The organism is Paenibacillus alvei DSM 29, from assembly GCF_000293805.1.
GTDB classification, from domain to species: domain Bacteria; phylum Bacillota; class Bacilli; order Paenibacillales; family Paenibacillaceae; genus Paenibacillus_B; species Paenibacillus_B alvei.
Map to the genome: position 1 here is coordinate 1 of NZ_AMBZ01000008.1, position 230,686 is coordinate 230,686.

Here is a 230,686-nt window from a genome sequence, read left to right on the forward strand (position 1 = left end):
TTAGGTGTTAAGGTAATCGCTAGGCGCTCCACTTGCTGTTCGCTCGCTTGCGGTGTATACACGGGTTTAATCTCCGCGACTTGTTCATACCCTGCTAATACGTCTGACCAGTAAGACATCCCTTTTTCTTGATCCTGTTTTTCCAGCCATACGATATAATCTTCGTAGGAGGCCCGATCCTGCTTGTCCTTGATTACCTGCTTCTTTAGATCAGCTGGCAAAGCCCCTTGTTGCAGCGCTTGATAGAGTCGATTGAACTCCCCGTATACCGCCGATAGACACCAACCATCCATAATAATGTGATGGAAATTCCAGATCAATTGATAACAGTCTTTTGACAGGACGACGTGGTGTACACGCAATAACGAGTCTTGTGCAAGGTCAAAGCCTCGCTGGATTTGATCGTGTGCGATTGCTTCCACCATTTCTGCCTGCACTGTTGCTTTTACTCCCGTGAGGTCCGTTCTTTCGTATTCCACTTCCCTCTCTCGGATCACGACTTGTTTGGGCCTCGATATATCTTTATGAATAATCGCCGTACGCAGCACTTCGTGCCGTATCGCAAGAAGTTTGAGTGCCTGCTTCACCATGTACTCATCGGCATAGCCTTGCCCTATAAAAATATTCTGATTTCGATAGGCTGTCGATTCAGGTTCGGCGATGCTATGATATAGCATCCCTTTTTGCAGGGAAGTGAGTCCGTATATTCGCTCGACCTGAGATGCACCACCGACTGCTTGTTGAATGACCGATAAATCCGTTCGGGTTAAATGCGCTGCCGGGTAGTCAGACGGTGTCTGAACCGTTTCTTTTATCGCGATACAGTGGTCTTTTATATCAAGCAACGCTGCCAAGTATCGTTCACTAAAGGATTGCATCCTCTTACGGGATAGATAGGAGCAGTTGTACCCGATCGTCAGCTGCAGCTTTCCATCCATGATGCCCCCGTTGACGATCATCTTGCGAAAGACGGTATTTTCAGCGGCTGATCCCTTGCCCGAACTAAAGAAGTGTAGTTTTTTACCCTTCGCTTCAGCGTCCATTTGCCCCATGTAGTTAAACATGACTTCAAGCGGCCGGACTGGCAATTCATCCTGTAATAGACCGTATCCAAGGCCTCGGTTCGGGATTTGACGCAGCGTCTCTTTGGTTGTAATGATACTTTCTGCTATATCCTCATGACACGGAACCACGACTGGATATATACTTGTAAACCATCCGACCGTCCGGTCAATATCGATCCGCTTATGAATCGGTTCCCTTCCGTGTCCTTCCATGCCTATCGTTACATCTCTTGCCCCTGTTAGTTGCTTCACAGCCATTCCCAGGGCGCTAATAAGCAAGTCATTGATCTCGGTATGATAGGCCCGACCTGCCTGGTGGATCAGCTGCTCGGTTTCTTTTTCATTTAAATGTATCGTGCAACTGTCATAACCGCTTTCTCCTGTCTGTTCGTCCATTCCAAGTTCCCCGGACTCCATCTGCGTGGCTACTTGTTCCCAGTACGCCCGTTCTTTCTGCAAGAGGTGGCTGTCCTTATATTTTGCTAACGCCTCCGCCCATGCCTTATATGACGCTGTCTTTGCCGGGAATCGGATCTTGGTTCCTTCTTTTACTTGCTGGATAGCTGTTCCGATATCTTCTTGCAGGATACGCCACGATACGCCGTCCACCACAAGATGATGGATCCCTACAAACAGCAGGTTCCCTTCACCCGTCCGGAACATCGCTGCCTTCACCAACGGCCCTTCTTCTAAGTTGATACTGCTGTGCAGTTCCGTACATGCCGCTTCCATGAGTGCTGCTGCTTGTTCTTCGCTAAAGTCATACACCTTTAGCTCATACGCTTTGCCGGCACTCCCCTTTACAATCTCTAGCTGACCTTCCCGGTAGACGGATCTCAGGATGTCATGATGCGCTATAAGAGCATCCAGCACTTCCCGAAGCTGCTTCTCATCTTCCAGATCAATCTCCATCAGCATGTCCTGATTGAAGTGGTGTGGCTTAGGAAGATTCCAGGACGCAAACTCTCTGACGATCGGCGTCAGCGGTACGAGGCCACTTACTTCAGCTTGCTCATACTGTTCCTCTAGGGCAGACTTTTGTGCCGCATAGCTAATCGCCTCAACGGTATACTTTTGCATAATATCTTTGATCGCGATTTGATATCCTGCACTTCTTAGCTTCGACACGATCCGTATCGCTTTGATTGAGTCCCCGCCCAGCTCAAAGAAGCTGTCCTGCGTGCCGACTCGCTCTACGCCCAGTACTTCACTAAAGATATGACATAGTTGCGCTTCAAGTTCGTTTTTCGGAGCCGTGTATTCCTTCTCGCTTACTGCCACGATCTCCGGCAGCGCCCGTTTATCCAGCTTGCCGTTTCGCGTCACCGGCAGTTGATCAATCTGCATCATATATGCGGGCACCATATAGGCCGGCAGCACTTCCTCCAAGTCCCGTCTCACCGCTTGCAGTTGGACTTGATCTTTCGATATGAGGTAGGCAAACAGCGCTTTCTCTCCGTCATGGGTTTCCCGCACGATGACCGCCGCATCTTGGATTCCTTCCAGTTGCCGCAGCGCATTTTCCACTTCTCCCGGCTCGATCCGGAACCCCCTGATCTTCACTTGGTCATCAATACGGCCCAAATAGGCTATGTTCCCGTCCGGCAACCATTTGGCTAAGTCTCCCGACCGGTACAGTTTTCCTTCCCCGTATGGATTCTCAATAAACTTCTCTGCGGTTAGTGCCGGAAGGTTCAAGTACCCTTTTGCCACACCGCTGCCTGCAATACATAACTCCCCAGGTACACCTATCCCGCATAGCTTCATGCCATCCATAATATAGATTTGCGTATTGCTCGTTGGTTTCCCAATCGGTACAGGATTGGGAATTTCACTCTCTCCATCGTATTCCCATCCCGTTGCCAATACTGTGCTTTCCGTCGGGCCATAGGCATTGATATATCGTGTACCGCTTCCTGCCTTTTCGATCATCTCCGCGTTTGCTGCCGATCCCCCAGTCGTCAGTACCCGCAGTCCGCTTATATCCGTCTGCAGATAGTATTGCGGCGGCAGCAACGTCAACGTGATTCCGTTTTTCTTGATAAAAGCGTTAAAGCTGCTCACATCCGATAGAACCGCTTGGGACACAAGGGTCAGCTTTGCACCCAGCAAAAGCGACAGTGTCATCTCCCATACGGAGGCGTCAAATATATAGTTGGCAAACTGAAGCACGTTATCTTGCTGCGTCACTTCATACTTCTCCTGCAGGTAACTCCGCATCGCAACTACGCCGCTGTGCGCTAACATTACCCCTTTAGGCTGCCCCGTCGTTCCGGAGGTATAGATAATATAAGCCAAATCATCGGGACGATTGACTTGCTCCGGATTGTCGCTTTGCCCTTCCCAGAGCTTATCGTCCGCCAGATTAATCGTCGGCAGATCCGTTTCAATCGTAGCTTTATACACAAGCACTGCCTTTGGTTTGCAGTCATTTAGGATAAACTGCATACGCTCTGCTGGGAGGGTAGGATCGACTGGCACATACGCGCCACCTGCCTTGATGATGCCATACATCCCGGCAATCATCTCCACACTTCGCTCTGCTACGATTACCACGCGGTCATCCGGTTTAATGTGCAGTCTGCGAAGCGCCCATGCCACTTGGTTGATTTTTTGGTTTAATGCATCATACGTCACATCGTTATCTTCATATACAACGGCGATGGCATCCGGGGTGTGAGCAACCTGCTCTTCCCATAATGCTGGAATCGTTTTATCCTTTGCATACGGTAAGCTCGTATCATTAAATGCACCTAGTATCTGTTCTTTCTCTTCCTCTGTTATGGTCTCAAGTTCAGACAACTTCATTTCTGGGGTGTTGACGAAAGAGAGTAAGACAACTTGTAAGCGCAATAACATTGCTTCTATTTCCTTTGATCCATAGCGATTTGACGCATACTGCATCTGAAAACGCAAATACCCGTGTTCATAATTTGCGATTAAGACTAAATCATAATTCGTTTGCTCCCGATAAGTTTCTATATTTAACCCAAGTCCCTCACTGTGCTGTGTCAATAAAGTCTCATCAAGCTCATAATTTTCAAAGGCATATAAATACTTGATCAACTCTGATTTTTGCTTCGTTAAACTCATAATCTGCTGTAAGGGACAATAAGAATAAGCTGTACTTTTCGTTCCTTGTAGCTGCGTGCTGTGCAAAACTTCTAAAACTATATCATCTTCTTTATACCTGATTCTTGCGGGAATCGTCACGATAAATGGACCCACAATCTTTTCAATTCCTCTAATTGGAACATGCCTGCCTGAAATTACCTTGCCATAAACAACATCTTTGGCACCTGTATACAATTGCAGTACAATTCCCCAGGCTGTTTCCACAATCGTATTCATCGTAATATGATGGGTGGCAGCGAGATTTTGCAAACTTGCCGTCTGTTCTTTAGATAATTTCATTTCACTCAAAGAAACGGTTTCCACCGCTAATGGCGTTTGCTCCGTTGACTTTATGTCCGCTGCTCCATCATAGTCAGATAATAATTCTTCCCAATACGCAATGCCTTCATTAGCATTTTGCTGCTCCAGCCACTTTACATAATCTCCATATTTTTCGATTCTCTTCTTGTCAGTTTCCACTATCGACATGATAGATTGCAAGCTCTTTCCATGTTCAAGCATGTCATAATACGTTTTGAAATCACTGAACAAAATAGATAAGCTCCAACCATCAATAATGATGTGATGAAAAGTCCATAACATCTTATATTGGTTTGCTCCAAAATGAACGAGCTTGACTCTTAATAAAGAATCGCGTTGTAGATCAAACCCGCGCTCCACATCAAGTTGCGCAATCATATCCATTTTATTGTTTCGTTCATATGCCGCAATATCCGATAAATCTATCCGTTCATATTCTATTGCCCGGTTCTTGAGTATAATTTGTCTCGGCACAGTCAATTTCTCAAATACGATGGAAGTTCTTAAAACGTCATGCTTCATCGTTACAAGTTGTATTGCCTCTTTTACCTTTTGTTCATTAATCAGACCGTTCAGTTCAAAACGATGCTGAACGACATAAGCGGTAGAATCACCATTCATCAGCTTATGAAACAGCATTCCTTCTTGTACTGGGGTAAGAGAATAAATATTCTCAATTTTAGAACCTAAAACCATTTTCGAGCTCATGTCTGCTCCTCCACCTTATAGTAGATTTATTCTAGATCGAATAGCTCATTTATCACTTGGAGATCGTCCACAACCAAATCAGTGGCATCCGTATCCGAGATCGTGATGGCAACCTCCTCCTGTGATGCACAAAATTGAATCGTAGCCATTAAACAATCATGGAATGTTTCAATAAATAGTTGTATCTTCTCAGCAGACAACTTGCTCTTGTCATAGACAATACTGAAATGCAACTGTTCTTTTAGCAAGCTTCCGTTAATATTGACTTTACGGTATACAATATTTTCATCCGCTGATCCCTTACCCGAACTAAAAAAGTGTAGTTTTCTCCCCTTCGCCTCAGCGTCCATTTGCCCCATGTAGTTAAACATGACTTCAAGCGGCCGGACCGGCAATTCATCCTGTAATAGACCATATCCAAGGCCTCGGTTCGGGATTTGACGCAGCATCTCTTTGGTTGTAATGATACTTTCTGCTATATCCTCATGACACGGGACCACCACCGGATATATACTTGTAAACCATCCGACCGTCCGGTCGATATCGATCCGCTTATGAATCGGTTCTCTTCCGTGTCCTTCCATACCTATCGTTACATCTCTTGCCCCTGTCAGTTTCTTCACGGTCATTCCCAGGGCGCTAATAAGCAAGTCATTGATCTCGGTATTATATGCCCGACTTGCCTGGTGGATAAGCTGTGCGGTTTCTTCCTTATTTAAATGTATCGTGCAACTGCCATAACCGCTTTCTCCTGTCTGTTCGTCCATCCAGAGTTCGCCTGCCGACATCTGCGCTGCTACTTGTTCCCAGTACGCCCGTTCTTTCTGCAAGAGGTGGCTGTCCTTATATTCTGCCAACGCCTCCGCCCATGCCTTATATGACGCTGTCTTTGCCGGGAATCGGATCTTGGTTCCTTCTTTTACTTGCTGGATAGCTGTTCCGATATCTTCTTGCAGAATACGCCACGATACGCCGTCCACCACAAGATGATGGATCCCTACAAACAGCAGGTTCCCTTCACCCGTCCGGAACATCGCTGCCTTCACCAGCGGCCCTTCTTCTAAGTTGATACTGCTGTGCAGTTCCGTACATGCTGCTTCCATGAGTGCTGCTGCTGCTGGTTCTTCGCTAAAGTCATACACCTTTAGCTCATACGCTTTGCCGGCACTCCCCTTTATAATCTCTAGCTGACCTTCCCGGTAGATAGACCGCAACATATCATGATGCGCTATAAGGGCATCCAGCACTTCCCGAAGCTGCTTCTCATCTTCCAGATCAATCTCCATCAGCATGTCCTGATTGAAGTGGTGTGGCTTAGGAAGATTCCAAGACGCAAACTCGCTGACGATCGGCGTCAGCGGTACGAGGCCACTTACTTCATCTTGCTCGTACTGTTCCTCTAGGGAGGACTTTTGTGCCGCATAGCTAATCGCCTCAACGGTATACTTTTGCATAATATCTTTGATCGCGATTTGATATCCTGCACTTCTTAGCTTCGACACGATCCGTATCGCTTTGATCGAGTCCCCGCCCAGCTCAAAGAAGCTGTCCTGCGTGCCGACTCGCTCTACGCCCAGTACTTCACTAAAGATATGACATAGTTGCGCTTCAAGTTCGTTTTTCGGAGCCGTGTATTCCTTCTCGCTTACTGCCACGATCTCCGGCAGCGCCCGTTTATCCAGCTTGCCGTTGCGCGTTACCGGCAGTTGATCAATCTGCATCATATATGCGGGCACCATATAAGCCGGCAGCACTTCCGCCAAGTCCTGTCTCACCGCTTGCAGCTGAACTTGATCTTTCGATATGAGGTAGGCAAACAGCGCTTTCTCTCCGTCATGGGTTTCCCGCACGATGACCGCCGCATCTTGGATTCCTTCCAACTGCCGCAGCGCATTTTCCACTTCTCCCAGCTCGATCCGGAACCCCCTGATCTTCACTTGGTCATCAATACGGCCTAAATAGGCTATGTTCCCGTCCGGCAACCATTTGGCTAAGTCCCCCGACCGGTACATCCGCTCCCCTGGTACAAAAGGGTTCGCTACGAATTTTTTATTCGTTAGTTCCGGCTTGTTGAGGTAGCCTCTTGCGACGCCAACGCCTGCCACGCACAATTCCCCGGGCACACCAATCCCGCATAGCTTGTCCCCATCTAGCATATAGATCTTCAGTGTAGGGAGCGCCTTTCCGACGTCGTTTACATCTAGCTCAATATCTTCTGCTGTGATCGCTTTATACGTGACATGGACAGTCGTCTCTGTTATCCCGTACATATTCACGATGTTCATCTCCGGATACTTCGCATGCCATGCCTTTAATTTCCCTACCTGCAGCGCCTCTCCGGCAAAGATTAGATGTTTGACGCACAGTCTCTCCCCTGCTTCTGCTAGCTCAACTTGCATCAGATTATAAAAAGAGGATGGCACTTGGTTTAGTACCGTCACCCTTTTTTCACGTAGTATATCTAAAAAGGCGTAGCTGTCCTTTTTGGCGTCGTTAGGTATGACGACAAGGTGACCTCCGTATAATAACGCTCCATACATTTCCCATACCGATACGTCAAAGTTGTAGGCTGCAAACAGGCTCCATACATCCTCTTCATGGAAATCAAACGGCATGTCATCGTTTTTCATCAACCGGACGACACATTCATGTTCGATTATCGTTCCCTTTGGTTCACCGGTCGTGCCTGACGTATATATGATATATAGAGCATCTTGCGGTGCGATGGATACATCCGGATTGGCTTCCAGCTCTGTTCTGTTTGGTACATCCGATATACCTGGTATATTCGCATACAGATGCTCTATCGCATATATTCCTCCTTGCTGAAATGAAACTGTATGTTCTTTTCCTTGATTGACAAGAAGCAAGCTTGCACCACTATCCGACAGCGTATACTGGATACGGTCTTGCGGCGCCTCTGGATCGATTGGCACATAGACATATCCGGCCTTCACTACTCCGAGTATCCCGATGACCATATCGATATTGCGTTCTAACAGCAACGCTACCATCGTTTCGCCTTTGCCTGTTTCGTTCTCGGCTTTAGTAGCAAGCAGCCGATTGGCAACGATGTTCGCCTTCGCATTCAATTCCGCATACGTCAGTTGCTCCGTCCCGCAAGATACCGCTATCCGATCCGGTGTTTTCTTCACCTGCGCCTCAAATAAGCTTTTGATCGATTCCTCGTGCGGATATTGGGTTGGCTTCGTTTGAAACGCACCTAGTATCTGCTCTTTTTCTTCCTCTGTTATCGTCTCGAGTTCAGATACCTTCATTTCTGGGTTTGCTGCACATGACAATAATACACTTTGTATCTTTGACATAATATTGACAACGTCTTCTGCTGCCAGCTTTCTAGGATCATACAATACATCGACATGTAGCTGACTGGTATCAAGATACGCTTTAAACGTAGTCGTATAATTGGTTTGCTCCCGTCCACCCTCTACGGTAAACTGAAAAGCTGAAGTCTCACTTTGTCGCACTTCATCCCATGTATCATCGTTATCGAATGTAAACAAAACTTTAACTAAATCGGTGTTCTGTTTGGTCAGTCGTTGTACTTTGGCAAAAGAACAATGTCCATGCTGATCACTTAGTATCGCTTGTTCTTGCGTTTTTCTCCAAATATCGCATATGTGCATTCCATCATCACAACAAATACGAATTGGAATGGTGTTAACAAATATTCCGGCAATATGCTCTATCCCTCTTACATCAGCATTTCTTCCGGAGACCACCTTGCCAAAGACAACATCCTTTATGCCGCACAATTCCTGTAATACGATACCTAAAGCCGTCTCTATCATCGTATTCAGCGTAATATTGTACGTTGCAGCCGTATTAAGAAGTTGTCTTGTTACATCAACAGGAAGTTTATGATTAATTCGCTTCATCTCGCTAGATGTTTCTTCAGGTTGACGGAGCGGCTTAATGTCAGCAGACTCTTCATAGTCTAGTAGGAGCTCTCTCCAGTATAGCAAGCTCCTTTCTTCATCTTGTTTTTCCAACCAGTTAACGAAATCCTTGAAATGTAAGCTCTTTTCCTTCTCTTCCTCTAACCCTTGCTCAAGCTCCACAACAGACAAGCCTTGTTGTAGCTTTTCGCATATTTGTATAAAGTCATTAAATATAACGTTGTCTGACCATCCATCCGAGATGATGTGGTGAGAACTCCAAATTAATTTCCCTTCTGTTCTACTTAACATGATATTGGTAACCCGTAACAATGCTTCTTGCTGTAGATCAAAACCCCGCTTCAGGTCAGAATCAATCCATGTAGAAATATGAGAAGCTTGTTCTGCACGATCCTTGTCCGACCAGTCCACAACTGCATATTCGATTTCACGACTTCGCAAAAGAAGTTGTCTAGATTTAGCGCCATGGTCATATACAATTGCAGTTCGCAGTACATCATGTCGTTTCGTTAGCAGTTTCAGCGCTACCTCAAACGTTTGTTCACTTTGATTACCGTTATAGTGATACACCATTTGTGTAACATAGCTGGTTGATTGCCGATTCAGTAAATAATGGTATAAGATTCCTTCCTGCATCGGAGTTAGCGTATAAATATCATCAATATCCTCTTTATCAGCAATGAACTCCTGAATCAGTCCTAATTCATCACTCGTCAAGTCATCACAGGAATAATCAGAAGCCGTCTTCACCGGTTTGTCTTGTACACAGCAATATCTAATAATATCGCTAAGTTTTTCCTTATATAATGCTGCAAAACGCTCTACGGTGTTCCTATTATATTTACTGCGGTCATAGCGGATTATAAAATGTAGCATATTCTGTACAATATACCCGTTCATATCAATTGCGCCTTCGGTACCATTCGAATTCGCTATACTCTTGTTGTTCGTAAACAGGGTAACATTCGACTCTGTATCCAACTGCCCTAAATAATTGAAGTAAATATCGGACTCAATCGCCAAATAATCACCTTGTAATAAGCCAAATCCCAACCCACGTAAAGGTACTTTCCTTAACATTTCTTTTGTATCAATAATACTCTTCCGTAAATCATCATGACACGAAACACGAATTGGGAACTTTACCGTAAACCATCCTATAGTACGATCGATATCCACTTTCTTGTGTATCGCTTCTCTTCCATGTCCTTCCAGACAAACCGACACTTTTGATTGTTTCGTCAGCGCATGAGTTGCAACACCGATTGCACTTATAAGCAAATCATTGATTTCGGTACCAAACGCTTTTCCCGCTTGCCTTATAAGCTGTTCTGTCTCATCCTTACGGAACGTTATTGTCACGTCCTCATACCCATGATCATGCGGATCGTCGTCTATAAGCAGTTTCTCTTCCTGCATGGCTGCGATGATTGTATTCCAATAATTCGCTTGGGTAGTAATCTCGTTTGTGCTTTTATATTCTTCTAATGATTCCGCCCAGTCTTTAAAAGCAAGTGTTTTTGATGGTAACTTTATTTCCTTTCCGTCTTGAAGCTGCTGGAGAGCAGTCTCTAAGTCTTCAAGCAAAATTTGCCATGATACTGCGTCAATGACAAGATGATGAATACACAAGAAAAGATAATTGGCAGACTGGGTTTTAAAGAGTGCCGCCTTCATCAAAGGGCCTTTGTTAATATCCATGCTTTGATGAATTCCAGTGGAAGCGCTTTCAAACCACGCCGAACCGTTAAGATCCGCATGAACCTCAAACACTTGTAACTCATAAAGTTTACTATCCGTACTACTTAAAATTGTCAGACTACCATCCCGGTAAATTGCCCGTAATATATCATGGTGAACAGCAACAGCTTGCAATGCTTCATGAATGTGCGTTTCGTTATCCGTTCTAACCGTCAAAAGAGCATCTTGATTATGATAGTTAGGATTAGAGTAATTTCTTGCACAAAAATCATGTATGATCGGTGTATTCATGACCTGACCCGTAACTTCACCCTGATCGTACTGGATCTCTGATTCCCTGCCTACTTTGTATGCAATCTTTTCAACTGTGTATTGACTTAAAATATCCGGCACCGAAATAAGATAACCCGCGCTTCTCATCTTCGATACAATCCGGATAGCTTTTATGGAGTCTCCGCCAAGTTCGAAGAAACTATCTTTTATACTAATACGTTCAACACCGAGTACCTCTCGGAAAATATTCACAAGCACCGATTCAGTTTGATCTCTCGGAGCAACATACTTATTGCCCCTCCCCTTGCGATCTGGCTCAGGCAGGCTGCGGCGATCTAGTTTCCCATTGCTCGTAATAGGAAACTGCACCAGTGGAACGATGTATGCTGGGATCATATAATCAGGTAAAACCTGACGAATATCTTCTCTAATTGCTTCAGTATCCAATGTCACTTGATCATTTGGCACCACATAAGCGCATAAATAATCATCCCCTGCCGCATCTTCTCTAACCATCACAACAGCATTCAGCACATCAGGTTGTTTTCGCAGGACATGCTCAATCTCGCCCAGTTCGATGCGGTATCCTCTAACCTTTACTTGATCATCGATGCGGCCAATATATTCAATATTACCGTCTGGTAACCAGCGGGCAAGGTCTCCCGTGCAATACATCCGCTCACCTTGCAAATATGGGTTGTCAACGAATTTCTCTGCGGTAAGATCACTCCGATTAAGATATCCCCTGGCAACACCAGGTCCGCTGATACAAAGCTCACCTGCCACACCGATTGGAAGCGGAGATCCGTAAGAATCTAATATAAATACTTGTACATTGGCAATTGGTTTTCCAATCGTAACTTTGTCATGTAAATGAATTTCAATCCCTGTTGCGTCTACCGTTGCTTCCGTCGGACCATACAGATTGAACAAACGAATATCCCATTTTTCAAGCAAAGCAGTGGCCAAATCATCCGTTAATGGCTCTCCGCCGACAACGATTACTTCCAAACCATGTAATGGATGAACATCCCGAACTTCATCCATAAGCATCTTCATCCGCGTCGGTGTACCCTTCATGATGTTCACGTTATATTGCTCAATCAATTGCAAGAGTAACTTTGGATCGTGTTGTGCTTCCTCATCAGCAATTACAATCTGCATTCCTTTGAGCAAGGCAAATAGTGACTCATAGACTGTGCCGTCGAACGCAATATTCGATACACATAACATTGTCTTCGTCGAATCCAAGTTTTGTAACTGATCTAGACCTGCAATCAAGTTACTAATCGAGCGATGTTCCACCATTACCCCTTTTGGTTTGCCTGTAGAGCCTGAAGTATAGATGATGTAAGCGATATCGGTTGCGTCTACAATCGTATGCAGATTATGACTAGATTCATCACACCATTCTTGATCCACATGAATGCGTCTTACATTGGAAGGTAGCTCGATCGTGTCATCGTATTGCCTCTGAGTCAATACTGCCGATAACCCGCTATCTTCCACCATATACTGAATCCGCTCCAAAGGATATGTCGGATCTATTGGCACATAAGCCGCGCCGACCTTTAACGTTGCGAGTATTCCAACCATCATTTCCATACTGCGACCAAGTAAAATACCGACAAAATCTCCGCGGCGCGTACCATGAAGTAGCAGTATTCTCGCAAGCTGATTTGCCCTCATATTTAACTGTGCGTATGTCAGAGCTTGATCTCGAAAGCGTAGAGCCGTTTTCTCCGGCATAGCCTGTACAATCTGCTCAAATTGTTCATGAATTGGTGTCGTCACATCATAAACACAGGACGTAGCGTTAAATGAGGTTAAAATGTGCTCCCTTTCTGCTTGCGTCATCATTGGCAGTTGACATATTTCAAGCTTAGGGGATTGCGTAACTGCTGCCAACAACGTTTCATAATGTTTCACCATTCGGCGTACGCTTTCTTCTTGGTATAGGCTTGTTGCATAGCGTACTTCAATGCGGTAGCCACTTGCCATTGGCGTCACTTCTAATGTTAAATCAAATTTAGCCGAACTGTGCTGTAAACTATATTCATCATGAACATTCATACTGTTAATGCCATAAAAATCGAAATCTGCTTCTTCATTATTCTGAAACACAAACAACACATCAAAAAGCGGATTTCGGGACATATCCCGATGCAAGCCCATAATATCAACCAGATCTTCGAGCGGATATGCTTGATGCTCTATCCCTTTTAGACATACTTCTTTCATCTCCGACAGGAAATCTACGAAATTCTTCTTTCCCGATGGTCTTCCACGTAATGCAATCGTATTCACGAACATACCGATTATTGGCTCTGTATCATAATGTAAACGTCCATTAACAGGGCAACCTACGATGATATCATCCTGACGGCTATATTTACTCAACAAAATCATCCATGTGCTCAGTAGTATCATATACTCGGTTGCACCCGATGTCCGGCACAATGCTGTTACAGCTTCCCGTAACTCTACATGATTCACGACTGATTTCCCTGTATTCTGTTGTACTTGCGGACGTGTAAAGTCTGTTGGTAAATCCAGTACTGGTATTTCACCTTGCAACGAGTTCAACCAATACGTCTCATGTTCCGTCATGTCTTGAGTCTGCAACCATTCGCTATAATCTTTATATTGAATCGGCATTGTCTCAAGGGGTTCGCCATTATATAGCTTGGACAAATCCTGCATTAGAATATTAATCGATGTCCCATCAGAAATGATATGGTGCATATCGAAGGCTAGGAGATAACCACCTTCTTTTTGATTAATTACTTTAACACGTATTAATGGCGCTTGAGACAAATCAAATGCATGCACAAACCCTGTATTATCATCTTCTTCAGTAATCTGAAGCGTAAACGGCACATGGTCATGAATACGCTGTATTGCTTCTCCGTTCTCCATATGAAAGCTTGTTCGTAAGCTTTCATGCCGTTGTATGAGTTGCTTCAGTGCTAGCTGAAGTCGTTCACGATCAAGGTCTGCATCCATTCGACGCAATAACGTCATATTATAAGCCGTACTATGCTGATCCATCTCTTGAATCGCATAAAGACGCTTTTGAGCTGAAGACATCCGATATGTTTCTTTCTGCATAGCATGTGGTATGGGTTCAAACACAGCCTTTGTATATAACGTATTCTGCGAAGTATCTCCTGCACTGATTCGTTCAAGGTGCTGACTGAGCGCTTTAATATGCGGATTCTCAAACAGTGTTGTTATCGGTAAACGTATTCCAATCATCGCTTCAATCTGATTGATAACGCGTACAGCATGTAAGGAGTGACCACCTAACGCAAAGAAATCATCATAAATACCAACACGGTCAACAGAAAGTACATCACCGAATATATTGCAAAGTATGACTTCCAATTCAGTCGCCGCAGCCGTGTATTGCTGCTCATGCACGATCTGTATTTCAGAAAGCGCTCGCTTATCTACCTTTCCGTTTCGTGTCATAGGAACTTTCTCAATCTGTATCATATGCTGCGGCACCATATAGGCAGGAAGTGTCTCCCCAAGGGAATTCCGCACTTTATGCATCTGAATCTCAGTGCTAGATACCAGGTATGCGTACAGTTCCTTTTCACTTCTATCTTGTTCGCGGGCGATGACGATCGCATCTTGGATACCTTCTAATCTTCGAAGAGCATGCTCTACCTCGCCCACTTCAATCCTGTACCCTCGAATTTTCACTTGGTCATCAATGCGTCCAATATACGCAATATTCCCATCCGGCAACCACATCGCAATATCTCCGGTACGGTACAGCCGCTCATCAGGAATAAGCGGATTCTCAATAAACTTTTCCACAGTAAGTTTTGGTTGGTTCATATATCCTTTCGCTACGCCGTCGCCGCCTACAACAAGTTCCCCTGGAACACCAATTCCACATAGCTGCATTTTTCTATCCAAAATATACGCTGTACTATTGCTGATTGGCTTCCCGATAGGGATATTGAAGTAATCCGTCTCTATTGCATACGTAACAGAAAAGGTCGTATTTTCTGTTGGACCATAACCATTAATCACTCTAAGTTTCGGATGCTTTTCCCTTACTGCTTTGATATGTTTCGCCGATAACCTCTCTCCTCCAACCAATAAATACTGTAATGGTTGAAAAACTTCGCATCTAGTGTCTACCATATAATTGAAAAGCTGCGCAGTCATCCACATCATCGTAATCTGGTGTTCGTGTATCAACATTCCCAACATGTTCCCGTCTGTTATGCTCTGCGTATCGGCTAACACCAATTTCCCGCCATTGAGAAGTGCGCCCCATATTTCAAATGTCGACGCATCGAAGGAGAGTGCACCAGTTAACAAAATGTGCGCCCCATTTAAATCAACATAGTTCGTTTGCTTCACAAGCCGTACGACATTTTGATGTGTAACACAAACACCTTTCGGATATCCTGTCGTACCGGATGTATACATGACATATGCAATATCATCTGCCGATATTAAGGCACGCTCTGTCATAGCTGCATAACTTCCATTTAGATCTATGACGGCGCAGTGCTCTTGAAGGACATTAATCATATCCCCTTTTACATCACCGCACAGTACGATATTCAAACCGCAATCTTCCAAAATAAAGCGCAGGCGGTTATCCGGTTCATCCGTATTAATTGGTACATAGCCACACCCTGCTTTGAGTATCCCCAGGAGCCCTACTATCATGTGCACGCTTTTCTCACATACGATACCAATTAATTGACCTGATGATACCCCCCTTTTTCGCAATTCGGTGGCAATACCTTGCGCGGCCTTGTCTAATTGTTGATAGCTTAATTGTTCCTTATCGCATACCACACAAATTTGATCGGGTGTAAGTTGAACCTGTTCTTCAAATAAGTCTGGAATAGATTTATGTTTCGGATATGTGCTTGCCGTATTGTTGAATTCACCTAGTATTCGTACCTTATCTTCCTTGCGAATTAATTCAACATCGAAAATCTTCTTCTCAGGATACTCAGCAAATGCACATAATACATTGTTTAACATGCTGAGCATCATCTCTACTTCTTCTAAAGCATGCTTGTTTGGATTATAAAGAACTGTAAATCGTAATGCCTCGTCCTCTACAGCAGCCAATAGATTAAGCGGATAATTTGTTTCATCTCTCGAAGAAACAAGCGCTAATTGCAAACCATCTGTATGTTCACTTTGCTGTTCTTGTGCCAAATGATTCTCAAAAACAAAAAGCGATGAAATCAAATCTGATTTTTGGGCGGTTTGTTCTTGAATTTTAACCAGTGAACAGTGAGCGTGCATCGTACTTTCAATACCTTGATCTTGTAATTCCTGCAAAAGTGCTACAATCGTTGTATTCTCGTCTGCGCTTACCCTTACTGGTATCGTATTAATAAAAAGACCTACTATGCTTTCAATCCCTCTTACTTCGGCATGCCTTCCCGAAATTACTTTGCCGAACACGATATCATTTGTAAAGTTAATCTGTTGTAATACGATTCCCCAAGCTGCTTCAGTGATTGTATTTATTGTTATCTGATGCGCTTGTGCTAAAAGTAACAAACTGCTTGTCAATTCAACATCCAGCTTCTTTTTCACTTGAGCCAAGTTGGAGCTGGAATATGGTGGCTCGAAATACGGACGGTATTTGTATGTTAAGTCATAATCACGAAGTCGTTCGAACCAATACGTAAGCGCAAGCTCCTCATCCTGATTCTGAAACCACTGAATATAATCACCATACGTCGCAATCTGGCACTTCTCTTGTTCAATAACTTGTTCTACATCGTGTATACTATAACCATCTTGAAGCAAGTTATAGTAATTTTTTAAATCGTTACATAATAATTCAGTACACCATCCATCTGCAATAATATGATGAAAGCTCCAAATCAATTGCGTGCAATTAGTGGATAGTTTAATAATTTTTATGCGAAATAGCGCATTAAGCTGCAGATCAAATCCCTGCTTGACATCCATCTCTATCAGTTCATTTAGTCTAGCTAGTTGCTCTTTCTCATCGTATGCTGTTAAATCAATTTCCTCCCAATCAAGTGAGCGATGTGACAAAATGATCTGTTTCGGATGTTTTAACCCTTCATACACCATCGCCGTTCTCAACACATCATGCTTTTTAAGCAAACATTGAAACGCACTGCGCATGAAATTAGTATTTATAGGTTGATTAACTTGATAAACAAACTGGGTTAAATACTCAGAACCACTACTTTTCAGGTCATGATACAAAATACCTTCCTGTAGCGGCAATAAATCAAATATATCCTGTATTTCATTTTTCTCTGGATAAAGTCGATGCAGGACACTCAAATCTTCATCCGTAATCGAAATTGCAGAATAGTCAGACGGAGTCCGAATCGATTCTTCTTGCTGCATACAATGTGCAATCATAGACTGAGTACACGCTTTATATATCTCAGCGAATCTTTGTATCGTATTGCTTGAAAAAAGACCTCTATTGTAACGGAAAGTAAATGTTAATCTTCTTTCACTTATCAAACCGTTTATAAACAATTCCGACAACATTTTATTCTCATCCGCTAAGCCTTTACCTGAACTAAAAAAGTGTAATTTCTTCCCCTTTGCCTCAGCGTCCATTTGTCCCATATAGTTAAACAAAACGTCAAGCGTACGAACCGACAATTCTTCCTGCAATAGCCCATACCCAAGACCTCGGTTCGGGATTTTTCGCAATATCTCTTTGGTTGTAATGATACTTTTTGCTATCTCATCATGGCACGATACCACCACCGGATACACACTTGTAAACCATCCGACCGTACGATCGATATCGATCTGCTTATGAATCGGTTCCCTTCCGTGACCTTCCATACCTATCGTTACATCTCTAGCCCCTGTCAATTTCTTCACAGTCATCCCCAAGGCGCTGATAAGCAAGTCACTGATTTCGGTATTATATGCCCGACCTGCCTGATGAATAAGCTGTGTGGTTTCTTCTTCATTTAAATGTATCGTGTAGTTGCCATACCCGCTTTCTCCCGTCTGTTCGTCCATGCCAAGTTTCCCGGACTCCATCTGCGTTGCTACTTGTTCCCAGTACGCCCGTTCTTTTTGCAATAGAGGGCTGCCCTTATATTCTGCCAGTGCTTCTGCCCATGCCTTATACGACGCCGTCTTTGCCGGGAATCGGATTTGCGCCCCTTCTTTTACTTGCTGGATGGCTGTTCCAATATCTTCTTGCAGGATACGCCACGATACGCCGTCCACCACAATATGATGGATCCCTAGAAACAATAGATTCCCTTCACCCGTCCGGAACATCGCTGCCTTCACCAGCGGCCCTTCTTCTAAGTTGATACTGCTGTGCAGTTCCGTACATGCCGCTTCCATGAGTTCTGCTGCTGCTTGTTCTTCGCTAAAGTCATACACCTTTAGATCATACGCTTTGCTGTCACTCACCTTTACAATCTCTAGCTGACCTTCCCGGTAGACGGATCTCAGGATATCATGATGCGCTATAAGGGCATCAAGCACTTCCCGAAGCTTTTTCTCATCGTCTAGATCAATCTCCATCAGCATGTCCTGATTAAAGTGGTGTGGCATAGGAAGATTCCAGGACGCAAACTCTCTGACGATCGGTGTCAGCGGTACGAGGCCACTTACTTCATCTTGCTCGTACTGAACCTCTAAGACAGACTTTTGTGCCGCATAACTGATCGCCTCAACGGTATACTTTTGCAAAATATCTTTGATCGCGATTTGATATCCTGCACTTCTCAGCTTTGAAACGATCCGTATCGCTTTGATCGAGTCTCCGCCCAGCTCAAAGAAGCTGTCCTGTGTGCCGACCCGCTCCACGCCCAGTACCTCACTAAGGATACTGCACAGTTGCGCTTCAAGTTCGTTTTTCGGAGCGGTGTATTCCCTTTCGCTTACCGCTACGATCTCCGGTAGTGCCCGTTTATCCAGCTTACCGTTGCGCGTCACCGGCAGTTGATCAATCTGCATCATATACGCTGGCATCATATAAGCCGGTAGTATTTCCTCTAAGTCCTGCCTCACTGCTTGCAACTGAACTCGATCTTTCGAAACTAGGTAGGCAGATAGCGCTTTCTCTCCGTCATGGGTTTCCCGTACGATGACCGCCGCATCTTGGATCCCTTCTAACTGCCGCAGCGCATTTTCCACTTCTCCCGGCTCGATCCGGAACCCCCTGATCTTCACTTGATCGTCAATACGACCCAAATAAGCAATATTCCCATCCGGTAGCCATTTAGCTAAGTCCCCCGTCCGGTACATCCGCTCCCCTGGTACAAAGGGGTTCGCTACAAATTTTTTACTGGTCAGTTCCGGCTTGTTGAGGTAGCCCCTTGCAACGCCGACGCCTGCCACGCACAACTCCCCAGGCACACCAATCCCGCATAATTTGTCCCCGTCTAGTATATATACATGATTATTTGCAATCGGTTTACCAATCGGGATGTTGCTTGGCACGTCGCTTATCCCATCATATTCCCAATACGTAGCCTGTACCGTACATTCCGTAGGACCATAACCGTTACAATATCGGGTGTCACTATTCCGTGTTTGTTCAATAACCGACTCATTTGTTGCGGCTCCAGCCGTTATTAACCATCTAACTCCTGTAAACGCCGTCTGAAGATAGTATTGTGGCGGCAGTGCAGCTATCGTAATCCTGCTTTCTTGCATAAAAGAATTAAAACGTGTTACATCCGCTATAATGGATTTTGACACCAAAGTTAGCGTCGCCCCTAACAATAGGGATAACGTCATCTCCCATACAGAACCGTCAAAGACATAGTTGGCAAATTGAAGCACATTATCTTGACTTGTAACGTTATATTGCTTCAGAAGATGATGCCGTAAGGACACAACACCGCAATGCTCTAACATTACGCCCTTCGGTTGCCCCGTAGTCCCGGATGTATAGATTATATAAGCCAAATCATTAGGGTGATTGATTTGCTCGGGATTATCGCTCATCCCTTCCCAGAGCTTATCATCAGCAAGATTAATCGTTGGCAGATCCGTTTCAATCGCAGCTTTATACACAAGCACTGCCTTTGGTTTACAGTCAGCTAGGATGAACTGGATTCGCTCTGCTGGAAACGTAGGATCGACCGGCACATATGCAGCGCCTGCCTTGATGATGCCATACATCCCGGCAATCATCTCCACACTTCGCTCTGCTACAATAACTACCCGGTCATCAGGTTCGATGTGCAATCTGCGAAGCGCCCATGCCACTTGGTTGATTTTTTGTTTAATGCGTCATACGTCACATGGTTGTCTTCATATACGAGGGCGATTGCATCCGGTGTGTTTGCAACCTGCTCTTCCCATAATGCTGGAATCGTTTTATCCTTTGCATACGGTAAGCCTGTATCATTAAATGAACCGAGTATCTGTGCTTGTTCTTCCTCTGTTATTGTTTCAAGCTCAGATAACTTCCCTTCAGGGTTTGCTGCGATAACTTGTACCACATGTTCTAGCCGTACAACAATTTGCGCTATTTCCTCACGTGCATACACGTTCGGATTGTATATTATTTCACATACTATCTTCCCTTCATATTCGAATGCGCATAACATCAAGTTGTACTTGGTTTGGTCCAAGCCGTACTCCATTTCGTACATAAAATCTGTTAGCTTGTTCTCATCCACATAATCGTTTTCAAACATATAGAGCACTTGGATTAAGTTCTGCTTCTGCTCCGTTTGCGCTTGAATCTCAGCGAGCGAACAATAGGCATATTGCTCACTTTCAGTCCCTTGCTGCTGCATTTCTTTGATCAGATCCAATATACTCATGTCTTCTTTACTCGCTACACGCACCGGTATCGTATTAAGAAACAGACCGCCGATGCCTTCTGTTCCGCGCACATCGGCTTGACGCCTGGACATTACTTTCCCGAACACCACATCTTTCAGACCGCTATATGCTTGTAAAACAACTCCCCAGGCCGTTTCCATTACATGACTCACCGTCAATTGATGGGCAGCTATCAGTTCCCCCAACTGCAATGCATCTTCAGGAGATAATGTAAACGCCAAGCGCTCTACTTGCTGATCACTCTCTTGAGGTGTATATATCGATTTAATCTCGGCAACTTCTTCATATCCTGCTAATACATCTGACCAATAAGACAGCCCTTTTTGTTGATCTTGTTTTTCTAGCCATATCATATCTTCTTCATGTTTCTTGTTGTTTGGAACGAATTTTCTCATAATGGCTCTATATCCTTTCAACTATTTATTCTTCTGCTTTGCAGCTTGCATACCGCCGATGATCAGCATAATAATCCCAATGATTGCCAAAATAATCCGAACTACTAATGGACTCAATGAAAACAAAGTTTCACCTTGCAAGTGCAATCCGAACAACCTTTCATTCAGCCCCGCAATCGCCATTAATGGCTTAAGAAACACACTCAGCACTAATAATCCTATACCCCAAATAATATTACTGTTCATTGATTCAAACCCTCTTTTCCAATTAAGGTAAATAAAGATTAGTTCACAATAAAACGATCTATCATTGCCTTTCTAGAATTTCATCCGATATTGTCAATGTTTGCTTGATAATATCTACAACAGGTTCATAATTCTCTGTAATAAAAAAGTGTCCACCATCTACCGTATGAAAAGTCGCTGCCCCACCTGCATAATAGCTCCACTCGGACATGTCATACCTGCTAGCACTGTGGTCATTGCGGCCATTAATGATTGTAATATCACAAGCGATCTTATCTGTTTTCTCTTGGTGACAATATGTTTCTGATATCTTAAAATCAGCGCGCAATATCGGTAAGAATAAATCAAGCAACTCTTGATTTTCAATTATTTCATGCGTATTGCCCCCATAATTCATAACCGCATGCAAAAATTGCTCGTCTGGCAATCGATGAATTGAAGTTCGGCTATGCTTATTTTGCGGTGCATTACGTCCGCTAAAAAAATATGCTGCGGCTTATGAACACCGTTCTCGATTAATTTGTAATACGTTTCAAACGCAAGTAGTGAACCTAAACTATGTCCATATATCGCATAATCATCGTTCGAAGCAACATTGCTTGCTATCGTAGCAGTGATATCTTTAACAATGGTATCTATGTCGTCCAGAAGTGGCTCAAAGATTCTCTTGCCGCGACCCGGCAATTCCACAGGGAATAATTGTATATCACTAGGTAACGATTTGCTCCATTTGCGATATACTTCGGCGGATCCCCCTGAGAAAGGAATGCAAAATAGTTTAATCCCATTGCCCATATCAATAACCCCTTCCTTTAATTCGACAACCTGAAATGATACAATCATGTATCATTTCAGGCTGTCGAAAAACCCCCTGTTTTTCTGAAACACCGAAAACAGAGCCAAATGCAGTCCAATAACTTGGCTCTTAGAGCCGTTTAAATCGATTTTTTCTAAAAAAGATGAGACCCACCATATAAAAATAAACCTGTCGAGAAAGTCCATCGGACTTTCTCGACAGGTTGTAATGATACAATCATGTATCATTTATTTGTCACTTTTAATTACTTTTATCGCTTCATCGAAAGAGGATACATTGCCTTGTTCCACATTGTCTAACATTGACATAATATCGTCATCTGACAATTCATAATTCGGTACAATAAACGCCTTGTCATCGGATTGATCTTTGCCGATACCGCGCTTCTTATCAATGAGCCCCGCTAATTCTTCTACGGAAGAGTGCGTAAAGATATCCGTAATATCAATCGTTCTAGGATATACCGCATTTATTTCCTTTAAAAGCTCCATCGCATGAATGGAATCCCCTCCGAGAGAATTAAAACTCTCATAGATATCAATCTCCCTTAGATCTAACACGATAGCATAGCGGAACGCCACTTCATTCTCTGTAGTCGTATAATTATCATTTTTACCAATAATGTGTACATCCTCTGGTGTAATCGTCTGTTTTGCTACTTGTTTTTTCTTTGTATTGTGACGACTGATATGACGATCAAAGTTTTTCTTCAACCATGCCGACAGTTTAAATGGAAGATTATTCTCCCCTATTTGTTGCAGAACATCATAATTGATTTGCCCTGGTATAACATTACTCAAATCGTACTTTATGATCTCATTTAACGCCTGAATAGCTGCTTCTGTCTCCAGTGAACGGAATAAGGTAACGGCATCTGCAACCTGATAATCGACTGCCATACCCACTTCACTCCATCCTGGCCAATTCACAGTTAGCGCAGGTATACCTTTTTTCCGAAGGTACGTCGCATATGCATCAAGGAATGCGTTCGCTGCGGTATAATCACTTTGCCCCGGTCCTCCTAATAAAGACGTCATCGAAGAAAACAGGATAAAGAAATCAAGCGTCTCTCCTTTCGTCAGAGCGTCCAATACTACCGTACCATCAATTTTTGGTCTTATGACATCACGAAATGTATTCATATTTTTGTTAAACAGGAATCCATCTCCTGCCATACCAGCGCAGTGGATAATGCCATTAATAGGGCCATATGCGGCTTTTAGCTCTGATAGAATGCTTTCCATTCGGACCATATCACTAACGTCCGCATAGCGAAGCAAAATGGTACATCCTAGGTTTTCAAGATATAAGATCGATTCAATAAGGGTTTTAAGTTTACGATCCCCATCCGACAGTAAGGTTTGCCACGTTGACCGATCAGGCAATGCTTTACGAGCTAGAAGGCAGATTGTTTGTGCTCCCTTATTCCCTAAATCTATTGCCATTTGCAACCCTAATCCACCGGTACCTCCTGTAATGAAATAGAAGCCTGTCTGCTTAATCTCCAACCTCTTTATCGATTCTTGTTTCTGTTCGATCACAGTAAGTGCCTCCGTGAATCGTTGATTGTTTCGATATGCGACGCGGAAGGTTGGATTGTCCGTCATCACCTCATCTAGTACAGTCTCCATATCTGTTGCCTCATCTATGTCGATACAACGATAGCGAAGATTAGGATATTCTGCCGCAGTCGACTTGGTTACTGCCAGAAAGGCTGCGTGTGCAGGCTTGACACAAGCTTCTTCTCCTGTTACTTCATGTGCATAGTCAGTCAACAACACAAAGTCAACAGAATCACGGATCGTTCTAAGTAACGCTCTGGTCAAATAAACCACACTATAGAGACCTTGATGTAATTCTTCTCCATATCGCTCCGCCGAAACATCCGTTCGTGTAAAGTCAACGGTACTAAAGTGATATACGGAACAAAGATTCACACTAATCGCAGCAAGTAGTTTGTCATAATCTTCCTCATCTTCACCAACAGTAAAATGGGTTTCATCAATTTGGCTAAATTCTTTGCCAATTGAGACAAAAAACAACCGACTATCTTGAGGCTGGGGCTGGATTCGTTCTGCAAGTGCACGAGCATAATATTCACCATGGTCACAAAAAACTAATATACTACCTTGCACATTTTGAGTTTTTTGTATCGTTGCCGACTGCAGCATCCAGTTCATACCATAAAAGACATCCCTATTAAACTCATTCATTTTGCTAATTTGCCTCAGCGTGACTTCTTCCGCCTCTGCGATTAGATTTCCAGACATATCCACGAGTGAAGCGCGGAACGTAAACACTTCCGTGTTAGTATCCTTCGTCAAAGCAATCTTACTGTAAAAATGATTCGGAACCCGGCGATAAAATTTTAAGTTTTTATACGATAAAGGCAATAATTTAAGCCCACCCGAATAAATTCGGATAACAGGTACATTAATTGCATCGTCAACTAATGCCGGATGGAAAGAAAAATGGTCTAAATCAGACAAATACTTGTCTGAAATTTGTAACTCGGTTATAACTTCATCCCGATCACCATTTGCTTTAGTGAAGAAGTTTAATATGGAATTCCAACGCTCACCAAAATAATTATCACTACCCCAATTACTGTAAAATACTTCTTTTTCTTCCGACGTTTGTTTAACATTAAGCTTTGTAAAAGCGGGATCTGATTCTATTTCTGAAAATGATAACTGTTTAGGCGGCGTATCATCATGCATACAAACCGTTCCTTTGCAATGTTCTATCCACACGTCCCCAGTCGATTCCTCTTGCCTAGATACAAACGAAAATTCTGCATTAACGTCATTGTGAGTAATAACAATATGGATATCCCTATCCCCTTCATAAGCTAGCAACGGGGCCATAAAAACGAGATCCTGAATCACAATATTTGCATTGTTAAAACAATGCTGGCATGCTTCTTTAATCATTTCAAGAAATGCCGTTCCGACCAGCAGACCGGTGCCCATAAGCTTATGGTCGGTAATAACCCATTCTTTTGCTAGTTCGGGATTAATGAGATACACACTTTGCTTCATTGAATCAACAATACAATGATGAACAAGCGGATGTAATATCTTAGTATCCGGTTTCCTACGGATTGATTGCATCACTGTAGCCGGTTCAGCCCAATAATGCGTTCTATCAAATGGATATGTTGGTAAAGAAACGCGCTTATATGCGCCATCTTGATACAAATGCTTCCAATCAACTGTGGCTCCTTTTACATAAAGTTCACAAAGCTTGGAGAGTTGTGATACATTTTCACACACATCTCCCCCTGTTAAAACAAGGTTTTGCGCTTCTTGTGTGATGCGATTTAGCTCGCTAATTAAAATTTCGCCTTCATTTATACTTTGACGCTTATCCGATACAACCTGATTTTTTCCATAGTAAATGCCATGATTAACCATATTTTTTAAATCATTTTTGTTTAGAATAGCAAGCTTTTCTCTTAAGTCTTTGAGGGTATTGAATACAATAGCGATTCGATACGTATAATGCCCGCGGCCCGTGTTCGCCGTATAGCATAGGTTACCGATCGGTATATTTTGTTCATTCTCAAGAAATTGTTCATAGTTATGAATTAAGCTTTTTAAAGCGGTTTCCGTTTTTGCCGATAGAGAAAGTACATTATTCGAAGTCGGAGCTGGTAACAAATCCGGCTCCTTATATTCTTCTACGATAAGGTGGCAATTGGTTCCACTAAAACCAAATGCACTTATTCCTGCTCGTAGCGGCATTTCCCCGCTATCCCAATTCATGCATTTGTCGACTACATATAAAGGTGAATTAATAAAATTAATGTATGGATTCGTCTCCTCAAAATGAAGACTCGGTGGTAACATCCGATGTTTCATAGATAAAAGAACTTTTAATAGATTTGCTGGGCCGGCAGCACCGACCGAATGCCCAATGTTTGTTTTCACAGAACCAATTCCACAAAATTGCTTTTTATCCGTAAATCTTGAAAAAGCATTAGATAAGCCAGTAACTTCAATCGGGTCACCGAGCAACGTTCCAGTACCATGTGTCTCGACGTAACTGATAGATTCAGGTGAAACGTTAGCTCTTTTCCACGCATCAATGATGACTTCTTCCTGAGCAAGTGGATTCGGAGCAGTGATACCGTTTGAAGCCCCATCATTGTTTACTGAGCTCCCCTTTATCACACCGTAAATGTGATCGCCATCTTTTATCGCATTCTTTAGTGGCTTCAATAAAAATACAACTACACCTTCAGAAAACACCGTACCACTACACTTCTTATCAAAGGTGCGGACGCGATAATCCGTGGATTGGACGGAGTCCATAATATTCATATCCTCATCCGATGTTTGCTTGTTATCAATATCTTGCATATTTTGACCAGCGATGCCGAGGTTAATCCCACCCGCGAGTGCCATATCACACTCCTGATTGCGAAGCGCACTACACGCTTCATGTATCGCAACAAGCCCTGAAGAGCAGGCAGTATCAAGGACGAAGGCTGGCCCTTTTAAGTTAAACGTATAGCTAATACGGCTTGCTAAAATACCACTCCAAAATCCACTTAGTTTCATCTGATCATCTTCGGTCAGGTATTTATAGTGGATAGAGTTTGTTTGATCTTTTCCGACAAATACACCCATTTTCGAATTAGTTATCGCCGGAATGCTATAACCGGCATCTTCGATTGCTGTCACTGCAGCTTCCATGAATACCCTTTGCTCAGGTTCGATATAGCGCGCTTCCCGTGGAGGAATCCCGAAAAAGGCGGCATCAAATTTATCCCAATCCGTAATATAACCACCTTGAAACTGTTCAAGCTTGTCATAATTTTCTGGCGAAGGTGTATAGCCGATATACTCGCTAAAATCAATATTCTTTAAGATCATCTCGTCATAAACAAGTTTATCTTCAGGTTTCGGTACAAAGCACAACCTACCATTCACTAAATTATCCCAGTACTCCCCTGAATTTTTTGACATAGGCAACCTATTTGCAACACCAATCACCGCTATTTCATTTAATTCGTCTTTTTCATTTTGTTGAAGCTCCGCTAACAAATTTACTGCTTCTGTTTGGGAAATATGCTTCATGCTGAGTTGTTCTAAAATAAATTTCTTTACAGTGTTCATACCTAAATCCCTCCTTATTAATTGCGCTTATCCAGCAACGCTAGTACCTGCTCCATATTCATATCACCTGCAACAAATTGGTCTAACATATCCTCTATGTTATTACCACTTTCTTCCTTAATCGTTATCTTGTCGCTCTTCATTGTCTTTTTCTCTATATATTGCGCGATTTCTACTACTGTCGAATACACAAACATATCCGTAATCACGATGATACCGGGGTAGAACTTATCCAGTTCTTTTTGGAGATATGCAGCAAGCAATGAATTGCCACCCGATTCAAAAAATTTAGCATGGATATCTACTTGATCTGTACCGAGAGTTTGCGACCAAGCGTAGATTACATTTCTTTCAATGTCAGTAATATCGCTCATACTCTTCCCAATCACAACAATCTCTTTATCCTCGGGGGTAGTTCCCTTACTCCGATGACTCTGATCGTTACCTTTATAATTACTACTATTCGCAAACACACTGATGATGGGTTTGTCGTGTTCCATTTGTAATGCTTTAGAATCAATATCTCCGATCAGCACCTGAGGCAGCTTTGTTTTTAGAGCATGCCAGAACGCGGTGGCTCCTTCTTCATCATTAAGGAATCGCACATACACCCCTTCTTCGCGTATACCACTCGTTACCGCCATCCCTGATTCACGCCACCCTGTCCAGTTAATGGTCAAACTAGGCAACCCTAATGCACGGCGGTAATATGAAAAACTATCCAGAAACGCATTCGCAGCGACATAATCGCTTTGTCCTGCTGCACCAAATATGGAGGCATAAGAAGAACACATCACAAAAAAGCTTAACGGATCCTCGCGGGTCAGTTCATGCAATATCCAGGTTCCGGCAATTTTCGGTCTTAAGACTGATTCATACGTTTGCCATGTCTTATTCATAATGAACCCATCTCCAGCAATACCCGCAGCATGTATCACCCCGCAGATCGCTCCATGTGTATCTCGTAATTGCTGTAAGGTATCATCCATTTGTACATAGTTAGCAATATCGACCTGCATAATATCCAATGAATACCCTTGAGCCCAAAGGCTTTGCACCTGCTCCAGTTTCTTGCGCAGAATTGGATCAGTAGTATCCGATAGATGCGAAAACGTATCTCTTGAATAAGTTCTGTTAAGTAATACGACATGAATAGTAGGGTTAAGGCTGAATAAGTGCTGGGCAATGGCTAACCCCATGCCACCTAACCCACCTGTGATGATATAAACCCCGTTATCGATTAACGTCATTTGTTCATCATCAAGGGTTGTTCCTTGTGTGACATTGTGAAGTTGTTGCATATATTTAATATTTCTTCGATAGGACACAGCATGCAACGATTCATTGCTGAGCATGTCTTCGATCAGAACGTCTGCTGACGTATCGTTATCAATATCTATTACGCGTGTCTTAATGTTCGCATACTCTCTGCCAATCGAATTGACCATACCACTCAATCCGTAGCTCAACGGTTGAATCCATTCTTCCTCACCGGTTACTTTCGTTGCATTTGAGGTGAATATAACCAAGTTTATTGAATGACGAACATCTTGGTTAAGTAATTCCTTTACCAAATTAAATGTGCTTTTGAAGAGCAATTCCATCTCTGTTATAAGCTGTGAGACTGTTTGTATCTCTTCATGCATAAGCGAAGCAATATGAACAATATACTTAATCTTCTCCTTCGCCAATGAAGATAGAATGGTATCAAAATCACATGCCTCTCCTAACTCTACTGCTATCATCCGCTCTCCAAAGTACTGTCGCATCTGCAACATCAAAAACGAATTGAGTTGCTCACGACGATACATGATGAGAATGCAATCGTCTTCCTTCACAACACTCACCGCTTTATCAAAGGGGTCAGGACAAGCAATCCAGTGTGTCGTTCTATACTGATGTTGGGATGACTTCATAAAGTTCTCCTCATCATGGATTTTTTAATAACATAATTGTTCAGTTCCCCAATGATACGACCATCCTCGTCCAGTAGCGTGACGTCAAAAGCCGCAAACTCCTCCGTTACACGATCTTGCTCTTTTAGCTTAATATAGCTATACATTCTAGGCGGAAGAGGTTGATAGAAGCGCGCTTGTTCACAGGAGAACGGCAAAAAGACATCGTTAATAATCAAATTGCCAGAATTAATCGCCGGATCAAGTAAAGACGGAAACAGTATATATTGATCCAATTCTGTTAGTAAGGCTTTATCAACTGAGAAATAAAGTAAAAGTTCTGTATCATTTTTATAAAGTGCCGCTAAATTGTTCCACTTATTCCCCTTAATTTCTACAATTGTTTTAGGTACCAATGATGTATGCTTATCCAGTACCTCACAACGAGCCATAATCGAAGGGATATCGATTGACATATTTTTAGGGGCTGCATGTTTTCTTGCGCGCGCAGACACTTCTAAATGATGGATCCATTCACTTTCCTGATCGTTTTTACTAAAGCAATTCACCGTAATGACATCACGATCCTCCCTTATGACGGTATGAATCGTACGAGTTTCATGCCTGCCACAAGCAAATGGAACACAATATAATAGATTCTCAATATCAAATTGAGCATGTTTTAAATACCGAGTACTTACGAATACGGCCATTTCAAAAAAACAGTGCCTGGTAAAACATGAACACCATTTATCATATGACATTTTAATTCCCAACATTGTTCAACATTCATCTTTGTCATATATACTTGCATACGATGGGTATCTAACACACATGTATGAACTAATGGATGAAGATTCTCTTTGCGAGATTCAAATAATTGTTTTTCTTGTCTAGACGGTAACGAAACCCAATATCTTTTGTGATCGAACGGATAAGTAGGGATGCTCAACTTACGTCGTTCTTCTCTGCCATATAATTGTTTCCAGTCAATAGTCGCGCCTTGGACATATAGTGCAATTAATGCATTTAATAAGTCCTTATATTGCCCTTCGTCCGACTCATGGATAATTTGTTGCGTAATTTCAGCAGCTTTTTGCGAAAGTAATTGCACCGTATTACGGTGAATATATCCATCCGTAACATTGGAATCCGTTATTTTATGTTCGCCATAGACATAACTGTTATCGCTAAGATTTTGTGTAAAATTAATCGCTAAAAGATCATCCGGAGAATGAAGAATCATCGCAAAACGACATTCAAAATGAACTCTGCCGACATTGGCGGTATAGCATAAATCATCAAGATTGCAGTTTGGCATTTGCGTTACATATTGCTTATACAGCTCAATGTAACGGCGAACGGTCTGTTCATCTTTGGCTGAAATCGTAATTATCCGAGATTGTTTTGGACTATGTACTGCACTGTCTACTTGGGGGGCTTCTTCTAAGATGAGATGGCAGTTTGTTCCGCTCATGCCGAAGGAACTAACACCACATCGTCTCGGATAATGCGTCGGCTCCCAATTACATAACTTATCATTCACATAAACAGGTGATGATGAAAAATTAATCTTTTGGTTAGGTGCTGTGAAGTGAAGCGTTGGAGGTAATTGCTTATGCTTCAGCATTAAAACTGCTTTAAGTAGCCCTACCGCTCCTGCTGCACTATCAAGGTGACCCACGTTACTTTTTACAGATCCGATTGCACAAAATTGTTTCTTGTCCGTCACTCGGCTGAACGCACGTTCTATACCGTTAATTTCCACAGGGTCGCCAAGTTTTGTTGCTGTACCATGCGCTTCAATATAAGATATCGTCTCAGGGTTGATTCGAGCGTCTTTCCATGCCCCTCTTATGACAGATTCTTGAGCCTCAGCATTTGGTGCAGTAATGCCAACCGAAGCTCCATCCTGGTTGACACTTCCCCCTTTAATAACCGCATAAATATTATCGCGGTCGCGGACTGCATCGCGTAACGACTTCAGGATAAAACATATAACACCTTCTCCTGTGCCTGTACCGTCTGCATCATAGTTAAACGTCTTCGTTCTCGAAGAAGAAGACTCAATTCCCATCTTGTTCTCAATCACTTGTGGTGCGGGTGCTATTCTGAAGCGAACAGAACCCGCAATCGCCATTGTAATGCTACCATTTTTAATGTGCTCACAAGCCGTATGCACAGCTACCAAAGAGGATGAGCAAGTCGTATCAATATTAATTGCCGGTCCTTTTAGATTTAATATGTAGCTAATTCTACTTGCGATAATGGCATCCACATTTCCAGAAACTGAAATCCCGTACGTATGCGCATCACTCTCTTTCAGCAATGAACGGTAGGAATCAGGCGGACTTGTATAGCCTACAAACACACCTGTCGGACTTCCTTTTAAACAACCGCCACCATAGCCGGCATCCTCAAGCGCTGTCCAAGCCGACTCCAAAAACATACGTTGCGCTGGATCCATGAATTCAGCTTCCCGAGGTGAGATATTAAATACACTTGGATCGAATAAATCGATTCGATCCATATAAGCAGATTGTCCTAAATCTTCAGGTATTTCCTTCTGGTGCATGTACTGATATGATCGAACCGCATCCTCATACCGTTGTTGCGGAAAATCAGTAATCAAATCCATTCCATTACGGATATAATCCCAAAACTCTTTAACATTGTTGGCTTTTCCAACCTGTGCATGTAAACCAATGATCGCTATATCCTGGACAGAAGGTTCATGACAATCGGAATCGGATGGCGAATACGGTATTTGCTTAATCATATTCAAATCCACTGGATAGCCCCCTTCTATGTAATTGCATTGTAATCAAAATGCTCGAACAAGGATTCTGTATTGGAATCTCTGAATAACTCTTTTAATCTGGCGATCTGTTCTTCCCGGCTTGTTTGTTTCGTTTTGAACATCATTAGCAGCATCGTAATAGCTTGTTGCATCTCCTCTTCAGTAGCAGCTCTTCCTTCCTTCTCAATCTCGCTCTGAAGTGCACTTAACTTGTTATAAGGTTCAATAACTCCTCGTTGGTATTGTTCACTATCCCAATTGTTATTACGGGTAGCCGCAAAAATACCTAAACTTCTGGACAAAAACGGAATAGCACTATCCTGAATGTGTTTTTCAAGTTTTTCGATATCCTCAATATGGTCATAGGCAAATACAGGCGTGTCACCGAAAATGTTATTCATCAATTTTTTAAGTACATGTCCCGGCCCTACTTCCACGCCATACTTGATCAAATATTTTTTCGCATAGAGCATGCAGTCTACCCAGCGAACAGGTGTGTAAATTTGCGCTGTAAGATTAGGAATAATATCCTCACTGCCAAGGTAAGGCTTAGCTGTTACGTTAGAAAGCACAGGTATCGTAAAATCATTAAACCGGTATTTTTAAGTTCTTCTTCAAAGAGCGTGGCGACAGGTTGCATAATACTACAATGAAATGGAGCGCTTACATTAAGATAAACAGATTTTATCCCCTCTTCATTCAGTACATTTACAACCTGATCAACAGATGTACGATGTCCAGAAATAACGGTTTGCGTGCGTGAATTATAATTTGAGATACTTACCACTTCGTTTGATTGAGTAACCGAATGACAAATATGCTCAAGTTTCTCCACATCACGCATCAACACAGACACCATGCAACCTGCTTCCGGTGCAATCGCTTCTTGCATCAGCTCTCCCCGTTTACGCACAATTTTGACAGCATCAGCAAAATCAATGGCACCTGCGCAAGTGAGTGCAGTAATCTCACCTAAACTATGTCCAGCCATTAAGTCGGGTTTAATCATGTGCCTATCCATCAGTACACGAAACATGGCTACACTTGTTGTTAAAATCGCAGGCTGGGCATTATGTGTTAATGTTAAATTCGCTTGATCACCTTCAAAACACAACTTCTTTAGATCAAGTGACAATGCATCACTTGCTTCCGCAAATACATCTGAAGCGATTTTAGAATTCTCACATAGTGTTTTCCCCATCCCAACATACTGTGAACCTTGTCCTGGAAAATAGAATGCTTTTCTCATCATCATAATTGATTAGACCGTTCATGAACGCCCTAATCTACCCTCCTATCCAACATTTAGATTGTGTAAAACAGTAACCTGGAACATCAATCAATCTGGGTTGTTCGTCATGAAACAACCTATTAAAATCAATGGTATAACCGTTCACATAGTACTCAGCTATTTCACGCATATCATACCTAGCAAGAGAAGATAGCATGCCTTGCTCTACATCACGATTTTCTGCAACGCTCTTTCTGCTTTTCTTTTCATAGTAAATATCACGGCTTGATCTGTTATCGACGATCCATTGACTTAACGTATCATAGAGGTCATCAAATGTACGGTAAACAACCGCTAGGCGATACGGACTATAATGCTGGCGACGTGCTAGAATCGTATAGGAAAAATTAAGCACGTTAGCCGACTCCATATCCCTATATTGCTTTACAAATTCCGTAAATTTGCTGATTGTCTGTTGCAGAGAAACAAGCGTGTGCCCCGAAATGCAAAATAAATAGTGGTCTTTAATCCATGGCTGGAAATTCTGTTCATCAGGAATATACTCTTCAAATAGGGTAAGTGCATTCCCCCCGCCATATCCACAAGAAAACGATGCAGCGATACGTTTTTTTCCTTCCTCAACTTCCCAGTCTTTTAATTTGTCGTTTATATAAAATGGCGAATTAATAAGATCCAAATAGGAGGAAGGAGTATCAAATTTATAGATAGGCGGTATCTGCTTATTCTTTAAGGCAAGCAAGCAACACACAGCATTACTCAAGCCTAGCATTGCTTCCGAATAGCCTAAATTCACACTCGATAGGCCAAGTGCACAATATTGTTTTTTCTGTGTTTGAAAGCCATTAACCAATCCTTTAACTTCTATCGCTTGTTCAATTCTTTCACAATACCCTTCACCGTCAACATACGTAATATCTTCCGGTCGTAGATTCGCATCGATAAGCGCTCCCTGTACGACTTGGGTGATCATTTCCGAACTTGTTTGCAGAAAGTCAACGGTCGCCCCACCACTGTTATTTGTATGTATCCCCCGGATAATCCCATGTATCCGGTCTTGATCCGCCACAGCCTTATCAAGCGGCTTTAAAAACAAGGCGATTGCTCCTTCTCCTACATAGTTACCTCCAGGCTCATCATCATAGCCTTTACTCGCAATATCTGGCGCATGATGAAAAACTTCATTCAATACTGTTCTTTTATCAAGCAAATGCGAAATATTGATTCCCCCGACAAGTGCTGACGTAATTTTACCCGTTTCAAGCAAATTACAAGCCTCATAAAGCGCTATTGCACCACTAACACAGCTATTCTCAATCACCGTTGAAGGCCCTCGTAAATCAAATTGATTTGAAAGGCGTGTTGCAAGAAAGCTTGTCCAATTCAACATATACGATTTCATGTTAATATTATCGATATACTTAAGATAATTAGTTATTTGGTTAGCAGTAAAATTAGCGGCGATATACACACCTGTAATCTCATTTCTGCGGTCTGTGCTAAGATACCCCGCATCTTCAAGTGCCCGGTAAGCAGCTTGAAGCATGATTCTATGGCTAGGTTCCATTAATGATGCATCTTCATGCGACATTCCAAATAATTCATAATCAAACTGATCGATATCTGATAAGATGGCGCCATAATGATAATTACGCTCATCTGCATCTAATCCACCCAATAATTGCGAGGCACGTGTTATTCTATCCTTTGGACAAGCCTGTATTAACGTGCGCTTGTTCGATATTACATCCCATATGTCATTATAATTATCCGACAAAGGAGATTTCCAACTCATCCCAACTATAGCAACCGGTGTCTTTTGCGAATTCAGTCCCTTTAATAATTGACCCGCTTCTGCTTTATCTATTCTTCCGTCTTTGAACATGGAGATAACGAGATCCATTGCAATCGTCTTTTTAGTTGTTATCATATTGTTCGCTCCTTCCTTAAGACATACCACTAACCGATATGCCCTTTGTTACTAACATGGTCTTATTCAAATCAATGAACATATCAACATCTTCAATGAGAGTTTCTTCCTGAAGATCGGATAGTCTTAGGTTTATCTCATTTGCATCAGTCTTTTTACCATGCATAATTTGCATAAAATAGCGGCTTGCATCTGCCATATCTGAGTCGGAAGGTTGTTCATTGGAAGACGAGTACTTATCATAGATGTCTTTCAACTGATTGAATGGCGTAACGACATTTTGAAGATAATCCATATCGTCAAAATTATGGTTTGGTACACTAACTGCAACTCCTAACATCCTTGACAACAAATACGTCCTATTAAATAACTTTCTTTTCTTAAACAGTTCTGTCGAATAATAAGGGTCGCCTTCATAATCCATGGTAAGAACACGTGCTGCAGGCTCAACATCTAATACCTGAGGACGTAACATGTTGGAAGGACCTATTTCAATGTAACGATAGATACCTTGGTCCGTCATATATCGAATCGTATCTTTCCATCGGGTCTGGGTATAAGGTTGCAACATTAACCTTACAACATCTTCACTGTCTGTATATACTTTTCCATCCACAGCGGTGACAACGTTTTCAACATGCCTTTTTAATGGAAGTTTTGCAATAAGTTCCTGTAACCGAAACGATAGTTCTTCCTTATTTGATGCATCGTTTTGGGACAGCGTAATTTGACTATGTTCTACAATAAAATGAAGTGCATCTGAAAAATCAACTGCCCCTGAACAAACTAATGCCGACAGTTCTCCTATATTGTGACCTGCATAATACTTCGCCTTACTATTAAATACGTCTTGAAATACAGTAAAAAACGCAATGCTCGTTGTCAAAATAGCTGCCGGTACAAATGTTTTATCATTGAATTCCTTACTATCACCGTACATAATTCGTTCCCGCAGATGATAACCTAGACACTCGTCAGCAATATCATAAACCCTTTTTGCTGATGCATAGCTGTCATACATGGATTTTCCCATTTTTAAATATTGTGATCCTATGCCTGGCAGTAAGATTGCTATGTTGTGCATAAACGCTCCCTCCTTGGATGCAAAGACAGGTCGCAATTCAATGGATTACGACCTGTTTTGCATACCATTTCCTTTTTGATCTACCACAATTGTTTCTATGTTCATATCACGTCCTTACCTTTTCACTCCTTACGAAAACGGAAACAAATATAAGTAGAGTTGCGAAGCTAAGCATATATATCAGTTGCTGTGAAGAAGCTGCAATACCTTTCCCGGCTATAACATCTCTACCTGCTTGCAAAAACCATGTTGTCGGGAAAAAATCTCCGATCTGCTGCGCAAATTTAGGCATGATCTCCCGCGGCCAAAAACACCCCCCAGCATTAACATAGGAAAGTAAAGTAAAGTCGAGAGCGAACCAGCCATTAGGCGGGTGTTCGCGAATCTACTGATTGCTACACCTAGTGCGACACAAACAAGGGAAAAAGCCAAGCACACGAGCAACACTTCTTGTTTCTGCTCGGAGGTCTGCCCAAATGGAAAATCTACTATGCTAGATATAATGCTCAGTAACAATACGGATTGAATAGCAGCGATCACAAAACATGCCAGCATGTTTTGTATGAGATAACTAAATCTTGATACGGGCGTAACTGCAATACGATCATACACACCTGATAATTTATCTTGCAAGATTAAACTGGTGGAAAATGTCATAAGAAATATCATACCAGAAGCAATAAATCCTAATGATTTTACCGCATTGCTGACGTCTCGTTCTGAACCTGCATACTTAAGCGTACTTTCATATGTAACGTTAAACGCACTCTTCTTGTAGTCGTCCATGCCTTGGTAAAAAATCTTCTCATCACCTCCAGACGCTCTTGCAATTTGTTTTGCAGAGGATACATAGCTTGACACATACACTTTTACAGGACCAAAGATGTCAGTACCTGCTAAATCATAGATTAATACAGAGACGTCGTCACCATTCAACAAGCTTTCGGTAAAGCCCTGCTGAAAAAGCAACCCACCATCTAGTTCTGAATTAATAACCATGCTTTTGACATCATCATTGCTCGTCAGATTGATAATCTTGTACTGCCCCTTTAATTGTTCTATAAAATCTTGAGTAAACAAGGTATTGTCTTCATCTATTATCCCAACCTTATATTGAACTTCCTGAGATGTCGCCACAATCAAAAAAACAGTCAATAAAATCGGTATAACAAAAATAAACAACAAACTCCAACCCTTCTGAAAAACACGTCTAATACAATTAAGAAATATTGTCATTCTACCGTCCTCCTCGAAGCAGCCAGACTTACAAGCACAATTCCGACACAAATTAATATCATAAATCCAATATGAATAAGTGCCTGCTCCACTTGATTCCCATAAACGACATTGAAAAGAGCAGTCTTAGCGTAATAGCTTGGTGATAGATAGGCAACTGATCCAAAGTCCACGATTACAAAACCGCCAACGATGAAAGTCCCCCCCAGCGTTATAAAATTGGATAATGATTGTGCTTTTTGAATGTCACGTGTAATAATAACCAGCATCAACCCGAGTAGTGTAACGAGTATGGATAATATAAACAAAGTAAGAAGTACAACTATAATATGGTTTCCCCAATCCACACCATATACGTACTTTGTAAACAAGAGTAAGATGACCCCTTGGAAAAATGTCACCAATGACAACCCAAGTGCTTTGCCAAGATATTGTTCATACGGTTTCACAGCAGACAAGCGAATTCGATTACCTAAAGTGCCCAAATAGTCTTCAGACGCCATAACAATACCGTATTCTTGCCCGTATAATAATAGCATCAGTATCATCGCTATGCTGTAATACCCCATCGCAGTCGTCGCTTGCAAACTTGAACTTGTTAAGGATTGTTCTTTGACATTCTCTTCATTATTCTTCTGTCGCTCGGAACCCATCGCATCGACTTCTGTTTGCCCTGTTATGTTGTAAATAACGCTAGACGTATTCATCAAATTGGTTAGACTACTTACAATGTTCTTAACAACCAGCGTAGGTACACCGTAATCTGTTGATAAGTAGACATTGACGACATGGGGGAGAACTCTATCGTCAGAGAAATTATCAGGAATAAAAATAATGGCATCTGCTTCATCCTTATTAATAAGAGCTTTGCCATCATCTAATGACGTAACCGCCTTTAGTTCCGCAAGCTCAGTAACATCATTTGAATGTAAAACAGCATCAAAAATAGCGCCATACCTGCCTGAATCAAGGTTTGCATAAGCTATTGTTACCTTCCCCAATGACTTTTGTATATCATATGTACTGCCGAATACCGAACCCAAAATGAGGATAATGATAGCATAAGTAAGCAAATTTATTAAAATTGCTTTTGGATTCATGATCATCCGTTTAACCGCATAGAACATCTGGAACAAAATATTCATTGCATATCCTCTTTTCCGATTTAATCACGCAACTTTTTGCCTGTTAATTGGAGGAAAACAGTTTCCAAATTCGGTTTTTCTACTGCCATATATTTTATATTAAAGTGTTGCTTGATTAATTGTTCCAATATAAGAGGAATACAACTGTCATCTTTGTCTAGTTTAATTTCTAATATCTCTTCGTGAACACTAAAGGACAAAACTCCATCAATGGACTCGATTACTTTGACAGATTCCGCTGTATTAGCAGTAAACTCCAATCTTAGGCACTGTTCGTGGATATGGTCTGCGATTAATTCGTCAATTGTCCCAAGTGCAATTAACCGACCAAAATCCATGATAGCAACGCGATCACAGATTGCTTCGATTTCTTCCATATAGTGAGTCGTATAAATGACCGTCGTGCCTTCTTTGTTCATTATACGGATAGATTCTAAAATATGATTGCGTGATTGCGGATCAACCCCAACCGTCGGTTCGTCCATAAATAGAACACGCGGTTTATGCACAATCGCACAAGCAATATTGAGCCTTCGCTTCATGCCGCCTGAAAAGGTGCTCACTTTCGATTTCCTTCTGTCCCACAGACCCGTAAACTCCAGTGCCTTCTTAACCATTTGTGCTAACTCATTTCCTCGCAGACCATACAATCTGCCCCAATAAGTGACATTATCTATCGCATTTAACGTTTCAAATACAGCAATTTCCTGAGGAACGTAACCAATTTTACGTTTAATTTCTGTTGCATGTGTTGAAAAGTCTTTGCCGAATATCTTCACTGAGCCACTGTTAAAACGTAAAAGTCCTAATATCGCATTCATCAACGTAGACTTCCCAGCCCCATTAGGTCCTAGCAACCCAAATATCTCACCTTCACGTATACTCAGATTAACCCCTTTCAACGCATCGAGATTATTGTATTTTTTGACCACGTCTGAAACTTCGATTATCATACGCACATCCTCCATAATACAGGTCGTCATGTTCTACCCCCACATTAATAGTAAATGCCTAGAAGATTCGAATAAATTCAATCAATAATGATCTACTTGATCAAGCTCCACATTGTGTAACTCAATCTATAAAAAAAATAGCGACCTAAATATCCATAGGTCGCTTACTCTTATTTATTTGTGCCTTACTCATGTGTAATTTTCGACATTTTTCAAAAAAACATAGCTTCGCCCTCTCGTCCAGCCATATTTTTCACCGCACTACAAGCTACTTGTTATGTCTCCTTATGACCAATAACGTGCCGTAACATCGGTTATTGCCAGTCAGGTATTGTTTCATCTTCATCAATATCATTGATAGTGTTAATTTGTTATAAAAAAAACGACATATATCACGTTCAAATGATACTCCTGTTCATAAACTTTGTCAATAGTTGTCAGATGCTTTGTCATTAGATGTCAAAACTTTTGTCAATTGGTGTCAGAATATGGTTTGAAACTGTAAATATAGTCTGTTACAGTTCTTTTAGTGACTGAGTCATACTCACTTACTTTATGCAAAGGGTATTTCCGGACGTTACCATATTCTCCAGTCCTGACGGAGCAGCCTTCGAGATTGCCCAAACGATTGGCGGAATGTTGTTCTCTCCGTTCTTTCTTGGCATCGTCATTGCCAGTTGTTTAGTCGGCGGTGTCTCCGCCCAAATGGGCATATCACGCTTGCTATTTGCAATGGAGTGACCGGATGCTGCCAAACAAGGCTTTCGGTTATCTGCATCCGACAACGGGTATCGCTGCTATTCTAATTTACGCTCATAGAGTTTAGAACGCAACATTGTCATAGCTTGTGTATTCGCTCAATTTTTTTTACAAACTTTCTCAACATATTTAGCAAAAATGCGTAGGTATCGAAAAGATAATCAATCCGCAAAAAATGTTGCCCTCAAAATTATATAAGTTGAACAATGATTTACTAATTGTCCTGATTCCATCCAAATGTAAAGTCGGTCAATGATTTTGATAGGATCAAGCATAATGTTGTTCATAAAAACTTTCACATTTTTGCAGATGTCATCTACGGTGTGCAGAACACGTTATTAATGACATCGGATTTCAGCCACTTCCAAAGCCCTTCTGCAATATTGAGTTGCGAGCTGTACGGAGGAAAAAATATAAAGTTTAAGCGAGGATACTCATCCAAAAAAGGGCGAATCGGTTTGGCGTGTAATGGATACGGGCATTATCTAAAACTATCACGATTTTACCAGTCGGGTAGGCCTCCAGAACTTGCTTGAGGATTTTTAAAAACGTTGCAGCAGTGTATTCTTCATCTTCGCACCAAATGATCTTGCCAGTCACATGATCTACCGAGGCAAGTAATTTCACGCCACGATGCTTACCTGTTATTTGAATGATGCGCTGCTGCCCTTTGGCAAACAAAGTCCGCTATAAAGCTTGATAATCACGAATCATGCTCTCATCCTCAAACAGTAAGTGATCTATTTCGCCATTATCGAAATTTTTTAACCCTGGAAAAGTTCCTTCGACAAATTCTTTTTGTTTTTCTTCATCAGCAGCTTCTAAGGTATAAGTTGGTTTCGTATAGCTCATGTCCAACCGGTGCATAAGCTTAGATACACCACGATTCACATAAGAAGACCCGAACTCACGGAGGACATACGATGCATTGATCCCCAAAGTCCAGTTGAACTTTGCTGTATAGCCTACTTCATGCGGCACATGATCGATAATGGTCTGTTTGAGCTGGATTTGATGAATCGAATTGTGTTTCATGCTTTCCCCTTCAAAGCAACGCTTAGCACGAAAAAAAGCGTGCCGCTCAGTTATGAGTGACACGCTTTGCCGTTAACGATAACCTAACATCGGTAACCTATATTATTGAATTTGGAGCTTGTAGTGAACATCCTCATTGGCTAACTTGTACACATATAAATGATACCGGCCAGGCTCTGCCTCGACTTGACCCTTCATCCAATTTCCATCGATATCGACAGGATACAGAACCTGCTCATTATCGCCCTCGCGGTACAATACCCAATTAACGTGTTCGCCCTGTTGCTTTTCCAATCCAATGTTCAACGAGGTTGGCTTGTCCAAGTCAATCATGAACACATCCTGCTGGTCGTCTCCTTCAAGCGTTCCATTTACCATCCGGCCTAATGGCACCGGTCCGTTAGCCATGTCAGGCGCATCATTCGGTTCAGACTCCTCAAATAAAGACACCTCTGATTCCGGCTGTTGCTGCGCTTCCGACTTAACAGACAGACGATACGACTGATCTCCATCTGTTGCCGCATATACGTGCAAATAATAGGTTCCCGGCTCGGAAACGGATATAGAGCCAGCTAAGCTGTTCCCTTCCCTTTTAGTCGGATAGGCCTTATAATTGTCCGGGTCAGACTCATGGAATAGCACCCAAGCTACTCCCTGTTCCTGCGCCGATTCCAATTCGATTGTCCATTCCCCTGCCTGTTTCGCGTCAAAACGATAAATATCCACCACATCATTTTTACTCAATTTACCGGAAATCGTTTTTCCTGTATCGTCGAGGCGTACAGCTTTTTTCCATGTATCGTTTGGCTCAGAATCCGCTGTATCTTGTTGATCGCCGTCTTTATCCCCATTGTTGCCTTCGTTGCCGTTTCCGGGATTGGTACCGCCATCCGGCAATTCTACATCCCCGCCGTCTGCACCTTCGGGAAGCTTGCCATCGAACACAACATCATATACAAAATTGCCTTCATCATTAACACGATAATTAGTAAAGTATGCCGTAAGCGTCTTGTATCCGTTCCATGGTTTGTCTGACAAAGCTTGCAGGAAGCCATCCGTCAACTTGTTCATCGTCTGCCAGTCTTGTTCTACTCCTGCAGAAGCACCGCCGACATAAGTGCCGCGCAGTTCGTACGACTTGAACAAGTGGGAATTACTTTTCTTAACGCTTCTGTTGCTCAGCCCAGCCAAGTTCGTGATCTCATCGTAGATTTCAAGTTCCGGCTTTGGCTCTACTGCTTGCAAATAGTCATCAGACACAAGCGGTACCGATAATTTGTTATAGCGTGCAACCTTCTCTTCAATGGAGCGTTGATACGATTCGTTCAAGCGAGCATCACTGCTTATGGATGCGAGTTGCTGCTCATAAGCATCCCCATCATTGTTCCGGATCGCACGATGAATCCGATCCATTGCCGTGAAATCATGATGATATAAATAATCGTAAAGTGCAAAAGAATAATTATAAAACTGCCCGGATCCATATTTCGAATTTACGGTATCCGATACAGTGAAGCGCTGCCCTGGCTCATCCCTAACCAAATAGCCGACAACCGACTTGCGGGGCTGAATACCCTCCATTCGCGTGGCGCCAGCGAAGAATTCAGCTCCCCCTTCATCGAACCATTGCATGCGTCCGCCTTGATACAAAGGCCCTTGGCCAAACATGCCAGGTATCTCAAAGCGTGCTTGCAAATAATGCGTGAACTCGTGCCGGAACAACTCCTCCAAACTATAAATGCTTTGAGCTTCCGTGCGATCATATGTAGCGAAGGTACCGTCCCCTTCGATGTAAATGCCGCCGTTGTCCGTAGGATATCCGTACAAAAACCGGTTCATGTTATATTCATATGGACTGTTATAAATAACGATCGTAAGCACATCGTCCGGATTTCCTACCTCTAACGGCTTATCATTGCCGATGACCCGGTGGAATTGGGCCTTTACTTCCTTCGCCGCCCAATATAGGCGTTGAAGCTGCTCTTGGGTCAATTGGCCCCCCGCCCGAATCACAAACTGGCCGTCATCGAACTCAACTCGCTGCGGCAAATAATGTTCCTTCCCGCGCTGCTTCAGTTCGTCTATATCAACCCGGTTGCCGTAAGCATCCTTCTCATCGTAATTATGTGCAATCTGATCGGCTGCTTCGAAATAGAGCTCCCCAAGCTTCGGCTTCGTCTGCATCACGTTCGTCAGTACCCGGTTCGCTTTCTGTGGGTCGCTATGATAATGCCCAAGCGCGCCAGAATAGGAAATCGCATTGAGGGTCAGCCATTCCTTATCCTCTGCTGTGGAACCTTCGCTCCCCAGACGGAATAATTGCTCCAAATATCCGTCGATGTTGCCCTTGAATTCGGCCTTCTGATCCGGCTCAGTCATGCGATACATCAGAACATACCAAACACCTGGATTACGTCGTAGAGGGCCGTTCCTGATAAGGAATCACCACCCAATTGCTCTTGTCGATCATTAAAGTCTGACAAAAGCCCGGTCAACCGGTTGACGATATACGCATCGACCGTGACGTCAGAAATCAGATTGCCCGTTGCCGAAATAACTGAACGCTGAACTTCATTTCCCCAAGTAAAGGACGGATTATCAACAATCGCCTTCATAGCAGGCAGCATTTTCTCACGGAAATCCAGCTCATTAAGGCGACTCAGCTCCTTATTGTAGTACCCCAGGTACACACCGGAACGCAGTACCTCTATCAGCGTTGGAATGCCTTGCGTATCCTCGGTCGTAAATCGTCTTGCGCTCTCCTCCAGCCGATCAATGAGCGCTTGCATGCGATTTTCGTCCGAATAAAAACGACGTGTGTTCTCATTAAATTTGAATAGTTCAGGAATATTTTTCCAATCAATACTTACCAGCAAATCTGTAAGCTCCTCATACGACATCGCACTCAAGTCAGCCATGCTGTATTTGGACTGCCCTCTTATGCTCTTCAAAGCTTGAGCAGGAGGCTCCGGGATCCCTGAAGCTTCAGACTGTTCTGTCATCGGCAGCCTTCCTTCGATACCAAGCGGCAAATCAGATACAGAAGGATCTTGCTTTGCGATTACATTGTGAATTCCAAACTGAGCGGCATCTTCACGAACCTGTAGTCCTCGCTCCTCAGCCGCTGCGAAGCCCGCTGTACTCCCCGTCGCGACAGTGGCCGCCAATAGAATTGAAGTCCACTTCATCCATGCTCGTTGTTTCATCTGCTCTTTCATCTGTTGTTTCTTCTGTTTTTTCGTTAGTTGTTTCGTCTGTTGCTTCATCTGCAGTCTATCCCCCATGTGTATTTGTTTACGTTCACGATTGATGAACGATACACCTAATATCGGTTTCATACAGAGCTGCAGTCATGCATCTAAAATCCTATTTTTATTACTGCATAGCACTTTCGAATCACTCACATGTTCCCGAATTTAGGAAAATGAACATCATGTTTCATCCCTCAGAAACCTACACAAGGGCGTTTCGACTCATTTCACTATGATTGTCGAATTTTGCAAATGAAGAGGAAACCACTCTAAAAAAAGATCATACAAAATCAGTTTTCTTTTCATTTAACTAGAAGAATATCCATTGAATATATCATAAATTCCGTGGAAATGAGTTGGATTTTATCTTTTTTGGAAAAAATAATAGGCAGCTCTCCGCTGCCCTATATTACTATATTAAGTTTTTCCGATAGATTCGTTTATAACCACCTTCCAGTAGCAGCGCTGATTCTACAAACTCCCAACCTTGTCTCTCGTAAAATCCAATATAATTCGTATTCAAATATAAACTGTCATATCCGAGCCGCTTTGCCTCTTGTACAACAATGCTAGATTTAGATGCACGGAAAAACTTCTTGCCCTCAACTACCTGTTCGAGCTCGTACAGCTTCTGTTTCGATTCAAACACCTTATCCCTGCAATACATAAATACTTTGTTATCCACTGATTCAAAATAGTACACATCGCTGAGCTTGATTTGGTGAATCATATCCCAGCCCATGAGCATCTTATTTTTTACTTTTATCCGACCTATCAGACTCATGATTTCATCATTGACTTCATGACATCATATAATAATCTCTTCTTCCTAACCTAAAGGCAGATTGAATCGTTCCATGCTTCCCCCTTCAAAGCAAACGCTTGATAAACGAAAAAAGCGTGCCGCTCAATTAAGAGTGACACGCTTTGCCGTTAACGACAGCCGTATATGGAACCGACTGACAGCATTTGAAATTATATTATTGAATTTCGAGCTTGTAACGAACATCCTCATCGGCAAATTTATACACATACAAATGATACCGTCCAGGCTCCGCCTTCACTTCACCCTTCATCCAATTTCCGTCCATATCAACAGGATACAGAACCTGCTCATTATCGCCTTCACGGTACAATACCCAATTTACGTGTTCGCCCTGCTGCTTTTCCAATCCAATGTTCAACGAGGTTGGCTGGTCCAAGTCAATCATGAACACATCCTGCTGGTCGTCTCCTTCAAGCGTTCCATTTACCATCCGGCCTAATGGCACCGGTCCGTTAGCCATATCAGGCGCATCATTCGGTTCAGACTCCTCAAATAAAGACACCTCTGATTCCGGCTGTTGCTGCGCTTCCGACTTAACAGACAGACGATACGACTGATCTCCATCTGTTGCCGCATATACGTGCAAATAATAGGTTCCCGGCTCGGAAACGGATATAGAGCCAGCTAAGCTGTTCCCTTCCCTTTTAGTCGGATAGGCCTTATAATTGTCCGGGTCAGACTCATGGAATAGCACCCAAGCTACTCCCTGTTCCTGCGCCGATTCCAATTCGATCGTCCATTCCCCTGCCTGTTTCGCGTCAAAACGATAAATATCCAGCGCATCTTTATTACTCAATTTACCGGAAATCGTTTTTCCTGTATCGTCGAGGCGCACAGCTTTTTTCCATGTGTCGTTTGGCTCACGATCCGCTGTATCTTGTTGATCGCCGCCTTTATCCCCACTGTTGCCTTCGTTGCCGTTTCCGGGATTGGTGCCGCCGTCCGGCAAACCTACATCCCCGCCGTCTGCACCTTCTGGAAGCTTACCATTGAACACAACATCATAAACGAAATTGCCTTCATCATTAACACGATAATTAGTAAAGTATGCCGTAAGCGTTTTGTATCCGTTCCATGGTTTGTCTGACAAAGCTTGCAGGAAGCCATCCGTCAACTTGTTCATCGTCTGCCAGTCTTGTTCTACTCCTGCAGAAGCCCCCCCGACATAAGTGCCGCGCAGCTCGTACGATTTGAACAAGCCAGAATTACTTTTCTTAACGCTTCTGTTGCTCAGCCCAGCCAAGTTCGTGATCTCATCGTAGATTTCAAGTTCCGGCTTCGGCTCTACTGCTTGCATATAGTCGTCAGACACAAGCGGTACCGATAATTCGTCATAGCGTGCAACCTTCTCTTCAATGGAGCGTTGATACGATTCGTTCAAGCGCGCATCATCGCTTATGGATGTGAGCTGCTTCTCATAAGCATCCCCATCATTGTTCCGGATCGCACGATGAATCCGATCCATAGCCGTGAAATCATGATGATATAAATAATCGTATAGTGCAAAAGAATAATTATAAAATTGCCATGATCCATATTTCGAGTTTACGGTATCCGAAACAGTGTAGCGCTGCCCCGGCTCGTCAGCAACCAAATAGCCGACAACCGACTTGCGGGGCTGAATACCCTCCATTCGCGTGGCGCCAGCGAAGAATTCAGCTCCCCCTTCATCGAACCATTGCATGCGTCCGCCTTGATACAACGGCCCTTGGCCAAACATGCCAGGTATCTCATAGCGTGCTTGCAAGTAATGGGTGAACTCGTGCCGGAACAACTCCTCTAAACTATAAATGCTCTGTTCTTCCGTGCGATCATACGTAAAGAAAGTACCGTCCCCTTCGATGTAAATGCCGCCGTTGTCCGTATCATATCCGTACAAAAACCGGTTCATTTTATATTCATCTGGACTGTTATAAATAACGATCGTAAGCACATCGTCCGGATTTCCCACCTCTAGCGGCTTATCATTGCCGATGACACGGTGGAACTGAGCCTTCACTTCTTTCGCCGCCCAATATAGGCGTTGAAGCTGCTCTTGAGTCAATTGGCCGCCGGCCCGGAACACAAACTGACCGTCATCGAATTCAACTCGCTGCGGCAAATAATGATCCTTCCCGCGTTGCTTCAATTCGTCTATATCAACCCGGTTGCATAAGCGTCCTTCTCATCGTAATTCCGTGCAATCTGATCGGCTGCTACGAAATAGAGCTCCCCAAGCTTCGGCTGCGTCTGCATCACGTTCGTCAGTACCCGGTTCGCTTTCTGTGGGTCGCTATGATAATGCCCAAGTGCGCCGGAATAGTAAATCGCATTGCTGGTCAGCCATTTCTTATCCTCTGCTGTGGAACCTTCGCTCCCCAGACGGAATAATTGCTCCAAATATCCGTCGATGTTGCCTTTAAATTCGGCCTTCTGATCCGGCTCAATCATGCGATACATCAGAACATACCCAACACCCTGGATTACGTCGTAGAAGGCCTTTCCAGACAAGAAATTACCACCCAATTGCTCTTGGCGATCAGTAAAGTCTGACAAAAGCCCAGTCAACCGGTTGACGATATACGTATCGACCGTGACGTTAGAAATCAGTCTGCCCGTTGCCGAAATAACTGAATGCTGAACTTCATTTCCCCAAGTAAAGGATGGATTATCAACAATCGCCTTTATAGCAGGCAGCATTTTCTCACGGAAATCCAGCTCATTAAGGCGACTTAGCTCCTTATTGTAATACCCCAGATACACACCGGAACGCAGTACCTCTACTAGCGTTGGAATGCCTTGCATATCCTTGGTCGTAAATTGTCTTCCGCTCTCCTCCAGCCGATCAATGATCGCTTGCATGCGATTTTCGTCCGAATAAAAACGCCGAGTATCCTCATTCAATTTGAACAGCTCGGGAATCTTTTCCCAATCGATGCTTACCAGCAGATCAGTAAGCGCCTCATACGACATTGCATTCAAATCGGCCATGCTGTATGTGGACTGTTTGCTTATGCTCTTCAAAGCCTGGGCAGGAGGCTCCGGGATCCCTGGATCTTCAGACTGTTCTGCCATCGGCAGCCTTCCTTCGATATCAAGCGGCAAATCAGATACAGAAGGATCTTGACTTGCGATTACATTGTGAATGCCAGATTGAGCTGCATCTTCGCGAACCTGCAATCCTCGCTCCTGAGCTGCTGCGAAGCTCGCTGTACTCCCCGTCGCGACAGTGGCCGCCAACAAAATCGAAGTCCACTTCATCCATGCTCGTTGTTTCATCTGCTGTTTCATCTGTTGTTTCTTTTGTTTTTTCGTCAGTTGTTTCGTCTGTTGCTTCATCTGCAGTCTATCCCCCATGTGTATTTGTTTACGTTCACGATAGATGAACGATAAACTTAATATCGGCATCACACAGCGCTACAGTCATGCATCGATATTCCTGATTCTCTTTGAGCATAGCACTTTCGGCTCATGGAAATCTTCCCGGAATTAGGACGAAGACCATACAAAATCGTATCTCGAAAACCTTTACAAGGGCGTTTTCACCCATTTCACCATGAATGTCGAATTTTGCAAAAAAAGAGGCAGCCACTTTAAAAAAAGAGCCTACAAAATTACTTCCTTTTCATCTAACTAGTGAAAATACCCTTTGAATAAATCATGAATTCCGGGAATTTGAGAGGAATTTTATATTTTTTGGCAAAAATAAAGAGCAGAGATTTCCTCTGCTCTGTCAATTACTGAGTTAAGTCTTTCCGATAGATTCGTTTATAACCACCGTCCAGCAACGGCGCCAATTCTTCAAACACCCACCCTTGTTTTTCATAAAACCCAATGAAATCCGTGATCAAAAATAAGTTATCAAAACCCTGCCGCTTTGCTTCTTTTATGGCATGGTTTTGCAGTTCTGCCCCAACGCCCTGCCCTCTTGCTGCCTCCGTGACATATAAGCTTGCCATCCATGGGTATAAATCCTGACGGCATTTTAAATCATTCATCCATAGCGATACCGTTCCTACCGGCTGCCCGCACAGCAAGGCCACGAATGTCATCGGCACACGGTCAACATATACATGATGTTCCACTGCGTATTTAATCGCTTCGTATGGCTTTTCACTCGCCCATTGCTTCCACAGCCATTGGCTGACTTGCTCCAGTAAATCCATTCTTTCACTTAAATTGATAATGTGCAGCAAAATAAACTCTCCTTCACCTTTGAATGTTAGTTTCATTTGTCATATGTGATCAGTATTGCTGTTATTGGTTCATGGATGTTTTCGTTATCGTAACAAATCTACGGAATGGCGAACAACCCATATGTAACAAAAAATAAAGCAAATGAAGACGAAGCAGAAAACCATATAAAAAACAATATGCTATGCTCTGTAACAATTAGCGTTGAAAGGGTGACCATAAGCCAATGATCTACTAATCCGATTCCGTATAAGAGAACATCGTAATCGTACATTTGCGACTTTTCTGGAGGATTAGTGCGGCTTTTTGATTCGTATGGAATTCCCGTTCCAAATGATTTGCGACAGTGGATTATTCATCGTATGACTCTTCTATGTGAGACATTGAGAAATGGTGCAGCCGCTGGAAATCCTGCTTTTCAAAAGATGGTTGATGAAGGACACGTAGCACACTATGAGAGTGAAATTCGGTTTGTAACCATTCATTTCGAAGATTGGAATTAGAAGCAAATTGACTCATTTAGCCTCAGTGACAATGACACACTTAGAGGAAGGAAAAAATCCCCCGCATCCAAACAACGGATGCGGGATTTTGCTGTTATCTGAAATGGGGGCTTTATCTTCCTAGGTAGTGCCCATTATGTTCTTCACTTTTAAATGAGATTCTATGAAATGTGTGTGTAGGCTGATTATACATAATGTATGTCCATATTACGAATAATGAGGGTGTGCGAACATTGCAAAACATGAAAATTTTATAAGTGAAGGAGTATTCAGATGCAATCTCGGTCAGAATCGGATGTAAAAGGAATTGATGTATCACACTGGGAAGGAAAGATTGATTGGGAAAAGGTGAAGTTGGAAGGATTTCAATTTGCCTACGTCAAAGCATCGGAAAGTACATCAACGAAGGATCCCAATTTTTCTAGGAATGTTAAAGGCGCAAAGGAAGCAGGGTTATTGGTTGGAGCGTATCATTTTGCTAGACCAGATAAAAACAAGGCATCCGACGAAGCCGAGCATTTTGTATCGTTTTTAACTCAATATCCAACTGATTTGTTGCCAGTTTTAGATTTAGAGGAGCCCGAAGATCCTAAAAAGATTAGTGTCACGGCACTAGTTCAATGGGTACAATCATTCATCAATGTCGTAAAAGGGAAAACTGGGCGAGACGTAATGCTATATACAGGTAGTTGGTTCATCGATCTTTTTCAACAGTTTAATAACGCATTATCTGACCTCCCTCTATGGATTGCAAATTACAGGACAACTTCGAGTCCGCCCGACAATGGTGGATGGACAAGATGGACGATATGGCAATATAGCGAAAAAGGAAAAGTTAGCGGAATTGATGGTGATGTTGATCTGAACGTTGCAGGTTCATTAGACGAACTTAAAGGATAAAATATTTTTCTTGGGCAACAAATCACTAAGTTGATAAATGCCTGTGTTCGTTTTCGCTTGAAAAATAGTCACTATTCAAATAGATTGACCCGTGTAGCATTTTTCAATACCGTTAATAGTTATAATCGGAATGTCAATTGGGCATTCAATCAAAGGAAGCAAACTTGGCTCGGCCAAGGATTTGTTTCTTTTTGTTTTTGCAATCACACACTGGCAATGATACATTTTGATGAAGGAGAAAAATCCCGCATCCGAACAATGGACGCGGGATTTTTGACTCATTTCATTTTCCAACTGGTGACTTTTACGACCGCTTCGTCAGCGTTTTTGAGGTCTGCTTTCCCCATATCCCACAGCTGTCTCCATTGCTTTACACGGTTCTTGCCGTTAGGAGGTTGATTATATTGTCTAGTATCTACAATTTTTGTTCTCTCTTCATAAAATTTCTTCATAAATGTCTTCTCGTCGCTACTTTTGCCAGAACGGGACAAAAGGCCCTCAAGTGTTCCAGAATCTCCAGTAGCCCCCTGATTTAAGGCTGTATCGACAAAGGAACCGATCGTTAGAGCAGAATTGAAACCGCGTTTACGCGCTTGCTCCACGCTGTATTTTATGTAAACCTTATAAAAGGTTTGCCAGATTGCCTCTCTCCACGCGTCATTGTTTTGCAATTTTTTGATTTTGCCGCAGAACACTTTTTCGCTGTCTTTAATTTCCAATATTCTCCCCTTCATCGACCCGTTAACACCAATTCGGGACAGGTCGCCTTCGACTGAAGGATTTGAAGCTCCGCTGGCAGCGTCGAATTCCTTGAACAGAGTTGGGCCGTCCGGATAATTGTCGTTGCTCCCTCCTGTAGTGGCTCCAAATATGCCAATGGTATACCCGCGCTTGTCTTTAATATTCTCACAGTACCCATAGAACTCGGTCCAGTTGAGCGAGTCCTGCTCGGGCTTGTTAATGAGCTTCATAATATTGTTCCACTGCTCGCCATCAAGCCCTGTACTGGCACGAAGGAACTTCAGCGTCTTCGGTGAAAAATTGTCATCGTGAGAACTTGCAGCAGAAGCCTTCGATGACAGCAGAGCACTTACTCCGGACAAGGTAACAAGTAAAGAAAATGAGAGCAGGACGATCATTAATTTTGTTCTGTTCATAATTGGCCTTTCGTTGAACATACCAGTAGCACCTCCAAAAATAATGGTTCAAAGCGAAACTCCAAGCGAAACTTCAAACGAACTTCATCTCCTTTCCTACGATAACGAAAAATGATGTGTTGCTTGATTAGTTGTTGCTCTTCGGCATGCCACCCTGAATATTATGATGCTGCATGAAAAAGAATTCTTTACTTATTTGTGAAATATGGAAAAAGACGGGAGATAAAAATCCCCCGCCTTCTTCCTTTAAATGTACTCTTCATTACACTTTCCTACTGGAATATAGTTCTTACAATAGCTCCGTTTCACTTGCAAACACACTGAACCATTAATTCGCTTCCGCCTGTGGAACGACGGCTTGATACAGTGCGGTGTCAAGCTCCGCTGCATATTGATTGCACTGTTCTTCCGTCCAGCCGAACGCAGAAGCCATATAGGCGATGACCGGCTGCTTCCAATCTCGTACCCACTGTATGTTAAAGAAGAGTGCACCCGTGCGGCGAATGAAGAAGTCCACCGGCTTTAATGTCATTTCTTCTTCCATGGCATATACGAGGGGGACAAGCACTTCTAGCGGAAGGCCGCTTTGTTCCGTCTTGCTTCGATAACGATCTGCCAGGTCGAAGATCCTATCCACGTTAGAGCCGTACATACGCGCCCAGCGCTTGGCTAGTGCCCCATCAAGCCCATTTCGTACGCCTTCATTCATTTTGCTTTCCACGAAGCTCGGGAAATCGGCGGAACCGCCTACATGCCCGCCTGATATGGGCATCTGCTTCGTCTTTGCAGCTGTATACGTCATTCCTTCTTCTTGGCTGAGCAGCTTCATGACCAAATCAACGATCATTTCAGCCATTTTTCGATATCCAGTCAGCTTGCCGCCTGCAATCGTAATCAATCCTGATGGAGATTGCCAAATCTCATCTCTGCGGGAAATCTCGGATGCATTTTTCCCTTCTTCATAGATGAGCGGCCTTACCCCCGCCCAGCTCGATTCAACATCGTCTGCGGTAAGCTGAAGCGAAGGGAACATATATTGAATCGCCTTCATGATATAGTCCCGGTCTGCCTTCGTCATAACGGGATGAACCGGGTCTGCCTTATAGAACGTATCCGTTGTGCCTACGTACGTTTTTCCGTCGCGCGGAATTGCGAATACCATTCGGCCGTCCGGCGTATCGAAGTATATCGCTTGCTTGAGCGGAAACTTCGACTGATCGATGACGAGATGCACCCCTTTGGACAGCTGAAGATGCTTGCCTGTCTTAGAATGATCCTTATTGCGAAGCTCATCAACCCAAGGGCCTGCCGCATTGATGATCTTCTTGGCACGGAATTCGAACGCTTCCCCATCCAATTGATCAACCACCCGAACACCTACAATTTTTCCATTTTCATATAAAAATGAATCCACCTTCATATAGTTCAGAGCCATGGCTCCATTCCGAACGGCTTCCTTCATGACTTCAATCGTCAACCGCGCGTCGTCAGTCCGATATTCTACATAATAACCGCCACCCAAGAGCCCTTCCTGCTTCAACAGCGGCTCGCGGCTAAGCGTCTCTTGTTCAGATAGCATGCGGCGTCGCTCGCTGCGCTTAACACCAGCCAGAAAATCGTAAACACGCAACCCGATACCGGTGCTGAATTTGCCAAACGTTCCGCCGCGATGAAGCGGCAGCAGCATCCACTCTGGCGTGGTGACATGCGGTCCGTTTTCATATACAATGGCACGCTCCTTGCCGACTTCAGCTACCGTCTTCACATCAAATTGCTTCAAGTAGCGGAGACCGCCATGCACCAGCTTCGTCGAACGGCTAGACGTCCCTGCGGCGAAGTCCTGCATCTCGAATAATGCAGTTCTTAATCCTCTCGTTGTCGCATCCAACGCAATCCCTGCGCCGGTGATCCCTCCTCCAATAACGATCACGTCAAGCGGCTTCTGTCCCATTGCTTGTACGATAGATTTGCGCTTCATAGCGGAAAAGACAGTTGTCATATGATAACCTCCCTCGTCGTAAAGACGGCATGAAAGTAAGTAATCGCCTATTGCTCACATCGAAAACAAAAAACCGCAATAACACTTAAGTCATAGACTAAGTGCAATTGCGGTTCTCAATTCTCCAACCGAATTTAAATATTAACTTATTTAAAATTGTAGCATATTCGTGCGCTTATTTAAATACTTTTGTTGCCTCAATGGCTTTGCCCCATCCGGAATACAAGGCATTGCGGCGTTCTTCCGGCATGGACGGTGCAAAGGTACGATCAATGCTCCATTGCGCCGCTATCTCGTCCCGGTCGCTCCAGTATCCCACAGCCAAACCAGCAAGGTATGCCGCGCCAAGTGCCGTTGTTTCAAATACTTGCGGGCATTCCACCGGTACGCCCAGCATGTCGCTCTGGAACTGCATCAGGAAATTGTTTTGAATTGCTCCTCCATCCACACGCAGCTTGGTCAGCTTGATGGACGAGTCGGCCTCCATCGCAGTCAATACGTCCTTCGTTTGATAAGCCAGCGATTCCAATGTCGCGCGAATGAAGTGTTCTTTCGAAGTGCCGCGCGTCAGGCCGAAGATCGCGCCTTTCACCTCGCTGTCCCAGTACGGCGTACCTAATCCGACGAAGGCTGGAACAACGTACACGCCGTCTGTTGACTCCACCTTGCTTGCATACAACTCACTATCCTTGGATTCCTTAATCATGCGCAAGCCGTCGCGAAGCCATTGAACAGCGGAGCCTGCAACGAATACGCTTCCTTCCAGCGCATACTCCACTTTGCCGTCAATGCCCCAAGCGATCGTCGTTAGAAGCCCATGAGAGGACTTCACTGCCTGCTCGCCAGTATTCATCAACATGAAGCAGCCTGTTCCGTACGTATTTTTGGCCATCCCCTGCTGGAAGCATGCTTGCCCGAATAGCGCCGCCTGTTGATCTCCCGCAGCGCCCGCAATCGGAATTTCCTCACCAAAGAAATGGAAGTCTACCGTTTTACCGTATACTTCGGAAGAAGAACGCACCTCTGGAAGCATCTGCTTCGGAATCGTCAGCAGCTCCAACAATTCATCATCCCACTTCAGCTCATGTATATTGTACATAAGGGTACGGGAAGCGTTGCTATAATCGGTTACATGCACATTACCGCCCGTGAGCTTCCAGATAAGCCATGTATCGATCGTCCCGAACAATAGATCGCCCCGCTCTGCCTTTTCACGCGCACCAGGAACATTATCGAGAATCCATTTGACCTTGGTTCCTGAGAAATAGGAATCGATGAGAAGCCCCGTCTTGGAACGGAACAATTCCCCATAGCCTGCCTCCTGCAATTCATCGCAGATGTACTTCGTTTGTCTTGATTGCCATACGATCGCATTATATACCGGACGGCCGGATTCCTTATCCCACACGACGGTCGTCTCGCGCTGGTTCGTAATACCGATGCCTGCAATTTGTTTCGGCTTCACGCCCGATTCAATGAGGCATGTCGCGATGACAGCCAATATCGTACCCCATATTTCTTGTGCGTTGTGCTCTACCCAACCCGGCTCAGGGAAAATTTGCGTAAATTCCTTTTGGGCAACATGGACAATATGTCCTTCTTTATTGAACAAGATGGCTCTGGAGCTCGTTGTGCCTTGGTCAAGAGATAAGATGTACTTTTCCATATCAAATTCCCCCGTATACAATAGTGAATTCCTATCCGTTGAATCATCAATATTCATTCCATCGTGCTCCATTTAAGAGGATTGAGTGAACATGCACAGCACGGAAAATTGTTGACTATAACCTAAAGGAAGAACTTACCGAACAGCATTTTTCTAGACAAGAACAACGAAAATACAAGGATAGCAAGTGCGGTACCCGCTACTGCCCATATTACTGTATCTGACTGGCCTAAAAATACGTTTTTATAAAACAGTCCACCGAGCGAACCTCCAAGCACCGGTCCAACGACGGGTATCCAGGCATATTTCCAATTGGAACCGCCCTTTCCTGCGATCGGCAGCAGCATGTGCGCGATTCGCGGCCCCAGGTCGCGTGCCGGGTTGATGGCATATCCTGTTGTTCCTCCCAACGACAACCCTATGCTGACAATAAGAAATCCAACTATCAGTGGATTCAAACCATCCGTGAACTTGTTGGCGCCAATCGCCAAAATACCAAGAACCAAAATGAATGTACCGATCATTTCACTAATTAAGTTGGAGAATGGATGATACACAGCTGGACTTGTCGCAAACACACCCAGCTTCGCACCCTGATCCTCCGTCAGTTTCCAGTGCGGCAAATAATGCAGAAATACAAGAACAGCTCCCACAATAGCGCCAAGCATCTGTGCCGCTATGTACGACGGTACATCAGCCCAAGGGAAATTTCCAATAAAAGCGAGCCCCAATGTAAGTGCCGGGTTGAGATGCGCTCCGCTTATCGAACCTACGGAATACGCCGCAACCGCGACGGCCAAGCCCCATCCCATCGAAATGACGATCCAGCCCGAGTTTGCGGCATACGATTTCTTTAGCGATACCCCTGCACATACTCCCCCGCCGAGTGCAATCAGTATCATGGTTCCAATAAATTCTCCCCAAAACGCCGACATAATGACCCCTCCTGTTGTTCATTTCTGTTCAGAAAACGCAAAAAAGATCTACGCTCAAGCACACGTCATATCCTCTGCAAGCAGAGATGACAACGCGTTTGAAAGTAGATCTCCAAGTCTCCGTAACAGTATTAACTTGATTCAAATTTTATTTAAATTTGTAAGCGTTGTCAATTATTTTTTTAATTTCTTGTCCATAATTTTGTATTGGAGGTCGTAACTGCCTCTGCACCAGCTTGCAAAGCGAGCTCCACATCTTCATGCGTCGTGATGAAGCCACCAGCCAAAATCGGAAGGCTCGTCCTATCTTTAACTTTGCGAATGACGCTCGGCATGCCGCCAGGCAATACTTCAATGACATCGGGCTGCGTCGTTTGCAGCAGCTTACAGCTTTTCTCCAGCGCACTATTGTCGATAAGGAAGATACGCTGTACAGCCACAACACCTTTTTGCTTCGCTTTTTGAATGACGCTGGATTTTGTCGACATTATCCCATACGGCCGATATTCCTGGCATAGATACTCTGTCGCGTGCGCATCACTTTGAAGTCCTTGGATTAGGTCGATATGCAAAAATAATTTCTTGTTGGCCTGATGTACCATGCTGCAGGCATGCTTAAGCTGAGCGATATGGACATCGAGCAGAACCAAATATTCGTACGGTGACGCTATGGCTCTCTCTAAGTCTTTCATTTGCCTCGATGCAGGTAATATTCGTTGTTCATAAAAATTCATTACACAAACCCCTTTGGTTGAATCGATCTCATGTTATTCCTATGCTGCATTTATTCTAGTCATACCTTCCCAATAGTAAGTATGATTCTTATCATATGCAAGTATTTTCTTGTTCGGGACGGTCACGCATCCACATGAAGGCAAACAAGAAAAGGAAAGGAACCTCTGAATAAGATCAGAGATTCCTTGACAGGTTATATTGCCGACCTCCCGCAGGATAGGTATTAAGCCTGTCCTTGGAGACTCGCGTAATAAGCGCCATGCTGAAGCAAGCTTCGATGCGTTCCTCGCTCCGCAACGACTCCCTCTTTCATGACAAAAATAATATCCGCGTTCTCTACAGTAGACAAGCGGTGGGCGACCATGATGGTCGTGCGGCCCTGCATGAGCTGCTGAAGTGCCTTTTGAACCCAATGCTCCGATTCGGTATCGAGCGCCGACGTCGCTTCGTCCAGCAGCAGGATAGGCGCATTTTTCAGCAAGGCCCGTGCAATCGCAATGCGCTGACGCTGTCCGCCTGATAAGGATGCTCCCCGCTCCCCTACTGTTGTTTGATATTGATCAGGGAGCTCTTGAATAAAATGATGGGCATACGCTGCTTGCGCTGCAGCTACAACTTCCTCGTGAGACGCCTGTGGGTTACCATAACGAATATTGTCTTCGATCGTCCCACTGAACAAAAATGCTTCTTGTGGCACATAGGCAATTAAGCGGCGAACTTCCTCCAGCGTATACTGCCCGAATGATTTGCCTTGAATGCGAACTTCCCCACTGTCAATCGGATAAAAACCGAGCAGCAGCTTAATCAGTGTACTTTTTCCGCTCCCGCTAGCACCAACGATGGCTGCCGCTTGTCCCGGGTACACCTGCAAGGACACCTTGCATATGGCCGGTTCCCCGGAAGCATATGAGAATTCGACATCCCTTAGATCAACCACAGGCTCTGTAATGCCAATTTCACCAATCTTCTCATTCATGTCTGTTATACTAGTCAAGCCTCGTTCAGCAGTTGCAGCTCCATCGGTAGTACTGTTGTGAGCTTCTGCCAGATCAGTCTTGCCGATGCCTGTCTCGGCTGCGCAATTGATCCGTTCCGGCTCCTCCTCTTCTTTCAGCAGCTCTTGAACCCGTTTGGCTCCTGCCAATGAATTTTGGATAAGCGACATGGTAGAACCGACGTTCATGAAGGAGTGAGTCAAATGAATTTGCAGCACAGCCAATGCAGCTACCGCTCCCATCGTAATGTATCCGTAGGAATACAGCAGGCTCCCTATAACAATGATTCCGCAAAACGTAATATAACTGACGAAGTGATTGATCGCCGCGAGCATTCCCTTTTTATGAGCAATCCGGGTTGAAAGATCCGTTACTTCCTCATTGAGACCTTCATACTGCTCATAAATCGGACGAATGCGAAACAGCTTCACCTGTTGGATTCCTCCAAGGAAATCGGAAAACTTTTCTGTCAACTTAGCAGTAATGCTTAAATGACGATCATACAAATTCCGAACCGTATTTACGAATCGCGAACTGATATAGAAGGATAAGAGCAGCACAAGCAAGGAAACGCAGGCAAACTGCCAATGCACGACGAACATCATGATAATTGAGCCCAGACTGATCATGATCTCGAGAAGCATGGCGAACAGAATGCCGCAATATGTGACTTCCAAGGTCGATACATCATTATTCATTCTGGACAGCAGCTCACCGTTGTGGGTTCGTTCCAGCAAAGACACTCGCAGCTTGCACAGCTTCCGGTACAACTGCTCGCGAATATTCGCTAGCGTGAGCTCTACACTGCGATGGAACAAGTAAGTGAACGGCGGAGATATCAAGTTCAATAACAGAATGGAGCCGCCTAAAATGTACAATCCTTGATACATAAGGGAAATGTCTTTTGACTCCGCATAATTCACTAAACTTTGCACCACTAAGCTGAAGGATAGAATAAACAAGGTGTTCACGGCACCGCTCGCAATCATGCCGACATAATAATGCAGCTTGCGCTTTTTATTCATGAAATTCATCATGCCAATTGTTTCTTTCCCGTATGTAATCATGTCAGACAGCTTCACGTGCAGGCCACCTCCTCACGTCCGGAAGGCTCATCATCAAATTGCCGATGATATAAGCTCGCGTAAGCACCACCCGCAGCCAATAATTCATCATGCGTTCCCGCTTCGGCTATGCTTCCGCCCTCCATTACCCATATTTCATCTGCATGTTGAATGGTGGACAACCGATGCGCAATGACGATTGTCGTTCGGTTTTGCATAAGCGTGTCCAATGCTTGTTGAACTAATAGCTCAGATTCCGTGTCCAAAGCGGATGTCGGTTCGTCGAGCAGCAGTATGGGCGAATTCTTCAAAATCGCACGCGCGATCGTAATTCGCTGCCGTTGGCCTCCCGACAGCAAGCCGCCTCGCTCACCGACCTCTGTCTGGTACCCGTCTGGCAATTCCATAATAAAAGAATGCGCGTAGGCAGCCTTTGCCGCTTCTACAATCTCATCCATCGAAGCATTCGGCCTGCCGTACCCGATATTGTCGGCGATCGTGCCGCTGAATAAGTAGGAATCCTGCGTAACGACAGACAGTTTGGAGCGCAAATCTTCCGGGTTCCAATTGGAAATTGATCGGCCCAAAACATGGATTGCGCCTCCATCAGGCAGCAAAGAGTAAAATCCGCATAAGAGCTTGATTACAGTGCTCTTTCCCCCGCCGCTAGCACCGACAAGCGCCACGGTTTTCCCCTGCTCAACTGTGAAGCTTAAGTTATGAAGCAGTAGCGGAGAATTCGGCGTATAGGCAAAGCTGACCTTTTCAAACACAATCGGACTCATATCCGTGTCGTTGTTGACACAGTCATCACTCACAAAGCCGTTTTGCTCTCCTTGCGGTTCGACAGGCTGGTCGGCCACATCATAAATCCGCTTCAAGGCTCCGCCCATCTCGAACGTATGTGTCACCAGCGTTGGGATGTTCTGCAACGGTTCAAGACAGAGATTGAGCAGGTAAAGAAATGTGATCAGTTCTCCAGTACTGAACAAGCCTTGCGAAATCAAGTAGCTGCCATATGAGACCGCAAAGACGACCGGACTCATCATAAGCGTAAACAAGATGGGCGTAATGATGGCTTCCCGTTTGCTGACAGCCAGCTTTTTGATCAGTGTAAGCTGCAGCAGTGATTGATAGGAGCGGAACAATAATCCTTGCAGCAAGTAGCTTTTGACGAGCACCATCCCGTTTAGCGTATCCTGCACGATAGCATTCATTTGCCCTGTGCTTGCCTGAGCTTCTTCTGTCAGCTGCTGCAGTTGCTTGCCGATCCATTGGGATACGAATAAGGATACAGGTACAAGCAGTACGCTGAGCAGCACAAGCTCCCACCGGATCCAGAGCAGATAGGCAAAGCAGCCGATAAACAGCAGCGGATGGTAGAACCATTGCGGCAGATCTCGTATCATGAACTGGTTAATCAGTTGCATATCGTTCGTTAAGCGCGACACCATGTCGCCCGAGTGTTGCTTGTCCAGGTAATGGATCGGCAGCTTGCCAATGTGACGCATCATATAATTGCGCACATCTCGCATTGCGCGGGCGCTCCCTTTTTCAATCCCATATACCATCATGAACTTTGCGGGAACTCCCACTGCAATAACGATAAGCACCATATATACCGTGTTGACTACTAACCGCCCATCCCTGTGTTCTGCCTTAGCGGTCAACTGTTGAATCAAGCTCCCCGTCCATATTTCGATCACCGCCGCCGCAATGGCGCATAGCATTCCTGCGATCATCCAGCCCTTGTGGGACTTTGCAAATTGTACTAGCCACCGTACCGACTTCCATAGGGTAAACACCTTTTTTCTTTTCGCTGAACCACGATACTGTCTCCCCTTTATGTCCCATAGTTGTGGCATGCCGCTCACAAACTGCCATCTTCCCAGCATTTACATAATTCATTTATGAATTGCATTCGCCGCAAAGTTGAGCAGTCTGTGAACACCAAACAGTCTGTACTAACGTCCAACGGAACCAGCCTGTATGCATGCCTTCCTTCATTGGGTGCCAGAAGTCATTTCTCCTAATGGGCAACCAGCGTTTGTTCGACAATATGTCGAATGATCGATTGAATCACGTTAGCATTCATCTCTAGAAACGGCGGCTGGAGCACCTCTTCGTGAATGCCGCGGAGGTTATATTCCACATAGCTGCCGCGGGTTGCCCCTGTCCACGTCGCAAGCTGTTCCCCGTCTGCCCGATTCGCATCGGACGGTTCTGCCATTAGAGCATGGATGTTAGCCCCGATCATGTCGGAATTGACGAGATCGGTTGCGTACGACCAATACGCTCGCATCTTATTTTTAACTTGATCGCGCAGCAGCGGATGATGCACCAGCATTTCCTTAAGCTCCTGCACCCCCTCGATCATCTGATCGATGTCGCTGTCGAATTCATCTACTTCATGCGCCTTCAGCTTCCGCAAGGAATCAAGCATGATCACGTCTGATACCGGATACCCTCTGCGTTCCATTGCCTTCGCAACCTCGAATGTCAAATTACCGCCCAGAGAATAGCCGAGCAGCACGTATGGATGCTGCGATTGTACAGCAATGATTGCATCCACATATCGATCCAGCATGTCTTCTGTACTGTTGGCATCATCAATAAAGTCGATGCCATGCAGGATACAGTGATGATCCAACTGCTTGGCCAATTCCAAATAACTAAGCCCGTAGCCGAGACCTGGAGGGAAGCAGAAGATATGGATTGAGCCGGTTTCGTTCAACTTCATGAAATGGTTGCCCGACTTCACCGCAAGTTCGGATTTCAGCATCTCGTAAGCCATCGCCTCGATTGTCGGTTGCCGGAATACGCTGTGAATCGGAATTTCAATCTGAGTCGCGGTATAGACACGTTCCACCAGTTGCATCAGGCTTAAGGAATGACCGCCGAGCTCAAAGAAATTATCCTTTACGCCAATCTGTCCGAGTCCCAGCACCTCCTGCCAAATTTGAGCGAGCTGCACCTCCAGCGGCGTACGCGGAGCCACGAATTCTGAAGCAGCCTGCACGTGCAATTCAGGTGTTGGAAGCGCCTTGCGGTTAACTTTTCCGTTCGATGACAGCGGGAGCTTGTCGAGCTGTACGAAGTAAGAAGGAATCATATATCCCGGAAGCTGCTGCGCAAGTGCACTTCGCAGTTCTCCGGCTGTAATCGGCCGAACTGCGACATAGTAAGCGCACAGCCGCTTCTGCCCGACTTCTTCCTCCTTGACGATGACTACAGCCTCTTGGATGGCCTCAAGCTCCAATAAGTGAGCCTCGACTTCGCCAAGCTCAATTCGATAACCGCGAATCTTCACCTGATCATCTATTCGTCCTACATATTCAATGCTTCCATCGGGAAGCCATCTAGCCAAATCCCCTGTCCGGTACATGCGATCACCCGGAACGAATGGGTTATTCACAAATTTGGCTGCCGTCAAATCCGGGCGGTTCAAATATCCCACTGCGACGCCATCACCCGCTACGCATAACTCTCCAGCTACACCGATCGGCTGCAAAGCATTGTCTTGGCTCAAAATGTAGACCGCCGTATTGCCAATCGGCCGGCCAATCGGTATGGTGACGGCATCATCTGCCACTTCATTTACATCGTAGCAAGTCGCAAACACAGTGCTCTCCGTCGGACCATATACATTTTTGATCTTGCCTGGCCCTAAATGCTTGAGCGCCTTACGCACGTGGCTAATGGATGCACGCTCCCCGCCGAACAGGATCGCACGCATATGACGCAGGCTATCCGCCTTCATGTCGACGAGCAAATTGAAATAGGAGGTGGTAATGAACATGATCGAGATTTGTTCGCGTTCGATGGCGTCTGCCAATCGTCCTGCATCGAGCACTACTTCGCGTGAAATCAGGACAAGCTTCGCTCCATTCAGGAGCGCGCCAAATATGTCAAAGGTCGAACCGTCAAATGCATAGCTGGATAATTGCAGCACCGTGTCCCGTTGATCGATCTCGATATAATTCGTATCCCGAACAACTCTGACAATGTTGCGGTGGGTCGTTAAATTCCCCTTCGGCATGCCAGTCGTTCCTGATGTATAAATGACATAGGCAAGATCGGATGCTCCATTGTTCTGCTCCAGATTCGTGCCATCGGCATGATAGGAAGTCTCATCATCAACAACGACAACCGTGCACTCTGAAGGTATATGTTTCGATTGCAAGTGCTGATGAACGACCAGAAGAGATGCTTTCGAGTCTTCGATCATATAGCGGATGCGCTCCTCCGGATAGTCCGGATCAATCGGCACGTAAGCACCGCCTGCCTTCAGGATCGCCATAATGGCAATGATCATCTCTGGCGAACGATCCGTCATCACACCAACAAAGCGTCCGGCTTTTATCCCCTTGCCTCGCAGGGTTCTCGCCAAGCGATTCGCGCGCTCATTCAGTTCACGGTATGTAAGCTGTGCTTCCCCAAACTGAATGGCAATCGCATTCGGCCATTTTTCTGCTTGCTCTTCGAACAAGTGCTGAATTGTTTTCTCGCGTGGATAGTTCGTTGTTGTATCATTAAATGCCAGCCGCACCTTTTCTTCTTCCAGTTGGCTCATCATGTTCAAGGATGAAAGCTTCGCGTTCGGCTCAGCGATAATCGCATTGATCAATTGAACGAAGTGCTCTCCCATCCGTTCGACTGTTTCCTGCGTATACAAAGAGGTCGCATAACTTAGACCGCATTGAATTCCCTCTTCGTTTTCCTCAGCATGGAAGGTCAAGTCGAATTTCGCGACAGCATGGCTGTGCGGATACGGACTCATCTGGAGGCTTTCGATATGGATATCGCCCTGCTGAGCGTGCTCCAAGCTGAATATCGTATCAAATACCGGATTTCGGCTCATATCCCGCGACGTTTGTACCTTTTCTACCAGCGATTCGAACGGATATTCCTGATTTTCGAATGCGGCAAGCGTCGTATCCTTCACCTCTGCCAACAGATCCGAAAATGACTTTTCACCGGTCGGATAATTGCGAATAGCAAGCGTATTGACGAACATACCGATAAGTGGCTCCAGATCTGTATGATTGCGTCCGGCAATCGGCGTACCAACAATGATGTCTTCCTGAGACGTGTATTTATGCAGAAGCACCGTATAAGCAGAGAGCAGCACCATATATAAGGTTGCTCCATGATTTGCCGCTACCCGTTGCAACTGCTCGGTTTGCTCGTTGCTCAACGCGAACAAGGCTACGCCGCCTTCGAACTGCTGAACCGCTGGTCTCACGTAATCGGTTGGCATTTCCAGCGTCGGAATTTCCCCAGCCAATTGCTTCATCCAATAGGACTCCTGATGTGCGAGCCTGTCTGCATATTCAGCGGATTGCTGCCATGCCGCATAATCCTTGTATTGAATGCGCAGCGTCGGCAATTGCTCACCCATGTACAGCTGGACAAATTCATTTACCAGATTGCCCATCGTTACGCCATCGGAAATAATATGATGCATATCGAACATCAGGATATGGCGATCATGTCCGGTTTCAATCAATCCGACCCGCAGCAGCGGCGCTTCATTAAGCAGGAAAGGTCGAACGAACTGACTGATCATTACCTCAGCCTCGTCTTCTTCCGCACGGTGATATTCGATTGCGAAGTCCACTTGCTGATGAATGCACTGTACGGGTTCACCGCGAACCGTTACGAAGCTTGTTCGCAGTGATTCATGCCGATCAATCAGCTTACAGAAGGCGGATTCGAACCGTTCTCGATCCAACGCACCTTCAAGCATCAGGATTCCAGGCATATTATAGCTAAGCTCAGCCCCGGCCAATTGGCTTATAATGAACAACCGCTTCTGTGCAAAGGACAATGGATAATATTCTCTCGTCTCAGCGACAGGGATCTCCATATATTGTTCTTTCTTCGTTTCCGTTATGGCCTTAGCCATCTCCTCGATCGTCGGATGACGGAATACACCCCGCAGCGGGAAGTTGACGTTCAGCTCCTTGTACAGTCTGCTTACGAGCGTTGTCGCTCGCAGCGAATGACCGCCAAGCTCGAAGAAGTTGTCCTTCACGCCTACGCTTGTCAACCCCAATACGTCCTGCCAAATGCAAGCAAGCTTCGTCTCTGTTTCTGTGCGCGGCGCAACGTATTCGGTGCCAGTTTCGATGCCGCCCTCAGGTTTCGGCAGTGCTCGCCGGTCGATCTTCCCGTTCGGTGTCAGCGGCAGCCGCTCTAGCTGTATAAAATAGGACGGGATCATATAACCCGGCAACTCCTGCGACATTGCCGCTCGCAGCTCGCCCGCCGTGAACGGACGCTCCGCCGTGAAATACGCGCACAACTGCTTCTGGCCTGCGTGATCCTCCAGTGCCATTACTGTCGCCTCTTGTACCGCCGGCACATGCAGCAGCTGCGATTCCACCTCACCAAGCTCGATGCGGAAGCCCCGGATTTTCACTTGATGGTCGCTTCGGCCTACATACTCGATGCTGCCGTCCGGCAGCCAGCGTGCCACGTCTCCTGTCTTATACAACCGCTCACCCGGTACGAACGGGTTATCAAGGAACTTCTCCTCTGTCAAATCCGCTCTTCCCCAATATCCGCGACCAACACATGCGCCTGATACGTACAGTTCGCCCTTCACACCTATCGGCTGCAGCTCGAAGCTGTCGTTCACAATGTAGATGCTTGAATTCGCGATCGGCTTGCCGATTGGCGGCAGACCGGCCTCGATGGCATCCGGCGTCATGGTATGGGTCGTCACGACGTGAGTCTCCGAAGGTCCGTAATGGTTGTGCAGGCAAATGCCGAGACGCTTCAGGCAGGCTTGCACCTGCGGCGTGACGACAAGCTGCTCGCCCGCTGTAATGATATGGCGAACACAGCGCGGGAACGCTTCGGCCCACTCCGGCTCAGCGAAGATGAATTTCAGGAACGCCACCGGAATAAAGAGTACGTCAATTTCATTCTTTTCGATTTCTTGGAACAAGCGTACCGGATCCTTGCGCATTTCATTGTCAACCATATACAGACTTCCGCCGAACAGCAGCGCAGAGAACATTTCCTGATAGCATACGTCGAAGCTGCCTGACGCATATTGCAAAATCCGCGAAGGCATCGGAATATTCGTGCCCTTTTGCTGATAATGCAGCAGATTGACCATGTTGCGATGCTCCAGCATAACCCCTTTCGGATTGCCGGTCGTTCCCGACGTGTAGATGATATAGAGCAGATCAGACGGTTTATTGCCGTTCGGGACATTTTCACCGCTGCCTGCATACAGCGATTCATCGCGTACATCCAACTGACGAATCTCGTCCGGAATGATGCCCGGAAGCGCCGATTGGGCCAGCACCAGCTTGGCGCCGCTGTCCGCCAACATATAGCGAATGCGCGTCTCTGGATATTCCGGATCGATTGGCACAAACGTGCCGGATGCCTTGAGCACTGCTAGCACGGCGACAACCGTCTCCAGCGTACGTTCGACGATGATGCCGACAGGCTGCTCAGCAGTTACGCCATGCTCCCTCAGCTTCCAAGCAAGCTGGTTCGCCTTCCGGTTCAGTTCCGTGTAGGTCAACTGCTTGCTGCCGCAGACAACAGCTATGGAATCCGGTGTCTGCTCCGCCTGTTCCGCGAATAGCTCGTGAATGGTTTTATCGTTCGGAACCACCATTGTTGAATGATTGAATTCATTTTTCAACTGATTCTTCTCTTCGTTTGTTACCATTTTCAGCGACGAAATAGTAGTTTGCGGTTCGCAGCTCATGCTCTCCACAACTTGCAGGAAGTGGCGGCACAGCCTTGCGATTGTTGTCTGGCTATATAAAGCAGTTGCATATTCCATGGTGCAATATAGTCCATCGCCGTCTTCCGTTACGGTCAGGTTCAAGTCGAACTTGGCCATGCCATATTCAGTGCCAAATGGCTTCACATACAGACCGTCGAGATCAAATTCCCGATGCTCTGTATTTTCTAGAGCAAACATGGTATCGAATACCGGATGGCGGCTCAGGTCTCTTGATATTTGCACGTTCTCCACAAGTTCCTCAAACGGATAGTCCTGATGCTCGAACGCTCCCAGCGTCGTTTCCTTGACTTCCTCTAAATACTCCAGCACGGACTTGGTTCCTGCAGGATAATTGCGGATTGCAAGCGTATTGACGAACATGCCGATAAGTGGCTGTACGTCGTCATGCGTACGTCCTGCAATCGGTGTCCCTACAATGATGTCATCCTGTCCCGAATACTTATGGAGCACGATCGTATAGGCTGCCAGCAGCACCATGTATAAGGTGGTTCTCGTTTCTGCAGCTAATTCTCTCAGAGCGCGACTCTTCTCTGAATCGATAGAGAATTCGAACAATGCACCTTCATGACTTTGGACAGCAGGCCGCACATAGTCGGTTGGCAATTCAAGCACCGGCATCTGTCCTCCCATCTGCTGCAACCAATACGCTTCCTGGCGCTTGAGCTGTGCGATTTGCGCTTCGGAACGCTGCCACGCGGAAAAATCCTTGTATTGAATGCGAAGCGGTTCAAGCTCGCTGCCGCTGTAAAGACGAGTAAATTCCTCAATCATTATGCCAATCGATGTACCGTCCGAAATGATATGGTGCATATCGAACAGCAGGATGTGGCGCTCTGGTGTCAATTCTATCAATCCGGCCCTGAACAGCGGCGGCTTCGATAAATCAAAAGCGCGAATGAACTGCCGGACTTTCTCTTCAGCTTCCGCCCCTTCTGCGGCCGTCATCTCTTCCACTGCGAAGTCAACCTTAGCGTAAATTCGCTGAACAGGCTCGCCGTTCACCATGTCAAAGCCTGTACGAAGTGTCTCGTGCCGAGCGATGAGCTTCTCGAATGCATGATGCAATCGCTTGCGGTCGAGCTTGCCTTCCAACAGCGAGGGGCCCCCGGCATATTATAACTCTGCTCCGCTCCTTCCAGCTGATGCAAAATAAACAAACGCTTCTGCACGGAAGATACTGGATAAACATCCCTCTCCTCGATTGTCGGGATAGGTTCATAGGTGCGTCCTTCCGCATCATCCATAAGAGCTGCCATCGCTTCGAGAGTAGGATAGCGGAACACGTCGCGAAGGGATAGATTGATTTGCTCTTCCTTGTGCAGCTTGCTTACCAGCGTTGTCGCCCGCAGCGAATGTCCGCCAAGCTCGAAGAAATTATCTTTTGCGCCAATCTGAGCTAAGCCGAGCACTTCCTGCCAGACGCGGGCAAGCCGGATTTCCTGTTCCGTTCTTGGCGCCACATATTCCGTCTCCGACTGAATATGCTCCTCCGGCTCAGGCAGTGCACGGCGATCCACCTTGCCGTTCGTTGTCAGAGGCATCTTGTCAAGCTGGATAAAGTAAGCAGGAATCATGTACCCTGGCAGTTCCTTTGCCAGCATTGCCCGCAGCTCGCCAGCAGGAAGCACGCGATCCGCTACGTAATATGCGCATAGCTGCTTCTCCCCGTCTTCACGGCCTCGCACGACAATCATTGTTTTCTGAATCGCTTCCGCTTTAAGTATCTGCGCTTCCACTTCCCCAATTTCAATGCGATGGCCTCTGATTTTGACCTGATCATCGACCCGTCCTACATATTCAATCGTTCCATCAGGTAGCCATCTTGCCAAATCTCCGGTACGATACATGCGCTCTCCCGGTACGAACGGGTTATCGATGAACTTCTGTGCAGTCAGCTCCGGACGGTTCAGGTACCCGCGAACCAGTCCTTCTCCTCCAACGCACAGCTCGCCGGCAACGCCAATCGGCTGCAGATCATTCCGTTCATTCACGATATAGATGGCGGTGTTGCTGATCGTACGCCCGATCGGAACACTGACCGCGTGCTCCGGAACCTCGGTCACATCGTGCCATGTCGCGTAAATTGTGCTCTCGGACGGACCGTACATATTCTTCAGCCTTCCGGGGCCCGTATGTTCGAGCGCTTTGCGCACGTGTGCGACAGAAGCGCGCTCGCCTCCGAACAAAATTGCGCGAATATTACGCAGGCAGGATGCGTTCACATCCACAAGAACATTAAAATAAGCGGTTGTAATGAGCATGACTGACACTTGCTCGGATTCGATCAGCTCCGCCAGTTTCTGCGTATCAAGCAATGTATGCTGCGGCACAAGAACGAGATGGGCTCCATTGGTCAACGCCCCGAATATATCGAACGCGGAGCCGTCGAAGGAATAACTTGACAATTGCAGCACTCGATCCTGCTCAGTGACCTCAATATAGTTGGTCTGCTTTACGATGCGTACGATATTGCGATGCGTCGTCAGGTTTCCTTTCGGCTTGCCGGTTGTTCCAGAGGTATAGATAACACAGGCAAGATCCGTAGCTCCATTGACCGGAACCAGGTTCGTACCATCGGAATGATAAGATTGTTCCTCATCAAGGTAAAGAACACTCGCACTCGTATTCGGCACACGATTCTGCAATTGCTGCTGCACCAAAATGACGCGCGCTTCCGAATCCTCCAGCATATAACGGATTCGTTCCTCCGGATATTCCGGATCAATAGCGACATATCCTCCCCCTGCTTTTAGGACAGCAAGCATTCCGACGATCATGTCTATTGATCTCACTGCCATAAGCCCGACAAGTTCGTCAGTCTGCACACCTTCTGCTTGCAGTGTTCTCGCAAGGCGATTGGCGCGTTCATTCAACTCTCGGTATGTCAATCTTGTGTCATCATAAGAGACTGCAATGGCATCTGGCTGCTTCTCCGCCTGCTCCTCAATAAGCTGATGTAGTGTCGCCTGTCGAGGAAAATCGGTCCATACATCGTTGAACTCGTGCAGCAAACGATGCTTTTCTTCTTCAGACAACAACTTGGCATCACCGATAGGCTGATCAGGTTGAAACAGTAGAAAATGAAGCAATCGGAAAAAATGTTCAAACAATGCAGTGATATAAGAAGCATCATAGCGGCATTCGTCATATAGCACCTCCAGTTGGAGGCCAGCGTCCTTCACATCGAACCGGAATATAACGTCAGAGCTGATGCTTTGCTCGATGGAAGCGATATGTATAGCTGAATAAGAAACTACTGTATTCATAATCGGAAGTCCGTTCGAATCTTGCTCCAGGTTCAAATTGTGCACCATTTTTCGAAACGGAATATCTCGGTGCTCCAACGCTCCTCCGATCGCTGTCTTGATTGTTCCCAATATGGAACGGAAATTGCTGCCGAGCATGACATTTGCCTTGATAACAAGAACGTCATGAACGGAAGGATCGTCTTCAGATGAATCGATCGTAGGCATGCCTAGAAGTATATTTTCGCGGTTTGTATATTTATGAAGCAAGCAAGATACGCCTGCTAGTGCAATCATATAAAGGGCGATATCCGAGCCATTCGCTAGAGAACGCATTCTGTCCGACAGTTCTGCTGGGAGCAGACGTGCGATGGAAGCTTTGACGGCTTTCCTATATACGCTCGCTTCTCTTCCCGAGGTGCTGCAATATGGCAAAATGCTCATGCTGTCATCTGAATCAAACATCCCATTCCAATAGGCTTCTTCCTTTTCAAATACCGACTTCATTTGTGAACCTCCCTGCCTTAACGGATGTATGGAATAGGGGAGCACGTATTATGATCAGCACGCACTCCCGCATTATGCAGTTCAAAGCCCAACATCTTACCAGTCGAAAAGCAAATTGTCGTGACGAAAAATTTGGCCAGCGACTCGTGCAGCGTTTCGGCACCCAATTGCCGAAACGCTTAGCACAAGCACTGCTATTGTCCATAGATACGGTAAGGCGCTGCCGCCTTACCGTTATACCTATTGCGAACACGCCTAGAACGCGAACTCGATCGAATCGATCTTGCTCTTCTCCTTCGTGCTCTGTCCACTGATTGAAATATCCTGAATTCGAATATGAGGCTTGTCGCATACTTGCGACAGCACGGACAGGTAATCCCGCATCATTCTGTGGATACCCGCTGCTTTGAACAGCTTGGAGGCATACAGGAATCCGCCCTTAATCGCATCATTTTCTTCGGACATGGACAGGGTCAGGTCAAATTTCGCGCTCACCGAATCATCTGCCGTATATGGAGATATCGTTATATCGCCAATTCCGATTCCCCGCTCTTCCGTATTCTGCAGGACGAACACCGTATCAAAGAGTGGATTACGGCTCGGTTCCCATTGCAGATGCAGACGATCTACCAATTCCTCGAACGGATAATCCTGATGCTCAAACGCTCCTAATGTCGTCTCCTTCACCTCAGCAAGGAAGGATTGGAACGTTTTATTGCCTAACGGACGATTACGAATGGCAAGTGTATTGACGAACATTCCGATAAGCGGCTCCAAATCGGCATGACTGCGTCCAGCAACCGGAGTTCCGACAATAATATCGTCCTGTCCACTGTATTTCGCCAATAGTATCTGATAGGCGGACAACAAAACCATATATAGCGTGCACTCATGATTCGAAGCAAGCTGGTTCAACTGACGGGTCACGACCGGATTGATTTCAAATTCGATTTGCTCGCCTTCAAAGCTGCGAACCGTCGGCCTGTCGTAATCCATTGGCAATTCTGCATCCGGCAACGTTCCACCTAGCATGCTTAGCCAGTAGTCTTCCTGCCGCTTGAACCGTTCGAGATTCGCTTCTGACTGCTGCCATACTGCATAATCCTTATATTGAATACGTAACGGCGGCCGTTCCTCATTCGCGTACAACCGAGTGAATTCATCAACCAAATTGCTCATCGAAACGCCATCCGAAATGATATGGTGCATATCAAACACCAGTATGCGACGCTCATGGCTTACTTCGAACAATCCGACCCGCAATAATGGCGGTTTTTCCAAGTCAAACGGACGAATGAATTGTCCGATTAAGTCAGGAATTTCATCCTCAGAGGCCTGTCTGTGCTCGATGGAAAATTCCGTATTACGGTGAATCCGCTGCATCGGCTCGCCATCCACCATTTCAAAGCCTGTACGGAGTGTCTCGTGCCGAGCGATGAGCTTCAGGAAGGCCGTCTGGAATTGTTCCTGATTCAGCTCTCCTTCAAGCAGCAGCATGCCTGGCATATTGTAGCTAAGCTCGCTTCCTTCCATTTGGCTCATAATATAAAGCCGCAGCTGGGCCGAAGATAACGGATAGTATTCTTGCTCCTCGGCGTTCGGAATCGCTACATATAGTTCCGTATCCATATGCGAGATCGCCTTGGCCATCTCCTCGATCGTCGGATGACGGAATACCCCCCGCAGCGGGAAGTTGACGTTCAGCTCCTTATACAGTCTGCTTACGAGCGTTGTCGCTCGCAGCGAATGACCGCCAAGCTCGAAGAAGTTGTCCTTCACGCCTACGCTTGTCAACCCCAATACGTCCTGCCAAATGCAAGCAAGCTTCGTCTCTGTCTCTGTGCGCGGCGCAACGTATTCGGTGCCAGTTTCGATGCCGCCCTCAGGCTTCGGCAGTGCTCGCCGGTCGATCTTTCCGTTCGGTGTCAGCGGCAGCCGATCTAGCTGTATAAAATAGGACGGGATCATATAACCCGGCAACTCCTGCGACATTGCCGCTCGCAGCTCGCCCGCCGTGAACGGACGCTCCGCCGTGAAATACGCGCACAACTGCTTCTGGCCTGCGTGATCCTCCAGTGCCATTACTGTCGCCTCTTGTACCGCCGGCACATGCAGCAGCTGCGATTCCACCTCACCAAGCTCGATGCGGAAGCCCCGGATTTTCACTTGATGGTCGCTTCGGCCTACATACTCGATGCTGCCGTCCGGCAGCCAGCGTGCCACGTCTCCTGTCTTATACAACCGCTCACCCGGTACGAACGGGTTATCAAGGAACTTCTCCTCTGTCAAATCCGCTCTTCCCCAATATCCGCGACCAACACATGCGCCTGATACGTACAGTTCGCCCTTCACACCTATCGGCTGCAGCTCGAAGCTGTCGTTCACAATGTAGATGCTTGAATTCGCGATCGGCTTGCCGATTGGCGGCAGACCGGCCCCGATGGCATCCGGCGTCATGGTATGGGTCGTCACGACGTGAGTCTCCGAAGGTCCGTAATGGTTGTGCAGGCAAATGCCGAGACGCTTCAGGCAGGCTTGCACCTGCGGCGTGACGACAAGCTGCTCGCCCGCTGTAATGATATGGCGAACACAGCGCGGGAACGCTTCGGCCCACTCCGGCTCAGCGAAGATGAATTTCAGGAACGCCACCGGAATAAAGAGTACGTCAATTTCATTCTTTTCGATTTCTTGGAACAAGCGTACCGGATCCTTGCGCATTTCATTGTCAACCATATACAGACTTCCGCCGAACAGCAGCGCAGAGAACATTTCCTGATAGCATACGTCGAAGCTGCCTGACGCATATTGCAAAATCCGCGAAGGCATCGGAATATTCGTGCCCTTTTGCTGATAATGCAGCAGATTGACAATGTTGCGATGCTCCAGCATAACCCCTTTCGGATTGCCGGTCGTTCCCGACGTGTAGATGATATAGAGCAGATCGGACGGTTTATTGCCGTTCGGGACATTTTCACCGCTGCCTGCATACAGCGATTCATCGCGTACATCCAACTGACGAATCTCGTCCGGAATGATGCCCGGAAGCGCCGATTGGGCCAGCACCAGCTTGGCGCCGCTGTCCGCCAACATATAGCGAATACGCGTCTCTGGATATTCCGGATCGATTGGCACGAACGTGCCGGATGCCTTGAGCACTGCTAGTACGGCGACAACCGTCTCCAGCGTACGTTCGACGATGATGCCGACAGGCTGCTCAGCAGTTACGCCATGCTCCCTCAGCTTCCAGGCAAGCTGGTTCGCCTTCCGGTTCAGTTCCCCGTAGGTCAACTGCTTGCTGCCGCAGACAACAGCTATGGAATCCGGCGTCTGCTCCGCCTGTTCCGCGAACAGCTCGTGAATAGTTTTGTCGTTCGGAACCACCATTGCAGTGTTGTTAAATCCATTTTGCAACTGGCTCTCTTCCTCAACGGTTACCATCTTCAATTCAGACAGGCTTGCTTGAGGATTATTCAACACAGCAGTAACCAATTGCTCGAAATGACTTGCCATTCGCTCAATCGTGCTCGGCTTGAACAAATCTGTCGCGAATTCAATGCTGCATACGATTTCAGTACCATCCTCTTCGGCTTGGAAGGTCAAATCGAATTTGGATACGGTATGCTCATTTTGGGCCTGCTGGAGTCGCACTCCGTCAATGCTCATTTCACCTTGTTCCGCATTTTGCAAAATAAACATCGTATCGAATACCGGATTACGGCTCATGTCGCGCATCACTTGCACTCGCTCGACGATTTCCTCAAACGGATAGTTCTGATTCTCGAATGCACCCAGCGTCGTTTCTTTTATTTCGCCCAAATAAGTCAGGAATGGCTTGCTCGCAGCCGGATAACTGCGTATTGCCAGCGTGTTGACGAACATGCCGATCAGTGGCTGTAAGTCTCCATGGTTGCGTCCTGCAATTGGCGTTCCGACAATAATGTCTTCCTGTGCGGAATACTTGTGCAGCATTGTCATGTACAGGGCCAAAAGCACCATATACATTGTCGTTCCGCTGTCCTTCGCAATTTGCCGCAAGCCAGCGCTCTTCACTGGATCAAGGGCAAACTGCAGCAAACTACCGCGGAAGCTTTGCGTAGTTGGACGAACAAAATCCGTCGGCAATTCCAACACCGGAAGCTCTCCGCCCAATACTTTCTGCCAATAAGCCTCCTGTTGTGTCAATGCTGCTTGCTGGGCCTCCGATTGCTGCCACACCGCATAATCCTTATATTGAATCCGTAGAGGCGGAAGCTCCTCTCCGTCGTACAAGCGAACAAACTCATTGATAAGAATGCCCATCGACGTTCCGTCTGAAATGATATGGTGCATGTCGAACATAAGCGTAAAGCGTTCCGCTGACAATTCGATTACCCCGATGCGCAGCAGCGGCGGCTTTTCCAATTGGAAGGCACGCACAAATTGCTGCATATATTTCGGCGCATCTTCCTCGTTAGCGTGAATATGCTCAATTGCGAAATCTGCTTCTGGGTGAATGCGCTGCACAGGCTGACCGTTCACAATTTCAAAGCCAGTCCGCAACGTCTCATGGCGTGCAATCAGCTTCTTAAAAGCAGATTCCAATCGCCCAATATCTAAAGTCCCTTCAAGCAGCAACATGTTCGGCATATTGTAGCTCAGTTCGGCTCCTTCGAGCTGATGTAGAATATACAGGCGCTTTTGAGCAGATGACACTGGATAATGCATGCTTGAAGCTGCTTCCGGTATGTGAACATGACGGCTTCCCTCTGCACTGCTGAGCCGGTTCGCCATCTCTTCGAGTGTAGGATATTGGAACACGTCTTTTAGCGGTAGTTCGATGTTAAGTTCCTGATGCAGTCGGTTCACCAGTATCGTCGCCTTCAGAGAATGTCCTCCTACTTCGAAGAAATGATCCGTGACACTGACGCTGCCTAAGCCAAGCACATCCTGCCAGATGCCTGCAAGCTGTACTTCGAGCGGCGTCCGTGGCGCAATGCGTACACCGTCGTTCCGATTATCCTCCGGAGCTGGCAGTGCCTTGCGATCTACCTTGCCGTTCTGCGTAAGCGGAAGCTGATCCATCTGGATGAAATGCGATGGAAGCATATAGCTCGGCAGAACTTGCCCCATAGCATTTCTGATCCCATTGGCTTCTAATGAGCGCTTTGCTACATAGTAGGCGCACAGCTGCTTCTCGCCAGCATCGGTATCGCGTGCAACAACGATTCCTTCCTGAACATCATCCAGCTTCAGCAATTGCGCCTCGATTTCGCCAAGCTCAATTCGATACCCGCGAATTTTCACCTGTTGGTCGATACGTCCTACATATTCAATGGATCCGTCAGGCAGCCATTTCGCCAAGTCTCCGGTCCGATACATCCGTTCTCCCGGAACGAATGGGGAATCAACGAATTTTTCTGCTGTTAACTCAGGCCGGTTCAAGTAACCTCTTGCCAGTCCGTCACCCGCAACGCATAACTCCCCTGCAACGCCTACCGGCTGCAGCTTATTGATCGCATCAACGATATATATCGACGTATTGCTGATCGGTTGTCCAATCGGAATGGTGACGGCGGTTTCTGCAACTTCGTTCACATTATGGCAGGTGGCAAACACCGTGCTCTCCGTTGGCCCGTATACATGTTTAAGCTTGCCTGGCCCGACTTCTCTAAGCGCTTTGCGCACATGGCTGACGGATACCCGCTCGCCCCCGAACAAAATGGCCCGGACATTGCGCAGACATGCAGCTTGAACATCAACCAGCACGTTGAAGTACGCCGTCGTAATGAACATGACAGAAATGCTCTCTTTTACGATCATCTCAGCCAACTGTCGAACTTCCAGTAGTGTCTCTTGTGGAACGAGAACGAGCTTGGCTCCATTCAACAGAGCTCCGTATATATCGAATGTCGATCCATCAAAGGCGTAGCTCGACAATTGGAGCACGTTATCACGATCCGTTATTCCGATATACGCAGCGCCCCTCACTACACGCACAATATTTCGATGCGTCGTCAGATTTCCCTTCGGCTTGCCTGTCGTACCGGACGTATAGATTACGTACGCCAAATCCTCTGCGCTGCCGTCCAATTCAAGATTTGAACCGTCGTTATCGTAGAATCGCTCATCGTCCACAGCTATAATTGCATTCAGATCAAGATCTGGTAGTTTCGCTGTCAAGCGCTGCTGTGTCAACATAATGCGTGCCCCGGAATCCTTGAGCATGTACCGAATCCGATCTTCCGGGTATTCCGGATCAATCGGCACATATCCGCCCCCTGCCTTCAAGATCGCCAGTATGCCTACGATCATATCCAGCGAGCGCTCGACCATGAATCCTACCAGCTTATCCGTTCCAACTCCTTGAGCACGCAGCGTACGTGCCAAACGGTTCGCCTGCTCATTCAGTTCGTGATATGTCAACTGAGCCGTGCCAAAGGATACAGCAATTGAATCTGGGATTCGCTTCGCCTGCTGCTCAAATAAATGGTGCAGTGTCATATCTCTCGGATATTCCGCAATCGTGTCGTTAAAGCTATGAATCATTTCTAATTTTTCGGCTTCTGTCGCCAGTTCCAGCTCCTCTATTGCAACTCGAGGATTGGCGGAAACTTGCTCAAGCACATGCATCAGGTGACCCATCAATCGCTCCATATCGGCTCGCTTGAATCGGTTGGCGTTGTAATCAAATCGAATGGAAAGCTGCTCTCCCGGAACGACAATCAAGTTGAAATCGTAATTGGTTTGCTCCTCTACCGCTACATCCGTGATCGATGGCAATCCTTGTTCGTCGACGCCCGCCTGCTCCAGCCGCTCGTCCATCGGGTAGTTCTCGAACACCATGATTTGTCTGATCGCATTTTGCTTTAACGCGGTGCGGGACTGGATTTCGTATAGCGGATAGTAATCGTATTTCCCTGATTCCAGCGCTTGCTCTTGCAGTTGCTCCATCACTTCGGCAAAGCTGATGCTTGCCTCACAATTGACGCGGATCGGAATCGTATTGATAAACAGGCCAATCATCGTTTCGATGCCTGGAACTTCCGCCGGTCTGCCGGACACCACACTGCCAAAGACGACATCATTTGTGCCGTTGTACTTTTGCAAAATGACGCCCCACACTGCTTGCAGCAAGGTGTTGAGCGTAACCTGATGCTGTCTCGCGGCTCGGTTGATCGAAGCGCTAAGATGAGCATCCAATTCACGGCTCAATTTCTCAGCCTTGTACAATTCGCTGTCTCCTGCAGATGATTCCTGTGGGATTACCGTAACTTGATCGTAATCAGCCAAATATGCGGACCAGTATGACCCCGCCGCTTCTTGATCCTGATTTTCCAGCCATTCAATGTACTGGCTGTACGCGGGCACTGCCGTCGAATCTGGTGACTGCTGATTCAATAAGGCCGAATACGTATCGAACAGCTCTTGCATCAATTGCGGCAAGCACCAGCCGTCCATCAGAATATGGTGTGAGCTCCACAGTACCCGGTATGTCAATTCGCCCGTCTGAATGACGGACACGCGCATAAGCTCATCGTGCGCTAGATCGAATCCTCGCAGTTGATCATTGCCTGCTGTCTCCTTGATATAGGCTTGTTGTTCCTCTTTATGAAGATTGCGCACGTCAATGAATGAGTATCCAATCGATTTATGCCGGAACACAACTTGTACCGGTTCCCCTTGCGGCCCGCTGATGAAGTTCGTACGCAGCACGGCATGCCGTTTGGCCAATTCGTTCAGGCTGCGGGAGAAGAGTTCTCCATCAAGCTTGCCTTCGAGGGTAAACAGCGTTTGTTCATGATACGCTCCTGTCTGACCGTTCATAGCGCTGTGGAACCACATTCCCTTTTGCATCGGTGTTAGTGCATATACATTTTCAATCTCGCCGATATGCTGCATCTGAGTCACAAGCTGATCGAGCCAATCTACGCTCAGCCCCTTGAATAGAACATCGCTTGGCGTCAATTGCGGCCGTTGCTGCGCTGTACAATGAGAGATAATTTCCTTAAGAGACGCTTTAAGCCGTTCTCCCAATTCCTCCATCGTCTCTTTGCGGAATTCCTTGGCGCTGTAGCTCAAATCGAGTGTTAACAGTCCGTCGGCAATCACGCCGTTAATATCCAGTGAATACTTGCGCTCCTGCTCATCGCTGATGTCTGAGCCGCTTGCATACGTAGATACGCTTAGCTCGTTATTGCTTAAATCCTGATCAAACTGCCCCAGGTAGTTGAAGCGAATTTGCGGTGTAGGCGCCTGAGACCAGGCTTGCTTGCCTGAATCGGTCAAATATCGGGATAAGCCGTAACCGATGCCTTTGTTCGGAATGAGGCGCAAATCCTCTTTTACTTTTTTGATTTGGGAAGCAAGGCTGCTGCCCGGCTCGATTGCCAGCTCAAACGGATACTCAGTCGTAAACCAGCCGACAGTACGCGTAATGTCAAGGTCTTTCAAAATGGATTCACGGCCATGGCCTTCCATCGTTATTAGCACGCGTTCCATACCGCGCCACTGCATGAGAGATCTGCCCAGCGCTGTTAGTAAAATATCATTCATATCGGTGTTATAGGCTCGATGAACGTGCTTCAGAAGCTGCTCCGTATCATTCTGATCCCACTCGACCACAACAGATTCACTATCCCGCTGCAAGGAAGCTTCGACTTCGAAATCTGCAGGAAGGGCTGTCGATTTCGTTTGTGCAATACGATTCCAGTATGCATGCTCCTGCTCCATTGCCTCGCTGTTCGCATGATGAGCAAGCTGTTCTGCCCATGTACGGAAGCTGTCTGTTTTCATAGGCAGACGAATCGGTTCATTCTTCATTGCCTGTTCGTAGCCAGTCGCCAAATCCTCGAGCAATATTCTCCAGGATACGCCATCGATGGCCGCATGGTGGATAACGAGAAGCAAATGATCCCCGTCCTTGACTCGGAACAATCCAGCCTTAACCAAAGGACCCGCTTGCAGGTCGATGCCGCTCTGAATTTCGCCTGCTCTCGCTTCGATAGCTGCGCCTACATCGTCTACATTTGAATGATCCGTTAAATCAAACACTTCCATTCCGTAGAGTTCGCCTTCCGCAACAGCCCGATTCCAAAGTGAATATGACTCCTGCTCTGTCGGACGGAAAACGATGCGGAGTGCATCGTGATGCTGGATTAGCATGTGTAACGCCTTGCGTAGAGCTTCTGCGTCAAAGCCTTCCTTGCGATACAGCATAATCGACTGGTTGAAATGATGCGGATTCGCGAACTGCTGATGCTGGAACCAGTGAAGGATCGGCGTCATCGGCAACTCTCCGCATACTTCTCCTTGATCCGCTACTCGATTGATCGGCTGCATGTAAGGCAGAACCTGCGCGATAGTCGGATATTTGAACAGATCGCGAATTTCCAGCTTAAAGCCTGCTTGCTGCATCCTTGCCGCTACTTGAATAGACTTAATAGAATCTCCGCCTAGCTCGAAGAAGTGATCCGTTATGCCAACGCGGTCGATCCCTAGTACGGATTGCCACACAGAGGCCATCATTTGTTCGACTTCCGTACGCGGCGCAACATACTCGGCGCCAACCTGAAGGCTTCTCTCTGGAGCCGGCAGTGCTTTGCGATCCAGCTTGCCATTCGGCGCTAGCGGCATCTGCTCGAGCTGTACGAAGTAGGATGGAATCATATAGCTCGGCAGCTCTGCGGCAAGCGCTGCTCTCAAGTCGCTCACTGCTGGCTCACCGTCTGCTACATAGTAAGCGCACAGCGATTTCTGGCCGCTCTCGTCTTCCCGCGCTACGACGACCGTCTCTCTAATCGCATCGATATTTAGAAGCGCCGTTTCCAGTTCGCCCAGCTCAATCCGGTATCCGCGGATCTTCACTTGATGGTCGATCCGTCCCAAATATTCAATATTGCCGTCTGGCAGCCATCGTGCCAGGTCGCCCGTTCTATACATCCGTTCGCCCACAGAAGATACGGTGACGAATTTCTCTGCTGTCAGCTCCGGACGGTTCCAGTATCCTCGTGCTAATCCAACACCTGCAATGCACAGTTCGCCCGCCACGCCGATCGGCTGCACCTGATTATGCCCGTTCACGATATAAATGCGCGTATTGTCAATCGGCTTGCCGATCGGCACGCTTACGTAGGCTTGACCAGGCTCGCAGTCGAAGTACGTAACATCTACCGTCGCTTCTGTCGGTCCGTATAGGTTGATCAGACGTGCATCACTTGCTGGCGCGATGTAGCGATAGAACCGTTCTACCTGTGACACAAGCAGCGCCTCACCGCTCGTGAATACCTGCCGCAGCGGCGACATGCCGCGCTTGCGCTCTGCTTCAGGCAGCTGCTCCACATGCTCGAGGAAGGCGTGCAGCATAGACGGCACGAAGTGCATTGTCGTGATGCCGTGACGCTCGATCGCTTCGACGATCGCTGCCGGATTCTTCTCTCCGCCAACTGGAAGCATGAGCACCTTCGAGCCGACGAAAGCCCACCAGAACAGCTCCCAGACGGATACGTCAAACGTAATCGCCGTCTTCTGCATAATGGTGTCTTCTGCGCCAATCGGATACTGCTTCTGCATCCACAGCAAGCGATTGATGACCGATGTATGCTCGACCATAACCCCTTTTGGACGGCCAGTCGTGCCTGACGTGTAGATAATATAGGCCATATCGGTCGGCTTATTGACCGCTTCTAGATTGGAAGCATCCTCATCGTACGCTCCAGCATCGTCCAGATCGATGACGCGTCCCGCAAAGTCTATTCCTTCTCCTGCACTGCCCTGCACGAGCAGCACTTGAGCCTCGGAATCCTCCAGCATGTACCGGATGCGATCTTCCGGATAATCCGGCGCAATCGGCACATAGGCGCCGCCGGCCTTCAGAATCCCCATAATCCCGACCATCAGCTCCAACGAACGTTCCGCCATAATGCCGACGATCTGATCCGGTACGACACCGGCCGCCCGCAATGTTCTCGCCAGTCGGTTCGAGCGTTCATTCAATTCCCGATACGTTAAGCACTCGTCCCCGAACAGCACGGCCGCCGCATCTGGCATCCGCTGCGTCTGCTCCTCGAACATCCGATGAATCGTCTGTTCGCAAGGATATTCGGCTGCCGTATCGTTGAATGCCGTCATCAGCTCCGCTTTCTCTGCTTCAGTTGCCAGTCGCAGCTCGCTTATGGCAATACTCGGATCAGCCGTTACCTGCTCAAGTACATGAATCAGATGATGCCGCACACGCTCCATGTCTGCCCGTTCATACATGCCGGCATTATATTCGAGGCGAATCATCATATCATCGCCAGGCATAACAACGAAATTGAAATCATAGTTCGTTTGCTCTGCCACTTGCACGTCTGTAATGTTCAATTGCCCTTGTTCGTCTCCAGCCTGCTCCATTTGCTCTTCCATCGGGTAATTTTCGAACACTAAAATATGGTTGAGCAAATCCTGCTTATGCGCGCTTACCGCCTGGATCTCATAAAGCGGATAATAATCGAATCGGCTTGACTCCAGCGCCTGCTCCTGAATTTGTCTCATCACATCGGAAAATCTGTTGTGTTCCTCGCACGCAACGCGAATCGGAATCGTATTGATAAACAGTCCGATCATTGATTCGATTCCCGGAATTTCCGCCGGTCTGCCTGATACGACGCCCCCGAACACGGCATCGCCGGTGCCATTGTACTTTTGCAGCATAATGCCCCATAACGTTTGCATTAGCGTGTTCAGTGTGACTTGATGCTGCTTCGCTACCCGATTCATCTTCGCCGTTAAGGCATCGCCTAAACTAAATACAAGATTTTCAGCTGTATAAACGTCGCTGCGTCCGCTTGATTTCTTTTGCGGCAGAACGGTTTGCTGCTCGTAACCTGCCAAATAATCGAGCCAATATGCGGATGCTGCTTTGTAATCCTGCTTGTACAGCCATTCGATATATAGACTGTACGGTGCAGTCTCTGCCCGGGTGCTTGCTCGTCCTTGCACAGAATCCGAATACGTATCGAACCATTCCTGTGTCAGCTGCGGCAAGCACCAGCCGTCCATCAGAATATGATGAGAGCTCCAAATGACGTGACTGCTGTTCGCGCTCGTTCGCAGCACCGTCACTCTCATGAGCGCATCGCGCTCCAAATCAAAACCGCGCTCCTTATCGACAATCGCCTTTGCTTCAACTTGATCCTGCTTCTCATGCTCAGGCCAATCGGTCAGATCTTCATAGCCGAATTCGATTTTTTTATTCCGATATACGATCTGCAATAATTCGCCGTCCCAGCCGCTGAAGAAGTTGGTGCGCAGTACTGCATGGCGTGTGGCAAGCACTTCAAGACTATTCGCGAATAACTGTACGTCAAGCTCTCCCTGTATCGTAAAGCGAGTCTGCTCGAAATACGCACCCGCCTTGCCATCCATGGCGCTATGGAACCACATTCCCTTCTGCATCGGAGTTAGCGTGTAAATGTTCTCGATTTCCCCGATATCCTTCGTCTGCTCCGCGATGCGATTCATATCCTCAATGCCGAGACCTTTCACCAATACGTCGCTTGGCGTCAGCTCAGGCTTATCTTTCGCGATGCAGTGCGCGATAATTGCCTGCAGTCCTTCCCGAAGCAAGCAAGCCAGCCGTTCGATCGTGTCGCGGTGATATTGCTTGCTGCTATAGCTAATTTCCAAGGCAAGAGATCCATCCGAGATCATGCCGTTAATATCCAGTGTACTCGTGCGTGTGTGGCGCGCGCTTAGCTCCGCTCCACCCGAGTACGGCGATACTTCCATTTCATTATTTTGCAAGTCCTGATCGAATTGCCCCAAATAGTTGAAGCTGATTTCCGGACGCAATGCTGTTTTTGAACGAACCTCAGAACCATTGCTGGAATCCGCTAAATAACGATAAATTCCGTACCCGATGCCTTTGTTCGGAATGCGTCGCAGGTTTTCCTTCATTTGCTTGATTCGGTAGGATAAGCTTTTGTCCGGATCACTTTCAAGCAGGAATGGATATTCGCTTGTGAACCATCCTACCGTGCGCGATATATCAACTGTCGGCACAATATTCTCCCTACCATGTCCTTCAAGCGTAACCAACACGCGATCATGTCCGCTCCATACTTGTACGGCAATGCCGAGAGCTGCCAGCAGAATGTCGTTCATTTCCGTATTATAAGCCCGGTGAACATGCTTCAAGAGCTGATCCGTTTCCTCGCGGTTCCATTCTACGACGACGGATGCACTATCTTGTTGCAAGGATATCTCCGCATCGAAATCCTTCGGCAAGGCAGCGATCGCGGTTACATCCGCTTCAATCCGCTCCCAGACGGCTTTTTCTTCTTCCATTGCTGCGCTATTGGCATATGCGGCAAGCTGGCTTGCCCATGTGCGGTAGCTGTCCGTTTTGGATGGCAGACGGACTGGCTCGCCCTTCAAGGACTGCTCATACCCGGAAGCGATATCCTCCAGCAATATGCGCCAGGATACTCCGTCAACGACGCCATGGTGCATGACGATCAGGAGATGGTCTCCTTCGTCGGTTTGGAACAATCCTGCTCTCACCAATGGCCCATTATGCAGGTCAAAGCCGCTCTGAATCTCATTGGCCTTGGTTTCAATAACTTGGCGAACCTCATCTTCACCACGATCTGAAGCATTTCCTCTCAGATCCAACACGTCCAGATGGAACAATTCTCCTTCTTCAATTGCCCGGTTCCAGGCCATGTACTCCCCTTGTTCGTTGCGGCGGAATACGATGCGAAGTGCATCATGATGCACCGTTACCGCTTGCAGCGTGCTGCGAATGGCAGCTTCATCGAAGCCTTGCTTTTTGAATAGCATGACTGACTGATTATAATGATGCGGGTCTTCGAATTGCTGTTCGAAAAACCAGCTGAGAATCGGAGTAAGCGGCACTTCGCCCGATACTTCTGCTTGATCCGCAATTTTGCTTGCCTGCTGCAAATGGGAACCAAGCTGAGCAATCGTCGGGTACTTGAACAAATCGCGAATTTCCAGCTTGTAGCCTGCTTGTAGCAAACGGGACGCGACTTGAATAGACTTGATTGAATCGCCACCAAGCTCAAAGAAATGATCCAAAATGCCGACTCGTTCAACGCCAAGCACGGTTTGCCAGACAATGGCGAGTGCTTGCTCCGCTTCCGTCCGCGGCGCAACGTATTCTACGCCTGTATGCGCACCGCCTTCCGGAGCCGGGAGCGCCTTGCGGTCGACTTTGCCGTTCGGCGTAAGCGGCAATCGTTCCAATTGAACGAAAAATGACGGAATCATATAAGCCGGCAATTCGTCCGCCAAAGCGTTTCTCATTTCGCTTACTGTCAATTCACGATCTGCTGTGAAATAGGCGCATAGTGCTTTCGTGCCGTTTTGATCCTCACGCGCTACGACGACGCTTTCTCTCACGGACTCCACCTTCAGGAGCTTGGATTCGACTTCGCCGATTTCGATGCGATACCCGCGAATTTTCACTTGGTGGTCGATGCGGCCTAAATATTCGATGTTTCCATCCGGCATCCAACGAGCCAGATCTCCGGTACGATACAGCCGCTGTTCTGGATAAAATGGATCGACGACGAATTTCTCTTCTGTTAAATCTGGCCGATTCCAATATCCGCGGCCCACGCATGGCCCGCCAATATATAATTCGCCGATGACCCCAACCGGAAGTAAATTCCGCTGGCTATCCATCATATACATCGTAACGCCTGGCATCGGTTTACCGATCGGCAAAGCTCTCGGGATGTCCCGAGTTGTCGGTTCGTAATAACTGGAATCGATGCATGTCTCTGTTACCCCATAGCTGTTAATTATGCGGAACTGAGAGCCGAAACGATCAAGCAGTTTCTGGAACTCTTCCGGCGGGCAATAGTCCGCCCCTACGACTGCGAGTTTCAAGCTGCTGATGTCCAGCTTGTTATCATACACGTATTCCATGAGCGGAATAACGATAGACGGCGTGCAATCGAACATTTGAATGCGATGTTCTCGAATCAGTTCGTATATTTCAGCCGGGTTCGCGCGTGCGTCCTCAGGGCAGAGGATCAGCTCGCCGCCGTGCAGCAGTGCCCGAATCAAATCACCTGAAAATACGTCGAACGAGAAGCTTGCCCATTGCATCCAGCGGATGCCTTCTGTGCCTTCTTCCCGCAGATGATATTCTTGTTCCCAAGCTCTTGACAGAACTTCCAGCTGCCTGTGCTCAATCATGACGCCTTTCGGTTGGCCTGTCGTGCCCGACGTATAAATGACGTAAGCCAAATGCGATGGTTCATTTACCATTTCCAGATTGGAAGCATCCTCGGCATAGGATGACTCCTCGTCCAGCATCACCCAAGTGCCCCCGAACGCAGAACGCGACTGCAAATGGCTTTGCGAAACGAGCACGCTCGAGTTCGAATTCTCCAGCATGTAGGCAATGCGCTCTTCCGGATATTTCGGATCAATCGGCACATAAGCGCCTCCGGCTTTCAAAATCGCCATAATCCCCACGATCATGTCCACAGAACGATCAGCCAAAATACCTACAAGCTGTTCAGGCCGAACACCGTGCTTGCGCAATGTTCGTGCCAAACGATTCGCTTTCTCATTCAACTCACGGTACGATAATTGTTCATTCTCGTCCGTTACCGCAATTCGATTTGGAGTAAGCTCCACCTGTGCTTCAAAGAGCTGGTGGACTGTATGTTCTTGCGAAATCGTTGTCGTATCGCTATTGAACACGAATCGAATCTGTTCTTGTTCTTCCTGTGTCAGCATGCCAAGCTCGGCAATTTGCAGCTCTGGTGATTGCGCGATCGAATGAAGCAGTTGTCTAAAATGGTTAGCCATTCTTACGATCGTATCTCGCGTATATAGAGCCGAAGCGTATTCGATGCTGCAAGCCAGCCCGTCCGTTCCTTCCGCTACGTCCAAGCTGAGATCGAATTTTGAGACCTGATGCTCGAAAGCGTACGGCTTTAATTGAAGACCAGGAAGCTCGAAATCTTTGTTATCCATATTTTGCAGCGAGAACATCGTATCGAATAACGGGTTGCGACTCATGTCTCTTGTCACACGAAGCTTCTCTACGAGCTCTTCGAACGGATATTCTTGATTCTCAAATGCAGATAGCGCCTGCTCCTTCACTTGATTCAAGTACGCACGGAACGGCATTTCCCCAGCAGGGTGATTGCGAATTGCTAATGTATTCACGAACATGCCGATCAGCGGCTGCAAATCATCATGTGTTCTGCCCGCATTTGTCGTGCCGACAACAATATCTTCTTGGCCTGTATACTTGTGCAGCAGCACTGTATAAGCCGCAAAAAGCACCATGTATAACGTCGTTCCACTATTCGCGGCAAGACGATGCAGACCTTCGCTAATGTTCGTGTCGACCTCAAATTCATACGTTTCACCTTCATAGCTCTGGACGGCTGGACGCGCATAATCCGTTGGCAGCTCCAATACCGGCAGCTCGCCGGCAAATGTGTGCAGCCAATAAGCTTCCTGCTGCTTCATTCGTGCCTGCTGTGCTTCCGAATGCTGCCAAGCCGCATAGTCTTTATATTGAATCCGAAGCGGAGGAAGCTCCTCCCCGCCATAGAGACGAACGAATTCTTCCACTACGATTCCCATAGACGCGCCGTCGGAGATAATATGGTGCATGTCATAGAGTAGGATATGGCGTTCCGGTTCCAGTTCAATTAGGCCGACCCGCAGCAGCGGCGGTGTTTTCAAATCAAACGCACGTATGAACTCGCGGGATTTCTGCGCTGCTTCCGCGTCTCCGTTTGCCTGCATATATTCCACCGCAAAGCTGACATCCTGATGCACCTTTTGCACCGTTTCGCCGTCAACCAACTCGAATCCCGTGCGCAGCGTCTCATGGCGAGCAATCAGTTTTTGGAAGGCCTCTTCAAATCGTCCCCGATCAAGCTGCCCCTCCAGCAGCATTGCTCCCGGCATATTGTAGCTTTGCTCTGCTCCTTCCAGCTGCTGTAGAACGAACAGCCGCTTTTGCGCCGAGGACACCTTGTAATGCTCGCTTTCGCGAACGATCTCAATTGCACTAAATTCCTGCTGCTCCATTCCTTCTATTAGAAGAGCCAATTCCTCGATCGTCGGATTGCGGAACAGCTCCCGCAGTGGAACATTCACGTTCAGCTCTTTGTGGAGCTTGCTAACCAACGCAGCCGCACGAAGAGAATGCCCCCCAAGTGCAAAGAAATTATCCTTAATGCCAACTTTCTCGACAGTGAGCGACTCCTGCCAGATTAGTACAAGCTGTTCTTCCAGCGGTGTGCGGGGAGCAACGTATTCCGTGCCGATGGCGATATTGGCTTGTGGATCAGGCAGTGCCTTGCGATCCAGCTTGCCGCTCGGCGTAAGCGGAAACTGATCCATTTGCACAAAATGAGAAGGGATCATATAATCCGGCAACTCGGCAGATAGTGACTCCCTTAGTTCATTTACAGTAAGCTCACGTTCCGCCACCATATATGCACACAGCATCTGCTGTCCGTTCCCATCCTGCCGGGCTATCGCAAGTGCTTCTCTTACGCCTTCTATTTTCAACAAGCTCGACTCAATTTCGCCCAGCTCGATTCGGAAGCCGCGGATTTTGACCTGATGGTCGATTCGCCCCAAGTACTCGATCGTTCCGTCAGGCAGCCATCTGGCGGAATCCCCAGTACGATATATGCGTTCGCCTGGTGCATACGGATGGGACGTAAACTTCTCGTCAGTAAGCGCGGGACGATTCAAGTAGCCTCTCGCCAGCCCCACGCCTGCAATGCATAATTCTCCGGGAACTTGCATCGGCTGCAGCTCGCCGGAAGGATTCAAAATCAGCACGCGTGCATTCGAGATCGGCGTTCCAATCGTAATCGCCTGCCCTTTCTCCAAGCCGCTTGCGCATGTCGTTACAACGCTATTCTCTGTCGGGCCATATTCATTGAACAGTTCCACATGGGGCAGCAGTTCTTTGCTTCTAGCAACCAATGCGCTGCTGACAGCCTCGCCGGCCAGTGTCACTTTCCGCAGCGTGGACGCTGATTCAGAATCCGCCACGTTGAGCAATGCTCCGTACAAATTCGGAACACAGATGAAATGCGTTATGTTCGATTGACGGATTGCAGCATGTAAAGCCAACGGATCCTTTGCTTCTTCTTCCTTCAACAGATATAAGCCGGCACCAGACAAAAGGGAACTGAAGGCACTCATAACAAAACCGTCGAAGGAAAAAGAGAATAGTTGAAGAACGCGATCAGAAGAGTTTAACTCGTATGTTCGAATTCTCCACTGCAGCGCATTTGTTACGCTTCGATGTTCAATCATGACACCTTTTGGATTGCCTGTCGTTCCGGACGTATAGATGACATAAGCCAAATTGCTCGAATTGGAGACAGAAGCGAAATCAAGATCGTCCTCCTGATAGTTGTTAGCATCGTTGATATCAATAACCGTACCGTCATAATTGATGCGGTCGCGAAGATGGCCTTGGAGGATAAGCGTTTGAGCTCCCGAATCTTCGAGCATGTAACGAATACGTTCCAACGGATATTCGGGATCTATCGGCACATAGGCTCCACCCGCCTTCATAATGGCCAGTAAGCCTACGATCATCTCAAGCGACCGCTCCGCCATCATGCCGACAAGCTGATCCGGCTGAACGCCGGACTCCTTCAATGTGCGGGCAAGCCTGTTCGCGCGGGCATTCAGTTCGCTGTAGGTTACATGCTGCTGCCCATACACAACAGCAACTGCATCCGGAGTGCGGTGAACTTGTTCTTCAAAAAGCTCATGGATGGTTCCGTCGCGAGGATCATCCGTCGCTGTCTGATTAAAATCTTCCAGCAGCCGGGAAGTCTCAATATCTGAAAGCAGGCGAATGTCGCTCAATTTCGTAGTTGGCTCAAATACCAAAATGCTCAGCATTCGCTGCAAATGGTCAATAATTTGGGCAATAAATTCCGAAGAAAATGCGTGTTCATTGTAAACGACGTTTAATAAAAGACGATCATCTTCGAATTCAAACTGAAATAATATGTCGGCAACGACCATTTGAATAAAATTAACAGTATGTATGTTTTTAAGAGCCACCATCGTATTGACGACAGGCAAGCCGTTCTTTTCCTGCACGTTCATCTGCTCAGTCATGAGCCGAAATGGGATATTTTGATGGCGAATCGCATCGGTAAATGATTTTTTCAGAGAAGCGAGTAAGGATTTGAATGTAAGCTCTTCATGGATGTCTTCCTTTAAAATCACGACTTGGTTAATCGGGAGTCTCTTTTCACCGGCTTTGCGTACGATAGGCATACCAATAACAACGCGCTGTTCGTTCGTATATTTGTACAGCAGGCACTGAATCGTGCCCAGCAGGATCATAAAAGCTGCTTGATGAGCCCCTTTGGAAAGTTGGATAATCCGTTCCGAAATGTCGGAAGGTAATGTAACGGAAGTAGAATAATACGGTGTCGCTTCGCTGCTTGGGGTGTTCGTGTAAGGCAAGGTCGTAGGAGTATCTTCAGCATCGAGTTTCAATCTCCAAAAATCTATTTCTTTTTCAAATGCCATTCTGATCATCTCCCTCTCAAGTCAAGTAAATCCTTGAAGCGGACGGCAATCGTCCATCCGGGTGCATGTGTGAATGCTGCACGCACCCGGTATGAACGAGGCCATACCTTCTGCAATCACTGTTCAGACGGAACAGCAGCTTAGAGCGAAATTAAAAGGCAAAATCGATTTCTTCCTCCAACACTTCGTCTTCTTCCCCGCTGCCGCTCAATTGAATATCGCCCAATCTAATGTCAGGTCGATCACAAAGTTGAGACAGAATATCCAAGAAATCCTCCACAAAGTTCGCAATCATATTCGAAGAGAACAGCTTTGTGCAGTATTCGAATTGCCCGCTCAGCTTTCCGTCTTCGATCTCCATTTCCAAGGTTAAGTCGAATTTTGCTACGGTATGCGATGGAATTAATGGCTCAAAGGACATTTCTCCCACATTGACCGTGCGGGCAGTTGCATTTTGCAGCACGAACATGGTATCGAATACCGGATTTCGACCAGGAACCCAAGCTGACTGCAGTTGGTCCACAAGCTTGTCGAACGGGTAATCCTGATGTTCGAAGGCATTCAGCGTCGACTCCTTCACTTCCTCCAAATAATGAAGGAAGCTCTTATCCGCATGCGGATAATTGCGAATTGCCAGCGAGTTGACGAACATTCCGATCAATTGCTCCGTATCTGCATGCGTTCTGCCTGCGATTGGAGTACCGACGACAAGATCGTCTTGACCTGAATATTTATGAAGCAATGTCGTGTAAGCTGCCAGCAGCACCATATAAATGGTTGCTCCAGTTTGGGCTGCGAGGTGCTGCAGCTTTTCATTCAACTGCCCGTCAATCGCGAAATGCAGATTGTCTCCGTCATAGCTGCGGCGATCGGTTCTGGCGAATTCGGTTGGGAGCTCCAACAACGGAAGCTCGTTGCCCAATGAGTTCAGCCAGAATTGCTCATGCTCTTTCATTCGCTCGCTTTGCGCTTCTGACTGCTGCCACAGCACATAATCCTTGTACTGTATCTCCAGTGGAGGAAGCTCCTCCCCGTCATACAAACGGGCAAGCTCGTCAATCAATATGTTCGTTGAAATCCCATCTGAAATAATATGGTGCATATCGAACAGTAAGAGATGCTGCTCCTCATGCTCCAGTTGGACGAGTCCGACTCTAAGCAGCGGCGGCTGCTCCAAATCGAATTCTCGGACGAATTGCGCAGCGATGTCTTCAGCATCCTTCTCTGTGGCATACGAATACTCAAGTTCAATTTCGACTTGCTGACGAATCCGCTGTACCGGTTCTCCATCCACCATTTCAAAGCTGGAACGCAGTGTATCATGACGGGCAATCAACTTCTGAAGCGCCGCTTCCAAGCGGGAGCGATCGATATGCCCTTGAACCAGCATAGCCCCTGGCATGTTGTAGCTCTGCTGCGCCCCTTCAGCCTGATGTAAAATGTAGATCCGCTTTTGAGCCGAGGAGAGCGGATAATGTCCAGCTACCGGTGCTATCGGAATCGCACGGTATTCCTGCTTCTCCAATTTGGCGATCGCCTGCGCCATCGTTTCAACCGTCGAATTGCGGAAAATGTCCCTCAGCGGAAGAGCAACGTGCAGTTCCTTGCTCAGCTTGCCGGCAAGCGCGGTTGCCCGCAGGGAGTGTCCGCCCAATTCGAAGAAGTCGTCCTTCACACCGATATGATCTAGACCAAGCACTTCCTGCCAAATACGCACAAGCTTCACTTCTAACGGCGTTCGCGGTGCTGCGCGCTCAACGTCGGTACGGATCATATCTTTCGGAGCCGGGAGTGCTTTACGATCCAGCTTGCCATTCGGCGCCAGCGGCATCTGCTCGAGCTGTACGAAGTAGGATGGAATCATATAGCTCGGCAGCTCTGCGGCAAGCGCTGCTCTCAAGTCGCTCACTGCTGGCTCACCGTCTGCTACATAGTAAGCGCACAGTGATTTCTGGCCGCTCTCGTCTTCCCGCGCTACAACGACCGTCTCTCTAATCGCATCGATATTTAGAAGCGCCGTTTCCAGTTCGCCCAGCTCAATCCGGTATCCGCGGATCTTCACTTGATGGTCGATCCGTCCCAAATATTCAATATTGCCGTCTGGCAGCCATCGTGCCAGGTCGCCCGTTCTATACATCCGTTCGCCCACAGAAGATACTGTGACGAATTTCTCTGCTGTCAGCTCCGGACGGTTCCAGTATCCTCGTGCTAATCCAACACCTGCAATGCACAGTTCGCCCGCCACGCCGATCGGCTGCACCTGATTATGCCCGTTCACGATATAAATGCGCGTATTGTCAATCGGCTTGCCGATCGGCACGCTTACGTAGGCTTGCCCAGGCTCGCAGTCGAAGTACGTAACATCCACTGTCGCTTCTGTCGGTCCGTACAGGTTGATCAGACGTGCATCACTTGCTGGCGCGATGTAGCGATAGAACCGTTCTACCTGTGACACAAGCAGCGCCTCACCGCTCGTGAATACCTGCCGCAGCGGCGACAAGCCGCACTTGCGCTCTGCTTCAGGCAGCTGCTCCACATGTTCGAGGAAGGCGTGCAGCATAGACGGCACGAAGTGCATTGTCGTGATGCCGTGACGCTCGATCGCTTCGACGATCGCTGCCGGATTCTTCTCTCCGCCAACTGGAAGCATGAGCACCTTCGAGCCGACGAAAGCCCACCAGAACAGCTCCCAGACGGATACGTCGAACGTAATCGCCGTCTTCTGCATAATGGTGTCTTCTGCGCCAATCGGATACTGCTTCTGCATCCACAGCAAGCGATTGATGACCGATGTATGCTCGACCATAACCCCTTTTGGACGGCCAGTCGTGCCTGACGTGTAGATAATATAGGCCATATCGGTCGGCTTATTGACCGCTTCTAGATTGGAAGCATCGTCGTCGTACGCTCCAGCATCGTCCAGATCGATGACGTGTCCCGCAAAGTCTATTCCTTCTCCCGCACTGCCCTGCACGAGCAGCACTTGAGCCTCTGAATCTTCCAGCATGTACCGGATGCGATCTTCCGGATAATCCGGCGCAATCGGCACATAGGCGCCGCCGGCCTTCAGAATACCCATGATTCCGACCATCAGCTCCAACGAACGTTCCGCCATAATGCCGACGATCTGATCCGGTACGACACCGGCCGCCCGCAATGTTCTCGCTAGTCGGTTCGAGCGTTCATTCAATTCCTGATACGTTAAGCACTCGTCCCCGAACAGCACGGCCGCCGCATCTGGCATCCGCTGCGTTTGCTCCTCGAACATCCGATGAATCGTCTGTTCGCAAGGATATTCGGCTGCCGTTTCGTTGAATGCCGTCATCAGCTCCGTCTGTTCGGCTTCTGTAGCCAGTTGCAGTTCGCCTACAACAATGTCCGGATTATTTGCCACTTGTTCGAGCACATGCTTAAGATGGTTTTGCAGCCGCTCCATGTCGGCACGATCGTAAACCTGCGCATTGTAATCAAAGCGAATAAGGAGATTATCACCCGGCACGATCATGAAATTGAAATCATAATTCGTCTGTTCGGCAGCCTGCACATCCGTTATGGCAAGATCCCGACCGATGCCATCGCCGGTTTGTTCCATACGCTCATCCAGCGGATAGTTCTCGAACACCATGATATGGCTGATCAAGTCCTGCTTCTGCGCCGTTCTGGATTGGATTTCATATAACGGATAATAATCGTATCGTCCGGATTCGAGCGCCGCATTTTGCAGTTGTTCCGCTACCTTGACGAAGCTTGCGTCGGCTGTGCAGCTTACTCGCACCGGAATCGTGTTGATGAACAATCCAATCATCGATTCGACGCCCGGCACGTCAGCCGGACGACCCGATACAACGCCGCCAAATACGACATCTTCGGTGCCGTTGTATCTTTGAAGCACGATCCCCCACGCCGCTTGCAGCAACGTGTTCAACGTCACTTGATGCTGCTTGGCAGCCCGGTTCATGCGGGATGTCAGCTCGATTCCCATTTTGCAGGACGCTTGTTCTAGCTTATACGGCTTATCTTTGCCTGCGATCTTACCGTTAGGCAATCGCGTTTGCTGGTCATATCCACCCAAATAGCCACTCCAATAGTCAGCCGCCGCATTCATGTCCTGACGCGCCAGCCATTCGATGTATCGGCTGTAGTCAGGCATATCAGCCTCCTCGTGCAGCGCCGATTGGACTGGTTGATCCATGAGGGCTGAGTACGTGCGGAATAGTTCTTCCGTCAGCTGTGGCAGGCACCAGCCATCCATCAGAATATGATGGGAGCTCCACAGCACATGGCAGCTTAATTCTCCTGTCCGCATTAAGGTGACGCGCACTAGCGGATCCCGCTCAAGATCAAATCCTCGCAGCTTGTCACCCGCCACGATACTTTCGATTGCTGCCGTTTGCTCGTCAGGCAGCAGCTCGCTCAAATCCTTACATGTGCACGTAATTCGTCCTTCGCGGAACACGATTTGCACCGGTTCGCCTTCCAAGCTGTAGAAATTCGTACGCAGCACGGCATGCTTTAGAGCCAGCTCATTCAAGCTTCTGGCAAACATGCCAGGATCGAGCTCGCCCCGCAGCGTAAATCGAGTTTGCTCGAAATAAGCACCATGAGCCCCTTCTTCCCCATCCACTGCATTGTGGAACCACATGCCCTTTTGCATCGGGGTCAGCATGTACATATTTTCGATGATACCAAGATCCTGCGTCTCTTCTGTAATCCGCTCCAACTGCTCAATGTTCAGCCCTTGCAGCAGTAAGTCGCTCGGTGTCAACTCCGTGTGCTCCTTCGCCATGCAATGATCAATGATCTCAAGCAGGCTCGCACGCATATGGCTGGCCAACTGCTCAATCGTCTCCTGACGATATTCAGAACCGCTGTAGCTTATGTCAAAGGACAGTGCGCCGTCCGTAATCGCTCCGTTGATATCGAGCGCATATTGTCTAGCATGCTTGGCGCTTGCATCCGCTCCTCGCGAATACGGAGATACGGACATGCCGTCACCTATTGTTTCTTGATCGAACTGCCCCAAATAGTTGAAGCTGATGTCAGGCGCAGCGCCCCAGTCCAAGCCTTCTTCCGTTGCGGTCAGGTAACGGCATATTCCGTACCCGATTCCCTTGTTCGGAATCCGGCGCAGATTTTCCTTGAGCTCCTTGATATGATAAGCCAAGCTCCGGTTCGGCTCCCATTTCAGCAGCACCGGATACTCGCTTGTGAACCAGCCTACCGTCCGCGTAATATCAAGCTCGCCGACGATTGGCTCACGTCCATGCGATTCTAGATTCACGAGTACTCGATTTTGCCCGCTCCATTTCTGTGCAGCCATTGCGAAGGCAGCAAGCAATATGTCGTTCATGTCCGTGTTATAAGCACGATGTACCTGTTTCAACAGTTGCTCAGTTTCCTCTTCGCTCCACGCAACGACGACGGAATGGCTGTCTTGCTGCATGCTCTTCTCTGCTTCAAAGTCTTTCGCCAGCGGAGCAGCGCCGGCGCTCAAAACGTTTGTCCAGTATTCGCGCTCTCTGTCCATCGCCGTGTCTGCAGCGTATTCAACTAGACTACGCGACCAAGCGAGATAAGAATCTGTCTTCGAAGGCAAACGGATATCGCCGCCATTGAGCGCTTGTTCATAGCCTGCCGCAAAATCCTCCAGCAGGATGCGCCAGGAGACACCGTCCACAACGGCATGATGGATAGCCAAAAGCAAATGATGTCCTTGTTCGGTGCGGAACAAACCAGCCTTCACAAGCGGACCGCTATGCAAATCGATGCTTGCTTGAATTTCGCTTGCTTTCACTTCGACGACCTGTGCAACCTCTTCTTCGTTCTCCACATCCAGAGTAACAAAGTTAAACAGCTCGCCCTCTTCGATTGCCCGATTCCAAGCTGCATATCCAGCATCGGTTTTGCGGAATACCATCCGCAGCGCATCGTGATGTTCCACAATTTTACGTAAAGTTTTGCGTAGAGCCGTCTCATCAAATCCGTCCTGCCGATACAGCATAAACGACTGATTGTAGTGGTGCGCTTCATCCAATCCCAGTCCGAAATACCAGCGTTGAATCGGTGTCAGCTCGGCTTCGCCGAATACTTCTCCTTGGTCGGCTATTCTGCCGATCGGCTGAAGCTGGTGCGCCAATTGTGCAATTGTCGGGTATTTGAACAGGTCTCGGATTTCCAGCTTGTAGCCAGCTTGGTGCAGCCGTGAGGACACTTGGATTGATTTAATCGAATCCCCGCCCAGCTCAAAGAAATGATCGTTCGTTCCAATCCGTTCTACATGCAGGACGCTCTCCCATGCCGCAGCCAACGCCTTCTCTGCATCCGTGCGCGGCGCTGCGTATTCTATACCGGTATACGCAATGCCCTCCGGCGCTGGAAGTCCCTTGCGGTCAAGCTTGCCGTTCGGTGTAAGCGGCATCTGATCAAGTCTCAGGAAATGCGACGGTATCATATATGCTGGAAGTTCCTTCGCCAGCGCCGCCCTCCATTCGCCTGCTGTCAGCTCGCGTTCTGACGTATAGTAAGCACACAGCACCTTCCGTCCGCTGCCGTCTTCCCTTGCAACGACGGCCGCTTCGCCAACATTTGGCATGTTCTGTAGCTTCGATTCAACTTCTCCAATTTCGATGCGGTATCCGCGTATTTTGACCTGATGATCTGTACGTCCAATCAATGCGATGTTGCCGTCAGGCAGCCATTTTGCCAAATCGCCCGTGCGGTACATGCGTTGACCAGGTGCGAACGGATCATCTACGAACTTGTCCGCCGTCAATTCTGGTCTGTTCCAGTATCCGCGGCCCACCCCAGCTCCTCCGATATAGAGTTCTCCTGCCAAGCCGACAGGTTGGAGCGATTGGTTTTCGCCCAGAACGTACATCGCAACGTATGGTAGCGGCTTGCCGATTGGGATTGCACGAACCGTCACCGCTGATTGCGGTTCATAATAGCTGGAGTCCACGCACGCTTCGGTTACCCCGTAGCTATTAACGATGCGCAGGTGTGAACCAAAGCGGTCAATCAGCCTGCGGAAATCATCCGCTGGACACAAATCCGAACCGATAATCAACAACTTGAGACTGCCGATGTCCACCCGATGCTCATGGACATGCTCCATAAGCGGAATGACAAGAGCAGGCGTCGATTCGAACATATGGATGCCGCAGTTGCGAAGCAGCTCGCAAATTTCGGCTGGATTCGCTCTTGCTTCGCTCGGGCAAAGTATCAGTTCTCCGCCGTGCAGCAGTGTGCGAACAAGATCTCCGGAAAATACGTCGAACGAAAAGCTGGCCCACTGCAGCCAACGGATTCCCGGCTCATGCAGTCCATATTCCGACTTCCAGGCGTCGGCCATGGCAGCCAGATGACGGTGCTCGATCATAACTCCTTTCGGATTGCCAGTCGTTCCCGACGTGTAGATGACATAGCATAGATCAGAATGCCCGCTGATCGGCTCTAGATTCGTCGCGTCCTCCTGATAGGAAGCTCCCTCCTCAAGCAATACCCACGTTCCGTCAAAGGATACTTTTGTCTGCAAATGGCGCTGTGTCAACAGCAGCCGTGCGTTCGCATCTTCCAGCATATAGCGAATACGATCCTCCGGATATTCCGGATCAATTGGGACATAAGCTCCACCTGACTTCAAGACAGCCATGATTGCAACAACCATGTCGAGCGAACGATCAGCCATAACGCCGATCAGCTCATTCGGCCTTGCGCCTTGTCCTCGAAGTGTTCTTGCTAGTTTATTGGCCCGTTCATTCAGCTCTCGGTAGGTCATTCGCTCTTGCTTGAACACGACCGCAGTGTGCTCCGGCGTGCGCGCAACCTGCTCTTCGAACAAACTGTGAATCGTGCCCGCGGAAGGGATTGAGAAATTCTCACGATTGAATACAGTCAATATTTCTTCCCGCTCTGTCGTCGTCAACATGGCAAGCTCTTTCAGGCAAGCTTCCGGCTGTGTGACGATATCGGTTAACAATTGCTTGAAGTGCTGGGCCATGCAGACGATCGTTTCCGACTTGAACAAGGAAGTTGCATATTCAATGCTGCAATCCAGTCCGTCCCCATCTTCTTTCACATCCAAGCTCACATCGAATTTAGAAATTGTGTATTCCAACGGATATGGCTTCATCTCCAGCTCGCCCAGTGAATCGTTCATCAGCTCCGTATTGTCTAACGCGAACATCGTGTCAAACAATGGGTTGCGGCTTAAATCTCTAGTCAATTGCAAGCTGTCCACCAAATCCTCGAATGGATAGTCCTGATGCTCATAAGCGCCTAGCATTGTATTCTTGATCTCGTCCAAATACGAGCGGAACAGCTTCTCGCCTTCTGGATAAGTGCGAATCGCGAGCGTATTAACAAACATTCCGATAATCGGCTGCAGCTCGCCATGCGTTCTTCCTGCAATCGGTGTCCCAACCACGATATCGTCTTGGCCCGTATACTTATGAAGCATGACGGTATAGGCGGCCAGAAGCACCATATATAGCGTCGTACCGGTTTCAGCAGCAATTCGATTCAAGCCCTCGCTCACGTTCTTGTCGATTCTGAAAGGAAGTGTTAGGCCGTCATACTTCTGCACAGCCGGTCGAGCAAAATCCGTCGGCAGCTCCAATATCGGCAATTCTCCGCGGAATTCGTCAAGCCAGTACGCTTGCTGCTGCTTCAATTGTTCCTTATGTGCCTCCGACTGCTGCCATACTGCATAATCCTTATACTGGATGCGGAGCGGTGGTACGTCTTCCCCATGATAGTGCTGTGACAATTCCCGCAGCACGATACCTATCGATACACCGTCCGAAATAATATGGTGCATGTCGAACAGAAGTACATATTGATGCTTTGCTTCCGCAATTTCGATCAGTCCTGCTCGCAGTAATGGCGGCTTATTGAGATCGAACGAACGAATAAACTGCCGCGTTAACTGCTGGATGTCACGTTCTGCGGCTTTGTGGTATTCGATTGCAAAGTTCACGGTATCGAGTACACGCTGTACAGGTTCCCCAAACTCCAAATCGAAGCTCGTACGCAATATATCGTGCCGCTCGATCAATTTGCGGAATGCGGTCTCGAATCTGTCTCGATCCAGTTCTCCTTCGATCAGCATGACGCCAGGCATATTGTAGCCTTGCTCCGCGCCTTCAAGCTGATGCAGAATGTACAGCCGCTTTTGTGCGGAGGACACTGGATAATACTCGCGTGCTTCAGCTACCGCGATCGACGAATAAGCGTCCTCAGCCATTGCGGACACGGCGGCTGCCAGCTCTCCGATCGTAGGATAGCGGAACACATCTCGCAGCGGTAACTGAATATTCAATTCTTGATGCACCTTATTAACCAAAGCCGTCGCGCGCAGGGAATGGCCGCCGAGCTCGAAGAAATTATCATTCACGCCGACTCGTTCAAGGCCAAGCAACTGCTCCCACATGCGGGCAAGGCTCGCTTCGAGCGGTGTGCGCGGCGCTACATATTCCGTGCCTATATTGATGCTTCCCTCCGGAGCAGGCAGCGCTTTGCGATCTACCTTGCCATTGGAAGTGAGCGGCATGCGCTCCAGCTGCACGAAATAAGACGGTATCATATATGCCGGCAATTCCTGCGCCAGCTCGCTTCTCAATTCGCCTACGGTCAACTGGCGATCCGCCACAAAATAGGCGCACAGTAGTTTTTCTCCGCCGTTTTCTTCCCGAGCAATGACAATGGCTTCCCGAATCGATGCTATCTTAGTAATTTGTGCTTCAACCTCGCCAAGCTCGATTCGATAGCCGCGGATTTTGACTTGATGATCGATCCGGCCCAAATATTCAATATTGCCGTCTGACAGCCATTTCGCCAAATCGCCGGTCTTGTACATCTTTCCTCCCGGCTCGAACGGATTGTCAACAAATCTGTCGGCTGTAAGCTCAGGACGATTCAAATATCCACGTGCAAGACCTTCTCCCGCGACATACATTTCTCCCGCCACGCCTACCGGAACGCATTGCCGGTTCGTGTCTAGAATGTAAATGCGCAAGGTCGGAATCGGGAACCCGATGTTGCTTCTCGCTTGATCGATTTCCGTCTCAGTTATCTCCTTGTACGTAACATGGACTGTCGTTTCGGTAATGCCGTACATATTGATCAGCTTCGTGCTCGGATATTTCGCTCTCCAATCCTTCAGCAGTTGTGGACTTAGCGCTTCTCCACCAAATATGACCATACGGATGTTCAGTTTCGGACTTCCGTCAGCCAATGCCTCCCGCATCAACTGATAAAAATAGGTCGGCGTCTGATTGAGGACAGTTACCTGTTCTTCGGCCAGCAGTTCTAGGAACTTCGCCGGATTTTTGGCCGTCAGTTGCGGCACGACTACCAATTTCCCGCCGTATAGTAACGCGCCGTACATTTCCCATACCGAGAAGTCGAAGCAGAAGGAATGGAATAGCGTCCATGTATCGGATGATCGGAAGTCAAACAGATTTTTGCTGTTGAACAGCAGGCGCACGACGTTTTTATGTTCAATCAGAGTTCCCTTCGGCTTGCCAGTCGTTCCCGACGTATAGATGACATAGGCCAAATCGGAAGGCTTGTTGACCGGTGCCGGGTTAGAAATGTCTCCGCCGTATGCTTGCTCGTCATCAAGGAACATAACTTTGCCTGCAAAATCAACCTGCTCCTGCAGATGCTGCGGCAACAGCAAAATATCCGCACCGGAATCGCTCAGCATATAGCCGATGCGATCGCTCGGATACTCCGGATCGATCGGCACATAGGCTCCCCCAGCCTTAAGAATGGCAAGAAGCCCTACAAGCATGTCTGTTGTACGCTCGGCCATGATGCCTACCAGCGTATCAGCGTTGACTCCTTCCGTACGCAGCGTCCAAGCCAAGCGGTTCGCCCGTTCGTTCAGCTCCCGATAAGTCAGGATACCATTCGCTGCCGTTACAGCAATTGCATCTGGTGTTCGTTCGACCTGTTCCTCGAACAAACGGTGAATCGTCATGTCTCTCGGATAGTCTGCCGCCGTATCATTGAACTGCTCCATTAATTGCTGCTTCTCTGCTTCGGTTACGATGCCGAGCTGTTCCAATCGAATGTCCGGATTATGGATAACCGCCTCCATCAATTGATTGAAATGGGCCGTCATTCGTTCAATCGTTTCACGCTTGTACAGAGCAGTTGCATATTCCATACTGCACATGAGGCCCGCATCGTTTTCTTCGATGTGCAGTGTAAGATCGAACTTGGCCACCGCATGCTCGATTGGATTCGGCGTCACAGTAAGTCCATCAATGGACCATAAGCCTTTTTCCGTATTTTGCAGGACGAGCGCAGTATCGAATACCGGATTGCGGCTTACGTCCCTCGTCGGCTGAATATGATCGATCAGTTCCTCGAACGGATATTCCTGATGTTCATAGGCCTGCAATGTCGTATGCCGGACTTCCTTCAGGAAGGAACGGAATGTCTTCTCTCCTGCCGGGTAATTGCGGAGCGGAAGCGTGTTGACGAACATACCGATGAGCGGTTGAATGTCATCATGCGTTCTGCCTGCAATTGGCATGCCGACAATGACGTCCTCCTGCCCCGTATACTTATAAAGCAAAGATGAGTACAGGGTCAGCAATACCATGTACATGGTAGCATCTGATCCTGCCGCAATCTGCTTCAGCGCATCTACCTTGTCAGCAGAAATGGAGAACTCCAGCGTGCTGCCTGCAAAGCTTCGGAAGGCAGGTCGCGGATAGTCCGCAGGCAGCTGCAGAACCGGCAGCTCGCCGTCCAACGATTTCAACCAGTATGATTTCTGCTCCTTCATCCGAGACAGATATCCTTCGCTTTGCTGCCACACTGCATAATCCTTGTACTGGATATGCAAATCCGGCAGAGTTTCGCCGCTGTATAGCGCTGCGAACTCTTCGAGCAAGATGCCCATGGAAGCCCCATCCGAAATAATGTGATGCATGTCGAACAACAACATATGGCGCTCAGCGCCTAATTCGATTAGTCCCACGCGAATCAGCGGAGGCTGATTCAATTGGAACGTACGGACGAAAGTACGCAGAATAGATTCGACTTCCGATGCTTCATCAGCTTGCCAATGCTCCACAGTGAACTCTGCCTGCTCATATACGATCTGTACAGGCTCGCCGTTCTTCATTTCGAACCCGGTGCGCAGTACCTCATGCCTTTCAATCAAGCCGTGGAACGCGGATTCCAAGCGTTCGCGATCTAGCTTGCCTTCCATCATCATGACACCCGGCATATTATAGGACTGCTCTGCCCCCTCCATCTGATGGAGAACGAACAACCGCTTCTGAGCGGACGATACTGGATACCACTCGCGTTCCTCTGTTTTGTTGATGGAATGGAAATGCTCCTGCTGCATGCCTTCAATGGCGATCGCCATCTGCTCAATCGTAGGGCATCGGAACACGTCTCGGAGCGGCAGCAAAACACTGAGTTCCCGATGCAGCTTGCTGACGAGCGTCGTGGCGCGCAAGGAATGGCCGCCCAATTCGAAGAACGAATCGGTAACGCCGACATGCTCGAGACCAAGCACATCCTTCCAAATGCATGCCAGCTTTGCCTCCAAGTCCGTGCGCGGCTGGACGAGTTCATGGACACGAAGTCCTTCCTCTGGGACAGGAAGCGCCCTGCGATCGACCTTGCCGTTAGGCGTCAAAGGCAGCTTGTCAATCTGGATGAAGTGAGACGGTATCATATAGCCCGGCAATTCTCGGGCTAGTGCCTCGCTGAGTTCTGAAGGCGCAAGCTCATAGCCTGCCGTGAAATAAGCACATAATACTTTTTGTCCACTTGCATCTTCACGCGCTATGACCGCAGCTTCGCTCACTTGTTCGATCCGTAGTACATGGGCCAGTACCTCGCCGAGTTCAATCCGGTAACCGCGAATCTTCACTTGTTCATCACAGCGTCCCATAAATTCAATCGTTCCGTCCGGCAGCCATCTCGCCAAATCGCCGGTTCGGTACAGCCGCTCGCCTGGGACGAACGGATCGTTTACGAATTTTTCCTCCGTCAATTCAGGACGGTTCAAGTAACCACTAGCCAATCCGTCTCCACCTGTATACAGCTCGCCTACTACGCCAACCGGAAGAAGATTTCCAGCTTCATCAAGCACATACACCCGCGTATTGCCGATCGGGCGGCCGATCGGAATCGACGCACGCTCTAAATCCGCTTCTGCAATGTGATGGCAGCAGGTGAAGGTTGTGTTTTCCGTCGGACCATAGCCATTGATGAGGCGAATTCCGCTATGATGCTCCAACACTTTACGGGCATGTGCGGATGATACGACATCTCCGCCTACCAGCAGCTGCTTGACTCCGCTAAAACCATGAATATGCTGTTCAGCCATCACTTGGAATAACCCGGCCGTCATCCACATTGTCGTTACCTGATGGCGCTGTATCGCTTCTGCCCAATCCGCAAGCGATTGATTGCCTGGAGGCAGGATAGCAAGCGCTGCTCCATTCAGCAGACTGCCCCAAATTTCGAAGGTAGCCGCATCAAATGAAATCGTGGATCCCTGCAAAAATACATCATTTTCATTGATGTCTACATAGGTTGCGGCACTGACGAGACGAACGACCCCGCGATGCGTTACACATACGCCCTTCGGCGTACCTGTGGAACCAGACGTATAGACGATGTATGCCAAGTCTTCTCCCGTCCCTGCATCCGGCAGGTTCTCGCACTGCGCTTTGTTGGCAGAATAGTCTACTGCAGATTCAGTTTCATCGAGTGCAATGACGCTCATGCTTTCCGGCCACATGTTCCGCAAATGCTTCTGCGTCACCATCACTGCCATCGACGTATCTTCCACCATGGCATTTATCCGCTCTTGCGGATATGCCGGATCGATCGGCACATAGGCTCCGCCAGCCTTAAGGATAGCCAGCAAGCCTACAAGCATTTCCAATGAGCGTTCCACGCTGATGCCAACCCGAGCCCCAGTACTGATTCCGGTTTCCCGCAGTTGCCGCGCCATTCTGTTGGCCTTCGCATTCAGCTCCCGATAAGTCATCTGCTTATTGCCGAATATGGCAGCTATCGCGTCTGGCTGCTGTTCGGCCCGCTCTTCGAACAAATGATGTATCGTCTTGTCGCGCGGATAACTTACGGACGTATCGTTGAATTCGTTCAAAATAACCGTTTTTCTTGCTCCGTTGCCAGTTCCAATTGGCCAACAGCCGTTTGCGGATTGGTGGCAATTTGCTTCAATAGGTGCAGCAGATGCCCTTTCAATGCGGTTATGCCAGCCTGATCCAACGCCAGCTTGTTATAATCAAAGCGAATAACGATATTGTCGCCAGGCACAATGATAAGGTTCAAATCGTAATTCGTTTGTTCGGACACAATCACATCCGCCAATTTCAGACCTTTGCCGTCCAAGCTGCTGAACTGATCAAGCTGTTCTTCCATTGGATAATTCTCAAGCACCATGATGTGGTTGATTAAGTCCTGCTTCTGCGCACTCTGTGCTTGAATCTCATACAGTGGATAGTAGTCATGCTTGGCAGACGATAAAGCCTGCTCCTGTATCTGCGTCATCACTTCTGCAAAGCTGATGTCCGCTTGGCAGTTAACACGCACTGGAATCGTGTTGATAAACAAGCCGATCATGTCTTCGATTCCGACGAGTTCCGCCGGTCTGCCAGATACGACGCTGCCAAAAACCACGTCAGATGTTCGGTTATACTTTTGCAGCAAAATACCCCATGCCGCCTGCAGCAGCGTATTTAACGTCACTTGGTGCTGCGTCGCTGCTAGATTGATTTTAAGACTTAGATCTGCACCAAGCTCACACCGCAATTGATCCGCTTCATACGTGCCGGAATGTCCGCGCACAATGCTGTGCGGCAATGAAGTTGTCTCTTCAAATCCTGACAGGTAGTCCTGCCAGTAAGCTGCAGCAGCCGACTCATCCTGCCGTCCAAGCCACTCGATATATTGATTGTAAGAAGGAATGGAAGCTTGAACTGGCTTTTTGCCTCCGACGAGCGCGGAATATGTGCCGAACACTTCTTTAGCAACTAGCGGCAAGCACCAGCCGTCCATCAAAATGTGATGAGAGCTCCACATCACCTCATAAACCTCGTCTTCTGTTTGCAGAACGGTTACGCGCATTAAGTCCCCATTCTCCAAATCGAACCCTTCAACACGTTCCCTTGTCTCTACCTTCTCAATAGCCTCAGCCCGTTCGGCTGGTTCCAAGGCACGCAAATCTTCATGCCTCAGTTCGATTTGCTTGCTTCGAAACACAACTTGCAGCGGCTCGCCGTTCGTATCGACAAGGAAATTGGTACGGAACACAGCATGCCGAGCCACCAATGCGTTCCAACTGGCAGCGAAGGCTTGAATGTCCAGCTCTCCCTTAAGCGTCAAGCGAGTAAGCTCAAAATATGCTCCCTTCTGACGATCCATGGCAGCATGGAACCACATGCCCTTCTGCATTGGTGTTAGTACATAAATATCTTCCACTTCTCCAATGCTGCTCGTCCGTTCAACAATTTGCTCCAGTTCCTGAATGCTGATTTGCGGCAGTGTTACATCACTAGGTGTTAGTTCTGCTCGTTCCTTACTCACGCAATGCTCGATAATTTCTTGTAAGCTGACCTTAAATAGACCAGCGAATTGCTCGATCGACTCCATGCGGTATTGCGTGCGTCCGTAGCTGATATCGAGCTGTAATTTTCCGTCTGTGACCATCCCATTAATATCAAGCAAATAAGGGCGCGGTTGATCTCCGCTAATATTGCTTCCCGTTGAAAGCGGCGACTGAGAAAATCCGCTGTTCTGGAAATCTTGGTCGAACTGCCCTAAGTAGTTGAAGCTTACTTCCGGTGTAGTTCCCCAATCCAATTGGGCACAAGACTTGGATAAATAGCGGCAAATGCCATAACCAATGCCTTTATTCGGTACGCCGCGCAAGTTTTCTTTGACCGCCTTGATCGTACGCGGCAAGTCCTTTTCCGATTCCGTCTCGAGAAGCAGCGGATATTCGCTCGTAAACCAGCCTACTGTTCGTGTAATATCGATATCCGGCAGGATCGACTCCCGCCCGTGTCCTTCCAGGTTAATTCTGATCTGCCCATGTCCGCACCATTTGCGGATGGCAATGCCAAGTGCTGCCAGAAGGAGATCATCCATTTGTGTGTTATAAGCACGATGCGCTTGCTTCAACAGCAGCTCGGTGTCGTTAGAGCTCCATTCAATCGTGACCGATTCACTGTCCCGCTGTAGAGCAACTGCCGATTCGTCCGTTGGAAGCGGCTGAACTTCTTTCTGGGCGATTTGCTTCCAATATGCTTTCTCCTGCTCCATTGTCGGCTGCTGTGCGTATTCAGCAAGCTGCCGGGACCATAATCGGAAGGAATCGGTTTTGTCAGGAAGACGAATCTCACTTCCGTTCAATGCCTGCTCATAACCAGATGCGAGATCCTCAAGCAAAATACGCCAAGATACGGCATCAATGACAGCGTGGTGAATGGCGATAAGCAGGTGATCCCCATCCGTGCAGCGGAACAGACCCGCACGAACAAGAGGCCCTGATCCAAGATCAATTCCGGCTTGGATGGCTTCCGCAGCGTCCAGAAGCTTGTTCTGAACCGACTCAGCACTTTCGACTTTCTCCTTAAAATCTATTACTTCCAAGTAATATAACGAGCCTTCATCTGCTCGCCGATTCCAAGCCTCATATTCCCCGCGTTCCGTGCGGCGAAAGACGATGCGAAGCGCGTCGTGATGCTCTGTAATCTTTTGCAGCGCCTTGCACAGCGCCTCCTCCTCAAAGCCTTCCTTGCGGTGCAGCATGATGGATTGATTATAATGATGCAAATGATCCCCGCGCTGCCCAAAGTACCAGCGCAGAATTGGAGTGAGCTCGACTTCTCCGCTTTCTTCTCCTTGTTCAGCTTTCCTCCGAACCGCCACCATACGCGGGCTCAGCTGTTCAATAGTCGGGTATTTGAACATATCCCGAATATCCAGCTTGTATCCGGCCTGCTGCATGCGAGAAGATACTTGAATCGATTTGATGGAATCTCCGCCAAGCTCGAAGAAATGATCCAGCAGTCCGACTCTTTTCACACCCAGAACCGTTTGCCATACGTTTGCCAATGTTCGTTCCGCTTCAGACCGAGGTTCCAAATATTCCTGGCCCGTATATGCTTGTCCGGATGGAGCCGGCAGTCCGTTGCGGTCGATTTTGCCGTTCGGCGTAAGCGGCATCCGCTCCAGCTTCATGAAGTAAGACGGAATCATGTAATCCGGCAATTGATCCGCAAGTGCTGACCGCAATTGATGAATCGCAATTTCCCCGTCAGCAACATAATAAGCGCATAATACCTTAAGTCCATTTTCATCCTCGCGCGCAACGATGACAGCTTCACGAACGAGCGATGTTTGCAGCAAGCGAGTTTCAATTTCACCTATTTCTACCCGATTACCCCGAATTTTAACTTGGTGATCGAGTCTTCCAAGGTATTCAATGTTTCCGTCCGGCATCCATCTTGCCAAATCGCCGGTTCGGTACATCTTTCCTTGTGAATAGGGATCATCAATGAATTTTTCGGCCGTCAGGTCTTCACGGTTCAAGTATCCTCTTCCAACTCCAGCTCCGCCAATGTATAGCTCACCTACAACTCCAATCGGCTGCAGCGCCTTATTTTCGTCCAAAATGTACATGGATACCGAAGGAAGCGGCTTGCCTATCGGAAGCACTTGCAGGGATTCCGCATTATTTCTTTCGTAATAGCATGCATCAACGCAAGCTTCTGTTACGCCGTAACTGTTCAAAATTCGCATTTGCGAACCGAATCGTTCGACTAATTTGCGATACTCGGTGGTTGGGCAGTGATCAGATCCAACGACGAGCAGGCGTAAGCTGCTAATATCTTTGTTATGTTCATACACATATTCCATCAACGGAATAACGAGCGCCGGGGTCGATTCAAAAATATCGATGCGATGTGCTTCAATTAAATCGCAAATGGCCGCCGGATTGGCTCGCGCCTCGCTAGGACAAATAATCAGCTCTCCGCCATAGAGAAGTGCTCGCACCATGTCTCCTGTAAATACGTCAAACGAGAAGCTGGCCCATTGCAGGGTTCGTATGCCCGGCTCATCCAAGCGATAGGCTTCCTTCCAGGCGCTCCCTAATGCAGTGATTTGCCGGTGCTCTATCATGACGCCCTTCGGCTGGCCTGTTGTCCCTGAAGTATAGATAACGTAAGCTAAATGACTCGAATCGTTTATTTGCTCCAGATTGTGGCAATTTTGGTCATGAAAGTTTTCATCATCAAGCATAATCCAAGTGCCTTTATAATCGACTCGCGATTGCAAATGACTTTGTGATACCAGCACTCGTGCAGCGGAATCCGACAGCATGTATAAGATACGTTCTTCCGGATACTCCGGATCGATTGGAACGTAAGCTCCGCCTGCCTTCAATATCGCTAGAATGCCCACGACCATTTCTAAGGAGCGATCCGCCATGATGCCAACGAATTGTTCGGCTGCTACCCCGTTGGCGCGTAAGGTTCGGGCTAGGCGATTGGCCCGGTCGTTCAACTCTTTATAAGTCAGTTGTCTATCCAGATATACGACGGCTACCTTGTCAGGCGTGCGTTCCACCTGCTCCTCAAACAACTGATGAACCGTTAAGGCAGGCTGCTGCACCGCCAAAGCTGTATTGAATCGGGTTAGAATCGTTTGGGCCTCTTTATCGCTGATCATGGACAGCTCATGCAGCGTCTGGCTCGGATTGCTTAGCATTTGATCCACGATGGTCATGATTTGTTCCATGTAGCGATTGATTTCATGCTCTCCAAACAACTGTACACGATAATCAAGATTGAAATTAATCTGCTTGTCGTCCAGCATGTCCTCTAAATGAATAGCAAAATCGTCTACTTCATGCCCGCAAAAGCTGCTGCGCTGGCGGACGGAAAGATCTCCGTAGGTTGTCCAATGAATCGGCATGTAGTTTATAGAGAGGCGATACAAATCCTGTAAATCGGAATTGTTATTTTGTTCTCTCAAGTCAAGAATAAGCTGGTTATAAGGGTATTTTTGATGACGCAGGTTCGCTTTTTGCTCCTTGGCGACATTATGTAGGAAGGTCAGCACATCGTGCTCTGGATCTAGCGTTAAACGGGCGGCTACTGTACTAACGAACATGCCGATCGCATCTTTGTCCTGTCTGGATGTTCGGTTGGCATAAGCGGTACCGACAGCAATATCATTGTTACCGGTCGTTTTATATAAGAAGGCGTACAAAGAACCCAAAAACAATGTAAACAGGCTAATTTTGTGCTGCTCGCTAAATAAGTAAATTTTTTCGTACGTTTCACCGCTAATCGCGATGCTCGTCCGTCTGGCCTCCGTACCGATTGAAAAAGGAGGATATGATTTCATGCCTACTACTTCCGGCATTGTTCTGAACTTGTCCAGCCAATAAGATTTATCCTTGGCAGATCGTTCGGAGTTATCGTATTCCCGCTCCGCGAATATGTAATCCAAGTAGGTACTTTTTTCTTGCTCATTCGCCGCCACGTTGCCGCTTACCAGCTCTGTGTAGTTCTTCATAATTTTATTGGCGATAAGATGGGATGACACGCCATCCGTGACAATATGATTCATTTTAAGATTGAACCAAAACTCTTCTTCATTGATGTTAAAAATAACAAAATGATACAACAATGAATCCGATATATGAATAGGGATATGGTTAAAGCGATTTAGCCAAGACTCGGCTTCTTCACGATTTTCCCACTCTAAGTAATCAATATTCGGTATAACTTGTTCCTCCGGCACGAATTGCTGCATCGGCTGATTATCAGCCGTTTCAATTCGGATTCGAAAAGCATCATGCTGCTTGATCACCTGGCTAATCGCCATCTTCAATATATCAACGTCGACCTTGCCTCGAATGTACATCGTACCGGCAACGGTAGAAACCGACGTATTAGGATGCATCATTTCCATGTACCAAATTCTTCGCTGCGCTTGCGTCAAAGGAAACCATTCGTTAGGATTTACGTTCACATTGACTCTCCCCTATTCGAAATATTCGTAAGCGTCCGAACCCGTCAATTGACGTTCCGGATAAGTTCGCGATCATCTCCGCAGAAGAGATTAGATGCATGGCTATATGAAATTAAATTTGCAATTGTTCGTCATGAGTGTGGGCAACAAAACAGTTGATAAGTCGGCAGCAGTGTTAATCATGAGGGCATCTAGGAAGTAAGGGCAAATAACCTGTTCATGTCAAAGATGCAATGTGGTCGGTCGATCAGAAGTTGAACTGAATAAGAGAACAAAAAGAACGTTCATGAGGCTTTGGCCAAGCCCTCCTGTTGAATATTGGACACCTCCTTAGTTCCCTCTTCCTTTGTAAATTTATGCAAGGAGATAACCTTTTGCAGGGATAGTTAATCATTTCCATAACGTATTATATACAGGATTGAGCCCATTAACAATATCATTTACTATAAATTAGTATAATTCTTTAATTTTATGTAAATGGACGCCGTTTTTTGTCAATCATTATTCACAATTGAACTCAACTTCTTTTGCAACGAAAAAAGACAGGAGTTACTCCTCCTCTAATAGACAATTGTATCTACAAAAGAAGGGCTCCTGTCCAGAATATTAGCTAAATAAAAATTCGTCCCCGCAAAAGCTTAACCATCATAATTAACGACATAACTGTGGAGCTCCGTGTGATAGTAACCTTCACTATATTCAATAAGCGTCCCATCCACGTCATAGGAATACCGGGAACGTTTCAATAACGGTAGATCATTACTCACAGTAAGAATTGCTCTTGCGGTCTCTGGTGCTGTCGCGACAGCAAATTCGTCCTTATATTTCCCCAGTTCAATCTGCTGCTCTTCCAGCCATTCATATAATGACTGCTCATTTAATTCTGACAAATCAAGACCTTCCGCTTGATGCGCCAAATAGTGAGTATAGTGGATATACGGTGAACCGTCCAAATCATATACGCGCTCGATGCACAGACATCGATCACCAAACAATCGGTATGGAACGCTTCCTTCCACATTCGGAACGACCTCGGCCCGAATAACCCGTTTTTGAATTGTATGTCCTTGCTCAACAAGAATTTCCGTAAATCGCTTCCATTTGGACAGCTTTGAGGCAGATGTATTGCGAATGACCTTCGTGCCTCTTCCGCTTCCTTTTTCTACATAACCTTCCTGTACAAGCTCTATAATCGCATTGCGTACTGTAATTTTGCTGACTTGAAATTCTTCTTCCAACTGAGGCTCTGACGGAATATAGGATCCAAGCGGGTATACCCCATGCAAAATGCGCTCGCGCAAAATATTTCTTACTTGTACGTATAAGGGTCGTTTGTTGCGTGACAATCTCAATGTTACGGCCTACCTTTCCACATCTATCCCTGACTCCACCATTGCCCGCAGCACCTCTCGTTCGGTCGCCATTGGCGTATCACCTTCGATCGTATGCGCCAGCATACTAGAAGCAGCAGCGAATTCTACCGTTTGTTCCGGCGAATAGCCTTGAAATTCTCCGTGCAGAATGCCGCAAGTGTAGGCATCACCTGCTCCAATTCGATCATGGACAGCAAATGTTAACCGTTCTGAAAACGCAAAGGATTCCTGCTTATATAAAAAACCTTGCAGCGAATGCATCTGATTCTCATGGATCGAGCGATGAGTACCTGCGATGACCGAAATATTATACTGCTTGGCGACGCGCGGAATCAACTCCTCTAGTTGTTCACGCCGATCCAGCTTCTCGGTCTCCATTCCTAATGTCAGCATGGCGTCCATCTCATTCATCATGACAATATCGGCAGCACGCAGCATTTCTTCATAGTGGGTTTTAGCCTTCGCATAACCGCCCTCTCCCCAATGCGCAGGACGATAATTGCAATCGAAGATGACTAATCCTCCTGCTGCCTTCACTGCATATGCCAGCGCCTTCATATGGCGGCGTACACTATCATTCATGGCAAGTGCAATACCGCAGAAATGAATCGCGTCAATATTGGCTGCGATATCTGCATAGGAATATGTATCCTCGGGAGCTGTATTGAAACTGCTCCCAAGCCGGTCTGTATAAGTCACACGGCCTGGACGCGCCCCGAACCCCTTCTCCAAAACGTACATTCCGATATATTTGCCGCCCTGGGTGATGAACGCCGTACCAATTCCAAGCTTGCGCAAATAGGCTTCAGCAGCTTCCCCAAACGGATTGTCCGGCAATCTGGATACTAAATATGCTTCGTGACCGAAGCGGGCCAGCTGCGAGCTGACATTAACGCCCGTTCCTGAAAACGAGTAATCAAGCCTGCTGGCTTGACTCAACCGCTCAACTCCCGGAACCGTCAGCCGCATCATCACTTCTCCGAAAGCAGCAACTCTCTTGAAGCCCTGCTTAGGCACATTAAGCATAATGCTCGACCCATTTTTTCATCACTGCGTATAGGGTATGGATGTCTTCCACCTTCGTCTTGCCTGTTGCTTGATCGATAATGGATGAGTACACATGCGGGATTACGATCGGCACGTTCGCTTCAAGCGAAATCCGCAAAATGGCTTCGAAGTTGTCAAGATCGATGCCGCCCGTTGGCTCAAGCGCGAATCCTGCCTCGCCGCATGCCTGCGCAACAGCACGAAGCTCCTGTTCACAGGCAAGCCCATTCATTGGGAAGTATTTCAAAGCATTTCCACCCATATCACGCACGAGCGCGATTGCACTCTTAATTGGAACAATCGCTTTGTCTGCTTGATCCGCACTTACAGGGCCCGTCGAAATGTTGACATATCCAACCTGTCCGGTCGGTGACACTAAGCTGTTAATCCAGCTATCCTTGCCGCCCAAGTTTGCACGAGTTGCCCCAACTGCCGGGAACACCTGGTTGATGTGTCCGCCGCCATAATATTTTGCAATCTCGGCTACCACTGCCGCTTGGCGATTGTCTCCGGCGCCAAGTCCAATCGATACCGCATCATCAATTGCTGCCCCGTACGCCTTCATCGCTGCGACGGCTGCTTCGACAGTCGGATAATTTTTGGACAGTACGCCTACCAGCACATGCCCTTCTGCCGCCTTGAATACTTCCTTCGCGTTCTCCACACTGTTGGCCAGCACGTTCAGCGCTGCACGTCCTTTGTACAAGCGTTTATCCATATTAGACATGTGTAGCCCCTCCTACTAGTTTACGAATATGTGCTGCAATAACATCCATGTCATCGCCCATAAGTGGACGCGGATCGATATCAAAGTATCCTTGTCTAACCCCATAATCTCGGGTATAAATAGCGATCTCACCCGCTTGAAGTCCTGTCACGACTTCTCTCGCAGTTGTGCCGGACAGAGCAGAATCAATGCTGATTCGTGCACGGAAAATGGCGCGTCCCGCTTCATCCTGCACGATCGTACAGGAAACGCCCTCAAGCTCATTAAGCGGCATTAGCTTGGCAAGCTCCACCTTCTCTTGCTCGCTTTTGTCTTCCTTCACCATATATTCATCCAACGCCTGCAGCAATCCAAATACCGATTCTTTTCCGACTTTCATGCTGCGTCCGATGCCATGCAGCTGTGCCTTTACCCATTCAACGGCTTGCCGCTTCCCGGCAACGATGCCCGTTGTAGGTCCTTCAATAGCCTTCGAACCGCTATAGATCGCCAGATCGGAGACTTGTACGTACTTCTGCACATCTTCTTCCGCGGCCGCATCGACGATGAGCGGTATTCCATTTCGCTGTGCGACTTCCCAGGCTTCTTCGACCGAAATCATATTTTTCTGGACGGCATGATGGGATTTCACATACAGAATCGCTGCTGTCTTGTCGTGAATCGCATCCTCAATATGCTCAACCTTTCCCTCATTTGCATATCCGACCTCTACAAGCTTGCCTCCCCCTAAATACACCATCGTTTCAACAGGAGCACCGTACTGTACGTTGTGGCCTTTTAAAATGATAATTTCGTTCTTCTCGATCGGATCCTGATGCAGTCGAAGACTCTTACGACGATCTCCCTGCGTGACAACGCCAGCTACCGAGAGTGCAATCCCGCTCGATGCTGAATTCACGATTACAGCCGCTTCCGAGCCGATAAGTTCAGCAACATAATCCCCCGCTTTGTTGACAAGGTCAGCAACTTCTACATAGCTTTGTCCGCCGAGCTTCATGGCCTCCATAACCGTGTCCGACACAGCGGAAACTCCCAAAATGCTCATTCGTCCACTCGCATTAATGACGCGCTTCAGTCCGTACTTCGCATGCAACGTACTTGCCATTTGCAAATACTCCCTTCGTTACGATATGTTGATGCCCCGTACGGACATCGCCCTCCGAATCGATAAGCTGAATCGGTTCATTCCTTACTTCGAATAGCGTCAAGTTCGCGCGATCGCCCACCTGGATTCGGCCAAGCTCTGGCTTGCCAAGCCATGTTGCAGCGCGTGTCGTTACTGACGCAATCACTTCATCTAATGTATAGCCAAGATAAAGGAACTTGGACAACACGTGAGCAAGGCTATATACCGGACCATTCAGCCGGTTCCCCCGATAAATGTCCGAGCTGATCGTGTGGAGCGGAACGCCGTTCCGCTTAGCTGCCTCCGCTACGCAGAAGGAGAAGCTCGCGGTTCCATGACCCACATCGAGATGAACGCCGCGTGCGATTGCGTCGAGCAATACGCGAAGCGGTTCACCATTATCATCAAATAAGTTATTCGGCTTGCCATTCAAATAATGAGTAATGACATCCTTATCCTGTAAATATGGGACAATCTCTTCAATATTGGGTGGGGCCGATCCGATATGTACCATAATAGGAAGCCCTGTGTCCTTAGAAAATTGCCGTGCCATTCGAAGCGGTTCAATACCGCTGCCCCGTACAACACTACGGCTAATCCGCGCCTTTAGACCGATGATGAAATCCCTATGCTTTTCTATGGCTTCCTGCACAGCGGATTCATCAATCCATGCCAAATCTGATAATTCGTCGATTCGTTTTAGTCCGATTTTGGATATATTGAGAAACGCAAGTACATTTGTATCTGACTGTCCAGCCTTCTCTCTTAACTCACCAATCCGTTCCGCACCCAAGCTGCCGGCATCGACGATGGTCGCAACACCTTGTTCCACACCGATCTTATCGATCGCATCTCCGTAAGGATCGAACTCCTCAAAAGCATGGACATGCATATCAATCCAGCCGCTGGACACAAAGGTATCGGAGCCGCTGTAATCCAGAATATGTTCCCCTTGACCCTCGCCTGCTTCCGTGATATGTGCAAGGATTTCATCTTCAATCACGATGTCCATAGCTGTTCCGTCCAGACGCTTCACGCCTCTTACGACGATCCGTTCGCTCATGCTGTTCACCTCGCTTTGAGTAATAATCTATGAATGCCTACTAGATTCATAACAATAAACCCATTCAAACATTATAATGTTTGAATTCATTGTAGCACCGCGTCATTGAGGAGTCAATATAACGTTATAATGTTTTGAAAAATAAAAACGAGTCACCGTTTCCCCACGATAACTCGTTGATTTAACACATTTTATTTCTCCGGAAATAATTCACTTAATCGGTATAAGATTTTCGCAACATTCCCGTTTTGAACAACAGCAGCAAACAATCCTTCATTAAAACGGTCACCGCGAATATAGCAGGTCATCAGCTTGCGCAGCGTATCGACGTCCGCCTTTTTAATCTGCTCTTCAATATTTTGCTCGATATCCTTATATATTTCGTGCTCCGAAATCCACGCCCTCCAATCAAATACAATCAAAAATCCGCACTCTTCGAGCGCTTTCCGAAACGCAATAACCTCTTGGCTTTCACTCGGATATCCGTTCACGAATTGAAGATGTTCATGATCGGCGTTTTGAAAGCAATCAATGAATCCGAGCAGTCTATTGATTTTTGTTTTTGTTAGGATATGAATGTCATTCAACGAAGCAGCCTCCTAGTTAAGAAATCTATTCATTTTCAAGTTGTAAATTTTCCTTTGGTACCCATCCTTCTTCGAAGTTCATTCGGTGCGTACACCATACCCAGCCATTCAGTTCTTTGTGGCCTGCGAGTCTATCGCCTTCATTCACATTCAATTCTCGTGCGGTATAATCCACTAATGCAATTCCTTCCGCTCCCTTAGCATCGAGAAACTGCATCGGCACCCATCCGCTGATTTTTTGGTTTTCCTCTTTATTCGTCGTACAGAAAATCCAGTTCTCCCAGTTTTCCGTCCCTTTATAAACTTCCCCGACAATGACGGATTGTCCCTTCACTAATTTGAGCGGGTTGGGGTAATTGGATCTGTGGTTCTTAATCACGATATATTTTTCCATTTGCAACACCTCGTCATGGTAAATACTACTTCACCTTGCGTATTGTACTATCAAACTACTTCCTGATAAAGAACAAATGTTCTTGTTTATGATGTGAGCGAGTTTATAGAACGACCCATTCCTTGATACTTTCTATTATAAGACGGATCGCTCAAAATCCTCTTACTATAAGGACTAAGGCAATGAGATTTCCACTAAGCCGTTCATAATCGATCATAACAAGCCACCTGATGGTTGTAGGTTGGTTGGTGCGCACCCAAATTCATATAAAAATATAGCCCAGCGATATGCCAATAATAATTGTCATCTTATTGCCCCAATATTTTGCGCAATTGATTGGTATAGCTTTTTCCGATCTCATAGCCAATCTGCGAAGCTGCAAGATTTACAACAATCCCCTTTTTGGCTTGATCTGTTCCGATGGACAAATGATATTGTTCTACAGCGTTGTCCGAATAGTGGATTGTAACCATGTATTGCGGCACATAGTTCAGTTCACCTGACATCTTGGTTGCTGTCTCGATCGCCCTTTCGAATTTTTGAATGACCTTCTCGTCATTGCTTTCGTAATTGGTGCATTTCTCGGCCATTGATGTTTGCTCACATTCGAGCTTGATTGAAATCATGTGTCTCTCTTCTTCGCAGCCGGTTGTGAGCAAAAGAAGCAACAGTATTGCAATTGCAACAATTCCTTTTTGAATAGGTATCAATTCCCTGCTTGTCATTTCATGCACCCCTCAAAATTTAGGCATTTTTTAAGTATTGTTCAGGCAGCTTGTGAATGGCTATATAGAAGAACTGATTTGTAAGGAGGAGCAAACTCATGAGTTTTTATGGGACGATCGATTCCATCAAATGGTTTACAATTTGGCAGATAGCTCTTGCTGTCATAAATCTAATTGTCCTGTTCTGGTATGCAGTACCGATTCAGAAGACCCACAGATGGTTTGACTTTTTGCCAAGTGCCAACGTTTTGCTTGCTGTTCTCTGCATCGCATATGGTGACACATCAGACTTGTCTCTATTGATTTATGCTTGGACTTTCCTTCTCTTCCTCTGCACGATAAAGAGGGTATTTAGACCTGGCAACCACAGGCCTATGCCTAAGCATCGCGTGGCAAGAGTGATCTTGTGTATAATCGGGGCTATCCCATTCGTAATCGCCCTTATGTTTGCAGGTGAACTTAGGTACAATCCCACTAGTGAATTAAGTGATATGGGTTATTCGCAAGCTTTTGTGAAGATGAATGAACGATTGTCGATTGAGTACCCATTTGGAGATTGGAAAAAAATCAATTGGGATGAACTAAGAAGCAAATACGAGCCGCTTTTTCAAAAAGCCGAACAGAAACATGATAAAGCTCTGTATTACCATACCCTTAAGGAATACATCAGCTCGATTCCCGATGGTCATGTAGCCTTAACCAACATCATGACAGAGCTCAAAGCTGAAATCGGAGGAGGATTCGGGATTACGGCGATTCGGTTGGATGATGGTACGGTACTTGTAAATAAAGTAATCAAGGATAGCCCCGCAGACAAAGCTGGTATAAAAATTGGCGCAGAAATAGTGACCTGGGATGGACGCAACGGTAAAGAAGCTTACAATAACTCCGGCATCATCGCAGCCTCATTAGCTACCGAGCAAGCTAAAACATACAATCAAGGACTGCTTATGACAAGAGCTCCGGTTGGTAAGGATGTTACAGTCGAATATATCAACCTAGACGACAAGGAAGCCAAAAAAGTTACTCTGCAAGCGTACGATGACAACTTCAAGACGCTGCAACGAGCAATTGCCGGCCATGATGCCATTGAAGGAAAACTTCTTAGTAGCGGCTACGGTTATTTGAAACTCTCTTGGTTTCCAGAGGATCTTCTCTCAACCTCTAACAACATCGTGTCCGATTATCTACAGCAGTTTCTCGATAAACAGATGAAAGGCTTAATTATTGATCTTCGCGACAATAAAGGCGGGTACGATCAACTAGCTGCTGATATAGCTGGGCATTTTGTCACGAAAGAACGCTTTTACGAAATAACGAGCTTTTATAACCGAAACACCAAGAAGTTCGAAATTAACTATAATGAAAAACGAATGGTTACTCCGAATAAGCCAATATATAATGGAAAGATTGCGATCTTAATCAACAGTCAAACGATCAGCACCGGTGAAGGACTCCCTCTCGTTCTAAAGGGCTTGCCGAACGTGAAAATCATCGGATTGACTCCTACAAATGGCTCTTTTGGTGTGGTTACAAACGCAATAGCGATTAACATGCCTGAGGGGTTCACGGTTAGATTGCCAGATGGAAGATCTTTGAACCAGCATTACGAGATTCAAGGAGACAGCGATTATAGCGGAAATGGCGGCGTTGTACCCGATATTCAAATTCCCTTGAATCGAAATACATTTATAGCGAAATATGTAGATGGGATTGATCTTGAATTGGAATATGCAATGAATGTAATGCAATGAAAGTAATGCAACGAAAGTAATGCACTTGCTTCTTTTGTACAAAAGGATGAGTATAGATAAAGGGAAGCAGCAGTGGATCGGAAGGTGGTTGGTTGAGACTGCTGCTCTCCTTACTTATGTTTGATGCAATATGTATCTCTTCAAGCGGTCTGTATGTGCCATCGAATCTCAGCTTCTTAGCAAATGTCTAGCAACCCTCATCTACCTTTCAGAAGGGGAAAAGGCAATCCCGATTACGAGCAAAATCCAAAGCGGTGCATCTATCCCCATATTGACATCCCTATTTCTCCTTACTGTCATGACGTCTTTCTTTATTCATAAGCAGCTTTAGCATTTGATTGATTACAATTTGAATGACAATCCTGCTTCATGCAAAACAGATTTTAACTTCGGCATCGAGGCTGGCCCCATCCCATGCAGTTTCAATATCTCTTTTTCGCTGTATGTTGCCAGTTCGTCCAGAGAAGTAATGCCGATGTTCTCCAATGCACGTCTAGCCGGCGCCGAAAGCAGGGACATAAATTCTTGATCCGGTTTTCGCTCTCGCTCGCAGATTGGACAAATTGGACAATCACTGCTTCTCTCGTACTGGTGGCCTCGTTTACATGTTCTAATTGTTTTATTCGATCTCTCCATTTTCATTATTCTTCCTTCCTCTTACTCTTTATCTCAGTCGCATCTCAAATGTTGGAAATATCCCCCTAATCAGCTACCATACATTACGTGACGTTGAGGATTCAGCTCCTCTGTAAGTATTATTTCATTGTAGCATCATTGCATTCTCTACGATTCATCGCATCCAAGCGTCGTTAGCAAATAATAAAGCGGCCCCAATCCATGACGTACCGGATGAAGACCGCTTGCCTTTTGCTATTAGATGCGATTGTCTACATGACTGGCTGTAACTCATTGTGCAAACCAAGTGATTTTGCCGTTGCTGCTTGAATTTCACGGATAAGCTCAGGATTACCCGCTAAGGACTGACCATAGGATGGAATCATCAGTTTAATCTTTGGTTCCCATTCTTTCAAATGCTGAGGGAAGCATTGCTCAATGACTTTCAGCATGACATGAACAGCAGTGGAAGCCCCCGGTGAAGCGCCAAGCAGCGCAGCAATCGAACCATCTGCGGCATTAATGACCTCTGTGCCAAATTGAAGCGTTCCTTTACCGCCATGTGAAGTGTCCTTGATCACTTGCACACGCTGTCCTGCTACGACCAAGTCCCAATCCTCGCTCTTGGCGTTCGGAACAAAATCGCGTAAATCCCTCATGCGCTTTTCTTTCGATAACATAACTTGCTGAATCAGGTATCTAGTCAGCGGAACGTTCTTAGCCCCTGCTGCCAGCATTGTCACGAGGTTGTGCGGCTTGACAGATGTGATCAAATCAAACATGGAGCCTGTTTTCAAAAACTTAGGCGAAAAGCCGGCAAACGGCCCGAAGAGCAATGTTTTTTGTTGTCAATATATCGTGTGTCAAGATGCGGTACAGACATCGGCGGAGCGCCAACAGGTGCTTTTCCATATACCTTGGCATGATGCTGCTCGATAATTTCTGGATTGTTGCACACCATAAATAGCCCGCTTACAGGGAAGCCTCCGATTCCTTTTCCTTCAGGGATACGGGACTTTTGCAGCAAATGCAGGCTTCCACCGCCGCCGCCAATAAAGACGAAATTGGCCGTATGTCGTTCAACAGAACCACTTTGGAGATTGCGCACCTTTAGTTCCCAAGCTCCATCTCTCGTACGCTTGAGGTCTTCCACACTTTGCCTGTAATGAATCTTGACATTTCTCTTCGTTAAATGATCAAGAAGTATGCGCGTTAAGGCGCCGAAGTTGACATCCGTTCCGGAATCAATTTTAGTTGCCGCCATCGGTTCATTTACAGTTCTGCCTTCCATAATGAGCGGAATCCATTCATGCAATTTAACCGGATCATCGGAAAATTCCATTCCCTGGAACAAAGGGTTCGATGATAGCGCTTCAAATCTTTTTTCAGAAATGCAACATTTTTATCCCCTTGTACCATGCTCATATGAGGCAAAGGCATAATAAAGTCCTGCGGATTGCGAATGAGATTGTTGTTTACTAGGTAAGCCCAAAATTGCTTGGACACCTGAAATTGCTCGTTAATTTTAATTGCTTTACTTATATCTATTGATCCGTCCGGTTTTTCGACGGTATAGTTAAGCTCGCAGAGTGCAGCATGCCCAGTTCCTGCATTATTCCACTCGTTGGAGCTTTCCTCTCCTGCGTTTGCAAGCTTTTCAAACACAGTAATTTCCCAGTCCGGTGCTAATTCTTTTAGAATTGTCCCCAATGTCGCACTCATGATTCCGGCACCAATTAAGATAACGTCTGTTTTAGTTTGTCTGTTGATCATTTTTACCGTCCTTACATGCTAATGTATTTGTAGAAAAGATATAGGCGCATCTGCCTGCTTGACTCATTCATCCAGATAGTCAATCGGAATGCACAAAACCAATGCCATCACTCAACTACTTACCGAGCGTTATTGTTTTGGTTTGCCGATTCCAGTGAATAACAGCCCTGCGAGCCCCCTTAATTGCGCTAGTACTGCTTTTTTGGACATAAAAATGCTCTACGCAATAACTTCGTGGTACCACCAATTTTTGATTAGCGATCATCCCCATTATGCTTTTCTCACCAACGACTTGAAAACAGCAATCTTAAACAGCAAAAAAATTCAACCTGAGAGCAAAGACCCCTGTTCTCAGTGGAAAGGAATATCAATTGAGACCCCTTCGTTAAACTCTAGATTCAAAAACATTGAATCTCCTTATTTGACCTCATTTGCTGTTAAATCTGGGGTGCCGTGACTCCTTGAGGATTAATATTATCATAACATAAAAAAATCCATTTGTTAGTATTGATTTTAAACATAAATGTTTGGATAGTCTTTGATTTCTTATTGGGACTACTTCTCTTATGGTTTATAACTGATCAGTAGTCATTACCTCTATAATAGTTAAGTTTTATCCTTTGATTATAGTACATACGAGGAAGTGACGGAGTAGAAGCCCACGCTGCTCTCGACAGAATGCACTCTGCGGTCTCGACAATGGCGCAGCCTTCGGCGCACTTTCCCAGGCGTAAAAGAGAGCGTGCATCAGGTCGATGAGTACATCATTGGCGAGATGCTGAAGGCAACGTCATTCTATGCCCGTGCGATCTATGAGTTCGCCAATCTGTAAGACTGATGGAAGCGGATGGCTCACTGATCGTGTTCTCCCTCCTCCTCTCGGGTGTATCAATGCAATTAGATCCTCCTGGGCATATTAGGGATATTACGATGAGGGAGGAATTGGGAACGTGAGTGATTTGTTGAAAAAAAGCGGTCTCCCTGGGCTGGGGCCTCGCCGTGGTCAGCAAGGAGAAAATCGAGGCAGCCGTGGACGAGCTTGTCCAGAAGGGACAAATCGCTCCCGAGCAGTCGAAAGCGCTTGTTAACCAACTCGTGGAACGGGGGCAAGAGGAGCAAGCCTCCTTCAGCGCCTCTATTCAGGATATGGTGAAGCGCAAGCTGCAGGACTTCGATATGGCCGCCAGTTCCGACCTGATCGCACTGAAGCAACGGATGATGATGCTGGAGCAGCGGATTGTCCAGCTCGAAGGGGCTAGCTCAGATGAACCTGGCGATGAGGATGGACAGCCGAATATGGAGACGGACGGGCCGTGCGGATTAGGCATGCGGGCCGCTACCGCGATATCGCCATGGCGTTGATGCGTTATGGCTTCGGCTATGTTGTGGAGGAAATTGGACTGAGTCGGGTATTGTCCCTACACACGAAACGCCGCAGACGAAGACACTGGGCGAACGGCTTCAGGAATTCGCCCAGTCAATGATTGCCGAGCTCGACTATCAGCATGAAGGGCGCAACACCGATAAGATGGCGCAGCTGCTGCGCAGAGATCCCGGCATCCATATTCCGCGCATCGATTGGGAACGATCCTCGGCCAAGGTGCTGATAATGGAATATATGGACGGCATGATGCTGAACCACTATATGGAACGGTTCCCGAACGGGCCGGAGCGCAAATCGATCGCCAAGCGCCTCGTGCATGCGATGCTGCACCTGATCTTCATCGATGGCTTCTTCCACGTCGACCCCCATCCGGGCAATATTATGGTGCTCGATCAGAACCGGATCGCCCTAATCGACTTCGGCATGGTCGGACAACTGGGCGGGGAAATGAAAGAGAATTTAGCGGAGCTGATTATTGCGCTGATGCAGCACCGAACGTCGGTCATGCTCCGGGCGATTGCCCGGCTCTGCCTCATCTCCGACATGACGGATATGGATGCGCTGCGCCGCGACCTGGATAGGCTGCGGGATCGGTATTACGACGTGCCCGTTCTCCAAGGTGAGCCTCGGACAGTCTCTTCATTGACTTGTTCGCCGTCGCCGAGAAGCACCGGATTGTCTACCCTCCCGATCTGATACTGTTGGCCAAGGCGCTGCTCACCTTGGAAGGCATTGTGGAGAGGCTCAATCCGACCATTTCTATCCTCAATATGGCTGAGCCGTTCGGCGTCAAGTTGCTGAAGGAGAAGTACAGCCTCCGCCGCATCCAGAAGAAGATGGCCGGCGGCACGCTCGATCTGGTGCAAGCGGTATCCGATCTGCCGATGCAGGCGAACCGGCTCTCACACCTGCTCAGCAGGGGCAAGATCAAGGCCGAAATGGAGCTGCCAGATCTGGAAGAGGTGCTGCACAAGCTCGATCAGATCAGCAACCGGCTCTCCTTCAGCATCGTGCTGCTTGCCTTTAGTGTTATTATGGTCGGGCTGATCGTTGGCTCCTCGCTAAGCAGGAGGCCGACGCTGCTCTGGGACATTCCCGTGATCGAGATCGGCTTCCTCATCGCGGCCTTGATGTTCATCTGTCTGCTGTTGTCGATTTTCCGATCCGGCAGGTTCTAGCAAGGAAATACGGGGAGCTGTGCTGAAGGCGCAGCTTCTCCAGCATTTATTCCTCTTTACTCTGCGCAGCTTTGAAGCGGGATGTCCTTCCTCCCCCACCATCCCTCCGGATCCGGAGAAGCATACACAATCTCTTGCTTGGAATTCACATAGACAAAGTATGGATACTCCGTTATCTGGTAGGCTTCAAATATGTTCTCGTCAGCTTGCAAAAATCGGATTCCATTGCTATGTCTATACAGATCTTTGTAGCTACCAATTCCGCTTTCTTTTAGCAAAACTGCTGCATTTAGGGCGCTTCCCCGTTCCATGCTTGCTTGTATCCATCTCTCTAATGAGGGGATGCAGTATGGGCAGTGTGAATCGATAAATATAAGCAGGATTCCATTCTTCGCTATGGCATGGCTTAAGTCAAAAAGGGTATCACCGACATCCGGCAACACAAACGAGGGAGCCTGCTGGTGCAATAAGGGGTATTGTCGGCGACTTTCCCATTCTCCCCCCATGCTTTTCGTCCGCTGAAGCATAGAAGACAAGGTTTTGTAAACAACGATAGTTGCAAATATAACGCTTGCTAGCAAAGCGAATTGAAAATAGATAGCCATATCAACCTCCGCCATAAAAAATCTCGTCCTTGCGAACCTACCATATTATGTATATACTCGATTTATATATTACCTGTCTTTTACTTTGATGGCAAATACTGACGAAAGGCGAAAAATGATGTATTCTTTCTTACCTATTTGGCGAGGTTCCGGGTTTGCCCTTCTTTATATTTGGAGATTGAACAAACCCTATTTTTACGTTTCTATTACGCTTCATCTCGCGCTAGGTTTATTGCCTCTGCTTAGCGTATGGACCATGCAAGAACTCGTGAACGAGGTTATTTTAATCGCTCAACCCGGGCATGGATTTGCCACAGCGTTATCGATTTTATGCTTCCAAATGGTCATCATTCTGTCTGCCTATATTCTTCAATTTTTATCTCAATTAAATGATCAAAAACTTGAAAATCTGCTCGGACTGGTGCTCAAAAAACAGATATTCCGCAAAATTATGAATCTGCCCTACTCCACCTTTGAGGATCCGTCTTTTTATGATCAGAACCAGCGAATTATCAATAGCCACTTCCAAATCGTTTCGATGGTTAAGGCCATTATGTCTTTAGGAAGCACCATCATCACGGTTGTGTCGTTAGTGGGCTACATTACCCATATTCATTGGGGATTGCTGGTTATTATCTTTCTATTTTCAATTCCGATCCTGATGATTCATATCCGTTTCGGCAATAAAAGATATGCGCTCGCTCGATTTCTGACTCCCTACCACAGAAGAGAAATGTACATATCCGATCTCCTAACCCAACGAGATTCCTTGAAAGAGATTCGCCTCTTTGGACTAGGCTCGCATCTGATCGAGAAATGGTCTTCCTTCTATAAGCGGAGCGCACAAGAAAAATACAATTTATCTAAAAATCAAGGCATATGGGAGCTTGTCGGCAGCATGCTGCTCACGTTGACCTATATTGTGTCCGGGATTCTAATTATCCTGCTGATCTCGGCCAAAAAGATAGCAATTGGGGCGTTCGTGGCGTCCCTGCAATCGATTCAAAATATTCAGTCCAGTTTAACCGAAATTTCCGCTTCACTATCCAATATCTACGAAATCAGTTTGTATATCGAGGATTTCAAATCTTTTCAACAAAAAGAGGAACTGTCATGCTCATCTTCTCAAATCAAATGCGGCGCCATCAACCAGATCAGCGTGCAAAATCTCACGTTTACTTATCCGAATCAAATAGAACCGACTCTCAAAAATATTCATCTGTCTATAAAAAAGGGACAAAAGATAGTTATCATCGGAGAAAACGGCTCCGGCAAGACCTCGCTGATCAAATGCATACTAGGTCTGTATGATACGGTAGAAAATACGATATACGTTAACCAAGTTCCTTTGCACAACTATGATATTGCATCCTATCATCAACGGATTGCTGCTTTATTTCAGGATTTCATTGAATTTGAGTTCAGCGCCCGGGAGAATATCAGCTTTGGCAATCTGAAAAACCCAAGTAAGTCCGAAGTGATTGCTGCTGCCCAAAAAACGAAAATTCATGAGCACATATCCAAGCTGCCTAAGCATTATGAGTCATTGCTAGGACGTCATTTTGAAGGGGGCCATGAATTATCAGGCGGACAATGGCAAAAGCTGGCCCTATCCAGAGCTCTATTTAAAAATAGCGATGTGATCATTCTTGACGAGCCCACCTCATCCATGGATCCGGAATCGGAGCTCGATATTATTCATGAATTATTCCAAGAGAACAATGATAAAGCGGTGCTGATCATTACGCATCGTCTTGGTGTCGCCGTCCAGGCGGACTATATTTTGGTGATGAAGGAAGGCCGCATCGTCGAGGAAGGCACACATCAAGAGCTTTTGCGCCAACAGGGAGAATACCATCGTTTATATCGGGCGCAAACCAAAATTTATAATCAGGAAAGCGGGGTTGTCGTCTAAACATGGCTCTCGTTGTTATGTTCCAAAATGTGCTTGCCTTCTTGTTTATTTCCACCTTTTTACATAAAACACTGAACTATGGTGAACATATTCGCATCATGAATGCTTATTACCTTGTGCCAGCCCGATTCATAGTTCCTTCTTTTATATTGTTTGCCGCGGCCGAGCTTGCGATAGGTCTCTCGCTTCTCTTGTCCGGCATCACGGTTTATCATGTGGTTTCCATAGGTTCTCTGCTAAGTATTTATACCTTTGCAATCGGTTTCAATTTGATGCGCGGGCATCGGCATATAAATTGCGGCTGTGGCGGGATACTCGAAAATGATCAGCTAAACTGGGGATTAGTGCTTCGTAATCTTCTTCTCGTTTTTTTGGTTGTAGGGATATGGAAATCTCACACATTGTACACAGAAGAGATCGCTTTTATTTATGGACTTGAGCTATTCATGCTCTCTCTCATCCTTTTTTCGTTGCTCTATCTGTTCAAGGAAGTGTTCAACATCAAGAAGAAACTTATTCACCTCATGAAGATGTTTATCTGAAAACACGAGGAAGGGGATTTGAATGACCGATTTTATCATTATCATTACTTTATTGCTGGTACTCATCCAGTTGCTGCTTATATTCATGCTGGCAAGACTCATTGGGCAATTTCTTACGAAAATAAAAAGCGTGGGCGGGATTTCGTTAACCGAGCTCCAAATTGGTGAGCAAGTTCCGCTTTTTCGTGAATGGGGTTCACAAGGGCGCAAAGTGATTCTAAGGGAATTGTTGAACCACAGAAAAGTGCTGCTTCTCTTTATCAGCACGACATGCCAAACCTGCAAAAGCATACTGCCTGATTTAGAAAGAGTGGTTGAAAATTGGGATATACACATCGTCGTTATCAATACGGATAAGCAATCCAATGACGAAGAGATTCAGGCGATACTCCCTTCCGGCATCGAATATGTTCGTTCTGTGGACATTATGGACGCTTATGGGGTAAGCAAAGTACCCTATGCTTTTCTAGTAAATCAAAACGGAATCCTAGAATCTCATCATTCATTAATGAGTTCGAACATGCTGTGGAACATGCTGGAGAATGAAACGGCGAGTTCCCACGGAGGGATCCCCGGCCCCTTATCGGTTATGAATGAGTAAATTAGCGCGGTAAGAAAAACGGCCACAGAAAGAAGCGATTTAGCATCTTAATAGAGGCCAAATCGCTTCCTTGGTTCATCCCGTTCCTATTCTGGCGAAAATAGGCTTGTTCCTAGCATCCGCATCTTACTTTTGTTTGACTTGAACACACTTCACCCGTATCTCGATCAACATAGTACTCCCAGGAGGACACTTTTTGCATAATGCACAGGACGTCGGAGCGGCAGGAAACCACTTTGCGCGTTAAGATGCAGCGTGCGGCAGCAGGCTGGAATCCTGTCAACTTGCTCAAAAAATTTTTCACTCTCATTACCCCTCCATTACCAGTATTTTGATTGCATACATATTATATACCATTTATATTATAAAATCCATATTTGGTTTTATTATCTAATTTATAACACCCATGCTGTACGTACGGTAAAAGAAGCCCCATCGCGCGATGGGGCTTCTATCTATTGATAAGCTTCTTCTGCTAGGATGAACGGGACACAATAAAGTCAGCTCTTCGCGCCTTGCCGTCCTTCACACTTTGCATTCGTAGATGCCTATTGTTTATGGAACGGTATTTCTACGCCTTCATCAATAAAGATTCCTTCAGAAATATGGATATAACTCATCGTATTTCGAATCCAATACAGGTTAGGTTTAACTTTAAATAATTGGGTATCATGTTGGTCATGGAAAGATAAAATATAGAAGTTTATCCCCTCTTTAATGATGAAGGATGTTTGATATTCATCAGCAAGTTGATAAGTACCTGCGATATGATCGGCACTATTGAATTCCATGATACTAGGTTGCTTTGAAGCATTAGGTTCTTTACTGTCATTAGGTTGGCCTAAGAATTCTATTATTTGCTGCTCGTAAACAGGACTTACCTCTTCATTCGTTAAGAGAACCGTCACCTCTCCGCTTGTCAAAGAACATAAGCAATGCGACGAATAGCCAGGCCAACCACCAGAATGACCAAAAGAACCGTCTTGAATGATAAACCCACAACCATATGAGCTATGTAACGGTGAAGGAGTAAGTGCGCGATTCACCATTTCAAGCGATACTAATTTACCTTGAAGAAATCCTTTTACAAATTGGGCAATATCTTGAGCGGTAGCATAAATCCCTCCGTCACCATAAAAATCGTGTTTCTTATTGATATCTTTAAAAATCGGATCATCTGTTGCATGGATATATTTCTTATTTATAAAATCAAATAGCTTGCCAGCAGCAATTGGTTTCGATTTTGGCTTCGTTGTCGTATTTTGAAGTTGAAGAGGCTTGGCAATCATTTTTTGTAAATAATCCTCATAAGAAAGTTGACTTGCTTGTTCGATAATTTTAGCTAGCAAAACATAATTTGTATTTGTATAAAGCCAACCGCAACCCGGTAGGAAATAAGGCTCCTTGTTATGTAAAATATCTTCAAAATCTTCAACTGAGGAATTACCTATATATTCTGGGATACCAGATGTATGCATCAATAAATCCTCAATCGTTACATCTTTAAAAGTACTTGTATCAAACCATTTTGTCAGGTTGTCTTTAAAATGAATCACCTTCTGCTCTATTAATTGAAGTACCATCACAGCAGTGTACATTTTGCTTAAGGAAGCAATGTTAAATAGTGTTTCCCCCGTAATCGGAACTGAATTTTCCATATCTGCAAAGCCTATTGTTACATTCGCAATTTCGTTATTGCTCGTTTCTACATAAACTGCTCCGTTGAACTGGATTTTTTCAAGCGTAGAATAAATAGAGTTAAACATAATTAAGCCCCCTAAATATATTAGTTATCTAACATATTGGATGTGAAGAACTCAAATGAACTCTTCAGCTGCAATTTGTTTCAATTTTTTTGTAATTCTTTCTAACTCGTTACGTTCGGCAACAGTTAGTTTAGAAAATAAACGATCGGCCACAGAGCGCTCGACATATTCTTGCTTTTCAAAGTACTCCTCACCTTTAATTCCTAACGTAATAAACACTTCACGGCGATTATCAGGATTAATTGCACGATGAATAAACTGGTTTTTCTCCATCTTCGCAATAAGCTGGCTTACTGCACTAGAACTAATGTTCATTTCTATAGCAATTTCACCAACCGTTATCTTGTTGGCAGCGTATACAATATCCAGCAATACAGCTTGCTGAGTGGTGATAGAGCTAGCTAAATATGGTTTATAGTGTTTGTAAATCAAGCGGTTAATGGCATAATCAGCTTCATTAATTTGTTTTACTTGTTCATAGATGTTCAAGCAGCTCACCCTCGGAAATATGTTAGATACCTAATATATTAGAGAAGGAGCTAAGATAAGTCAAATTTCGGTGAGTAATAAAAGCTAATACTGTTCTATAAAGTCTTCTCAAAAATATAAAGGTCGCCTTCTTCTCTAACTTTGGCATATCCGCACTTTACATAAAAATGATGATTTTTTACGCTCCATCTAGGAGTATCCAACCACCATTTTTTACAACCAGGATATACTCTTTCAATTTCTAGTATTACTTTCATGCCGATTCCTTGATTCTGAAAGTTCGGATCAACAAAAATTCTCCCTAAATTATGTACTTGACTGCTTTCTATTACGATTAAAGCTCCCCCTATTATTTCTTCATTAAAGAGCACCTTAAAATAGTTACAAAATTGCATCATATCTGCTTGCCAACTCATTGAATCATATCCTGCTGGCCCACCAATTTCGTTATTATTGAAATGTTTTGATTCTTTATTAAAGCTGTTGCTCGTTCTAGTTTCAACATTTGATGTGCCTCCATTATTATGCGTTTACGAGTCTCTCCAAACAATCCTTACGTTTGTTATTTCGTATTCTCTTGTTTCAGGCACGTTTGATTCCGAATATGGACTCCGATATTCGGGCAATGCATCGTGTAAATCCTTTATAAACTTATACTCTTTGCCATCAAGCTTGTTTGTAAAATAGATATCATATCTCTTTACAACACCATGTATAATAGCTATCTGATAAGTAGTAAAAGGATTTGTTATTCCGCCGCTATTCGTCATTTCCGCTTCGAGCTCATGTAATGATTTAAATTGTGTTAAAAACATGTCTTCATTGTGCCCAACGTAATCAAATAGCAAATAATCCCCCGCTACCATTTCTTCTCCCGATAAAGGGACTTCTCGCTTTCTGAAGTAATATACATTCTCGTCCAGATTCAGAGGATTCCGAAGAGGAAGATTGTCTTCTCCAATAACATCTACATATTCAAGAATGTAATTCACATTTTCCAGGAGTTCTTCCGATGTATATGAATTATCCATTAAGAAGGAGGATTTTGCTATGATTTCAGCTAAGCTTGATATTTTCATTTTCATGATCTAGTTTCCTTTCGAGTGTTTCGCATATTGTATTTCTCTGAGAGGCTCAGGACGCATTTTGCAATCCTTTCAACTATTCTTCCCATTCATAATCAAATACCTCATAAAACTCTTTCGTTTCAAGATTCCTTTCAAAGGCACATTGTGGCTCCCGATCTATAAACGCAAGAATCGAATCATCCATATTCAATACCTTTCCAATCGAAATAAATTGATAATTATCAACATCGTCAGGATCATGTTCTTCATATCCCGTAAAGAAACTCCATCCCGTATCCGATTCTGAGCCTTCATTAGGAAAGTCCCTTACCATAAAATTAAATTCATTTCGATCCAACACGTCGTTCGTTACAACGACCTTCTTCTCAAAATAATAATCCCAATTGACAGCGCTAGGATCGTGCTGCATCGTGTCACAAATATGTTCGATTCTAAAATGAATTTCTTGACCGAAAACTAAATCCTTGATAGATATCGGCTCATTCCGTAAGGTTCCAATCAGTTCATCACCTGATCGATGGATGATTTCAACCCACATTCTCTCCCCACAATATTCTGCATCTTCTTCATCACTGAGAAAGCTGAGCTTGACCAACTCACCAACCTCAACCTTGCTTAATACGTACTCACTTGGAACATAAAACGTATATGGCGCTTCCTTATGTTTTTCAACAACACTGTCCAAACTCCATGTCATTATATATGTATCTCCTTTGCACAATTGGAGGTTTCAGAATCATTCTACCCCGTTACATGAATCCCTCAAATAAAACTTGAAATTTACCTAATAAAGAATAAAATAATAAAAGTTGAAATAAGTTATCAATCTTTTGGCATCTTAGTTGATTACATTAGAAAAGAAGGAATAATTATGATGATGTTTTTGATGTTGGCATTAAGTCTAGGTTTACTATTTTTCATTCATTATTTATCGAACCATAAGATTCAATATGAAGCAAATCTTCCAATTTCAAAGAAGAGATTTATCATAAACCTTTTGCAGTTCGTTAAATTTGCTCCTTTCATTGCTTTACTTGTTCTACTCGTACTGGTTTTAACAACTCTACATACTAAAGCAGGCATTCGACTCTCTCATGCATGGTATGCTGCACAATTTTGGGCTTATTATACGTTCCTGTATTGCATTTATATGATAACCAAGAAAAAACTTCTTCTATTTTCCATGATTATATCTTTATTCATAGCTATTTATAACACGCCATTATTTCACTTTGAAAACCAATTTACAGGATATAATGTAGTTGTGGCTAATATTTTCGGAACTTTGATGTTTATCAATTTATGGATGGCAATCTCTAAAATTTTAGTGGAAATAAAAAATAAGTAGTACCTTCTGTACCTATGACAGACGGAACGGAAATAGCCAGTGAATTGAGGAAACTGCCACCATAACGTGAATCAAATCAAAACACCTTCAAGAGAATGACCTTATATCGTAAGATACGAGAGTCTACCTTGGAGGTGTTTTTTTGTTGGCAATTCCCCCCATGTTAAATCAACTCGCCCCTAGATAGCTTGTCTCTTAGGTCAGGTCGTGTAAGTTCTCCCATGATTCTACATCTAATGTTCAATTATATAGATTCATAACTCCCTCAATCATACTTTGCTCAATCTTCCATGGGCTGGGGATAGTGGAATGAAATATATGTATGATATAGCATATTTAGCTATTAATAGTATACTTATTAAGTGTGGTTATACCTGTCCGGTAACCGCAAAATATGAATGAAGGAGGCGCTTGAATGACCATAAGCCCGACACTCCCGTCGTTCAATCCATTTTCATCCGATTTCAAGGATCATGCTTATACGCTGTATGAGAAGCTCAGAGAACATGATCCGCTTCACCGAATTACTTTGCCGAACGGCAGAACAGCCTGGATCGTGACACGCTATAAAGATGCCGTAGCAGCGCTGAAAGCCGATTATTTGAGGAAAAATTTGTTCCAATTCGTCACGCCCGAGGAAATGGGACTTCCCCCGTTCCAAATGGATCTGCTAGTCAGACATATGCTGAATTCGGATCCGCCGGATCATACCCGGCTCCGTAGCCTCGTGCAAAAAGCATTTACCCCCCGCATGATTGAGAGGCTAAAGGAAAGTATCCAGAACATAGCGAATTCGCTGCTTGATCAAGTAGAGAATCAGAGATCCATGGAGCTGATTCAAGATTATGCCTATCCCCTTCCGATTATTGTCATATCGGAGATGCTGGGTCTGCCCAACGAAGACCGGGATAAGTTCCGCGAATGGTCCCATGCGCTCGTCTCAGCCATCAATGTGCCGGAGAAATATAAGCAAATCGAATCGGACATAGACGCTTTTACGGACTATATTACGAACCTGATTGAGCGGCGCCGCCAAGATCCGAAGGAAGATTTGTTATCCTTGCTTGTGCAAGCGGAAACCGAAGGGGACTCCTTGTCGGAAAAAGAACTGATATCGACCATTATTCTATTGATCATAGCCGGACATGAAACGACCGTAAATCTGATTGGAAATGGAATATTCACATTGTTGACTCATCCGGACGAACTGGAGAAACTTCGGAACACTCCTTCCTTGATGGATTCCACCGTCGAAGAGCTGCTGCGGTTCATGGGCCCGGTCGAATTCGCAACGAATCGCTGGATCGGAGAAGATTATGAATGGAACGGCAAGCTCATCTCGAAGGGAGACATGGTGCTCGTTGCACTTGCCTCAGCCAATCGTGATCCTGACTACTTCAAGGATCCAGATCGGCTGGTCTTGTCCCGGGAACGGAACCATCATATCGCGTTCGGAATGGGTATCCATCATTGCCTGGGAGCTCCTCTCGCCCGCCTGGAAGGACGAATTGCAATTGATACGCTCTTGCGTCGCCGAAGCCGGATGAAGCTGGCCGTATCGCCCGAGCAGCTCGAATGGCAGCCCACTTATCTTATGCGGGGATTCGTCTCTTTGCCTCTTCAATTCCAATAAGGCACGCGGCTTGTTGTAGCGAAGCCCCTTCCTGCCACATTCCGCTTCCTGCTCCACTCCTTGTGGGGCGGGAGGCTTTTACCTGTTTGAACCAGGTATCTTATACATACTTCATCATAGGAACAACCTATGCCATATATTCGACATGGCTTTAACTACATAAGAAATAACTATCGTTTGTTAAATTAGAAGCATGAGCTCGATAAAAAGGTTGATTATCATCGGATGGATTGCACAAAATACAATGGCTAAGAACGATAACCCCTGAAGCCTGTGCTCAAAATCAAACTATTGACACAAAAGTGTATTACACGTATAGTACATGCATAAGATGTATGAACCACTTAGTACACACACTAACCGTATGGAGTTGGTTGTATGACAGAAGAACAAAAATTAGGTGTCAGCTTTAATGTTCGAGAACCGGTATATATTCAAGTTGTCCGCTACTTCAAGGAACAGATTGCTACAGGGCAAATCGGAGCGGGAGACAAAATTCCTTCACGGCGTGAACTGGCATCAGTAATGAAGATTAATGCGAACACGGTGCAGAAGGCGTATAAGGAAATGGAGGAACAGGGTTTGATCGTAACAGAAGGAAATTCCCCAAGTCGAATTACACAGGATCAGCAAATACTAAGCTCGATTCGTGCTGAATTAATCGAAAGTGCAGTCGATATATTCATCAGTTCCATTCGGAATATTCAAATACCAGTTGAAGAACTGGTAGATATTATAAAGACAAAATATACATCCGAGCGAAAGTTATCTCCAGAGGGTGGTGACACAAGATGATTCAGGTGAATCAGATGGTGAAGAATTATGGATTCAAGAAGGTACTAAATGGCGTTAGCTTCACTGCTGCCAAGGGAGAGATTACCTGCCTGATCGGAATCAATGGTGCCGGGAAGTCAACGGTGCTGAAGTCCATCATGGGACTGACACCATACAAAGGAGAAGTCTTAATCGATAATGTAGCACTAACACCTGTGATGTATGAGAAAATTACTTTCATTCCAGATTCGTTAACGATGCCCTCCAATATGCGAATTGCTGATTGCTTGAGCTTTATGGCTGACTTTTATCGGAATTGGAACACTGAACGTGCAAAGGAATTGCTTAAGTTCTTCCAACTGAGCTCTTCGGGTCGCGTATCCTCATTGTCTAAGGGAATGGCTGCGAAGTTAAATTTGTTGCTCGGACTTGCCTTGGATTGTGATTACATTCTAATGGACGAACCGTTCTCGGGGATTGATATGTTCAGCCGCGAGCAAATTGCTGATGTGTTCACGAGTGAATTGATCGAGGATCGTGGTGTGATTATTACAACTCATGAAATTAACGATATTGAGCATTTAATTGATAAATCGGTCTTGCTAAAGCACGGGAAGGTAGAACGTGAATTCTACTGTGAAGAAGTTCGCGAGCAGGAAGGTAAGTCCATTACGGACGTAATGAGAGAGGTGTACATGAAATGAGCGCTTTTGTGAAGCTATTGAATTTTGAAATGAACCGATTTTCAAAAATATATATTGGACTCATGGCGCTGACAGTCGCCTTGCAACTTGCAGCAGTCACCATCGGTGCTAATCAGTGGCTGGATTCTGCGAATGAGGCAATGAGAGTGAATCACTGGACCCTTGAGCAATATCACAATGTGACTGGATATATTCAGCTAAACAGTACGGTGTATGATCACTTTAATAGACTTCTATATTTCGGATCCATATTTTTGAGCATAACAATGTTGCTAGTATATAGCTGCATCATCTGGTACCGTGACTGGAGAGGTAAAAATACAGTAGTATATCGCCTGCTCACGTTGCCATCTAATCGGGCGAATTTGTATTTTGCCAAGCTGGTTACGATCTTGCTATTCGTATTTGGATTTGTCGCCCTGCAAATTGTCCTTGTTCCACTGGAAAGTTTGATAGCACAGTCGATTCTTCCTGCTGAATTATATCGAACCATCTCGGTATTTGATTATTTGAAGCATCCTACTGTGCTTAAAGTTCTGGTTCCGCCCAACTTTTCTGAGTTTGTACTATACTATGGTCTGGTCATTACGGGCTTGATCGTCTTGTTCACAGCGATTCTAATGGAGCGGAGCTACAGACTGAAAGGGCTCGGCTTCATCGTACTATACATAGCGGTTCTAGCTGGATTAGCCTCAATACCCTATCTAATGGGTTATAGCAGATACGATAGCTACTTCTATCCAGGAGAAATCATAGGCGCTTGTATCGGATTAATAGTGATCATTGCTGGAGGTTCGCTTTGGTACAGCTTGTATCTATTGCGTAAGAAAATATCGGTATAATTGAAGGGGTATGGAGGTTAAAGAATGAGGAAATATATGGTTAACGCCATTCTTGCAGTGTTCGCGGTTATTACAATCGGGACGTATTATGTACAGGCTTCACAAGAGACACGACCTAATTATAAGCTGACGATGGTTCAAGGGGATGCTTCTCTCGTTGAAGGTATAGCTTTATACGGAAATTACATGAGTAAGGACAGTGTTTTTGGCATCGAATCAGCCTATATCACGACAAATGGTACAGAGTATACAGATAAAAAGTTAACGATAAGCCAAAGGTTCAATCGAAGACCAGTGAAAACGCAATTGGATAAATGGGTGGATCAGCATCGTCAGTTCATGCGTGGGAAGAACGACTTAGCTGGGTTCTATGAAAATCAGGATATACTTGCTTATGTGAATTGTACCGTAGATGAGATGCAATCCAATAATCCATCAGCGAAGAAGAATGCTAAGCTCAGTATTTCTGTGCTTAACAAGCAGAAGGACAATACGCAGGAAATCAGATCCGTTATCCATGTAGATCATGATGTTTCAGATATCTTTGTACAAAATGTACAGCTTGTTGATCAGCATCTTGTTGCAATGGTGTCTTTGATTCACAGTGCCAAAGGTTATGTATATGAACCGCAGATTATCCGTGTTAATCTAACAACAAAAGAGATTACAAATGAGCCGCTCACGTTACCAGGAGCTAAATCTGTAGCAGCAAATGGGGATAATCAATACGTAAGGTTAGCCAATCAAAATCTGGATCACACGGATCAATGGATTTTAAGTGTTAGTAAAGATAATCATAAAAAGTCATATCAAGTGGATGTTAAAACAGGACAAATCTCGCCGCTCGCGTTCCAAGGGCATGAAATGTTATTGAATAATATTATGAATGCTTATGGACAGAAAATTTATTTCCTGCAAAAAGCTGTATCGAGCAAGGAAAATATAGGATTCACTGTTATTTCTTACGATCTCGTGAGTAAAGAATATGAGACGATTCTGAAGAATACAAATATAGATTTAAGTGACAACATTACCTATGTTTTTAAACAAGACTATCTCTATATTATGGGTCATAAGAATTTCAAAGGTAATCGTCTATATGTATTCAATTTGACAAGCGGTAACCTTGAATACGAAGGAAAAGCAGTATCAACAGAGGCTGCAAATCAGGCTGAAGATGAAGCTAACATGGATTTGAATTATATCGATCTTGGTCAGTTTTAGAATTATTTTTAGAATTGAAAAAGAGAGATAAAGAGAGATAAAAAGGTGACAAAGGCCGAGCTAATGACTTTAATAGTCAATTAGCTCGGCCTTTTAGTTGAAAATATAAAACAGCCAACAATCACTGTTTTTCGATTAAAATATATTGTAAAACGATAAATTATGTGATAAATTCAATTCACAATAAATCTGTGAGGGGGTGTTTTTATGGAAAGAGGATCAACACTTTTTTAAGGGCTGCGGTTATTCTTATTGGAATCCCGGTTCTTGCTTTATGCATATTTGTGGTGCCAGGGATAGCGAGTTTCGCAGCAGAACTATATCCAGATTTTGGTTTAATGAAATATCTCATTGTCATCGATTTGTATGCCTCGGCGATACCTTTTTACTTTGCGCTGTATCAAGCTTTTAAGCTGTTAGGCTATATTGACAAGAACAAAGCTTTTTCGGAAATGTCTGTACGGGTTTTAAAGAAAATAAAATACTGTGCAATTACAATCAGTTGCTTGTATGCAGTTGGTATGCCACTCTTTTATCTCATGGCAGAGAGAGATGATGCCCCAGGGATTATAGTCATCGGCTTGATTATCATTTTTGCTTCCATGGTGATTGCCGTTTTTGCTGCAGTTCTACAAAAGCTTTTAAAAGAAGCTATTGCTATAAAATCAGAAAATGACTTAACTGTCTGAGGTGAAAACAATGGCGATTATAATCAATATTGACGTGATGCTGGCTAAAAGGAAAATGAGTGTTACAGAACTTTCGGAGAGAGTTGGAATAACAATGGCTAATCTTTCTATATTGAAAAATGGAAAAGCAAAAGCGGTGCGATTATCAACTTTAGAGGCAATTTGTAAGGCTTTGGAATGTCAGCCTGGGGATATATTAGAATACAAGAATGATGTGGAAACTTAAGAATGAAGTCAATAACACAACTATTGCATTTCGGATATCATCAGGCGATGAGTTGCACGTTATTGGTTTGTTGCTGGTTGAATCAATTTCATAATCTAACCCCGTGCAGTGACAAGGTTTTTCAGACATAGAAAAAGGAGTTATCTTTTTCATGAATGACGCTACTAACAACAAGAGAAAGACCCACAAGGAACGAACAGATGATTGCACTAAGATTTAGTCGCTTCATGATTTGTCCTCCTTCAAATAAATGTAACCCATAATGGAACCAAGCAGCGTTCATGCCCCTCCCATTACTATACATTCCATCCCGCAAAAATTTCCACGAACTAACAAATACAATAACCCTCCCGTAAGGAAGGGTTTCAACCAAATCATTACCATTACTTCTTAGCTGCATATTTCCGCATATCGAAGGCAACAGCCGCTACGATGATCGAGCCTTTAATAATCAACTGCCAATACGGGCTTACGCCGATGAAGGTCAAACCGTAGTTAATGACCGTAAAAATCAGTACGCCGGTCACTACACCTGGAACGGTTCCGATGCCCCCAGTGGTCGATACGCCACCGACTACGCAAGCGGCAATCGCATCCAATTCGTACATATTCCCGTAATTATTTGTCGCTCCCCCGGTTCTTGCGGCTTCAAGAACCCCAGCTAGGCCATAAAGCGCACCGGCAATGGCATAGATATACACAAGGTTTTTTCCCACGTTAATGCCTGATACCCTTGCTGCCTGCTGATTCCCGCCTATTGCATACATGTTCTTGCCCAGTCTCGTTTGGTTGAAAACAATCCATACGATACACGCAACTGCGATTGCAATCACCACGATAATCGGAATGGATACGCCGCCAACCCCGATGCTTCCTGTTCCGAAATATTCTTTAAAATCTGGCCGCAACCCGCCGATCGGCTGCGAATGATTCGGAGCTGTGTCAAAGTATAAGGAGTTGACACCATACACGGCCACCATCGTACCTAATGTCGCTATGAATGGTGGCACCTTGAACTTAGCGACGATTACCCCGTTAATGAGTCCAAATATTAGGCCTACAACGACCGCTAATAGAATTGGTACGAATAACGGCAACTCCCCCAAATCGGGAAAAAACCTGCGCGCATAATCGGTTGTCTGCAGCATAGACGCAGACACGACTGCGGATAAACCAACAATCCTTCCCGCTGACAAGTCTGTACCGCCTGTAATGAGAACAAATGCAACGCCCAGTGCGATAATGACCCGTGTAGATGATTGATTCAGAATATCCCGGAGTGGATTTAATCCTAGAAATGACGGATCGTAAATCGCAATTCCGATAATCAAAACGGCTAGAACCATATAGATCACATTTTGGGACATAAAACTTTGAATTCGCTTCGCATTCATCGTAGATCTCACCTTTCTCTGCCGCTTAATGCTGTGCCGCAAGCCGCATGATTTCCTCTTCCGTCGCTTCCTTTCCATTCAAAATCCCGGTCAATCGCCCTTCGGACATGACCATAATGCGGTCTGACATCCCGATGAGCTCCGGCATTTCCGAAGAGATCATAATAATGCTTTTGCCCTGCAAGGCCAGTTCAGCAATGATCGAATAGATTTCATATTTAGCGCCGACATCGATACCGCGGGTAGGCTCATCCAGCAGTAATATATCCGGTTCCGTCAGGAGCCAGCGTGCAAACAGCACCTTTTGTTGGTTCCCGCCAGACAGGTTCATGATGAGTTCGCGCGTAGATGGTGTTTTGGTTCTTAATTTCTGCACCATCGCATCCACTTCCGCCTTCTTCTTTTTCCCGTCTAACAGAAAATAAGGCTTGCGATAGTGCTCCAAATTCGCGATTGCCGCATTCTCATGCACCGATAGTACCGGGAAAATGCCAGTCACGCGGCGCTCCTCGGTTAACAATGCCATACCATGTTTCTTCGCAATGACGGGAGAATCGATCCGTACCTCCTTGCCTTGAATCGAGATAGTTCCCGATTGGATGTCCCGGAGTCCGAATAAAGCTTCCATCAATTCGGTGCGCTGTGCGCCTACCAATCCGCCGATCCCAACAATTTCACCGCGGTGCAAGTCAAAACTCACATGCTTGAATGATTTTGCTAGAGGAGAGGTCAACCCTTGAACGCGCATTACGACCTCGCCGGGCACGTTGTTCCGTTCCGGGAAGCGGTTCGTCAGATCGCGCCCGACCATACGGGAAATAATCAAATCCGTTGTTAAGTCGCATGCCGGCCACGTCCCGATTTTTTTACCGTCTCTCATAATCGTTACTTCATCTGATATTTGAAGGATTTCTTCCATTTTGTGCGATATATAAATAATGGCGACGCCATTTTTTTCAACTCTCGAATGATTCGGAATAGCTGCTCAACCTCGACATCGGTAAGTGATGACGTTGGTTCATCCATTACGATAATGCGGGAATGGAAGGAAACTGCTTTGGCAATTTCGATGGATTGGATTTTGGAAACCGATAACGTATGAACCATCGTCTCGGGCTGCAAATCGATATCCAGCTGCCTGAATAAATCACGCGTATTCTGTGCCATACGCCTATGGTCGATGAATTGTAAAGGGCCAAGCCCTCTCGTCGGAAATCGTCCCAGCCAAATGTTTTCCATTACATTCCGGTAAGGCACAGGGTGAAGTTCCTGATGAATCATGGATATCCCGATATTCAATGCCGCTTTTGAATTCGGAATCAGCACAGATTCGCCATTCACCATAATCTCGCCTTCATCAGGGGCATACATCCCGAATAGACATTTCATCAATGTTGATTTGCCCGCTCCGTTTTCGCCCATTAATGCATGCACAGTTCCAGGACGCACTTGCAGCGTCACCTGATCCAACGCCTTAACTCCCGGAAATTCCTTGGAGATCTTGTTCATTTCGAGCACGAATTCATGCTGTCCCATCCCTTTCGCCCCCTAAGTCTCTTCGTAAAAAGAGGAGGGACGAATAGCGAATATTCCCCCTCCTTAATCTGAAGCCTATCGCAACGGTTCACATTACTTCGCGTCAGCCATATTGTCTTTCGTAATTTTCTTATAAGAAATCCAAATGTATTGATTATCTGTGATCTCATAACCTACATTATCCTTCGTAGGCTTCTCGCCTTTCGCGAGCACGCTAGCGAGATTGATCGCGGCTTTTCCTTGGTTTTTCGCGTCGTTAAGAACGGTTCCAAGCAATGTGCCTTCTTCCAATGCCTGCAGCGCAGGCGCTGTAGCATCGACACCTACCACAGGAATATATTTGTTATCCTTGTAATAGCCATTCGCCTTCAATGCCTCAATGGCCCCCAAGGCCATATCGTCATTATTTGCAAACACGGCCTCAATCTTATCGCCATGCGCAGCCAAGAATGCCGCCATCTTCTCTTGCCCTTTTACGCGATCCCACATACCTGTGTCTTCTTGCAGCTTCTCGACTTTAATCCCCGCATCTTCGATCGCTTGGATTGAGTACTTCGTACGGAGTTCAGCATCCTGATGACCAGGCTCCCCTTTTAACATGACATATTGCAATACGCCATCCTTGTTCTTATCCGCTTCTGGGTTCGACTTCCAGTAATCTGCAATGAGCTGACCGGACATCGTACCGGATTCCTCCGCTTTCGCGCCGACATAATAGACTTTATCCCATTTCTTCATATCTTCCGGCAATGGCTCGCGATTCAGGAATACGACCGGAATGTCTTTGGCCATCGCCTTATCGATAATGACACCCGCTGCCGTACGGTCAACAGGGTTAACGACCAAGGCTTTAACCCCTTTCGTAAGAAACAAATCCACTTTATCGTTTTGGGTCGGCTGTGAATTCTGACTGTCCACGATATCGGCTTGGGCAATGCCTTTGGCTGAATCCGCAATCGCATTCCGTACGCCCGTCATGAACGTATCATCGAACTTATAAATCGCAACACCTACTTGCGGTTCACTGCCGCCATCCCCGCCTGTACCTTTTCCGCTCGCACAACCGGTAATGACAGCAGCAAATAATGCGCTCGCCATAATCAAAGCTGTTGCTTTCCTCATTTGATCTAGACCTCCTCCAACATCATTCCTGAATGCCCTTCAAAAGAATACGCTTTCATTATGATGGATTCCCATGAGAAACGGTATCGAAAATCCTCCTGAGTTCTATCGAAATTCTCATCACCTTGCGCCTCATTTATTTCACGAATGGAATCAACAGCTTCTGGTTTTCTGGCCACAGCATATTATCCAAATCAATTAGCTTGATGCCCGTATCCATTCTTTCAGGCACATTCCGCCCCTCAATAATATCCACGGCATTCTTTACAGCGAGATACCCGTTATTAAACGGATTCTGCAGGATCAGCGCCTGAACAACTCCATCTTGCAATAATCCCATTGTCTCGGGCGGACTATCGAATGCGATCACCTTCACTTTTCCGCCTTTGCCGGATCGTTGAATCTCTCGCCCTACGCCGATTGAAGACTCTGCATTTAATGCGACAATCCCGTCCAGACTCGGATATTGTGCGAGCCATCTGCGTGTGATCTCCTCCGCATTTCGTTGATTGGACTGCGAATATTGAATATCTACAACACGAACATTCGGAAATCTCGCCACATAATCTTGAAACCCTTCCTCTCGTTGACTCGCGTTTTTGGCTGCTTGGACAAAATTCATGACTGCAATCTGCCCAGATTCATGAATCAATTCGATCATTCGCTTAGCGGCCAGTTGCCCTGTTTCATAATTGTTCGTACCGACATACGTCTTCACGCGTGCAGACCCCACCTCTGAATCGATGGATATGATCGGGATGTTGTGGTAGGCAATTCGATCGGTCACTTGTGCCAACCCCATATAATCGCTTGCCGCAAGAATTACGGCATCTGGACCGTTCTGTATAGATTGATTCACTAACTCGATCTGGCCTGAAATATCATCTTCATCATTCGGAGCCAGGAATTGAAGCTTCACATTGAATTCCTTAGCCGCAGCCTCAGCCCCGCTCCTCAGTGTATTCCAGTAATCGCCTTGATTCATTTTAACGATCAGATCAATGACGAACCTATTATCCGACATCACATCGGTTTGAATGGAACACGATGATAGGGAGAAAGAAAGTGACAAAATCGCGACTAAGAATAGATTCATTCGCTTCATCACTCGTCCTCTCTTTCATTCCGGACAATGGGAAGCCAGATTTTAACCATCGTGCCTTCTTCCAGCTCGCTCTCGAACTCCAGTCCGTAGCCTTGACCGTAGCATAGCTGAATTCGATCATGAACATTTTTCACGCCTACGCCTGAGCCCCTTTCGCTTCTTACCTTCTTCGTTAGTAGACCCTTCAAAATCTGTGGCGGCATGCCTAAGCCGTTATCCGTTACTTGCAACATCAATTTATCTTCTACAATAGCGGCTGTTATGGTGATCATTCCTTCCTCCTGCATCATCTCAATCCCATGCACGATCGCATTTTCGACGATTGGCTGCAAAATAAGCTTCATGGTCATGCAATCCAGCGCCTCATCTTGAATATCAATTGCATATTGAAACTTTCGCTTATAACGAATGGTCTGAATAATTAAGTAATGCCTTACATGCTCGATCTCTTCCTTCACGGTAATGATGTTCTTCCCTTTGCTCAGGCTAATCCGAAAAAATCGCGATAAGGACGTAATTGCGGTAACAGCCTCCCTTGTCTCTCCCCGCTCCGCAAGCCGAATGACCGAGTTCAAGGTGTTATATAAAAAATGTGGATTGATCTGTGCTTGCAGCACGTCAAGTTCACTCTTGCGCTTCGCCTCTTGCTCCACAATAATCTGATCCATCAGCTGCCGAATTTGCCGAAGCATCATGTTGAATCGGTTGGACAATTGATCCACTTCATAAATGCCAATCGTCGTAATCGGTACTGTAAAATCCCCTTTTCCAATACTTTTTGCTAATTTTGCCAGATTCTGAATGGGCTGTGAGATTCTCGCGGATACGATGATCGACACGAGCAGCACGAACAATATGACGATGACGAGAAACCACAAAATAAAAGTATTCAGTTCTGACTTGGCCGTTACGATCTCATCTCTGTAGGCGACGCCTACAACCTTCCAGCCGATCGGATTCACCGTTTTGATCGTAATCAACTTACTCTCGTCACTCGTGTTATCTTGAAAGCTACCGTACGCATAGGTAAGGACGCGTTCTAAGTTCTCATACTTTAATCCTGCATAGATCAATTGCTGCTGCGGATGATAGACGATATTGCCGATGGAATCGATGATGTAGATATATCCTCTCTTGCCGAAAGAAACTTGCTTACTCAATTCATTGATCGTCTTGAAGTTCATATCGATAACTAACACACCTTGATCAGGCTTACCTGCCCCCGCACGATAGGAAGCTTGCTTACTGATGGAGACAGCCCATTTATAAGTGGTTTTAAATAAATTCTGAATATGAGGTGATGAAAAAGATAACTGATCTGGACGCTCCATAGCAGATTCGAACCAGCTTTGCCGCTCTAATTGTGTATTGCTCCGCATGGGCAGTTCAGGGGTGTTGAATACTAGCTTTCCCTGCTTGGTAAACAAGGCGATCGAAATCAAATCTTCTCTTGTTTTCATAATGGTTTTCAGTTGCTCAATTAAAATGGGGTTCGTTACGGAAGAACTCTTACGAATCAGGTCTTGAACGACGTCGAAGATACTTGTCATGTTTTTCACATATATCTCCAGGTTATAGTTAACCTGTTCCACGACTTGCTGAATATTCAAGTCCGCATTTTTCTCCGCCGTATTAGAAAATTTGTTGTACAGCATAATGCTGACTATACACACCGCTGCCACGGTAATGAATATAAACGTTTTTGCAATAATAAACTGAATGCTCTTGGTGTTTACCATAATGCCTTCACCCTCGATCCCGATTGCGGTATTCCTTGGGCGACAATCCGAAGCGTTTGCGAAAGCAGAAGCTGAAATAATTCGGATCTGCATATCCTACCTTTTCGCCAATCTCAAATGCTTTGAGATCCGTCGACCGCAGCAGTTCCTTCGCCGCTTCCATTCTTAGCTCCAGCAGGTAACTTACGAAAGTAGTTTTGGCTTCCTTTTTAAAAATATGGCTGAAGTATCCTGTGCTGATGTGCAAATGCCTGCATACCGTATGAATCGAAATATTCGGATCCGCATAATGTAGTTTCATATACGCTTTTGCCTCATCCACCAGTTTCCTGTAGCCAGTCTGCCGCTCGACGGCGATGCAATTCATGATTTTCAGGCATCGTTGCAGCATCCAGTTCTTTGCCTCTGACGCATTATTGCAATGATAGATTTCCATCAAAGGTTGTACGGCACTCCCGAGAACTTTCTCGTAGTTCACGTCCATATCTTTCGCCACTTTCATCATGGCTGTCCACATTTCGATCCAATAGATTTGGAAGTCTTGCAGCGACACCTCCTTGGATGATTCCACGATAGCAAATAGCTCGTCTATCATCGATTGCGCTTCTTCTATCGTCCCTACCTTCATACAGCGGATTAAGGCCTGCTCCTGCATGTCGTCGAATACGAGCGGATTCACCCGCTTCGCCTCTACGTCTTCAATCCAGATGACGCGATGATTTCCATGAATCAATCGATAATGCAGTGCTTGTACCGCTTCCTGATAAGAAGAGGCCAACTCGGACATATCGTTCACGACAGTTCCCACACCAATCGTTACCGTTATTTTGAGAAATCGATGGACACTCTGAAGAATTTCTTCTACGAGCCCGATCGTCTCCCGACTCATTCTTTCTTCCTCTTGACTTATACTCATCGTTAACACAACGACATGATCATGGTGAATAAATACCCGTCCCGGCATATGCTTCAACATGAGCTCTTCGGCAATGTTACATACGGCGAATTGCAATAAATACCGGTTCTTCTCTTCTTTGTTATGATCCATTTGAATTGCAGAGACCAAGTAAGCGGAACCCGATAAATCCATCTCATAGCGCGCGCATTTCTCTTGAATGTCCTCCAAAAAGCACTTGCCTGTAAGGAGAGAAGATAGAAAGACATGCTGCAATACGGGCAAGCTCTTCCTATAATGATCCTGTAAGGTTCGTAGATTGTTCTTCTCCGCAACCTCCTGATCCATCTGCTGCTTGACCTTCACCAATGCGGCTTGCAAATCCAAAGCGGAAAATGGCTTGAGCACGTATTCATCAATTTGGAGCTTGATCGCCTTCTGCGCATATTCAAATTCATCGTAGCCCGTCAGGATTATGATTCTGATCGATGGATCATGGCTGCGAATCCATTCCGCCAACTGCAATCCATTCATGAAAGGCATATGAATATCGGTCACCACAATATCCGGTTGCAATCTTTCAATGTACTCCATTGCCTCTTGACCATTCTCTGCCGTCTCCACGACCGAAAACCCTAATGACTCCCAATCAATTTCATGCAGCACACCTTCTCGTACGTCTTCTTCATCATCAACGAGTATTAATTTGTACATGGGCATCCTCCTTTTTCAATAAAATATTAAAAAAGCCGGCAATCGAATGCAAGCGTAAAGTTGCTTTCAATTACCGGCTGTTGCTCGTATGAAATTCGCTAGTGAAATGACTTCACCTGTATATTTCGGAATGAAATGACCGCATCTTCCGCATGCCAGTCTTTATCTAACCCCATTTATAATATCTTGAATTTGTTGAATGTGCCTTTCTTCATGTACGTACGTCGATTTCACCCAATCAATCAGTAACATCTCTTTAAAAGCAGGGTGAACAAAATGTCTTCTACTCAGTATCGATGGATCCACTATCGCGTTTAGCATCTCAACAAACTGTTGTCTAGAACTGTTTAGCTTTGCAATGATGTCTTCATATTCGAAACGTTCATCCGTTGGCTTTACAATGTCCGGGGCCGCTAGCTTTATTTTTCTGTCCAGCAGCGAATCGATTGATTTGTGTTCTACGGATGATTCTTCTGTGCTCTGCAACCCCCGCTTAATGGCAACGACATATATTTCTTCTACCTTGGCAAGGTGTTGACATATCTGACCGATAGTCCAACTATCTTCGTCTTTTCGTTCATTCAATTGGTCTTCCGTTAATCCTTTCAGAATTCCAAGCAGTTTGTCTCTTGTTTCCTTTAAGTTCTGCTTGATTTCTTGCAGTTCCATAGAAACCTCCCTTTCATAAATGTTGTGATGAAACGGTTAGAACGCATTGCGAAGTGGTAGTCAGATGGGTGTAAGATTGCATTATAGATGGGATGCGCGATGCGGATAAACGTAACTGCTGTTGTGACTGGGCTGTTACTATCATATGTAAATATATTTCATTTAGAATATTCCACAAAACGCCCCCCTGTTCCTGCCTCTCCGGAAGCCGTCCAGTGTACGAGAGCAATAAAAAAAGACAGCGTAACTCCTCTTCTTACTAGGAATTCGCTGTCTTTTCTCTATGTTCGAGAGCTAACGTAATGGCTCTTGAAACTCTCAAATCAACTTCCGGCTATACCACTTCTCCCCGCGGAAACGCCAGAGGAAGACGGAGCCGCGGATCCCCCACTCCGTCACCATTGCGATCCATACCCCCATAATACCAAGGCCTAGCGGTATCCCGAGTACATAGCCCAGAATGACACGGAACAACCACATCGAGAGCATAGCGGTAATCGAAGTAAAGTTGGAATCGCCCGCTGCTCGAAGAGCCGATGGCATAATAAAGCTGATCGACCATAAGAATGGTTGGGTAATCGCAATCAGCACCGTAAGTGTAAAGATCTCCGGAATGATCTCTGCGGGAGGAGAGAACAATTTCACGATCCAAGGGAATAAAGGCATGAGAATCACTGCCGCAATAACGAATATGATGGAGGACAGCCACAGAAATGACTTGATAAACTTCCTCGCATCCTCAATGTTGCGTCGTCCGATGCATTGGCCTACGACCGTGACGATCGCGATGCTCAAGGCATTCGCTCCAATCTGGAACACAAGCGATATGGAGCCGCTTATGGCATTGACCGTGATCGCAAGCGTACCGAGCTGAACGATAAACGTCTGCGTCAACAGTTTCCCGCCGTTAAAGAACATCTGCTCCGCTGCAAATGGAATGCCGATAATCATAATTTTTTTCAAAATTGAAAAATCCAGCTTCAGTGCATTCTGAATTCGGAACTGCAATGTCTGATTGATCTTCAACAAATAAAGTAACGATATCGCCATCCCCAGCACACGAGCCGTAAGCATAGAAATGATCAATCCGACTACGCCCATATCGAATACCGTAATGAACAATATATTCAGAAACAGGTAGGTCAAGTTCATAATGAACGATAGACCCAAACAGGCCTTCGTCTCTGCCACGCCGCGCAACGCCCCCGTCACAGCTTGGAAAATCGCAATGAACGGGTACGTGAGGCAGCTCCCGATCAAAAAAATCCTTGCGTTATCCAATACATCCGCTTCCGCACGACCGAACAATAAGTCTAGTGTGGGGTTATGAAAAATAATAACGACCGCGCTGATCAAAATCGACAGCAGCGCAACTGCCGATATGGCTTGAGCAGCTGACTTCGAAACCATATCTGCATTGCCTCGGCCTTTATACTGTGCTACGATGACGGTTCCCCCCGTCGCCACAGCTACAAACACGTTGACCAAGAAGATGTTCAACGAGTCCACCATGCTGACCGCACTAACCGCCGCTACTCCCGAGGAGCTGATCATGGCCGTATTCAGCAGGCTCATCAAAATAATAAAAGCTTGATCCACAAATATCGGAATAATAATCGCGATAATTTGCTTATAATCAAGCGTTTCTCCTGTGAAATATTTATTCAACAGGAAGGTCGTTCTTCTCTTTATACTGGGAACAATTGTACTCACCGTATCATCTCTTCTTCGTGTATTGTGCCAAGGATCCCCTTGACCTTACATAGTGACGCACTATTATACCACTCTTTTGAGAAGATGAAAGTGAGCTTTGCTGCCTTATTCACGCATATTTCGTGGTTTTCGAGCAGAGTACTTGCTTTTGCAGTCATTTTATGTACATATGGCAGAGATACGGCTTCATACTCGCCTACACATCATGTCCAATCATAAACATACTTTACGGTTGAGTTCGAGATTACTCCTACAGAAAGTTCCTTTATACTGTCCCAGTGAGTTCTAATTGCCAGTCGCCAGTCATAGTATCATTGTTTCTCGTATCGTGTTTTACTATTTCGCTTTTAGAAAAGTATCTAATCGTTTTCCCATTTTCAATTGTATACTCAATTTCATTTTTTGTACTACTACCGATATAACCGTCGCATCTTAAACCCAAGAGGCTTTATGGAGAAAAAGGATCTTTTGTTCTATTTCAACAATTCAGACCTTTGATACATCTTTTCGATTATGGTACTATATATGTAATAAAGACCAAGTGCTGCGAACACTTGGTCAATACAATTGGCTTGGATGGGTAATCCCTTCTTAGTCAATACGGAGTTAACCCACCTTTGGCTGCAACCTTGGGGTGGGTTATTACTTTCTCTTGTTGTTATGATTAATGTATGTTAAAAGAGCAAGAATGAACGTTCCAAAAAGGAGCATGATCGTTATTGCATCTTTTACTTCCATGGCTTCACCCCCTTTCGAAGGGAAACCATGCCCACCCAAGATTCAATTGTAGTTATATTTTACCTTTATTCACACTTGCGTACAAGTGTTCTTATCTTGTTTTTTGAATATGGTACTATAAAAATATTGTTTCAATTTGAGCCTGGCGAAGGGGTCTCTCCCCCTAATCTACTTAACTACTGTAGTTCCCCATCCATCATATTCATCATTACATTCTCCTGCTATATCAACAAGAATATCCGTAACTTCATTTATCAAATGGAAGTCGACGTAATCAGAACGATAGATATGAGAATAAATTTTATCGTCATTAGGAGCATCTAATTCGATTTCGAATCCTAAAAGTTTAACCTTAGCATCGAAATTTTCTTTATCTTCAATAGATTGAAAATAGACCCAGTGATCTACTTTTCTCACATCTTCAAACGTATCCCCTGACTCTCGTAACTGCTCGACAACTCTTCGATTCCCCATATGTTGAATTTGATACTTGTTAGGGTAAAGGTACTCAAAATAAAAATCCCAAGGATTTTCCTCTTCAAGATGAAGAACCTCTGTCTCATATCCATGTTCCAAGAAATACGTCTCTGCTGCTTTTTCTAGCTCGTAAGGTTTAGAAAAATAATAAAATACATCCCGTATCCCATCAGTAGTCACCCTGCCAACATGGAATCCAAAACCTGCACTTTCATCATTGATTTTGTCTTCTAGGTCGTTGATTAATTTAGCCTCTTCATTAATTGGAGTACCGCTTTCTCCAGGGTTCTTGATTCGTATTCTTAAAACCATCGGATGTGGATACTCAGATTTCTCAATTTCCTTCCAGATATCCATATCCTATACAACTGATGCAAATTTCAAATTTACCTTCAATCTCACAAAAATAAATATCCCAAGGATCAGACATATCGATCTATACCTCCTAGGAAATTTCATCTTCTTTATACTATTTGCGGATCAAGCGCTTAGCCAAACATATATTTCGACAAAACCTTACTCAATCTTTCGTGTAACGTTGCTTCCTGCTTTTATTTCTTTAATCTTAATTCAAATTCTTGACATGCGATAACGAAAACGTCGTCATATGTATATATTACATATTGCTTCAGCTCTAGACCTCTTGCATTCTTTATATCTCTAAGTATTTTTGTATTACCTATTTCCACGAAGCTACTACTTTCATGGTAGGAATGATCAAACATCTGTAAACTTACATCTAACTCAACCATATTAAAATAATAAACTTTCTTGAATAACAATTCATATCCAATAAACTCATCATCATCTGCTTCTGTACATAATCCTCCGCTTATCTCGCCAATTAACGTAACTTCATTCTTTTGATAATTGAATTGAATATCATCTAAGAAGATCGCGTCTCTTCCATGAATTTCACCCAGTTCGGTTTTTATCGCTTTGATTTTTTCCATCTCTTTCATCCCTTTCTAGCCCGATGCGTAGATCGTTGTTAAGTGATGTTCATCTCTTCCAGAGTTCTCGATCATAAAAGTCTAAGCTGAGAGACCTTCCGACGTCCTTATAAAATCTTTACTTTCATAATTCTTTATAGATTACTTCATCTATTTTACTTGCTATCATACCAGCACCCTTATTAATATTTCCGATAATATGTGCTTGTAAATTGCTTTTTGGATATACGGATGACTGCATAATTACTCCCGGGTCACTACCCATTACAAAGTATTTAAAAATGGTGTTATCAAACACTAACATCCAAACACCATATCCGTAATACGTCTGGTCATTGTCCTTGATATGTGGAGTCAACAAAATAGTCGTGTATTCTTTAGACAACAATTGATGATCAAACAATGCATCCCAAAACCTACCTAAATCATGAACTGTCGTAAATGCTCCCCCATCAGGTCCACCTTTGATTGGAACTGAATAAATATTACTTTTCCAAGTTTTACCATAATTATCTATATACCCGATACGTAGACTTTTATATGTGTATTCTCCAATGATATACACCTTCTTTATATTTGTTAATAAAGTAATCGCATGAATTTCCGACAACGTCTTTTTTTGCGAAGTTCGCAAATACGTTATATAAGGTTATATTTATGAACTTCGCGAATACCTGCAAATTCACGAGATTGTTCGAAACCTCCCTGCCGCCTCGAGAATGAGTAGTCTTTTACATCTCTTTTTCTTACTCCCCTATATCACTTATTATCCGATCGAACGGACTCATGATGCGGCCGGATAAGATCATTGCTGTATACTCACTCTCCCCTAAGTATACCGACAGTGTGTAATATTGGAAATATCATCTTATATACAAAGAGAGACACCTCCTCCGCCTGTAGGCAGATTACAGTGTCTCTGAAAAGAACGATGAATATCCTTTTTATAGTTCGGTAATCCTCCAATGGTACATTTTGTTCTCCTGACTGGTTGTTATCTATGAATAGGTTATTCGTAGCCTGTTCCCACGATTAATCTCAATATAACCCCCATAAAAAACCCAATAGAACTACAATAATAATATGGAATAGTGGAAGGAATAATCTCCACTTGTTCACATGTGCGTTTCTACTGATTCTATAATGATTAATCGCATATAAGTACGACAGAGGATACGCACTTGACATGGATATAAAAAGAAACACAATTGTGATCAAGAATACACTTTCGTTTCCAGTCCGATGTGCAGCAAGCGCCATTAGGTTCGCGAGTAATACAAAGGGATAAATAAGTAGAGGTAGACCCTCTAGGACGAATAATAAATAAACAAGCGGTTTTCGTATCGATTGCACGTTATACTCCCTTACCTTATTAGGGTATTATAATAAAAGTAAAGTGCGCTAACACTTGGCCTTTCCAATTTAAAACGAATGATCGGACAACGTAATCTTTCTGAGATGACAGTCCACCTGCAGTTTGTTCCATGAATTACATCACGAATTTACCAATCATTCAATCCTACTCTTATGAAGAGATCAAAAAAGCTATTTTCCTTGTAAGGACTGTGCTGCAAATTGATAAAATGCCTCGGCATCCTCTCGAGTGGCAAATCCGGCCTGTGCCATCTTATCGCTGCCTCCACCCTTCCCCCGATAATCGGCCAAATGCTGTTTGAAGAAGGTGCCACAGGCGAGACCATCCGCTCCTCCTCGGGCGAGCAGTACCTTATGATCCGAGTTGGACACGAAGAGCACGATAACGTCAGCTTGCTCAGTGAGCTTAGCAGCCAAGTTCTGCATGTCCTTCAGCGACTTATCTGTGAATACTTGCTTAACCAAGCTTCCCTGGCGGTTTGCCAACAGCTTCTCAGCCAGATAATCATCAATCTTAGCCTTCACCGCATTCAATTCAGCTTGCAGTTGCTTCTGCTCCTGATCCCATTTCTCAATCCGATCCAGGATCTCTTCGTTTCCCGTATTGAATCGGGTCGCTAGACTGCCGAGAATCTCCACACTGGCATTAAATTCGTTCAACGCACGGTATCCGCACTTAAAATAGATACGCATATGCCCCTTCTGCTTCTCAGCTCTCAGCAGCTTGATCATTCCAATCTCACCTGTTGCTGAGACGTGTGTGCCACCACAAGCGTTATACTCGATACCTTCGATCTCAACGATTCGAATATCGTCGGTTACCTTCGGCTGCTTCACGAGTGGCAGCTCGGCAGCTTGCTCCTGAGTCACAAAATAATTAGTAACCTTGCGATTCAGGTAAATCTGATCATTTACCTCCAACTCCAGCATCATAAGCTGATCCTTCGGCAAGTCAGTTCGAGCAACATCAATCGTCGCATAATCCTCACCTAGGTGGAAGCTGAGCGTCTCTGCCTGGCATGCCTCCAGACACATCGCTGACAGCAGATGCTGGCCGCTATGTTGCTGCATATGGTCGAACCTTCTATCCCAATGCAAGCGGCAGTCAACCTCTTCCTGCTCTGGAGAACTCTCGACTTTGTGAAGAATTTCCCCTTCTTCGAGAACGACATCAAGAACCGGAATTTTATTGATCCACCCTAGATCACAGGGCTGTCCCCCGCCGTGTGGATAAAAGGCTGTTTCATTCAATACTAGATAGGTTCCATCCTCCCGCTCCACTCTGCGAGTGATTTGTGTCTTCCACTCCCGGATATAGGCGGATTCATAATATAGCTTCTTCGTCATCTTCATGCCCTCACTATTCCTAGATTATATTTACTATTAAAAAGTTCTGTATTCCTTCAAAAGGATACTCCGTGTTTTTTATGTTCAAGTTGGCTTCATGATCAGTTTTTTCTTCGAGTTGCGCAAAAATGATCTGATTACACTTTTTGTAGTTCTTCCATCCATTCTTCAAGCGCCACTTTTATTAAAAAACGATCTTTTGAAGAGATGCTTTTCATTTCATTCCATTTACCATCCACAAGTTGCAAATGGTAATGACCATTTATATCTGAATCTGGGTACCAGCCTAGATCAAAGAGTAATGTGTCTTCACTTTCAGGAATGTACCATTTTCCATTATGAATTTTTAGTTTAACTATTTGTAATAAATCTTCTGTGAAGAACCTCCAGTTTTCAATAAGGTAATCATTACCCTCACTCAGGACAGGATCTATATCATAGAATTTGTTATAGGTTACGGCATAACCTGCTGGCACCTTAAGTTGCATTAGATTCAATCTATCTCATCCTCTCATACATCATTTGGTCATTTCATTTGTTTTGAGAAAAAATCATCTATGCGTTTCCGAGATTTTTCCGGTGGAATCAGTTGAACCACATCTCCATTTTCATCACAGGTGAAAACTCCTTTGAACGCTTCCGGCATAGCATCGTATTGTTGTTCCAATTGATCATTAAAAGCCTTGAAGCATTCATAATTGTATTGTTTTAGTAAGTACGGCATCAAAAAAGCAGAACGCAATATTTCATACTCCTGGTAATTATATGGTGTGCTTTCTGGACGCTTTTTTAGAAGCTCCAGTAATTTTTTCATTAGGACAGCAACTTCATTCTGGTCGGCAAATGCCGCATAACCTCTTACTGCCATTAGCTTCATATCAAGATAGCGTTCTTTTTAAATGCTTTAAGGAAAAAATCCTTCCCATCGGGAGGAAGATTAAAAATGAATTGCTTTAAAATCGCATTGCGCTTGGCTATATCTTTCATGGATACGTATTGGTCCATTAGCTCATTTGCATCGTCCATAATGTAATCCCCCTAAAAAAGCAATAATGTGCGCTCGGCCTGTCGGGTTTAGTCATAAGTAATCCTACAATAAAAATCATTTATGGTGTTTGAAACCCCAAGAATGGAGAAGTCACCTTGTATATTCTACAAGAAAGTTTGTTTACCTTCGAGGGACTGCTAACTTATGACCTGAGAGTTTGTAGGTTTCTATTTTTTGAAGCCAACACGGAATTATGCAAATTGCTCAATTGCTCAATAAAGTATAAACATAAAAATCAAAAAATTAGTTGACACTATTTTTAATGCATGATAAAAATGTTAATATCAATTCGGAAAATAATATTTGGGCAATGAAGGGATAAAGTAGTGAAAATCTCCCTATATCAGAGAGCTGATGGTTGGTGTGAATCAGTATATAGATTATTCATGAAGTTCGTCCTGGAGCATCTTTCATAAATCTCACGTTGTGAGGAAATGAAAGACGGTAGTGAATACCGTTATCAAATAAAGTGGTGAAGAATTTTTTTCACAACTAGGGTGGTACCGCGATATATATCGTCCCTACGTATTTACGTAGGGACGTTTTTTATTTAGGTCTTACTCTTGTTGTATCTTCACAACTAGGGTGGTACCGCGATATATATCGTCCCTACGTATTTGCGTAGGGACGTTTTTATTTAGGTCTTACTCTTGTTGTATCTTCACAACTAGGGTGGTACCGCGATATTTCATCGTCCCTACGTATTTGCGTAGGGACGTTTTTGATTTGAAAGGAAGTGGTTGTATGAGAAAGTATCTACGATAGAACAATATGAATAAAGACCGAATCGTAATAGACAAAGAAATAGAAGAAGCAGAGAGGAGATAGAGAGATGGATTCACAGCAATGGACATCGAAATTAGGTTTCATTTTAGCTGCAGCAGGTTCAGCAATAGGGCTTGGCGCGATTTGGAAGTTCCCGTATATGGCCGGTATTGGAGGCGGCGGTGCGTTCTTTCTTATTTTCATCTGTTTTACTTTATTAATAGGTTTACCGTTATTATTGGCGGAATTTGTAATTGGAAGAAGTGCACAAAAAGAGGCTGTCGAGGCATATAGAGATATTGCTCCTAAGACGCTATGGCCGTGGGTCGGTAAATTAGGGATTGTAACCTGCTTCATATTGCTTTCATTCTACAGTGTTGTAGGAGGATGGATTCTATTATATTTGTGGAACGCAATTACAGGCAGACTATGGGAAGGAAATGGCGCGTACGAAGCAACTTTTGGTGAAATCATTTCCAATCCATATTTGGCGGTTGGAGCACAGCTATTATTTATTCTTATTACTATTTTCATCGTAAGTAAAGGTGTACAAAACGGTGTTGAAAAAGTAAATAAATATTTTATGCCCGCACTATTTGTTTTATTCTTTGTATTAATTGTTCGAGCACTTACATTAGATGGTGCTGGAGAAGGAGTTCGTTTCTTCTTACAACCAGATTTCTCACATGTAACATCTGAAATTGTGTTATATGCGATGGGGCAATCATTCTTCTCATTATCTGTCGGTGTAGGAGTCATGGTAACGTATAGCTCATACTTACCGAAAGAAGAAAGTTTACCGCGCTCCGCATTTTCTATCGTCGGTTTAACGCTTGTGATTACATTGCTTGCTGGACTTGCTATTTTCCCAGTTGTATTCGCATTTGGAATGGAACCATCTCAAGGGCCAGGTCTATTATTTATTGTATTGCCAGCGATTTTCAGTAAAATGGCATTCGGAAAGCTATTCTTCATTATTTTCCTGTTACTATTTTTCTTTGCAACGATAACATCCGCAATTTCGATGTTGGAAATTAGCGTTGCCTCTTTAACAAAAAAGGGAGCGGAAAACGCGAAAAAACAGCACTGATTGTTGGATTACTAATCTTTGTTGTAGGGATTCCATCGGCGCTATCATATGGCGTTTTAAGCGATGTGAAATTGTTTGGCAAAACCGTCTTTGATTTAGCAGACTTTACAGTAAGTAATGTTCTTATGCCACTCGGTGTATTATTAGTTGCGATCTTCGTACCGTTAAAAATGAAGAAAGATGTATTAATGAGAGAATTGGAAGTAAGTAAAAAAATAAAGGATATAAATTATTTGTATTATGGTTATTCTTACTTCGCTATATAGCACCAATTGCAATTATGATCGTATTTTTAAATGTAATTGGAGTGATTTAGGAATACTAAAGGCCCTAGCATAACGTTATGTTAGGGCCTTTTCGTTATATTTTTCCGTTACAAGAGATAACACTTGCACCTGACGTAACGTCATGTTTTATAGTATAGGTGCCGGCAAATAGATGCGCAGCACAAAAAGAGGTGATTATGAAGCAGCTTTGGAAAGTCGGAGATCTTGCTAAGCTCACAGGACTCACATTACGAACATTGAGATTTTACGACCAGATTGGCCTGTTTTCTCCTTCGGCGCATTCCGATTCGGGGCACAGGCTGTATAACCAGGCCGACCTATCGAGACTGCAGCAAATTTTGTCCTTAAAAGAGCTAGGCTTATCGCTTGAGGAGATTAAGTCCGTAGTAACCGGCGGCCATTTTAGTCCGCTGCAAATTGTGTCGCTGCAAATCGCCCGTCTAAAAGAAACGATCCAGATGCAACAAAAGCTTTTGGCCGGATTGGAATCCGTGTCCGAACTCATGCTTTTGAAACAACCAGTGACGGTTGAAGATTTTACAAAATTATTAGAAATGATGAAAAAGAGCCAAGAAAAGTAATCCTCGAACGTTGGATGAATTGGGAGCATCGCCTGGATCAGCTGGGCGACCTCCTCGACAAGGATGCCGACGAATCGAATCAAGGGAGCTGAAAATCATGAACGAACGATCTGCCATTCATCACACTTTCGTCGTCGAACGCGTGTATAGAGCTTTGCCAGCAAAGGTTTTTGCCTACTGGGCGAACCCTCGCATGAAGGAGCAATGGTTTTCGAAAGCAGATGAGTTTGACTTCCGTGTCGGCGGTGGCGAACGCAGTCAAGGCGGGCCTCCCGGCGGAGCGGTATTTACCTTCGATGCCCAGTACCACGACATTGTGCCGGACGAGCGGATCGTGTATACCTATACTTTGGACATGGATGAGACGCGAATTTCCATTTCCGCAACGACCGTCGAGTTCAAGGCGGAGGGTGAAGGAACAAAGTTGATTTTCACCGAGCAAGGCGTCTTCCTGGACGGCCACGATTCGCCGGCTCAGCGCGAGCACGGCACCAAGGAGATGCTGGACAAGTTGGGTGTGCAGTTGGAGATCGACTAGCCTACTTTAACATGCGAGGGAGGAACGGGCATGACGGAAAACCGTGCAGCAAACAGCGAATTCAGCAGAGCGGAAGAAAACGAATTGGTAACAACGAGGGTGATGAATGCTTCTCCAGCTCTCGTTTACGAAGCCTGGACAAAACCCGAGCATTTGGCACAGTGGTGGGGTCCGAATGGGTTTACGAACACTTTTCATAAATTTGATTTACGGCCGGGAGGGATATGGGAGTTTGTGATGCACGGACCGAACGGAGTCGATTATCCCAATAAAAACGAATTTATCGAAATCGGGCCAGAACGGATCGTGCTGCGAACATGTAAACCCCATTTTCAACTTACGGCAACCTTCGAGGATCTTGACGGCACAACCAGATTAACTTGGCGCCAGCTTTTCAAAGACGAAGCCGAATTCAACGCCTTCAAGAAAATCGCAGCTCCAGCCAACGAGGAAAATCTTGACCGGCTCGAAGCACATTTGCAGAAGATGTCCATCTGAGAGCCTGATTACCTGTTCCGATAGACTCCTGCCGGCCGAGAGGCCGGTTTTTTCAGTACAAATAAAGACCCAGCATCTAACAATCCTATCACTACCCTACAACAAAACCAACCCTTCCTGAAATCATACCGTATTATTTCATCTTCTCAGCTTGCAAACTTACCATCACATAACAACATATGATCTCCATTTTCAGAAATATTTCAATTGTTGTATGCTCCACACGACCCAGCCTTAGATAGCTCTATCTTAGACTGGGTCGTGTATTGTCTGATTATCGCCCATTATCTACCAGTTCTTTCATTCTGGCACTAACTTCAGCTCATTTCCTGCCTTTCGATATTCATTGGGTATGGAACTCGTAATGTGGTACTGTCCAGTAATCCAATCATCTACCTGGTCATGGTACCACTTGCTCAGCACATGTCCGGATTGGCCGGGTCCCACCACATTCAACGAATGGGTCGGATCGGACATATCGATGACCGTTCGCCACGGTGCTCCAAGAGTGACTTTGCCGTTCTCTGCATTCCAACCTGCAGCCCCGACGGTGACACGCCCACCGCCCATCGCGACAGACTTGGCGTTAAAAATCAGATCCAACGGCTTCACAGCGCCAAGAGGATGGGCAAAATCAACCTGATGGAACTTGCCCCACTGCCATTTGTCCGGATGTTTGCCCTGCAGTGAAGCAGCCTGATCCACAGCCAGATGAAATGCCTGCAGCGCCGCCTTCTCGATTCCGCCTTTTTCGTCGATCCATGGCTCCCGCTCGCCTTGAAGCGCCCTGCGGAGCATTTCATCCTTAACGACCGCTTTATTGTTAAACAGCTCCATCAAGTCAGCATTGATTTCGGGTTTAAACAGCACATCATCAAAACTCTGCATCCATAGCTCATAGACAAGCGGAGCAGCCTGTTCTGGATCATTTACTTTATTCCAGCCTTGCAAGAGCGAAAGCGCGTCGCGGTCGATCTGCCGCAAATCCGGCAAGTCTTTAATCTTGGCAATCAGCTCATCCAAAAACTCTGCCGCCTGAAGGTTATGGCGATCAATTTGAAGGTTTTTCATATCCTCTACGGTCAGCTTCTCCTTGGCAGACAACACCTGTTGGATACGCGCTTCGCGGTATGGCTGGGACCAGACGTCCGTTAAATGATACGGGTAGCTGTCGCCGATCACTTTATTGTTCGCCGTAGCGATAAACCCGTCCTTTGGGTTCACAGTTGTGGGCAATTCATCCCATGGGATATATCCCATCCACTCATATTCATCCGTCCAGCCCGGTACCGGAACCGAACCGTCGCCTTTTTTGCGGATCGGAATCAGGCCGTTCCCACGGTAAGCAATCGTGCCGTCCGTAGAAGCAAAAACAAAATTTTGAGCAGGTGCTTCAAAATGTGTCAACGCCTGCTTGAAATCCTCCCAGTTCCGCGCTTTCGCGAACATCTGAATCGCTTCGAGCTCTGTCGTTGCATTCAGGGCAGTCCATTTCATTGCAAGTGCCGTTTCCTGCCGCTGGTCATGCGCGAATTCAGAGATAATCGGCCCATGCCGGGTCACGACAACTTCATATGGCACCGGAGCCTCGCCTTTTACCTTAATTTCCTCTTTATAAACCTTGGCATCTTCCCATTTGCCCATATATTCAAATTGATGCGGATTATCGGGGTTTCTTTTTTCAATATAGAGATCCTGCACGTCCGGACTCAGATTCGTCACCCCCCAGGCTATTAGGTCGTTATGCCCGAGAATGATCCCCGGAACACCAGCAAAAATCACCCCGCTCACGTTCATCTCCGGCGCTGAGAGATGCGTCTCATACCAGATGGACGGCGAACTTAGACCCAGATGCGGGTCATTGGCCAGTATCGGCTTGCCGGATGCCGATTTTTCTCCCGAAACGACCCAGTTGTTGCTTCCGTTAAACGGATCCCGCGGAACCGCAGTAGTAGCCAGCACTGTCAGATCGACCGGATGTTCTGATAGCGCCTGGATGATCATTGCCCCATCCTTCGGATAGGTTGGCATAAGCGACTGAAATTTCTCGGTAGACAGCTTCTGTGCCATGGCATATCTGAAAGCCTGCCCCTCCCAGTTGCCTGCCAGATCATAGGCCATGTATTTGCCAATCGTCAAGGAGTCCACAGGCTGCCATTCCGCGGGTTCATACCCCAGAATCGCAAATTCGACCGGTAGTGAACTGGCGGCTTTAGCATGTTTGATGTAACTGTTGACGCCATCCGCATACCATTGCAGTATCTGTCTGGACTCTTTTGAGTAAGCGTCAAGAGAAATCTCTGCCGCACGCCGCAAACTGAACGCACGGAAAAATTTGTCGCGGTCGATAGCCTTATCCCCCACCACTTCACTAAGCTGCCCGGAAGCCTGCCTGCGGCTCAAATCCATCTGGAACAGGCGATCCTGCGCCGTTACGTAACCTTGCGCCATGTAGAGATCATGTTCGTTTTGCGCCTCGATATGCGGAACGCCGGAAGCATCTCTCCATACCGTCACTTCCTTTTTCAGTCCAGAAATGTTGAGTTTTCCCTGAACGACAGGCAGACTTTTATTCACGAACCAATATGCGTATCCCCCTGCGCAGGCAATCAAAAGCACTAAAACCAAAACAATGATTCCGATAACGCGCGGCCAACGTTTCTTGCTCCGTTTAACGCTCGGAACGGTTACTGCGGCCAAAAGCTTCATGCAGAACCCCCTCCAGACTTATTTGGATATTTGTGGATTAACATCCATTATAAGTGGTTAAGCGCTTACAAACAAGGTGAATATCTATTCATTAGTATATGAACGAATACTTTATCCAATGTTCATATTTACGGATAAACTTGAAAGCCGCAAGTCATCGGATAACCGGCAAAGAATGAGGATATATTTCTGCGACGTAGAGCGGCCGTATAACAAGAAGACACGCTAGGCGTGAAGAGGAAATCGCCTAGCGTGTTTCTGGGGGATATATCGAGTATGTCGGAGCGGATTATTCTTTAATGCGGTATTCTTTAATACGTTATTGTTTAATGCGCTGTTCGATCTTCGCTGTAACTTCTTTCTTTTCCTTCATGTATTGTTCAACGACTTCGTAAAGCGTAACGCCGGTATCGAGCGATTTCTTATTCATGAACATGGAGTAACCGTCGCCTCCGGCGATTAAGAAGTCGTTTGTAGCTACACGATACGTTTTGTCGGCTTCTACCGCTTTGTCGCCAACCTTCACATCCGATACGCGGCTTCCTGTCGGCTTATTACTATCGAAAGAGAAGGACAGGCCTGCAACTTGCGGGAAGCGTCCGGAACCGGCGTCAATTTCGCTAACGCCACTTTCCAAAGCGGCTATCAAATCGCTACCCTTTACCTCAACGACAGCCAGTGAGTTCGAGAATGGAAGCACATCATACAGATTGCGTTTCGTAATATCTCCCTTCATGATGCTCGTACGGATGCCGCCTGAGTTCGTGATGGCTACATCAGCTTCGAAGCCAGGCATCGTACGCGTGCGCGCCAGCATCGCATCTGCCACTAAGTTGCCCATGATCGTCTCTTGCTTCCGCACTCTGGAGCGATCGCCGTCCAGATCCACGCTTGCGATCGCAATCTTCTCATTCAACAGAGTATCCGCTTCTTTCTTTACAGATTCTACGATTGCAGCGACTTCCGGGTCAGCCTTTGTGGATTCATCATACTTTATCAATCCGCCAGAGAAATGAACCAGATCCTTGCCATGGTAGTATAAGTCTACTCGGCCAAGCGACTTGGCGTATTCCCAGTCCTGAACAATATAAGTACCGTTGACGAGCTCAGGCGCATCAACAGGTGTATGCGAGTGTCCGCCCACAATGATATCGATGCCGGGAACCTGCTTCGCCATCTCACGGTCATAGGATATGCCCGTATGACAGAGGACGATGACATGATCAGCTTCCTTGCGCAGCTTCGGCACCCATTCCTTTGCGACTTCGATTGGATCCTTGAACGTCAAGCCCTTAACGTTGTCAGGATGAGTAACGATTGGTGTATCTGCCGTTACCAAGCCAAGAATGGCGAACTTCTGATCGCCGATCTGCTTCGTTACATAAGGCTGCAGCAGTGGCTTGCCTTGTGTATCGAATACGTTCGCACCGAGCACAGGGAACTTGAACATCTTCGCCACCTTTGCGAACTGCTCGTGACCGAAGTCATATTCGTGGTTGCCGGACGCCATGAAATCATATCCAAGAGCGTTTGCCAATTTCGTTGCATTTTCCCCTTTTGACAAGTTCACGTAAATCGTACCTTGAATCATATCGCCTGCATCGAGTACCATGGAATTCGGATTCTCTGCACGCAGTTCCTTCATTAAGGTAGCGAGTTTGGCATAGCCCATTTCCTTAGCCTGGGCGTCTTCCAGCATATGTCCGTGCGTATCGTTTGTATGACCGATCGTAATATGTGTCGTAATTGCGTTACCAAGTGCGGTAAAGAACTGCTCGCGTGTTACCGTATCGCCTGTTGCTTCCAGGTTCAGACCTGCTTTATTGGCTACAGCTTGAAGTGTCGCTGCATTTGCCGGACGATGAAGCTCCTTCCATTGCTCTGCATTCACGATGTTTTGTTGCTTCGCCCAAGTGAGTGCTTTGGCTGCCCAGCCTTTAATAGCAGGGTCGATCTGTTGAACTTCTTTTTCCCTGTCCTGTACGCGCGCGATCATGGCTACTGCTTCAACAAGCGTGATTGGACGATCTAGCGCAAGACCGTCATTCGACCCAGATATGTAGCTCTTGGATTGCATCCAATCGACATGGTTAATGGGCTGCAGGGGAGCTGCAAATAATGATCCGGCGAATAGCGTGCTAATCAATGTTGTCAGAACTGCTGATGTACCTAGCTTCTTCTTGTTCATAACGGACCTCCGTGCTTGTTTAATATTAAAATGTTTACGCAATAAAAATATGAAGATATATATGTATCGTAGTGCATGGGGGTTGGGGGAGCCTGGAAAAGGCGTTGGGTTAAACGTTAAGCGCGCTGCGGTTACGTGTACAGCGTACACAACGACCCGATTCTTCCTCCACAACGATTCAATGTAACCGCATTCAATTGTATCTAAATTATGAAAAATACACAATTGAAAAAATCCCCAAAAGCACGTTATGTTGCACAAAATGAGGTTTGCTTCATCGCCCACTTGTTACGGAAACCTAATTTTATCTCCCAGCTTAAGTCAAGGCCAAGTTTGTACAACAAGGTACGCATGCCGCTAAGTGATAGGAATTGTCGACATTCGACATTTTCACGAAGATATTCCGGATAAATCTTGGCATCTTCTTTAAAGATACTCCGAGCTGACTTGAGACAGCTTAAATGATACGCTTGTGTCAAAAGGTTTCAGTATATCCCCGAGGAATCTTTCGTATTCATTAGGAATTTCAAAACTAATACCTCTTATCAGATTCATTCGCCCCTTTCCAGCTTTGATTACATCGAATGCTTAGATTTCGGATAGGATGACGCCGCTCGCTTCTTCGAATTTTCATTCAAAGACTCATAGCCCCCAGATCCTTCCATCCAAATGCCGTTTCTATTACTATTTGTTCCCCTATCTTGATCTCTTTCTTAGTTATATATTCTCCCCCCATTTTCTCGTAGAATCCAATCGATGGATTCCTTTCAAGTACCCAGACCATAAGTGAGTTATAATTGTCTGATCTTAATTTCTTTACAAGTCTATTAAAAAGTAATTTACCGTATCCTCTTCCTTGGACTTCCTTCAATAAATAAAAAGAATATATCTCCGCATCATAATCCATTCCAAGCTCTCTATTCTTTCCACCATCTATAAATCCGATGATCTTTCCTCCATCTTCGATTACATAAATCGTTTCATCCTGATTTGGGTTCTTAAATATCAATCCCCAATTCTTCTTTCGTCCTTCAACGGATAAGTTTGATAAATATGCTTCTGGAATTATTCCTTGATATGTTGTCTTCCAGCTATTCACATGAACCATTGCTAATCTTTCAGTATCTTGGTGAGTAGCGACTCTAATGTTCATTAGATTTGTTCTCCTTCATGTTTTTATGTTTTCGGGCGGTTTCAGCTAATGCTCCCATTGGTCATATTTTATTGTATAGTCTGAATAATAAGCTGTCTTACATCCGCGATCCGGTTCGGCATTTCTGGAGTCGAACGATTCAGTAAATCACACAAGGCAATCAAATCTTCCAGTTTAGATAATTGAACCCAATTCCCATTCAAGAATCCACCAGAACTCTGGTATGCCTTTATAAAATGACGTTCGAACAAGGAATCTTCCTGTTCATACCGAAGTAAATTCCCAATATCCACATAGCGTCTTCCTGAAAAAGCAAATTCCCAATCCAATACCGCTGATACTTCGTAGCCACTTGGCTTTTCGATCATTAAAAGATTTAAACCATTGAAGTCCGAATGAACAAGGACTGGCGGTTCATGAATTTCAGATAATAGTGATCGGTGAGACTCACAAAATGTTCGAACCTTTTCAGTTGCTTCCGCTCCCAGCCAATGCCCGGTTGCTCCATTATCCAAGCTTTCAGAAATAAAAGAGTAATATTCGTCCTCATCCATGTTAAATGGATGGGCGACGGTAAGATCCCCTGCAAAAAAACCTGGACATTCAAAAGAATGGCTGTGAATACGAGCTAGTACACTGCCGACAGACTCCGCAACTTTTGCAATCTCGTGTTCTTCTTTTCTTTGCAGGATATCACGCAGTAACACTCCCTCTTTCCACTCTATTAAAGCCCAGTCATATTCTACTAGCTTTCGGCTTGTATCAAGATATATATAATCGGCTACAGGCACGACGCCGCGCAATCGCTTAGCGATTGCTTCTTCTATTGAAGCTACGTCTGAACCTCCAGCAAAGATCCTTAAAAGGTAGGGTGTAGCAGATCCTTCAATCTCCACTTTATAGGTTCCATTACTAAGTCCTGTTTTTGTTCTTTCCGCTTTTATAAGCCGCTTTCCTCTGAAAACTTGGCTAATCATTCGATTTAGAATCTCATATTTGAAGTGCATACTTTTACTTGATCTTTCCCATGCTTCTTTCACCTTGTATCCCTCCCGTTCACTCAGTAGATCAAGTTCTGTTCTTTATAAAACATCTTTTTAATCATTCATTATATCGTGTATTAATAAAATCAATCTATTACCTTGCTCCATTTATCTATACCATTCTTAAAGAACTGCAATATACTATACCATCCTTAGAAAAAGGAGTGATATAGTTGGCAAACAGAGATTTACGTCTTGCGCTTTGGTCAGGTACCAATTTTACTGGTCGTCGGATCCTCTTCAGACGCGGAGGGGTTGCGGTTCGTGATCTTGGGGCGTTTCGATTTGACAATGTGCTTTCAAGCTTCCGACTCAGAAATGTTGTGCAAAGAAATCAAGTAACACTTGTACTGTTTTCGAGAATTAACTTTCAGGGGTCATTCCGGGTGTTCCGTGGCAGTCAAAATGTAGCTAACTTGGGTAGATTCAATTTCGACAATGTCACATCTTCATTCATTTTGGTAGGCCGTAATCTTACTAACGCGGAAATATCTCAAATTCAAAGAACTGGAATACCTCCTAGAGATATTCTTGTTATCAGTCAATAACTCTAAATAATATAGTCTTTTGAAATAAGGAAACGATAGCCTGCATCGGCAGTCTAGGGTTTATTTATCGTCCTAGGCTGCCGACTTTATTGAACGTTGAGTTCCATTCTGTGCCACCACTTAGAGTTGCTCCGAATGTATTATCGTTTCTATCGTAGGGAAACACCGCTTAACTTGGGAAAAGCACTTTTATGCTTTGCCACGATTACATATAACGTCATTTTTGCGAAGTTTGCAATCCCCTACACACGATGATTCTATGGAACTTCACGAATACCTCCAAAGTCGAGAAATGGTACAAACCTCCTTATTTCTCATCTATAATATCCTCTGCTTTGCTACCTGGCGCAAAGTTGCGTTGAATCTCTTCCAAGAAGCATTGAACCGCAGGTGCCAAATACCGATTTTTCATAATCATTAAATAAACTGTGCGTTCCAACGCAGGCGAATCTAACGTTTTGCGGACAATCGATTCATCCTTCAACTCAACTAAATAATTTTCCGGAATAATGGCAACGCCTAGATTTTCGCTTACCAATGTCAAAGCGGTCTCAAACCGCTCGATTTCAAATTTGACGTTCGGAGATGCTTGCTCGAGCGCAAAGGCTTTCAATATATCCTCCCTTGTCTGGAATCCTTCCATGCTAATAATGAAGGGTTCTCTCTCCAACTCTTTGAATGTAATGAATTCCTTCTGGGATAGCCCGTGATCCCGATGCAGCACCAGGACTAACTTTTCCTTGTACAAAGGAATCGATTCAATATCGTCTTCGTGGATGCACTGGTTGGTAATGATAAGATGGGTATGATATTTACGCAATGAATCGACCACCGCCTTTCTGCTCAGTACCTCGAACAGCTTAATATGCATCGAAGGAAAACGGCCTTGATATTCGCGAATCACTTGGGGAACCCACTGCCTCACGGACTCGATCATGCCAATCACAAGCTCCCCTCTTCCAGTCAGCTTTACTTCTTCCATCTCCTTTTTAAAATGTTCATTTGGGAGAGCAGTCGAATCGACTTTTCATACAAAACGCTGCCCGCGTCCGTTAGTTCGATCTTTCTTGTGCTGCGTTCAAACAGCGGCGATCCGACCTCATGCTCCAAATTTTTAATGGCGTTGCTTAAAGATGGCTGTGATATATGCAGTTTTTGCGCGGCTTTGGAATAGCTCAACTGATCGGCAACCGTCACAAAATAATGTAATTGTTTAATATCCAGAACGATCTTCCTTTCTCTATTTATAGCTAAAAACTATTAATTTATTTGTATTATATATTTAAAATTATAAGAATGTCATCATATAATGAAACAACAGCATACGAGAAAGGGTGGGGACATTGCGAAAATCAATTGGAGCCGATGTATGGATCGGCCGAACCGATCATACGGAAAGAAGAAGTAGCTTCCGCTACCATCAAATTGTGGAACGGATGGAGCTGGATGGACCATGTAAAACCTTCTCTACCAACACTTGTGCCATCATCGGTTTTGAATGTGAGGAAGGCGTTCGGCGCAATCAAGGAAGATTAGGCGCGGCAAAGGCTCCGAATGCGATCAGGCAAGCGCTCGCAAGCCTCCCCTGGAGAACAGCGGAAGGCCATCGCCTTGTCGATGCGGGAAATGTGACTTGTTCCAATGACAAGCTTGAAGAAGCCCAGAGAGCATTGGGCCATGCCGTCTCTGATCTCTTTTCCAAATCCGCTACCCCTATTATTTTAGGCGGAGGACATGAGACGCTATATGGACATTATTTAGGTGTTCGGCAGCATATCGGATCAGATGCTTCGCTAGGAATTATCAACATTGACGCCCATTTCGACTTGCGCCCCTACGACAATCAGCCTTCATCAGGAACAATGTTCCGCCAAATAGTAGAGCAGGATGGCAACAGCCGCTATTTCGTGCTTGGCATCCAGCGTTTCGGCAATACACAAGAACTGTTCGACAAAGCGGACGAGCTCGGTGCCCGCTACATTCTAGAAGAAGACATGCATGAAGGACAGATTGATAACATCCTTTCATCCTTACACACATTCATGGAACAACAAGATTATGTCATGCTCACCCTTTGTACCGATGTTCTCAATGCGGCATTTGCGCCAGGAGTTAGCGCTCCCTCTCCTTTCGGATTGACACCGATGGTAGTTCGTAGCCTAATTCGCACGATCGCCGCTCATAAGAAAACGCTTTCTTTTGATATTTGCGAGGTGAATCCTGCTGTTGACGAGAACGGAAGAACCATAAAGCTGGGAGCATACTTAACGAATGAAGCGATCATGACATTTATGGGGAGGAACACTGATGACGCTGGCGCTTAATCAAGTGAATACGATATTTTTGGCCGTAGCCCTGCTTGTACTAGGAACCTTTTTTGTCAAAAAATCAGGAGTACTGCAAAAGTTTTGTATTCCAGCGCCCGTTGTCGGAGGACTGCTGTTTGCTATCCTAGCTACGATCCTCAAAACGACAGGACTTTTGGAAATCACATTGGATACTTCGCTCCAAAGCCTATTCATGCTCACGTTCTTCACCACGGTAGGATTGGGTGCAAGCTTTCAACTTATCAAATTAGGCGGCAAACTGCTCATCATTTACTGGCTTGCCTGCGGATTCCTCGCTTTGGCTCAAAACGTGATCGGGGTTTCCCTCGCCTCGTTATTCGGCTTACACCCACTGATTGGGATGATGGCGGGGGCCGTATCTATGGAAGGCGGACATGGAGCGGCAAGCGCATTTGGACAAACCATAGAAGATTTGGGAATCCACTCGGCATTGTCTATCGGGATCGCGGCAGCTACCTTTGGTCTTATCGCCGGCGGGTTGGTTGGTGGTCCGACGGTTAAATTTTTGATAGCGAAATACAATCTGAAGCCAACGGAAACAAATGAAGAAGCAGCGAGCGTAGAAGCTTACGTTCAACCGATAACGACAAATTCCTTCTTCATTCAAGTGCTGCTCATTACATTCTGTATGGCGATAGGGACGTATTTGGGAGAGCTGTTCACATCAGCAACAGGCTTTGTCCTTCCCGGATATGTCGGATCCATGTTCGTGGCCGTTATCGTCCGCAACCTCGTGGATAAACTGGGTCCGAATGCCATTGACATGAAGAGCATCAACTTGGTTAGTGACGTGACGCTTGGCATCTTTCTGTCTATGGCGCTTATGAGCATCAAGCTATGGGAAGTGGCGGATCTTGCCCTTCCGATTCTCGCCATCGTGCTTGTACAAGTCCTCTTTATCGTTCTGTTCGGGATTTTCGTTTTGTTCAAGCTGCTGGGCAAAAACTATGATGCCGCCGTGATGGTCGCCGGGTTCACCGGACATGGCCTCGGCGCCACGCCCAATGCGATGGCCAATATGGCTGCGGTAACGGAGCGCTTCGGCCCTTCCCGCAAAGCATACCTAATTGTCCCCATTGTAGGCGCCTTTCTTATCGACGTGTTTGCCGTGCCCATCATTATTACGACGCTCAATTTATTTAAATAGAATCCTCATATAGCTCATCTACCTTAACAAAACCTCCTGTCCACGATATGTGGAATTGGAGGTTTTTCTGCTTTTACATCCGTTTGAGAAAAAATAAAAAGAGACCCCGAACCGACCTTCCACTTCTGGCTGCGCGGCTTGGTAATCCGACAAGTGCAGAGATTTCGGGTCAAGGGCTGGCGGAGATTCCGTATTTTTGAACGCATCCGTGCCTTCTCTCGGGAAGAGTCTCTTTGGGATCAACCTACTGTGTTGATGAATGGGACGAACCAAATGATATCGCAGGCAATCCAAAAACTGACCGACAAGCAGCGAACCGTACTTATCCTCCGTTTTTTTCACGACTATACGCTTGAGGAAATACACAGGTTGATGCACAAATCCAAGCTGAACAAAATGGAGAAACTCCTAAAACCAGCCTTTTTCGTTTAAACGGCGCTTAGCATATCCGACAGCCATTAGTCTGGATGAACAACTATTTTGTTACATCACATCACGTAGTGGTTGACCTTAATACCAGTGTCAGGGTTTATAATGAGGAAGAATCATTCGAGAAGGGGATTTTGTCATGAGAATCGGTGAACTTTCCGCCCGAACTGGCGTTAGCCTTCGCTCGCTGCGATACTATGAGCAGCAGGGCTTACTTGCTCCCGCTAGGCATGCAAATGGCTACCGCGAGTATTCACCTCTGGCGGAAGAACAAGTGCGCACTATTCAGTTTTATTTAGGACTTGGACTCTCTACGGAGCAAATCGCTGGATTTTTGCAATGCGTTCTCAAGAATAAAGAAGCCTTCTGTCAAGAAGTGCTCCCAATCTATGAACAAAAGCTTGCGGAAATCGACGAGCAAATCCATCTTCTTGAATCTATAAAGTCCAATCTGCAGGAGCGCATCCGCTTTATTTTGAACGAAAGACAAACAACGAACCGGGAGGAATGACGATGAGTATGCACGAAGTTAATGAACAATCATTTCAGGGATCTATTCGTGAGCAGGGGGTGACCCTTGTTGAATTCGGAGCAACGTGGTGCCCGCCATGTAAAGCGCTTCTGCCCATTCTCGACGAGTTAGATCATCAATATGGTGAACAGGTAACCGTACTCAAGGTAGACTGTGACGACTCCCCTGCCATCGCATCCGAATACCGTGTGATGTCTATGCCAACCGTCATTATGTTTCACAACGGCGAGCCGGTCGAAAAACTTGTCGGGCTCCGTCCTAAAAGTGTGTATGAAACACTGATCAAGCGGTATGCTTGATATTAGATATCTGTCTCTGTAGAAAGGACAGCACGATATCGTGCTGTCCTTTCCTATGAAGTCAGTTCGATAATTTTTGCGAGATAGAATATGATATTTTTTGTTAATTGATACAAGATTTTAGATATTGTTTTTAAAGATGCTATTTTTATTACTATCGGTTTTTTTGGTATAATTGTGATTTGTTTTATATATTACATTCTGGAATACTTGTTACTATTTTCACGTAGTGAAAACAATACAGGAGGTAGTAGCAATGAAATTGTTCAAAAAAGGAGCAGTCTTTGTATTCTCTATTGTGTTGTTGTTTACGTCTTTAGGTGTTGCTAGTGCTAGTGAAGTTCAGTCTACTGATGTTAATGGAGTGCAAGGTATTGACTGAAATCAATTTTTTGAAGAAAATGTTGTACCAAAAGAAAAACAGGAGCTACTTAAGGAAAAAGTCAGAAATAATGAATTATGGGACGCATATAAACCCGAATTGCAACAACAAATTCCTGCTGACTTTTTTGCATTCGAGCCTCAATTAGGTAACCAGGATAAATATTATCGTTTTCCTGATGGTTCTTTCATCTATGTCGGAACGGAGATTGGAACGACAAGTAAGGATCCTGGAATGATACAACCATTTGGAAGCTCAACAGATCAATATGGAACTACATATTGGGATTTTAAATGCCAAAAAATCGTTGGTACAGCAAGTGCCTATGTATACGCAGACTTCTTCTTGGCTTTCGAAGGGAATGGATACAAATCAAAAATCTTTAAATTATATGGTGCAAATGCTTCGGGGTTTGGAGTTACTGGTACTCCTAGCACAGAAATAATAAGACCGATTGAGGATCTTGAAAAAGAAAGATCCGCTCTGGCTCGTTCCTACTGGTTTGCAAAAACTGATCTTAATTTTTCATGGGAAGGAAATGGTATAAATACTTCTATTGGAACCACTTGTTCCCTTTGGCTCGGTGCAATAAGAGGAAAATTGTACGTAGACTCGAAACTTCCATATTGAGAAATCTTATATAATTTAGTGGGAGACATTTAAATGTCTCCCTATTACTTTCATAAGTTGCCTTAGATAAATGTGATGAAAAGGAGGGACCGTATGTTTAGAAAACACTTTGCGTTACCATCATTATGTCTTATTCTAATCGTGGCTACTATTATTCTTTCGTATCAGCAATTTCATTTCCGCCAGGACCCGAAAGTCTATAGCTTTACTATTGAGACACCTGACTTACGAATAAAAAACATCGAATTTGTAGTTTATCCAGGTTCAAACTCTGTGTATGTTTCTGATCACGATTTAGAAATCATTGGGGAAAATAAACAGTTTTCAAGTGTTGCCTACGGTATATCTATTCATGGAAAAATGATTTTGTCGTTAAGTCAAGCAAATGACCCCTTCACTTTACCGGATGCTTCTAATGGAAAGATAACCTATACCTCTAGAAATTTAATTCGAGATGTAAAGGTTCGAACTGATGATGAAATTAATATTGAAATCGTATATAAAGCAAACGGGGTTACTACTAATAAGGTGAGTACTGTTAAATTAACAAATATAATGAAACCTTTTTCTACAACAGGCGATAATAATAATATCATTCACTTATAGATCACATAAAGATAAATAAAGTTAGAACCTCCTTAGTCACACCCAATTTTTCAGCTTACTTAGATTTAGGGCATGCTAGATAATGTAAAAACTAACATGCCCGATTACATTACTTCTCCTTACTTATTCTTGTAAAACCCTCCATTATAACACCAGACCTTTACGTGATGATATCGTGCAAAGATGAGGTGATAGGATTCATGAATACGTACAAAACAGCAGAAATAGCTCGCAGCATTGGAATCCATCCCAACACTGTGCGGCTTTATGAGGAACTAGGACTTATTCCAAAAGCGGAACGAAAAGCAAATGGTTACCGTGTTTTTACAGATTTCCATGTGGAGCAGCTTACATTTGTGAGAACAGCTCTACAAGTTGAGGTTTTGCAAAACGGTCTGCGAAAACAAGCAATTGATATTATTAAGACCTCGTCTGCCAGAAATTTTGACAAAGCTATTCATCTGACAAACCGTTATTACCAACAAATAAAAAGAGAACAACAAAACGCCGAAGAAGCTATCGCGATTACAAAGAAGCTTTTGTCAGGCGAAAACCAAGAATTAAGTAACACTAACTTAACCAGAAAAGAAACGGCTGACCTTCTGCAAATCTCAATAGACGTCTTAAGAAATTGGGAATTGAATGGTTTATTGACTGTGAAACGAAAGCAAAATGGGTATCGTGTTTATTCCGAAGAGGATCTCAGGAGGCTGAAAATTATACGTTCTTTACGCTGCGCAAATTATTCCCTTGCCGCAATTTTGCGGATGCTAAATGCTTTATCCAGTGATCCCAACGTGGACCTACGAGAGGCAATTGATACACCCGAAGAGACGGACTACATTATCTCTGTATGCGATAAACTGCTTACATCCTTGCAATACGCCGAAAACAACGCTCGAATAATGCTCACTCACCTTGAGAAAATGAAAAGGCAATTTACCACAAGCCCTATCCTTTAACACCAGACTTTGCTCTGGTGTTATTTTATTTATGCAAAGAGAGCATTTAGGAAGGATTTGATACCGTGGTAACATCGATCAAGATAGAAAAGGTTATCTAAGTGGTATCGTTCACAAAAAGGCACTCTGGATAAGAAGAAAACCGTACTGAGGAATAAGTAAAGGGCTTGCAGGAAAACCTAAATCCGGTAACTTCATTAATTAACAGATCTGGGAGGTTGGCAAATGGCAAAGTTTTTCGTATTAGCAGTATTATTATTGGTGGCAGGTTGTTCGTCCCATAACAATATGACGCAACAGCAAGTGACTCCTAAACAAACACGAACTTCAACTCATGGTCAAACTACTGCGCCAAACTCTGTCCTCACACAGGCATCATCAACAGCTACGTCATGGAAAGAGCGATCTTCCATGACAACAAAAGAAGCACAAAATGGAATTCCGTTGGATTTATTAGATCTGATTCGAACACCGGATGGAAATCCAGCAAACCAGGCGCCTACAGGAAATCCTGAAAATAAGGAGCCGACAGGTTCAACAGGATCAGTACAGGAAGGTAATAAAGAAAATAATCTATCCGAATTCGAGCAGCAGGTTCTGGATCTAGTAAATCAAGAAAGGTCTAAAACAGGATTAGGTTCCTTGAGTAGGAGTGGAGAATTGTCAAATGTGGCTATGGTCAAGGCACAGGACATGTACAACAACAATTACTTTGATCATATTTCTCCAACACATGGATCCCCCTTCGATATGCTGAAGGAATTCGGGGTCACATTCAATACCGCTGGAGAGAACATCGCAAAAGGGCAAACCACCCCTACCCAGGTTATGAATGACTGGATGAATAGCCCAGGCCACAGAGCAAATATACTGAATAATAGTTATACCCATATCGGTATTGCTTTTTATAACAACACATGGGTTCAGGTATTTACTGGATAACGCCTTTCCTCTCCCAACAATAACGTACCAAAAACCCGCAATTTATGCGGGTTTTTGGTGCTTCAGGCTGTCGACATTCTTATTTTTTACGAGAATTCTCCTTTTACGAATACTGAAATGAAACCCACGAATCCGCACTCGCTTCGGCAAACTTCACCAGTTCAACTCCACTGTACTTATCCATGCTTTCGCAACGCTCGCTTCCCCTAAGTATACCTACAGTATGTAATATTGGAAAATATCATCTTACACTGAAAATAGCCCACTCCTCCACCTATTGGCAAGTTGAAGTTCTCTGACGCTCCCAGATAACATTGTACGAACATCCCACTTACAGCCTTCAACTCACTTTCGAAATTCAGGTCAATATGTTAATGTGTTGGTTATACATTGAATAAATAATCATTTTTAAACGAGGTGGAACAGTGTTAGAAAATACCCCAAAATTGATTGCCATCGTGATATATATGGCAACTATGCTAGGTATAGGGTGGTATGCTTTCCGAAAAAACGACCAACTTGACGGACTATATGTTAGGGGGACGTTCCTTAGGGCCTGCTGTAACTGCTTTAAGTGCTGGCGCTTCCGATATGAGCGGATGGCTCTTAATGGGGCTTCCGGGAGGGATTTACCTAACGGGACTGTCAAATATCTGGATTGCCATTGGCTTATCGGTTGGCGCCTATCTTAACTGGCTGTTTATTGCCCCACGTTTGCGCACATACACGGAAGTTTCCGGGAATTCCATTACCATTCCGTCGTTTTTGGAAAATCGATTTAAGGATCGCACCAAACTTCTGCGGATCGTTTCCTCTATTGTTATCCTAACTTTCTTTACGTTCTATGTTTCCTCAGGTATGGTGGCAGGAGCCGTCTTTTTTGAAAATTCCTTCTCCCTTCCTTACATAGCGGGGCTGCTCCTCGTTTCCGGAGTGGTTGTAGCCTATACATTGTTTGGGGGCTTTCTTGCGGTCAGTTGGACGGACTTTGTCCAAGGGCTTATCATGCTGCTTGCCCTTATCCTTGTACCGGTGTTAGCAATGAACGAGACCGGTGGGTTTGCCAACACCGTTGATACAATCAGAGCCATAGATCCGTCCCTCCTGGACTTATTTGCCGGTACTACTGCGCTCGGCATCATCTCTGCAGTTGCCTGGGGACTTGGCTATGTTGGACAACCGCATATTATCGTCCGCTTTATGGCCATCCGCTCTGTACAAGAGACCAAAACTGCACGACGCATTGGTATGGGCTGGATGGTTGCTTCATTACTTGGCGCTTCATTAACAGCATTGGTGGGTCTTGCTTTTTTTACACAAACAAATTATACATTGTCTAATCCAGAAGCTGTCTTCATTCAACTTGGACAAATTTTATTCCATCCGTTTATTGCCGGACTTGTCCTTGCTGCCGTATTGGCTGCAATCATGAGCACGATTTCTTCTCAGCTCATTGTAACCTCTAGTGCATTAACAGAAGATTTATATAAGCTGATTCTGCGTAAAAATGCCTCTGACAAAGAACTTGTGTTCTTTGGACGAATGGCTGTTCTAACGATTTCAGTCATCGCCTGCCTGCTTGCGTTGGGCGGTGAAAACAAAACCATTTTAAGTCTCGTCGCTTATGCCTGGGCCGGTTTTGGCGCTTCCTTTGGCCCCGTTATCCTGTTAAGCCTGTACTGGAGAAAAATGACCAATTGGGGCGCCATTGTCGGAATGTTAGCAGGCGCAACAACAGTAATCATTTGGAAAAATATTGATCTGCAAATTACGAAAGATATATACGAAATCATTCCCGGATTTATTGTCAACCTTATTGTCAGTATTGCCATAAGCCTATTTACCTATCAACGAGACGAATCAATCGAGAAAGAGTTTGATACCAGCTTGAAACGGTTACACACGAATGATGCTCGCACACCTTGAGAAAATGAAAAAGCAATTACCACAAACCCTACACTTTAACACCAGACTTTGCTCTGGTGTTATTTTATTTATGCAAAGAGAGCATTTAGGAGGGATTGGATAACGTGGAAACGACGATCAAGGTAGAAAACTTGAGCAAATCTTACGCCAACGTCAAAGCGGTTGAACATCTAAACCTATCGATTTGTCGTGGTGAAGTATTCGGCTTGCTGGGCGCAAACGGTGCAGGAAAAAGCACCACCATTGAGTGTATATTAGGCACCAAAAAACAGGACAGCGGTACGGTGGCCATATTGGGAATGAATCCGCAAACGGAACGTAAAAAGCTGTTTGAGAAGGTCGGTGTTCAATTTCAAGAAGCCAATTACCAACAGAAAATAAAAGTGTCGGAACTTTGTGAGGTCACTGCATCTCTTTACAAAACCGCTAAGGATTACACGCGCTTGTTACATCAATTTGGACTTTCCGACAAGCTGAAAAGTCATGTAAGCGAGCTTTCGGGAGGACAGAAGCAACGACTGTTCATCGTTCTTGCGTTAATTCCAAATCCCGAGGTTGTATTTTTAGACGAGTTGACTACTGGGCTAGATGCGAGAGCAAGACGGGATGTGTGGAAAAGCCTTGCTGATTTAAAAGTAGAAGGGTTAACCATTCTGTTGACCTCTCACTTTATGGACGAGGTGGAAGCTCTGTGTGACAAAATCATGATTCTTAATAAAGGGAAAAGCATTTTTTGCGGAACCGTACAGGAAGCGATTGCGGCCAGTCCTCATGAGAAATTTGAGGATGCATATCTTTGGTATACAGATGAGGAGGAAAGAAAATGAGAGCATTTAGGGCGCTGCTCAAAACAGAGTGCAAACTGTCTCTTCGCGGGATGGACATGTTCATCTTTGCGATCTGCATGCCAGTCGCCGTCGTGATCATTTTAGGCACAATTTTCGGAAATAAGCTAGCATTCGATGGCGCAGCTTATACCTTCCTGGAACAATCGTTTGGAGCGGTGGCCACGATTGCAATATGCGCTGGCGGAATTATGGGACTTCCTCTAGTGGTATCCGATTATCGAAGCAGGAGGATACTAAAACGTTTTAAGGTTACGCCGACCAGTCCCGCTCTTATATTAGCCGTACAAGTTGTAATCTATGCCCTTTATTCCATTGCTTCCCTTATCCTCGTTTATATGACTGCAGCGATTTTTTTGGTTATCAATTTCATGGCTCGTGGCTGCAATTTTTAGGCGCATACTTACTGGTTATGCTGTCCATGTTCAGCATAGGACTACTGGTGGGTGGACTCGCGCCAAACATGAAAATAGCAAGTGCTGTAGCCAGCCTGCTATATTTTCCAATGCTTATTTTTTCTGGTGCTACCTTGCCTTATGAAGTTATGCCTGCAGCGCTTCAAAAAGTGGTCGATATATTACCGCTGACACAGGGCATTAAGATGTTGAAGGCCGCTTCACTTGGCTTGCCAATGGATCGTGTCATCATCCCCGTGGTTGTGATGATTGTGCTTACAGTGACATGTATGAGTATGTCTCTTCGCTTCTTCAAATGGGAGTAAATGGATGCGTCAGGAACGTCAGACGCTAGTGATATAAACAGTGACAGTCTAGGACTTTATTTTCTCGTCCATACTGTCACTGTTTCCTAACAATCTTTATTTTCATAAAACACCTTGCACTACTTTTCGAGGAAAACTGAGGCCGCTTTATGCCCAGGCGATCATTTTACAATTATGGTTGTGCCGTCGAATTTCGTAAGCGTAAATCCGCGGAATGGTTCGTTAAACGTATGCCTGTAGTTGCGAAGCAAACCAATGGCGGCAGTCTCGCCCAGATTCATTCCATGGAAGCAGTCGGAACGATAATGAATGCCTGCAAATCCCCGACCGATGCCCAAGTTATTGGCAAGCTTATTCAATTCACCGCCTATTGTGAGCGGCGCCCCGTTAAAAGGCTCAAGGGTCAGGCCGTCGTCGCTCGCTATAACTGGATTCGGCAGAACAAAATCTTCTTTGAAGAACGCCTTTAACATGGTGACGCCTGCGCCGGCAATTACGGCATGACCTGCCGGATAAGAAGGATGTGCCGGGCAACCTTCCGGGTAAGCCTGCGGCAGCAAGTAAGTGCCATATTTATTGAAGGTTAGTTCAACTGCGGGAGAATCCAGAAGCTGATGGTTAATCGGATAATTTACTGTGTTCGTTCGTTGATTTTGAACGAGACCGCCAAACTCTTCCGGTCGCAGTCTCCGATGCACCAGAAACTTCTGATACCAAGCAGATTCCATCGAGAAATTCGCGGCCCGAGCGACCAAATCCAAAATATACGGAGCACCAAAGGTGACAAATCCAGTCTGGGTGCGCGATTGGAAATACGGATTGGCCGGGTCAAGTGCGGAAGGCCCCAAGCTCAACAAATATAAACAGGCCATTAACACACCTTGATAAGAAAAATCTTTATGCACCCATTCGCTTAGATCTCTTCCGTTTCTTAAATATCGGGGCTCTGGATCATAGGCAATAGAAGCAGATGGAGCAGCGCCATTTTGAATGCTTAGCCATGATTGATAATCCGTTAAAAAATGTTGTTCTGCCAAAGGAACCTTGTATTTTTGAATAATGGCAGTGGCGCCAAATGGAATCTCTTTATATAAAAATTGCGAGAGATATGGACCTGCCAGATCGCCTTGCGTAACGCCGCGAAATAAGGTTTGCGGCGTTACTTGTCCATTTATTTTGGGTCCGTAAAAATCCGTCAGATTTGACAGGTTTTCCGCTGCTGCAGCCGCTAATGGATCCCTATCGTACCGATTGAAAGGAACATCGCGCAACAGCGATGCCCAATACAGTTCGACCATATCGCTGGCGGCCGCAGCACTGTTTATCGAAGGCGGAGCTGGAATCGTTAATGAATGCCCGTCGGGTCCGGCAAGATCATACACGTATGAGGCTTGCGGATTAACGAGCTTGAGCGTTCCCCCGAGCGGAATTTTTTCAAATTTACTTGGCTTTCCGCTTTTTAATGCTTTGAGATAGGTCTTGTAAGCATGCTGATCAACTTCTCCAAGAACGTTATGCGGCAGGCCTTTCGAGAAGTTCCCGATTTTGTTCGGATATTTTTTTTCATCGTGATTGCAGGGCTGCGGCAGGATTTTGCGCAACTTTTCTTCAATGGCGGCTTGTTTCCGAATTTGGTACGCTTTACATCGCCTTTCCTCCGGGTCGATGGGGCCGAGTACACACGAGTCATCCATATGATTCCTCCTTGAGCATTAGTAAGAAGCACAAAGATCTATATAATTTATTCAAATTTATCGATTTAGTATTGGATATATGTAGAGGACTTGACCATAAAAGAAAAAAGGGCTTTATTCCCATTTTTTCGCATCTGTAAATGCAATCTCGCCAAAGGTGTTCAAACATGGAATGGTGTTTTTAAGGAACGCATTTAAAATAGGGAGGTATCTAGTCGGTGCTTCTTTTAGATGTACGAAAAGCCTGTCCTTATATCGAAGAACAGGCTCATGTATAGATAAAGACCCGCACACTGCGCGGGTTTGCCGATAATGGACAAATATGCTCTTTCCAATAGCAGTGGTGTTGCATGTAAACGTGGAACCTGACGAAATTAAGATCTCATTTTAAAACAAAAAGCGTAAAATGATAATGGAAATAATACCTCCCACTACGGTTCCCAGCAAACTTCGTGTTTTTATCGCAATCAAAAAAGTCGGTATGGCTGCAAAAAATTCGATGTTATTTGTAAGCGGTGGAATCTTTCCATCATGGATAAATATCTCTTGACCTATCAGAGCTGCTATGACAGAAATCGGAACATAATTTAACCATCGCATTCCCCATTCTGGCAATTCAAAACGACTAAGCACCATAAGAGGAACAACCCTTGGAAGGAACGTTACAAACGCTGAGCCGAGAATAATCAAAAATGTCCCATCTTACTTCCATTTTTCCACCACCATTCCTATTGTTGAGGCAATAATTGTAGCAATAATAACCCCCATACTGCTGGATAACACGAAAGAACTTCCCACTGCAATGACAACTGCGATAATGGCGACAAAGATATCCAGTTTGATTTTATTTCGCCCTAACATGGAGAGGATGAGAATGCCAATAAACATAGCGGGTAAGGCAAATGCTAGTCCGAATTTCTCAGGATTTGAAATCCATTGTGCCAAAAATGCTCCTGCTACATTAGCTGCAAACCAATTGATATAAGCGGTTATGTTGAGGCCATGCATCCATTTCTCACTGATTCGTTTTTCTTTGCAGCCTCGGTAATCGCGACACCGAATGTCTCATCGGTGAGTAGAGAGCCTACCAGCATGTTTCGAAGCGGAGAAAGATGCCGAAAATAAGGTGCTAGTGCTGCACTAAGTAAAATATGACGAAGATTAACAAAGAAAATCGTAATAATTATAGCAGTAAGCGAACTACTTGTTGCGATCATTCCTGCAGCAATAAACTGAGCTGAGCCCGCATAAAGAATTAAAGACATTAGAGCGATCTCAGCTATGCTAAGTCCCGCAGTTTTTTGGATTACGCCAGCAGCTAATCCGATACTTAAATACCCTAGTAAGGTAGGGATACAATCTTTTACTCCTTGGATAAAGCTGTCTTCATCTTTCTGAGTCGAATTCATTTGGACATTCGACAGACTCATTTCATCCCCTCCTTATTTTTAAACATTAGAAGCTAACACACTAACTACTATGAAAAAGAGAAAGAAAATACGGTTCAATTTATTTGAACCGTTTTCCAGTAACAACATGAAATAGGTTAGGGTCGTTTTTCCAAAGTGCTTCTGTTTTCTCTGGCCCCACTTCTTTCACTAATTCTGAAAACATAATGTCATGTCTGATGTATTCCATCGCAATTAACACAAGTGCAGGGTCTTCTGTTTTTACCGCCCATGCCGGTGTGTTTGGCGAAAAGTTTGCAATTAATACTTCTTCATTGTCCCGTGCAACAATCGTTAAGCGACCATTCATACGTTCCTCAGCTACTTCTGGAGCCATATAATTGTGATGAGTCGTTACACCAAGCCGAATCTCAGGCGCTCCAAAAAGAATCGAAAAAACGTGAATATCCTCTTTTATCCGCCTATCTACAGCACCTTTTACAGAAGAGACTTGCGGTTCCCAAATCGACAACCATATTTCTTCTTCCGCTTTATCGATAATGTCAATCATTTCGGCCGCAACGCGTTCATCACTGCTGATGCGTCGAATGACATCTACTTCCTGTTCACTTTCTAACGCAGATAAATTCTTTTCCAGATAATCCATAGAATTATCAAAGTCATTACGCAAGCGACGGATTAATTCTTTTGCGGGTAAGGGTGCATAGGTTACAGGGTCAGAAGGTACTGTATAAACCGCACCTTTATCCATTAATTTTGCTAACACTTCGTAAATCGTTGAACGAGGTACACCTGACCTTTTACTTATTTCATATCCGGTAATGGGGAAATTTTTTAACAGCCCTATATACGCCTTACATTCATATTGCGAAAAGCCCCACTTCTGAAGTTCTTTAAAAAAGTTCTTCCATGGCAACTCCTTTAGTAGTTAGTGTGTTACTTACTATAAAATAAAATGGATTACCTGTCAAAGCAATCCTGGTTCCGTTTTTGAAAAATGATCGTCAGACCACTGTTTTATTCCTGATTCTCCAACTTATGGACGAGGTATAATTACCCAAAAACGAAGGATAAATCCTTTTAAAACCATCCAAGGAACTATTTAGTTGCATGAATTTGACTTATAAGGAAAGTTATATTCCGTTATTATTTTGCGAACTCTGGCTCGTTCACCCACACTGCAATACATCTCCCATCCTCCCTAAGACCTACTGCCCAAGCCTTTCCGGACATGAAGAATCTGTAAAAAAGCATTACAAGGAGTAACAAGGGAACGTTGCAGTTACAGGCTTGATGTCCAGTATCAAACCATATGGAATTAACATACATCCCCTTATTCCATCCGAATTTCAACATGATAGATTTCAACTGAATAATAATATCGTCCTATGTTCATATATTCACATTTGAGCCGCATGACCCATTAACGAAACGCGAAACTGCTGTATATTTAACGGTGTAAACATGTATCGTTATGCAAGAGTATGCATGTTTGCACAAGCACGACTAGGCAAAGCTAGGGAAATCTAGTGACGCAAAACTAAAGGGGCTAAGGAAGAAATTCCATGCCTGCCAGACGCCGATTAATAGAACCCCATCTCTATTAGTCGTATTCGTTGTTTCTGTATGATTCATGGCGAGATGCCCCACCCTAGCTGCCTATTAATAAAATCTATTGATAGGAAGTGAATAACGGATGAAGACTGGGAGAAAGCGGAGTGCCCGAAGATTGTTCGCAATGACGGTAATGACCATCATGATGTTCGTATCTTCGTTGGCGCCGGCTTACGCAGGAACGACTGTTTCCGCAGCACAGGAACCTGTGGTCAAAAATGCAACAAAGGAAATCCGGAATGTCATGTACTATGGCGATTGGTCAATTTGGGGAGGACAAGGAAACTTTTATCCCAAGGATATTCCGGCCGATCAATTAACCCATTTGAACTATGCGTTTCTCGATTTTGATGCCCAAGGCAACCTTGTATTTACGGACAAGGATGCGGCTGTAGAAGCGCCTGTCGGCCAGGATGGCGTTCAATGGCAAGCGGCCAATGCAGGCATCCTTATCGCCCTGCAGCAATAGCGCAGAAAACCCGAATCTGAAGATCGGCATCTCTCTTGGCGGATGGTCGAAATCAGGCGACTTCGCTGTCGTAGCAGCCGATGCTTCAAAACGGGCGAATCTGATCCAAAATGTCATGAAATTCATCAAGTACACAAACATGGACTTCGTGGATGTCGATTGGGAGTTCCCGGCTGAAGTTCGACAGCCCGATTTGGTCGATAATAAGAACGATGAAGGTACGAAATACGCCATGCCGGAGGACAAAAACAATTATATTTTGCTCCTGCAAGACATCAAAAACGCATTGAATAAGCAAGGAGCCGAGCTTGGTAAAGCATATGAACTGTCTGTTGCGCTTCCAGCGCCGAAGAGCAAGATTGATATCGGCATTGATGTGCCAAGACTGTTCAACATTGTAGACTTTGCCAACATTATGACTTATGACATGCGCGGCGCATGGGATGAAGTAAGCGGCCACCATACCGGCTTGTATACGAACCCGAACGACCCGCTCACGGGCAACAACCTGTCCATCGACGAGAGCGTGAATTATTTGATTCAGCAAGGTGCTGAGCCGAATAAGATTGTGATCGGGGCAGCCTACTATACTCGCGGCTGGGATAAAGTGTCGCAAGGATCCGATCCGAATCATCCGGGTTTATTCGGCGATGCGGCACTATCCGCGAAGGATGCGGATCTGACTCCATCCCGCGGCGCGGTTGGCGAAGCAGCGCTCGCTATTGGGGACGGCGGCCGCCGAACAGGGATTTGGTCTTATCGCAACCTCGACAAGCTGAAGGCCACTTACCCGAATCTCAAGGAATATTGGGATGATGCCGCCAAAGCTCCATATCTGTATGATGGGACAACTGGCGTATTCTACACGTATGACAATGAAAGATCTATTCAAGAGAAAACGAAATATGTGCTTGAAAACGGTCTGGGCGGCGTCATTGCTTGGATGGCTTCCAATGATGCCCCTACTACGGATCCTGCCAAGCGCGACAAATTAACAAAGGCAACGAAAGAAGGCCTCTTCGGAAGCCAGGCGTTGACAACACATGAAATCCAATATACCAAGCTGGACGTAACGGCGGATGTGAAACCGTATACTGAGGCTTGGGGCAACAGCAAAGGGTATGAAATTACCCTCTTCAATAACGAGTCTTTGACCGAATCGAATCAAGTGTTGAAAGCGGTGGAAAGAGGAGCAAAAACGGTTAAGCTGCCGAAGCTTTACATCCAAGCCGATGGGCCGTTGACTTCCGGCGATTATTTGGCGGGAACCGTAACGAATGAGAACGGTTACACGGTCGTCGATTTGAAATCGGTCTATGATGCAAAAACGATTGAAACTGGTAGATCCTATACGTTCAAACTGAAGGGAGATGCCAAGATTACAAGCATGGAGCTGGTTCAGCGGGTGTCGAATAACAGCCCGGAAATGAACAGACAACTCATTCTGGGTGATGAAGCTCCAAGCATGAATCAACCGCCTGTTTTGCATGGCGTAGCGGATCTGACGCTTACAGTCGGCGACGACTTCGATAAGCTGGCCGGCGTAACTGCTACGGACGCAGAAGACGGAGATCTCACATCACGTATTGCCGTGACGGGAGATGTTAATACGAATGCAGCCGGCAAGTATGAGCTGGTGTACTCCGTTACGGATTCGCAAGGATTAACGGTCGAGAAAAAACGCACCATTACTGTTGTCGAAGAAGCTCCAAGCAAGAATCAACCGCCTGTTTTGCATGGCATAGCAGATCTGACGCTTACAGTTGGCGACAACTTTGATAAGCTGGCCGGCGTAACTGCTACGGACGCAGAAGACGGAGATCTGACTTCCCGTATTGCCGTGACGGGAGATGTTAATACGAATGCTACCGGCAAGTATGAGCTGGTGTACTCCGTTACAGATTCGCAAGGGTTAACGGTCGAGAAAAAACGCACCATTTCCGTTATCGAAGCGACAGCCCCGGGATATGATTTTGGGGTTGGCCAAGGAATCGAGTGGCCGAAGCAAGTCAATTCTCCATTCGTTGATATGGTTGCATGGGTTACCAAGCCAGGATACTCCAACAACGGCGCCCCTAACCTCGCTAGAATTTCCGAGGATACCGGCGTGAAATTTTTCAATCTCGGCTTTATTCAATCCAGTTCGCAGCAAATCGCGGACGGCAAAGTGCAATGGGGCTGGGGAGGATATTCCGTATTGAATGAAAAGAATGCGGATAACACCCAATACCAAGGGATTAAGCAGTCTATTCGGGAAATTCGCGAAATGGGCGGCGATGTCACGATCTCGCTGGGCGGTTTGAATGGCGTATCGTTTTGGGAAGTGACTCAAGACACCGATACCCTCTTCCATACGTATATGGAAATTGTTCAAGGCTATGGACTAACCCGATTAGACCTCGACATTGAGGGCGGCGCTCAGAACAAAGCGCTGAATGTCGCTAACGCGCAGGCGATTAAGAAGCTTCAGGATGCAACGGGAGTCGATATTGTATTAACACTTCCTGTACTGCCAAGCGGTCTGACTTCTGTTCAATTGGATGTATTGGAAGCTTACTTGTCTGCCGGCGTGGATGTCAAAGTCGTGAACATCATGACGATGTGCTATGGCAGCGGAACGCTCCTGCCTGGCGAGAACTATGGTTCCGCTTCGTTGAGAGCCGTTGATTCGACGAAGAATCAAGTCAAGCAGTACTTCAAGCAATTTGCCAACACGGATCTAACGGATCAAGACGCTTACGGTTGGAACGACGCCATCCATCGGCTTTGAAGGCGCGGCTCATCCAATCTTTACGACAGAGTGGTCCCAGTTGGTTGTGGATCATGCGATCGAGAAAGGGCTGGCGATGACCTCCTTCTGGTCGATGAATCGGGATGCGATGTTGGAAAACAACAATGGCGTAACGGCGCAATATCAATATACCGATATTTTCAAAGCATTCGGAAATGGAAGCACCCCGCCGGTTGCTACAAAGCCCGTGATTCATGGCGCAACAGATAAAACGATTTTCGTTGGCGAACAATTCGATCCGAGAGAAGGAGTTACCGCTACGGACAAATTGGACGGCGACCTGACCGATCGCATTATGATCGAAGGAGCAGTTGATTCCTCTGCTACAGGAACCTATAAGCTGGTGTATACCGTAGAGAACAGCCAAGGGCTGCAAGCGGTTGTTGAACGTACGATCACTGTGGCAGAAAAGATGAATCACAAGCCAGTCATTCATGGTGCAACAGATAAAACGGTTCTCGTTGGCGAGCACTTCGATCCGAAAGATGGGGTTACCGCTACAGATGAAGAGGACGGCGACCTGACCGATCGCATCGTGATCGAAGGAACGGTGGATTCCTCTACTCCGGGAACCTACAAGCTGATGTACACCGTAGAAGACAATCAAGGTTTGCAAGCCTCTGTAGAGCGCAATATTACCGTTCTCGACGGGCTTGCGGATACGTATGATCCGACCAAGATCTACTATCAAGGGGATACGGTTATCTACAAAGGAGAGAAATACACGGCAAAATGGTGGGTACAAGGCCAAGCGCCGGATTCCTCCCAAGCATGGGAAAAAGAAGTGATTCCAAATGAAGACGGCAGTGTGGATTACGTGCCGGGCAATGTGTATGTAGAAGGCAATTTGGTTCGCTATGAGGGCAAGCTCTACCAAGCCAAGTGGTGGACGAAGAGCATTCCGGGCAGCGATGAATCCTGGAAGCTTGTAGAATAATCACAAGACGCAGTTGCCGGGACTGACCCTTCACGGGTTAGTCCCTTTTGCTTTCTTTCATGACTGCGCATGCGCGGTGGTAAGACTTTCAAGATAAAATATCCTACTTCTTCTTTTTAACCATTATGATGGCTACGATAGCAAGAATAAATAATATTCCCGCTCCTATGATCGTAGGATTCATAAATGCCGTCATCTCTGTTTTGTTTGTATCAACATTGTCTGATGTATTGTGGTTGGCTGTATTGTTAGATGATTTATTACTATCATCATCTGTACTAGTTGTCTTGCCAAAGGAATTATTGACAAAAAGCAACAGTTTGTCGGCTAATGCTTTACGTTCTTGTTTTTGTTCACCAGTCGAATCCTTGGAAAGCTTGGAATACCTGCCCTCCTCAGACAACATATCTGTACCATGTTCACTACTATCGATAACGTGAAACTGCTTTTGTTTTGAGGCGGATGCCTCATAAAGAGCTTTGACTTCATCATAATAATTTCCGGTAGGATCTTTCTCTGATACCGCGAAAAAAGCTGGTACATCTATCTTTTTAACAGCCTCCAACGCGCTTATTGCCGGATTTATACCAAATTGTCGTGGAGAAGATAATATTCCTAATCCTACTAATTCCGGTATATTTGGCGCAGCAACAGCTGTAGAAGTAACACCTATAGATGCTCCCATAGATAAGATTTTAGTTGCACCACGTTCCCTTAACACCTGAGCAGCAGCCAGTACATCTAAATCCCTACGATAAGTTGCATCTCCAGATACCGAATCAGAAGGTTCATCATTTCTAAATGCCCAAAGAATCACCATATATCCTTCCTTTACAAGTCTTTCAGCAAAAGGAAGCCAGCTATCAACCATCCATCCATTTTCATGACCAAGTGTGATACCTTTATTACCACTGCCTAACACATAACCACATAATTTAACTCCATCTTGCGTAACAAACTCAACAGCATTTGCAGGGTATTTCTCTGGAAGGCTTCCTAGAATACCACCTGTAGGAACATCTTTTCCAGTTGCTACAATGATGCTTGTTTCCTTTTTATCTGCAGCAAATACAACGGAAGGTAACAACATTACTACTACACAAAGTATTGCAAGAAGACGCATAGCTTTTCTTTTCAACACCATTCACCTCTTTCTTTTCGTGTTCGACCTTGAAAAATAAAGCGATTTTTGCCTTCGTATACGAATCGTTCGGCCTTAATTGCCAACGACGTAACTAAGTATAACTCAGAGTTTTCATCAAAACGTGATCAAAATACCAACAAATTATTTCCATATAATAATGGAAGTTAAATGTTGTAAAAAGCGAAAATGGAGCTCATCCAAACGATGGCTCCATTTTTGTTTCTGGTTTCAAGTAAAATTTCGGCAGATAGAGCTGCCCGGCGATCGACATCCTCATTTGAATAGCGGATCATCACTAATTCTATTCTTCATCGCCAATTCATCTTTTTCTTTAAAGTTGACCTAATTATGCTCTGCAACAATATTTGTGTAATAAATAAAAATAAAGGTACAGTAACAGACATCTTATTGAGTAAATTAAAAACTATCCAAACTGCAAGAAAAGTGACCATGTAAGCATAAGTCCAAAATACACTTTTAGAGGAAATATATTTCTCCATTTCATCCATTTTTTTAAAGTCTTTCATAAACATCATTTCTCCTTACTAAATGTAAAATAGTTTTTACATTTTAATTATATGTATCTACATCCATGTATGTCAAATAGTTTTTACATTTTTATGATTCAAAATTTAAAACCGCATTAACATATAGAATGTCAATGAAGTTTTTCTGCGATTTTTATATGATATTTTTATTGATGTTTGGCTGTTTTACCCCCAAAGCGGAAGCTGTTCCCATTTTTACGACCATTCATTCTATCACTTCATAGACTCCAATATTTATGAACATGACCAACTGCGTGGAACGAGTTATATCGTGACGTTAGAGAATTACTTTTTTAGCCATCTTAATAGAAGTGAAACAGCTAAAGCATTGCTCATCCACAGAAATACTTTGTATTTGTTAATTGACACAGAAAAAAAGAGCCGCAACCGCGACTCAAATAAATTTACAACATGATCCTACAAAGATGTTCATTTCGATTGAATAACACCGTTAATAACTGATTAGAAAGTTCTGCTATCATGAATATAAATCCAAAGAGCTATCCGAACGAAATCTGATCTAACTGGTCATATGAATTCATACCCCTATTAATTTAAAAGTACTAACTTCCACTTTTGGGCAGCGGTTCTATTATCCGTCCAGATCTGCACGTTCGTACCGTCGTTCGTGCCTGATTCGGATACATCCAGAGCCTTATTGCTGTTACTATTAATTAGTTTATACGAGCCATCTGTATTGCGTATGAAATCCCATTTCTGTGCACTTGAACCGTTGTCATCCCAAACCTGCACGTTTGTACCGTCTGCTGTCCCCGAACTTTGCACATCCAGTGCTTTGGCGCTAACTGCGTTAATCAGTTTATATGTGCCGTCTTGGTTTCGATACACGGTCCAACGTTGAGCTGCTGATCCGTTATCTGAATAAATCTGAACATTTGTGCCATTCGATGCCCCTGATCCTTGAACATCCAATGCTTTTCCACTGTTTACATTAATGAATTTATAGGGTCTTCCCACAAGCACATCGTTACTAGTCAAGTTTGGATCCATTGAATATTGCTGCCATAACTGATCGACAGTTTGGCCAGTCAAGTTCACCCATAATTGTTCACTATAAGTTCGATTACGAAGATTGAAGTCCATCTCATTGACAATCGACGGACGGATTCGATTTTCCAGCCATACGAAAAAGCGAGCTGTAACTCGGTAACTATCCGTATATTTTTGATCAGGGCTATAATTAGGCAGGGACCATCCTGCCGGACCATTATTTCTACCATATTTATAACGGGCATAATCCGCGATCCCTTCGGTTATCCATCCGGGACTCCCCCCAGGGTAGGCTTGAACGATATGCATTAACTCATGGGTCACCGTATCGATATCTTCCGGATTCTTTCGCAGCCAATTAGAGCTGAATTTAACCTTGCCCCCTCCTGCTTCCGCAACACCAGAGTATGTCGGATCAATTGTAAAATATACTTTCCGAGCTGCCTGACCATTGAAACGTGCAACCATTTGAGGATATACGATAAAGAAGGTATCAATCATTCGTTGTTTTACTGTCGAATCAAAAGAAGGATCCTCGTTATTCATTTCTAATGTGTAGGTTCCGTCTGTGTAGGAAGCAGTCTCGGCAGAGACCACCATCACTTCAGAACCGAATAGTACCATCATCATCAAAATCATTGACAATTTTCGAATCAAATCCTATTCCTCCTTGTTTGAACCGAACTAGCTCTGTTTTGGCCACATAACACCACGGACATGCGATATCGCTGATAATTTCCACCACCATCGAAACGCTCCTCCTTCCCGCCCTATAATCCTCAGCTGTTCCGTTACTTTAGCGATAATGATTCCCCCAGAGCCGTGGCCTACCAGGAAATATTATGCATATTATTCTTTTTTATGTAGTCTACTACTGATTTTGTGATCTCTTCATGGGTTACTTTAGGATCGATCTTAGCTCCATGTCCTGCGTACTCAGGAGTGTAGAAGGTATGCCCCGCCCTGCTGAAGAGAATGAACTTATTCTATCCAGAAGACGAACTGGCCGTATTATGAAGGCACAGGATCTTGTACTCCTAGACAGTTGCCCAGTATAAAACAAGACTGTATGTAATAAGTCCCAGCAAACAAATGAACTGAATCGACAATCCCTGTTCATCCTACATTATTGAAGATTATACAGACGGCGCTTGCTGGTAATCTGCCGTCAATATTCTCCTTCAATGAGAACGCATACCTTTCTTGAAAGACGACACTCTACAAGTTTTGATACTGGGCACAAATGAAGCTCACGGATATCTGTCCAAAATGTTATTGCCCTTTCCACGAAGCAGAAGTTTCACGAATGTTGATTAACCAGCGCCATTTGGTTCGACGGGCGCTATTCTTTCCCTCCAGGTTGATTGTGAATTCAGACAATACTTGGTTTTGTCCACCTGAATAAGTGAATTCTATACTCATTAGGGTCTTGAGGTTCTTAATATATTCTCTCAATGACCTGAATAAAGCTCTTTGCAAGACTGCTTGAAGACCGTTCGATCGCACTGCTGAATAGAATAAAACCCTCTTCGTAATCATTTTAAACAATACCTGATAACCAAGAATAACGATTACTTCCTGTAGCACATTGAATATACTGGCATCCATATGCCAGAAATGCATTTTTCAATACTTTGGCGATAACCTAATCGAAAAGATGCGGAAGAGCTCTACTTTTTTGTGACGAATCCATTCATCCAAATTATAAGTTCGTTATTTGCTCTTTCTGTCGTTATATTATTGAAAAATGGCTTTGCGATTATCATTAAGGAGTTTTATTTATAGGTTTCGTTCTTTGTATGTAACAAAAGTTAAATAATGAGAACTTCATTTGAGTCTGATTGTATGTTCGGAAAAATGACTCATTCCACAAAAAAACCCAGTACTAATATGGGGACTGACCCCATAACGTGAGACAAATCAAAACACCTTTAAGAGAAATATCCTTATATCGTAAGATAAGGGAGACAATCTTGGAGGTGTTTTTGCGTTGACAACTAGAGTGAGTTACCCGGCGGAAGTAAAATTGAAAGCAATCGAAATGAGATTAGCTGGTATTCCTGTGAAAGAAGTAATGAACGAGCTAAACATCAAAAATGAGACTCAGTTAAAAGTCTGGATGAAATGGTATCGGGAAGGTGAACTCTATCGCCTGAAGCAGCCAGTAGGTAAGCAATACAGCTACGGCAAAGGCCCAGAATATCTATCAGAGCTTGAAAAAGTGAAAGCAGAGAATCGTTTTCTTAAGCAGCAGTTAGAGGTTCTAAAAAAGTACAAGGAGTTGGAAAGGAGGTGTCACCTGAAGTAGTCATCGCTTGGATGGAGTCCATTCGAGGAGAAATAAGTATTACTCAAGCCTGTGCATGGTTAGGGATTCCTCGATCTAATTATTATCGTTGGAAATCATCTTGCAGAGCTAAGCGTGTAGATAATGCCGTAGGGAAAATTCGAGAGCTCTGTACGGAACATAAATTCCGTTATGGGTACCGAAAGATCACGTCACTGCTTCGAATGGAACAACAAATTAATCACAAACGTGTACAGCGAATTATGCAACGTGAAGGACTACAATGCCGAGTTAAAGTGAAGAAACGCAAACCTACTGGACAGCCAGCACATGTCGCGGAACACCTGTTAAAGCGTCAATTTCAAGCAATTGCTCCGATGTAAAAACTCGTGACTGATATTACGTATTTGCCTTACGGCGGAAAAACACTATACTTATCAAGTATTTTAGACTTGTATAACGGAGAGATCGTGGCTTACAGTATAGCAGACAAGCAAGACACTTCTTTTGTTCTTGATACGCTGAATCAGCTTCCGCTACGTTCAGATATGATGCTTCACAGCGATCAAGGAAGTGTATATACGTCTCAGGTTTACCAAGAAGCAATAAAAGCAAAAGGCATTACCATGAGCATGTCCCGTAAGGGAACGCCCGCTGATAATGCCCCCATCGAATCGTTTCATTCCACACTAAAGTCTGAAACGTTCTATCTCGAAGGCTTGACCTGCACAACGACGGCAATCGTTGAGCAGACCGTTCGAGATTACATTACTTACTATAACTCAATTCGCATTCAAACGAAACTAAATAACCAGTCGCCGATTAATTTTCGACGACTGGCTGCTTAAACTTGTAAGGTGTTTTGATCCCTGTCTCTCAAAAAGGGGTCAGTCCATATGTGTACTGGGTTTTTTATATTGTTATTTTTGCATATTTAATTGAATCACTCATCACCCCATAGATAATGTTAGATAATAATTAAATGGGTTCTATAAAATCCAATTAAATAATAATTTTCTTCCAATAATCCATTTTTCCCAATGGATTATTGGGGTATCCAAATATATTACTTTTCCTTCAAGATAGAACGTTAGTTCCACTCAGAATTGGCATCACTTACTTTAAAGGTCATTAAGGAAAAACAGTTCCTTCAATATTAGTGAGCATTGATATATTACCTTTCAGTTTCCCCTTTTCACGGAACGACTTCTAATTGTAAATTACCAATTTCAATACCATCTAGCAGGAATAAGAATCTGTATGGAGCAATTTCATTTAACGATAACGGTATCTCGGCGACTCCTTGAGTAAAATTGATATCAACACTTGTAGAATCCGATTTTAGTTTTTCACCGCCAAAATAGCCGAATTCATCTTTTTGTGTTGTTTTATAACCAGAAATAGTTACATTATGAAGTCCGTTAAAGTTAGTATCAATCATTCTATCTTTACCGTATACAGCAAAAGTTACCGTTGTATTCTCTCCTGCTAATATTCCTGTTTTTTCACTATTAATTCCTACTTGTAAATCAGTGTATATCATGTATTTCAACCAACCAACCGCCGACCAATCCGACCACTGCTGCTCATCGTTCACTTTCACTCGTACTTGGAATGCTTGGCCTGCCGGTAGAGGCTCCGTCATCGTCCATGCATTGGCTGTAGCCGTTACCGCCTGCTCGACTACACCGGAGTCTACAATCACTGTGCCACTAGCATCCAGCACTTGGACTTCGTATGCCGAGAAGTTGGTAAACGCCGCATCCTCTTGGCTCCAGCGAATCGAAGGGGTGCTTACATTACTGATCTCAGGCGCATCCTCCGTACCTAGAGGATACGTCAGGCTTACTTTTGGTGCCTCATTTTCTTTTACCAACGCTGGCGTGCTATGGGCCACGGTTGTTCCGTCTCCCAGCTGGCCTGCGTCGTTAATGCTTCCCCAGGCCCAGATGCTTCCGTCCGTTTTCGAGAACACCGTGTAATTCGTTCCAAGCGTGATTGCACTCAGGTCACTGAGCCCAGACACTTTCGTCGGTGTTCCACTAGTCCAGTTCCATACGCTTCCATCTGCTGCTATCGCGTAGTTGCTGCTGCCCCCCGCAATCGCCTCTATGTTGCTTAGGCCGCTGACTGGGGTATAGCTTCTGGAGTTCCAAACCCCAACGCTGCCATCCTTTTTCAGCGCTAATCCAGTACCATTTGAGTTCCTCGTTGCTGCAATACTCTTAATTCCTGTCAGGCCTGGCATCAGGCTCGCTCTGGAACTGTCGGTGCCATTGCTTCCGAGAAGAGCAGATCCAAAACCCCAGCCCCAAACGGTTCCGTCGGTTTTTAGCGCATAAGTGTAATAACCTCCTGCTGCTAGTTGGCTTGCACCGCTGACACCCACAACCTGTACCGGAACACTCCGATTGGTAGTCGTGGCATCTCCCAACTGCCCCTCACGGTTATTGCCCCAGGCCCACACAGTTCCATCTTTCTTCAGGGCGTAACTACTGTTATCCTTGGCAGCTATTGCAATAATGTCGGTAAGATGTTTGACTTGCTCCGGCTTACTGTACGTTTGCATTAGGGATACAGCACCATCATTCCCCACTTGGCCGACTGAGTTGCGCCCCCAGCCCCAAACGGTTCCATCACTTTTCAGTGCCAAACTATGCTCTGAGCCGACTGCTACCGAAATGACATCGTCTAACCCTACCACCTGTACCGCTGTGGTTTTGGAGGTCTTGGTGCCATCCCCCAGTTGACCGGAATCATTTTTCCCCCACGCCCATAATGTTTTATCCTCATGGACTTGAAGACTGTGATTTTCTCCAGTAGCAAGACCTATTGATGTCTGAGCCACATAAATCGCTTCTGGAGAAGAGTTTGTTGCTTCATCTCGTGCGATAATCTTAAAAGTATAACTTTTATTGGATATAAGTTTTTCAAAAACAAACTTTGTTTCTACTGTATTAGCTACGAATTTTCCATCAACGTATAGATCATAACCAGTAACCCCTACGTTATCTGTAGACGGTGACCAAGAAATACCTATCTTATTTGGACGCACTAAAAAAGTATCCAATCCTTCCGGCTTTGAAGGTGGGGTCTTATCTACTTTTGCTTCCCCAGAAACCTCATCACTAAGATTAAATACATTATCCATCGCCCTTGCATAGACGTTGTGTAGTCCTTCTTCATCAATAATTACTGGGGCGGTATAGTCTTTCCAATCACCATCGTGCCCTATTTTATATTGATATTTTTGAAAACCGCTATCTGCATCTTCACTCCCAGATAATGTGATTGAGACAAATTTATTTGTCCATTTTATCGGTTCTACAGTTATGGTAGGTACAGTTGGATTAGTTGTATCAACCTTAACTGTTTCTGTTAATATTTCCGAATCATTTCTATTCTTATCTCTGACATATGACTTAAAATTATAAATTCCGGTATTAGGCAAAGGAATTGGGCCCGTATACTCTTGATAGCCAGAGTCGTTAAGATTATAGTATATTTTATAAACTCCAGATTCTTTATCCTCACCTAGTATATTGTAATAAACTCCTTTACCATACCAATCATTAATCCCTTTGACACCGTCGATATGAGTGCTAATAGTTGGTGGAGTTTCATCTAGAGTTCCTTTAGAATCTAGATTGACGGAAGGAGATAAAGTTTGATCAACAGTTCCATCACCGTTTTGATCTACTTGTAGTCTAACTTCTCCATTTTCATTAGTTCCTGAAGTAAAAATAGAATTGGGTGTAACGTTGATCTCATCAAATCTAACCGTTTTTACTTCCTCATCATTTTCATTTGACCAAATAAGGGAATATATCATCTCTCCATAACCATTTCCCTTTAATTTAACGTTATAATCGCCATCATTTAATAAGGCAATTTTGGTCTCACCGTCAGTATAATAACTTCCGAAAGGAATATTTTCTTCATAACTAGATGTACCAGTTGAACCTAAATGATTTCCCTTACTATCATACACGTGTAAATCGACCGGACATTCAACTTTTAATTTTAGAGTCTTAATTGTTTCAGTAGATCTCCGGATTTTAGGTGCTAGTGTCATTGGATTGCCTAAGAGGATATTTTCTATTTGTTTTTGAACACTACTATTTCCTGGTAGTTTACTATGCTCTTCTTGAATATAATATGTTCTACTACGCTCCAGTTTACCTCCGACACTAGCACTTATTACTGGTACAGTCCCATCACCTTGAATTGATTTAACATCTTTTATAGTTTCAGAACCACCATAAACTGTAATTCCCCCCATTGTTGCAATTTTGTCCCCAACAATATAATAAGAATCTACTGAGTTTAGATTATACAGAATGTTAAATTTATCATGAAAAGCTTCAGCCTTTTCAATCATGGGAACATTTGCCCAGCTAGTAGATTTCAAATAACTCTGTGTAGAATCATAATTTGGATACTTAAATGTTTTATAGTTATCTCTAAAATAACCTACATGTTCAGTATGAGACATATAATGTGTATTGTTTAGAGTGAAATATTTCCTTGATGGTAGTAGTTCGTATGCTGATAGTATATTTGGCATTACATCACGAATAGCTCCACTTATAACTAAGTCACCAATAGTACCTGTAGCATTTCCTGTTGTAAATATATATGCTGCCTTAGGAGCACCCAAATACGGAGTACCGATAGTTACAAGTTTATCAACATTTTTATCGTTACCTTGACTAATATATTTAGTCGCTACTATTCCACCCATACTATGGGCAACGATATATATTTTGCTGTTTGGAGAAGAAGCTTTCTCAGCATCTATAACCTTCTTTAATTGAGCCGCGTTATGTTCCGCACCAAAACGCCAATCATATCCAAAGTCAACAACATGAAATTGTTTATTTAAGTAATTATGTAAAGACTCATAGTATTCAGGCTCCGGTAAACCAAAATCTAGCTTTGTCTTCTCATCTTGTGTTCCATTATCTAACATTTTTAACTTTCTTATTTTAGACGGAGCCGTGATAGGATTAGAAGGTGGAATCCATACTTTTTCCTTCCCATGATACAATTCTGAAGCCATAATCCCTGGTATTAGAATTACCCTATGTTTGTACACCCTTACTATACATTCACCATAATAATTAGAAGAAGAATCCATCGGTCTAACTTCAAACTTATAAGATCCTTCATCGTTATACGATGTGTAAGTTAGCGTATCTGTATAATGATTAAGTTGTTCTACAAATAGCCCATTACGATATATGTTAATTCTAACGCCGGGTCGTTTTGAATCATTATAGTCATAATGTATTTTAATGCTCTTTCCAAATTCAACATTATCATTTTCTGCCCAAGCACTTATGCTTCGTGAAGCAAATGCTATATTTGCTGAACTACCATAGTTCGGAATTAAATTAAATAATCAATAGCGTTGCATTAAATTTCAGACCTAATTACAAATTCTAAATTGTACTAAAAATGTTAAATTATCGACGTCCATTCAAAGAAAAAATCTCCATAATTAGGGGAGCAGGTAGTCCTGTCCAAATCCCTAATCATAGGAGATCGTACATGGACAAGGATACACTACTTTCATCATTTGGTAAATGGGTCGCACCACTAAATGCACAAATCATTTCAGATTGGACGGATAAAACCGGCGAAGATAAGTACGTTAAAAAGCTGCATTCACTGGCCTATCTCTTGATCTTTATGGATGCACAGCTGCAGCAGCGAGACTGTTTACGAACTATCGTTACTGAATTGCAGTGTAACGAAGCGTTCCAGAAAGAACTTGGAATTACGTCCATAAGCACCTCACAGCTATCAAGGAAAAACAACAAGCTTTCCAGTGAGGTTTTGCAAAGCATATTTGCGGATCTGGTCTTGAAAATCAGCGAGCACAGCCGTCCTGCTTCAGGGCGAATCGGCACAGTAAAATTGCTAGATTCCACGACGATGAGCCTATGTTTAAGTAAATACAAATGGGCAACGTACCGAAAAACAAAATCCGGTGTCAAACTTCATTTGCGAGTAACCTTTTGCGATCCGGACACGGTTTATCCAGAAAAGGCAGTGCTTACACCTGCGAAGCCTGCGGATCGTACTCAAATGGATGCTCTTATTGATGAAACCGGAGCCACCTATGTGTTCGATCGCGGCTATGTCGATTACAAGAAGTATGATCATTACTGCAGGGAAGGCATTTTTTTCGTAACTCGTTTGAAGAACAACGCGGTCGTGGAGACGCTCTCCGAATTTCCAGTAGCCGAAAACTCCTTGATCCATCGGGATCAAATGGTTCGAATCGGTAAAGGAAAGAAACAGATGGAAGAGGCATTGCGACTTGTAGAAACGACCGATTTAAAGGGTAAGCTGATCCGCATCATTAGCAATCGCTTTGATTTAACAGCAGAAGAGATCAGTGAGCTGTATCGCAATCGTTGGAAGATAGAAACATTCTTCCGTTGGGTTAAACAGCATCTGAAGCTGACGCGTTTCTATGGAGAGCAAGAGAACGCGGTATGGAATCAGATCCTCATTTGTTTGATCGCATATAGCCTTCAGCTCTTGATGAAAATGGAGCTTGGTACAACGAAGAGCTTATTAGATCTACATCGACTACTTATCTCAATGCTGTATCAGCCCTGGGAAACGTTCAGAGAAGCTGTTTTTCGGAAGCCTGCTCGCACTTCCAAAGGTCGGCAGAAAGTCGTAAAGACCTAAGATTCAGGAAAATAGTTCCTTGAAATGATAGATATTACCAAATGGGCGCGGCTACTTGCTTTCATAGAACCCTTAACTTTTTGGCTTATATGAAAGCAAGAAAACTGTAAATTATTTTATCTGCAACAATATCTTTCCTTTAATATTTGCAGTGGGATTCTTTTATGCAACGCTATTGATATTTAAGATATGGGAAATCTGCATTAAACCGAGGATGTTCTTTAGCGATTAATTCCATGCCTTCAATTTTGTCAATTAACTCCTCGTCATTCTTGTTATTGAACTTATAGGTCAATCTTGCAGTTTTGGCTGTAGATGCTGCAGTGAGATAACTAGACAATAATTTAAAAACTACTAGAGCTAATAACGCATAGAAGAGAATTTGATGATCCCCATCAAATAAGTTGTCAACCATAACTTTTGATAGGTATATGTCAAAATAAGTTTTTAAAGAACTAAAGACAGATATAGCTATTATTAAAGTTACTGTTCTTTTATCGAATTTATACACTTCTAAAAATGAACGATAAGACAAGCCAACGATATGTAATACTCGCTTCATTATTCCCTCTCTATAAAACGAAGTAAAGGTTCCATCAATTTATTAGCATGATCACATGTATTAACTATACCTGCACCTATCACTTGACCTATTTTGTTTACTACCAGCATGTAAGGAACTGCTCTTACGTTTAGTTGCTCTATTAAATATTTCACTTTATACGAGTAGACCTTTATATTTTCTTTAGTATATTTTTTTGTAATTCCAATATTGCTTCCTCATCATACCCCTCACAAAATATAGCGTAACAAAACTTGTTGTATCTTCTACAAGTTTCGTATGCGACATTTATGTCGCATGCTTCACAATTATTACTAAAGAAAAACATCGCACTTCCATGTAACGAATCCTTGAGCCATTGTAAGCTTATGTCATTAGAATCTTGCACGATAACATCAGGAATGTATTCTCCAATTTTATAGGAATTAGACGATTTAAGAAATCTTCGGTGATCCAAGTTATCATTTTCCACTCTTTAATTCCCCCTTTTCATAAGCTATTTGTAATTCCTCCTCAAATTTATATTGATAAATGTTAACAACTCTTTCTATGGTTAAGGGTTTAACAGGTTAGAATGGTAGATTTACTTTTTCTCTGATTTATGAACTCTGATATCTGACATCTTGTTTATGTATATAGTTATACTTCAAATATAAATTATTTTCACGGCAATAATTTATGGGGAACTCCCCATATTTATATAGTGCGTACCCTACTTAAATTTGAGGAGCCTTTATAAAGCTCCCATAGTTTGAGACACGGGAGAGTGATAAATACGTTATAATGAGACCGTGGGGAAACGAAACCAATATACCTCAGAAGGTTGTGCTGGGGGAACAGACAGATCACCATCAACGCTAGGCAGTTCTGCTGAGCGTAAACAAGATAAGCGTTTATCTCTCCAAGAGAAAAGCGGAAATGAAAGAATGTGTAGATCATGCACCAGATCGATTGAATTTATATGAGGCATCATTACTTTGGTTATCGACGGATGACAAGATTTCTTTGAGAGAAGACATACAAACTTTGGACATCCTGGATATCTTCAAGATCAAGACTGTTTCGATTACCCCTAGATGCAGTATCAGACCGGTACCGCAATTAATTGCACCACTGGTCTATTGATCACCGCTATTTCTGGCCTTCCAGACAAATTAAAAAAGACCTCAATCATCATGCTCTCCAACTGCTTACAAGAGCATACAATGGTCATCTTAAGGATATCTGCAATGATGTGGAAATAGAAGAAGACTATTTGCATCTTTTCTCTGAGAAATCCTCTGCACTCATAACATCATGCGATTCACTTTGCCTACTGTCAGACTCAAGTGCTTACTACTGAAATTGAACATCAATTGACTGTGTCATCCCATCATATTGGAATAGCAATTACAAAATGATATGGATTGTTTACTTAACATCCATACGGATAATGACTTAATTCAAAAAGGGAAAACCTAATCAACTCTATATTTGTTAGATAAATGCGTTGATAGTTTTCCTGTTTTTCTCAATTACTTGAAAATACACGTAGCCTAGAAACCTTTTCAACCTATAAAAATGAACTTATCCGTTTATCCAAGTGTCAGGAGTCTTTCAATATACTCATGCTATTCATATCTTCATAAGCTGAGCGTATTTTGGATACGATGCCTACTATTTCACCTGGAATTTAAAATAAACATCCATTGTTTCCTTAATTAATCTTAGGGACTGCCCTAAAATTTATTAGGGACAAACTACTGGAAATTTTAGTATGATTAATACATAACACTCAGATTCAAACTAAGTCGCCAAGACACGGCAAATTTTGGGAAGTTCTGCATATTAAACAGCAATTTCACTTTACATTTATCGAAGGGATACCATCAATGTATAAATCCTCACACATAAAACGGATATTCATCGCATTTACAGTAATGAGTATCCTAATTCTTCATTCCTGGACAAGTTATATCTGCTACCATTTTCCTTACACCGGGATTGAAATTCTCCAAAATACTTCTAACCAATGGGTTATATCCGAGTTTTATTCAGGTGGAACTGGGGAGAAAATCGGCTTAGCCATACGCGATGAAGTAATCCGCATCGACAATGAACCCGTTGATCAACACTTCACCGTCTGGAAATGGGGAACGATTGAGCAAGTTAAGTCTATCGCAGTCAATCGTAATGGGATTCATTTAACATTTGAAACCGATTCACAGGGTAGTGGCCTTTCTCCCCGTTATTTTTTGGGCTTCATAGCTGAAATATTATTCATAGCACTTGCTGGCTTATTATATTTTAAAGCTAGACCCTCATCTTCTGTGACTTATTTAATTGCTGGATTTACTTTAATCGGGCTTGCATTTATGTGTGCTGAAGCATCAGCACGGGAGGATACAATGGCAAAGTTTATTATAAATACTGCCATGTCAATTATTCCCTTCTTGTTTGCTCATTTTATAATCGTATTTTTGAAAGAACGAGGCTACTTGCCTATATCGATTAGATGGATACGCTATGTATACATTATACTCGTGCTATTAGGAGTCACCCGACTAGCTTACTTCCTTCCTATTTCCTTCATCTCCATATATAAATCGTATCATATCATGGATTTGGGAAGTTTTTCTGTAGGCTGCCTATTCACTTTATGGCTACTAACCTATGTATATTTAAAAAAACGCCATGAGAATTCATATCCTGCTGTTATCATTAAGACGATTTGGATCTCATTTGTTCTCTCTTTTGCCCCATTCTTAATGTTGTCAGTTGTTCCTGATATGGTTTGGGGAACGAGTCTATTAGACTATTCCTACTCCAGCTTTTTTATCTTACTGTTCCCGGTATCGTTCACTTATTTTGTGTTTACGAATAAATTATTTAATATTGATATGATCGTTAATCGAATCTTGTTCCTGTTCTGTCTAGCATTTGTTCCTTCACTTATCATAACTATTAGTATGACTGTATTCGTTGCTGCTCATCCTACTCCAACGCAGAGCATAATCAGCTTCGCAACTGTATTTCTTGTTATCTGTGGAGTTATTGTTCTACTCGACAAATCACACCAACACTTGACTGGAATGTTATTCCCGGGAAGATATCGATTGGTCATTTCCTTTAATCGAATTATTAACAATTTAAGATATTTGAAGAGCTTTGAGGATATTCAACGTGTTCTGCTACCCGATCTCTGCGATACTTTAGGTATTCCTTCTGCTAGTATTCGGCTTCGTTCTCAAAACGATGTTCGAATGGTAGATTGCGACGATATGGATTGCGATGAGATTGAGTCTGGAATTAACACAGGTCAACTACTAACGGCAAATTACAGGATTCTACGTATGAATGAGGAACCAGGTTTCTCCAGTCATCTTATTCTGGCATATAAAAGTTCAGGAACTCTATTCAGTAAAGAGGAACTGCGATGTATAACTCATTTCATTGGTTACCTATCTATTGTTGTTGAGAATGTGTATTTGATTGAAAAATTATCTTTGCGAGTCAATGATTTGCTCGAAGACCTGAATACTAGTAACGAAACGATTCATGATGTTGCATGGTTAAGAAGATCTGTATTCCAGCTACAGGAGAAAGAACGACAACGTATCGCTTCCGACCTTCATGACACGGTAATGCAGGATCTATTTTTTGCAAAACAAAGACTCACTTCATTACAAAGCAAACAATTTCCAAAGATGAACATGAATGAAGAGTTACAAGAACTGACTGAATATATAGAAATCATTAATCAAAATCTACGAGAAACCACCTACCAAGTGTATCCCTATTTGCTTCAGGAGATGGGTTTCTCTACGGCCATTCATCATCTGTTCGAGACCCAACGATTTGACTGTACATTCCAGCTTCATCTTCAAATCGATCCGCTTGCTAACAATGACCTGTTTGAACTTGATTTCCAACTACTGTTATTCCGTACTTCACAAGAGTTACTCTCTAATGCGAGAAAGCATTCTCAAGCGACGCACGTCTCTTTCCATTTTACAATGGACGAATATCATTTCATTTTAGAATACGATGATGACGGGATAGGCTTGAATCATCGGGTTCAAGATACGTCTGGAATTGGGCTCACACAGATGAAGAACAGGATTATCAGTTTCTCCGGGAAGATACACATCAAGACTGTGGAGGAGGAAGGTTTATCTATTCGCATAACGATACCTAAACCTATAAGGGGGATATCACATGCCAAAGTCCATTAAGATTGTTATTATTGAAGATCACCCAGCGATGAGTGCAGGAATTAAGCTTATATTGGAACAAGATATAGCAATACAAGTGTTAGGCATTGCGAAGAATGGGGAAGATGGAATGGAGCTAATTCACCAGCTTAGTCCAACTGTCGTATTACTCGATTTGAACTTGCCGGATGATTCCGGACTTAACCTATCCAGGATCATCAAAGAGAAGTACCCTTCGGTACATATTATTATTTATACGGGTTATGACTTTACCCCATTCTTCAATCGACTCATAGATAACGGGGTTAGTGGGATAATGAATAAAAGTGCTTCTTCCGAAGAAATACTGCAAATGATTCATAGTGTAATGGACGGAAACACCTTACTCCCTCTCTCTATATTTAGACAAATACAATTACAACGTTCAGGTGATGTCCGGCATTATTGGGAGGTCAATCTAACCGAAAATGAGAAGAAGATCCTTTTTATGGCTGTACGAAAGTACACTAACATACAAATCGCTGATCAAATAAATGTCAGCGAAAGCTCAGTGGAGAATTATCTCAAGAAAATCTACTGTAAGCTCGGAGTTAGATCCAAAGCAGAAGCCATAAGCAAGGTAGTTCGAGAAGACGGGATTTTATCTTTTGAGAAAGATTAATCCTTTAGTCCAGACGAACGAATTTTGTAGCAAGAGAACAAAGTTTCCCCCTAAAACTTACCTTTTTCAATGCCAACTAAACGATTCTTCACCTTATGCGCATATACTTTGATCTGTACTTTCTTGGACTTTTTAAAACTGGCCTCTCCCATCATCTGATAAGCATGAGGTTTGCATACACGACTTAGCTGCAATCATGGGTAGTATCTCCGAAGCTACATACAGCATCTCGAAAGAAATCGCAGACAAGGCATTTGTTTATTCTGATTCGCCTTTGTGGAAGGTTTACGCCTGTTGATGTATGGTCATAGGTAAGCCTAATGGCTTATCGCAATAGGTGTTGGAAGGGGATTTTCCCGGCCAACTTTTCTGCTTGTTAGGAGTTCCTCCTAATCCCTCTCGGACTGGGATTCACCCATCCGTTAAGCGTGCCTGTCGGAACGGCTGGTGCGACCGTAAAGCGGTCTATATTTCCCGGTTCGTTCACGGGAAGCATCACGATGTTGTGCCTCCGGCGTGATGCCGAGTATGCACTCGGTATCACTTTTTGACATCGCAAGCTCCCTTGATATGATAATCGCCGTAGTCCCCACTGAAGAAGCACTTGAAAAGTTCTGTATCACAGTTCAAAAGCTATAATTAACGATTTGCACTCGCTAAACTCGAATTCTCATTGAAACTGGATGCTTGACCTAAAGGATCTTTTCAGTGCTTTTCATCTCGTTTCTTGTAAATAACATAACCGCCAATCTTTGAATGGCAGTACCGAAAAGCAAAAGAGTAACTTTTTGTCGTTTAACAACAGTCGTTCTTGGCTGCTACCAGCCAAAAATAGCCGTAGCCCGCTGATGGTCAGCGTTACAACACTGGGTGAATATTAAGACATGCTACTTATGGCGAACTCACATCATTATTTGTTACTAGTCGGTAATGTCCTTATGTTCTTGTCAACCGACAGCAGCTGCGCCAACAATTTTAAGGCTGTATTATCGTTTATTATCGATTACAAGTCTAATATCGGTTTTTTGTTTAGTTCAGCTTTAATTTGTTTCTACCAACGGTGATGAAGTAATAATCGTTTAAGCAGAAGATTTACACCTATTTCAAAATGAACTCGCTTGTTTATAGGAATGTTCGATACTGACTTAACAACTTCATCGTTCATACAAATGCTGGGAATAATCTTTAACAGCCTCATAAGACGTTCCTCAGCATTTATTTCCCAAACTTCTTTAGCCATCGTGCCACTCCTCCTTTATATGAATCTATTATTACCATTTCAAAAACAGAATAACTCCAATTTAGGTTTAATCGCCTCGCAGAAGAATTAACCAAGTAAATAAATAGCCCATCCATTAGGATGGGCATATTGATGTTTTATCTTAATCCTTTTATGTAGAACATTTCTACTTCACTTTTGAAAAAGTTTTCGAAAGTACTTTTCATTTTTTTATATCTTTGTTCTCATATCGCTGAGGAATTTTTTCTTCAAATCTTAGAATATAAACCTCACCCTTTGGCTTGCTTAACCCAAAACCTTTTTTAATTCAAAAAAATCCATAACCATCTGACATTTCAAAGAAGATTAATTCACCTTCACTTATCAACGTATCAAACTGTGCTCCATATTCTACTTTTTTGACATCTGGCTTCGTTCGGATATTACTAGTTACAAGCGCTTAATTTCTTTATCGTTTCTTCTTTTTTGCATTTCTAGTATTAATCTATCTAGTTCTTGACTTATTTGAACCACATCTTCATCTGCAAAGCCGCCTTTAATCTGAACAATCTCCGTAAGCTTCTTCCTAAGATCGTTAATTTTATTCTCTAAAGAGTCTATTATCACTCACCTCACGTACACTATCTCTTCTTTTTGAGTATAATGCACGTTCTAGTAAGATATGTGAAAATATTACATTTCATCACTTTGTCGAAAAATGAAAAGGAGCATCAAAGGATGCTCCTAACACCATTTACCACGGATAGATGCTTTTGAGGGTCTATTCTATCAATAAGGAATAATAGACCCAGTGTCACCAGACAGTGCGACCACTGTTACTATAAGGGCAGTGTAGAGAAAAGATTGAAAACTTTTTTTCGAACTAAATTTTTCATACTCAATCCTCCTTCATCAAGTAATTACCGAGATCCTCAAGTATTTGCCCCGTCATAGGAATGTTATTTTTTATATGTATATGTATAATTGTGTTCAAACATTCCTTCTCTTTAATAATATCTTTAATCTTCGAAAAGCACATTAAACCTTTTACCAAATGGTTAATACTGTTGTCGATTTCGCCTATTGATGAAAAATACTCCCCAAGAATCCGTTGATATTCCCCATACCCATAATAAGTTAATGGGTTCCCTTCATCTAAGATAGATGAATTTACTCTGCTGTTTTCTATTAATGCTCTCGCTTCTGCAAAATTCTTTTCTTTTAAGTATAATTGTAAAAGATGTCTTGTTGCACCAAGGATAAAAGTGTCGCTACATGTCTCAAGGAATGCTCGAAGCTCATTAATAGCTTTATCAGTGTTCCCTTTTACAGAATTGTACAGAGCTTCCATAAACACAGTATGCTCTTGTGAGTTTGGATAATTAAATTGCTTATACTGTAACGAGTAAAGTTCTGATTCTTCATATTTGCCAAGAGCAAAATTTGCATCTCTAAGAATCCAAAGTGCGTTTACTCTATGAGGGCTTTCAGCACTATTTAACGTCAGCAGCTTCTTACAGTGTTCGATGCTCTCATGATAAAATTTCAGATTATACGCCTGAATTGCCAATTTGTAGTATAACTCAATCTGCTCTTGTTGGGATAAGAAATCAGCATAATTAATAATATATTTCCCGTTGTAATAGGTATCCTTCAGCCTGTTTAAGTCGTAACGTTCAATCAAGTACTGTTGATACAAACCTTTGGCGATATAAGGCATAATTCCATGCGAGCGTGAGTATTCAACGATGAGATTATATATGGATAGTTTAACAGAGGTATCTTCAATGGAGTCGATGTGTTGATACAGCTTTTCGGTTAAGTCGAAGCTGTCTTCGTTAGGAGCTTCAAGGTATTTTGTTGCAACTTTTCTTATCAGATCGATGTCACTATTTTGCTGTATCGATACTGATAAGATATGTAGCAATACGTCAGATCTCTTCTCGGTATCTACATAATAATGAACGATTGTATCAAAAGGAATCTGTAACGCTACTGATAAGGCATATATAGCTGCAAATTCAGGGCGCTATACATCGTTATTCTCAAGCCTTGATATAGCGCCTCTGTTGACACCAGACAGTTCAGACAGTTGCGTAATTGACATATTTGAGGCACGTCTAGTATCAAGTATTAGTTCTCCTATCGTCTTTTGAATAAGAGTTGATTCCAATTTTGTTCCTCCTCTTACTAAATTGACTAACTATATTTTACTATATTGTATAGATCACGTAAATTGTAGAATAATGCGATAAGTAATAAGAGGAGTAGCTACCAAACGGTAATAACAATTCCTAAGAAGCAAAGGAGCAAAAAAATAGGAAGGACACTATTAGCTTAAATATATGTAAAAGAAACTGTACGAGCTTGAAAGAAAACGTAAATAATAGGGACAATAGGATGGTTAGCATCATGTTCGTCTCTTTGCCTCCATAAGCAATCGCAATCTACACGTCTAAAAGTTCTTGAAATTAGAAATGACCCAGCCTAGGTAGTACTATTTAGACTGGGTTATTTGGTTATCTATGCATTCTTAACATACATCATTGCACATCTGAAATAGATTGGCGATTCCCCGGTGTGTGGAAGCTACGTTTACTTAGTGATGATCTATTTGATTACACCAAGCTATACGTTGCGAGCATTTCGCCCCATTCAGCAATTCCTACCTCATTAAATCCAACTGATGCATATAACTTCCGGGCAGCCTCATTATCTGGATGATAACCAATACATATTACATCTGTTCGGTCGTCTCTGTTCGCAATATCGGCAACAATCAATTCTAACCCCATTTTGCCGTAGCCCTGACCTTGAAACTGTTCATCTATCATAAATCTGTAAATCCAGTAGTTGTGATCATCACAATCCAGTCCATACATCGCAAATCCGATTAGTTGATCTTCCCAATAAATTGACTTTGTCACAAAACCGGGTAAAAATTGTGATTCAGCAATCGAATACAAATTCGAGGCAATATATCCTTCCTGTTCCGGTCTGACTTTCAATTGCGTACATGCTTCCCAGTTTTCCTTGTCTACATTTCGTAAACTGATCATTTTTGGATTCCTCCCATTGTAGTAGAGAAACCCATAGGTTCCCTACTTATTCAAATCTCACAAACCTCACCGACACACTGCATGTGAATAAGAAATTATGTTTCATTGCACATCACTCCTCTCAATGGATTACATTTTGCCTATTGCCTTCCGCAGTTACGCAGTCACATCAATAGATAACGTCGGTTCAATGTCTAAGTCATCTTTCCATGATTATACATCGGTTAAACTAGAGGGAATAGTCCCGCAGTCTGTAAAACATGGTTAGCTCATATTTAAAGCTACCTTTATCTGTTTTGGTACTCGATATCTAATATCGAATAAAAATATTGGTCAACCCATTGATTATTCCAGCATATTTCATCTTTAAATATCCCTTCTCTTCTCATTCCTAATCTCTCCATCAATTTCATTGATTTTTGATTATGACCATTACACATGCCTACGACTTTATGGGCTTGTAAATGATGAAATGAAAATTCAAGCAAGAGGTTTACGGCTTCGTTGCCATAACCATGACCTTGATATTCAGGAATAATTGCAAATCCTAGCTCCCAGCTCTTTCTGTGTTCTACATAACTCCATATTTGAGCTAGACCGATTGGTCTTGCTTCTCCTTCTATTGTCCTTGTGATTATAAAGTCATAATGAGTCGGAGAGTCCATGTTTTCAAGATATTTTTCACGAACTATCTCTTTGTCAGACTCAACAGATTCTTCAAAGAACCAGATGTCTTTATTGCATTCTAGTTCACAAATAAAATCCAAGTCCTCAGCTGCAATTCTGGATAGACCTATACGTTCTCCATTGATCTTAATGGGAAACACTGTTGAAACACTCCCTTTCCCCTATAATGGCTTCAATTAGCCGTAGATCGCATCTCGTATTCACGACATGACCCAACCTTAGATATGAGATAGCTCAATCTTAGCTGGGTCGTGTGTTGTTGAGTCGCCTTTCCACAATTATACATCTGATCTTCAAGGGGACAAAGACCTTACTTGCAGCATGATTTATCGGAGCTTAAAGCTACAGCATTACAGTGATTTTTTCCTCTCCATCACTTCACCGTTGTTACGGAAGCCAAAGCTTTTATAAAGCTTTTTGGCAGGCTCGTTATCCGCGTTGCAAGAAATCCAGCAGGAATTTCTGTGATATCATACTTTACCACGTCAAAAAGGAGCTGCCATGCCAGCCCCCATCTTTCGTTCCTATAGGTTTAATCATAAAGACAATGCCCGTTAATCTTTTTTATCAATACCTACTACATTTATTCTTCCTTGGATTGAATCATCATTATCTTATACTAAATAAAAATGGGAATCCCCTTGAGCTTGTTCATCCATTAAAGCTTCATGCCTCATTTTAAACATCTCGGGCTTATAGTAAGCCTCTCCGCGAGACGGTACCATCTGTTCAAAAAAGATCATTCGAAATGACCACCTGCCGTTGTCCTTTTTTAACACAAAATCACTGGCCTGCGATCACATCTTTTATCGGATTTACCGGTCGTTTAATCCCTTTCCAGCGAGAATGTCCGGCACGCATTTTTCAATCCTTGACTCCCGAGTTTTAGATTGTTTGGGTGCGGAAAAGAACATAGCGTATGCTCGTTGCCGTCCCGGCGTTAATGCATCAAAAGCGGCTTTCAAAGCAGGATTTTCATCTAGCTTGATTTGAAATTCTTCAGGAATGTTGATTTCCTTTTTCATTTCTACTTTCAAACCTGACTTTTCCACTTCAACAGCTTCATAAATATAGGATTTTATGATCGTTTCCATCTCAGCGATTTCTCGAACATTGGAGAAACGAATCTGGCGGCCCGCCTGCGTGTTCTCCCCAATATTGGATAGAATACCGTTGGGATCCTTCAACAGAGCCCCTTTGAAAAACATAAGCGCACAGAATTCTTTGAATCCTTGTATGATCACAATGTTACTTCCCTGTGACATATAACAAGGCTTCCCCCACTTTAACTCTTCGCTAAGCTGGCAGTCCAAACAGATCATTCTTAGTTTGGTCATCTCTTCTTTCCACTTTTTTGCCTTCCCTAAAAAGGCATCAACCTTAGGATTTATATTATTTATCTGTGTCATGTTCCTTCTCCCTATCGTTTTTCTCGCCATGGATAGGCCATATATACATATTTATTTACAGAAAATTGTATTCTGATACGAATGGGAATCACAATACTAGAATTCCCCCTATAATTCCAAGGTATCCCTTACTCTAATTGCACTTTCTAAACCAAACCATCTATGGAGCAATAAAATCAATTTTTCTTTACTTGATTGTAAATAGATTTAACCCCAAGGAGCATACCGTAAATGATTGCAACATCTACTAAATATATAAATAATTCAATCCTTACACCTTGGAGAAACCACATATTAGCATTCGACTCACTATAATAGTGTATGAAAAATCGTAAAGGAAACCCGTATTCAGTTCTTTGTACACCTTCAGCAGGGATATTTCCAGGAATAAATAGTACAGTAAGTAATGCAACCCAAAATGATATATTCAATATCTTCTTGTTTACCTTCATTACTCCCCCTCCAAGAAACTAATACGTTTCATTACTTTTCTAAAAGGTTTTCAATCTTTCTTCCAATACCCTTTCATTAACTTCGTGAATCGCCCCGCTTGAATTACATCATTCTTTTCCTTCATCACAGACTTAATATCTAAACGCCCCTCATCTAGGACAAGACCCGACTTTAGATAACATTTATCTTAGGTCGGGTCGAAATAAGTTGTTTGAAAATTCTTCTATGCATATGTACTTGAACAACCAAGGTGGTCATTTTTTTGCTTAATTATGTTTGTTTAAATAACGTTTATCCTTTATTATACCAAGAAGTAAGCTTACTGGAAGAGCGACTATCGGAAAAAGAATTGTCATATATACGATCCCTATCATGCCAAAACCCTTTTTACTAAGAGCCAAAAAACAAAGTCCAAGATAAATATTTGCTACAAACAATGGGTAATTAAGGAACCTCAAAAAAGTAGTCTTCCGCAAAAAAATACTCACTACTATAAAATAACCAATTATGACTGGATAACTAAGGAGATTGTATTCCATAACTTTCTCGCTTCCTGGCATTCCATTTACAGAAAAAAATTTATTCTGATCAGCATAAGGAAACAGAAAGAAAATCATATACATAGTTACTAACAATGACATAAGTAAAATAAAAATATTGAATTTATGTTTCTTCATTAATGGCATAACTGTACCTTTCATATCGAATACCTACCTTTTATGGAATAAATTGGATTTTCCTGCTGCGAATTTATCGACTATTCGTAGATCTTCCCCATATAAATGATTTGCGCACATCTCTTCCATGGATTATCAGGTTTATCATAGAACCGAAGTCCCTGTATTGATTCTTTTCCCCAATCATATGCAGATTCTAAAAATGCTTCGATTGATTCATTCTCCCATTCTTCTTTCCTGTTGATCCTGTCATTTCTAAGTTCATTAATAAAATTCAAAAAAGACTTCTCATCCTTTACCTCATTAGCAATGTCAAAAAGAGTCTTCTTCATAGACAGTTTCCTTCCTTCCTTATCTTTCAGTATTATATCACTAACATTCAATTGTATGATCATTCCCACATAAACTGTATTGTTTTCAATAAACTACGCATAACTTGTATCTAAGAATCTGAGAGGCTAATATAACAAAGACCAAGTACAAACACTTGGTCTTTCAATTGGCTTGGATGATATTCATTTCTAAAGAACACTGAGTATGTCCTTCAACTCTTCTTTACACTTTTCAATATCAAATTGGGAATTATCGATTTTTTGCTTATTGATTTTCAATAAATTAAAAATCTCAAGTTCAATACTCTTCCTTTCCTGAAGAACTTGAACAGTCCCATCAACCCCACAATATCCTTGCATCTTGCCGAATCCTTGATTTGTATAATATTCGATAAACCCGTCCGACCATTCCTTAGGCCGTTCATTTATTGCTTTCTCAAACGTAGATCTGATATCTTTTTGATCAACATAAATGACGAAAGGATTCAATGACTTCACAATTTCCTCTAACAGTAATACATAGTGAATAACTTCTTCTTTCTGCACATTATATTTTACAGTACCGATCGTCAGTGGATTTTGGATGAAGCAACACTCAAATATATGTACAGAATTACGATGAATCTTATCTTCCTTAAAGAAATTCCACTTCTCCGTAAGTAACCTTACGTGTTGGTCGAACGGCAGCTCATAAATATCTTTTGCAAATATCTCTTGCAGCAACTCATCTGGAAAATCAGATCCCAGTTCATCCTTCATTTTTCGATAGGGAATTAAGAAATCACTTCCGTGTTTAACGGCCCTACTCTCTAATATTTCCTTACATCCTTCATGGTCTAATAACAACTGATCAAATTCATCTTGCCTATAAAAAGAAACACCATCGTAATCAGCAGGATGTTCTGCATTACCTTCTAGAAATAATTGAGCCTTTATACCTTTTTCAGCAAGAATTTCAGAAACTAATCGTGCGACAGTAGACTTTCCAGACCCAGGCAATCCCTCAACAAGAATCAATTGTGTTTTCATAGGTTTTTTCTCTCCTATCTTTTGTATACATTAAACTATTCATGACATTCGTCTGTTAATCAATGAAAAGTCAAAGATATCTGACAATCGTCTAAAATCACAATTGTTCAGCTCAATCTTATTCTTTATTCCATTATTATTATGAATTAAATACGCCTTACTTTGTATATCACTCTTTATTATCTTGTACATATCTTCCTCAATTACAAAAGCAACATTGTTATCAAGGGCAATTCCAGGGCCTTCTCCATGCGATATACTATCATCAAACTTCTCATACCCATTTTCATTGTAATGTGGACAATTTATAGCTGGAATGAGTCCAAGTCCTATTACTTTTTCTTTGTCCCACCAGCCATAAAGATTAGTTTCTAAACTACTATCGCTATGTCCTTCTAAAAACCAACATATTGATCCTGCACTCAAACCTGAGAGAACTATATTATATGCATATGCTTCTTTAAGGTATTGATCTACTTTGTTAGCTCTCCATATTTCCATCATTTTTACAGTATTTCCGCCACCTACATAAATAATATTCGAGGAGAAAATTTTTCCCTTAATTGTTTCATCAGATAGTTCATTATCGACAAGACATAGAGTATCAACCGCACAACCCAATTGCTCTCCGTATACATTCTTAATGGTTTCAATGTAGCCTTGAGCATCGTTACTTGCCGTTGGAATAAAAAGTATTTTCGGATTTTTGATATTAGCAAATTCAACTATGTATCTATCTATTGGCAAAGTCTCATTAAACCGAATCTCCCCACCACCGATTGCAACTATTTTCCCCATGATACTTCCCTCCGGAAAAGTTTATTACTTCTAATATGTTCTGAATCATGTTGTTTCTCCAGTCTTCCTTTAATATCTAACATTCAAAAAAGGGGAACACAGATACTAGCTCATTAAATTTACATTCCCATTCATTCCAATCACTTGATTTTAAAATTCCTGCAATCTGAAGACCTGATGGCTCCACTGATGCCCATAAAAAATAATCCGCTTTCCCTTCTTCACCAAACCAACACGGTTGTCCAATATGATGAATACATATTTGAGATGGGAGCAAAGAATAAATTTTAGCTAATCTATCCCATGAATCGTTAGTGAATTGACTAAAATCTAAACAATATACACGATCAATATGAACAATTGGTTCGTCCTTCAATTCGGAATTATCGTAAAAACAAATATTCAAACAAGTCACTCCTTGTTGGCACTTATAGATTTGCTCGTCGGTTGTAATTGCAATTGAATCCCTTCCTATAATTTCTTTGTCAAAAAGAGAGCCACCTCACCATTTTCCACATCTGTGTTCGTGTAGAATGATAAATCGATACCTTCAATCATGAAGCCACATTGATTATAGAACTTAATAGCCGGTACATTATAATTTTGAGTTTCTAATCGAATTGCTCTGAGTCCATTTTCCCTAGCCATTTCAACTACTTGATTCATTAGTGCCGTTCCAATATTCCTTCTCCTGTATTCGCTAGAGACTCGCAGCTCCCATATCAATACAGTGTTATTCCACATTTGCGGTTCACCAATGATGACTCCAATTAATTCATCATTTTCATATGCCCCAAAACTATACCCTAATAGCAACAATTCTTCATATCGATCGATATCATTCTGGTCATCTTGGTAGGTTTTCACGTATTCATTTTCTAACTGTACGAGTTCAAGCACGATTGATATATTGTCGTCTTGCTGTTGTCTATGTACGTCATATTTATATCTGGACGTATAACCGAACTCGCCCAACTGATCGGATGTAAAATGGATTAATTTTCTTATTTCCATGGCTACAACTCCCTTTCAAGATATATAGTTTTCCGAGTTTCACACGTTCTTGCATTCAAGATGACATCCATCACCATTAGAATTCTTTTTAACTCTCGAATTAGATGTAACGGCTTTATAGAATCTTCGTAAATTTCACTTGTAATTGCTATAACCATTCTTAATTTCGGGATTACACATATGTATTGGCCTCTATATCCAAGAGCGAAAATTCATTAGCAATAGATGGATTCAATATCTTGGTCCCATTTGCATTATCTCATATAACGTTCCATGGTCACGATGCCCCACCACCTTAAGCGAACGTAGTGAGCGGCCGCGATACGGTTAGGTAGTATGCGGATGTGCCCCCGCAATCGCTCCCCCCGAAAATCTTCGGCAGACCAAGTAGCGCCATCGACGCAGCCACATACCTCGCAAATACTTACCCCATCTATCAACTTCAAGAGTCTTTATTTTCTCCTTTTTAAAATACTCCATGAGCTCAATCAAAGACTTCACTCTTTCAATTAACAATGTTTTTCTGAAAGCTTGTCACATAACGTCTTCAAAATTCCATTCATGTACTGTTTAGCTATCCATGATTTCATATTCCTTTTTATATATTCATTGTAGAATTCTCTAAAAAACCTACTATTTCACTCATAGTTAATTCAGTATCAAAATCAATAAATTAAATAATATCTTGCAGCCAAAATTCGAAATTCATTCTAGCTCTAGAACCTCTTTCGCAATAGAGAATCAACAAATTTCACCAACTATATCTTAGAGATTTTCGAAGAAGTCGTTCCCCTTAGTATAACCTCGATCCTACGCGATGGAAATATCACCCTACAAAAAGAAAGACACCCCACCTTTAAATGGTGAAAGTGCCTTTCATCTTATCGCTATCCATTCAAGCGGCGATACTGTAATCGGTATGTCCCTGAACCGGGCGTCGTGCCATAGGATTCAATCCTGTATCAAATGATCCTTTTCTTCCTTTAGCAGTTCCACCAAGCGCTTTAACGCTCGTGCCTGTACACGTTCAAAATTATACCTTGACTTCACATTATTTGGAATAATTATTAATAAAAATTGATTGTTAAAGAGATTAGTTTCTAAGCTTCTATACTTTCCTACATTTCTATTCAAATGAACAAGCCGCCACGTCCTTAAAAACAAGTTGCTGTACAATAGAAAAAGACGTGCCCGCTTAAATCCCTGGCAGCACGTCCTCTTCATTTTATATTCGCCAAATACACGACCTTTACCCGTATACATCCTGCTATTGCAGATTTTACGGATTAATGAAGCTCATTGGAATGATATTCATTTATTCTTTCTGCTTCTGCCGCCACAAGAACATCGATTCGATCCGACTCAGTTGAACCTTCATCTTCATCCATGAACCACGGCGTTTCATCCTTTTTTGAGTTTCTCCCCTCTGGTTCGATGTTCAGCTCGGATGAAGCGGCAGCAGAGGCACGCTTCGCCGAAAGCTCTTCTTTCACTTCCGATGCCAGCTCCTGATTGCGAATCCAACGGGCTATGATGCCATTCATTTCGCGCGCCTGCTTCGTTGGAATTTGATGCTTGGCGCCCTTCAGCCAATATAGGTGATAATGGGGCAAATAACGCTGCAGTTGCACCGCATAATGGTGGAAGCTCTTGTCCTTCTCCCCATAAATAAGCAACATTGGAGCTTGAATGCTCTTCATTTGCTCGGAGCAGCGATGCTTCAAGCTTGCCTGGTAATATTGCTTCCAGTTCGAAACATCGCCGCGCAAAGCCGTTCGTTTCAAATTCTGGTATGTGATGCGGCTATCCGCGTTCCCCCACGATATGGCCCAAGCTAGGAGCGATTTGGCTTTCATCACCGTCAACGCAATCGCGAGCGCAATTCTGCCTTTTAACCAATAATCATTCGCTTCAGCCATCGTGCTAACTAAAATTCCGCCCTTAAAGCGATGCGGATAAGACATCATTGCATGCAGCGCAACCGCTCCTCCAGTTGAATAGCCGCATACATATGCCTGCTTAATTCCTAGCTCATCGAGCAGCTCGACCATATCGTTCACAATAAGCGGATACGTGATGGGTTCCTTGGAGGCGTCACTCTCTCCATGACCTCGAATGTCGAACGTAATCACTTGATGAGTCGATGATAATTGCGCTGCTTGGTATCGAAAGTTGGCAGAAGTCAACAGTGGCGGGTGAATGAAAATTATCGGCGTACCTGAGCCATACACGTGATAGTGCAGATGGATTCCATGAATAAGCCTTTTGGGCATCAGTCTCACCTCGTTAGCGATATAGTGGTAAAGATGCCCTCTATCCTTATGCTCTATGCACAAATGCACGTATATTTGCAATCACGGATCATGAGCTTGCCAATATACATGAACTGTACTGGCATTCACCCATATTTGTGTGATTTGCATACGAGACAGTACAGGTGTACAGACTCAATCACAAGTTCCCCAATATAATGTACCATCTCAACAGAAGGAGTTGTTATGAATGACATGTCCTCGTCCGTTCTGCCCGCCCGCTGAACCGATTGTATGTCCACCGAGACCCATAATCCGTGATTTCTTCCACCCGCAAATTCTTCCTATTATTCATCCAATCGAGGTGATTAATCGCCATCATTGCTGCCCAATTCCGAAGCATGTATTCACTGTGGTGGAAAGAGAAGAAGTTATCGGCCCAGTAGGAATCAGAAGCGTGAATAACGCCAAGCCTCCAGTTCGAACACGTGCTGTTCGCTCGAAAACAAAGCGTAAGTAACCTCACAACAGGCATTAATGAAATGACTACGCATCTTCCTTTTTGACAGCTTCTATTGTCAAAAGAGCCGACATCCGGCTCTTTTTCTTCGCGACTCATGGGACATGCACCCTACTTTTTTATGAGTCAGTTCTTCATCATTCATCATTTAGCCATCATCATTTTTCATTCATAGAGAACTGTATCCATTCGTATTCAATCACGATGCTTGCGCAATATGGATATACGTTCTAATCTGCCCAAAGTGCATCGCTTCATGACTCAACAGAAAAAGGAACATTTGACTAGCCTTCGTATTTTCAAAGAAGGGATGAACCAAGTCCCTATTCCAATTTCCCTGCATGCGCTCACAAATTGATTGTCGCTGTTCCTGTAAGCAATCGATAATCTCCGCAAGTGAAGGAGCTTCCCCGCTCCAATTAGCAGGACTTGTATTCATCGTAAAATAGCCCTCATAATGGTCAGGCAAGCGCTTTTCTTTGAACACATTTTGAAAGATCCCCCGATCCCAAGCTACTGCGATGTGACCCGCATGCCAGTGAATCGAATTATTGCAACCAGCCGGTATCGTATCAACGATGTCCTCATCTACCTTCTCCAAAGCCTCAACCAGCCAGCCTCTCCAAGTTTGAAAATTCTTCAGCACTACATCTGTGAATTGAAATGCTTCCATAATTTCTCACTCCGATCTGAATGTAGATAGACACCCTAAATTCCCTTCCGATATCAATATATCATGCTTATGGAAATTTTAGATCAGTTAACTATAAAATACATTTTTACCGTTCCTGATTTCCACTCACATCCATTCACAATTGCCTATAAAAAAAGACGGCTGCTTCCAGCCATCTTCTTGTGTGTGATATTCACCTGTAAATTTACGATCAATTACTCGTGAGCCTCCAAGCTGACTAAAACAATCTGATGTTATGCATCAGCGTCCTTATCAACGTGACCTACGAGACGATCCAATCTTGCAATTTGGAAGCCGTACTCGTACATAGCCGCTGCAACAATCGACAGTCTGAGCATGCCGTTCCCTTCTTGGGAACACAGCTCCATTGTTGCCTGCATAAAATGTTCATTGTCTTCTTCCATCTGCTCCAGCTCCAAGCTGTGCGGCTTCACCTTATCCTCGAATTTCAGCAGCACATGCTCATGGCATTTAATCAACATTTCCAGATGCTGATCGAACCATTCATTCGTCTCCGGCTCGGGGGTGGCCTGAAAATAATGCTCATCAATCGCCTCTAACACTTCGATGCCGCTGCGCAGCGTATGCAGCAACTGCTTATATACAACCAGCTCTCGCGAACGGCTGTACTTCGCCCGCTTTAGCTTCTTCGTTTCTTCTTCGAACAGCTTGTATTTGTCAGCCAGTGCTTTCAATGCATCCTCCAGGCCTTGCTTCTCCTCCTGGAATACCGATTCCTTTATTTCATCCGAAATGACGGTTCGCAGCAGCAGTGACATTCTTCGGAAGCACGATTCAATTAACGTTATAAACTGCGCCTTCGGATTCGGCGGAAAGAACAAAATATTAATAAGACAAGCAGATCCAATCCCGATTAAGATTTGCGCAAATCTAAACAACGCGAAATCCCACTGCCCTGACGCCTCCATGACAGCTATGACCGTAACAAGCGTCAAGCCAACTGTCTCTTCCATTTTCATTTTCAGACAAATCATAATGACCAGCACGCATACAATGCCGACAGCAATCGGCTCATGTGAGAAATACATCCCCGCCAACAAAGCGATCGCAGCACCAACTGTGTTCGTCTGGAGCTGTTCGAGGAAATATCTCCATGAGCGATAGATCGAAGGCTGCATGGCAAATATCGCGGCAACAGCGGCGATAACCGGTGTTTTGAATTGCAGCAACTGGCTGATAAATAGGGCCAATGTTACAGCAATCCCTGTCTTCAGCACTCTGGCTCCGAATGCCATCCACTATCCCTCCATTTCTGCCAGACGGCACTCATTCTACCTTATTGTATACACGAATGCCCTCCGCTTCAAGACAAGGTATGCAGCAATTCTAATGGTTATTATCAACTCCGTCATTTCCGTTCAGCCAATCGAATGGTAAAGAATTGTATAACAACCAGTACAACAAATAACCCCTGCTTTATCAGCAGGGGTAATCTCAATAACTTCACTGGATGAAGTTATATTTTGTTCAATCCGGGCTATGTCTATGTAACCATCAGTGTAATGACTAATAATTCATAGAGGACAAGCGGCAGAATAACGTTGTTATACATGTAGGCATTATACAAGCCTCGCTGCATTACCGGCTGTTGTGTCTGTACATAAACGATTCCCCGATCCACATTTACGATCACACCATCACAGGTAAAACCATCAATTGTTTGAATGCGAACTGGTCGGTTCATATACGAATGGCAGACATGATGTATATGATCACGTGTCTCGCGCAGCGCCTGAACCAAGGAACCATCCGCCTGGTACACAACCTGCTGCTCTGCTTGAGACGGCTGCGGCTGATGAAATGACTGAGTCGGCATATTCATGGCATTCGACCTCCATTCCTTCAGAATGTCATACACTTCCACCTTATGAATCACTTGTTTCATTCATAACCGCAACGCATCATTTCTTATCCCTCGCTTGCATGCTTTCACCGCTATCACTGCCTGATCCAGTGAGACCAGCTTGTTACAGATTCCGCAGCACCTTCCATCCCAGCGGCAAATTCGTATACACTCCTCAAAAAAACAACGCACTCCCCCTCTACAGGGACGAATGCGTTGTCGTGGTACCACCCTAATTCAGCGATCGGCATACACCGACCGCTCTTGCTTGCATAATAACGGGCTGGCCGCCCGGCAGATCAAAATCTGCAGCTGCAAAGCAGGGAAAATGAAGTTGCAAGGAAACCATCACACCCATAAGGTTCCTCTCTGCGCATGCGTAACGTTCATTCTCACGCTTTGGTCATCGCTGTTTATGGATATATTTCCCAAACAAGTTGCAACATCTTATTCACGCTGTCAAGAAGGATACAGCATTTCGCTACCGCAGCAGCCAGTACCCTAATTCCAATAGCAGACCAAGCACTAACAGCACAGTGCCCAGGTTCTGCTTGTCCTTATCATTGTGGAATGCCAGTACCCCGCCTATGAGTAGACCAACTAGAGGGAAAATGGCGGTAGCGACTAATACTAGCAGAAGTGCAGCGCAGCCTGGCCCGCTCTCTGACGAAGACGGCTGAGCAGTTGCTTCAGATGTCAGCTTTTGCTCGGATTGGCTTGGAATGACGGAACCACAATATTTGCATTTTAAAGCGCCCTGCTCTACTTTTTCGTGACAATGGGAGCATGTAAGCTCTGCTTGATTCACCGACAAGATGCCGTTGTATTGCTTCTCATCTTCTGGCGTTCCCGCTATGGTGGCATCTTTCAGTGAGTGACTGCACGCGATACATAGCATTGCGGATTCCTTGTTCGATTCTCCGCAGTTGCTGCATATTTTAATCGCCATGCTGGAGCACTCCTTTCTATGACCACTCCTAATTCTGAATAGGCACTGCTTTACTTCCTAGATGCTCGATCAGCTCCGACATTTTCTTTTTCCGTCCAACCGTTAGGCTATAGCTGCATGAATTCCGGATAGTGCTCCTTCAGGCCCTGCTTCAGCGCTTCGATGGGCTGCATTCCTGTGTCCGCCAGATTGCTTAGGGCGATTAACACAGAATCCGATTTCGCATCGCGAATCATCGTGCAGCTGTATCCAGACAAGCTGCCATTATGATAACGGATATGCGGACGCTCTTGATACACGACCCAGCCGTATCCATAGCTCCGTTCCTCATCAATGCGCACATGAGGCGTGAACATCGCTTTCAGCGATTCTTGATTTGCAGCTTGGCCTAAATGGAGCGCACGATCCCAGCGGTACAGATCCTCTACAGCCGAGTAAACAATGCTGCCTGCACTGTTATGGCTTGGAATATCTTCCTTCCATGCCGGCTCTCCTCTACTGTAGCCTAATCCCATATTCGCTTCATGGCGCAGCACATCCATACGACCGCCCGTTCTTATCATTCCAAATGGCGCGAACAGCTCCTTCTCGATAAATGCTTCATACGGCTGCCCCGACAGCCGCTCCACGATTAGTCCAAGCAGGGCATATCCGAAATTGCTGTAACGATATTCCCCCCTTGCACCTGCTGGCATGACGGTATGAAGGGCCAACGTATGCAGCGGTCTTCTATCCTCATTCACGTTCCAATCAATCAGAGCATCCTCATCTAAGCCTGAGGAATGGGTAAGCAGCTCGTGAATGGTCACATCTGCAAGTCCTTTACATTCAGGGACATACTTCGATAGCGTATCCTCTACGCGAAGCAGCCCTTTTTCCTGCAGCTTCAATATTGAGACAGCTGTAAACTGCTTGGCTATCGAAGCTATTTTAAATATCGTATCCTTATTTATGACCTGCCTTGTCTCAAAGTTCGCCAGGCCATAACCTTTACTGATTAGGATCTCATCATGTGACGCCAGTAAGATCGATCCATTATACCCATGCTGCTCCAATAATTGATCTGCCCATGCCGCCAGGTTCATTTCCCGCCATATCCCCTTCCTGTGCCATCACAGCGCGCTGGCTCGATAACATGAATGAATCGTAAGTATTACGTTATATCCACTTCGATACTACCGACGGTGTTTCCTTCATTTACTAACGATTAGACACAAAATCGCCTCCACAATGAGTATTGGGAGGCGATTTAGGTGTGAGATATTAAGATACAAGCTTTAGTCCAATAGCAGCACCAAGCACCATCGCAATGAAGACGATCCGTTTCCAATCGCGGGATTCACCATAGAAAAGCATTCCTAATATCGCTCCGCCAGATGCACCAATTCCTGTCCAAATGGCATATGCTGTCCCCATCGGCAGCGACTTCATGGCAATGGACAAGCAGATAAAGCTAGCGCTAAAGGCAAGCGACATATACAAAAATGATTGCCAATTGCGATCTTGGTTCAGCTTATTGATCATTGCCACTCCAAGCATCTCACAGATACCGGCTGCAATGAGACTTATCCATGCCATTACGATTCAGCTCCTTTCGCTTCCTTGTCCTTTGTAACCAGCTTCAGTCCTACAACCCCCATCAGCATAACAAGAATAAGCAGCACCTTAATCGCCTTGAACGGTTCGCCGAAGAATGCCATCTCCGCAAACACTGTACCTGCGGTCCCTAGTCCTACGAATACGGCATAGACCGTCCCTACCGGAAGCTGCTTGCCGGCCATAATCATCACATAGAAGCTGACAGCGATCGAAATGATCGTACCTCCCCATTCCCATACATTGCTGGCGTGCTTTAAACCAATTACCCAGAACACTTCGAAAAAAGCCGCCACAAACACATAAATCCAATGCTTATTCATCCTTCTCCACTCCCTTGCTGTTCTCTATCCACGCATAACCTCTATCTATCTGAACCATCAAATTCTGATATACCAAAAGCATCGTTAGTATTCTCTACAGCACGTACTTCCATATCTAATCTGGACAAATGTTTATGGCTCCATTGTTCGTGCAAGACTGCGCCAGAACATGCGCCAAGATGCATCAAAGCGCCGCTGAAATCTCTCTGGCCCCCCAAGCAGCATCTCAACGAGAATTCCATCTACAAGGCACATGTAGGATGCCGTCATCATCCCTACATCCAGAGCGGCAATTTCTTTCCTTTCTATGCCCAACTGGAACACCTCTGAAAGCACCAGCTCCATTTGATCCAAATAACCATTCACCAACTCCATAACCCGCTCCTGCATCGCAACAGGCGGGAAGAACATCATTCTCAGCAGGAACTTCAAATGACTGGTTGTCTCGTAGCGCACTTCATATTGCCGAATCAGACCATACAGCGTATCTTCAACAGAGTGCGTCAGGCATGAATCAATGAACTGCTGCAATTGTCCCATCTCTACTTGAATGGCGCGCTGTATTGCACGTAAAAACAAATCATCTTTATTTTTGAAATGTGCATAGATGGAAGGGGTTTTAATGCCCACTTGCTCCGCTATATTGGCAAGAGACGCTCCTTCATAGCCATGCTCAGCAAAATGATTCAACGCTGCTTCAATAATTCGGTTAGCCGTCATCTTGTTCAGCTCCTTTACTAACTAACATTCGTTAGGCAACGTTTGCAACGAAGCCTTTGCGTACTTACCTTAATGCGAACAATTCCTAACTAATATTCGTTAGGCTCATTTTTTCACATCCTAGTCTTATTGTCAAGACTAGGAACCATGTCGCCATTATGTCCATATGAATCTCTGCAGCGATACTTCCACAATCCATACAATTGCTTTTCCGCACACAAGCCGTTGGATTAGTAATCCACGGCTCGCGTGCAGTTATCAATTATATGCTATTACCTGCAAGCCATTTTCCTGCACTTCCCCCGCTCCACACCTCACCCGCTAAGCATACAGCGGAATGCACAACCCATTTATTCCACTGAGCATCTGCCCCAACAATTGTCGCCATCTCAGCGCTACATATGCGCCGGTGCCTGAATCCCCAGCTTCTCTAGACCTTCCTGAAGCACACGTGCAACGACAGCAACGATACGGAGCTTCATTTGGCGTTCAAGCGCATTCTCAACAAGGATTTGCTCCTGATGATAGAAGCGATTGAATTGCTTCGCTGCATCAAGAATATATCGCGCGAAGATGGAAGGCTCATTGCTTGCTAGCGCCTGCTGCAGCGAACGCTCGTATTTAGAAATGGACTTGATGCAATCCCATGCCTCTGGGCTCATTTTCCAATTCCCTGCCGCTTCCGGCATCTGACGCAGATGAGCCATGCAACTGTCCGCACTGTTTCGAGCAGTCGCATTAATTTCAGAAGCAGAAGCGGAATCCGGTTGAGACTCCAAGACCCCCCTTCATAAGCAAGCTCTTAGCTCTAACAAGAGTAAACTGCACATAAGGGCCTGTTTCCCCTTCATAACGCAGCGCCTCCTCCAGGCTGAAATCGACGGACAACATGCGGCTGCTCTTCAAATCATCGAAGATAATCGCGCCAATGCCCACCTGAGATGCAACTGCTCCTTTATCCGGCAAGGATGGATTTTTGTCTTCAATGATTTGTAGCGCGCGATTCTCAGCCTCATTCAGCACCTCATCTAGAAAAATAACCTTCCCCTTTCGGGTCGACATCTTCTTCCCTTCAAATGTCATCAAGCCAAATGGCACATGCTCGCATTGCTCTGCCCATTCATATCCCATCTTGCCAAGCACGGCAAATACCTGTTGAAAATGAAGCTGCTGCTCTGCACCGACCACATAAATCAACTTGTCAGCCTTCATCACTTCCTTGCGGTAAATCGCAGTTGCCAAGTCACGAGTCGGGTAAATCGTTGTACCGTTTGACTTTAAAATAAGACATGGCGGCATGCCCTTATCTTCCAATCGAACAACCATTGCCCCATCGCTTTCCTCCAGCAAATCAAGCTCCTGCAATCGTGCCACCACTTGATCCATTTTATCATTGTAGAAGCTCTCCCCAAGGAAGTAGTCAAAACGAATCCCCAGCCGCTCGTACATCCGATTAAATTCAATCATGCTGGCGTCCACGAAGTACGTCCATAGCTGCACAGTCTCTGTATCTCCCGCTTCCAGCTTGCGGAACCATTCGCGTGCTTCATCTTCCAGTTCCGGCTGCTGTGCGGCCTCCTCATGGAACCTCACATACAGCTTCAAGCTTTCGCGGATTGGATCTTGGCGCAGCGTCTCATCATTGCCCCACAGCTTGTATGCTGTTATAAGCTTGCCGAATTGTGTCCCCCAATCCCCTAGATGATTCACCTTCACCACTTCATAACCGGCAGCCTCATACAGATGAGCGAGAGCATTGCCAATTACCGTAGAACGCAGATGACCGACGCTGAATGGCTTTGCAATATTCGGAGACGACATATCAATAACAATGCGCTGCCCTGAACCATCCGCCAGCCTCCCGAAAGTCGGCTCCAGCATGCGTCCAAGGCACGTCTCTCCATAGAAGTCCTTATCGAAAAATAAATTCACATACCCGCCTGATGCAACAGCATGTATTCGTGAGGCATCGCTATTTTGGTTGATACGTTCTACGAGCTCGCCTGCTATTTGCTGTGGAGCGCGTTTCCACTGCTTTGCGAGCGGGAAGCAAGGGAATGCCAGATCTCCCAATTCACTTAGCGGCGGTATTTCTAAGGCACGCTCGATATCGTGTCCACTCATCTCTAACATTGGCTCTAATCGTTGTGCAGCGATCTGTTTTAACATAAGCTCATTCTCCTTCATTTTGATTAACATATTGCAACATAAGTCATGGGCATTGATTCAACTCTTAACACGACAAAAAGCCCCCGTCTGCAAAGAGACGGAGGCTTGAATCCGTGGTGCCACTCTTATTGATCCTACCGGAAGCAGTGTGCTTCAATAGGAATCCACTCCATAAATAACGGCTGTGCCGGGCTCTCCTACGGGCTCGTGTGAGGCAGTTCAAAGAGCCAACTCCCGGGTCCGCTTCCTCTTCATTCCGTATCGGCTTCCACCCTCCCGATTCGCTGCATTACGGAGCTTGCAGAGTACTCTCCCGTTCATCGTTGTTGCTTCCATTTTTCATTTCACACATTATATCCACAACATTCAGGAAAAATCAACCTCTTTTTGCCTATTTCTCAAAAAAGCGAGCGCGTTTGTACGTTCAACGGGATTGGAACGATATCTACAGCACCAACACCAATTTTGTCACTTCATCGTGTACTTGCGATCTTCCGTTCCATTGAATTCTATCGCAATCTTAGTGAAGGTGCGCTCAATAAATTGACACACATCCGTATAAATCTTAGGTTTGCCTGTTATATATCGGCGTTCAGGCGAACCATGATCACGTATGAGCAATTCGCTGATGATGCGAGCACTGCCCACACCGTTCGCCACATACTGCTTCACCGCCTCTTGTTCGGATGCAGTAAGACCATCATAGCTTACTTCCTGGATTTCCGCAGATTCTGTCCACGACCATAAATCAAATTCCTCAGGCATGGAAGCCAGCCTAGGATCAGCCTGCTGTGGAACAGCCTTAGATGGAGTTTGAGGAACAACAGGCCTGCGCTTCAACACGTTAAGCTGCCTGTCCAGCAAAGGAAGTCCCAGCGATAGCTGCTGCTTCATGTGCTCGGGTAAATCAGCATGTATCAATGAATCTGGTGCAGGCTGCCAATTGCTTGCCAGCTTCACCAAGATTTCATCAAGCTCATAATCAATGGCATCGAACCCCTTTTTAATCACCGCAACGATGGCTGCATCAATGCCAAGATGCTCCTTCAGATGCTCAATGCCGAACTTTTTGATCTCGCCTGTCTTTCGATTTTTCACCTCGTGCTGGTAGCGTAGGGAACGGCCGCATTCGCATCGCAGCTCTGGACTTATCGTGCCTGCATCCTTATAACCGGTATAAATCCAATCATCAAGCAGCGCTTCAATGTCCTCTGGCTCGGCATTTGCTGGAACATGATGCCCTTTCTCCTTCGCCATCGCATTCGCGAACGCCGTACGGCGAGAACGAACGAGATAATGTGTCAGAAACTCCCGCTGCGTGTCATTGAGCTGTGATAACATTTCATCCCGTTCCTGGATCGTTAATATCATTCTTTCTCCTCCTCGGGCTTGCTCAACTCCATTCTATTGTACAGGATACGAAGTATAGAAAGAAACAGGCAAGACAGCAAAGAAGCTGTCCTGCAATCATCTATACGTTTCCGTACAAACTACAGGCAGCTTCTTTAGGGTTGGTAGAGAGCTGATCAATAAGGAGTGAGCAGATTACGCATCATATACAGACATAAGTTCGACTCTGTCCATTCACGCAAGCTTAGCCGAAGTTAAGATTAGGATGCATCAATTCGCTCCTGTGGGGCCTGAAAGCATTTTTTGCACACCTTGATCTGAACTCCGTTCGCCCTTGTCCGATTATATAACAGCTTAATACGTGTACTGGCGCAGACCGGACATGTCCCACGCCCACGTGAAGGCAGATTCCACAATGATTTGCCGCGTTTGTTCTTCGCCATTCCGTTCCCCTCATTTCCTATCATTTCATTCGTTCTCCTACCCTTATGAGCGGGCGAATAAAAATATGACTCATCAATGGCATACCAGCTCCTATCGAAAAAATACCAATAAATGTATGTGCCAAGAAGGTTGTTTTCCTTCACCGCTTTCTCGACAACTCGTGGTATGATGGAAATGGTCAGATGATTTTGAACTTCGAAAGTGGATGGAAAGATGAAAGGAGTATGATTATGGCAATTCGCATTCTTACCGACAGTGCTGTAGACCTTCCTCAATCTGTTATAGATGAGCTAGGAATTACTGTCATGCCGCTAATCGTTACTATAGACAATGAACAATATGAGGATGGTGTAACCATTTCACCTAAGGGCATGTTCGATGGCATGCGTGAAGGCCGCATATATAAAACCTCGCAGCTCTCTATGGAGGTATTGCAGAAAACGTTCCGATCCATTGCGGAAGCGAACGATGAAGCTATCTATATTGCATTCTCTTCTGAGCTATCTGGCACCTATGCTTCGTCCCGCATTATGCACGATATGGTACAAGATGATTTTCCATCTTTTACTTGCAGCATTATCGATACGAAATGTGCTTCCCTAGGATTTGGTCTCGTCGTTCGTCAGGCTGCCCTCTGGGCGCGCGAAGGCTTGTCTCGAGAAGAGATTGTTACACAGACACTGTCGCTTGCTCGGCAAATGGAGCATGTATTCACAGTCGACGACCTGCAATATCTATATCGCGGCGGGCGCGTCAGCAAAACTTCAGCCGTCATCGGCGGCTTGCTCAATATTAAACCCGTGCTGGATGTTGAGGATGGTAAACTTATCCCCGTAGATAAAGTGCGCGGTAGAAAGAAATCCATTCAACGGCTTGTTGACCTCATGGAGGAGCGGGCAAATCTGAATGATAAACAGCAAGTGATCGGCATCGCTCATGGAGATGACGCAGAAGCGATGGAGCAATTGAAGGCTCTCATCCAAGAGCGCTTCGGCATGACGAATTTCATTATTAGTTCGATAGGCTGTGCAATAGGTGCACATTCCGGTCCCGGAACCTTGGCTCTCTTTTTCCAGAATAAGTCCTATTCTAAATAGTTGGTGCAGCTCTCACGATCTATTGACTTGAAATTGCGTAGAGCAGCACGCTGCTTGATGTATTTCCGTGCAACACAGAAGCCCTCAGAATCAGCATTACGGTCTGATCTTGAGGGCTTCTTTTTATGTCCTTCCTATTCTACCCGCGCGGCTCACATCCTTTTTGGAAGCTGGTTCTCCAAATCATTCCCGTCTACCTTGGACTTTTGAAGCAATTCTCCTTCCATGTATAAAAAAGCCCATTGGAATGATCCAATGGGCTTAACATCTATCCTATAAGCAAGGACAGAACTTTCAACTTCCCATCTACAATTAGGAAGCTACGGAATGACTAATCTCTTCTTCATCCTTCTGCAATTCACTTGTCGGTTGCTTCGTCCCATTGAACAGCAAATTTAAAACCATAGCAGTGAACGTTCCCGCTACGATTCCGTTGTCCGTCAAAATGCGTACCGTTGACGGCAAGCTTGCGAACAATTGAGGAACTACCGTTACTCCAAGCCCCATGCCGACCGAGCAGGCAATGATAAGCAGATTTTCATGGCGATTCATATCCACCTGTGAACCGAGCATGCGCAGTCCGCTCGATACGACCATGCCGAACATGGCAACCATTGCACCGCCAAGCACCGATTTCGGAATAAGTGTTGTGAGAGCTGCAATTTTCGGAACGAGACCAAGCAGCATCAGCAAGCAGCCAGCTACGACAATGACATCTCGCGTTTTCACCCGGCTCATTTGGATAAGTCCTACATTTTGCGAATATGTGGTATAAGGGAACGCATTGAAAATCCCGCCAATTGTAATCGCCAAGCCTTCCGCACGATACCCTCGCGCCAAATCCTTGGAGTCTACATCACGGCCAACAATTTTGCCTAATGCCATGAACACGCCTGTCGAC

Annotated in this window: 147 protein-coding genes, 14 pseudogenes, 1 riboswitch and 2 other annotated features (1 of these 164 cut by a window edge); of the genes and pseudogenes, 45 read left to right on the forward strand and 116 right to left on the reverse strand. The window is 44.7% G+C overall.

Features of this window, described 5'->3' with window-relative positions; all coding sequences use genetic code 11:
* From PAV_RS23005 to PAV_RS23105, 26 genes and pseudogenes are all read right to left on the reverse strand, one after another.
* Positions 1-5,207, reverse strand: a 5,207-nt coding sequence (locus PAV_RS23005) for a non-ribosomal peptide synthetase (RefSeq protein ID WP_040736627.1), incomplete at its 3' end; no start/stop codon positions are given.
* Between the two features lie 26 nt (positions 5,208-5,233).
* Positions 5,234-20,317: a non-ribosomal peptide synthetase gene (locus tag PAV_RS23010; RefSeq protein WP_157267210.1), complete on the reverse strand. Its 15,084-nt coding sequence runs from the start codon at positions 20,315-20,317 to the stop codon at positions 5,234-5,236.
* The gene (locus PAV_RS23015; RefSeq protein ID WP_005550229.1) at positions 20,290-21,318 is read right to left on the reverse strand and encodes a condensation domain-containing protein; all 1,029 of its coding nucleotides are present in this window, start codon (positions 21,316-21,318) and stop codon (positions 20,290-20,292) included. Before PAV_RS23015 ends, PAV_RS23010 begins: the two co-directional genes overlap by 28 nt.
* 21 nt (positions 21,319-21,339) lie before the next feature.
* Positions 21,340-21,564 carry a hypothetical protein gene (locus PAV_RS23020; protein WP_005550230.1) on the reverse strand — a complete coding sequence of 75 codons (225 nt, stop codon included), beginning with the start codon at positions 21,562-21,564 and terminating at the stop codon, positions 21,340-21,342.
* A 61-nt stretch (positions 21,565-21,625) separates the two neighbouring features.
* Positions 21,626-22,407, reverse strand: a pseudogene (locus tag PAV_RS37745) (thioesterase II family protein).
* A gap of 201 nt (positions 22,408-22,608) precedes the next feature.
* Positions 22,609-27,504 (reverse strand): SDR family NAD(P)-dependent oxidoreductase, encoded by a 4,896-nt coding sequence (locus PAV_RS23030; RefSeq protein WP_005550233.1) that lies wholly within the window; start codon positions 27,502-27,504, stop codon positions 22,609-22,611.
* Positions 27,505-27,521: 17 nt separating this feature from the next.
* Complete coding sequence (locus PAV_RS36455) at positions 27,522-29,420, reverse strand: SDR family NAD(P)-dependent oxidoreductase (RefSeq protein WP_005550234.1); 1,899 nt, start codon at positions 29,418-29,420, stop codon at positions 27,522-27,524.
* Positions 29,417-30,112 carry a polyketide synthase dehydratase domain-containing protein gene (locus PAV_RS36460; RefSeq protein WP_005550235.1) on the reverse strand — a complete coding sequence of 232 codons (696 nt, stop codon included), beginning with the start codon at positions 30,110-30,112 and terminating at the stop codon, positions 29,417-29,419. The genes PAV_RS36455 and PAV_RS36460 overlap by 4 nt, the downstream gene beginning before the upstream one ends.
* A complete protein-coding gene (locus tag PAV_RS36465; protein WP_005550236.1) occupies positions 30,097-32,190 on the reverse strand; it encodes a type I polyketide synthase in 2,094 nt (697 codons plus the stop codon). The genes PAV_RS36460 and PAV_RS36465 overlap by 16 nt, the downstream gene beginning before the upstream one ends.
* A 14-nt stretch (positions 32,191-32,204) precedes the next feature.
* Positions 32,205-32,771, reverse strand: a complete 567-nt coding sequence (locus PAV_RS32670; RefSeq protein WP_005550238.1) for an ACP S-malonyltransferase — start codon at positions 32,769-32,771, stop codon at positions 32,205-32,207.
* A complete protein-coding gene (locus tag PAV_RS32675; RefSeq protein ID WP_005550240.1) occupies positions 32,756-33,454 on the reverse strand; it encodes an ACP S-malonyltransferase in 699 nt (232 codons plus the stop codon). The genes PAV_RS32670 and PAV_RS32675 overlap by 16 nt, the downstream gene beginning before the upstream one ends.
* A 31-nt stretch (positions 33,455-33,485) precedes the next feature.
* Entirely contained in the window at positions 33,486-35,378 is a 1,893-nt protein-coding gene (locus PAV_RS23045; protein WP_005550242.1) for a beta-ketoacyl [acyl carrier protein] synthase domain-containing protein, read from the reverse strand.
* A gap of 16 nt (positions 35,379-35,394) precedes the next feature.
* On the reverse strand, positions 35,395-36,462 hold the full coding sequence (locus tag PAV_RS23050; protein ID WP_005550243.1) for an ACP S-malonyltransferase: 1,068 nt from the start codon (positions 36,460-36,462) through the stop codon (positions 35,395-35,397).
* A 216-nt stretch (positions 36,463-36,678) separates the two neighbouring features.
* Entirely contained in the window at positions 36,679-37,698 is a 1,020-nt protein-coding gene (locus PAV_RS23055) for an ABC transporter permease (protein ID WP_005550244.1), read from the reverse strand.
* On the reverse strand, positions 37,695-38,843 hold the full coding sequence (locus PAV_RS23060; protein ID WP_005550245.1) for an ABC transporter permease: 1,149 nt from the start codon (positions 38,841-38,843) through the stop codon (positions 37,695-37,697). The genes PAV_RS23055 and PAV_RS23060 overlap by 4 nt, the downstream gene beginning before the upstream one ends.
* A 20-nt stretch (positions 38,844-38,863) precedes the next feature.
* Positions 38,864-39,796, reverse strand: coding sequence for an ABC transporter ATP-binding protein (locus tag PAV_RS23065; protein WP_238555902.1), 933 nt, complete (start codon positions 39,794-39,796; stop codon positions 38,864-38,866).
* Between the two features lie 548 nt (positions 39,797-40,344).
* A complete protein-coding gene (locus PAV_RS23070) occupies positions 40,345-40,581 on the reverse strand; it encodes a hypothetical protein (protein ID WP_040736635.1) in 237 nt (78 codons plus the stop codon).
* Positions 40,582-40,871: 290 nt separating this feature from the next.
* Positions 40,872-40,997 (reverse strand): transposase, encoded by a 126-nt coding sequence (locus PAV_RS37750; protein ID WP_157267213.1) that lies wholly within the window; start codon positions 40,995-40,997, stop codon positions 40,872-40,874.
* Entirely contained in the window at positions 40,976-41,236 is a 261-nt protein-coding gene (locus PAV_RS33755) for a transposase (RefSeq protein WP_040736637.1), read from the reverse strand. Before PAV_RS33755 ends, PAV_RS37750 begins: the two co-directional genes overlap by 22 nt.
* Before the next feature lie 6 nt (positions 41,237-41,242).
* Positions 41,243-41,590 (reverse strand): winged helix-turn-helix domain-containing protein, encoded by a 348-nt coding sequence (locus tag PAV_RS33760; RefSeq protein ID WP_005550247.1) that lies wholly within the window; start codon positions 41,588-41,590, stop codon positions 41,243-41,245.
* Positions 41,591-41,692: 102 nt separating this feature from the next.
* Complete coding sequence (locus PAV_RS23085) at positions 41,693-43,978, reverse strand: collagenase (protein ID WP_238555903.1); 2,286 nt, start codon at positions 43,976-43,978, stop codon at positions 41,693-41,695.
* Complete coding sequence (locus PAV_RS36470; protein ID WP_238555904.1) at positions 43,978-44,856, reverse strand: M9 family metallopeptidase N-terminal domain-containing protein; 879 nt, start codon at positions 44,854-44,856, stop codon at positions 43,978-43,980. Before PAV_RS36470 ends, PAV_RS23085 begins: the two co-directional genes overlap by 1 nt.
* 397 nt (positions 44,857-45,253) lie before the next feature.
* On the reverse strand, positions 45,254-45,625 hold the full coding sequence (locus PAV_RS35660) for a LytTR family DNA-binding domain-containing protein (protein WP_005550248.1): 372 nt from the start codon (positions 45,623-45,625) through the stop codon (positions 45,254-45,256).
* Positions 45,626-45,821: 196 nt separating this feature from the next.
* Positions 45,822-47,795 (reverse strand): collagenase, encoded by a 1,974-nt coding sequence (locus tag PAV_RS36475; protein WP_051135201.1) that lies wholly within the window; start codon positions 47,793-47,795, stop codon positions 45,822-45,824.
* A gap of 5 nt (positions 47,796-47,800) precedes the next feature.
* Complete coding sequence (locus PAV_RS36480) at positions 47,801-48,985, reverse strand: M9 family metallopeptidase N-terminal domain-containing protein (protein ID WP_051135202.1); 1,185 nt, start codon at positions 48,983-48,985, stop codon at positions 47,801-47,803.
* A gap of 398 nt (positions 48,986-49,383) precedes the next feature.
* Positions 49,384-49,842, reverse strand: coding sequence for a GNAT family N-acetyltransferase (locus PAV_RS23105; protein ID WP_005550250.1), 459 nt, complete (start codon positions 49,840-49,842; stop codon positions 49,384-49,386).
* 774 nt (positions 49,843-50,616) lie between these two features.
* Between PAV_RS23105 and PAV_RS23115 the strand changes: the two genes are divergently transcribed.
* The gene (locus PAV_RS23115) at positions 50,617-51,243 is read left to right on the forward strand and encodes a glycoside hydrolase family 25 protein (RefSeq protein ID WP_005550253.1); all 627 of its coding nucleotides are present in this window, start codon (positions 50,617-50,619) and stop codon (positions 51,241-51,243) included.
* A 278-nt stretch (positions 51,244-51,521) separates the two neighbouring features.
* Here the strand turns inward: PAV_RS23115 and PAV_RS23120 are convergent, their stop codons facing one another.
* The 21 genes and pseudogenes from PAV_RS23120 to PAV_RS23210 form a co-directional block, all read right to left on the reverse strand.
* On the reverse strand, positions 51,522-52,421 hold the full coding sequence (locus tag PAV_RS23120) for a chitosanase (protein ID WP_005550255.1): 900 nt from the start codon (positions 52,419-52,421) through the stop codon (positions 51,522-51,524).
* 307 nt (positions 52,422-52,728) lie between these two features.
* Entirely contained in the window at positions 52,729-54,399 is a 1,671-nt protein-coding gene (locus PAV_RS23125; protein ID WP_005550256.1) for a glycerol-3-phosphate dehydrogenase/oxidase, read from the reverse strand.
* A 175-nt stretch (positions 54,400-54,574) separates the two neighbouring features.
* Positions 54,575-56,065, reverse strand: coding sequence for a glycerol kinase GlpK (glpK, locus tag PAV_RS23130; RefSeq protein WP_040736681.1), 1,491 nt, complete (start codon positions 56,063-56,065; stop codon positions 54,575-54,577).
* A gap of 122 nt (positions 56,066-56,187) precedes the next feature.
* Positions 56,188-57,000, reverse strand: a complete 813-nt coding sequence (locus PAV_RS23135) for an MIP/aquaporin family protein (RefSeq protein ID WP_005550258.1) — start codon at positions 56,998-57,000, stop codon at positions 56,188-56,190.
* Positions 57,001-57,182: 182 nt separating this feature from the next.
* Entirely contained in the window at positions 57,183-57,734 is a 552-nt protein-coding gene (locus tag PAV_RS23140) for a glycerol-3-phosphate responsive antiterminator (RefSeq protein WP_005550259.1), read from the reverse strand.
* A 224-nt stretch (positions 57,735-57,958) separates the two neighbouring features.
* Positions 57,959-59,812 carry an ABC transporter ATP-binding protein gene (locus PAV_RS23145; RefSeq protein WP_005550260.1) on the reverse strand — a complete coding sequence of 618 codons (1,854 nt, stop codon included), beginning with the start codon at positions 59,810-59,812 and terminating at the stop codon, positions 57,959-57,961.
* Complete coding sequence (locus tag PAV_RS23150; protein ID WP_051135207.1) at positions 59,809-61,659, reverse strand: ABC transporter ATP-binding protein; 1,851 nt, start codon at positions 61,657-61,659, stop codon at positions 59,809-59,811. Before PAV_RS23150 ends, PAV_RS23145 begins: the two co-directional genes overlap by 4 nt.
* A gap of 164 nt (positions 61,660-61,823) precedes the next feature.
* Complete coding sequence (locus PAV_RS23155; RefSeq protein WP_157267216.1) at positions 61,824-68,663, reverse strand: non-ribosomal peptide synthetase; 6,840 nt, start codon at positions 68,661-68,663, stop codon at positions 61,824-61,826.
* A complete protein-coding gene (locus tag PAV_RS23160) occupies positions 68,570-71,323 on the reverse strand; it encodes a non-ribosomal peptide synthetase (RefSeq protein WP_005550264.1) in 2,754 nt (917 codons plus the stop codon). The genes PAV_RS23155 and PAV_RS23160 overlap by 94 nt, the downstream gene beginning before the upstream one ends.
* A 255-nt stretch (positions 71,324-71,578) precedes the next feature.
* Positions 71,579-80,911: an amino acid adenylation domain-containing protein gene (locus tag PAV_RS37910; RefSeq protein WP_476638848.1), complete on the reverse strand. Its 9,333-nt coding sequence runs from the start codon at positions 80,909-80,911 to the stop codon at positions 71,579-71,581.
* Positions 80,894-90,871: pseudogene (locus PAV_RS37915) on the reverse strand (amino acid adenylation domain-containing protein); the annotation flags it as partial. The pseudogene PAV_RS37915 and the gene PAV_RS37910, both read right to left, overlap by 18 nt.
* 142 nt (positions 90,872-91,013) lie before the next feature.
* Positions 91,014-105,014, reverse strand: a complete 14,001-nt coding sequence (locus tag PAV_RS23170; RefSeq protein ID WP_005550268.1) for a non-ribosomal peptide synthetase — start codon at positions 105,012-105,014, stop codon at positions 91,014-91,016.
* Complete coding sequence (locus PAV_RS32700) at positions 105,011-110,917, reverse strand: non-ribosomal peptide synthetase (protein ID WP_005550270.1); 5,907 nt, start codon at positions 110,915-110,917, stop codon at positions 105,011-105,013. The genes PAV_RS23170 and PAV_RS32700 overlap by 4 nt, the downstream gene beginning before the upstream one ends.
* Before the next feature lie 638 nt (positions 110,918-111,555).
* Entirely contained in the window at positions 111,556-112,269 is a 714-nt protein-coding gene (locus PAV_RS23175; protein WP_005550272.1) for a GntR family transcriptional regulator, read from the reverse strand.
* A gap of 9 nt (positions 112,270-112,278) precedes the next feature.
* Entirely contained in the window at positions 112,279-113,316 is a 1,038-nt protein-coding gene (locus PAV_RS23180; RefSeq protein WP_005550273.1) for a sugar kinase, read from the reverse strand.
* Positions 113,309-114,064 carry a 2-dehydro-3-deoxy-phosphogluconate aldolase gene (gene dagF / locus PAV_RS23185; protein WP_005550274.1) on the reverse strand — a complete coding sequence of 252 codons (756 nt, stop codon included), beginning with the start codon at positions 114,062-114,064 and terminating at the stop codon, positions 113,309-113,311. Before dagF ends, PAV_RS23180 begins: the two co-directional genes overlap by 8 nt.
* On the reverse strand, positions 114,057-115,169 hold the full coding sequence (locus tag PAV_RS23190; RefSeq protein WP_005550275.1) for a DgaE family pyridoxal phosphate-dependent ammonia lyase: 1,113 nt from the start codon (positions 115,167-115,169) through the stop codon (positions 114,057-114,059). The genes dagF and PAV_RS23190 overlap by 8 nt, the downstream gene beginning before the upstream one ends.
* Entirely contained in the window at positions 115,123-116,253 is a 1,131-nt protein-coding gene (locus tag PAV_RS23195; RefSeq protein ID WP_005550276.1) for an amidohydrolase/deacetylase family metallohydrolase, read from the reverse strand. The genes PAV_RS23190 and PAV_RS23195 overlap by 47 nt, the downstream gene beginning before the upstream one ends.
* 191 nt (positions 116,254-116,444) lie before the next feature.
* The gene (locus tag PAV_RS23200) at positions 116,445-116,840 is read right to left on the reverse strand and encodes a DUF6508 domain-containing protein (RefSeq protein ID WP_005550277.1); all 396 of its coding nucleotides are present in this window, start codon (positions 116,838-116,840) and stop codon (positions 116,445-116,447) included.
* Positions 116,841-116,865: 25 nt separating this feature from the next.
* Entirely contained in the window at positions 116,866-117,234 is a 369-nt protein-coding gene (locus tag PAV_RS23205) for an SH3 domain-containing protein (RefSeq protein WP_005550278.1), read from the reverse strand.
* 308 nt (positions 117,235-117,542) lie between these two features.
* The gene (locus PAV_RS23210) at positions 117,543-117,959 is read right to left on the reverse strand and encodes a YhfM domain-containing protein (RefSeq protein ID WP_005550280.1); all 417 of its coding nucleotides are present in this window, start codon (positions 117,957-117,959) and stop codon (positions 117,543-117,545) included.
* A gap of 98 nt (positions 117,960-118,057) precedes the next feature.
* Here PAV_RS23210 and PAV_RS23215 point away from each other — a divergent pair, with 98 nt between their 5' ends.
* The gene (locus PAV_RS23215; RefSeq protein ID WP_005550282.1) at positions 118,058-119,713 is read left to right on the forward strand and encodes a S41 family peptidase; all 1,656 of its coding nucleotides are present in this window, start codon (positions 118,058-118,060) and stop codon (positions 119,711-119,713) included.
* A gap of 342 nt (positions 119,714-120,055) precedes the next feature.
* Here the strand turns inward: PAV_RS23215 and PAV_RS23220 are convergent, their stop codons facing one another.
* A complete protein-coding gene (locus PAV_RS23220; RefSeq protein WP_005550283.1) occupies positions 120,056-120,349 on the reverse strand; it encodes an RNA polymerase alpha subunit C-terminal domain-containing protein in 294 nt (97 codons plus the stop codon).
* 251 nt (positions 120,350-120,600) lie between these two features.
* A pseudogene (gene mqo / locus PAV_RS23225) lies at positions 120,601-122,101 on the reverse strand (malate dehydrogenase (quinone)).
* Positions 122,102-123,100: 999 nt separating this feature from the next.
* Between mqo and PAV_RS23230 the strand changes: the two are divergent.
* The 3 genes from PAV_RS23230 to PAV_RS37925 all read left to right on the forward strand — a co-directional run bounded on the left by PAV_RS23230 (position 123,101) and on the right by PAV_RS37925 (position 124,663).
* Entirely contained in the window at positions 123,101-123,463 is a 363-nt protein-coding gene (locus tag PAV_RS23230) for a phasin family protein (protein WP_372515461.1), read from the forward strand.
* A gap of 118 nt (positions 123,464-123,581) precedes the next feature.
* Positions 123,582-124,181: an AarF/ABC1/UbiB kinase family protein gene (locus tag PAV_RS37920; protein ID WP_005550287.1), complete on the forward strand. Its 600-nt coding sequence runs from the start codon at positions 123,582-123,584 to the stop codon at positions 124,179-124,181.
* A 5-nt stretch (positions 124,182-124,186) separates the two neighbouring features.
* The gene (locus PAV_RS37925; protein WP_476638847.1) at positions 124,187-124,663 is read left to right on the forward strand and encodes a hypothetical protein; all 477 of its coding nucleotides are present in this window, start codon (positions 124,187-124,189) and stop codon (positions 124,661-124,663) included.
* 56 nt (positions 124,664-124,719) lie between these two features.
* On the opposite strand, the gene PAV_RS23240 is transcribed toward PAV_RS37925, so the two are convergent.
* Positions 124,720-125,283 (reverse strand): peroxiredoxin family protein, encoded by a 564-nt coding sequence (locus PAV_RS23240; protein ID WP_040736640.1) that lies wholly within the window; start codon positions 125,281-125,283, stop codon positions 124,720-124,722.
* Positions 125,284-125,446: 163 nt separating this feature from the next.
* Here PAV_RS23240 and PAV_RS23245 point away from each other — a divergent pair, with 163 nt between their 5' ends.
* The 4 genes from PAV_RS23245 to PAV_RS37020 all read left to right on the forward strand — a co-directional run bounded on the left by PAV_RS23245 (position 125,447) and on the right by PAV_RS37020 (position 128,661).
* A complete protein-coding gene (locus tag PAV_RS23245; RefSeq protein WP_157267219.1) occupies positions 125,447-127,183 on the forward strand; it encodes an ABC transporter ATP-binding protein in 1,737 nt (578 codons plus the stop codon).
* 2 nt (positions 127,184-127,185) lie between these two features.
* Complete coding sequence (locus PAV_RS23250) at positions 127,186-127,725, forward strand: MauE/DoxX family redox-associated membrane protein (protein ID WP_005550293.1); 540 nt, start codon at positions 127,186-127,188, stop codon at positions 127,723-127,725.
* Positions 127,726-127,747: 22 nt separating this feature from the next.
* Positions 127,748-128,326, forward strand: coding sequence for a TlpA family protein disulfide reductase (locus tag PAV_RS23255; protein WP_005550294.1), 579 nt, complete (start codon positions 127,748-127,750; stop codon positions 128,324-128,326).
* Between the two features lie 203 nt (positions 128,327-128,529).
* Complete coding sequence (locus PAV_RS37020) at positions 128,530-128,661, forward strand: hypothetical protein (protein ID WP_262866831.1); 132 nt, start codon at positions 128,530-128,532, stop codon at positions 128,659-128,661.
* Positions 128,662-128,874: 213 nt separating this feature from the next.
* Here the strand turns inward: PAV_RS37020 and PAV_RS23260 are convergent, their stop codons facing one another.
* From PAV_RS23260 to PAV_RS23280, 5 genes are all read right to left on the reverse strand, one after another.
* Positions 128,875-130,092 carry a serine hydrolase domain-containing protein gene (locus PAV_RS23260; protein ID WP_005550296.1) on the reverse strand — a complete coding sequence of 406 codons (1,218 nt, stop codon included), beginning with the start codon at positions 130,090-130,092 and terminating at the stop codon, positions 128,875-128,877.
* Positions 130,093-130,143: 51 nt separating this feature from the next.
* The gene (locus tag PAV_RS23265; RefSeq protein WP_005550297.1) at positions 130,144-130,581 is read right to left on the reverse strand and encodes a MarR family winged helix-turn-helix transcriptional regulator; all 438 of its coding nucleotides are present in this window, start codon (positions 130,579-130,581) and stop codon (positions 130,144-130,146) included.
* Positions 130,582-130,676: 95 nt separating this feature from the next.
* Positions 130,677-130,997 carry a GNAT family N-acetyltransferase gene (locus PAV_RS23270; protein WP_005550301.1) on the reverse strand — a complete coding sequence of 107 codons (321 nt, stop codon included), beginning with the start codon at positions 130,995-130,997 and terminating at the stop codon, positions 130,677-130,679.
* Between the two features lie 114 nt (positions 130,998-131,111).
* Entirely contained in the window at positions 131,112-131,666 is a 555-nt protein-coding gene (locus PAV_RS23275) for a hypothetical protein (RefSeq protein WP_005550303.1), read from the reverse strand.
* A 76-nt stretch (positions 131,667-131,742) separates the two neighbouring features.
* Entirely contained in the window at positions 131,743-132,366 is a 624-nt protein-coding gene (locus PAV_RS23280; RefSeq protein ID WP_005550305.1) for an immunity protein Imm33 domain-containing protein, read from the reverse strand.
* A gap of 177 nt (positions 132,367-132,543) precedes the next feature.
* On the opposite strand from PAV_RS23280, the gene PAV_RS23285 reads away from it, so the two are divergent.
* From PAV_RS23285 to PAV_RS23320, 8 genes are all read left to right on the forward strand, one after another.
* Positions 132,544-133,017 (forward strand): hypothetical protein, encoded by a 474-nt coding sequence (locus PAV_RS23285; RefSeq protein ID WP_005550307.1) that lies wholly within the window; start codon positions 132,544-132,546, stop codon positions 133,015-133,017.
* Between the two features lie 415 nt (positions 133,018-133,432).
* The gene (locus PAV_RS23290) at positions 133,433-134,650 is read left to right on the forward strand and encodes a cytochrome P450 family protein (RefSeq protein ID WP_005550308.1); all 1,218 of its coding nucleotides are present in this window, start codon (positions 133,433-133,435) and stop codon (positions 134,648-134,650) included.
* A gap of 378 nt (positions 134,651-135,028) precedes the next feature.
* Positions 135,029-135,445, forward strand: coding sequence for a GntR family transcriptional regulator (locus PAV_RS23295; RefSeq protein WP_005550309.1), 417 nt, complete (start codon positions 135,029-135,031; stop codon positions 135,443-135,445).
* A complete protein-coding gene (locus PAV_RS23300) occupies positions 135,442-136,128 on the forward strand; it encodes an ATP-binding cassette domain-containing protein (RefSeq protein WP_005550310.1) in 687 nt (228 codons plus the stop codon). Before PAV_RS23295 ends, PAV_RS23300 begins: the two co-directional genes overlap by 4 nt.
* On the forward strand, positions 136,125-136,970 hold the full coding sequence (locus PAV_RS23305; RefSeq protein WP_005550311.1) for a hypothetical protein: 846 nt from the start codon (positions 136,125-136,127) through the stop codon (positions 136,968-136,970). Before PAV_RS23300 ends, PAV_RS23305 begins: the two co-directional genes overlap by 4 nt.
* A 24-nt stretch (positions 136,971-136,994) precedes the next feature.
* Positions 136,995-138,194, forward strand: coding sequence for a hypothetical protein (locus PAV_RS23310; RefSeq protein ID WP_005550316.1), 1,200 nt, complete (start codon positions 136,995-136,997; stop codon positions 138,192-138,194).
* 191 nt (positions 138,195-138,385) lie between these two features.
* Entirely contained in the window at positions 138,386-138,883 is a 498-nt protein-coding gene (locus PAV_RS23315; protein ID WP_005550317.1) for a DUF2975 domain-containing protein, read from the forward strand.
* Positions 138,884-138,893: 10 nt separating this feature from the next.
* Positions 138,894-139,109 carry a helix-turn-helix domain-containing protein gene (locus PAV_RS23320; protein ID WP_005550318.1) on the forward strand — a complete coding sequence of 72 codons (216 nt, stop codon included), beginning with the start codon at positions 138,894-138,896 and terminating at the stop codon, positions 139,107-139,109.
* Positions 139,110-139,492: 383 nt separating this feature from the next.
* Here PAV_RS23320 and mglC read toward each other — a convergent pair whose 3' ends face one another.
* The 16 genes and pseudogenes from mglC to PAV_RS34890 all read right to left on the reverse strand — a co-directional run bounded on the left by mglC (position 139,493) and on the right by PAV_RS34890 (position 155,911).
* Positions 139,493-140,503, reverse strand: coding sequence for a galactose/methyl galactoside ABC transporter permease MglC (gene mglC, locus PAV_RS23325; protein ID WP_040736642.1), 1,011 nt, complete (start codon positions 140,501-140,503; stop codon positions 139,493-139,495).
* A gap of 25 nt (positions 140,504-140,528) precedes the next feature.
* A pseudogene (locus PAV_RS23330) lies at positions 140,529-142,039 on the reverse strand (sugar ABC transporter ATP-binding protein).
* Positions 142,040-142,132: 93 nt separating this feature from the next.
* The gene (locus tag PAV_RS23335) at positions 142,133-143,161 is read right to left on the reverse strand and encodes a galactose ABC transporter substrate-binding protein (RefSeq protein WP_005550321.1); all 1,029 of its coding nucleotides are present in this window, start codon (positions 143,159-143,161) and stop codon (positions 142,133-142,135) included.
* Positions 143,162-143,297: 136 nt separating this feature from the next.
* Positions 143,298-144,266 carry a substrate-binding domain-containing protein gene (locus PAV_RS23340; protein WP_005550322.1) on the reverse strand — a complete coding sequence of 323 codons (969 nt, stop codon included), beginning with the start codon at positions 144,264-144,266 and terminating at the stop codon, positions 143,298-143,300.
* Complete coding sequence (locus PAV_RS23345; protein ID WP_005550323.1) at positions 144,266-146,005, reverse strand: cache domain-containing sensor histidine kinase; 1,740 nt, start codon at positions 146,003-146,005, stop codon at positions 144,266-144,268. The genes PAV_RS23340 and PAV_RS23345 overlap by 1 nt, the downstream gene beginning before the upstream one ends.
* 7 nt (positions 146,006-146,012) lie before the next feature.
* The gene (locus tag PAV_RS23350) at positions 146,013-147,614 is read right to left on the reverse strand and encodes a response regulator (protein WP_005550324.1); all 1,602 of its coding nucleotides are present in this window, start codon (positions 147,612-147,614) and stop codon (positions 146,013-146,015) included.
* A 162-nt stretch (positions 147,615-147,776) separates the two neighbouring features.
* The gene (locus PAV_RS23355) at positions 147,777-148,283 is read right to left on the reverse strand and encodes a DinB family protein (RefSeq protein WP_005550325.1); all 507 of its coding nucleotides are present in this window, start codon (positions 148,281-148,283) and stop codon (positions 147,777-147,779) included.
* A gap of 318 nt (positions 148,284-148,601) precedes the next feature.
* Positions 148,602-149,996 (reverse strand): MATE family efflux transporter, encoded by a 1,395-nt coding sequence (locus PAV_RS23360; protein WP_005550327.1) that lies wholly within the window; start codon positions 149,994-149,996, stop codon positions 148,602-148,604.
* Positions 149,997-150,638: 642 nt separating this feature from the next.
* Positions 150,639-150,734, reverse strand: coding sequence for a competence inhibitor ComI (gene comI, locus PAV_RS34885; protein ID WP_021255831.1), 96 nt, complete (start codon positions 150,732-150,734; stop codon positions 150,639-150,641).
* 168 nt (positions 150,735-150,902) lie between these two features.
* The gene (locus PAV_RS23365) at positions 150,903-151,568 is read right to left on the reverse strand and encodes a DUF695 domain-containing protein (RefSeq protein WP_005550328.1); all 666 of its coding nucleotides are present in this window, start codon (positions 151,566-151,568) and stop codon (positions 150,903-150,905) included.
* 194 nt (positions 151,569-151,762) lie between these two features.
* Complete coding sequence (locus PAV_RS23370; protein ID WP_005550331.1) at positions 151,763-152,164, reverse strand: hypothetical protein; 402 nt, start codon at positions 152,162-152,164, stop codon at positions 151,763-151,765.
* A gap of 124 nt (positions 152,165-152,288) precedes the next feature.
* Positions 152,289-152,774, reverse strand: coding sequence for a serine hydrolase domain-containing protein (locus tag PAV_RS23375; protein WP_193373012.1), 486 nt, complete (start codon positions 152,772-152,774; stop codon positions 152,289-152,291).
* A gap of 935 nt (positions 152,775-153,709) precedes the next feature.
* Entirely contained in the window at positions 153,710-154,885 is a 1,176-nt protein-coding gene (locus tag PAV_RS23380; protein WP_005550335.1) for an alanyl-tRNA editing protein, read from the reverse strand.
* A gap of 137 nt (positions 154,886-155,022) precedes the next feature.
* Positions 155,023-155,373, reverse strand: coding sequence for a hypothetical protein (locus tag PAV_RS23385; RefSeq protein ID WP_372515463.1), 351 nt, complete (start codon positions 155,371-155,373; stop codon positions 155,023-155,025).
* Positions 155,374-155,411: 38 nt separating this feature from the next.
* On the reverse strand, positions 155,412-155,753 hold the full coding sequence (locus PAV_RS32705) for a hypothetical protein (RefSeq protein ID WP_238555905.1): 342 nt from the start codon (positions 155,751-155,753) through the stop codon (positions 155,412-155,414).
* A gap of 5 nt (positions 155,754-155,758) precedes the next feature.
* On the reverse strand, positions 155,759-155,911 hold the full coding sequence (locus PAV_RS34890; RefSeq protein WP_005550338.1) for a hypothetical protein: 153 nt from the start codon (positions 155,909-155,911) through the stop codon (positions 155,759-155,761).
* A 323-nt stretch (positions 155,912-156,234) separates the two neighbouring features.
* Positions 156,235-156,459: a binding site (T-box leader), on the forward strand.
* A 306-nt stretch (positions 156,460-156,765) separates the two neighbouring features.
* Between PAV_RS34890 and PAV_RS23395 the strand changes: the two are divergent.
* The 4 genes and pseudogenes from PAV_RS23395 to PAV_RS23410 all read left to right on the forward strand — a co-directional run bounded on the left by PAV_RS23395 (position 156,766) and on the right by PAV_RS23410 (position 159,692).
* Positions 156,766-158,104, forward strand: a pseudogene (locus PAV_RS23395) (sodium-dependent transporter).
* 147 nt (positions 158,105-158,251) lie between these two features.
* Positions 158,252-158,748 (forward strand): annotated as a pseudogene (locus tag PAV_RS23400) (MerR family transcriptional regulator).
* Between the two features lie 5 nt (positions 158,749-158,753).
* Positions 158,754-159,194 (forward strand): SRPBCC family protein, encoded by a 441-nt coding sequence (locus tag PAV_RS23405; protein ID WP_005550343.1) that lies wholly within the window; start codon positions 158,754-158,756, stop codon positions 159,192-159,194.
* Between the two features lie 30 nt (positions 159,195-159,224).
* Complete coding sequence (locus PAV_RS23410) at positions 159,225-159,692, forward strand: SRPBCC family protein (protein WP_005550344.1); 468 nt, start codon at positions 159,225-159,227, stop codon at positions 159,690-159,692.
* A gap of 300 nt (positions 159,693-159,992) precedes the next feature.
* Here the strand turns inward: PAV_RS23410 and PAV_RS23415 are convergent, their stop codons facing one another.
* From PAV_RS23415 to PAV_RS23430, 5 genes are all read right to left on the reverse strand, one after another.
* Positions 159,993-162,401, reverse strand: coding sequence for a penicillin acylase family protein (locus tag PAV_RS23415; protein ID WP_005550346.1), 2,409 nt, complete (start codon positions 162,399-162,401; stop codon positions 159,993-159,995).
* Between the two features lie 319 nt (positions 162,402-162,720).
* Positions 162,721-164,589 (reverse strand): bifunctional metallophosphatase/5'-nucleotidase, encoded by a 1,869-nt coding sequence (locus PAV_RS23420; RefSeq protein WP_005550349.1) that lies wholly within the window; start codon positions 164,587-164,589, stop codon positions 162,721-162,723.
* Positions 164,590-165,015: 426 nt separating this feature from the next.
* Positions 165,016-165,144 (reverse strand): DUF2691 family protein, encoded by a 129-nt coding sequence (locus tag PAV_RS36485; RefSeq protein WP_238555906.1) that lies wholly within the window; start codon positions 165,142-165,144, stop codon positions 165,016-165,018.
* Between the two features lie 79 nt (positions 165,145-165,223).
* Positions 165,224-165,742 carry a GNAT family N-acetyltransferase gene (locus PAV_RS23425; protein ID WP_005550350.1) on the reverse strand — a complete coding sequence of 173 codons (519 nt, stop codon included), beginning with the start codon at positions 165,740-165,742 and terminating at the stop codon, positions 165,224-165,226.
* A gap of 68 nt (positions 165,743-165,810) precedes the next feature.
* Positions 165,811-166,782: a phosphotransferase family protein gene (locus tag PAV_RS23430; RefSeq protein ID WP_005550353.1), complete on the reverse strand. Its 972-nt coding sequence runs from the start codon at positions 166,780-166,782 to the stop codon at positions 165,811-165,813.
* Between the two features lie 176 nt (positions 166,783-166,958).
* Here PAV_RS23430 and PAV_RS23435 point away from each other — a divergent pair, with 176 nt between their 5' ends.
* A complete protein-coding gene (locus PAV_RS23435) occupies positions 166,959-167,333 on the forward strand; it encodes a hypothetical protein (RefSeq protein ID WP_005550354.1) in 375 nt (124 codons plus the stop codon).
* A gap of 307 nt (positions 167,334-167,640) precedes the next feature.
* On the opposite strand, the pseudogene PAV_RS23440 reads toward PAV_RS23435, so the two are convergent.
* Positions 167,641-168,557, reverse strand: a pseudogene (locus PAV_RS23440) (LysR family transcriptional regulator).
* Positions 168,558-168,667: 110 nt separating this feature from the next.
* Here PAV_RS23440 and hutG point away from each other — a divergent pair.
* The 13 genes and pseudogenes from hutG to PAV_RS37410 all read left to right on the forward strand — a co-directional run bounded on the left by hutG (position 168,668) and on the right by PAV_RS37410 (position 179,102).
* Complete coding sequence (gene hutG / locus PAV_RS23445; protein WP_040736645.1) at positions 168,668-169,657, forward strand: formimidoylglutamase; 990 nt, start codon at positions 168,668-168,670, stop codon at positions 169,655-169,657.
* Positions 169,641-170,828: a sodium/glutamate symporter gene (gene gltS / locus PAV_RS23450; RefSeq protein WP_005550359.1), complete on the forward strand. Its 1,188-nt coding sequence runs from the start codon at positions 169,641-169,643 to the stop codon at positions 170,826-170,828. The genes hutG and gltS overlap by 17 nt, the downstream gene beginning before the upstream one ends.
* A gap of 102 nt (positions 170,829-170,930) precedes the next feature.
* A pseudogene (locus PAV_RS23455) lies at positions 170,931-171,203 on the forward strand (sigma factor-like helix-turn-helix DNA-binding protein); the annotation flags it as partial.
* A 193-nt stretch (positions 171,204-171,396) separates the two neighbouring features.
* Positions 171,397-171,768 carry a MerR family transcriptional regulator gene (locus PAV_RS23460; protein WP_005550360.1) on the forward strand — a complete coding sequence of 124 codons (372 nt, stop codon included), beginning with the start codon at positions 171,397-171,399 and terminating at the stop codon, positions 171,766-171,768.
* A gap of 2 nt (positions 171,769-171,770) precedes the next feature.
* Entirely contained in the window at positions 171,771-172,088 is a 318-nt protein-coding gene (gene trxA, locus PAV_RS23465; RefSeq protein ID WP_005550361.1) for a thioredoxin, read from the forward strand.
* 256 nt (positions 172,089-172,344) lie between these two features.
* Complete coding sequence (locus PAV_RS37025) at positions 172,345-172,470, forward strand: hypothetical protein (protein ID WP_005550362.1); 126 nt, start codon at positions 172,345-172,347, stop codon at positions 172,468-172,470.
* Positions 172,471-172,569: 99 nt separating this feature from the next.
* The gene (locus PAV_RS23470; RefSeq protein WP_005550364.1) at positions 172,570-173,100 is read left to right on the forward strand and encodes a hypothetical protein; all 531 of its coding nucleotides are present in this window, start codon (positions 172,570-172,572) and stop codon (positions 173,098-173,100) included.
* A gap of 93 nt (positions 173,101-173,193) precedes the next feature.
* Positions 173,194-173,706 carry a hypothetical protein gene (locus PAV_RS23475; RefSeq protein ID WP_005550365.1) on the forward strand — a complete coding sequence of 171 codons (513 nt, stop codon included), beginning with the start codon at positions 173,194-173,196 and terminating at the stop codon, positions 173,704-173,706.
* Positions 173,707-173,906: 200 nt separating this feature from the next.
* Positions 173,907-174,668 (forward strand): MerR family transcriptional regulator, encoded by a 762-nt coding sequence (locus PAV_RS23480; RefSeq protein WP_005550367.1) that lies wholly within the window; start codon positions 173,907-173,909, stop codon positions 174,666-174,668.
* 225 nt (positions 174,669-174,893) lie between these two features.
* Positions 174,894-175,610 carry a CAP domain-containing protein gene (locus tag PAV_RS23485; RefSeq protein ID WP_005550368.1) on the forward strand — a complete coding sequence of 239 codons (717 nt, stop codon included), beginning with the start codon at positions 174,894-174,896 and terminating at the stop codon, positions 175,608-175,610.
* Positions 175,611-176,035: 425 nt separating this feature from the next.
* Positions 176,036-177,536: pseudogene (gene putP / locus PAV_RS23490) on the forward strand (sodium/proline symporter PutP).
* A 104-nt stretch (positions 177,537-177,640) separates the two neighbouring features.
* The gene (locus tag PAV_RS23495; RefSeq protein WP_005550370.1) at positions 177,641-178,363 is read left to right on the forward strand and encodes an ABC transporter ATP-binding protein; all 723 of its coding nucleotides are present in this window, start codon (positions 177,641-177,643) and stop codon (positions 178,361-178,363) included.
* Positions 178,364-178,419: 56 nt separating this feature from the next.
* Positions 178,420-179,102 (forward strand): annotated as a pseudogene (locus PAV_RS37410) (ABC transporter permease).
* Between the two features lie 161 nt (positions 179,103-179,263).
* On the opposite strand, the gene PAV_RS23505 reads toward PAV_RS37410, so the two are convergent.
* The 4 genes and pseudogenes from PAV_RS23505 to PAV_RS23520 form a co-directional block, all read right to left on the reverse strand.
* Positions 179,264-180,796, reverse strand: a complete 1,533-nt coding sequence (locus tag PAV_RS23505; RefSeq protein WP_005550376.1) for a vanadium-dependent haloperoxidase — start codon at positions 180,794-180,796, stop codon at positions 179,264-179,266.
* 387 nt (positions 180,797-181,183) lie between these two features.
* Positions 181,184-181,508, reverse strand: a pseudogene (locus PAV_RS23510) (AzlD domain-containing protein).
* A pseudogene (locus tag PAV_RS23515) lies at positions 181,499-182,226 on the reverse strand (AzlC family ABC transporter permease). Before PAV_RS23515 ends, PAV_RS23510 begins: the two co-directional pseudogenes overlap by 10 nt.
* Before the next feature lie 79 nt (positions 182,227-182,305).
* The gene (locus PAV_RS23520; protein ID WP_005550379.1) at positions 182,306-183,121 is read right to left on the reverse strand and encodes a TrmB family transcriptional regulator; all 816 of its coding nucleotides are present in this window, start codon (positions 183,119-183,121) and stop codon (positions 182,306-182,308) included.
* Positions 183,122-183,704: 583 nt separating this feature from the next.
* A riboswitch (cyclic di-GMP riboswitch) is annotated at positions 183,705-183,789 on the forward strand.
* 112 nt (positions 183,790-183,901) lie between these two features.
* Here PAV_RS23520 and PAV_RS36500 point away from each other — a divergent pair.
* Genes PAV_RS36500 through PAV_RS35575 form a run of 3 tightly spaced genes read left to right on the forward strand, consistent with a single transcriptional unit; the run spans position 183,902 to position 188,016 of the window.
* Positions 183,902-184,288: a glycoside hydrolase family 18 protein gene (locus PAV_RS36500; protein ID WP_051135204.1), complete on the forward strand. Its 387-nt coding sequence runs from the start codon at positions 183,902-183,904 to the stop codon at positions 184,286-184,288.
* Positions 184,233-187,058, forward strand: coding sequence for a glycosyl hydrolase family 18 protein (locus PAV_RS33780; RefSeq protein ID WP_238555908.1), 2,826 nt, complete (start codon positions 184,233-184,235; stop codon positions 187,056-187,058). The genes PAV_RS36500 and PAV_RS33780 overlap by 56 nt, the downstream gene beginning before the upstream one ends.
* Positions 187,059-187,104: 46 nt before the next feature.
* Positions 187,105-188,016 (forward strand): immunoglobulin-like domain-containing protein, encoded by a 912-nt coding sequence (locus PAV_RS35575; protein WP_238555911.1) that lies wholly within the window; start codon positions 187,105-187,107, stop codon positions 188,014-188,016.
* Between the two features lie 103 nt (positions 188,017-188,119).
* Here the strand turns inward: PAV_RS35575 and PAV_RS32720 are convergent, their stop codons facing one another.
* Together PAV_RS32720 and PAV_RS23540 are read right to left on the reverse strand one after the other, a co-directional pair.
* On the reverse strand, positions 188,120-189,154 hold the full coding sequence (locus PAV_RS32720) for an alpha/beta hydrolase (protein ID WP_051135205.1): 1,035 nt from the start codon (positions 189,152-189,154) through the stop codon (positions 188,120-188,122).
* A 314-nt stretch (positions 189,155-189,468) separates the two neighbouring features.
* Positions 189,469-189,687 (reverse strand): hypothetical protein, encoded by a 219-nt coding sequence (locus PAV_RS23540; RefSeq protein WP_157267222.1) that lies wholly within the window; start codon positions 189,685-189,687, stop codon positions 189,469-189,471.
* Between the two features lie 292 nt (positions 189,688-189,979).
* Between PAV_RS23540 and PAV_RS37755 the strand changes: the two genes are divergently transcribed.
* Positions 189,980-190,123, forward strand: coding sequence for a helix-turn-helix domain-containing protein (locus PAV_RS37755; protein WP_372515462.1), 144 nt, complete (start codon positions 189,980-189,982; stop codon positions 190,121-190,123).
* A gap of 134 nt (positions 190,124-190,257) precedes the next feature.
* On the opposite strand, the gene PAV_RS32725 is transcribed toward PAV_RS37755, so the two are convergent.
* The gene (locus PAV_RS32725) at positions 190,258-191,376 is read right to left on the reverse strand and encodes an RICIN domain-containing protein (RefSeq protein ID WP_005550383.1); all 1,119 of its coding nucleotides are present in this window, start codon (positions 191,374-191,376) and stop codon (positions 190,258-190,260) included.
* Between the two features lie 1,333 nt (positions 191,377-192,709).
* Between PAV_RS32725 and PAV_RS23565 the strand changes: the two are divergent.
* A pseudogene (locus tag PAV_RS23565) lies at positions 192,710-193,854 on the forward strand (IS3 family transposase).
* Between the two features lie 347 nt (positions 193,855-194,201).
* Here PAV_RS23565 and PAV_RS32730 read toward each other — a convergent pair.
* On the reverse strand, positions 194,202-198,146 hold the full coding sequence (locus tag PAV_RS32730) for an alpha/beta fold hydrolase (RefSeq protein WP_005550388.1): 3,945 nt from the start codon (positions 198,144-198,146) through the stop codon (positions 194,202-194,204).
* Between the two features lie 413 nt (positions 198,147-198,559).
* On the opposite strand from PAV_RS32730, the gene PAV_RS23575 reads away from it, so the two are divergent.
* Positions 198,560-199,714, forward strand: coding sequence for an IS4 family transposase (locus tag PAV_RS23575; protein WP_005543483.1), 1,155 nt, complete (start codon positions 198,560-198,562; stop codon positions 199,712-199,714).
* Between the two features lie 172 nt (positions 199,715-199,886).
* On the opposite strand, the gene PAV_RS23580 is transcribed toward PAV_RS23575, so the two are convergent.
* On the reverse strand, positions 199,887-200,276 hold the full coding sequence (locus PAV_RS23580) for a hypothetical protein (protein ID WP_005550390.1): 390 nt from the start codon (positions 200,274-200,276) through the stop codon (positions 199,887-199,889).
* Between the two features lie 2,387 nt (positions 200,277-202,663).
* Between PAV_RS23580 and PAV_RS23590 the strand changes: the two genes are divergently transcribed.
* On the forward strand, positions 202,664-204,490 hold the full coding sequence (locus PAV_RS23590) for a sensor histidine kinase (protein WP_157267224.1): 1,827 nt from the start codon (positions 202,664-202,666) through the stop codon (positions 204,488-204,490).
* Positions 204,474-205,130, forward strand: coding sequence for a response regulator transcription factor (locus tag PAV_RS23595; RefSeq protein WP_005550396.1), 657 nt, complete (start codon positions 204,474-204,476; stop codon positions 205,128-205,130). The genes PAV_RS23590 and PAV_RS23595 overlap by 17 nt, the downstream gene beginning before the upstream one ends.
* Positions 205,131-205,552: 422 nt before the next feature.
* Here the strand turns inward: PAV_RS23595 and PAV_RS37030 are convergent, their stop codons facing one another.
* From PAV_RS37030 to PAV_RS23670, 17 genes are all read right to left on the reverse strand, one after another.
* Positions 205,553-205,684, reverse strand: coding sequence for a hypothetical protein (locus PAV_RS37030; protein ID WP_262866842.1), 132 nt, complete (start codon positions 205,682-205,684; stop codon positions 205,553-205,555).
* A gap of 497 nt (positions 205,685-206,181) precedes the next feature.
* Positions 206,182-206,370, reverse strand: a complete 189-nt coding sequence (locus PAV_RS23600) for a hypothetical protein (protein ID WP_005550397.1) — start codon at positions 206,368-206,370, stop codon at positions 206,182-206,184.
* A 429-nt stretch (positions 206,371-206,799) separates the two neighbouring features.
* Positions 206,800-206,976, reverse strand: coding sequence for an aspartyl-phosphate phosphatase Spo0E family protein (locus PAV_RS33795; protein ID WP_238555909.1), 177 nt, complete (start codon positions 206,974-206,976; stop codon positions 206,800-206,802).
* Positions 206,977-207,247: 271 nt separating this feature from the next.
* A complete protein-coding gene (locus PAV_RS23605) occupies positions 207,248-208,276 on the reverse strand; it encodes a tetratricopeptide repeat protein (protein ID WP_005550399.1) in 1,029 nt (342 codons plus the stop codon).
* A 102-nt stretch (positions 208,277-208,378) separates the two neighbouring features.
* Positions 208,379-208,522, reverse strand: coding sequence for a helix-turn-helix domain-containing protein (locus PAV_RS37035; protein WP_262866845.1), 144 nt, complete (start codon positions 208,520-208,522; stop codon positions 208,379-208,381).
* Positions 208,523-208,967: 445 nt separating this feature from the next.
* A complete protein-coding gene (locus PAV_RS23610) occupies positions 208,968-209,408 on the reverse strand; it encodes a GNAT family N-acetyltransferase (protein WP_005550400.1) in 441 nt (146 codons plus the stop codon).
* 287 nt (positions 209,409-209,695) lie between these two features.
* Positions 209,696-210,235 (reverse strand): GNAT family N-acetyltransferase, encoded by a 540-nt coding sequence (locus PAV_RS23615; RefSeq protein WP_005550401.1) that lies wholly within the window; start codon positions 210,233-210,235, stop codon positions 209,696-209,698.
* A 675-nt stretch (positions 210,236-210,910) separates the two neighbouring features.
* Entirely contained in the window at positions 210,911-211,504 is a 594-nt protein-coding gene (locus tag PAV_RS23625) for a YdeI/OmpD-associated family protein (RefSeq protein ID WP_005550405.1), read from the reverse strand.
* Positions 211,505-211,680: 176 nt separating this feature from the next.
* Positions 211,681-211,956 (reverse strand): hypothetical protein, encoded by a 276-nt coding sequence (locus tag PAV_RS23630; RefSeq protein ID WP_005550407.1) that lies wholly within the window; start codon positions 211,954-211,956, stop codon positions 211,681-211,683.
* Between the two features lie 267 nt (positions 211,957-212,223).
* On the reverse strand, positions 212,224-212,658 hold the full coding sequence (locus tag PAV_RS35360) for a hypothetical protein (RefSeq protein WP_005550408.1): 435 nt from the start codon (positions 212,656-212,658) through the stop codon (positions 212,224-212,226).
* 56 nt (positions 212,659-212,714) lie between these two features.
* Positions 212,715-212,966, reverse strand: coding sequence for a DUF7660 family protein (locus tag PAV_RS23640; RefSeq protein ID WP_005550409.1), 252 nt, complete (start codon positions 212,964-212,966; stop codon positions 212,715-212,717).
* A gap of 189 nt (positions 212,967-213,155) precedes the next feature.
* A complete protein-coding gene (locus PAV_RS23645; RefSeq protein WP_005550411.1) occupies positions 213,156-213,995 on the reverse strand; it encodes an adenylyl-sulfate kinase in 840 nt (279 codons plus the stop codon).
* A gap of 39 nt (positions 213,996-214,034) precedes the next feature.
* Positions 214,035-214,793 (reverse strand): Type 1 glutamine amidotransferase-like domain-containing protein, encoded by a 759-nt coding sequence (locus PAV_RS23650; protein WP_005550412.1) that lies wholly within the window; start codon positions 214,791-214,793, stop codon positions 214,035-214,037.
* Between the two features lie 76 nt (positions 214,794-214,869).
* A complete protein-coding gene (locus PAV_RS23655) occupies positions 214,870-215,199 on the reverse strand; it encodes a hypothetical protein (protein WP_005550413.1) in 330 nt (109 codons plus the stop codon).
* Positions 215,200-215,264: 65 nt separating this feature from the next.
* On the reverse strand, positions 215,265-215,807 hold the full coding sequence (locus tag PAV_RS23660; protein WP_005550414.1) for a GNAT family N-acetyltransferase: 543 nt from the start codon (positions 215,805-215,807) through the stop codon (positions 215,265-215,267).
* Positions 215,808-216,061: 254 nt separating this feature from the next.
* Positions 216,062-216,253 (reverse strand): hypothetical protein, encoded by a 192-nt coding sequence (locus PAV_RS34905; protein WP_157267227.1) that lies wholly within the window; start codon positions 216,251-216,253, stop codon positions 216,062-216,064.
* Between the two features lie 840 nt (positions 216,254-217,093).
* A complete protein-coding gene (locus tag PAV_RS23670) occupies positions 217,094-218,080 on the reverse strand; it encodes an alpha/beta fold hydrolase (protein ID WP_005550416.1) in 987 nt (328 codons plus the stop codon).
* Between the two features lie 229 nt (positions 218,081-218,309).
* On the opposite strand from PAV_RS23670, the gene PAV_RS23675 reads away from it, so the two are divergent.
* Positions 218,310-218,579: a hypothetical protein gene (locus PAV_RS23675; protein WP_005550417.1), complete on the forward strand. Its 270-nt coding sequence runs from the start codon at positions 218,310-218,312 to the stop codon at positions 218,577-218,579.
* Positions 218,580-218,778: 199 nt separating this feature from the next.
* On the opposite strand, the gene PAV_RS23680 is transcribed toward PAV_RS23675, so the two are convergent.
* From PAV_RS23680 to PAV_RS23735, 12 genes and pseudogenes are all read right to left on the reverse strand, one after another.
* A complete protein-coding gene (locus PAV_RS23680) occupies positions 218,779-219,252 on the reverse strand; it encodes a DinB family protein (RefSeq protein WP_005550418.1) in 474 nt (157 codons plus the stop codon).
* Between the two features lie 254 nt (positions 219,253-219,506).
* The gene (locus PAV_RS23685) at positions 219,507-220,529 is read right to left on the reverse strand and encodes an FUSC family protein (protein ID WP_005550422.1); all 1,023 of its coding nucleotides are present in this window, start codon (positions 220,527-220,529) and stop codon (positions 219,507-219,509) included.
* Between the two features lie 248 nt (positions 220,530-220,777).
* Positions 220,778-221,116: a hypothetical protein gene (locus tag PAV_RS23690; protein WP_005550424.1), complete on the reverse strand. Its 339-nt coding sequence runs from the start codon at positions 221,114-221,116 to the stop codon at positions 220,778-220,780.
* A gap of 253 nt (positions 221,117-221,369) precedes the next feature.
* Positions 221,370-221,495 (reverse strand): hypothetical protein, encoded by a 126-nt coding sequence (locus PAV_RS37040; protein ID WP_005550426.1) that lies wholly within the window; start codon positions 221,493-221,495, stop codon positions 221,370-221,372.
* Between the two features lie 123 nt (positions 221,496-221,618).
* Positions 221,619-222,086, reverse strand: a complete 468-nt coding sequence (locus tag PAV_RS23695) for a double zinc ribbon domain-containing protein (protein ID WP_005550428.1) — start codon at positions 222,084-222,086, stop codon at positions 221,619-221,621.
* A gap of 107 nt (positions 222,087-222,193) precedes the next feature.
* Entirely contained in the window at positions 222,194-223,171 is a 978-nt protein-coding gene (locus tag PAV_RS23700; protein WP_005550430.1) for a serine hydrolase domain-containing protein, read from the reverse strand.
* A 178-nt stretch (positions 223,172-223,349) separates the two neighbouring features.
* Positions 223,350-223,664, reverse strand: coding sequence for a DMT family transporter (locus PAV_RS23705; RefSeq protein WP_005550432.1), 315 nt, complete (start codon positions 223,662-223,664; stop codon positions 223,350-223,352).
* The gene (locus PAV_RS23710) at positions 223,664-224,005 is read right to left on the reverse strand and encodes a DMT family transporter (protein ID WP_005550434.1); all 342 of its coding nucleotides are present in this window, start codon (positions 224,003-224,005) and stop codon (positions 223,664-223,666) included. The genes PAV_RS23705 and PAV_RS23710 overlap by 1 nt, the downstream gene beginning before the upstream one ends.
* A 132-nt stretch (positions 224,006-224,137) precedes the next feature.
* On the reverse strand, positions 224,138-224,725 hold the full coding sequence (locus tag PAV_RS23715; RefSeq protein WP_005550435.1) for a TetR/AcrR family transcriptional regulator: 588 nt from the start codon (positions 224,723-224,725) through the stop codon (positions 224,138-224,140).
* A 395-nt stretch (positions 224,726-225,120) separates the two neighbouring features.
* Positions 225,121-226,894, reverse strand: a pseudogene (argS, locus tag PAV_RS23725) (arginine--tRNA ligase).
* Between the two features lie 90 nt (positions 226,895-226,984).
* Positions 226,985-227,224, reverse strand: a binding site (T-box leader).
* 138 nt (positions 227,225-227,362) lie between these two features.
* A complete protein-coding gene (locus PAV_RS23730) occupies positions 227,363-228,265 on the reverse strand; it encodes a DUF3895 domain-containing protein (RefSeq protein ID WP_005550439.1) in 903 nt (300 codons plus the stop codon).
* Positions 228,266-228,504: 239 nt separating this feature from the next.
* Positions 228,505-228,687 carry a hypothetical protein gene (locus PAV_RS23735; protein WP_040736741.1) on the reverse strand — a complete coding sequence of 61 codons (183 nt, stop codon included), beginning with the start codon at positions 228,685-228,687 and terminating at the stop codon, positions 228,505-228,507.
* A gap of 231 nt (positions 228,688-228,918) precedes the next feature.
* On the opposite strand from PAV_RS23735, the gene PAV_RS23740 reads away from it, so the two are divergent.
* Positions 228,919-229,785: a DegV family protein gene (locus PAV_RS23740; RefSeq protein WP_005550444.1), complete on the forward strand. Its 867-nt coding sequence runs from the start codon at positions 228,919-228,921 to the stop codon at positions 229,783-229,785.
* Between the two features lie 312 nt (positions 229,786-230,097).
* Here the strand turns inward: PAV_RS23740 and PAV_RS23745 are convergent, their stop codons facing one another.
* Positions 230,098-230,686 carry the 3' end of a nucleobase:cation symporter-2 family protein gene (locus PAV_RS23745; RefSeq protein WP_005550445.1) on the reverse strand. The gene runs 764 nt beyond the window's last position, so 589 of the gene's 1,353 nt are visible here — the last part of the coding sequence; its start codon lies off the right edge, out of view — the gene reads right to left on this strand; the stop codon is at positions 230,098-230,100.

What these genes read in the sequence shown, in the direction of transcription:
- PAV_RS23015 (WP_005550229.1), bottom strand. Translation starts at nt 21,318, where the DNA reads ATGAGAAAATTCGTTCCAAACAACAAGAAACATGAAGAAGATATGATA.
- PAV_RS23020 (WP_005550230.1), bottom strand. Translation starts at nt 21,564, where the DNA reads ATGAACAGTAATATTATTTGGGGTATAGGATTATTAGTGCTGAGTGTG.
- PAV_RS23030 (WP_005550233.1), bottom strand. Translation starts at nt 27,504, where the DNA reads ATGAACACTGTAAAGAAATTTATTTTAGAACAACTCAGCATGAAGCAT.
- PAV_RS36455 (WP_005550234.1), bottom strand. Translation starts at nt 29,420, where the DNA reads ATGAAGTCATCCCAACATCAGTATAGAACGACACACTGGATTGCTTGT.
- PAV_RS36460 (WP_005550235.1), bottom strand. Translation starts at nt 30,112, where the DNA reads ATGGCCGTATTCGTAAGTACTCGGTATTTAAAACATGCTCAATTTGAT.
- PAV_RS32675 (WP_005550240.1), bottom strand. Translation starts at nt 33,454, where the DNA reads ATGATGATGAGAAAAGCATTCTATTTTCCAGGACAAGGTTCACAGTAT.
- PAV_RS23045 (WP_005550242.1), bottom strand. Translation starts at nt 35,378, where the DNA reads ATGATAACAACTAAAAAGACGATTGCAATGGATCTCGTTATCTCCATG.
- PAV_RS23050 (WP_005550243.1), bottom strand. Translation starts at nt 36,462, where the DNA reads ATGCACAACATAGCAATCTTACTGCCAGGCATAGGATCACAATATTTA.
- PAV_RS23055 (WP_005550244.1), bottom strand. Translation starts at nt 37,698, where the DNA reads ATGACAATATTTCTTAATTGTATTAGACGTGTTTTTCAGAAGGGTTGG.
- PAV_RS23060 (WP_005550245.1), bottom strand. Translation starts at nt 38,843, where the DNA reads ATGAATATTTTGTTCCAGATGTTCTATGCGGTTAAACGGATGATCATG.
- PAV_RS23065 (WP_238555902.1), bottom strand. Translation starts at nt 39,796, where the DNA reads ATGATAATCGAAGTTTCAGACGTGGTCAAAAAATACAATAATCTCGAT.
- PAV_RS33760 (WP_005550247.1), bottom strand. Translation starts at nt 41,590, where the DNA reads ATGAAACACAATTCGATTCATCAAATCCAGCTCAAACAGACCATTATC.
- PAV_RS23085 (WP_238555903.1), bottom strand. Translation starts at nt 43,978, where the DNA reads ATGTATCGCATGACTGAGCCGGATCAGAAGGCCGAATTCAAGGGCAAC.
- PAV_RS36470 (WP_238555904.1), bottom strand. Translation starts at nt 44,856, where the DNA reads ATGAAGCAACAGACGAAACAACTAACGAAAAAACAGAAGAAACAACAG.
- PAV_RS35660 (WP_005550248.1), bottom strand. Translation starts at nt 45,625, where the DNA reads ATGAGTCTGATAGGTCGGATAAAAGTAAAAAATAAGATGCTCATGGGC.
- PAV_RS36480 (WP_051135202.1), bottom strand. Translation starts at nt 48,985, where the DNA reads ATGAAGCAACAGACGAAACAACTGACGAAAAAACAAAAGAAACAACAG.
- PAV_RS23115 (WP_005550253.1), top strand. Translation starts at nt 50,617, where the DNA reads ATGCAATCTCGGTCAGAATCGGATGTAAAAGGAATTGATGTATCACAC.
- PAV_RS23120 (WP_005550255.1), bottom strand. Translation starts at nt 52,421, where the DNA reads ATGTTCAACGAAAGGCCAATTATGAACAGAACAAAATTAATGATCGTC.
- PAV_RS23125 (WP_005550256.1), bottom strand. Translation starts at nt 54,399, where the DNA reads ATGACAACTGTCTTTTCCGCTATGAAGCGCAAATCTATCGTACAAGCA.
- glpK (WP_040736681.1), bottom strand. Translation starts at nt 56,065, where the DNA reads ATGGAAAAGTACATCTTATCTCTTGACCAAGGCACAACGAGCTCCAGA.
- PAV_RS23135 (WP_005550258.1), bottom strand. Translation starts at nt 57,000, where the DNA reads ATGTCGGCGTTTTGGGGAGAATTTATTGGAACCATGATACTGATTGCA.
- PAV_RS23140 (WP_005550259.1), bottom strand. Translation starts at nt 57,734, where the DNA reads ATGAATTTTTATGAACAACGAATATTACCTGCATCGAGGCAAATGAAA.
- PAV_RS23150 (WP_051135207.1), bottom strand. Translation starts at nt 61,659, where the DNA reads ATGCCACAACTATGGGACATAAAGGGGAGACAGTATCGTGGTTCAGCG.
- PAV_RS23160 (WP_005550264.1), bottom strand. Translation starts at nt 71,323, where the DNA reads ATGAAGTCGGTATTTGAAAAGGAAGAAGCCTATTGGAATGGGATGTTT.
- PAV_RS23180 (WP_005550273.1), bottom strand. Translation starts at nt 113,316, where the DNA reads ATGCTTAATGTGCCTAAGCAGGGCTTCAAGAGAGTTGCTGCTTTCGGA.
- dagF (WP_005550274.1), bottom strand. Translation starts at nt 114,064, where the DNA reads ATGTCTAATATGGATAAACGCTTGTACAAAGGACGTGCAGCGCTGAAC.
- PAV_RS23190 (WP_005550275.1), bottom strand. Translation starts at nt 115,169, where the DNA reads ATGGCAAGTACGTTGCATGCGAAGTACGGACTGAAGCGCGTCATTAAT.
- PAV_RS23195 (WP_005550276.1), bottom strand. Translation starts at nt 116,253, where the DNA reads ATGAGCGAACGGATCGTCGTAAGAGGCGTGAAGCGTCTGGACGGAACA.
- PAV_RS23205 (WP_005550278.1), bottom strand. Translation starts at nt 117,234, where the DNA reads ATGGAAAAATATATCGTGATTAAGAACCACAGATCCAATTACCCCAAC.
- PAV_RS23210 (WP_005550280.1), bottom strand. Translation starts at nt 117,959, where the DNA reads ATGACAAGCAGGGAATTGATACCTATTCAAAAAGGAATTGTTGCAATT.
- PAV_RS23215 (WP_005550282.1), top strand. Translation starts at nt 118,058, where the DNA reads ATGAGTTTTTATGGGACGATCGATTCCATCAAATGGTTTACAATTTGG.
- PAV_RS23220 (WP_005550283.1), bottom strand. Translation starts at nt 120,349, where the DNA reads ATGGAGAGATCGAATAAAACAATTAGAACATGTAAACGAGGCCACCAG.
- PAV_RS37920 (WP_005550287.1), top strand. Translation starts at nt 123,582, where the DNA reads ATGATTGCCGAGCTCGACTATCAGCATGAAGGGCGCAACACCGATAAG.
- PAV_RS23240 (WP_040736640.1), bottom strand. Translation starts at nt 125,283, where the DNA reads ATGGCGGAGGTTGATATGGCTATCTATTTTCAATTCGCTTTGCTAGCA.
- PAV_RS23250 (WP_005550293.1), top strand. Translation starts at nt 127,186, where the DNA reads ATGGCTCTCGTTGTTATGTTCCAAAATGTGCTTGCCTTCTTGTTTATT.
- PAV_RS23255 (WP_005550294.1), top strand. Translation starts at nt 127,748, where the DNA reads ATGACCGATTTTATCATTATCATTACTTTATTGCTGGTACTCATCCAG.
- PAV_RS37020 (WP_262866831.1), top strand. Translation starts at nt 128,530, where the DNA reads ATGCACAGGACGTCGGAGCGGCAGGAAACCACTTTGCGCGTTAAGATG.
- PAV_RS23260 (WP_005550296.1), bottom strand. Translation starts at nt 130,092, where the DNA reads ATGTTTAACTCTATTTATTCTACGCTTGAAAAAATCCAGTTCAACGGA.
- PAV_RS23270 (WP_005550301.1), bottom strand. Translation starts at nt 130,997, where the DNA reads ATGAGTTGGCAAGCAGATATGATGCAATTTTGTAACTATTTTAAGGTG.
- PAV_RS23275 (WP_005550303.1), bottom strand. Translation starts at nt 131,666, where the DNA reads ATGAAAATGAAAATATCAAGCTTAGCTGAAATCATAGCAAAATCCTCC.
- PAV_RS23280 (WP_005550305.1), bottom strand. Translation starts at nt 132,366, where the DNA reads ATGACATGGAGTTTGGACAGTGTTGTTGAAAAACATAAGGAAGCGCCA.
- PAV_RS23285 (WP_005550307.1), top strand. Translation starts at nt 132,544, where the DNA reads ATGATGTTTTTGATGTTGGCATTAAGTCTAGGTTTACTATTTTTCATT.
- PAV_RS23290 (WP_005550308.1), top strand. Translation starts at nt 133,433, where the DNA reads ATGACCATAAGCCCGACACTCCCGTCGTTCAATCCATTTTCATCCGAT.
- PAV_RS23295 (WP_005550309.1), top strand. Translation starts at nt 135,029, where the DNA reads ATGACAGAAGAACAAAAATTAGGTGTCAGCTTTAATGTTCGAGAACCG.
- PAV_RS23300 (WP_005550310.1), top strand. Translation starts at nt 135,442, where the DNA reads ATGATTCAGGTGAATCAGATGGTGAAGAATTATGGATTCAAGAAGGTA.
- PAV_RS23305 (WP_005550311.1), top strand. Translation starts at nt 136,125, where the DNA reads ATGAGCGCTTTTGTGAAGCTATTGAATTTTGAAATGAACCGATTTTCA.
- PAV_RS23310 (WP_005550316.1), top strand. Translation starts at nt 136,995, where the DNA reads ATGAGGAAATATATGGTTAACGCCATTCTTGCAGTGTTCGCGGTTATT.
- PAV_RS23320 (WP_005550318.1), top strand. Translation starts at nt 138,894, where the DNA reads ATGGCGATTATAATCAATATTGACGTGATGCTGGCTAAAAGGAAAATG.
- mglC (WP_040736642.1), bottom strand. Translation starts at nt 140,503, where the DNA reads ATGAATGCGAAGCGAATTCAAAGTTTTATGTCCCAAAATGTGATCTAT.
- PAV_RS23335 (WP_005550321.1), bottom strand. Translation starts at nt 143,161, where the DNA reads ATGAGGAAAGCAACAGCTTTGATTATGGCGAGCGCATTATTTGCTGCT.
- PAV_RS23340 (WP_005550322.1), bottom strand. Translation starts at nt 144,266, where the DNA reads ATGAAGCGAATGAATCTATTCTTAGTCGCGATTTTGTCACTTTCTTTC.
- PAV_RS23345 (WP_005550323.1), bottom strand. Translation starts at nt 146,005, where the DNA reads ATGGTAAACACCAAGAGCATTCAGTTTATTATTGCAAAAACGTTTATA.
- PAV_RS23350 (WP_005550324.1), bottom strand. Translation starts at nt 147,614, where the DNA reads ATGTACAAATTAATACTCGTTGATGATGAAGAAGACGTACGAGAAGGT.
- PAV_RS23355 (WP_005550325.1), bottom strand. Translation starts at nt 148,283, where the DNA reads ATGGAACTGCAAGAAATCAAGCAGAACTTAAAGGAAACAAGAGACAAA.
- comI (WP_021255831.1), bottom strand. Translation starts at nt 150,734, where the DNA reads ATGGAAGTAAAAGATGCAATAACGATCATGCTCCTTTTTGGAACGTTC.
- PAV_RS23365 (WP_005550328.1), bottom strand. Translation starts at nt 151,568, where the DNA reads ATGGATATCTGGAAGGAAATTGAGAAATCTGAGTATCCACATCCGATG.
- PAV_RS23370 (WP_005550331.1), bottom strand. Translation starts at nt 152,164, where the DNA reads ATGGAAAAAATCAAAGCGATAAAAACCGAACTGGGTGAAATTCATGGA.
- PAV_RS23380 (WP_005550335.1), bottom strand. Translation starts at nt 154,885, where the DNA reads ATGACGAAGAAGCTATATTATGAATCCGCCTATATCCGGGAGTGGAAG.
- PAV_RS23385 (WP_372515463.1), bottom strand. Translation starts at nt 155,373, where the DNA reads ATGCAACTTAAGGTGCCAGCAGGTTATGCCGTAACCTATAACAAATTC.
- PAV_RS32705 (WP_238555905.1), bottom strand. Translation starts at nt 155,753, where the DNA reads ATGGCAGTAAGAGGTTATGCGGCATTTGCCGACCAGAATGAAGTTGCT.
- PAV_RS34890 (WP_005550338.1), bottom strand. Translation starts at nt 155,911, where the DNA reads ATGGACGATGCAAATGAGCTAATGGACCAATACGTATCCATGAAAGAT.
- PAV_RS23405 (WP_005550343.1), top strand. Translation starts at nt 158,754, where the DNA reads ATGAACGAACGATCTGCCATTCATCACACTTTCGTCGTCGAACGCGTG.
- PAV_RS23410 (WP_005550344.1), top strand. Translation starts at nt 159,225, where the DNA reads ATGACGGAAAACCGTGCAGCAAACAGCGAATTCAGCAGAGCGGAAGAA.
- PAV_RS23415 (WP_005550346.1), bottom strand. Translation starts at nt 162,401, where the DNA reads ATGAAGCTTTTGGCCGCAGTAACCGTTCCGAGCGTTAAACGGAGCAAG.
- PAV_RS23420 (WP_005550349.1), bottom strand. Translation starts at nt 164,589, where the DNA reads ATGAACAAGAAGAAGCTAGGTACATCAGCAGTTCTGACAACATTGATT.
- PAV_RS36485 (WP_238555906.1), bottom strand. Translation starts at nt 165,144, where the DNA reads ATGAATCTGATAAGAGGTATTAGTTTTGAAATTCCTAATGAATACGAA.
- PAV_RS23425 (WP_005550350.1), bottom strand. Translation starts at nt 165,742, where the DNA reads ATGAACATTAGAGTCGCTACTCACCAAGATACTGAAAGATTAGCAATG.
- gltS (WP_005550359.1), top strand. Translation starts at nt 169,641, where the DNA reads ATGACGCTGGCGCTTAATCAAGTGAATACGATATTTTTGGCCGTAGCC.
- PAV_RS23460 (WP_005550360.1), top strand. Translation starts at nt 171,397, where the DNA reads ATGAGAATCGGTGAACTTTCCGCCCGAACTGGCGTTAGCCTTCGCTCG.
- trxA (WP_005550361.1), top strand. Translation starts at nt 171,771, where the DNA reads ATGAGTATGCACGAAGTTAATGAACAATCATTTCAGGGATCTATTCGT.
- PAV_RS37025 (WP_005550362.1), top strand. Translation starts at nt 172,345, where the DNA reads ATGAAATTGTTCAAAAAAGGAGCAGTCTTTGTATTCTCTATTGTGTTG.
- PAV_RS23475 (WP_005550365.1), top strand. Translation starts at nt 173,194, where the DNA reads ATGTTTAGAAAACACTTTGCGTTACCATCATTATGTCTTATTCTAATC.
- PAV_RS23480 (WP_005550367.1), top strand. Translation starts at nt 173,907, where the DNA reads ATGAATACGTACAAAACAGCAGAAATAGCTCGCAGCATTGGAATCCAT.
- PAV_RS23485 (WP_005550368.1), top strand. Translation starts at nt 174,894, where the DNA reads ATGGCAAAGTTTTTCGTATTAGCAGTATTATTATTGGTGGCAGGTTGT.
- PAV_RS23505 (WP_005550376.1), bottom strand. Translation starts at nt 180,796, where the DNA reads ATGGATGACTCGTGTGTACTCGGCCCCATCGACCCGGAGGAAAGGCGA.
- PAV_RS36500 (WP_051135204.1), top strand. Translation starts at nt 183,902, where the DNA reads ATGAAGACTGGGAGAAAGCGGAGTGCCCGAAGATTGTTCGCAATGACG.
- PAV_RS33780 (WP_238555908.1), top strand. Translation starts at nt 184,233, where the DNA reads ATGGCGTTCAATGGCAAGCGGCCAATGCAGGCATCCTTATCGCCCTGC.
- PAV_RS23540 (WP_157267222.1), bottom strand. Translation starts at nt 189,687, where the DNA reads ATGAAAGACTTTAAAAAAATGGATGAAATGGAGAAATATATTTCCTCT.
- PAV_RS32730 (WP_005550388.1), bottom strand. Translation starts at nt 198,146, where the DNA reads ATGGATTCTTCTTCTAATTATTATGGTGAATGTATAGTAAGGGTGTAC.
- PAV_RS23575 (WP_005543483.1), top strand. Translation starts at nt 198,560, where the DNA reads ATGGACAAGGATACACTACTTTCATCATTTGGTAAATGGGTCGCACCA.
- PAV_RS23580 (WP_005550390.1), bottom strand. Translation starts at nt 200,276, where the DNA reads ATGAAGCGAGTATTACATATCGTTGGCTTGTCTTATCGTTCATTTTTA.
- PAV_RS23590 (WP_157267224.1), top strand. Translation starts at nt 202,664, where the DNA reads ATGGCAAAGTTTATTATAAATACTGCCATGTCAATTATTCCCTTCTTG.
- PAV_RS23595 (WP_005550396.1), top strand. Translation starts at nt 204,474, where the DNA reads ATGCCAAAGTCCATTAAGATTGTTATTATTGAAGATCACCCAGCGATG.
- PAV_RS37030 (WP_262866842.1), bottom strand. Translation starts at nt 205,684, where the DNA reads ATGTCAAAAAGTGATACCGAGTGCATACTCGGCATCACGCCGGAGGCA.
- PAV_RS23600 (WP_005550397.1), bottom strand. Translation starts at nt 206,370, where the DNA reads ATGGCTAAAGAAGTTTGGGAAATAAATGCTGAGGAACGTCTTATGAGG.
- PAV_RS23610 (WP_005550400.1), bottom strand. Translation starts at nt 209,408, where the DNA reads ATGATCAGTTTACGAAATGTAGACAAGGAAAACTGGGAAGCATGTACG.
- PAV_RS23625 (WP_005550405.1), bottom strand. Translation starts at nt 211,504, where the DNA reads ATGACACAGATAAATAATATAAATCCTAAGGTTGATGCCTTTTTAGGG.
- PAV_RS23630 (WP_005550407.1), bottom strand. Translation starts at nt 211,956, where the DNA reads ATGAAGGTAAACAAGAAGATATTGAATATATCATTTTGGGTTGCATTA.
- PAV_RS35360 (WP_005550408.1), bottom strand. Translation starts at nt 212,658, where the DNA reads ATGAAAGGTACAGTTATGCCATTAATGAAGAAACATAAATTCAATATT.
- PAV_RS23640 (WP_005550409.1), bottom strand. Translation starts at nt 212,966, where the DNA reads ATGAAGAAGACTCTTTTTGACATTGCTAATGAGGTAAAGGATGAGAAG.
- PAV_RS23645 (WP_005550411.1), bottom strand. Translation starts at nt 213,995, where the DNA reads ATGAAAACACAATTGATTCTTGTTGAGGGATTGCCTGGGTCTGGAAAG.
- PAV_RS23650 (WP_005550412.1), bottom strand. Translation starts at nt 214,793, where the DNA reads ATGGGGAAAATAGTTGCAATCGGTGGTGGGGAGATTCGGTTTAATGAG.
- PAV_RS23660 (WP_005550414.1), bottom strand. Translation starts at nt 215,807, where the DNA reads ATGGAAATAAGAAAATTAATCCATTTTACATCCGATCAGTTGGGCGAG.
- PAV_RS23670 (WP_005550416.1), bottom strand. Translation starts at nt 218,080, where the DNA reads ATGCCCAAAAGGCTTATTCATGGAATCCATCTGCACTATCACGTGTAT.
- PAV_RS23675 (WP_005550417.1), top strand. Translation starts at nt 218,310, where the DNA reads ATGACATGTCCTCGTCCGTTCTGCCCGCCCGCTGAACCGATTGTATGT.
- PAV_RS23680 (WP_005550418.1), bottom strand. Translation starts at nt 219,252, where the DNA reads ATGGAAGCATTTCAATTCACAGATGTAGTGCTGAAGAATTTTCAAACT.
- PAV_RS23685 (WP_005550422.1), bottom strand. Translation starts at nt 220,529, where the DNA reads ATGGCATTCGGAGCCAGAGTGCTGAAGACAGGGATTGCTGTAACATTG.
- PAV_RS23690 (WP_005550424.1), bottom strand. Translation starts at nt 221,116, where the DNA reads ATGAATATGCCGACTCAGTCATTTCATCAGCCGCAGCCGTCTCAAGCA.
- PAV_RS37040 (WP_005550426.1), bottom strand. Translation starts at nt 221,495, where the DNA reads ATGGGTGTGATGGTTTCCTTGCAACTTCATTTTCCCTGCTTTGCAGCT.
- PAV_RS23695 (WP_005550428.1), bottom strand. Translation starts at nt 222,086, where the DNA reads ATGGCGATTAAAATATGCAGCAACTGCGGAGAATCGAACAAGGAATCC.
- PAV_RS23700 (WP_005550430.1), bottom strand. Translation starts at nt 223,171, where the DNA reads ATGAACCTGGCGGCATGGGCAGATCAATTATTGGAGCAGCATGGGTAT.
- PAV_RS23705 (WP_005550432.1), bottom strand. Translation starts at nt 223,664, where the DNA reads ATGGCATGGATAAGTCTCATTGCAGCCGGTATCTGTGAGATGCTTGGA.
- PAV_RS23710 (WP_005550434.1), bottom strand. Translation starts at nt 224,005, where the DNA reads ATGAATAAGCATTGGATTTATGTGTTTGTGGCGGCTTTTTTCGAAGTG.
- PAV_RS23715 (WP_005550435.1), bottom strand. Translation starts at nt 224,725, where the DNA reads ATGACGGCTAACCGAATTATTGAAGCAGCGTTGAATCATTTTGCTGAG.
- PAV_RS23730 (WP_005550439.1), bottom strand. Translation starts at nt 228,265, where the DNA reads ATGATATTAACGATCCAGGAACGGGATGAAATGTTATCACAGCTCAAT.
- PAV_RS23735 (WP_040736741.1), bottom strand. Translation starts at nt 228,687, where the DNA reads ATGGCGAAGAACAAACGCGGCAAATCATTGTGGAATCTGCCTTCACGT.
- PAV_RS23740 (WP_005550444.1), top strand. Translation starts at nt 228,919, where the DNA reads ATGGCAATTCGCATTCTTACCGACAGTGCTGTAGACCTTCCTCAATCT.